The following is a 162,838-nucleotide window of genomic DNA, read 5'->3' as shown; positions in this document are numbered from 1 at the left end:
GTCGAAGAGTGCTCACTTTTCGAGCGCCGTACCTGCTCAGTTTTCAAGCGCCGCCGACAGGGCCCGACGGTGTTCACCGGGACGCTGGTGCTCCCGTGCGAAGATGTGTGGGCGCCGGTCGACGACCGGTCTGCAGGAGGGTTCGCATAGTGGCCGAGTGCAGGCGCCTTGAAAGCGCCCGAGGGAGACCTCCGTGGGTTCGAATCCCACACCCTCCGCCGTCTGCCGTGGGTCCCGGGCCCGCTCCGGGGTGTCGTCTCGAGGTGCAGGACCACGGGGCGACTGGGTAGGGTCGAGGACGAAACCGACCCTCGGAAGGAGTCACGCATGAACAAGCTGCTGCTGCTCGTCGGCGCCGGTGTGGGGTACGTCCTCGGGGCGCGCGCCGGGCGCGAGCGCTACGACCAGATCGCCGACCAGGCCAACAAGCTCTGGACCGACCCGCGCGTCCAGACCAAGGTCGAGGAGGCCAAGGCCAAGGCCCCCGAGGTCGCCGCCAAGGTGGGCGACCAGGCCAAGGCCAAGGCCAACGAGGTCAAGGCCAAGGTGACCGGTCACGAGACCCTCGCCTCCGACGGCTCGTACGAGAACGCCACCGGTCGCATCGACCCGGAGACGGGCCCGGAGGTCGACACCTCCAAGCTCGGCCCCACGGACGCGTTCCGTCCGGGCACGTCTGCCTGAGGCCCTCTGGCTGAGGTACCTCTGCGCGAGGCACCCGGCACCGCGAAGCGGCCCGTCCCCGGTGGGGCGGGCCGCTTCGTGCATCCCCGACCGGACAGGCTTTCCTGCCGCCCCCTGACCGACCGGACAGGCGTTGATGCCGCCCGGAGGGTGGCAGGAACGCCTGTCCGGTCAGATCCAGAGGGCAGGCTCGTCGTAGAGGGCGTGCTGCGGGTCGACCCCGGCCTCGGGGGTGCGCACCTTGGCGGGGATGCCCGTGGCGACGCACATCGACGGCACGTCCTTGGTCACGACGGCGTTAGCGCCGACCTGCGCGCCGTGGCCGAGGGTGATGTTGCCGAGCACCTTGGCACCCGCACCCACGGTGACGCCGTCGCCCAGGGTCGGGTGACGTTTCACCGGCTCCAGGGAGCGGCCGCCTAGCGTGACCCCGTGGTAGAGCATCACGTCGTCCCCCACCTCGGCGGTCTCGCCGATGACCACACCCATGCCGTGGTCGATGAAGAAGCGCCGGCCGATCGTGGCGCCCGGGTGGATCTCGACGCCGGTCACCGCGCGGGCCGCCTGGGAGATGAGCCTCGCCGACAGCTGGTGACCGTTCACCCACAGGGCGTGCGTGAGGCGGTGGGTCCAGATCGCGTGCAGACCCGGGGAGGCCAGGGCCATCTCCAGGCGGCTGTCGGTGGCCGGGTCGCGGGCGATCGCGGCGTCGAGGTCCTCACGGATGCCCTCGGCAGCGCGACCGACGACCCGGGCCGCCCGCCGCGGTGCGCTCAGGAGGGACACGGCACTCAGTCCCTCAGGTCCTCGAAGAGGACCGTGGACAGGTAGCGCTCGCCGAAGGACGGGATGACCACGACGATGGTCTTGCCCGCGCTCTCCGGCCGCTTGGCGATCTCCAGGGCAGCCCAGACGTTGGCGCCGGAGGAGATGCCGGCCAGGATGCCCTCCTCGGTCGCGAGCGCACGCGAGACGCGCACGGCGTCCTCAAGGGTCGCGTCGAGCACCTCGTCGTAGAGCTCGGTGTCGAGGATCTCGGGGACGAAGTTCGCGCCGAGGCCCTGGATCTTGTGCGGGCCGGGCTGGCCGCCGTTGAGGATCGGGCTGTCCTTGGGCTCGACCACCACGAGGCGGACGTCGGGCTTCTGCTCACGCAGGTAGCGTCCCGCACCGGTGATGGTGCCGCCGGTGCCGACGCCGGCGACGAAGACGTCGACCTGGCCGTCGGTGTCGGCCCAGATCTCCGGGCCGGTCGTCTCGTAGTGCACCTTGACGTTGGCCGGGTTCGCGAACTGCCGAGCCCGCACGGCGCCACGCTCGGCCGCGATCTCCTCAGCCTTGGCGACGGCGCCCTTCATGCCCTCGGATCCCGGGGTGAGGACCAGCTCGGCACCGTAGGCACGCAGCAGCGCGCGGCGCTCCAGGCTCATGGTCTCCGGCATGGCCAGCACGACGTGGTAGCCGCGGGCGGCACCGACCATGGCCAGCGCGATGCCGGTGTTGCCGGACGTGCCCTCGACGATCGTGCCGCCGGGCTGCAGCTCGCCCGACTCGACGGCCGCGTCGATGATCGAGGCGCCGATGCGGTCCTTGACGGACGCGGCCGGGTTCTGGGACTCCAGCTTGACCAGCACCTGCGCCCCCTCCTGCACGCCGTCGGTCAGGCGGTTGAGCCGGACCAGCGGGGTCCGGCCGATGATCTGGGTGATGTCGTCGTACACGGGCACGGGAGGGCGCCTTTCCTGAGAGGGACACGAGAAGTGGTACGTTGGTTATACCTTAACCAACGTTCGGTTATTCCAGCGACCGATGACCATTTCGTCGGACCGACGCACTACCCTCCGACCATGGATGTCGGAGTGCTCCAGGTCATCGCCATCGTCGTCGCCGCGTTCGTCACCCTGACGGCCGTCGCCCTGTTCGTGCGCACGATCGCCTCGTTCGTCACGATCTTCCGCCTCGGGCAGCCCGCCACGCGCTCCGACGCACCGGGCACGCGCACGGTGACGCTGGTCCGGGAATTTCTCGGGCACACCCGGATGGCCCGCAAGCCGGTGGTCGCCGTCGCGCACTGGGGCGTGATGCTCGGCTTCATCCTGCTGACCACCACCCTGGCGACGGCCTACGGCCAGCTCTTCGACCCGCACTTCGCGCTCCCGCTCATCGGCCACTGGCCGCCCTACATCTGGCTGGCCGAGCTCTTCGGCTGGTTCACGGTGCTGGGGATCATCGTCCTGATCGCGGTCCGGCAGCGGACGCACCCACGCACGCTGGGCCGGCGCAGCCGCTTCTGGGGCTCCACCTTCTGGCAGGCGTATGTCGTGGAGTTCGTCATCCTCGGCGTGGGCATCTGCATCGTGCTGCTCCGCGGCCTGGAGAGCGCGCTCGGCCGCGCCACCGGTGCCGACTGGGCCGACCTGGTCCACTTCCCGACGACGAGCTGGGTGGGCCGCTTCTTCGACGGGCTCTCCGTGGGCGCGCTGGAGAACGCGATCGTCGTGGTCGCCCTCGTCAAGATCCTCATCTCGATGGGCTGGATGATCACGGTGGCGGTCACCCCGACCATGGGCGTGGCCTGGCACCGCTTCCTGGCCTTCTTCAACATCTGGTTCAAGCGGCACGCCGACGGACGCACCTCGCTCGCGGAGCTGCAGCCGATCACGGTCAAGGGCGAGCCGCTGGACTTCGAGCAGATCGAGGAGCTCGACGAGGACGCCGCCCTGGGCGTCGGCAAGGTCGAGGACTTCACCTGGAAGGGCCTGCTCGACTTCTCCACCTGCACCGAGTGCGGCCGCTGCCAGGAGCAGTGCCCGGCCTGGAACACCGAGAAGCCCCTCTCCCCCAAGATGGTCGTGCTCAACCTGCGCAACCACCACCACGCCAAGGCGCCGTGGCTGCTCGCCGACGAGGAGCACCGCGAGGCCGCGGCCGGGGCCCTCACCGGGCACGCCGGTGGAGCGCTGCCGGCGAAGCTGCACGGCATACCTGCCGGCGCGGTGCGCGAGGCGCAGCGCGAGCTCGTCGGCGCGACCGAGGGGGACCCGACGGTGCCCGACGGCGGCGCCGTCATCGACCCCGACGTGCTGTGGTCGTGCACGACGTGCGGCGCGTGCGTCGAGCAGTGCCCGGTCGACATCGAGCACGTGGACGCGATCGTCGACATGCGGCGCTACCAGACGCTGATCGAGTCGGCCTTCCCGAGCGAGCTGGGCGGCCTGTTCAAGAACCTCGAGAACAAGGGCAACCCATGGGGCATGAACGCCCGCCTGCGGATGGACTGGGCCAAGGACCTGCCCTTCGAGGTCCCCATGGCCGGCGGCGACGTCGAGGACCTTGCGGAGGTCGACTACCTGTTCTGGGTCGGCTGCGCCGGTGCCTTCGAGGACCGCGCCAAGAAGACCACCCGGGCCGTGGCCGAGCTGCTGCACACGGCCGGCGTCTCCTTCGCCGTGCTCGGCGACGGCGAGACCTGCACCGGCGACCCGGCGCGGCGCGCCGGCAACGAGTTCCTCTTCCAGATGCTCGCGATGCAGAACGTCGAGGTGCTCAAGGAGGTCAACGCGACCAAGATCGTCGTGACCTGCGCGCACTGCTTCAACACGATCAAGAACGAGTATCCGCAGGTCGGCGGGCAGTTCGAGGTCGTGCACCACACGCAGCTGCTCAACAAGCTCGTCCGTGAGAAGCGACTCACCCCCGTGGCCCGCCCGGACCAGGCCGACACCTCCGGCGTGGCGTCGACGGCGGCGACGGTGACCTACCACGACCCGTGCTACCTGGGTCGGCACAACCAGGTCTACGCCCCGCCGCGCGAGCTGCTCGGTGCCCTGCCGGGCGTGGAGCTCACGGAGATGCCGCGCCACGGCGAGAAGTCCTTCTGCTGCGGCGCCGGCGGCGCCCGCATGTGGATGGAGGAGAAGCTCGGGACCCGCATCAACCTCAACCGGACCGAGGAGGCCATCGCCACCGGCGCCGACCGGATCGCGATCGGCTGCCCGTTCTGCCGCGTGATGCTCTCCGACGGCCTGACCCAGAAGCAGTCCGAGGGCACCCGCGAGGACATCGAGGTCGTGGACGTCGCCCAGATGCTGCTGGCCGCCGTGCGCCGCGGCGAGGACGCTCGCCAGGCCTGACCCCCTGCCTGGCCCGCCCCTGGCGGTCAGGGCTCGAAGAGCAGCCCCGGCACCGTCGTGGCGAGCCAGTCGATGGCCCGCTCGTGCGACCACCCCCGGTGCTCGGTGAGCTCGACGTAGAACGCCGTGGAGTAGAGCGAGACCAGCACGTCCGTGGCGGCGTCCTCGTCGACCCCCTCCCGGTAGGAGCCCTTCGCGGCGGCGGCCCGCACGATCCCGCCGTAGCCCTCGTCCCGCAGCCGGTCCTGCTCCAGGCCGGCGGCGGCGACGTCCGCCTCCAGGCCGGCCGCCACCCGGGCGACGACGGTCAGCGGCGCCGCCCGGCGGAAGATCTCCGCCAGCCCGCGCACGAAGCTCTCGATGACGAGCCGCGCCGTCGGCTCCTCCTGCGCGCGCGCCCACTCGGGCATCTCGGGGGGCGTCAGGCCGTCCTCGCCCTGCACCGCCGCCTCCATCACCGCGAGGAAGAGCTGCGACTTGGTGCCGAAGGCGAAGTAGACCATCTGCACCGAGACCCCGGCTTTCTCGGCGATGTCGGCCATCAGCGCCGCCCATGCCATCCCCGGTCACTCCCTCCTGCTCACCGGCCCGGCACGCCGGCTGCACGAGCGGGGCCACGACGTCCGGTGGTACACCGGCGAGTCCCTCCGCCCCGTCGTCGAGCGTCTCGGGATCCAGCTCCTCCCCTACCGCCGGGCCGTCGAGCACACCGCCACCAACCTCAACGACCTCTACCCCCAGCGCGCCAGGCTCAAGGGCCCGATGCAGACCCGCCACGACGGCAAGGTCCTCTTCGCCGACACCGTCCCGGACCTGTTCGCCGACCTGCGGGAGATCCACGAGGAGTGGCCCTACGACGTCGTCCTCCTCGACGCCAGCATGATGGTCGCGCGCCTGCTCAAGGAGAAGGTCGGCGTGCCGGTCGTCGCCCTCTACGCCATCGCCAACATGGAGCCGGACCCGCTCGTGCCCCGGCTGTGGTTCGGGCTGCGCCCGGACCCCTCGCTCCGGGGCCGCGTCCGTGACGCCGTCATCCGCCGGATGAGCGAGGTCATGGTCATGGCCCCGGGCCGGAAGACCTACGAGCGGATCATGGCCGACCACGGCATCACCGAGCACCGCGACATGGTCGAGGACTCTTACGCCGTCGTCGACGCCGCCGTCCAGCAGGGTCTGGAGTCCTTCGACTTCCCGCGGGCCCGCAAGAACCCCCGCGTCCACTACGTCGGCCCCCTCCTGCCCTGGAGCGACCCCGACGCCACCGACCACACGACCGAGGACGAGATCGTCCGGCGAGCTGCGGCATACCCCTGCACCGCCCTCGTCACGCAGGGGACCGTCGACCTCGACCTGGACAAGCTGATCATCCCGACGATCGAGGCGGCCCGGGGTCGCGCGGAGAAGGCCCTCGTCGTGGCCACGACCTGCGGCGATCCTGGCGCTCACGCACGGCGTCCCGCTCGTCTGCGCCGGCCTCAGCGAGGGCAAGAACGACACCATCGCCCACGTCGTCCACCACGGCGTCGGCCTCGACCTGCGCACCGAGAGGCCCGGCGTCGACGCGGTGCGCGCCGGCATCGACCGCGTGCGCCAGGACCCCTCCTACCGCGAGCGGGCCCGCGCCTTCCGGGCAGAGGCGGAGACCCTGGACCCCGACGGAGAGGTCGCCCGGCTCGTCGAGGAGGCCGCTCAGAAGCCCAGCGAGTCCTTGACGGCCTGAGCCCGGTAGCCGGGCGGGGAGAGCAGCACCGGTCCCGCCGACCCGCCGGGCGGCGGGGCTGCGGCCTGGCCTCCCCGAAGAGACGGATCGTGCTAGCGCTCGAGGGTGCTGCGGTGGAAGTTGGCCCAGGAACGGCTCGCGGTCGGGCCGCGCTGCCCCTGGTAGTGGCTGCCGCGCACGTCGGTGCCGTAGGGGTGCTCGGCGGGGCTGCTGAGCTGGAAGAAGCACAGCTGGCCGATCTTCATCCCCGGGTGGAGCACGATCGGCAGCGTCGCGACGTTGGACAGCTCGAGGGTCACGTGACCGGTGAACCCGGGGTCGACGAACCCGGCCGTCGCGTGCGTCAGCAGACCCAGGCGACCCAGCGAGCTCTTGCCCTCGACCCGCGCGGCGATGTCGTCCGGCAGCGAGACCTCCTCGAAGGTCGAGCCGAGGACGAACTCGCCGGGGTGCAGGATGAAGCTCTCCCCAGGCTCGACCTCGACCAGCCGCGTCAGCTCGGGCTGCTCCTCGGCGGGGTCGATCACGGGGTACTTGTGGTTGTCGAAGAGGCGGAAGTAGCGGTCGAGCCGGACGTCCACGCTGGAGGGCTGCACCATCGAGGCGTCCCAGGGGTCGAGACGCACGCGTCCGCCATCGATCTGGGCCCGGATGTCGCGGTCGGAGAGCAGCACGCTGACACCTTAACGGGGGGTCGGCTTGGAGGCGGCGCGGAGGGGCAGCTAGTATGAACGCCCGGCCCCGATCGTGGGCCTCGCGGGAGTAGTTCTCGCGGGTGTAGTTCAATGGTAGAACATCAGCTTCCCAAGCTGAATACGCGAGTTCGATTCTCGTCACCCGCTCCGACACGAAGCCCCGGGCACCTGCCCGGGGCTTCGTCCGTGTCTGGGGGCGTCCTCGCCGCGGCCCAGGTGCTCGAGCATGAGGCGGCGCCGATCTGCTCTGACCCGACCGAGCAGGCGATCGTGACGGTTGTCCACAGGCGCGCCTGTGGACAACTGTCACGATCGCCTGCTCGGTCTGTCAGGGCTCCGCGAGCTCGGCGTCGCTGAGGCCGTCGGAGTGGGTCCGGACCCACCGGCCGTACTCCGCCAGCGCATGCGTCATCGGGACCGCGACGATCTCGGGGACGTCGTAGCGGTGCTGACGCCGCACCGCCTCGGCCACCTGCGGGAAGGCCTCGGCGGTGGTCTTGACGAGCAGCAGCCACTCGGGCGCGCGGTGCACCTCACCCTTCCACGCGTAGACCGACGTCATCGGCCCCAGGATCTGCACGCACGCCGCCAGCTGCCGGGCGACGAGGTCGTCGGCGATCCGCTGGGCCGACTCGGTGTCCGGGACGCTGACGTGGGCCTCCACGAGCGCAGAGCCGGGGTCCTCGACGCCGGGCGTCGTCACGCGCTCACCTCCGCCAGGGCCTCGTCGAGCATGGCGACGCCTTCCTTGGCCTCCTCGTGGGTGATGACGCACGGCGGCACCATGTGCACGCGGTTGCCCATGACGAGCGGCCACAGACCCCGGCTCACGCAGGCCTGCTGGACCGCCTTGACCTTGTCGGCGGCCAGGGGCTCGCGGGTCTGCCGGTCGGCCACCAGCTCGACCGCCCAGAAGGTGGCCAGGCCGCGCACGTCGCCCACGATCTCGTGGCGCCCCAGCAGGTCGCGCAGGCCCGGGCCCAGGGTGCGCTCGCCCACCTCGGCGGAGTTCTCCACGATCCGCTCCTCGCGCATGATGCGGATGGCGGCCGCGGCCGAGGCCGTCGCCAGGGCGTGGCCGGAGTAGGTCAGGCCGCCCGGGTAGGGCCGCTCGTCGAAGGTGGCGGCGATCTCGTCGGAGAGGACGACGCCGCCGAGCGGGACGTAGCCGGAGTTGACGCCCTTGGCGAAGACGATGAGGTCGGGACGCACGCCCCAGTGGTCGAGGGCGAACCAGGTGCCGGCCCGGCCGAAGCCGCACATCACCTCGTCGAGGATCAGCATGATGCCGTGCTCGTCGCACAGCGCCCGGACGCCCTCGAGGTAGCCGGCGGGCGGCGGGATGACCCCGTTGGAGCCGACGACGGTCTCCAGGATGATCGCGGCGACCAGGTGCGGACCCTCGGCCTCGACGGTATGCCGCAGGTGCGCCAGCGCGCGCTCGCTCTCCTCCTGCTCGGTCGTGGCGTGGAACTCGGAGCGGTAGAGGTGCGGGCCCCAGAAGTGCACCACGCCGGGGATCGAGGGCTCGCTCCCCCACCGGCGGGCCTCGCCGGTGAGCGCGATCGCGCCCGCCGTCGCGCCGTGGTAGCTGCGGTAGGCCGCGAGGACCTTGTGGCGGCCGGTGTGCACGCGGGCCATCCGGATGGCGTTCTCGTTGCCCTCGGCCCCGCCGTTGGTGAAGAAGACCTTGCTCATCCCCGCCGGGGCCAGCTCGGCGATGGCCGCCGCGGCCTCGGCGCGCGACTCCTCGTAGAAGCTGGGCGCGACCGTCGTGATGCGCGCGGCCGCCTCCTGGATCGCCTCGGTGAGCCGGGGGTGCTGGTAGCCGATGTTGACGTTGACCAGCTGGCTGGTGAAGTCGAGGAAGCGCCGGCCCTGGTAGTCCCAGAACCACGAGCCCTCGCCGCCCGCGAGCGGCAGCGGGTCGACGGCCTTCTGGGCCACCCAGGAGGTCAGCACGTGCGCGCGTGAGAGCTCGCGGATCCGTGCCTCGCGCACGGGGTCGGCGGGCAGCGGACGGGGCGTCGTCGTCTCCATGCGACCCGAGTATGCCTGTCCGTCACCTGCGTCGGGGCCAGGGGGGCAAGATGGGCCCATGGCCGCGACCGACACGCACCTGCCCGAGCCGTCCTACGCGAGCGGACCGGTCGACATACCCCTCATCGAGGAGACCATCGGGGACCTGCTCGACCGGACCGTGCGGACCCACCACGACCGCGAGGCCCTGGTGGACGTCCCCAGCGGCCGCCGCTGGTCCTACGCCGAGCTGCTCGTCGACGTCGAACGCGTCGCGCGCGGGCTGGTGGCGACCGGCGTGCGCACCGGCGACCGCGTCGGGATCTGGGCACCCAACTGCGCCGAGTGGACGCTGCTGCAGCTCGCCACCGCCAAGCTGGGCGTGATCCTCGTGAACATCAACCCGGCCTACCGCACGCACGAGCTGGAGTTCGTCCTCAACCAGTCCGGCGTGCGGATGCTCGTGTGCGCCGAGTCCTTCAAGGGCAGCGACTACCCGGCGATGGCGGAGTCCGTGCGCCCGGCGTGCCCGTCGCTCGCGCAGGTCGTCGTCATCGGCCGGGCCAGCTGGACCGAGCTGCTCAACAACGCCTCGCTCGTCACCCGCACCCGGCTCCTGGAGATCCAGGCGGGCCTGCGGCCGGACGACCCGATCAACATCCAGTACACCTCGGGCACGACCGGCTTCCCCAAGGGCGCGACGCTGTCGCACCGCAACATCCTCAACAACGGCTTCTTCGTTGGCGAGGGCTGCAGCTACACCGAGCAGGACCGGATCTGCATCCCGGTGCCCTTCTACCACTGCTTCGGGATGGTCATGGGCAACCTCGCGGCGGTGACCCACGGCGCGTGCATGGTCATCCCGGGTCCCGGGTTCGACCCCGCCGCCACCCTGCGGGCGGTGCGCGACGAGGGCTGCACGTCGCTCTACGGCGTGCCGACGATGTTCATCGCCGAGCTCGAGCTGATCGGGCGGGGCGGGGAGTTCTCCACCGCCGACCTGGCGACGGTGCGCACCGGGATCATGGCCGGGTCGCTGTGCCCGGCCTCGGTGATGCGGGCCCTGATCGACGCAGGCGTGACCGACCTGACGATCTGCTACGGGATGACCGAGACCTCACCGGTGTCGACGCAGACCTCGCCGACCGACCCGTTCGAGAAGAAGGTCGGCACCGTCGGCCGGGTCGGACCGCACCTGGAGATCCGCATCGTCGACCCGGTGACCCGGGAGGTGGTGCCCCGCGGCACGCCCGGCGAGTTCTGCACCAGGGGCTACTCGGTGATGATCGGCTACTGGGAACAGCCGGACAAGACCGCCGAGGTCATCAACGACGGGTGGATGGCCACGGGCGACATCGGCGTCATGGACGAGGACGGCTACGTCGAGATCACCGGCCGGATCAAGGACCTCGTCATCCGCGGCGGCGAGAACATCTACCCCCGCGAGGTCGAGGAGTTCCTCATGGGCCACCCGGACGTCGTCGATGCCCAGGTGGTCGGGGTGCCCGACGCCAAGTACGGCGAGGAGCTCATGGCCTGGCTGCGCCTCAAGGAGGGCGCCGCCCCGCTGACCGCCGAGGCGGTCCGCGCCTACGCCCAGGGCCGCCTGGCCCACTACAAGGTCCCGCGCTACGTGCAGGTCATCGACGAGTTCCCGATGACCGTCACGGGCAAGATCCGCAAGGTCGAGCTCCGTGAGAAGGGTGAGCAGATCCTGCACGAGCAGGAGTGAGGGGTCGGCCGGGGCGACCCCGGCCGGCAAGGGCCCCTCAGCCGAACGGCGGCGTGAAGCGTCCGTCGATGGCGGTCCAACCACCGTCGACCATCACCTGGCTGCCGGTGACGAAGCTGGCGGCGTCCGAGGCGAGCCAGCAGACCGCGCCGACCATCTCCTCCGGGCGGGCCCAGCGGCCCAGCGCGGACTTCTCGGCATAAGCACGCCCCCACGCCTCGTCGGCGCGGATCTGCTCGGTCAGCGGGGTCTCCACCACGCCCGGGGCGACCGCGTTGATCCGCACGCCCGAGGGGCCGAGCTCCGCGGACAGCGTCTTGACCAGCTGCGTCACGCCCGCCTTGGTGGCGGCGTAGACACCCTGCCCGGGCTCGACGACCACGGCACGGATCGAGGTGAGCGCCACGATCGAGCCGCTCCCCCGCTCCACCATCCGGGGCGCGAACGCGCGCACCACGTCGAAGGTGGCCCGCAGGTTGAGCCCCACCACCCGGTCGAACTCCTCGGCGGAGTAGTCCAGCACACGCTTGCGCACGTTGGTGGCCGCGGTGAGCACCAGCACGTCCACGTCGCCCAGGTCCTCGGCCACGCGCCCCACCGAGGCGGGGTCGAGCACGTCGACGGGGTATGCCGCGTGCGCGCGGGTCTGATGGTCGGCCAGCCCGTCCCGCACGGCCTCCGCGGTCGCCGGGTCCTTGTCGAGGCAGCTCACCCGGGCGCCCTGGGCCGCGAGCCCGGCCGCGATCTCGCCGCCGATCCCGCCGCACCCCACGACGACGGCGTGCCTGCCGTCGAGCCGGAACATGGTCGCGTAGTCGAGTGACGTCATACCCGGCAGTGTGGCGCACCCGGTCGGGCGACCGGCCGGCGGCCCCGAGGCCGCACGGGCCGGCGACTCACCGGGAGGGGTCGTGCACCGCGCTCGGGAAGGCCTCGCGGTAGGAGCGCCACGTGCCGGCCGGCGTCGTGACCGGCTCCGCGGCCAGGGTGGCGCGCACGATCGCCCGGGTGACCACCTCGGCCGCGGCCTGCAGCGCGTGGTGGACGGTCAGGGGGTCGGCGGGCTCGCGCCGGCAGGTCGCGAGCCCGAAGAGGGTGTCGCCGTCGTACATCGTGTGCGCCGGCTGGATCGCCCGGGCCATGCCGTCGTGACCGCTCATCGCCAGCCGGCGCGCCTGGGCCTCGGTGAGCGTCAGGTCGGTCGCCACGACGCCGATCGTGGTCGCCAGGCTCCGCGGCGTCCCGTGGGCGTCCGGGGACGCCGCCGCGCGCCGGGTCGCCTCGTCGAGCTCTGCCGGGTCGGGCGCGCGCAGGGCGGCGCCGTGCGGGATACCGGGGAGGTCGAGGTCGCCCTCGACGAGGGAACGGGCGCCGTAGAGCTCGCCCGTGCGCGGGTCGACGGTGGAGCCGACCGCGTTGAGCACGACGAGCGCGGCGACGGTCGCGCCACCGGGCAGGACGGCGCTGGCGGTGCCGAGGCCGCCGCGCAGGCCCCCGGCGACCTGGCCCCCCGTGCCGGCACCCACCGGACCGAGCAGGGGTATGTCGTGGCCGTCGCCGGCCGCCTCGCACGCCGCCCGGCCGAAGGAGGCGTCCGGGGTCGCGCCCCACTCGCCACCGCGGCCGAGGTCGAAGATCACCGCGCCCGGCACGATGGGCACGACCTGCCCCGGCGCCCACATCCCGAGCCCGCGTCCCTGCTCGAGGAGCCAGCGCATGACGCCGTCGGCGGCCGCGAGCCCGAACGCCGAGCCCCCGGAGAGGGAGACCGCGTGGACGCGGTCGACGAGGTTGCAGGGGTCGAGCAGGTCGGTCTCGCGGGTCCCGGGGCCCCCGCCGCGCACGTCGGTGCCGGCGACCGCGCCCTCGCCGTCGGCGAGGACCACGGTGCTGCCGGTGAGCCAGCCCTCGCCGGTCCGCTGGTGGTGGCCCACGGTGAGGCCGGCGACGTCGAGCAGGGAGTTGCGGGGGCCGGCGGGCAGGGCAGGGACGCTCATCGGTGGCTGGACTCCTCGGGTGTGGTGGGTGAGGTGGTGGTGGTAGTGGGTGAGGTGGTGGCGCCGGCGAGCGCGACGAGGATGTCCTCGACGCGGTCGGTGGCGTCACCGAAGAGCATCCGGGTGTTGTCGCGCCCGAACAGCGGGTTGTCGACGCCGGAGTAGCCGGTGGCCATCGACCGCTTGAAGACGATCACCTGCCGCGCGTGCCAGACCTCGAGGACGGGCATCCCGGCGATCGGGCTGACCGGCTCCTCCACCGCGGCCGGGTTGACGGTGTCGTTGGCGCCGATGACCAGCACCACGTCCGTGTCGGCCAGGTCGGGGTTGATCTCCTCCAGGCCCAGCACGATGTCGTAGGGCACGCGCGCCTCGGCCAGCAGGACGTTCATGTGCCCGGGGAGCCGACCCGCCACGGGGTGGATGCCGAACCGGACCCGGACGCCCAGCTCGCCGAGGCGCTCGGCGAGCCTCGCCACGGCATACTGCGCCCGGGCGACCGCCATCCCGTAGCCGGGCGTCACCACGACCGTGCGCGCCGTGCGGAGCAGGTCGGCGGCGGCCTCGGGCGTGATCTCGCGGACCGGCTGCGTCGCGGCGACCGGGCCGCTGCCACCCGCGCCCGCGAGGCCTGCGGCCGGGGTGCCCTGGCCGAAGCCGCCCGCGATGACCGACAGGAACGAGCGGTTCATGGCCTTGCACATCAGGTAGGACAGGATCGCGCCCGAGCTGCCCACGAGCGCGCCGGTGATGATCAGCAGGTCGTTGCCCAGCATGAAGCCGGCCGCGGCGGCCGCCCAGCCGCTGTAGGAGTTGAGCATCGACACCACGACCGGCATGTCGCCGCCGCCGATCGAGGCGACCAGGTGCGCGCCGAGCAGGAGCGCCATACCGGTGAGGACGAGCAGCGACCACAGGGAGGGGGCGACGACGAACCACCCGGCGAGCGCCACGCTCGCGAGCACCACGACGAGGTTGAGCAGGTGGCGGCGCGGCAGCATCAGCGGGGCCCCGCTCATCCGCCCGCTCAGCTTGCCCCAGGCGACGACCGACCCGGTGAGCGTCACCGCACCGATGAAGACGCCGACGGCGATCTCGACGCGCTGGCTCACCGCCGCACCGCCGCTGCCGTGGCCGTGCGTGAGGTAGGTGTTGACGCCGACCAGGACCGCCGCCAGCCCGACGAAGCTGTGCAGCATCGCGATGAGCTCGGGCATCCCGGTCATCTCCACGGCGCGCGCCCGCCAGACGCCGATCACCGCTCCCACGCCCACCGCGACCGCGATGAGCAGCAGGGTCACCACCGTGCCGCGCTCGGCGTCGCGGACGGCGAGCGCGACGGTCGCGGTGAGGGCGAGCGCCATACCGACGATGCCGAGCAGGTTGCCGCGGCGGGCCGACTCGTGCCGGGACAGGCCCGCGAGCGCGCCCAGGAAGAGGAGCGCGGCCAGGAGGTATGCCGTCTCCGCGGCGGCGTCGAGGGTGAGGCTCACGGCTCGGCCCTCCGGAACATGCCGAGCATCCGGTGGGTGACCGTGAAGCCGCCGACGATGTTGACCGAGGCGACCGTGATGCCGACCATCGAGAGCGCAGTGACCCAGGGGTCGGCGCTGCCCACCTGCAGCAGGGCGCCGACGCAGATGATGCCGCTGATCGCGTTGGTGACGGACATGAGCGGGGTGTGCAGGGCGTGGGTGACGTGGGAGATGACGTAGTAGCCCGCGACGACGGCGAGGGCGAAGACGGTGAGGTGGGCGCGGACCTCGTGCGGCGCGAGGGCGGCCGCGAGCGCGACCAGGGCGCCGGTCGCGAGGAGCACCGCCCGGCGGGTGGCGCGGTCCGGGGCCGGGGCGGGTGCCGGGGCGGGAGGTGCCGGAGGTGCGGCAGGTGCGGCGCTCGGCGCGGGCCCCCTCGCCTGGACCGACGACGGAGGGGGCGGCCACAGCAGCTCCCCGGCGCGCGCGACGGTCATGCCGCGCACCACCTCGTCCTCGAGGTCGGGGGCCAGCTCGCCGCCCGGACCGGCGACGAGGCGGACCAGGCTGACCATGTTGGTGCCGTAGAGCTGGGAGGCCTGACCGGGCAGCCGGCCGGCGAGGTCGGTCCAGCCGAGCAGGTGCACGCCGCCCTCGGTGACGACGCGCTGGTCGCGGACCGTCCCGGCGACGTTGCCGCCGGTGGCGGCCGCGAGGTCGACCACCACCGAGCCTGGCCGCATGGCGGCGACGGTCTCCGAACCGATGAGACGCGGGGCCGGGCGGCCCGGCAGGAGCGCCGTGGTGATGACCACGTCGGCGGCGCGGGCCTCCCGGTCGTAGACGGCGGCGGCGAGGGCCTCCTGGTCCTCGGTGAGCGCGCGGGCATAGCCGTCAGCGCTGGTCGTCGTGGCCCCGAGCGGCACGAACGTCGCCCCCAGCGACTCGACCTGCTCGGCCACCTCCGGGCGGACGTCGGTGGCGCGCACCTCGGCGCCGAGCGCCCGGGCGGCACCGATGGCGGCCAGACCCGCGACGCCCGCGCCGGCGACGAAGACCCGCGCCGGCGGGGTGGTGCCCGCCGCGGTGACCTGTCCGCCGAACATGCCGCCGAGCTCGTGCGCCGCCTCGACGACCGCGCGGTAGCCGCTCAGGTTGGCCATCGAGCTGAGCACGTCGAGGGACTGCGAGCGCGACATCCGCGGGACGGCGTCCATCGCGAACGCCGTGACACCCCGGTCGGTCAGGAGCTGGAGGAGCTCGGGCGAGCGAGCGGGCGCGAGCAGACCGGCCAGCGCACCGTCGGGGCGGAGCAGGGCGACCTCCTCCTGGGTGGGCGGGTCGACCTTGAGCACCAGGTCGGCGGCCCAGACGGCCGCCCGGTCGACGATCTGCGCGCCCGCCCCGGCGTAGGCGCTGTCGGGGTAGGCCGCCCGCGCCCCGGCGCCGCTCTCGACGAGGAGCTCGTGACCCAGCCCGACCAGCACGGAGGTCGTCGAGGGCGTCGCGGCCACGATGGCCTGCCCGTCACGGGACTCGCGCGGGACACCGATCCGCATCGCCCTCGCCTTTCGTCATCGAGAAGGAGCGCGTGGCCACACTAACTCTCCGCACCGACACGCGGGGGGTTTGCCGTCAGGCCCTCCCGAACGGCGCCGTCAGCGCTCGCGCCGCGCCACGCCGGCGGCAAGGTCCTCGGCCGTCCGGCCGGCCAGCGCCTGCTGCAGGTCGGGCACGGCGGCCAGCAGCGACCGGGTGTAGGGGTGCTCCGGGGCGGCGAACAGCTGCTCCGTCGGTGCCACCTCGACGAGCTGCCCGCGCCGCATCACGGCCACCCGGTCGCACACGTGGCGCACCACCGACAGGTCGTGGCTGACGAACACCAGCGTCAGGTCGAACCCCTCGACCACCTCGTCGATGAGGTTGAGCACCTGGGCGCGCACCGACACGTCGAGCGCGGAGACCGGCTCGTCGGCGACCAGGATGTCCGGGTCCGGCGCGAGGGCGCGGGCCACGGAGATGCGCTGCCGCTGACCGCCGGAGAACTGGTGGGGGTAGCGGTCGGCCGCCTCGGCCGAGAGCCCGACCCGCTCGAGCAGCTCCACGACCCGCTCGCGGTTGCCGGACCGCCGGCCCTGCGCGACCAGCGGCTCGGCGACGATGTCGCGCACGCGCATCCGCGGGTCGAGGCTGCTCATCGGGTCCTGGAAGACCAGCTGCAGCGTCGCGCGCAGCCAGCCCAGCCGCCAGGGGGGCTGGTCGTGGACGGGGCGACCCTCGACATACACCTCCCCGGACGTGGGCCGGTCCAGCCCGCAGATCAGGCGCAGCAGCGTCGACTTGCCGGAGCCGGACTCCCCCACGATCCCGATCCGCTCGCCGCGCGCCACCGTGAGGCTCACGTCGTCGACCGCGCGCACCACCGGCGCCGGGCTCGTCAGCGAGGTGCGCCGGCGGCGGAAGTCACGGGTCACGTTGCGCAGCTCGACCGACGGCGTCTCACTCATCGCCGTAACCTCCCGCCGGGTGGACGCAGGCGTGCCCGTATGCCGTCTCGCCCGCCGGGTGCTCCCCGCGCGGCACCCAGGGTGGCTGGGTGCGGCATACCTCGTCGGCGTGGGTGCAGCGGGTGCGGAAGACGCAGCCGTCAGGGAACCGGCCCGCCGGCGGGACCGAGCCCGGGATCGTCGGCAGCGCGGCCCGCTCGCGGCGCCCCTCGGCGCCGGTGAGGTCGCTGGCGGCGACGAGGCCCTGGGTGTAGCGGTGCCGCGGGTCGCCGAACACGTCCTGGACCGGGCCGGCCTCGACGATGCGGCCGCCGTACATGACGAGGACGCGCTCACACACGGTCGCGACGACGCCGAGGTCGTGGGTGATGAAGAGCATCGCCGCGTCACGCTCCTCGACGCCGCGGACCACGAGGTCGAGCACGGTGGCCTGGACCGTGACGTCGAGCGCCGTGGTCGGCTCGTCGCAGATCAGCAGCGCGGGGTCGTTGGCCAGCGCGATGGCGAGGACGACGCGCTGACGCTGGCCGCCGGACAGCTCGTGGGGATAGGACCGGGCCAGGTGGGCCGGGTCGGGCAGGTCGACCTGCTCGAGCAGCTCGACGACGCGCCGGCGGACGGCGCCCCGGGACGGCTGCGTGCGGTGGATCAGCATGACCTCGGCGACCTGGTCGCCCACGCGCATCGTCGGGTTGAGCGCGGTCATCGGCTCCTGGAAGACCATCGAGAGGCCGTCGCCGCGCAGGCGGGCCAGGTCGCGCTCGGGCAGGTCGAGGAGGTTGCGGGTCGCCGGGGTGCGGGCCGAGAGGCGGACGTCGCCGGTCGCGGCCAGCCCCTCGGGCAGCAGGCCCATGACCGCGAGGGCGGTGAGCGACTTGCCCGACCCCGACTCCCCGATGAGCCCGACCCGCTCGCCCCGGCAGATCTGGAAGCTGACGTCGTGCAGCAGGCCGGTATGACGCGTGCCGACGCTCAGGCCGTCGACGCGCAGCACGGTGCGGTCGACGGCCGGGGCGGCGGCGGGCGCGGCTGCCACCGTCAGCCGTCCGCCAGGTGGGCGTTGACGCGGTCGACCTTCGCGGTCAGCTGGTCGGTGAAGCCGGGGCGCAGGTCCGCCTTGAGGACGAGCGAGACGCGCGGGCCGTGGGCCGCGACGGCGTCGCAGGCGGCCTTGATGACCGGCATGACCTCGTCCCAGTCCCCCTCGATCGTGGTGAACATCGAGGTCAGCTCGTAGGGCAGGCCGGACTCGCGGACGACGCGGACGGCGTCGGCGACGGCGGCGCTGACCGAGCCCGACCCGTCGGCGGAGGTCGGGGCGACGGAGAAGGCGAACAGCATGACTAGCGTCCTTCCAGCTTGGGGTCGAGCCAGTCGCGCAGGCCGTCACCGAAGAGGTTGAAGCCGAGCACGGACAGGGCGATGGCGCCGCCGGGGATCAGCGCCAGGTGCGGCGCCGCCCGGAGGGTGGTCTGGGCCTCGAACAGCATCCGGCCCCAGGAGGCCTGGCCGGTCGGGGTGCCCAGGCCGAGGTAGGCCAGGGCCGCCTCGGCCAGGATCGCGATCGCGAACGACACCGAGGCCTGGACGATGACGAGCCCGGCGACGTTGGGCAGCACGTGCCGCCACGCGATCCCCAGGGGCGAGCGCCCCGCGGCGCGAGCGGCCACGACATACTCCGAGGCCATCACGCTCAGGGCGCCCGAGCGGGTGATCCGGGCGAAGGCCGGGATCGTCGCGATCCCGATCGCGATCATGGCGACCCGGGTCGAGCCGCCGTAGAGCGCGGCGAACATGATCGCCAGCAGCAGGGCGGGGAAGGCGAGCAGGACGTCGTTGGTGCGCATCACGAGCTGACCGAGCCAGCCCGGGGTCATCGCGGCCAGGATGCCGAGGGGGACCCCGACGACCGCGGCCACGCCGACGGCGACGAGGCCGACGAAGAGGGTCGTGCGCGCGCCCACGAGGATCTGGGTGAAGACGTCGCGGCGCAGCTTGTCGGTGCCGAGCCAGTGCTCGGCGTTGGGGGTCTGGTAGGGCTCCGTGGGCAGCACCCGCATCGGTGGCCAGGGCGTCCAGACGTAGGACACGAGCGCGAGCAGGACGATGGCCGCAACGATCGTGCCGCCGATGAGCAGGGAGGGGTTGAGCGGACGACGCCGCCCGGGGGCCTCCGCGGGGCGGGTCGCCGCGACGGCGGGCAGGCCCTGGATGTCGCTCATCGTGCGCCTGCCCGCAGGCGTGGGTCGATCAGCAGATAGAGCAGGTCGACCACGAAGTTGATGACGAGCACGGCGACCACGAGCACCATGACGACGGCCTGGACGGTGAGCAGCTCGCGCTTGGCCACCGAGTCCAGGAGCAGGGAGCCCAGCCCCGGGATGACGAAGACCCGCTCGATGACGACCGCCCCGATGAGCAGGGTGGCCAGCTGGAGGCCGAGGACCGTGACGACCGGGACGGCGGCGTTGCGCAGCCCGTGCCGGACGAGGGCCTGCACCGGGCGCAGGCCCTTGGCCCGCGCCGTGCGCAGGAAGTCCTCGCGGAGCACGTCGAGCACGGCGGAGCGGATGTAGCGCGCCAGCACGGCCGCCTGGACGAGCGCCAGCGACAGCGCGGGCAGCGCCAGGCGTTGCACGAAGCCGACGGGGTCCTGGGCGGGCACGACCCAGCCGCCCGCCGGCACCCAGCGCAGCCGCACCGCGAAGACCGAGATGAGCACGATGCCGGCGAGGAAGGCCGGGATCGCGACGCCGACCTGCGACAGCGCGGACAGCGCCACCCCGTCCCAGTGCCGGTGCCGCACCGCCATCCACAGCCCGACGGGCAGGGCGATCGCCAGGGCGAGCACCATGGAGACCACCACCAGCCAGACCGTCACCTGCAGGCGGTCGGCGATCTGCGGCCCGATCGCGGCCTTGGACACGAACTCGATGCCGGGGTCGAGGCGGAGCAGCCCGCCCACCCAGTCGAGGTACTGCACGAGCACGGGGCGGTCCAGGCCGAACTGGGTCCGCAGCTGCTCCACGGCCGCCGCCGAGGCGTTGACACCGAGCGCGACCCGGGCCGGGTCCCCGGGCAGCACCCGCATGAACCCGAAGACCACGACGGAGGCGACGGCCAGGCTCAGGACGAGCACGAGCAGCCGCTGGAGGAGCCGCAGGATCATCGGCTCAGCCGCGCCCCAGCTCCGCGAGGTCGAACGACTCCTTGATGGCGTTCTCGGGCAGCCCGGTGATGTCGGGGTCGGCGACCATGAGGTTGGGCAGCAGGAAGAGGAAGTCGGCGGCGGCGTCCTCGCTGATCAGCGCCCCGGCCTCCTTCATCTTCGCGACCTGCTCCTCCTCGGTGCCGGTGTCCGCGGCCTCGAAGAGCTCCTGGATCTCCGGGGTGCCGTAGGTCGTGTAGTACTCCGGGTTGCCGAAGACGTTGGCCATGTCGCGCGGCTCGACGTGGGCCACGATCGACATGTCGAAGTCCTTGTTGGTGAAGACCGTCTCCAGCCAGGCCGAGGGGAACTCCAGCTCGTCGACCGTGACGTCGAAGCCGGCCTCCTCGAGCATCGACTCGACGACCGTGCCGCAGGACACGGCATACGGGAGGGTCGGGATCCGCAGCCGCAGCGCGGTGCCCTCGCCGCCGGCCTCGGCCACCAGCGCCTTGGCCTTGTCGAGGTCGAAGGGGTAGTCGCCGGTGCGGTCCTCGTACCAGGGGTCGGTGGGCGGCGCCATCGTGCCGATGAGCGTGCCGCGGCCGGCCCAGCAGGTGTCCATGAGGGTCTGGTGGTCGATCGCGTGACGGACGGCCTGGCGCAGCTTCAGGTCGGACAGCGGCGCGCCCTCGGACTGGTTCATCGACAGGACGACCTCGCCGTTGGTCGTGCCCTCGACGATCTGGTAGTCGCCGCCCTCGAACTCCACGAGCGACTCCGGCGCCTGGACGGTGGAGACCACGTCGATCGCGTCGGTGAGCATCGCGTTGTTGAGCGCGTTGGCGTCCTTGAAGTAGTGCATCTCCACGCCGGCGAAGTGGGGGGCCTCGCCGTGGTAGTCCGGGTTGCGCTCGAGGGTGATCATCGAGCCGCGCTGCCAGTCCTTGAAGAGATAGGGACCGGTGCCGATGGCGTCCTCGGCGAGATTGTCCGTGCCCTCGGTGTCGAACATCGCCCCGACGCGGGTGGTGAGCGCGTAGAGGAAGCGGTTGCTGGGCTGGGCGAGCGTGACCACCACCGTCGAGGCGTCGGGCGCCTCGACCGTGTCGATGACGTCGAGCTGGGCCTTGAGGCTGGTCGTCCACGCGTCGGACTTCACGCGCTCGAGGCTGAACTTCGCGTCCTCGGCGGTGAACTCGGCACCGTCGGAGAACGTCACCCCGTCCTTGAGGTGGAAGGTGTAGGTGAGGCGGTCGTCGCTGACCTCCCACTCCTCCGCGAGCGCGCCCACGATGTCGCCGGACGCCATGTCGACGGTCACGAGGGTCTCGTAGACGTTGTCGAGCAGCAGCTGCGGGATGGCCGCGCCGTCGGTGGTGGTGAAGTCGAGGCTCGCCGGCTCGGCGACCAGGCCGATGCGCACGGTCTCGTCGGAGGCACCGGTGGCGCCCCCGCTGGTGGCGGACCCCGCGTCAGGGTCGGTCCCTCCCTCGGTGTTCGTGCCGGTCCCGGCCCCGGCGTTGCAGCCCGCCAGCATCGCGGTGGCCGCCAGCATCGCTGCAGCCCGGACTCGCACTCGGCTCTTCGTCGACGAGGTCATGGCGTGAATCATGGTCCATCCCACCGACGCACCGCTACCCCACCCCCCTACCGCCCACCGAACGCGCCCGGTGGGCGAGCGGGCAGACTGGCGGCATGGATCTCCGTGTCTTCGTCGAGCCCCAGCAGGGGGCCACGTATGCCGACCAGCTGCGCCTCGCGCAGACGGCGGAGGCGTGCGGTTACTCCGCGTTCTTCCGCTCCGACCACTTCCTGGCCATGGGCCGCGAGGGCCTGCCCGGGCCGACCGACGCCTGGCTCACCCTCGCCGCGCTCGCCCGCGAGACCTCCCGGATCCGGCTCGGCACCCTCGTCACCTCGGTCACCTTCCGCCACCCGGCCCTCCTCGCCGTGCAGGTCGCCCAGGTCGACGAGATGAGCGGCGGCCGCGTCGACCTCGGGCTGGGCGCGGGCTGGTTCGAGGCCGAGCACAGCGCGCACGGCATACCCTTCCCCTCCGCGCCCGAGCGCTTCGACCTCCTCGAGGACGCGCTCACGGTGATCTCCGGTATGTGGAGCGCGGCGCCCGGGGAGCGCTTCAGCTTCGAGGGCAGGACTCTGAGGATCACCGACTCGCCGGCGCTGCCGAAGCCCGTGCAGCGGCCTCGGCCGCCGATCGTCATGGGTGGCGGCGGGAAGAGGCGGACGCCGGCGCTGGCCGCGCGCTTCGCGGACGAGTTCAACATGGCGTTCCCGACGGTGGCTGACACGGTCGCGCAGTTCGCCCGCGTCGACGAGGCCTGCCGCGCCATCGGACGCGACCCCGCGACGGTGCTGCGCTCGGTCGCGCTCGTCGCCTGCGTGGGTCGGGACGAGGCCGAGCTGCGCCGCCGGGCCGACGCCATCGGGCGCGAGGTCGAGGAGCTGCGGACCAACGGCCTGGCGGGCTCGCCGGCCGAGGTCGTCGACCGCCTCGGCACGTGGCGCGAGCAGACGGGCGCCGAGCGCTACTACCTGCAGCTGCTCGACATCTCCGACGTCGAGCACGCCGAGCTGATCGCGGCCGAGGTGATGCCGCAGCTCTGAGCCACCACGCCACGCGCTCGGTGGGGGGCAGGAACGGCCCTTGCCCCCGCGCACCCGCTGGTGCACACTTGTTACCAGGAAGTAGATACTTCGAGTACCGGATACCTGGGAGGTTGGTCGACGATGTCGTCGGGGCACTACAAGAGCAACGTTCGAGACACCGAGTTCATGCTGTTCGACGTGCTGGAGCGGGGCAAGGTGCTGGGCACGGCCCCCTTCGAGGACGTCGACGAGGAGACCGCGCGCGACGTGCTGCGCCAGGTGGCCGAGCTCTGCGAGGGCCCCATCGCGGCCTCCTTCGCCGACGCGGACCGCCACCCGCCCGTGCTCGACCCGACCACCGGCCAGGTGACGATGCCCGAGAGCTTCGTCGCGTCATACCAGGCCTGGATCGAGGGCGAGTGGTGGCGCCTGGAGATGGACCCGGCCCTGGGCGGCACCGCGGCCCCGCCCAGCCTGACCTGGGGCATGACCGAGTACGTCCTCGGCGCCAACCCGGCCCTGCGGATGTACGCCTCCACGTTCACCTTCGCCAACGTGCTCCAGCGCCTCGGCACCCCCGACCAGCAGCGGCTCGCCCAGCACATGGTCGACCACCGTTGGGGCGCCACCATGGTCCTCACCGAGCCCGACGCCGGCAGCGACGTCGGGGCCGGCCGCACCAAGGCGGTCAAGGCCGGCGACGGCACCTGGCACATCACCGGCGTCAAGCGCTTCATCACCAGCGGCACGGCCCCGTTCTACGACAACGTCGTCCACTTCGTGCTCGCCCGCCCCGAGGGCGCCGGGGTCGGCACCAAGGGCCTGTCGTTGTTCGTCCTCACCGACTACGACGTCGACCTCGAGACGGGCGAGCTCGGCGAGCGCAACGGCGTCCAGGTCGCCAACATCGAGCACAAGATGGGGCTCAAGGTCTCCACCACCTGCGAGCTGCGCTTCGGCGAGGACGAGTCGCGCCCGGCCCGCGGCTACCTCCTGGGCGAGGTCCACGACGGCATCGCCCAGATGTTCCGGATCATCGAGTACGCCCGCATGCTCGTCGGCACGAAGGCGATCGCGACGCTCTCGACCGGCTACCTCAACGCGCTCGACTACGCCAAGGAGCGCGTGCAGGGCGCCGACCTGACGCAGATGAGCGACAAGTCGGCCCCGCGCGTGACGATCACCCACCACCCCGACGTGCGCCGCTCCCTCATGCTCCAGAAGTCCTACGCCGAGGGGCTGCGGGCGCTCATGCTCTACACGGCCTCCTTCCAGGACGAGGTGCACGCCGCGCAGGACCTGTCCGGACGGGAGGCGGTCGACGCCGACTCCCCCGCCGCTCTCGCCGCCCGGGTCAACGACCTGCTGCTGCCGCTCGTCAAGGGCTGCGGCTCGGAGCGCGCGTTCACGCTGCTGGGCACCGAGTCGCTGCAGACGTTCGGCGGGTCCGGCTTCCTGCAGGACTACCCGGTCGAGCAGTACGTCCGCGACTCCAAGATCGACTCGCTCTACGAGGGCACCACGGCGATCCAGGGCATGGACTTCTTCTTCCGGAAGATCTTGCGGGACAAGGGCACTGCCCTCGGGTATGTCGCGGGCCAGGTCCTGCGGACCGTGTCGGCCCAGGCGGAGGACGGGCTGGGCGAGGTCCGCGCGGCCGTCGCCCGCGCGCTCGGCGAGGTGCAGCAGATGGTGGAGTTCATGACCGGCAAGGCGATCGCCTCGCAGGCCGAGCCGACCGAGGTGTATGCCGTGGGGCTGGGCACCACCCGCCTGCTGCTGGCCAGCGGTGACCTGCTCATCGGCTGGCTGCTCCTGCGCCAGGCGGAGGTGGCCCAGCGGCTGCTGGACGCCGGCGAGCGACCGGACGACACGGCATACCTGCAGGGCAAGGTCGCGGCGGCCCGGTTCTTCGCCGCGGAGGTGCTGCCGCGACTGGGGTCCGACCGCCGGATCATCACCGCCCCCGACACCTCGCTGATGGACCTTCCCGTCGAGGCGTTCTGAGGCTCACGGGCGGCAGGCATCGGCGCGGCACCCGGGCGCGACCCACTCCGGTGAGTGGGTTAGGCCCGGCCCTGCCCCCAGGTGCGTGCACGGACCACTCCGGTGAGTGGGTTGCGCCCGGGTCTGCTCCCAAATGCGTGCACGGACCACTCCGGTGAGTGGGTTGCGCCCGGGACCAGGTGGCCCGGGCGCTAGCCGACGTCGTGACGGCCGGGCCGGAAGACGAAGCTGCGCATCATGAGGTACATGTAGACGGCCTCGCAGGCGCCGGCGATGAGCCGGGCGGCGAGGCCGGGGACGCCCTGCGACTCCAGGAGCCAAGCGAGCCCCAGGATGAAGATGAGGTAGTTGCTGAGCACGGTGAGCACGTAGCGCCCGGTCTGGCGACCGGCGTGGCCGTGGACCCGGAAGTTGAGCCAGCGGTTGAGCACGAACGCCAGGCCGAACGCCACCACGTAGCCGGTCGTCACCGCCACCGGGTAGAAGACGCCGAGCACGCTGTCCAGGACGAAGAGGATGGTGAGGTCCACGGCATACGTGAACGAGCTCAGGACCGCGAAGCCGATCGCGGTGGACGGCACCAGCGACCGCAGCCGGCCGGGGAGCGCCGCGTGCACCCGGTCGCGCAGCTGGGCGAACCGGTCAGCGGCGGAGCGGCGCGGAGCCGTCCCGGCGACGAGCTCGGCTTCGGTCATGGCAGGCCTCTGGGCTGGGGCGCCTCGGCAACGGCGCGGGCAGGTGGACGCGGGGACAGGGACGGGACGACCCAGGTCACAGGTAGGGGACGCAGCAGAGGATAGGCGACGGGCCTGGACGCACGCTCGACGAGCGCGACGTCCAGGCCCGTCCCGGGCGCGAGGCGGTCAGAGGCTGTCGTCGCGACGACGGACGTCGGCGTCCGTGTGGCGGTCGACGACCTCGCGGTGGGTGGTGTTGGTGCGCTGGGCGTTCATCACCAGGCCGAGGAGCAGGGTGAGCACACCCGCGGCCATGAGGATGTAGCCGATCGTCGAGACCTCGATGGCGCCGAAGCTGTAGTTGACGGCGAACGCCATGATCGCGCCGAGCACGAGGAGCAGAATGCCGAGACCGAGTCCCATGTGTGTACGTCCTTTCGATGAAGGGGCGGCTGCCCTCACACTAACGCCGCAGGTCGGACGCCGCCCTCTGACGCGCTGGGACCGCTGGGACCGCTGAGGCCGGTCGCGCCCTCCGTCGCTAGAGCCGTCGGTCGTCCAGCACGGGGAAGCCGGCACGCACCGTCCGGACGAGCGCGGGGTCGATGTCGACCGACAGCACCTCCTCGCCCGTCCCGGCCTCGGCCAGCACCTCCCCGGTCGGCGAGATGACCGCCGAGCGGCCGCCCATCCGCTGGCCCGCGTGCTCGCCCGCGGTGTTGCAGGCGACGACGAAGCACTGGTCCTCGATCGCCCGGGCGCGCAGCAGCAGGCGCCACGCCTCGATCCGCGGCTCGGGCCACGCCGCCGGCACGAGGAAGAGCTCGGCGCCGAGGTCGACGAGACGCCGGTAGAGCTCGGGGAAGCGCAGGTCGTAGCAGGTGCTCAGCCCGGTCACGAGCCCGTCCGCGGGGGCCGGCAGGTCGGTGACCACGAGCTCCTCCCCCGCCTCCATCAGCCGCGGCTCACCGGCGCCGAAGCCGAACCGGTGCACCTTGCGGTAGGTCTCCAGGACCTCGCCGTCGGGGCCGAGGAGGACGGAGGTGTTCCACAGGTGGCGCCCCTGCGGGCCGGGCTCGTCGGTGCGCTCCACCACCGATCCTGCGTGCAGGACGGCCCCGGTATGGCGTGCCGCCTCCGCGAGCGGCGCGAGGGCCGGCGGGAGCGCGGCCCCCGAGAGGGACTGGCTGCGCGCCTCCCACTCCCGCGCGGCGAACCCGCCCGCGCTCCACAGCTCGGGCAGGACGACGAGGTCGTGGCCGGCGCCGTGCGTGCGCACCAGCCCGGCGACCCGGGCGGCCCGCTCCTCGACGGACTCGTCGGCGCCCTCGCCGTAGGCGACCTGGATCACGGCGATCTTCATGGGCGTGTCCCCTCCTGGGCGTCGTGGTGCACCTGTCGATCGTGGTGCACCTGTCGGTCGTGGTCGGCAGCGCGGCCGCGCTGTCCGATGGCCGCGAGCCGGGCGTTGTAGGCCGCCAGCTCGGCGTCGTTGTCGCGCTCGGCCTGCCGGTCGGAGCGTCTGGCCTCACGGTCGTCGCGGCGCATCCAGTCGACCGCGACCATGAGCATGAGGATGACGGTGGGCGCCTCGCCGATCCCCCAGGCGATCATCCCGCCGAGCTGCTGGTCGGCGAGCAGGTCGGGCACCCACGGCACCTGCAGCGCTTTGAAGAAGCCGGGCGCGAGCAGCCAGCTGCCCTGCATGATCGACAGGCCGAAGAACGCGTGCGCCGCGAGCGTCGCGAGGAGCACCATCACGCGGAAGGGCGCCGCCCACTTCGGCGGGCCGGGGTCCTGGCCGACCAGCGACCACACGAACGCGTATCCGGTGAGGCTGAAGTGGACCACCATGAACACGTGCCCGGCGTGCGTGGTGAGCGCCCACTCCAGGAGCCCGCTCCAGTAGAAGACGACGAGGCTGCCGAAGAACATCAGGCCCGCCACGGCCGGGTTGACGACGACCCGGGCCCACGCGGAGTGGACCACCGCCAGCAGCACCTCGCGCGGCCCCAGCGTGCGGTCGCGGCGTGCCGGCAACGCCCGCACGGCCAGCGTGATGGCCTGCGCCGGCACCAGCAGGATCGGGACGAACATCATCAGCGCCATGTGCTCGACCATGTGGACCGAGAACATCACCCGGCCGTAGACGCCCGGCCCCCCGTTGGTCACGTAGACGAACAGCCCCCAGCCGAGGGCCCACAGCAGCAGCCGCCACAGCGGCCAGCGGTCACCCCGGGCCCGCAGGCGCAGCGTCCCCCAGAGGTACAGACCCACCGCGACCAGCGCCGCCAGGGAGAACAGCCAGTCGACCCGCCACTCGGTGACCATCGCGCCCCACGACCACGGCTCCGGCAGCGGGTAGCCCGTCAGGTCGACGACGACGTCGCGGACGGCCGGCTCCGAGACCGGCGGCGGGGTCCGCCCGAGGACCACCCCGAGCCCCACGGCCGCGCCCATCAGCACCAGCTCACCGACGGCCAGCCGGGCGAACCGCGCGGCGCTGTCGACCCCGCGGGAGACCACGGTGCGCCGCTGCAGCCAACCACCCACGCCGAGCAGGACGAGCAGCCCGGTCTTGATCATCAGGATGGTCCCGTATGCCGTGGCGAGCCCGGCCGGTCCCCCCACCGACCCTGTCGCGAAGAGGATCCCCGACAGGGCCACCGTCGGGAAGGCCCACGCCGCCAGGGTCGAGAAACGCCGGACGGTGTCCGGCAGCGCCGGGCCGAGCACCGGCAGCAGCAGCGCCAGCGCCATCAGCCCGCCCACCCAGACGCTGAGCCCGAGCACGTGCAGCCCCAGCCCGGTGACGGCGGTCTCGTGACCGGTGGCGGACGTGGAGTGACCGGCGAAGGCGGCCGGCACGAGCGAGGCGACGGCGAGCGCGGCCGACCACGCCAGCGCGCCCCGGGTCCGCGCCCACAGCAGCAGCACGACCAGCGCCGAGACCAGCCCCAGCTCGGTCGTGAGCAGCCGCATCGGCTCCAGCGGCCAGGCGTTCGCGACGACCTGGCCCAGGTAGCCCGGGGTGCCGGGCGCGAGCCCGGCGAGCTCGCCGTAGGTGAGGTAGAGCGTCACCGCCGTCGCGACGAGCCAGACCAGGGCGGAGGCCTCCGCGGCCCGTGCCGCGGTGCCCCGCCGGTCGGTGGTGCGGCCCTCCCGCACGAGGAAGGCACCGACGACCAGGAGCCCGACCGTGAGCGCGGCGGCGAGCGAGTGCACGACGCCGACGAGCGGCATACCCCACCGGACCAGCGGTCCGGCGTCGCCGAGGATCACGGGCGCCGCGGCACCGGAGAGGCCGGCGGCCGGCACGGCCACGAGGAGAGCGACCAGCAGGGCCACGACCGGCACGCCGCGGCCGCCGAGCACCCGGCCGGGGGCTGCGGTGGCGGGCGGGCGGGCGCTGGCGGTGGGCATGCCCTCCATGCTAGGTCCGGCCGGTGGACGGGCAGCCGGCCGCCCGTGGCACAATCGAAGGTCGCAGCAGACAGGGTGGCCGGCGTGCCGGGGTCAGCTGGATCCACATCGGCGGTCGGGCCTGCGCTGCGACCCGTGACGACACCGATGTGAGTGAAGAAGAGGACTGATCTGCATGCGTAGCACCGTTCTGACCGCCGCCACCCTGGGCCTGACCCTGTTCCTGGCCGGCTGCGGCGCCGACAGCACGACCGCCGGCTCGGCGGGCGTCGACGAGGCGAGCACCACCACCGCGGCGGACGACGCCGCCGCCACCAGCGGGGCCACGGACGCGGCGATGACCGACGAGGTCTGCGCCGCGTTCTTCCAGAACGTCCCAGTGAGCCTGGCCGAGCGCGCCGAGAAGGACCGGGCCCTCCTGGAGTCCGGCGAGACCCTCGACCCCGCCTCCTTCGGCGAGGTCAACCTGCTCAAGCAGCGCATCGAGGATCTGGGCGCCGAGGGCGACCAGGGGGCGCTCGTCGAGCGCATCAACGCCCCGTTCGTCGAGGCCTCCGACGCCGTCCTGGACGACCCGGAGAAGTCCCCGACCGACGCCGAGATCACGCTGCCGGAGATCGACGTGACCGACTCCGCCGCGGCCCAGGAGGAGTTCCTCGCCTCCTGCTCCGGCTGAGCCTGCGGGCCACCGGCCCGCACCGCGGCGCGACCACGGTCCGCGCCGAGCGACCGACGCCGTTCACCCTCCGGGGTGGGCGGCGTCGCCGCTAGCCTGAGGGTATGCCGGTCCATCCATCGCCCCCGTCCGACGTGCCCGGCCTGATCGAGGCCTACCGACAGACCCTGACCTCCTTCGCCGCCGTCTGCGACGGGCTGAGCGAGACCGACTGGGACAGCCCGACCGCGTGCCCGGGCTGGACCGCCCGGGACCACCTCGCCCACGTGGTCCACCACGAGGACTACCTCTCCGGCTCCGACCACCCCGCAGGCGCCTCGGCGCAGCCCGGGGACACTCCCGAGCACGTCGTCAACGACTTCGGCGCCTGGAACGAGGAGGGCATCCGCGCGCTGCGCGACCGTGACCCGGCCGACCTCGTCGCCGAGCTGCGCGGGCTCGTGGAGCTCCGGTCGGCCCAGATGTACGACCCCGACCTCACCCTCGAGACCCCGGTGCGTAGCGTCATGGGCGAGGAGCTGCAGTTCGGCCCGCTGGTGGCCCTCCGACTGGCGGACGTGTGGAACCACGAGCAGGACCTGCGCGAGGTGGTCAACCGGCCCGGCTCCCTGGACTCCCCCGGCGCGAGCCAGTTCGTCACCTTCGTCCTCGACTCGCTGCCCCGCGTGGTGGTCCGGCGGGTGCGCCCCGAGCCGGGCACGGTCGTCATCCTCGAGAGCACCGGGCCGGTCCTGGGCCGGGCCGGCGTCCGCGTGGGCACCGACGCGGACGGCGAGCTCGTCGGCCACGTGCTCTTCACCGGCCACACCGAGTCCGAGGACGCCCACCCGATCGTCCACGAGCGGGACGAGCAGGAGAGCGCCACCACCATCTCCCTGTCCACCCACGAGCTCACCCGCCGCGCCGCGGGTCGCCGCTCGACGGAGGACACGGCATACCAGGTGGTCGGGGACGAGGACCTGGCGCGGCGCGTGCTCGACGCGCTCACGGTCACCCCCTGAGGTCCGTATGCCGCACGTCAGGCAGGGTGCGCCCGAGCCTCATCTCGGGCTGGCGCTCGGGGGCGGCGGGGCCCGGGGGCTGTGCCACATCGGGGTCCTCGGGGTGCTCGAGGAGCTCGGCATCCACCCCGACGTCGTGTCGGGCACGAGCATGGGCGGCCTGGTCGGGGCGTTCGTGGCGGCCGGCTACACAGCGGCCGAGATGGACGCCCTCGCGCGCGACATGCGCTGGGCCCGGCTCATCGACTGGCGCATCACCGGCCGGCTGATGAGCACCCGCGCGTTCGAGACCTGGCTGGAGGAGCGGCTGCCCGCGAGGTTCGAGGACCTGGAGCTGCCCCTGGTCCTCACCGCGAGCGACCTGCGCCGGGGGCAGATCCACTACCTCAGCGAGGGCGACCTCATCCCCGCGATCCGCGCGACCACGGCCTACCCCGGCTTCGTCGAGCCGGTCGAGCTGCCCGAGGCCCAGCTCGTCGACGGCGGCATCCTCAACCAGATCCCGGTCGACGGGGCGCTCTTCCTCGGCGCCCGGCGGGTGCTGGCGGTCAACGCGACGCCGCTCGTCGCCGTCGAGGCCACGGGCGAGGCCCCGCGGCGCCACCGGGCCGCCTTCCGCGAGATCATGCGGTCGATCGACGTGATGCAGGCGCAGCTGACGTCCGCCCGGCTGTCGTTCTACCAGCCCGACGTGCTGCTCGACCCGGCGATCGACGGCGTGGAGATCGGCGACTTCCACAAGGCCGGTCTGGCGATCGACGCCGGCGCCGCGGCGGCGCGCGAGCGGGCGGAGGACCTGCTCAGGCTGGTGCCACCGGTCGGCTGAACACCCGCAGCGCCACCCCGAACGCCGCCACCACGGCCACGCACGCCCCCGCGACCCAGACCCCCGGCTCCCAGCCGACCGCGAGGTCGAGCAGCAGCGCCAGCGCGGCGATCCCGAGCGCCACCTGCCCGGCGGTCCGCGTCGCCCGGAACTGCGCCATCCGCTCCCGCTGGTCCGCCTCGTCCCCGGTGAGCAGCCGCGCCGCGGGGGTGAGCCGGCGCGTGACCGAGTGGAGCGCGGCATACCCGAGGAAGAACGCGGCTCCCGCGGCCCCCACCCGCACGTTGCCGCGGGAGGCGCCCAGGAGGAGCACCGCCGCGGCGGCGGCGGTGCAGAGGACGGTGAAGAGGCGGTCCTTGAGGCGGGGGCGGGAGGCCATGAGGGTCACGGTATGCCGTCGCCGGCCGGGACGACCGTCGCGCTCTCGCCCGCATCGTCCAGGAGGAGCGAGGCCGCCATCCGCTCGGTGGCGCGCTCCATCAGGGCGGCCATCCGTTGCTGCGGGGTGGTGCCCGTGACGACGGCCATCCAGCTCGTCCCGGGCGTGGGCACGAAGGCCTGCGTCGTGCGGGCCGTGGAGCCCGCCCCGGGCACCACCTCGGTCCCGGTGTCCGCGACACCGGACTGCAGCACCCCGACGGAGTGGGCGCCGGCGAACTGCCGCGTCTGACCCGAGCTCTGCGCCATCAGCTCGGCGAGCTCGGTGTCGGCCTCGAGCGGCCACGTGCGCACCCAGGCCAGGGTGAGAGCGCCCATGAGCATCTCGCCGGTGTCCTTGTCGTACCCCGCATCGGCCGCGACGAGCACGGCACCGCCGACGCGAGCCTGGGTCCCCACGTCGGTGAGGGCCTGGCGCAGCGCGACCTGCTGCGCCGGCGGCAGGTTGGACCAGCCGGGCGTGGCCACGCACATCGCCTCGACGTCCTGCGCGAGCTGGTCGGCCCGGAGCACCTTCCAGCCCGGAGGCACCTCGATGCGATAGCGGAAAGGTGGTCTCCCCACCCCCGTGCTCGCCCCGGGAGCCCCCAGCTCCGTCCATGCGGTCCGACCCTCCTGCGCGTCCATGGGCGACAGTCTGACCCATGGCAGGGGCCTTCCTGAACCGCGTTTGCCCCACTCTGCCCCGCGTGCGAGAGTGTCCCGCGGGACGACGGACGTTGCGGGACGTGGGAGGGCAGGGCCGATGGTGGAGGACGCGAGCGTGGCCAACCCGCTGCGCGCCGAGCTGGAGGACCTGCTGCGCCAGGCTCGCCGGGCGAGGGGGTCGGTGCCGTCGATGCGGGGGCCGCTGGAGGCCGTCGGCGACGGGCAGGCGTGGCGCAGCCCGGCGGCGCGCAGGTTCCGTGACAACCACCTCCAGCCGGTGTCCTCCACCCTCTACTCCCAGCTCGACAGGGCCCTCGAGGACATCGAGGCGGCGCGGGACGCCCAGCCGAGCATGGTCAGCCCGGAGCGGGCCGACGCCCTGCGCGCGAGGTACGGACTGCGATGAGCACGGTGCACATCGACCACAGGGCGCTGCACGGCGTGAACGCCGACCTGCGGCGGGTGGTGTCCAGCGTCGACGAGCACGTCCGCGCCCTGCGCTCCGACCTGGTGCGGCTGGGCGTGCCGACCCACCACCTGGACGCCGCCCTGGGTGCCAAGGCCGACCTGGCCGCCGACGTCCTGCCCGCGCTGCGCGGCCGCGAGCGCGAGGCCGAGCGGATCGCGAGCCTGCCCTCGTCGGGGGCCCTCCGCGACTCTCTCGCCCGTCGTGAGCTCCGCGTCGACGAGCAGCCGGCCCGGCCGGAGGAGACGTCGATCAGCGCGCTCACCGGGGGCTCCGTGCCTCCGGCGGCACCCACGCAGTTCGTCCCGGAGCAACCGGCGGAGCCTGAGCCCGACGAGCCCCCGCTGCTGTCGGTCGGCGGGCTGCGCCGGCTCGGTGGCGACATCCTCGGCGGCATCCGCGACGGCGCGGAGTGGCTGGCCGGGCAGATCAGCGACGCCTGGGACACCCTCGCCGAGGAGGTCTCCAAGGCCTGGGAGGCGATGGCCTCGTGGTGGGACGAGACGTCCGGCCAGCTGGGCGCCTGGATCGACGAGAATCTCGCCGAGGTGCGCGAGTGGATCAAGAACAACGTCATCATCCTGCGCATCGTGGCGATCGTGCTCAAGGTGGTGGGCTGGATCCTGGTCGTCGTCGGGGCCGTCCTGCTCATCCTGGCGGTGATCGCCAGCCTCACCGGGGTCGGGGCGCTGGCCGGGGTCCCCGGGGCCGGGGTCGCGCTGGCCATCATGAGCGGCGGCGCCGCGCTGGTGGGTGCCGGCGAGATGGTCGACACGATCGCCGACTGGGGCGAGGGGAAGATCGACGGTCAGCAGCTCGTCCAGCAGCTGGCGGGCGAGGCGCTGCTCACGGCGGTGACCTCGGTGATCCCTGGCGGCGCCATCCTGCGCGTCGCCAAGAAGGCGCTCCAGGGCCTGCTGCCACGTCTGCGCCGTCAGCTCGACGACTTCTTCCGGGGACTCGGCCCCGGGTCCGGGCCGGGCAGCTCCCGACCCCCGCGCGGCCCGCACGTCGACATCGACGAGCTCCCCGCGTGGATGCAGCCCAAGCCGGTCGACCGCACCGGTCCCGACGGGCACCTCTACCCCGACGGCTTCAACCCCTACGGCTCGCTGTCGGAGCAGGAGTTCTACGACACCTACGTCAACGCCCAGGGCGGCGGCTGGCGCTACCCGCCCGACGACGGCTTCGCCGGGCCGCGCATGCCCAGCACCCTGGAGCCGGGCGACGTCATCGACCGCTTCGGCAGCCCTCAGGGCGGCTACTTCGCCGCGCCCGAGGGCGTCCCCTTCGACCAGCGTGCTCTGCCGCCCTCGAGCATCAACTACAGCTACGGGCGCTACCGCGTGGTGAGGCCGCTCGACGGGGTCACCGAGGGCGAGATCGCCCCCTGGTTCGAGCAGCCGGGCGGCGGCCTGCAGTACCACTTCCCCGAACCACGGGACATCCAGTGGTACATCGATAACGGCTACCTGGTGGAGATCGAGAGCCCGTGAGCAACGAACCCGACCCCCTGTCCGTGACCACCATGGCCGAGCTGCGCGCGTTCCTCGTCGCGCTCGGGCGCAGCCCGGAGGACGTCGGCTACGCCGACGACCGCAACCAACGGCGCGGGACCGGCGAGAGGCTGCTGTCGCGGGCGTCGGACGGCGGCTGGACGGTCGCGAGCTACGACCGGGACACGGTCTACAACCCTCGCTGGTTCGCCACCGAGCGCGAGGCTGTCCAGCAGCTGGCCGCCGAGTCGCTCTCGCTCGCGCGCCGGCGGGTCCGCCTGACCGAGGCCGAGGCCGCCGAGCTCGACGCCACCCGAGAGGCCAGGCTGCAGGCCGTCCTGGAGCGGTCCCGTCGCGCCCGCGAAGCGCGGGGCGAGGTATGACGCCCGCTGAGCTGCAGGGCCTGCTGTCCGACGCCCTCCGTCAGGCCGGGCACCCGGCCTCCGCGGCCGTCGTCTGCCCGCCTCCCGACCGCACCGCTCCCCTGCCGCCGGAGGGCCCCTGGGTGGTGCTCCCGCTGGAGGGCTGGTCGGTGGGCGGGGTGTCCCGTGGTGCCTACCGCCCCTACCGCCACCTCACGGAGGGGCACGAGGTCATCGCGCTCGTCCTCGGGCTGCTGTCGCCCACGACGTCCCCGCGCGGGGTGGACCGGACAGATCTCGCGGAGCGGGGGCGACGCACCGCGCGCGCGATCGCCGCGCGCTGCCTCGAGCGGCAGGGTGCGGCCGGTCCCGCCGCGCTGGCCGCCGGAGACGTCATCGAGGTGGTCGGCACGCCCAGTGCTCACCACGCCTACGCCTACGGGACCCCGTTCGAGCACCGCTCCCTGCCTCCCACGGCGCTCGGGGCGCCCCGTCACGTCTACGAGGTGCGGTCAGCGCTCTCGCTGTCGACGGAGGGTCTGACGGCCGCCTGGTTCGAGCAGCCCGGAGGCGGCCCGATGGTCGCGCTGGGCTACCCCGTGCAGTGGCACGTCGAGCAGGGCGAGCTGCTCGAGGTCACCCCCGTCTGACGCACTGCGCCGTCCCGGCGACGTCCCGGCGACCACGGCGCGGACGTTCAGACCGGCACTTTCCGTGTCGCTCCCCACACGGCCCCACAACCACGCGGCGCAGACGGGGCCGGCTCCCACAGTGCCGGTTTGAACGCTCGGGCGAGAGCGCAGCACCCCTCCAGCGGCCCGGGCACAAGGCCCGGGCCACCCGCGCCGCGTCTCAGCCCCAGACCAGCGCCCGGGCCGGGTCCTCGATGAGGCCGGCGAGGTCGGCGAGGAACATCGAGCCCAGCTCGCCGTCGATGAGGCGGTGGTCGAAGGACACGGCCAGCTGCGTGACCCAGCGCGGCTCGATGCGCTCGTCCGCACCGGAGCCGACGACCCACGGCATCCGCCGGACCGCGCCGAAGGCGACGATCGCCGACTCGCCGGGGTTGATGATCGGGGTGCCGGTGTCGACGCCGAAGACGCCCACGTTGGTGATCGTGATGGTGCCGCCGGACATGTCCGCGGGCTGAGTGCGGCCGGCCTTGGCGGTGGCGACGAGGTCCTGCATCGCCTCGGCGAGCTGGCGCAGGTCCATGAGGTCGGCGTCCTTGATGTTCGGGACGACGAGCCCGCGCGGGGTGGCGGCGGCGATGCCGAGGTTGACGTAGTTGCGCTGCACGATCTGCTGCGCCGCCTCGTCCCAGACCGCGTTCATGCCCGGGTTGCGGCGGACGGCGATCGTGAGGGCCTTGGCCAGGATGAGCAGCGGGCTGACCTTGAGGTCGGTCATGCCGTAGGAGCGGTCCCGCTTGAGGCGCTCCACGAGCTCCATCGTCGCGGTCGCGTCGACGGTGATGAACTCCGTGACGTGCGGCGCCGTGAACGCCGAGCTCACCATCGCCTGCGCCGTCATCTTGCGCACGCCCTTGACGTCGGTGCGCTCCTCCCGCTCGCCCGTGCGGTCCAGGACCGGCCTCTGGTATGCCGTCGCTCCAGCAGGTGCGCCGGCGCCGGTCGGCGCGGCCTGGCCGGTCGCGGCGCCCTGGCCGGCCGGGGCAGCGAGCTCGGCGGCCGCGTGCTGCGCCGACGCGCTGGCGGCGCCGCCGGCGAGGTAGGCGTCGACGTCGGAACGGGTCACGACGCCGTCCTCACGAGCGGGTGCGACCTGGGTGAGGTCGACGCCGCGGTCCTTGGCGTACTTGCGGACCGGCGGGCTGGCCTTGGCGCGGCGGGGCCGGGCGGCGGCGGCGTCGTCCGCGGCCTGCGCGGTCTCGGCCGCCCCGCCACGACGGCGACGCCGGGTGGTGGCGGTCTCGATCGCGCCGTAGCCGACCAGCACGGCCTCCCGCTTGGGGGCCTCGCCCGCGGGCCCGGCCGGGGCGCTGGGCACGAGGTCGGCCGCGGCCGCCTCGGCCTCGGCCTGCGCCGCAGCGGCGCCGCCGCCGTCACCGTTGTCGATGACGATGATCGGCGTCCCGACCTCGACCTCCTGACCCTCCTCGGCCAGGATCGCGGTCACCGTGCCGTCCCAGGGGATGGGCAGCTCGACGAGCGACTTGGCGGTCTCGACCTCGACGACGATGTCGTTGGTCCGCACCGTGTCGCCGACGGCGACCTTCCACTGGATGATCGTGGCCTCGACGAGACCCTCGCCGGGGTCGGGCAGCTTGAACTCGGGCACGGGACGCCTCTTTCGGGTCGGGCTCGGAAGCGGTCAGTAGGCCAGGACGGTCTCGACGGCGTGCAGGACGCGGTCGAGGTCGGGGAGGAAGACCTCCTCGTGCCGGCTGGGCGGGTAGGGGATGTTGTAGCCGCCCACCCGCAGGACGGGGGCCTCGAGCTGGTAGAAGCAGTGCTGCTGCACGTGGGCGGCCAGCTCGGCGTGGATCGAGGTGTTGGTCTGCGCCTCCGAGAGCGTGATGCAGCGGCCGGTCTTGGTGACCGACGCCTCGATCACCTCGGTGTCCAGCGGCGACAGCGAGCGCAGGTCGACGACCTCGATCGAGGGGCCGTCCTCCAGCTCGGCGGCCTGCGCGGCCGCGAGCGCCACCTTGACCATCGGGCCGTAGGTGAGCACGGTGACGTCGGTGCCCTCGGCGCGCACGACGGCCTGGTCGAGGTCGTAGGGAGCGTCCGCCAGGTCCGGCAGGCCGCCGCCCAGGTCGAGCACGCCACGCTCGTGGTAGCGGCGCTTGGGCTCGTAGAAGACCACCGGGTCGTCGGAGGCGATGGCCTGCTGCATCATCCAGTAGGCGTCCTCGGTCGTCGAGCAGGTGACGACGCGCAGGCCGGCGGTGTGGATGAAGTAGGACTCGTTGGACTCGCTGTGGTGCTCGACCGCGCCGATGCCGCCGCCGTAGGGGATGCGGATGACCATCGGCAGCTTGAGCTTGCCGAGCGAGCGGTAGTGCATCTTGGCGACCTGGCTGACGATCTGGTCGAAGGCCGGGTAGACGAAGCCGTCGAACTGGATCTCGACCACGGGCCGGTAGCCGCGCAGGGCCAGGCCGATCGCGCTGCCCATGATCCCGGACTCGGCCAGCGGGGTGTCGACGACGCGGTCCTCGCCGAAGTCCTTCTGGAGGCCCTCGGTGATGCGGAAGACGCCGCCGAGCTTGCCGATGTCCTCGCCCATGAGCAGGACCTTGGGGTCGCGCTCCATCGCGGCCCGCATGCCGGCGTTGAGCGCCTTGGCGATCGTGGTCCGCTGCGCCGTCGAGGTGGGGGTGGTGGTGCTCATCTCAGTCTCGCCTCAGTCCTCGAAGCCGGCGTGGTAGTCGGCGAACTCGGCCGCCTCGCGCTCCACGACCGGGTGCGCGTCGGCATACACGTGGTGGAACATCTCCTCGTGGGGAGGGTTGGGCATGGTCTGGCACGCGTGCCGGATCCGCCGGGCCAGCTCGTCCGCCTCGGCGTCGAGCTCGGTCAGCCACGCCTCGTCGACCATCCCCTCGGCCAGCAGGTAGGCCTTCATCCGGTCGATCGGGTCCTTGGCCTTCCAGAGGTCGACCTCGGCGGAGATGCGGTACTTCGTCGGGTCGTCGGAGGTGGTGTGCGCGCCCATCCGGTAGGTGAACGCCTCGATGAGCGTCGGCCCCTGCCCGGAGCGCGCGCGCTCCAGGGCGGCACGGCTCACGGCATACGTCGCGAGGACGTCGTTGCCGTCCACGCGCACGCCCGGGAAGCCGAAGCCGTCGGCGCGGCGGTAGGGCGGCACGCGGAACTGCCGGTCGTTGGGCTCGGAGATCGCCCAGTGGTTGTTCTGGACGTAGAAGACGACGGGCGCGTTGGCGACCGCGGCGAAGACGAGCGCCTCGTTGAAGTCACCCTGCGCGGTGCCGCCGTCGCCGGTGAACGCCATGACCGCGGTGTCGCGGGCCGGGTCGCCGGTCGCGACGTCGCCGTCCTTCTGGACGCCGAGCGCGTAGCCGACCGCGTGCAGCATCTGGTTGCCGATGACGATCGTGTAGAGGTGGAAGTTGTTCTCGTTGGAGTCCCACCCGCCGTGGTTGACACCTCGGAACATGCCGAGGAGGTTCTCCGGCGGCACGCCCTTGCACCAGGCGACGCCGTGCTCGCGGTAGCCCGGGAAGGCGTAGTCCTGGTGGCGCATCGCGCGCCCGGGACCCACCTGGGCCGCCTCCTGCCCGAGCAGGCTCGGCCACAGGCCCAGCTCGCCCTGGCGCTGGAGGGCGAAGCCCTCCGCGTCGACGCGGCGCACGAGGATGAGGTCGCGCAGCATCCCGCGCAGCGCGTCGGCGTCGAGGTCCTCGAGGTATGCCGCGTAGGGGCTGTTCACGTCCGTCACCGGGACCCGCGTCCCGTCGGCGGCGAGGAACTGGACCATGTCCGGACCGCCGTCGGTGATGTCGCGCTGCGGCGGCTCGTGGGAGCCGGCCGCCAGGGTGTCGGCGGCCCGCTCGACCGTCACGACGTCGTCGTCGCTCACGTCAGTACTCCTTCATCGTCGCGAGCCCGCAGCACACCGGGGGGCTGCGGTCGGCCCCGACGTTACCCCACGCTCCGTCCTGACCTCGGGGCAACCTCGGGCGGTGGTCCGAGCCGTCACCGGACGGGCAGGACCTCGGTCAGGAACTGCTCCGCCTGGGCGCGTGCCGCGGCGCTGGCGGGGGCGTGGTGGAACATCGGGTCGGGGTTGTCGAAGGCGTGCCCGGCGCCCTCGTGCAGCTCGAACCGGACGTGCGGGCGGGCGCCGCCGGCCGTGACCGCCTCGCGGATCTCCTCGACCGTGTCCATCGGGATGTAGGCGTCGGCGTCGCCGAAGACGTGCAGGCTCGGGACGTCCACGTGCTCGGCCAGGCCGAGGAGGTTCGGCAGCGCCGAGCCGTAGAAGCTGACCAGCGCAGCGACGGGCCTGCCGGCCTGCGCCGCGGCGGCCGCGACGTGGAAGGCCAGGCCGCCGCCGAAGCAGAAGCCGAGGAGGCCGACGCGCGCGGGGTCGACGCCCGGCACGGCCGCGAGGGCGTCGCGGGCCGCGAGCCCGTCGCGCACCGCGAGGTCCCAGTCGACCTGCTGCACGAGGGCCAGCCCCTCCTCGAGGCCCCCCTCGGCCGCGGGCCGGGTCACCACGGGCACCTGCGCACCGTCGTCGACCTGCCGCGCGTAGACGTGCGGGGCGAGCACGGCATACCCGAGGGAGGCGAGCCGGGCGCACCAGTCCTGCAGGTAGGGGCCGACGCCGAAGATCTCCTGGAAGACGACCAGCCCGGGGGCCGGCGCCCCCTCGCCAGCGCCCTCGGGCAGCCACAGCAGCGCGGGCAGCGGACCGTCTGGGGCGGCGATCTCGTGCGGGAGCGGGGTGCTCATGCGCGGTCCCGACCGTCAGGCAGCACGAGGTCGGTGACGACGCCGACGGCGGAGATGATCAGCGCGCCGAGGACGGCGTCCCAGAAGAAGTCCTCGACCGTGAAGTCGAGCCCGACCACGCCCGCCAGCCAGGAGGTCAGCGACAGCATGATCGCGTTGACGACCACCAGGAACAGGCCCAGCGTGAGGATCACCAGCGGGAAGGACAGCAGCTTCAGGACCGGCTTGACGATCGCGTTGAGGACGCCGAACACGATCGCGACGCCCAGCACGGTGAGGACCAGGTCGGTCCCGTCGCCGCCGAAGGAGATGCCGTCGAGCAGGGCCGCGGCGACCCACAGGGCGAGGGCGTTGGCGAGGATGGTCAGGATCATCTTCATGCGCCCATCGTGGCACGGGCGTCCGAGGCACCACGGGGCGCTCACTAGGCTGACGCCCATGAGCCAGCAGCCCACGTCGCCCGTCCGCCTGCGGTCCACCCTCGGTGGCGTGCCCGCGTACGTCCCCGGGAAGCCCGCGGCGCCCCTGGAGGGCGTGACGGCCTACAAGATCTCCTCCAACGAGAACCCCTACCCGCCGCTGCCCTCCGTGCTGGACGCCGTCACCGAGGCCGCCGCGTCGATGAACCGCTACCCGGACATGGGGGTGACCGAGCTCACCGCGGCGCTGTCCGAGCGGCTCGGCGTGCCGGCCACGCACCTCGCCACCGGCACCGGCTCGGTCGCCGTGCTGGCCCAGCTCATCGCCATCACCTGCGACCCGGGGGACGAGGTCGTCTACGCCTGGCGCTCGTTCGAGGCCTACCCGATCGTCGTCGCGCTGGCCGGGGCCACGTCGGTGCAGGTGCCGCTGGACGCGGACGCGCGGCACGACCTCGACGCGATGGCCGCGGCGATCACCGACCGCACGCGCCTCGTGCTCGTCTGCACGCCCAACAACCCGACCGGCCCCGCCGTGCGCGAGGACGAGCTGCGCGCCTTCCTCGCCAAGGTCCCGCAGGACGTGCTGGTCGTCGTCGACGAGGCGTACCTGGAGTTCACCACCGAGGAGACCGTGCCGGACGCGCTGGCGATCTACCGCCAGCACCCCAACGTGGCGGTCCTGCGCACCTTCTCCAAGGCCTACGGCCTGGCCGGGCTGCGGGTCGGGTATGCCGTGGCCCACGAGGAGGTCGCCACCGCCCTGCGCAAGGCGGCCACGCCGTTCGGCGTCACCGACCTGGCCCAGCGCGCCGCGATCGCCAGCCTCGACGCCTACGACGAGCTGGAGGTGCGCGTCAAGGAGCTGGTCGCCGAGCGGGAGCGGCTGGTCGCGGGCCTGCGCGAGCAGGGCTGGGAGGTGCCGGACGCCCAGGGCAACTTCGTGTGGCTGCCGCTCGGCGACGAGGCCGTGCCCTTCGGCCAGGCCTGCCAGGCGCGCGGGCTGACGGTGCGTCCCTTCGCCGGCGACGGCGTCCGGGTGACCGTGGCCGAGCCCGAGGCCACCGACCGTCTCCTCGAGGTCACGCAGGAGTGGCGCTCGTCCCGCTGAGCCGGCGGGGTCAGCCCTCGGCCCAGCGCGCCGTCGCGGCGCGGGTGAGGCGGGCGACGACATACGTCACCGTGTAGGACGCGAGCAGCACGAGCAGGGTGTCGGGGAAGAGGTCCTGTCCCCGGCGCTCGACCGCGAGCGTGAAGAACCACGGGACGGAGAGCCCCATCATCCCGGCCAGGGCCAGCGCCCAGGCACGGGCGGTCCGGCCGCCGATGAGCTGCGCGGGGACGGCCATGATGACGAGGGTCGAGAACGCCATCATCAGCTGGAACGCCACGCCCGAGCCGGTGTTGACCGACCACGACTGCCCCGACACCCACGCCAGCACGCCCCCGACGAGCATGATGAGCCACCCCTTGACGGGGTGCCCGACGCCGATGACGCTGGCGCCGCGGGGACTCAGAGACATGGTGGCAGCCTAGGCGACCGCCGGGCTCAGGCGCCCTGCCAGACGACGTCGAAGGGGGCGGCGCTGCTCAGGCGCGCCTCGATGCCGCGGGTGACGAACTCCTTGGCCGCCCTCGCGGCCTCGAAGGGCTCGTCGCCGAGCGCGAGGCGGGCGGCGACCGCCGCGGCGAGCGTGCAGCCTGCGCCGGCGACCTGCACCCCGCCGCCGAGCTTGGGCGAGGAGAGGATCTCGGTGCGGTAAGCGTCGACATACACGTCGACCGCGTCGTCGCCGGGCAGGTGCACGCCGCCCTTGGCCAGGACCGCGGCACCGGAGCGCTCGTGGATCCGTCGCGCCGCCTCGGTGAGGTCCTCGACGGTCTCGATCGACTCCATCCCGGCCAGCGACATCGACTCGAAGTGGTTGGGCGTGACGAACGTCGCCAGCGGGAGCACGTGCTCCTTGAGGGCGTTGTCGGTGTCCAGCGCGGCGCCGGGCTCCTGGCCCTTGCAGATGAGCACCGGGTCGAGCACGACCTGCCCGAAGGCCCGCTCGCGCAGCGCGCCGGCCACCGTCTCGATGGTCACCGGAGTGCCGAGCATGCCGATCTTGACGACCTCGAGCTGCTCGGGACCGTAGGCGGTCGTGATCACCTCGAGCTGGTCGGCGATGACGCCGGCGTCGACCGGGACGAAGCGGTGGCCCCAGTCGGCCTGGGGGTCGAAGCTGACGATGCAGGTCAGCGCCACGCAGCCGAAGACCCCGTGCTCCTGGAAGGTCTTGAGGTCCACCTGGGCACCGGCTCCTCCGGTGGCCTCGGAGCCGGCGATGGTCAGGGCGACAGGGGGCGTCTGCATCCCTCGATCATGGCACGTGGGCCAGGTCAGCCCTGGACGGGCGTGATCTCCTGGCCGGCGTAGCCCACGACCTGGCCCGGGCGGATCTGGGTGCCCCGGCGCATGACGGTCTGGCCGTCGACCGTGACCTCGCCGTTCTCCACGACCATGCGCGCCATCGCGCCGTCCTGGACGAGGTTGGCGAGCTTGAGCAGCTGCCCGAGACGGATCGACTCGTCGCGGATCGGGACCTGCTGGACCTCGCTCACCGGTGGGAGTCCGCGGTCTCCTCCTCGACGTCCTCGGCGACGAGGGACGGCTCGAGGAGGTTGGCGTACTCCGGGTGGTCCTGGATGTACTGGGCGACGAAGGGGCAGCTGGGGCGCACGCGCATCTTGTCGGCGCGGAAGGTGCGCAGGGCCTCCTCGGCCAGACGGGCGCCCAGGCCGTGGTGACGCCGGTCCGGGTCGACCTCCGTGTGCTGCAGGTCAGCCGTGCTGCCGTGCGTCTCGTAGGTCAGCTCGCCGATCACCGTGTCGCTGTCACCCTCGGTGATGACGAACCGGGACTCGGCCGGGCGGTGCGTGACTGTGGTGGTCATGGGACCACAGTAGCCAGGTGACGCCGGGGCGCACGGCAGCCCACCGGGTCGCCGGCAGCTGCCGACGACCCGGTAGGGGACGGTCAGGCGTCGGAGCTGTCGTCCGAGCCGTCGTCCGAGCCGTCGTCCGAGCTGTCGTCCGAGCTGTCGTCGGAGGGGTCGTGCATCATCGGCATCTGCTCGTCCAGCATCTGCGTGATCCGCTCCTCGTGGTCGGCCATCAGCGCGTCGACCAGCGTCTGCCGGTCGACGCCCTGCGCGTCGGCGATCTCGCCGAGCGTCGAGCCGTCCTGGAGCTGGGTGAGCAGCTCGTCCTCGCTGAGGCCGAGCGTCTCCGCGGCGGTCTCCATCATCTGGCCCGGGCCGCCCATGTGGCCTGGCATGTGCCCGCCCCTGTCACCCATGCGCTCGTGCATGGCGCCCATGCGGCCGTGCATGCCGGGGCCCCAGCTGCCGTCCGTCGTGCTGTCCTCGCCGGAGGTGCTCGAGTCGTCGGTGCTGCTCGAGTCGTCGGTGGTGCTCGCGCCGACGAGCCCGAGGTTGGTCGCCAGGCTGGGCGCCGTGGCGCCGAAGCCGACGACCGCCGCGGTGAGCGCCGAGACGCCCATGATGGTTGCGGTGGAGGTCTTCACAGTGGCCTTCCCTTCGGTCCGTGCCGCCGCTGGTGCGGCGACCTGAGACCCACTCTGCGCCGGTCAGGTATGCCGCTCCCCAGCCCCGCCTGTGCGTCACCTATGAGTCAGAGCCAGTCGACGCGGCCGGCGAGCGCGGCATACCCGAGGAAGGCGACCACGTCGAGCAGCGCGTGGGCGACGACGAGCGGCATCACCCGGCGCGTGCGGGCATACACGAACCCGAGCAGCAGGCCCATCGCGAGGTTGCCGACGAACGCGCCGAAGCCCTGGTAGACGTGGTAGGTCCCGCGGATCAGCGCCGACGTCACGACGATCGACGCGGTCGACCAGCCCGCCTGGGTCCACCGGGTGACGAGGTAGCCGACCATCACGACCTCCTCCAGCACCGCGTTCTGCACCGCCGCCAGGACGAGCACCGGCCCTGCCCACCAGACGGCCTCGAGGTTCGCGGGCGCGACGGTGGTGTTGAGGTCGAGGGCGCGGGCGCCGAGATAGAGGAGCAGGCCCGGTATGCCGATCGCAGCGGCCAGGGCGGTCCCGTGCAGCAGGTCCTGGGTCGGGTGGCGCAGGTCCAGGCCGAGCAGGCGACGGGCGGAGGGAGCGCCGGTCAGGTCGCGGGCCAGCAGGTGGAGCGCGAGGAGCACCGGCACGAGGGCGAGCCCGATGTGCGCGAGCTGGTAGGCGAGGTCGAGCCAGGGCCGGTCGGGGGTCACGCTGGTGTTCATCTGCGTCGTCTGGGCGGCCAGCGACTCCTCGGCGGTGAGCTTGCGCACGATCGACAGCACCGCCCAGACCGCCGACGCGCCCAGGCTGACCCCGAGGACGAGGGCGCTCTCGGTGAACAGGTCACGGCGCGCCAGCGACGACGGCGGGACGACGTGGTGCGGGCGCACGGGTGACCTCCTCGTGGTGCTGGGGTGGTCAGGTTAGCCGTGCTGGGTGTGCTCGTCCGTCTCGTAGACGTCCGGCACCCCGTCCTGGTCCGCGTCGACGGCGTCGGCGGCCGCGAGCCGGCGGTAGGTGGCGTTGCGGGAGGCGAGGACCGCCGAGCCCAGGGCCGCGGCGAGGAGCGAGGCGACGAAGATGCCCACCTTCGCGTGGTCGCCGGGCTCGGTGCCGACCCCGAAGCTCAGCTCGGCGACCAGCAGCGACACGGTGAAGCCGATGCCGGCGAGCGCCGAGACGCCGACGAGGTCGACCCAGCGCAGCGACGGGTCGAGGCTGGAGCGGGTGAGGGAGGTGACCAACCAGGTGGTGCCGGTGATGCCGACGATCTTGCCGACCACGAGCCCCAGGACGATCCCGATGGTCACCGTCGACCCGAGGGCCGTGAGGAGGCCGTCGAGACCCCCGACGTCGACCCCGGCGGAGAAGAAGGCGAAGACGGGGACCGCGACGGCGGCGGACAGCGGCCGGATGCGGTGCTCGAGCAGCTCGGCCAGGCCGTGGGCGTCGGGGCCGTCGGGCTCGCCCCGGTCGGCACGCACCCGGGCGGGGACGACCAGGCCCAGCACGACGCCGGCGATGGTGGCGTGGATGCCGGAGGCGTGGACGAGTGCCCAGAAGACGGCGCCGACCGGCAGGAGCAGCAGCCAGGCCGGCAGCGCGCGGTAGCGGAACAGCAGCCGCTGCCGTCGGGCCAGCAGGGCGAACACCGCGAGCGGCAGCAGCCCCCAGAGCAGCATCACCGGCTCCAGGTGCGAGGAGTAGACGAGCGCGATGATGAGGATCGCGATGAGGTCGTCGACGACGGCCAGGGTCAGCAGGAAGATGCGCAGCGCCGGCGGCAGGGCGGACCCGATGATCGCCAGCACCGCGACCGCGAAGGCGATGTCGGTCGCCGTCGGGATCGCCCAGCCGACGAGCAGCTCCGGGCTGCGGGCGTTGACGGCGGCGTAGATCAGGGCGGGCACGAGCACGCCACCCGCGGCGGCGGCGACCGGCACCACGGCCCGGTCGAGACGGCGCAGCGAGCCGATCATCACCTCGCGCTTGAGCTCCAGGCCGACCATGAAGAAGAAGACCGCCAGCAGCCCGTCGGCGGCCCACGCGCCCAGGCTCAGCCGCAGGTGCCACGGCTCGTAGCCCACCTCGGTCTCCCGCAGCGCCACGTAGGACCCTGCCCACGGCGAGTTGGCCCAGGCGATCGCCAGGACGGCGGCGAGGACGAGGAGGATGCCGCCGACGGTCTCCTTGCGGAGCAGGTCGCCGACGCGGACGACCTCTGACCACGCGGGCCGACCCAGGGCGGTCCTCGACGGGGTGGGCGGGGTGGGCGGGGTGGACTGCGGGGAGGTGGGCGGTGGTGTGGACGAGGTGCTCATGGTCGGCTCCTGAGGGGTTGCTGGACAAGGAGCCGACCAGACTTCCCGGCACACCGAGGTCCACCCTAGGTGCTGCGCGGTCGGTCGCGCAGGCCCGAAGATGAACCATGACGTCGCACCGGCCCGGTCCGGAGCGCGCGGAGGCCCGCTGGGAGCGGTTGCTGCCGGGCGTGGCGACCCTGCGGGGCTACCAGGCCGGCTGGCTGCGCGGCGACCTCCTCGCCGGGGTGACGGTCGCGGCATACCTCGTCCCGCAGGTGATGGCCTATGCGCGCGTCGCCGGCCTGCCCGCCGTCACCGGCCTGTGGACGGTGGTCCCGGCGCTCGTCGTCTACGCCGTGCTCGGCTCCTCGCGGCAGCTGTCGGTGGGGCCCGAGTCGACGACCGCGCTGATGACGGCGGCCGGTGTCGCGGCCCTGGTCGCGGCCGGCGCGGGGGCCGTGGACCACGGCGAGGTCGCGGCGCTGCTGGCGGTCGCGGTCGGCGTCATCTGCGGGGTCGGCTACCTGCTGCGCCTGGGTCTGCTGGCCGAGCTGCTCTCCAAGCCGGTGCTCACCGGCTACATGGCGGGGATCGCCGTGCTCATGGTCGTCAGCCAGCTGGACACGATCACCGGGCTCGACGTGCCCTCCGGCTCGGTGATCTCCGAGGTCGGGTATGCCGTCACGCACCTTCCCGAGGTCCACCTGCCGACGCTCGGGCTGGCGGCCACGACGCTCCTCGCGCTCGTCGCCCTGCACCGTGCGGGCCCACGGTGGCCGGGGCCGCTCATCGTCATGCTGGGGGCCGCCCTCGCCGTGCACCTGCTCGGCCGGGCGGGCGCGGGGCTGGCGCTCGTCGGGGAGGTGCCGCGCGGCCTGCCGACACCGCAGCTGCCGTCGCTGGACTCCGTCCAGCTGTGGCGGCTGCTGCCGGCTGCGCTGGGGGTGGCGGTGGTCGCCTACTCCGACAACGTGCTCACCGCGCGCGCCTTCGCCGACCGGCGCGGGGACGGGATCGAGGCCAACCAGGAGCTGCTGGCGCTGGGCGCCGCCAACGTCGCCGCCGGGCTGTTCCAGGGCTTCCCGGCCAGCTCGAGCGGCAGCCGGACCGCGATCGCGGACGCGAGCGGGGGCCGGACGCAGGTGCACTCGCTGGTGTCGGCGCTGCTCGTGGTCGCGACCCTGCTCTGGCTGGGGCCGCTCATCGGCTCCTTCCCCACCGCGGCGCTGGGCGGCGTGGTGGTCTTCGCCGCGGCACGGCTCGTCGACGTCGCCGAGCTGCGCCGCCTGGCCGGCTTCCGCGACAGCGAGCTGGTGCTGGCGGTGGCGACCACGGTGGCGGTGCTGGTGCTGGGGGTGCTGCCGGGGATCGGTGCGGCGGTCGCGCTGTCGGTGCTGGACCTGCTGCGGCGGATCGTGCACGCGCACGACGCGGTGCTGGGCTACGTGCCCGGCTACGCCGGGATGCACGACGTCGACGACCACCCGCAGGCGGTGCAGGTGCCGGGCCTGGTCGTCTACCGCTACGACGCCCCGCTGTTCTTCGCCAACGCGGCGGACTTCCGGACCCGGGCCCTTGCGGCGCTCGCCGACGCCCAGTCGCAGGGTCCCGTCCACTGGTTCCTGCTCAACGCCGAGGCCAACACCGAGGTCGACCTCACCGCGGTGGACGCCCTGGAGTCGTTGCGCACGGCGCTGGCCGACCAGGGCGTGCAGCTCGCGCTGGCCCGGGTGAAGGAGGACCTGCGCCAGCCGTTGGAGCGCGCCGGGCTGATCGAGCGGATCGGGCCGGACCTCGTCTTCCCGACGCTGCCCACGGCGGTGCTGGCGTACGCCCGCTGGTACGAGCAGCAGCACGGCCACGCCCCGCCCGGTCTGCGTATCCCGGAGCCACCTCCCGACCCGACCGTCTGAGGACGGCAAGAGGTCTTCCCCCCACGGCCGAGCGAGCGCATCATAAGAAGACCTCTGCTCCTCGGGAAGGGGAGGTCATGGTCAACCTCAGGACACCCGCCGACGTCGCCGACCGCGAGGTCATGCTGCGCCGGCTCGGCTACGACGTCTACGACGGTCCCTCGACGGTCCGGGCGGGGCTCTGCCACCCGCCGCCGAACGGCCACGCGCACCGCAGCGACTCCACGCACTACGTCGACGCCGGGGGCGGGTTCGGCACCCCGCGGGCGGGCGGGGCGGTCGACGTCGGCAAGGATCCCGCGGTCGGGGTCGCCGTGTCGGAGTTCGAGAAGGCCCACCTCGACGATCTCGCCGTGGTGCTGAAGAAGGCCGGCTTCCGGGTGATCTGGGGCGTGGAGAACCACTTCGACCATCTGCACTTCGACTACAACGTCGACGGCGGGCACATGCTGGGACCGCTCCAGGGCCCCAACGGCGGCTTCACCGTCGCGCAGATCACCGACGTGCAGAAGAGGCTGCGGCAGCTGCGGCGCAAGAACGGGCGCCGCTACTACAGCGGGACGCTCGACGGTCTGCGCCAGACGCACACGCGCAAGGCGATCAGGGACTTCAAGCGCGACCACGGCCTGCCGGTCGACGACGCCCCGGACCGCGTCATGCGTCAGACGCTGGCCGCGGCCCTGCGCCGTCAGGCGGCCGCGAAGGACACGGCGGCCAAGAACAAGGCGTCCAAGGACAAAGGGGCCAAGGACAAGGCACCGTCCGTGGACACGGCACCCAAGGACAAGGAGGGCGGTGAGGGGACGGCTGCCGACCTGCGCGCCCGGCTGGCGCGGTTCAGGATCGCCGGACCGACCAGCTTCTCCACCTCCGTCGCGGCAGCCTCCTTCGTCCCGCCACAGGGCTCGGGTGTGCTCCTCGCGGCCCGCGGGACCTCGGACGAGACCGTCGGCTCGCTGGCCGCCATGCGCACAGGGGCCACCTTCCTGCTGCTGCGGGACGACGGCGGCCTTCCCGCACCGGTCCGGCGGCACCTGGCCAGCACCGGCCCCGACTGGGTGCGCGTCGTCGGCGGCTTCCTCGCCGTCCCGGACGCGACGGTGGCCCTGGCCCTCCGCGCGGCCGGGATCCGGTTCTAGCCCCGGCGCAGCTCGCCCCGGGCGAGCAGCGCGAACGACACCAGCCAGTGCGTCGCCATGAAGTCGCCGTCGGTGATCTGCTCGACGACCGCGGCCTCCTGCGCGTCGGCGCCCGCCCGCAGGGTGTCGGCCACGTCGTCCAGGCCGGGGTATGCCGCCAGCTCGCGCAGCGCCCACGCTCGGCTGAGCGCGAGGCCGAGGAGGTGGGCGTACTGGCCGTCGGTCGGGTCGACGACGTCGGGGACGGCGAGCAGGTGGGCGTGCCCGCCCCGCCCGAGGCCGGGAAGGAAGCCGGCCAGCCACGCGGCATACCGGTCAGGGTCGAGCACCCGCCCCATCAGGAGGGCCTCAGTGAGCGCCGGCGAGAGGAAGTCGGTGCCGCCGGGCTCCCACGCGGTCGGGGCCTCGGAGTCGGCGCCGAACCAGTCCACGGCGCGCCGTCGACAGGCGTCGACGACGTCCGGGCGACCGAGACGGTCGTAGGCGTCGATCAGCAGGGTGAGCGCGAAGGCGTCGTTCTGGTGCTTGCCGTGCCGGACCGGGTAGGTCTGCCGCGGCAGCCAGGCGAGGACGTGGTCCGCGAGCACGTCGGCGAGGGGCCGGATCGAGACCGCCCACGAGGCCGCGTCCGGGTGGGCGGCCTCGCGCGCGGCGGCGGCGAGCTGGGCGGCCCAGGCCCAGCCGTAGGGGCGCTCGAAGGAGAGCCGGGCGCGCAGGTAGTCGACCTCGACCGCGACGTGCTCCTCGGTCAGCCGCTCCCCCAGCAGTGCGACCGCGGCAGCACGTTCGGGGTCCCCCAGCGCCTCGGCATACCCGTCGACGAGGCGGAGCAGGGACCACAGCATGTGCACGCACGAGTGCCAGTCGAGGGAGCCGTGGAAGGCCGGGTGCAGCCGCTCGGGGACCAGGACCCCGTCGTCGGGCCCCGTGACCGTGTGCCCCGGCATCCAGGGGTATGCCGTGCCCACCGCCTGCCGGGCCACGCGGCTCCAGCCGGCGAGGTCGGGTGCGGTGGGGTGGTCTACGGCGGCGGTTGGAGCCATGGGCCCCATTAGACACGGCCTGCTCAGGGGCGGAGCGGTCGTCCCATCGCGACGTGCAGCTGCACCCACACCGGCTGCTGCTCGTGCGGGATCTGGCAGACGTGGGCGAGGTCGACCCCGCGGGGATCGGTGAGCCAGCCGTCGGGCAGGCGGCCGGGCTCGAGCCCCGCCGCCAGGTCGGCCGGGGGCACGGGCAGTCCGTCGGCGCCGAGGAGGGCGCACCTGGTCAGCGAGCCGGAGGGGTGCCCCAGGGCGGCCTCGATCCACCGCAGGGCCTCCCGGTCCCCGTCCATGGCCCGCCAGTAGTTCTCCACCACGGCGCGCAGCCGCTCGAGGTGACCGGGCGGCCGCACGTGGGTGGACAGCCGGGACAGCTGCTGCTCGAGCGCGAGCGGCGGCGGGCCGCCCGCTGCGAGGAAACGCGTGCGCTCGTCGTCGTCGAGACTGCGGTCGTGCCACAGCGAGAGGCCGACCTCCCAGGCGAGGACGTCCCCCACCATGCCATCCTCGAAGAGCTCCTCGACCCGGGCCACGTCGACGTTCTCGCTTTCGGCGTGGGCGGCCCGGGGCAGGGTGTCGTCGGTCATGGGTCACCTTCCAGCGAGGGCGGGGCTCTCCCACCGATCCAGTGAGCATGCGCCGCCGCCCGGGGTCCCCGGCACACCCGCAAGGGTGAGACGTCCGCCGTCACTACACTGCGCGCCATGAGCAGCGAGGACCACTACTACGTCGCCCTGGGCGACGGTCGCTACCGGCCCACGATGCACACGCAGGGCGCCTGGCAGGAGAACGAGCAGCACATGGCGCCGATGGGCGGGCTGCTCGTCCACGCGCTGGAGCGGCACGACCCCCGGCCGGACCTGCAGTGGTCGCGGATCAGCTTCGACATCCTGGGGATGATCCACCTCGAGGAGACGACCGTCCGGACGCGGACGCTGCGCCCCGGCCGCACGATCGAGCTCGTCGAGGCCACCGCGAGCGCCGGAGGCCGCGACGTCGTGCGGGCCACCGCGTGGCGGCTGGCGGTGTCTGACACCAGCGCGGTGGCCACCATCGAGCGCGAGCCGATGTCTGGTCCCGACGAGGCCGGTCCGTGGACCGGCATGGAGCAGTGGGGCGGGGGGTTCATCCGCTCGCTGGAGTTCCGCGAGCTGACCGGTGGTCGCCCGGGCCGGCGGGCGGCGTGGATCGGCACCCGCCACCCGCTGGTCGCCGGCGAGGAGTCCACGCCGCTGGCCCGCTGGGCGGGCCGCCTCGACACGGCGAACGGCATCGCCATACGCGAGTCCCCGCAGGAGTGGCTGTTCCCCAACGTCGACCTCACCCTCCACCTGCACCGGACCCCCGTCGACGGGTGGCTGGGCCTGGAGACCGAGGTCCACTGGGGCCCGACCGGCATGGGGCAGACCTCCTCCGTGGCGCACGACGAGCTCGGGCCCGTCGGCACCGTCGAGCAGTCGCTGACGATCCGCCGCCGCTGAGCTGAGGGCGGGCGATGTGACCCGTTGGTAACGATCTGGCAAAGACCGTTTACTTCCGGGCGCCGACGGGTGAGGATCACCGAGGCTCGGGACCGCCACACAGTCGTGTGCAGCCCCGTGACCGGTCTCGTCCCCCGTTCGAAAGAGGATCCCGTGGTCCGACCCACCCCAAGTCGGGGTGCGCGCATCGCTGCGCTCGCCGCCGTCGCCACCGTCGTCTCACCGCTCGCCGTCACGGCGACCGCGGCGCCCCAGCTGCAGGTCGACCAGACCCGCAAGACCTACATCGTCCAGCTCGAGGCGGACCCGATCGCCTCCTACGAGGGCGGCACCGCCGGCATCGCGGCGACCAAGCCGGCCCCGGGCCAGAAGGTCAAGGCCGACTCCGCGAACGCCAAGAAGTACGACGCGCACCTGCGCAAGCAGCACGCCAAGGCGCTGCGCGACGCGGGCCTGTCCGCCGACCGCAAGGGCCACGACTACACCGTCGCGCTCAACGGCTTCACCGCCGCGCTGACCGCCTCCGAGGCCGCGCAGCTGGCCAAGACCTCCGGCGTCGTCAACGTGTGGGAGGACGAGGTCCGGTATGCCGACACCGTCACCACCCCGGACTACCTGGGCATGAGCGGCGACGCCGGCGTCTGGGCCACGCAGTTCCAGGGCGAGGCCAACGCGGGCAAGGGCATCGTCGTCGGCGTCCTCGACACCGGCATCGACCCCGACAACCCCAGCTTCGCCTCGATCGGCGCGGCGGCGCCCGACGGCGACTTCGTGTGCGAGAACGAGAACGACCCGGAGTTCCAGTGCTCCGACAAGATCGTCGGCGCCCGCTACTACGGCGCGGACTACGGCAACACGGTCGCCTACGACTTCGAGAGCCCGCGCGACGCGAACGGCCACGGCTCGCACACCGCCGGCACCTCGGCGGGCAACCACGGCGTGCCGATGACGATCGAGGGCTACGACCTCGGCGAGGGCTCGGGTATGGCGCCCGCCGCCCAGATCGCGGTCTACAAGGGTCTGTGGAAGCAGGCCGACGGCAACGGCTCCGGCACGACCTCCGGTCTGGTCGCCGCGATCAACGACGCGGTCGCCGACGGCGTCGACGTCATCAACTACTCCATCTCCGGCTCGCGCACCTCGGTGATGGGTCCGGACGAGGTCGCCTTCCTCTTCGCGGCCGACGCCGGCGTCTTCATCTCGACCTCCGCGGGCAACAGCGGCGACACCGTCGGTGTCTCCTCGGTGGCGCACAACTCCCCGTGGACCATGACGGTCGCGGCGAGCTCGCACAGCCGTGGGGCCGAGAAGACGGTCACCCTGGGTGACGGCAGCAGCTACGAGGGTGTGGGCATCGGCGACGCCGTCGGCCCGGCCCCGCTGGTCCTCGCGAGCGCCGTGGCGCTCCCGGGCGTCTCGGCGACCGCTGCCACCCAGTGCTGGCTGGACGCGGACAACAACGCGAGCAACGGCTCGACCCCGACGCTGGACCCGGCCAAGGTCGCCGGCAAGATCGTCGTGTGCGACCGCGGCACCGTCGCCCGCGTCGACAAGAGCGCGGCCGTCAAGCTGGCCGGCGGTGTCGGCATGATCCAGACCAACACCTCGGACGCGCAGTCGCTCAACGCCGACTTCCACACGCTGCCGAGCATCCACCTCAACGCCACCAACGGCGCCCCGGTCAAGGCCTACGCCGCGACCGCGGCCGAGCCCACGGCCACCATCTCGGCGGCCTCCACCGAGCCCGTCGTCGCTCCGGTCATGGCCGGCTTCTCCTCCTACGGCCCGGCGCTGGCCGGCGGCGGTGACCTGCTCAAGCCGGACATCACCGCCCCCGGAGTGGACGTGGCCGCGGCATACCACGAGGACCTCGAGACGGGTGAGCCGACGTTCAACTCGATCTCCGGCACCTCGATGTCGGCCCCGCACATCGCGGGCCTGGGCGCGCTGCTCAAGCAGAAGTACCCGACCTGGAGCCCGGCCGCGATCAAGTCGGCCATGATGACGACCGCGCGTCAGACGGACACCTCCGGCGCGCCGATCCAGTGGTCGAAGGGCAACGCCACGCCGCTGAACTTCGGCGCCGGCGAGGTCGTCCCGGGCAAGTCCTACAACCCCGGCCTGGTCTACGACGCCGGCTGGAACGAGTGGCTGGCCTACGCGTGCGGGATCGGCCAGCTGGCCTCCCCGTGCCCGGAGACCCCGGTCGACCCGAGCGACCTCAACTACCCGAGCATCGCGGTCGGTGACCTGGCCGGCTACCAGGAGGTCACCCGCACGGTGACCAACGTGACCGGCAAGAAGCTGCAGTACACCGCCAAGGTCGAGGCTCCCGCCGGCTTCTCGGTCAATGTCGTGCCCAAGCGCCTGACGATCCCGGCCGGCAAGAGCGCGAAGTTCAAGCTCGAGATCACCCGGACGACGGCGCCGATGAACGCCTACGCCTTCGGCGCGCTGACCTGGACAGCCAAGGGCTACACCGACGTCCGCAGCCCCATCGCCCTCCGCCCGGTCGCGCTCGCCGTGGCCAAGGAGGTCGACGGCTCCGGCGCCACCGGCTCCGCTGCCATCACCCTCACCCCGGGCTTCACCGGCACGCTGAACACGGACGTCGACGGGCTTGTGGCGTCTACGCCCGTGAGCGTCACGGCGACTCCTGACACGGACGCCGAGACGTACTTCGACGTCGCAGCGGGCACGAAGGTGCTGCGCGTCGCGTCGTACGACTCCGAGGTGGACGCCGCGGACATCGACCTGACGCTCTACTACAAGGGCGCCCAGGGGTGGGCCGCGGTCGCGCAGAGCGCGGGAGGCTCCTCCGAGGAGGTCATCACGCTGACCAACCCGGCCGCGGGTACCTACGCCGTGGTGACCGACCTCTTCACCAACGAGCCCTCGGTGACCTTCCCGCTGCACACGTGGCAGGTGGCTGACGGCGCTGCGGGCAACCTCACCGTGACGCCGTCGCCGGTCGCGGTCACCCAGGGCACCGCCACGACGCTGACCGCTGCGTGGTCCGGCCTGGACGCGAGCAAGCGCTACCTGGGACGGGTCAGCTACCTCGACGGCACCACCGTCGCGGGCAGCACGCTCGTCTCGATCGCCCCCTGAGGTGACACAACGGCAACGCCTCGCTGAGCGTTGCTGAACCTCTCTCAGAGAGCCCCTCCCGGACGTCCGGGAGGGGCTCTCTTCATAATGTGTCCCAGATCACATTTTCTCCGGGCAACGATCGGCTCGCTCGCGACGTCTATAGGTATGTCGGGACGGGACACCCGACACCGCCGGAGGGGCCGCGCAAGCGGGGCCGGGGGTTGCATGGGGCGGGGCGCTGGTTCAGGGGACCGGCGCCCCGCCTCCTGCATATAGTCGTGGTTCCGATGGAAGGATCTCGATGACGAACCCGTTCCGGAGGCCGGCCCCTCTGCCCGCCGTCGCCCTCGCCCTCGTGCTCGGCACCGCAGGGCTCGCCGGCTGCGGCGAGGCCGAGTCACCCGGCGCACCGACCGTGATGCCCCCCAGCCCGTCGGACGCCAGCACGGCGTCCGGATCGACCGAATCGACCGAGCCGACCACCCCGACCTCGGAGGACACCGTGAAGCCCAGCGACGGCCAGATCAGCCCGCAGCCCACCGGCGCCGAGGGCCTGCCCACGGGGCCGGTCCCTGACGACGTCCTCGAGCGCCCCGAGGTCAAGGAGGCGATCGCCGCCGAGGCCGAGCGTCTGGGCGTCGACGCCTCCGAGGTGTCGGTCGCCGGCTACGCCGAGGTGACCTGGCGCGACGGCAGCATCGGCTGCCCGCAGCCCGGCATGATGTACACCCAGGCGCTCGTGCCTGGCCAGCAGCTGGTCCTCGAGGTCGACGGCTCCCTCGCGAGCTATCACTCGGGCAAGGCCGGCTCGTTCTCCTACTGCGCCAACCCGCAGGCACCACTTCCCGGTGGTAGCGGCAGCGACACCCGCTGAGCGGACCTCGCTGATCAAACGTCGCTGGTCGGCCCTCGCTGAGCGAACGTCGCTGGTCGGACCTCGCTGAGCGAACGTCGCCGGGTGGTCAGCGCCACCTGGCGAGGCGGTGTCGTCCGACCACTCAGACGTCCCGGACATGCCTGTGCACCCGGCCTCCCCAGGCCGGGTGCGGGGCGGGGTCGTCATAGGTGCCAGGTCACCCCGGACCCGTCGATCGTGCACGTGAGGTCGTCACGGTGGACCCGGCTGTGGTGCCCCTCGCAGAGCAGAGCCAGCGAGTCCAGGTCGGTCCGGCCGCCCCGTGACCACCACGGGGCATGGTGCGCGATCGTCCACTGCGCGGGCACGGTGCACCCCGGGAACGTGCAGCCCTTGTCCCGCAGGTAGAGCGCCTTGATCTGCGCCCCTGTCGCCAGCCGTACGGCCTTGCCCATGTCCAGCAGCTCGCCCTGGCTGCCGAGGACGGCCGGGATGATCTCGGCCTCGCAGGCCGCCTGACGCACCTGCCCGGCCGACAGCCGCCCGCCGGCCAGCGTCTGTCCCTTGCCCGGTCGCTCACCGCGCAGCTGGTCCAGCCCCATCGTGATGAATAACGTCGCCCGCGCCATCTGCGGTGTCCCCTCGGGGCAGGCCAGCCCGCGCCCGATCACCGCCATCAGCGCGTCGAAGCGCCGCGCCTCCGGGAGCCGCTCGTCCGGCTCGCCGTCCGGCCCCGGCTGCGGCGCCGCGAGCCGGGAGGCCATCAGTCCCTCGAGGACCTGGGCCTGCCGCTCCGGCGCGTCGATCGTGAACCTGGTCAGCCCCTTCCCGAGCGGTCGCGAGGTCACCGACCGCATCTCGTGGGCGGCACGCTCCCCCGCCTTGCCCTTCTCGTCGTCCAGCACGACCTCGAGCAGGTGGTCGCACGCGGCCTGCAGCAGGGCATCGGTGAGCTCCGTCTTGCCGGCCGCCCTGAGCAGGATCCGGAGGTAGCCGGCGTAGTCCTCCGCATCCTGCGACTTCCGGATCTTCTCCAGCGCCCGCACGATGATCGCCCCGCGCCGCACCGGGAACCGCCCCTCGACGATCGCCGTCCGGATCTCCCGGTTGGCCTCGTGCCGGCAGGCCCGCGCGACGACGGCGACCTTGCCCAGGAACACCCTGTCCGCCCACGTCATCTGCAGCGCCAGCCAGTCGACCAGCCCGTGACCGCTCCCGCGGTGCAGCTGCCGCTCGCACGCCTCGTCGGCGAGCCCGAACACCAGCGCCTCCATCTGCAGCGAGACGCGCTCGCACTCCCCCACCGCGGACTGCAGCGCGGCCGACGACACCTCCGCGAGCGCGGCGTCGCCCACGGACGCCCCTGCCGCCCCCTGGTTGGCAGTGCGCAGCCCCTCCTCGACCCGCACGCCCGCGCTCCGCGCGGCCCACTCCGCCTGCGCGTCCTCGCGCAACGCGTGGAAGAAGTCCTGCCAGAGCTCCTCGGACGTCGGGTCCTCCTCCGACCACCAACCCTCCGGGGCGTCCGGGTCCGGCATGTCCGCCTCGATCGAGGCCAGGAAGGCAGGGTCCGACCACGGGCCCTCATCGAGCCCCGCCCCGGTCGGCATCTCCTCCATGCCGACACCCTCCCACCCAGCACCGACAGACCCGCCCCCCACGCCATACCCCCTCCACGACAGCCCCCTCCACCGACCCCCTCACCCGCACGGGCCCCGCCAGCCCGTCAGACGCCTCCCCCCGGCACGACCGGCCACCCCGGCGCGCCGAGGTCGTGGACCACCGCCGACCGCGGCGGCCGGTCGAGGAAGCGCGCCAGGACGTAGAGCAGCCCGCCCGGCACCAGCAAGAACGCGGTAAACGCCGCCGAGATCCCCAGCTGCGCGAGGACACTGATCCCCGACCCGTCCATCGAGATCGTCCCCATCATCAGCCCCAGGCTCAGCGCCAGGAGCACCACACCGAGGTAGAGCACCCGGACCACCTTCGCCCACGGCCGTCGTACCCCGAGCAGGAGCAGCGACGAGGCCAGCGTGGCCCAGGTCGTGCGGGCCGGCCGGTGCGCCTCGACCTCCGCCACCTGCGCGTTGACCGAGGCGTAGACCGCGTCGAGGTCGCTGCGCGCCCGCTCCAGGTGCGCACCGTGCTCCGGGCCGCGCTGCTCCTCACCGAGGTTGCCGTAGGCCGTCAGCCACCCCGCGATGAACGCCACCTGCCTCGTCCCCTGGTCCAGGACCGCGGCGCGCCGGTGCTCCCAGCGGCGGTTGTCGCGCCACTCCTTGAGCAGCAGCCCCAGCCCGGCGACCGCGGCCGTGATGAGCGGGCTGAGCAGCGCGATGACGATCTCTTGCGACATGGCGTGGACCCCTTCCTGCCGGTTGACGCTCCTCCGATGGTCCCACCGCGGCCCCCCGCTGCGGAAGGGTTGCGGCGCTCCCCCTCGGTCCGGGTATGCCGCGCCCCTCCCCTTCTTCTCAGATCAGGTATGCCGTGCCGCGCGGCTCGATCTGCAGCCGCACCTCGCGTCCCTCGAGCTGGGCGCTGGGGTCGTCGCCGAGCGCCGCGACCTCGCCGACGCCCTCCACGTCGACGGTGAGGTGCACCGCGTCGGAGACCGCCACCGCGCGCCGTACGACGCCGCGCAGCGGGCCGTGCGGGTCGAGCCGGAAGCCGGAGCGCCGCACGGCCAGAACGCCTGTCCGGTCCGGCACTAGCGGCTGTCCGGTCGGGGGTGGGGCGCTCGGGGGTGGCACTAACGCCTGTCCGGTCGGGGGTGTGTCGGTCGCGGGTGGCACTAGCGCCTGTCCGGTCGGGGGTGGGGTGGTGGCGGGTGGGGTGGTGGTGGTGGCGGCGCGCACGAGGTCGGCCGCGTCACCGGTCAGGAAGGTCTCGTAGCCGATGAACTCGGCGACCTCGCGGGTGGTGGGGGCGCGCCATACCTCGGCGGTGCTGCCCTCCTGGACCACGCGCCCGGCGAGCATGACCGCCATCCGGTCCGCGATCGTGAAGGCCTCGTCGTGGTCGTGCGTGACGAGCACCGCGGTGGTCCGCGTGGCGACGAGGATCTCGCGGAGGTCGCCGGCGAGGCGTTCGCGCAGGGACCGGTCCAGCGCGGAGAGCGGCTCGTCGAGCAGCAGCAGCGCCGGCTCCGCCGCGAGCGCCCGGGCCAGCGCGACCCGCTGCTGCTCGCCGCCGGAGAGGGTGGCGGGACGGCGCGCGGCATACCCGGGCAGGCCGACGAGCTCGAGCAGCTCGTCCACGCGTCGGCGCCGCTGCGCCGCGGGCACCCTGCGCAGGCGCAGGGAGTAGCCGATGTTGTCCGCGACCGACGCGTGCGCGAAGAGCTGTCCGTCCTGGAACATCAGCGCGAAGCCGCGCTCGTGCGTCGGTACCCCGGCCAGGTCGCGCCCGTCCCAGGCGATCCGCCCGCCGGCCAGCGGCTCGAGCCCGGCGACGGCGCGCAGGAGCGTCGACTTCCCGCACCCCGACGGCCCGAGGACGGCGAGCACCGACCCCTCGTCCACGGTCAGCGACACGTCGTCGACGGCCACCGTCGCCCCGAAGCGCACCGTCACGTCATCGCACTGCAGCACGCGCACACTCTCCCATCCGGAGCATGGTTCGACCGGACAGGCGGTAGTGCCGCTCCGGTCGGGTTGAGGCGGCCCGGCGGCACCAACGCCTGTCCGGTCGGGTTGCGGGGGCGCGGCGGCACCAACGCCTGTCCGGTCGGGGCATCAGAACGTCCCCAGCGACCCGACCCGCAGCCGCTCCACGACGCCCATGACGACCGTCGTCAGCACCGCGAGAACCACGCTGGCCGCGAGCGCCATACCGAGGTGCTCGACGCCGGGCCGCGAGATCAGCTGGTAGATCACCACCGGCACCGTGGGCCGGTCCGGCCGCGCCAGGAACGAGGTCGCCCCGAACTCCCCCAGCGACACCGCGAACGCGAACCCCGTCGCTGCCAGCAGCGGCCGCGCCAGGACCGGCCCCTCCGCCGTCCACGCCGCCCGCCACGGCGCCGCCCCGAGCGCCGCCGCGGCCTCGCGCTGGCGCGGGTCGACCGACCGCAGGACCGGCGTCAGGGTGCGCACGACCAGCGGCAGCGCCACCATCGCCTGCGCGACCGGCACCAGCGCGGGCGAGGTCCGCAGGTCCAGCGGCGGCCGGTCGAGGGTGATGAGGAAGCCGAAGCCCACCGTCACCGCCGAGATCCCCAGCGGCAGCATGAATGCCCCGTCCAGCGCCGCCACCACCCGCCGCCACCCCGCCGCCCGCGGCCGGCGCGACACGACGACCGCGACGACCAGCCCGAGGACGACGGCCAGCACGGTCGCGTCGACGGCGGTGCGCAGCGAGTTGGCGACGGCCTCGGTCACGCTCACCCGCAGGGCCGGCGTCGACGCGGGGTCGCCCAGCGCGCGGTAGTTCTCCAGGGTCCACCGCCCGCTCCTGCGGAAGGACCGCACCATCAGCGTCCCGACCGGGAGCAGCACGAACGCCACCGCGAGCGCGGTGACCCCCAGGGCCGGTATGTCGTGGCGCCGGGGCGTCCGTGCCGCCGCCTTCGCCCCGACGCGCCTGCGCGTCGTCTCCGTCGCCGCCCGGGTCCGCGCGGCGACCGCCAGCATCAGCACGACCGCGACCAGCTGCAGCACCGACAGCACGGCCGCCCCGCGCAGGTCGAGGAACTGCGTCGTCAGCAGGTAGATCTCGGTCTCGACGGTGCCGTAGCGCAGCCCGCCCAGCGTCAGCACCACCCCGAACGCCGTGGAGCAGAAGAGGAACACCAGCGTCGCCGCCGACACGACCGCCGGCGCGAGCGCGGGGAGGGTGACGGTGCGCCATACCTGGAAGGGGGTGGCGCCGAGCGCGGCGGCGGACTCCTCGGCGCGGCGGTCCAGGCCCTCCCACATCCCGCCGACGGTCCGGACGACCACGGCGAGGTTGAAGAAGACGAAGGCCAGCAGGATCGGCACCCACGTCCCGTCCCAGCCGAGCCCGCCGAGCGGCCCCCGGCTGGCGAGCAGCGAGCGGAACATCACCCCGACGACGACCGTCGGCAGCACGAACGGCATCACGACGACGGCGCGCACGAGCGCCCGCCCGGGGAAGCGCAGCCGGTAGAGCGCGAACGCCACCGGCAGCCCCAGCCCGACGGTCAGCACGGTCCCGGCCAGCGAGCTCCACAGGGTGAACCACAGCACCCGCAGCGTCCGCGCCCGCCCGAGCACCTCCGGCACGCCGGACAGGTCCAGGCGCCCCTCGGGCAGGAAGCCGCGCGCCAGCATGCCGCCCACCGGCAGCAGGAAGAACACCGCCAGGAACGCGACGGGCAGCAGCGCCGCGAGCCCCAGCGCGAGGGCGGGCCCGTTGAGGTATGCCGCTCGCGCGCCGGGCGCGCGCGTGCGCCGGGTGACGGTCACCCGGTCGCGACGTCCGCCCACTCGCGCAGCCAGTTCTCGCGCTCGGCCTCGATCTGGCCGGGGTGGACCACGATCGGCTCCTCGGCCAGCGGCGCCCACTGCGCCCACAGCTCGGGCAGGGCCACCTCGGAGTCGACGGGGTACATGTACATGTTGTCCGGGATGGCGGCCTGCACCTCGGGGCTCACCAGCCAGTCGACGACGGCCTGCGCACCCTCGGGGTTCGCGGCGCCCTCGAGCACGCCGGCGTACTCGACCTGGCGGAAGCAGGTGTCGAGCAGCGCGCGGGTGGTGGGCTGCACGCCGCCCTCCGGGATCGTGAAGGGCGGGCTGGAGGCGTAGGACAGCACGATCGGCCGGTCGCCGTCGCCGCCGCCGGCGGTGAAGTCGACGGTGTAGGCGTCCGTCCAGCCGCTGGTGACCTTGGCGCCGTTGGCCATCAGGTCCTCCCAGTACCCCTGCCACTCGGTCGGGCCGAACTCGCCGACGGTCGCCAGCAGGAAGGCCAGGCCCGGGCTCGAGGTGGTCGCGCCGGGGGTGACGAAGAGGTCCTTGTACTCCGGCTTGGTCAGGTCCTGCAGGGTCTGCGGCGCGGCGATCCCGTTGTTGGCGAACCAGACGTCGTCGACGTTGACGCACACGTCGCCGAAGTCGACCGGCGTGAGCATGGTCTCCCCGCCCTCGAGGAGGTGCTCCTCGGCGGAGGCCGGCAGGTCGGCGGGGGTGTATGCCGCGAGCACGCCCTCGCTGACCGCCCGCGAGCCGAAGGTGTTGTCGATGCCGAAGACGACGTCGGCGACCGGGCTGCCCTGTGTGAGCACCAGCTGGTTGGTCAGCTCGCCGGCGTCGCCGGCGGTCTGCACCTCCAGCTCAAGGCCGCTCTCCTCCTCGAACGCGCTGACCAGCTCCTCGGGCAGCGTGAAGGAGTCGTGGGTGATGAGGGTGACGGCGCCGAGGTCGGCCGGCGGCGCGACGGTCGCGCCGGCGCTGGTCGTGGCCGCGTCGTCGGCGGTGGCGCCGGTGTCGGCGGACGTTGACGTCTCGTCAGCGTCGTCCCCGCCGAGGAGCGAGCACGAGCTGAGGGTGAGCGTGAGGGTGGCCGTGAGGGCCAGGACGCGGGTATGCCGCATGACAGCTTCTCCTGTCGACTTCCTTCGCCGGTGCTAGCCGGGGCAGGTTCAAGGGTCTGCGGCCGGGCCGCACTCTCAGCGCTCGCGCGCTCCCCTGTCGGATGGTGGACGACTCTCGACATTAGCACCGTGGTGACGCCACACTCAGACATGGGGTCCATCACGATTCACGACAACGGCTCGGTCGTCCAGGCCACGGCAGTGCCGCCAGCGGCGCAGGGCGAGACCTGGTCCTGGTCCTTCAGGGCGACTGACACCGCAGTTTCCCGCACCGCCATCAACGAGACCGATGAGGCCCTGTCGGACAGGGGTCAGTACGCAGGACAGCAGGTCCAGGCACGCCTCAAGCGAACGGACGGGTCTGTCGACGAGTCGACGTTCTTCCTCGTCCCGCCTGATCTCGAAGAGTCGGACGGCAGCGCCAAGCTTGATTTTCATGGCGACTTCGGGCTGGGTCTCGCAGTCGTCATCGCCGTCGTCTCCTTCGCGCTCGGATGGTCGGGGCACATCGTGCAGCGGTTACGCGAGAGCACGGCAGTAGGCACCACGCTCGAGACGCTGCCGGGTCAGCTGGCCTGGCCCCTCCTCGCCGCTGGATGGATGGTCCTGAGCCTCGGCCTGTGGATGCTCGCCATGGAGTGGAGGGCCGGGTTCAAGGCCTCCAAGGCGGCGCCGGTCAGCAAAGGTGATCTACCCGCGGTGATCGAGGCGCTGGGCAAGCTCAAGGGCGCCACGCTCGTGGCCATCATCGGCCTGGTTCTCCTGCTCGCCCCGGCCTGGATCGCCGGATCCACCGCGGCGAGCGACGGCTCCGGTGGATCCGGCGACGATTCCGCAGTGACGACTGCCCCCTGATGACGAGCGCATGCAGCCGAGCCGTCGTCGTCGGGGTGCCGACGACCCGCGAGCCCCACTTTCCTGACCTCCCGTCGACGACGCAAGATGCTGTGGCCGTTCGGAACCACCTGGTCCAGCACGGCTTCAGCGTGAACGTGCGCGCGACCGGTTGCTCCGTGCAGCAGTTCCAGGACGCCGTGACGGAACTCAGACAGCAGACACGCGCGGGGGACTTGGCTCTGATCTACTTCAGCGGGCACGGGGACCGGGTGGAGGATCTGTCCCCCACGCCTGACGAGCCGTGGGACACCCACCTGATCCTCTCGGATCGTCGGCTGCCGGACGACTGGTTCGGCGAAGCCTTCTGGCCGCTCGTGCACGCCGAGTCGCCCGGCACCAGATGGGTGACTTTCGCGGACGCCTGCTTCAGCGCCAGTGCACTCTCCTGGATCGACCGCCCGCGCACGCCCGCACCCGTGCTCCCCAGGGTCCGAGACACAGCGGGCACGACCGAGGTACGACGCCTGCACCTGGGTGCCGCTCCGGACTCGCAGAGGGCGCCGGCGAGCGATCCGGTGGGACGTCGGTACTCGTACGTCACGGGCGCCTTCCTACGCGCCATCGCCCTTGGAGGGGTCAGTTACCGGGAGGCCATCGCAGCCGTAGCCGCCGAGGCGACCGCGCTGCAGGTGCTCTACCCAGGGCTACCCCGACCCACGTGCTACGAGAACCACACCGACGGTCGTTTGGGCACTTCGCCAGCGTTTGTGCCGCTGAGCTGGTAGGCGAGGGCGGCAGGACCGTCCTGTCCGGGCGCGCTGTGGGAAGATCGGGCGCATGGCCAACATCGTCGCGAAGCTCGTGACCACCGGCGCAGCCGTGGTCGCCTCGATCATCGCCAAGAAGACCACCGACGGCACGTGGAAGATCGTGACCGGCCGGAACGTCCCCAACAACCCGGACGACCCGGAGGTGGACCTCAAGGAGGCCATCGCCTTCGCCGTCCTCTCGGGCGCCCTCATCGCGCTCTCCCGCATGCTCGTCAACCGGCAGGCGACGCGGGTGCTGGGCAAGGCGCAGGGCAAGAGCTCCGCCCAGGTCGCCAACGAGACCTGAGCCTGCAGGAGTGACCGTCACCGCACGGGTCCAGAACCTCCTGATCGCGATCCTCGCCCTGATCGCGGTCGGGCTCTCCGTGCTGGCCTACCGCACCGTCAACCTGCCCGGCGGGGAAGCCCTGGGCCCCCCGCCCGCTGCGGCGACGTCCCCGACGAGCGACGACGACCTCGCCACCGCCACAGGTGACGGTGCCGACAGCACCGCCACCAGCGACGCCGACGGCACGGGTACGGACTCCGATGTGCGCACCGGCTCGGCCGACGGTGACCTCGCCGACTGGGTCGACGCGTGGTCGGGTCCCGACAGCGACCTGCTCGTCGTCAGCGACGGGTTCAGCCACCTGCCCGAGCAGTGGGTCCAGCAGTGGGCGCTGCTCACCGGCACCGAGGGCGGCCGCCCGGTCGCGATCCACCACTGGGGCGAGGAGCAGGACGTCTCGTTCAACGAGCCGCTCGAGCTCACCTCCGGCGACGGCCCCGGCCTGACCGTGTGGAGCGGGGGCCGCTACGGCACCACGATCGCCGACGCGGCCGACCACGTCGCCGCGTTCGCCGAGGCTTCCACAGGGGCCGACGCGGTGCTGGTGAGCCTGGGCCAGGGCAGCCCCGGCGAGGACGTGGCCGCCGGCCTGGACGCGCTGCTGGCGCAGATCGACGCCACCTACCCCGACACCCCCGTCCTCGTCGTCGTCGGCCCGGCCGGCCTCTACGACGCCGCCGTCCTCGACGAGATGGCCGCCTGGACCGAGGACAACGCCGACCGCGTCGCCGCGGTCGACATGCGTGACCTCACCGACGCGGGGCCGACGGCCGAGCAGTGGGCCGCCGCGTTCGCCGCGGCCCTCCCGCAGCCGTGAGCGAGCCCACGGTCGCCACCCTCATCCGGGAGACCATGGGCGACCTTCCCGCCGCCGAGCGCAAGGCCGCGCGGGCCCTCCTCTCCGCCTACCCCGTCGCCGGCCTTGAGACGGTCGCGGCGCTCGCGCAGCGCGCCGGCGTCAGCGCTCCGACGGTCGTGCGCTTCGTCTCGCGCCTCGGCTTCTCCGGCTACCCCGCCTTCCAGCGCTCCCTGATGCGGGAGGTGCACGCGCAGCTGGGCTCGCCCCTGCAGCAGTACCCCTCCAAGGGCCACGTCGCCGCGGGGGAGGACCTCCTCCCGTATGTCGTCCGCGCCTTCGCCTCCTCGCTTCAGACCTCCTTCGACGAGGTGCCGCAGAGCGAGTTCGAGCGGGCGGTCGACCTGCTGTGCGACCCGCAGCACCGGGTCCACGTCGTCGGCGGCCGCTTCAGCCACGTCCTCGCGGACTACCTCGTCAGCCACCTGCAGCTGCTCCGGCCGGGGGTGCACTCGGTGCCCGGCGACGAGTTCTCCCGGGTCGCCCTCGTGGGTGGCGCCGGCCGGGACGACCTGCTCGTCGTCTTCGACTACCGCCGCTACGACCCCGCGACCGTGCGGCTCGCTACCCAGGCCGCCCGCGCCGGTGCCCAGGTCCTCCTGCTCACCGACCCGTGGCTCTCCCCCGTGTCCGAGGTGGCGACCGCGGTCCTGCCGACCCACGTGGAGTCGCCCTCCCCCTTCGACTCCCTCGTCCCGGCGTTCGCGCTGGTCGAGGCGCTCGTGGCCGGGATCACCGAGCAGCTGGGCGAGACCGGCCGCGCCCGCGTCGAGCGCCTCGAGCAGGTCCGGGAGGAGCTCGACCCGCACACGCCGTCCGCCCTGGCACCCCCAGACTGAGACGACGCGGCATACCCGCCTGAAACAAAAAGTTCTTCCCAACCTCTTGACGCGCCTGGCGTAATGCCTGTTTCATTGCCGTCCATGAGCCAGACCTCCACCGGCGCCCCCTCGAGCGCCGACGCCGCCCACGGATCGGGCCTGCACCGCAACCTCCGCGTCTGGGAGGTCACCGCCCTGTCGGTCGGCTTCATGGGCCCCGTCATGGCGATGTCGCTCAACGGCATCGGCGTCGCCGGGCTGGTAGGCAAGGCGGTGCCGTTCACCTTCGTCGTCTCCTTCGTGGGCACGCTGCTGGTGGCCTACGCCTTCATCCGCCTGACCCGCTACTTCACCCACGCGGGCAGCGTCTACGCCCTCGCCGGCGCCACCCTCGGCCCCCGCGCCGGCTTCTTCGGCGGCTTCGCGCTGCTGGGGACCTACCTCTTCTTCTCTGCCTGCATCGTCGGCGCCTGCGCGGTCTTCTTCGACGCGATGCTGGGCGAGCTCGGCCTGGCCCTCCCGGGCGGGGGCTGGATCTTCGTCGGCCTGGTGTCGGCCGCCGCCGCCCTGGCCCTCAACCTGCGCGAGTCCACGACGACCACCCGGACGCTGCTGGCCATCGGCATGGTCGGCATCGTCGCGATGCTCCTCCTGTCGGTCATCGTCATCGCCCGCGTCGCCACCGGCAGCGCCCCGGTCAGCACCGGCCTCGACCTGTCCACCCTCCTGCCGGGCGACGCCAACCTGACCGCGATCATGACGGCCTCCGTCTTCGGCTTCCTCTCCTGGGCGGGCTTCGAGTCCGGCACCTCCCTCGGCGAGGAGACGCACGACCCCAAGCGCACCATCCCCCGCGCCCTGACCTATGCCGTCGTCCTCGCCGGCGTCATCTACACCCTCGTGATGTTCGCGCAGACGATCGGCTACGGCACCGACGCCGACGGCGTCGCGGCGTTCGCCGGCGCGAGCTCGACGCTCACCGAGATCAGCTCGACCTACATCGGCCCGTGGTTCGCGGTGCTCATCTCGGTCATCGCCTTCTGCGTCGCCTTCGCCTCGCTCATGAGCTGCTCGGCCGCCGCGGCGCGCCTGGTCTTCGCCCTGGCCCGCGACGGCTTCGGCCCGGCCGCGCTCGCCCGCACCAACCCGCGCACCGGCGCCCCCTCGGTCGCGACGGTGACGGTCATCGCCCTCACGGTCCTGCTCGTGCTGCTCCTCGCGGCGATCGGCGGCGGCCCCATCGAGGTCTACTACTGGTACGCCACCATCGCCACCCTCTGCATGGTCGTCGCCTACGGCATGGCCTCGGTCGGCGTCATCCGGCACACCTTCCGCCCGGGCTCGCCGATCCGCCGCTGGGAGACGGTCGTCCCGACGCTCGGCCTCGCCTTCCTCGTCTACGTGTATGTCGTGCAGGTCGCCGGCCAGGAGCCGCCCTACAGCTACTTCCCCTGGATCGCGGGCGCGTGGTGCCTGCTCGGCCTGGTGGTGATCCTCGCCGCGCCGTCGCTGGCCCAGCGCATCGGCGCCCGCCTCACGGTCGAGGACCTGGGATGAGCGGCGCGGACACGGCATACCTGACCCCGCTCACCTTCGTCGCGACCACCGACCTCACCGGGATCACCAAGGGTCGCTCCCTCGCCACCGAGGACCTCCGGCCCGACGGCACGGTGGGCTGGGTCCCTGCCAACCTCGGCATCGGGGCCAGCGGGCACATCGTCGACGAGATCCCGTTCGGGTCGACCGGTGACCTCCGCCTGCGGCCCGACCCGGCCGCCAGCACCCTGCTCACCGGCGTCCCCGGCCGGCCCGACACCACGGTGGTGATGGCGGACATCGTCCACACCGACGGCCGGCCGTGGGCGTGCTGCCCGCGGACCTTCCTCAAGGACGCGGTGCGCGACCTCGAGGCGGAGTTCGGCATCACGGTCCGGGCCGGGTTCGAGCACGAGTTCACCGACCTCGACGCCGAGGACACGCACCACCCCTTCTCCTGGCGCAACTTCCGCGCGGCAGAGCCGATGGGCTCCCAGCTCATCACCGCGATGAAGGCGAGTGGCCTGGAGCCGGAGAACTGGCTGCCGGAGTACGGCGACCACCAGTTCGAGATCACCGTCCGCCCCGCCGACCCGGTGGCCGCGGCCGACCGCGCCGTCCTGACCCGCGACCTCGTGCGCGACGTCTTCCGCGCCGCCGGCCACCGGACGACCTTCTCCCCGATGGTCCGCCCCGACGCGACCGGCAACGGCGTCCACGTGCACTTCGGGCTCGACGCGGCCGACGGCGGCAACGTCTTCTGGGACCCCGAGCGCCCGGGCCGGCTCTCCGAGACCGGCAACCGGTTCGCCAGCGGCATCGTCCACCACGCCCGCGCGCTGGCGGCGTTCTTCGCCCCGCTCACCGTCTCCTACCAGCGCCTGCGCCCGCACCACTGGTCCTCCGCGGGCGTCTTCCTCGGCCTGGAGAACCGCGAGGCCCTCGTGCGCCTGTGCCCCACGGTCGAGATCGACGGCCGCGACCCCGAGCCGCAGCTGCACCTGGAGTTCCGCGGCGGCGACATCGGCGCCAACCCCTACCTGCTGCTCGGCCTGCTCCTGCGCGCCGGGCTCCAGGGTCTGCGGGGCGAGACGCCGCAGGCCGAGCTCAAGGTCGGCGAGATCGACCCCGAGCAGCACCCGGACGTGCCGAGCCTGCCGACCTCGCTGGACGAGGCGCTGGAGGCCCTCGAGACGGACGAGGTCGTGCGCGGCTGGTTCGCCCCCGAGCTGGTCACGACCTACCTGCGCCTCAAGCGGGTCGAGATCGCCGAGGTCGGAGCGCTCGACGACGCCGCCCAGTGCGCGTGGTACCGCGAGGTGTACTGAGGTGCCCGACCTGACCACGACCGTCCCCGACTGGCTCCGGGCGGTCCCGCTCGTCGACCACCACTGCCACGGCGTCGCGGACGTCACCCTGGACCGGCCGACGTTCGAGGACCTCATCACCGAGTCCGACGCGCCCGCCCCGACGGGCACGACCTTCTTCGACACCCAGCTCGGCTTCGCGATCCGTCGGCACTGCGCGCCGGTGCTGGATCTGCCCGCCTTCGCGACCCCCGAGGACTACCTCGCGCGCCGCGCCGAGCTCGGCCCCGCCGAGGTCAACCAGCGCCTGCTGCGCGCCACCGGCATCGGCGACTACGTCGTCGAGACCGGGCACCGCTCCGACGAGATCCTCGACCCCGCCGGCATGGGCGCCTCCGGCGCTGCAGGGTATGCCGAGGTCGTGCGCCTCGAGCGCACCGCCGAGATCGTCGCGGAGGAGCTCGCGGTCGCCGGGGCGCCGTGCGACTTCCCCACCGCCTTCCGGGCCCGCCTGGACGACCTCCTCGACCCCCGCCTGACCGGCGCGGTCGGGGTGAAGTCGATCGCGGCATACCGGGGCGGCTTCGACATCGACCCGAGCCGACCCACGGACGACGAGGTGACCCGCGCCGTCGCGGCCTGGCTCGCGGCGGCGCCCGAGGGGCAGCCGCTGCGGCTGACCGACCCTGTGCTCATCCGCTTCGGCTGGTGGGAGGCGGTCGACCGGGCCGTGCCGATCCAGCTGCACGTCGGCTACGGCGACCCCGACGTCGACCTGCACCGCTGCAACCCCCTGCTGCTCACCGACCTGCTGCGCCTCGCGCGCGGCAGCGGCGCGAGCTTCATGCTGCTGCACTGCTACCCCTTCCACCGGGAGGCCGGCTACCTCGCGCACGTCTTCGAGCACGTCTACTGCGACGTCGGCCTCGCCGTGACCTACACCGGCGCCCAGTCCGCGCAGGTCATCGCTGAGTCGCTGGAGCTGACGCCCTTCCACAAGGCGCTCTTCTCCTCCGACGCGTTCGGCGCCGCCGAGCTCTTCCACCTCGGCGCCGGACTGTTCCGCACCGGCCTGGCCCGCGCGCTCGCGACGTGGGGCGAGGGCTGGCCGGAGGACGAGCAGCTGCGGGTCGCGCAGCTGGTCGGATCGGAGAACGCCCGCCGCGTCTACCGCCTCGACGAGGTCGCCACGACGACCTTCGGGCGGGCCGGGGCATGACGGCACCGGCGGTCACGACCGGCCTGGCCGACCTCCGCGAGCGCTGGTTCGCCGCCCTCCGCGAGGAGCTGCCCGGCGCGCTGGAGCTCCGACGCTCGATCCACGCCGACCCGTGCCTCTCGGGGCAGGAGGAGCCGACCGCCCGCCTGGTCGAGGAGGCGATGGGCGTGGCGCTCGAGCGGGTCGCCGGCACCGGTCGCGTCGGCCGGCTCGGGCCGGTGCAGGGCCCGTCGGTGCTGCTGCGCGGGGAGCTGGACGCGCTGCCCCTGCACGAGGCGACGGGTGCGGCATACGCCTCCCGCACCGGGCACATGCACGCCTGCGGGCACGACGTGCACCTGGCCGCGCTGGTCGCGGTGGTCCGCGCCGCCGCCCGGCTCGACCTGCCGGTGGGGCTGGTGCCGCTGCTGCAGCCGCGCGAGGAGACCTATCCCTCCGGTGCCCAGGACGCGGTCGCCTCCGGCGCCCTCCAGAGGTATGCCGTCGCCGCCGCCGTCGGTGCGCACGTGCACCCGGGCGTCGCGCCGGGCCACGTGGCGACCGGGGCCGGCGTGGTCAACGCGGCGGCCGACGAGATCGAGGTGGTGCTGCGCGGGCGGGGCGGGCACGGTGCCTACCCGCACCACGCCGCCGACCCGGTCGCCGCCATCTCGCACGTCGTGCTCGGGCTGCCCGAGCTGATGCGCCGCACCGTGTCGCCGATGCGGCCCAGCGTGCTCTCGGTGGGCCACCTGCAGGCGGGGCAGCCGAGCGCCAACGTGCTGCCGGCCGAGGCGCGGCTGCTCGCGACGCTGCGCACGACGGACCCGGACGACCGGGTGCAGATCCAGGAGGCCGTGCGGGTGTTCGCCGCGCGCCAGGCCGAGGCGTTCGGGCTGGAGGCGCAGGTGACGGTGACCTCCGGGGAGCCGGTGCTGGTGAACGACCCCGCCGTGGTGGAGCGGATGGACGCCTGGCTCGGGCGCTCGGGCCTGGTCGCCGCCGAGCCGATGCGCTCGCTCGGCGCCGACGACTTCTCCTTCTTCGGCGAGGTGGTGCCGTCGGTGATGGCGTTCGTCGGGGTGACGGTCGACGGGCACGACGCGCCCCCGCCCCTGCACCACCCGGAGTTCCTGCCGACGGACGAGGCGGTGGGCCACGTCGCCGGGGCGCTGGTGTGCGGCTACCTGGCCGCGGCCGAGCTCGTCGCGGAGGGCCTGCTGCCCGTCCCGTCCGAGCTGGCGCACGAGGCGCACCCGAGCATCGGGGCCGTGGAGGAGTGGTCCGGATGAGCGAGCCCGCGACCGTCCCGACCACCGACGCCGACTGGTATGCCGCCGACGCCCGGTCGATCGCCGGCGTGGAGCGGCTCCGGTTCTTCCCGCAGGTCGTCGCCACGGGCCACGGCTGCACCCTCGTCACGCCCGAGGGCCGGGAGGTGCTCGACCTCAGCGCCAGCTGGACCGCCACGGGGCTCGGCCACGGCCACTCGGCGGTCGTCGAGGCGGTGACCCGGTCGGTGTCGTCGCAGGCGGGCGGCTCGGTGCTCTCCGGGACCCACCCGGAGGCCGTGCTCCTGGCCCGCGAGCTCCTCGAGCTCGTCGGGACGACGGGCACGGACCGCCGCGTCTACCTCGGCCATGCCGGCACCGACGCCAACGACGTCGCGCTGCGCGGGGTGCGCCAGATGACCGGCCGCTCGACGGTCGTCGCCTTCGAGAACGGCTACCACGGCGGCCTCGGCGGCTCGATGGCCGTCTCCGGGCTGCACGTCGCGGCCGGCGCGACGGCGGACCCGCACCTGCGCCTCGTCCCCTACCCCGACCCGTTCCGCCCCTGGACGGGCGACGCCGAGACCCTGCTCGCCGCGACGCTGACCCGGGTCGAGCAGGAGCTCGCCGGCGGCGACGTGGCCGCCGTCCTCGTCGAGCCGATCCAGTCCGACGGCGGCGTGATCGTGCCGCCGGACGGCTTCCTGCGCGGCCTGCGCGAGCTGACCCAGGCGCACGGCTCGCTCCTCGTGGTCGACGAGGTGAAGGTCGGCCTGTGCCGCACCGGCGAGTTCCTCGCGCACCAGGCCGAGGGGGTCGTCCCGGACCTGGTCACCCTGGGCAAGTCGCTCGGCTCCGGCCTGCCGCTCTCGGCCGTCGTCGGGCCAGCGGCAGCCCTCGACTCACCCGCCGCGTCCGCGCTGATGACGACGATCGGCAACCCCGTCTCGTGCGCCGCGGGGCGGGCGGTCCTCGGACAGCTGCGTGACGGCATACTCGCCGCCAACGCGGTCGCGCGAGGCGCGCAGCTGGTCGCGGGACTGCAGAGGTATGCCGCGTCCGCCCGCCCCGGCGCCGCCACCGTCGGTGACGTCCGCGGCCGCGGCCTGAGCGTCGGCGTCGAGCTGGTCGTGCCCGCGACCGGCGCGCCGGATGAGACCCTCACCTCCAAGGCGGTCTTCGCCGGGTGGGGTCTGGGCATCGTCGCCTACCCGGTGCGCGGCAACGTCATCGAGCTCACCCCGCCCCTGACCATCACCTCCGAGGAGATCGACCGTGCGGTCGACCTGCTCGCCGACGCGATCGATGCGGCCGCCACCGGGCGGGTGGCGGACGAGGACGTGGCGGCGTTCTCCGGCTGGTGAGCCCTGCCCGCTGAGGGTGTGACGCGCACGGCCCGCATGCGGGAGTCCCTGCCCCGGGCCGGTACGGTGCGGGCATGACGAGCAAGCCACGGGTGATGACGGTCTACGGCACCCGGCCGGAGGCCATCAAGGTCGCCCCGGTCATCAAGGCGATCGAGAGCAGCGGGACGCTGGTGTCCGTCACCGTCGTGACCGGCCAGCACCGCTCGATGCTCGACCAGGTCAACGAGATCTTCGGGATCGTCCCGGACCAGGACCTCGACGTCTTCGAGCACGGTCAGGGGCTGAACCAGCTCGCCGCCAAGGTGCTGCACCGGATCGACCCGGTCCTGCAGGAGGTGGCGCCGGACGCGGTCCTCGTGCAGGGCGACACGACGACGGTGGCGGCGGCGTCCCTCGCGGCCTTCTACCGCCAGATCCCGGTCGTGCACCTGGAGGCGGGGCTGCGCAGCGGCGACATCCACTCCCCCTTCCCGGAGGAGGCCAACCGACGGATCACCACGCAGGTCACCGCGCTGCACCTGGCGCCGACGCCGACGTCGCGGGCCAACCTGCTGCGTGAGGGCGTCGACCCCAGCACGGTGGCCGTCACCGGCAACACGGTCATCGACGCCCTCTTCCACACGGTCGAGCAGCAGGTGCCCTTCACCGACGAGCGCCTGGCGCGTCTCGTCGAGGGCGACCGGCGGCTGCTGCTCGTCACCACGCACCGCCGCGAGAACTGGGGCGAGGCGATGGAGGGCGTCGGGCGGGCGCTGCGCCGGCTGGCCGAGCGCTACCCCGACGCGGACATCCTGCTGCCGGCGCACGCCAACCCGCTGGTGCGCCAGAGCGTCCTGCCGCACCTCGAGGGTCTGACCAACGTGCTCGTGACCGAGCCCCTCGCGTATGGCGAGTTCACGCGCGTCATGGACCGCGCCCACGTGGTCCTCACCGACTCCGGCGGCGTGCAGGAGGAGGCGCCCTCGCTGGGCAAGCCGGTGCTGGTCATGCGCGAGAACACCGAGCGCCCGGAGGCCGTCGAGGCCGGGACAGTCCGGCTCATCGGCACCGACGAGGAGCGCATCGTCACCGAGGTCTCGACGCTCTTCGACGACACCGCCGCGCACGCCGCGATGGCGAACGCCGTCAACCCCTACGGCGACGGTCAGGCCGCCGCCCGCAGCGTCGCCGCGATCGAGCAGATGCTCGGCCGCGGGTCGCGCCTGCCCGACTTCGGGGGCTGACGGGCCCCGTCGGCGTCAGCGCCAGGTGCCGCGGGTGTCGACCACGGCCTTGCCGTCGAGCAGGGAGCGGTCGAGCGCCTTGAACTCGCGGTGGTCGACGAGCAGCGCGACGACGTCGGCGCGCTCGATCGCCTCCTCGAGCGGGGTCAGCGCGATGTTGCGTCGGTTGGCGAGCTTGCCCGGGAGCGCCTCGACGTTCGGCTCCACCGCGAGGATCGAGGCGTCCGGGAGCTCGTCGGCGAGCTGGGCGGTGATGTTCAGCGCCGGGGACTCGCGCATGTCGTCGATGTCCGGCTTGAAGGCCAGGCCCAGGGCCGCGACGACCGGGGCCTCGGCGTCACCGAGCGCCTCCTTGACCTTGGAGATGACGTAGCCGGGCTTGTCGTCGTTGACGTTGCGGGCCGTGCGGATGAGGCGCGCCTCCTCCGGGGCGGCGCTGACGATGAACCACGGGTCGACGGCGATGCAGTGGCCGCCGACGCCGGGGCCGGGCTGCAGGATGTTGACGCGGGGGTGCTTGTTGGCGAGCTCGATGAGCTCGAAGACGTCGATGCCCAGGCGCTCGGCGATGACGGACAGCTCGTTGGCGAAGGCGATGTTGACGTCCCGGAAGGAGTTCTCCGTGAGCTTGGCCATCTCCGCGGTCGTCGCGTCGGTGAGGAAGATGTCGGCGGTGCAGAAGGTCTGGTAGAGCGCCTTGGCGCGCTCGGCGGCCCGGCGGGTGAGGCCGCCGACGATGCGGTCGTTGGTCACCAGCTCGACCATGACCTGGCCGGGCAGCACGCGCTCGGGGCAGTGCGCGACGTCGACGTTGGTCTCGCTCTCCTGGTCGACCGTCAGCTCCGGCCGGGCCGCGATGATACGAGCCGCCAGGTGCTCGGTGGCCCCGGGCGGGGAGGTCGACTCGAGGATGACCAGCTCGCCGCCCTCGAGGTGCGGGATGATCGCGTCGGTCGCCGCGTCGATGTAGCTGAGGTCGGCCTGGTGGCCCTCGGTGAAGGGCGTGGGCACCGCGATGATGTAGGTCCCGACCTTGGGGGTCTCGGCCTGCGCGGACAGCATCCCCAGGCTCACCGCGCCGGCGACGTGCGTCTCCAGCTCCGGCTCGACGAACGGGACCTGGCCGGCGTTCACAGCGTCCACGTGCACCGGGTTGACGTCCACCCCGATGACCTTCTGCCCGTGGCTGGCGAGGATCGCCGCAGTCGGGAGTCCGATGTACCCAAGGCCGATGACGGCGACGGTGTTGCGCATGCGCATTTACCCCTTTGGAGGATTGCCGGCCCAGCCCGTCGGCGGGTCGGTAGAGGACTGCAGGAGTATTCCACACGGGACGGAGGGGGCTGCCTCGACGTCCGGTCACCCCGATGGTCAGGCGCTGGTTCTGATCTGGCAAAGGTTTGGCAAAAACGCTTGGCGTCCGGCGCCCGAGGGCCGAGGGTGGTGAGGACGGACCACCACTCGGAGGAGAAGCCATGTCGCACCGATCTTTCGCATCATCCGTCACCGCCGCCGCGCTCGTCGCGTCGGCCGCAGCGCTCGTGCCCGGCGCCGCGCAGGCCATCCCGGAGAACTCCCACTGCGGCGTCCAGCCGGGCAACAATAACGACGCGTTCGTCGACCACGACCAGCTGACCGCGGCCGTGCAGCAGCTGGAGCGCACCTCGGGCGGGCTCGTCGACGTCGAGGTCGCCGGCCACAGCAACGAGGGCCGCGAGATCTACTCGGCCCGCGTGGGCGAGGGCGACACGGTCATCTACGTGCAGTCCCAGATCCACGGCAACGAGAACCACGGCACCGAGGCCCTGCTCAACCTGCTGCACATGCTCGGCGGCCCGTCCGCCGAGGCGCAGCAGCTGCGCGAGGAGGTGACGGTGGTCGGCATACCTCGCCTGAACGTGGACGGCGGCGAGCACGACACCCGGCAGAACGCGATGAGCTGGGACGACGTCGTCGCGGCGTTCCCGCAGCTCGCGGGCGTGCAGCCGGCGTGGAACTACCGCGCGTCGGTGCCGGGCTTCGACGTCAACCGCGACTTCCACCCGGACCTGGACTACGTCCCCGCGCCGGAGGACTTCCCGGGCAGCAGTGCCGACACCGGGTGGTACATCACGCCGGAGGCGCAGACCTCGCGGGACGTCTACCGCGGGCTCGAGCAGGAGTTCGGGACCGTCGACTACTTCGTCGACCTGCACAACCAGTGGTCCTGCTACAAGCAGGTGGGCACCGACAACCTGTCGACGCTGTCCATCTCCGGGCGGTTCATCGCCGACCCGACCGAGCTCGGCGACTGGCCCAAGTTCGACTACGACGCCTCGCGCCGCGCCAACGTCGCCGTGTATGACGCGCTCCAGGACCAGGGTGACTCCGCCTTCGGGCACCTCACCCTCTACCCGCAGGACACCAACCTGCCCGGCACCGCGCTGGGGTCGTTCGCCCTGCGCGGCAGCGCGACGGTGCTCTTCGAGACGTCGAGCCAGACGCAGTACGACGGATCCAAGCGCAACGGGATGCTGACCAAGCAGGTCGAGACCGGGCTCAAGGGCCTGATCGACGCCGTGGCCGACGGCAGCATCGACGCGATCGACCCTGAGGACTACGAGCAGATCCCGCAGCGGGAGTTCCTGCCGGCCGACTGAGGCTCTCGTCTTGCGACCGCTTTTCCTTCTGTGCGTCGGATGCATCTGACTCACAGCAGGAAAAGCGGTCGCGAGTGCCGACGGCACGCGCACCCGCCCGAGGCCGGCCCCTGTCCACCAGCGCCGAGACCCACTAGCGTCTGGTTATGCCGCGCCAGTTCCAGTTCCGCACCGTCGACGGGGTCGAGACCGTCCAGATCGCCGTCCGGGGCCGCCAGGTCCTCGCCCGCCCGATGCTCAACTTCGGCCCCGGCTACACGCTCGACGAACGCGCCGCCCTCGGTCTGCGCGGGCTGCTCCCGCCCGCGGTCAACACGCTCACCGAGCAGGTGCGCCGCGTCTACCAGCAGTTCCGCGGCCAGCCCGACGACCTGAGCCGGTACGTCTTCCTCAACCAGCTCCAGGACCTCAACGAGATCCTCTACTACCGCCTCGTGGCCGACCACCTCGAGGAGATGCTGCCGATCATCTACACGCCCACCGTCGGCGAGGCGATCCAGAAGTTCAGCTCCACCTTCGACCGCCCCCGCGGCATCTACCTGTCCATCGACGACGCCGCCGGCATGGACGAGGCCCTCGCGGCGCACGGGCAGGGGCCCGAGGACGTCGATCTCGTGGTCGTCACCGACTCCGAGGGGATCCTCGGCATCGGCGACCAGGGCGTCGGCGGCATCCGCATCGCGGTCGGCAAGCTCGCGGTCTACACGACGGCCGCGGGGATCCACCCGTTGCGCGGCATACCCGTCGTGCTCGACGTGGGCACCGACAACCTCGACCTGCTCAACGACCCCGGCTACCTCGGCGCGCGGCACGCCCGCGTGCGCGGTGAGAGGTATGACGCGTTCGTCGCCCAGTTCGCCGACGCCGTCCGCCGGCACTTCCCGCACGCCCTGCTGCACTGGGAGGACTTCGGCGCGGACAACGCGCACCGCATCCTGGCGGCATACCGGGACGAGCAGTGCTCCTTCAACGACGACATCCAGGGCACGGCCGCGGTGGTCGCGGCGGCGGCGCTCGCGGCCGTCCGCGCCAAGGGCGAGCGACTCGCCGACCAGCGGATCGTCGTGCACGGCGCCGGCACCGCGGGCGTCGGCGTCGCCGACCTCATGCGCGACATCATGGTGCAGGAGGGGCTGTCCGAGAAGGAGGCCGAGAGCAGGTTCTGGGGGCTCGGGAGCCGCGGGCTGCTGCATACGGGAGCACCCATGCGCGCCTTCCAGGAGAGGTATGCCCGGCCCGTCGAGGAGGTCTCCGGCTGGGACGGGGCGGGGCGCTACGACCTCGCGGAGGTGGTGCGGCAGGTCAGGCCGACCGTGCTCGTCGGGACGTCGGCGCAGCCCGGGTCGTTCACCGAGGCGATCGTGCGCGACATGGCCGCCGGCTGCGACCGGCCGGTGATCATGCCGCTGTCGAACCCGACCAGCCGCTCCGAGGCCGTGCCCGCCGACCTGCTGCGCTGGACGGACGGTCGGGCGCTGATCGCCACGGGCTCGCCGTTCGCGCCGGTCGAGCAGGGCGGGACGACGTTCGAGATCGCGCAGGCCAACAACGCGCTGGTCTTCCCCGGCATCGGCCTGGGCGCCGTGGCGGTGCGGGCCACGCGGGTCACCGACCGGATGATCGCCGCGGCGGCCCAGGCGGTGGCCGAGCGGACGTCCGCCGGCCGGCTGGGCGCTCCGGTCCTGCCGTCCATGCGCCAGCTGCGCGCGGTGTCCGCCGCGGTGGCGATCCGGGTGGCCGAGGCGGCGGTCGAGGAGGGCGTGGCCACCCGTGAGCTCGAGCACCCGCTCCAGGACATCCACGAGCTGATGTGGCAGCCGGTCTACCCCACGGTCGAGGTCGTCGACCACATCGACGAGCCGTCAGCCCGGACGACGGAGCCGGGGCGCGAGGCCTGAGGAGCGGGTCGGCCCGCACCGACGGACAGGCCGACGGTCAGCGGCACGCGCGGATCTGCTCGACCAGGATGTCGCCGTGGCCGGCGTGCCGGGCCAGCTCGGCGGTCATGTGCCCGTAGAGGTAGCGCAGGCTGATCGACTTCTCGCGCCACTGCAGCTCGTGGTCGAGGTCGTGCCCGGCGGCGATGGCCCGCGACTCCTCGCACGCGGCGCGGTAGGCCCCGAGGGCGGAGGCGATCGTCTCGCCCTCACGCGGCACGAAGCTCTCGTCGACGGTCTCCGGGATGCCGACTTCCGCACGCGTCCGGCCGGCCAGCCGGTGGTGGAACCAGACCTTCTCGACGAAGATCGCGTGGGTCACGAGCGCGAGCGGCGTCGTGAGCGAGGGCACCAGCCGGAGCCGCGCCTCCTCCTCGGTGAGGTCGTCCAGGAGCGCCGCGATCTGCTCACGCTGCACGTCGACGAATCCCTCGAGGACGGCGCGCTCGCCCGCGGTGTAGAAGGTGGCCACAGCCCGAGGCTACGCCGGGGCGGAAGGGAGGAAGGGACCCACACCCGACCGGCCCCGCCTCAGGCCGGCCTCTCGACCTCCACGAACAGGAAGCAGATGAACGACCGGCCGTCCGGGTTGGGCAGCAGCTCGGTCGGCGTGTCGGCGGCCGGCGGCGGCTCGGTCACGCGCCGGATCGTCAGTCCCGCCTCGACGAAGGCGTTGATCACGTCCTGCAGGGGCCGGTGCCAGTAGGTCATCCACACCGTCTCTCCGTCGTAGTCGTAGTCCTCGGAGTACTGCGTGAGCGCGAAGTAGTCGGCCCCCTGGTGCGAGACGACGTAGACGGTCGGGTGGATGACCGAGACGACCAGCCGCCCGCCGGGTCGCAGCACCCGCCGCAGCTCAGCGAGCGTGGCGGCCCAGTCCTCCACGTAGTGCAGCGCCAGCGAGACGACGACCAGATCGAACTGCGCATCGGCATACGGCAGCGGCGCGGCCAGGTCCGCGACCCGCAGGTCCACGGCCTCCCCCAGCCGCTCCCGCGCGATGTCGACCATCGCCGGGCTCAGGTCGAAGGCGGACACGGACGCGCCCCGGTCACGCAGCGCCTCCGCGAGCGCGCCCGACCCGCACCCCGCGTCGAGCACCCCCAGCCCCGTGACGTCGCCGGCGAGGCGCAGCATCTCCGGGCGCTCGTACCAGGCGTTGAAGAGGCTGCTCTCGTTCGAGGCCGCGTATGCCGCGGCGAAGCTGTCGTACTGCGCGGCGGTGGGCGGGACCTGGGACTCGGGAGGGGGCATGGGCTCCATGTCTACCAGGGCGGATGCGACTTGACCTGCGTCAAGGAAGTCTCGCGGGGAAGTCCGTAGCTTCGAGGTATCAGGCCCCCGAGGGCACCGAGCCAGCGTGAGAGGACATGCCATGAGCACCACCACCAGCACCACCACGACGATCCTGCGGGCCGAGGGCTTCTCCTGCCCCTCCTGCGTGGCCAAGATCGAGAAGCAGGTCGGCCGCGTCAAGGGCGTCGAGTCGGTCAAGGTCCACTTCGCCTCCTCCCGCGTCGAGGTCGTCCACGACCCCGCCGTGGCGAGCACCGACGACCTGGTCGCCGCGGTGGCCAAGGCCGGCTACACCGCCAGGCCCGCCGCGTTCTGACCTGCCAGCCCTGATGCCCGACGCACGACATACGGAAGGACAAAAATGAACCTCGTCCGGACATGGCTCTCGGGTCGCTGGACCGTGCCGGGCGCCTCGGGTCTGCTGATCCTGGCCTCGTTCGCCTCCGAGCACGCCCTGGGCTACCCGCTGTGGGGCGACGTGCTGATGATCGCCGCCGCGGTCGTCGCCGGCGCGCCCGTCGTCAGCAAGGCCTGGCGCGCGCTGACCGCCAGGGTGGTCGGCATCGACCTGCTGGTCTCGGTCGCCGTCATCGGCGCCGTGCTGATCCAGAACTACTGGGAGGCCGCCGCGGTGACCTTCCTGTTCGCCGTCGGGCACGCGCTGGAGACGGCGACCCTCAACAGGACCCGCTCCGCGCTCGCCGAGCTGATCGCCGTCGCACCCGACACCGCGGTCGTGCTCCGCGCCGGCGGGCAGGTCGAGGTCCCGGCCCAGGAGGTCGTCACCGGCGAGACAGTCCTGGTCAAGAACGGCGCGAAGGTGCCCGTCGACGGCGTCGTCATCGGCGGCACCGGCGCGCTGGACGAGGCCTCCATCACCGGCGAGTCGATCCCGGTCGAGAAGGTGGCCGGCGACGACGTCTTCGCCGGCACCGTCAGCACCGGCGGCTTCCTGCAGGTCAGGGCCACCGGCGTGGGCGCCGACACCACCCTGGCGCGCATCATCCATCGCGTGGAGGAGGCGCAGGACGCCAGGGCGAAGACGCAGGCCTTCATGGACCGCTTCTCCGCCTGGTACACCCCCGCGATCATCGTGCTCGCGGTCGTCCTGGGCCTGGTCACCCGCGACCTCGTGCTGGCCCTGACCCTGCTGGTCATCGCCTGCCCCGGTGCGCTCGTCATCTCCATCCCCGTCTCGATCGTGGCCGGCATCGGCCGCGGCGCGAAGGACGGCATCCTCATCAAGGGTGGCGAGTTCCTCGAGACCTCCGCCAGGATCGACGCCGTCGCGCTCGACAAGACCGGGACCCTCACCCAGGGCCGTCCGCGTCTGACCGACGTGGTCCCGCTGGTCCCGGAGCTGTCCGAGGACGACGTCCTGCGGCTGGCCGCGCGCGCCGAGGCCGGCTCCGAGCACCCGCTCGCGCGTCCGGTCCTCGACGCTGCCGCCGAGCGGGGTATGCCGTCGCCCGGCCTCCCCGAGGAGACTCACCCGGTCCCGGGCCAGGGGGTCGTGGCCGTCGTCGACGGCCGTCGCGTCGCCGTCGGCAACCTGGCGCTGCTGACCGCCGAGGGTGGTCTGGCCGAGGGTGGCCTGGCGGAGGTCGAGCGGACCGGGGCACGCGTGGCCGCGCTCGCCGCCGACGGTCGCACGCCGATGATCGTCGCGGTCGACGGTCGCCCCGTGGGGATCGTGGCGGTGGCCGACACCGTCCGCGCCGACGCTTCCGAGATGGTGCGCCGTCTGCACGCCGCCGGCGTCAGGAAGGTCGTCATGCTCACCGGTGACGTCGAGCCGGTCGCCCGGTCCGTCGGCGCCCAGGTCGGCATCGACGAGGTCCGCGCCGGGCTCCTGCCGGAGGACAAGCTCGAGGCCGTGGCCGACCTGCAGAAGCAGGGCTACACGGTCGCGATGGTCGGCGACGGCGTCAACGACGCCCCCGCGCTGGCGACCGCCGACATCGGCGTGGCCATGGGCGCCGCCGGCACCGGCGTGGCGATCGAGACCGCGGACATCGCCCTGATGAAGGACGATCTGCTCAAGCTGCCCCAGGCCTTCTCGCTGGCCAGGCGGACCGTCAGCACCATGCGGCAGAACATCGCCATCGCGCTGGTCACGGTGGCCACGCTGATGCTCGGCGTGGTCCTCGGTGGCGTCACCATGGCGATCGGGATGCTGGTGCACGAGGCCTCGGTGCTGCTCGTCATCGTCAACGCGATGCGCCTGCTGCGGCGTCGCGAGGACCCGCCCGCGCGGACGCGCCGCCATGAGTCCGAGCAGGACCGCACCGCGCCCGAGCGGGAGAAGGTCGCGGCCTGACCCACTGCATACCTGACCCACGGCATACCTGACCCGCTGCATACCTGACCCACGGCATACCCGACCAGGGCGCCTCCTCGGACGCTACGGATCTGCATCACCACGTGATGCAGATCCGTAGCACCTCAGCTCAGGCACCCGCACGAGCAGCCTCTGCGGTCGCCCGTGGCCGAGGAGGTCCAAGCCTCCCGACGGCATACGTCATACCGAGGTGTTGGTGGCCCAGGCGGGCGTCCCGTTGGTGCGGTAGATGACCACGTTTCCGTCGTCCTGCACGACCAGCCGCGCGCCGGGGTTGCGGTCGGTGGCGGTGGCCCAGACCGGCCGGTCCTTGGGTGCGTAGATGACGAGGTTGCCGTCGCCCTGCATGACAGTGGACCCGACCGGGCGCCCGTTGGTGTTGCTGGCCCACCGCGCGCCCGTCGGCCCGTAGAGGACGAGGTTGCCGTCGGCCTGGTAGACGAACCGGTAACGCCCGTTCGGCGAGCTGATCGAGCCACCGGGGACGAGGGTCTCCCCCGCCAGCATGTCCGGGCTGCTCGCGTCCGGCCCGGTGATCACCCAGGTGTCGGTCGACCAGGCGGCGGTCCCGTTGGCGCGGTAGATCACGACGTTGCCGTCGTCCTGCACGACCAGCCGCGCGCCCGGGCTGCCGCTCGTGCCGCTGGCCCAGACCGGCCGGTCCTTCGGCGCGTAGATGACGAGGTTGCCGTCGCCCTGCATGATCGTCGTCCCCACTGGTCGGCCGTTGGTCCGCGACGACCAGGTCGCGCCGGCGGGGCCGTAGAGGACGAGGTTGCCGTCGGTCTGGTAGACGAACCGGTAGCGACCGTTCGGCGAGGTGATCTGCCGGCCGGCGGCGAGGGTCTCGCCGGCGACCATGTCGGGGCTGCTCGCGTCGGGCCCGGTCACCACCCACGTGTCGGTCGACCAGACCGGCCGGCCGTCGGGGCGGTAGATGACGACGTTGCCGTCGTCCTGGACGACGAGGTGAGCGCCGAGGTGACCGTCGGTGCCGCTGGCCCAGACCACGAGACCGCCCGGGCCGTAGATCACGAGGTTGCCGTCGCCCTGCATGATCGTCGAGCCGACCGCCTGCCCGTCGGTCCGCGAGGCCCACATGGCCCCCGCCGGCCCGTAGAGGACGAGGTTGCCGTCACCCTGGTAGACGAAGGTGTAGCGACCGTTCGGGGAGCTGATCGACTGCCCCGCCATGAGCACCTCGCCGGCCCGCAGGTCCGGGCTGCTCGCGGCGGCGCCGGTGACGAGCGGCTCGGTGTCGTAGGCGTACCCGAGCCGGTGGTGGTTCAGCACGTGCGCCGGGGTGCGGCTCGGCCACTCCATGAGCGGGTCGTTGAGACCGGCACCGGTCATGCTCGAGACGAACGGGGCGGCCGGATTGGCCGCCTGCCACCGCGCCCAGAGCAGGTCGATCCACGCGTGGTGCAGGTAGAAGACCGGGTCGCGCGGCGAGGCCGCGGTCCGCATCTGGCCCCCCACCCACCGGTGCGGCGGGTTGTGGATGAGATCCTCCAGCTCGAACCAGAAGCCGCCGTATGTCGTGCGCGTCTGGTTGCGCTGGACCGTGGTCGGCGAGGGCAGGACGTCCGAGCCGAGGGCACGCTGCAGGTTCCACAGGCTGTTGAACTGCCCGAGGAAGGCGTTGCTCCACAGCGAGGAGCTGGTGCTCTGCTCGACCGAGGAGTCCCAGTAGGGCAGCGACACCCGGGCGTCGACCGAGCGGAGCTCGCGCTCGAAGCGCAGGAGCATCTCGCGGTGCCACGGCAGGAAGTGCGAGCTGTGGTGGATGTTCATGTTGAAGTGGTGCTCGTGGAGGTGGGCGAAGCTCTCGACGACGCCCCGGCTCTTGAGCACCTTGAGGGCGTTGACGAGGCGGTCGCGCTCCTGCGTCGACAGGGCGGTGAAGTTCTTGCGGACCCAGACCATGTCACTCACCGTCCTGCGGGGCCGTCGACGTGGCGGACGGGGTGGTGCGGTCGGCGGGGCCCGGCGTCGGGACCCGTCGTGCGGCACGGTCCACCACGAGCTGGCGACCGAGGCCGCGCAGGTCGTCGGACCAGACGTAGGCGTTGTCGTAGAGGAAGTACTTCCCGCCCGGCAGGCGGCCATGCCTCACCGGCTCCCCGTCGACGAGGAGCTCGGTGCGCGCCGCGCGGCCCCTCCCGATCTCCCGGACCTCGACGCGTGCGTCGATCTCGTGCTTGTCCATCCTGTCCCTCCGAGTGTGTGCTGGCGTGATGCCTGACGAGAGGGAGGAGGCGGACAGGTCTGGTTGGATACACGGGGCGTGCGTGCACGAGGGACAAGGTGCGGCAGTGACGCTTCTCCTCAGCGCATCGGCATACCTGTGAGTCCGGAGATGAGCCCGAGGGTGGCGCACAGGGCGAGCGTGCGCAGGACGGACCACCGGAGGCGCAGCAGGAGGAACCCAGCCAGCAGCGTGATGGTCAGGGGTATCCAACGCACCGACTCCCACACCGGGATCTCGAGGGAGACGGGGCCGGACCGGACGTCCACGGTGGCGGCGAAGATGGTGTGCAGGGCGAGGAACAGGGCGAGGTGGGCGATGACGCCCACGACAGCGGCAGTGATGCCGGTTAGTGCTGCCGTCAGGGCCCGGTTGCTCCGCAGGCCCTCCACATGGGGCGCGCCGAGGAAGATGAAGACGAAGCAGGGCACGAACGTCACCCAGGTCGTCAGGAGCGATGCGAGCACCGCCGCGACCCACGGGTCCAGCGTCCCGGGGTCCCGGTAGGCACCGACGAAGGCGACAAACTGCACGACCATGATGAGCGGACCCGGGGTGGACTCGGCCAGAGCGAGCCCACGGACCATCTCCCCGGGCGTGAGCCAGGCGTGCACCTCGACCGCCTGTTGCGCCACGTAGGCCAGGACGGCGTAGGCACCGCCGAAGGTCACCAGGGCCGCGCCGGAGAAGAACAGGGCCTGCTCGGTGAAGACGCTCCGGCCACCGGTGAGCAGGATGACAGCACCGACCGGCACCCCCCAGGCCACCGCACCGAGCACCAGCACCCAGAATGCGTGGGTCCACGACGGCGTCGCCTGGTGCATCGCGTCGTCGGACACCAGCGGCGCCGGGCCGCGGACCGGGTCGCTCGCGCGGGGTGGGGCGTGGACCGCACGGGGTGACCACCGACCCAGAACCCAGCCGATCAGCGCTGCGGCGGCGACCACGGCAGGAAACGGCACGCGCAGGACCGTCAGGGCGAGGAAGGCGGCGACGGCGAGCGCGACGAGCGCCGGACTGTGAAGGGCCTTGGCCCCGACCCGGTGCACGGCCTGCGCCACCACGGCCAGGACCGCGGCACCCAGACCGGTGAAGACGGCCGAGACCACGGTGGTCTCGCCGAGCCCGACGTAGAGGAAGCTCAGGCCAAGAAGGGCGATGACGCCGGGCAGCACGAAGAGCGTGCCAGCCGCGAGTCCGCCCCGCACCCCGTTGAGAAGCCACCCTACGTAGATGGCGAGCTGCTGGGCCTCCGGACCAGGGAGCAGCGTGCAGTAGGACAGGGCGTGCAGGAAGCGCTGCTGCCCGATCCACCGGCGCTGCTCCACCAGCTCGCGCTGCATCACCGCGATCTGCCCCGCCGGCCCGCCGAAGGTCTGCAGCGAGATCAGGAACCAGGCGCGCACGGCCTCCCTGAACGGCACCACGTCGGCGCCTCGTGGTGCAGCTTCGCCAGCAGCGCCTACACCCAGGGGTGGGCGGTGCCCATCAGGTTCGTTGTGATGCACGACACGCCCAATCCTCAGTTATACGTTTCCATAGGTTGACTAATCCCTATGCGATAGGCAGGATATACCCAGCCCGGGTGGAAAACCACCCCCACGAACCAAGAAGGCACCCATGACCCAACTGATCCTCCTCGCCCTCGTCGGCCTCGCCGCCCAGCTCGTCGACGGCGGCCTCGGCATGGCCTACGGGGTCACGACAACCACCCTGCTGCTCGCGCTGGGCACCAACCCGGCCGCCGCGTCCGCCACGGTGCATCTGGCCGAGATCGGCACGACCCTCGCCTCTGGCCTCTCCCACTGGCGTTTCGGCAACGTGGACTGGAAGGTCGTCCTGCGCATCGGCGTGCCGGGCGCAGTCGGCGCCTTCGCCGGCGCCACCGTCCTCAGCAGCCTCGACACCGAGGTCGCCCGACCTCTGACCAGCGGCATCCTGCTCGCTCTCGGCGTCTACATCCTGGTCCGGTTCGCGACCTCCGCCCCGCGCGCCGACCGGCTCGGGCAACCGCTGCGGCGCCGTTTCCTCTCTCCCCTGGGCCTGTTCGCCGGGTTCCTCGACGCCACCGGCGGCGGCGGGTGGGGACCTGTCGGCACCCCGGCGCTGCTGGCCAGCGGCCGTATGGAGCCGCGCAAGGTCGTTGGCTCCATCGACGCCTCCGAGTTCCTCGTCGCGCTCTCGGCCAGCCTTGGGTTCCTCCTGGCGCTGAGCAGCCAGGGCGTCAACCTCACGTGGGTCCTGGCCCTGCTCGCCGGCGGGGTCGTGGCCGCGCCATTGGCCGCATACCTCGTCCGCGTCGTGCCCACCCGAATCCTCGGGGTCAGCGTCGGCGGCATCATTCTGCTCACCAACTCCCGCACCCTGCTGCGCAGCGACCTCATCGACGCCCCTGACACCACGCGCATCCTCGTCTACATCACCGTCCTCGCCGTGTGGGTCCTCGCCCTGGCCTACGTCGTGAACGACCATGTCCGCAACAGCAGCCCTGCCGTCGCACCGATCGATGCGCCGGAAGAGGACGACGCCAAGACCCCAGCGTGACCGGGCCCCGAACATCGCCCTGCGTCCCGGCCAGTCGCAGGCACAGACGGCCACCCATGGCCAGACGGGTGTGAGGGTGGGGCATGAGGACCTCCGAGCTCTGGGCCGTGACTCTTGAACAGTCACAGCCCGCTCGGAGGCCCTCCCCACGTCCCTAGCGCGTGCCACCAACCGCCTGGCAGGTACCCCGAGCGCGCTGCTGCCGCACGGTCGGCGACCGTCTTCACGGGACCTTGCGAGCTCGCCAGGCCAGCGCCGTCAGCACCGCAGAAGTGGGTGTCCAGATGGCCCGCTCCGGCCAGGACGGCGAGATGCCGTTCATGACGACGCCGACGCCCATCAGCGTGGTGACGCCGGTCAGCACGTGGCGGCGCATGGGGACCGGAAGGCGACGGCTCAAGACCGCCGCACTGAGCCCGGCGTAGATAACCGCGGCCCCTGCGCTCGCGAGCCTGAGCCGGGCGGGCAGCACGCCGGGGTGAGCGCCCCCGTAACTGGCGCGACCCCAAGGCGTCCCGGCGGCCAGCGCAACCTGAAACGCGGCGAGCCCTCCCAGACCGATGGCCAGAGCACGATGTTCCAGGGAGCGCCGCTGACCCTCAGCACCGGACGGCATCGGCCTCGCCTCAGTCACGCGGTCATCCTGCCGCATGCGGTGATGGTCATGTACAACGCGTAGCGGCAACACACCGCCATGGGCCACAGCGCGCAGCCGCCACGTCCACGATGATGGTGGCTCGCCACCAACACCCGGAGGAGCCCTGGTGCCCCAGTACGCCGTCCTGATCTACAGTGCCGAGTCCGCACACACGCCCGGAGAGACCGCGGACACCTCGGAGGCGATCGCTGAGTGCGACGAGCACGCGGAAGCCCTGATCACGGACGCCGTGATGACAGCGGCCTGGGCGTTCACTCCTCGCAGCATGGCCAGGTCGGTCCGCGCCGACGGCGTCTCCGAGGGACCCTTCTACGACACCCCGGACGCTCTCGTCGGGTTCTACGTCCTCGAGGCGCCGGACCTGGACACCGCCCTCGCCACGGCGGCCACCAACTCCGTGGTCCGGCAGGGCGGCGGCCTCGAGGTGCGTCCGATCCACAGCGGGGGCTTCGTCGGCTCCTAGAGAGCCCCCCCTCCGCTGCCGACGGGTGACGCCATACCTTGGGGGTATGCCTGTGGCCATCCGCCTCGCTCGCGCTGACGACCTCGCGGCCATCGAGCGCTTCGCCGTCGACGTCGTCCCCGCTCACTACGCTCCGATCCTGGGCGAGGACGCTGCGCTGGCGCAGCTGCAGTGGTGGACTCCGGCACGGATGCAGCCGGCCGTCGAGGCCCACCGCGTCCATGTCGCGGTCGAGGGCCAAGCGATCGTGGGAGTGGCGGAGACCGGTGTCCTGGGCGAGGACCACGTCGTCTGGAAGCTGTACCTCGCGCCGGAGCTCCGCGGCCGGGCGATAGGAGCGGACCTGCTGCAGCACGCCGTAGCGCCCCTTCGCAAGGTGACCGACCACGTCCTGGTCGAGCACTTCGCCGGGAACACCAAGGCCGCCAGGTTCTACGAGCGGGAGGGGTGGGCCGTCGTGCGCACCGAGGCGTCCCGGAGCGGCGACCCCGCCGCGGCGATCGTCTGGCGCCGCTTCACCTTCGCCAGATGAGGTCTGACGTCGCTCATCGATCGGGCGCCCCCGATCGTGCTTCGATGCGGGTATGCCCGCCTCCTCACCTCGCCCTCCGGCCGGCGTGACGGCGCTCGCGTCCGCCTTCGTCGTCGCAGGGGTTTTGCACCTGGTGCGCCCGGACCTCTTCGAGCCGATCGTGCCGCGCCGCCTGCCCGCCAAGCGGGAGCTCGTCCTGGGCTCCGGTGTGGCCGAGATCGCCTGCGGCGCAGGCCTCCTCGTCCCTCGAACGCGCGCCCTCGCGGGCCGGCCGAGCGCGCTGCTCCTGGTCGGCGTGTTCCCGGCCAACGTGCAGATGTGCGTCTCCTACGGTCAGCGGGCCCTACGCACCCGGCGGCCTGCACATGTCGCAAGCTTCGCCGCCACGGTGGTCCGGCTGCCGCTGCAGTGGCCGATGATCAGGACCGCGCTGGGCGTGGCCGGGGTGCGGCGAGCGTCCGAGGGATAAACTCGGCGCAGGAGGCAGACATGGGTGTGCACCCCGACCATGAGCTCGAGGTCCTCGAGGAGGACCAGACCGTCCCGCCACGCCCGGAGGAGGTCATCGCCGACGCCGACCGTCCTCGGGACGACGCGGCAGCTACGACCGAGCAGGACCTCGGTGACCGTGCTTCACGTGGCGGTGCAGATACGTAGGGCGCCGCAACCCTCGGTATCGACCTGCTGGAGTGGCACGCTCGACGCTCAGCTCCAGTCGCGCCGGTCCAGCAGCACGCCGTCGGCCTCGCCCAGGGCCTCCACCACCTGCACGTCCGTCCGGAACCGCAGCCCGGCACGCACCTTCTCGGCCACAGCTCCCGCCAGGGTCTCCCCGGGCACCGTCCCGTCCGGCACCACCAGGCACGACAGCTCGTCCTTGTGGTCCACGCGGTCGATGAGGAACCGGTAGTCCGCGACCCCGGGCACGCCGTCCATCACCGCGCTGACCTGGCGCGGGTGCAGGAACATCCCCTTGACCTTCACCGCCGCACCCACGCGCCCGAGCACGCCGCGCAGCCGCAGCGAGCCGTCCGGCCCGAGCATCCAGCCCGACAGGTCACCCGTCCCGAAGCGCACGAGCGGGTAGTCCGAACGCAGCAGCGTCACCACGATCTCGCCCTCGGTGCCGTCGGTCACCGGCACCCCGGTCCCGATCTCGCACACCTGCACGTCCACGCCGTCCGCCAGCACCAGGCCGTTGCCGGGGTCCTCCCCCGCCGGCTCCCACGCCAGCAGACCGGTCTCGCCCGTCCCGTACGCCATCCGCACGTGCGGCACCCGCTGGGTGAGCAGCGCGCGCAGCGAGTCCGGCAGCGGCTCGGCCGTCACCAGCGCCCGCTCCAGCCGCCAGCGCTCCGGTTCCAGACCCGCCGCGTCGTAGGCCTCGACCAGCGCCTTGAGATAGCTCGGCAGGCCCGTGTATGCCGTGACGCCCAGGTCCGCCATCGCGCGCGCCTGGAGGTCCTGGTTGCCGATGCCCCCGGCGACGACCGCGGCACCCACGGACCGGGCGCCCTGCTCGAGCATCGCGCCAGCCGGCGACAGGTGGTAGCCGAAGCAGTTGAGCACCACGTCGGACGCGCCCACGCCCAGGTCGGCGAGCGCCTGGCCCCACCGCCAGTCGGCGCCCTCGAGCTGGGGCTCGTAGAGCGGCCCCGGCGACTGGAACCACCGTGCGACCAGCGCGTCCGGCGCGAGCAGGCCGCCGTGCGGCGGGTCCTGCCGCTGCCGCTCGACGAGGTCGTCCTTCGCGAGGACCGGCAGCGCGGCAAGCCCGCCGGCACGGCATACCTCCGACGCGGTGAGGCCGGCCTCGGCGAGGCGGGAGGCGAAGCCGGGCACGCGCCCGGCGGCCCGCTCCAGCACCTCCGCGAGCCGGGGCGCGAGCGCGTCCTCACGCCGCTTCAGGGCAGCATCGATCGACATGGTGGGTCCCTTCACAGCCAGCGCTTGCGGCGCTTGTAGTGCTTGACGTCCCGGTAGCTCTTGCGGCCGCCCTCCTCGCCGAGGCCGAGGTAGAACTCCTTCACGTCGGGGTTCTCGCGCAGCTCGGCGGCGGGGCCCTCGAGCACGATGCGCCCCTGCTCCATGATGTAGCCGTGGTCGGCGACCTCGAGGGCGCGGCGGGCGTTCTGCTCGATGACCAGCACGGTCAGGCCGGTCTCGGTGTTGAGCCGCTTGATGTAGCCGAAGATCTCCTGCACCAGCAGCGGCGCCAGCCCCAGCGACGGCTCGTCGAGCATGAGCAGGGTGGGGCGGGCCATCAGCGCCCGGCCGATCGCGAGCATCTGCTGCTCGCCGCCGGAGAGGTAGCCCGCGATCCGCGCCCGCATGTCGGCGAGCTTGGGGAAGAACTCGTAGACCTTGTCCAGGTCCTCGGCCGACTCCTTGCCGCTGCGCGTGTAGGCGCCGGCGACGAGGTTCTCGGCCACGCTGAGGTGCTCGAAGACGTGCCGGCCCTCCATGCACAGGCTCATCCCCCGGGTCACCCGCTGGGCGGCGTCGACCCTCGTGATGTCCTCGCCGCGGAAGGAGATCGTCCCGTCGGTGACCTCGCCGTGCTCGCTCGGCAGCAGCCCCGAGACGGCCTTGAGGGTGGTCGACTTGCCCGCGCCGTTGGAGCCCAGGAGCGCGACGATCTGCCCCTCGGCGACCGTGAGCGAGAGCCCGCGGAGGACGAGGATCACGTCGTCGTAGATGACCTCGACGTTGTTGAGGGACAGCAGCGCCGCCCCGGGGCCGCCCCCCGGCACGAGCGCGCCGCTCGTGCCGGGGGACGGGGTGCCGGTGGCCGTGCTCATGGCGTGGCGCCCGCCTCGACCTCGACCATCTTGCCGCCCTCCATCGTGTAGACGCCGGCGCTGGTGGAGCCGCGGTGGGACTCGGCGGAGAACTCGACGGTGCCGTCACCGATGACGCCGCCGGTGTCGATGCCGCCCATGGTCTCCAGCGCCTCCTTGATCGACGGCCCGTCGACCTCGCCGTCCTCGGCGGCCTTGGCCATGCCCTCGGCCATCACGTGCATGACCATCCAGCCCTGGACCCACGAGGTGCCCTTGGTGGCCGGGTCCTGGCCCTTGTCCTCGAGGTAGCTCACCATCTCCTCGTGACCCGGCTTCTCCGCCGCGATCGGGGCGAACGGCTGGACGCCCATGTGACCCTCGGCCACGTCAGCGCCTGCGGTGGTGATGAACAGCTCGTTGGCGCACCAGTTGAGGCAGACGATCTTCATGTCCAGGCCCTGCGCCTTGATGTCCTTGGCGACCTGCGCGGCCGGGGAGGCGACGTTCTGGATGACGATGTACTTCGCGCCCTGGCTCTGCGCCTGGGAGAGCAGGCCGACGTAGTTCTGCTGGCCGGCCGGCATGGCGTAGGCCTGGTAACCCAGCCCGTAGCCCTTCTCCGACACCCACGCCTCGCCGTCGGCGACCGGGGCCAGGCCGAACGGGCTGTCGTGGTGGAAGACCGCGACCTCGGCGTCGCCGCCGGAGTCCTCGTTGATCCAGTTGAGCGCGATGCGCATCTGGTCGGAGTAGGTCGGGGCGCTGACGAAGTTGTAGGGCGCCTCGGCCGGGTCGGTCAGGCTCTCGGCGAACGAGCCGGACATGAACGGCAGCTCGTCCTGCGCCACCTTGGTGTGCAGCGCCTCGGTGTCGCCGGTGCCCCAGCCCTGGACGGCGACGACGCCGTCGTTGACGTACTGCTTGTAGAGCTGCTCGGCCTTGGGCACCTCGTAGGCGTAGTCGTTGGACGTCGCCTGGATCTGCCGGCCGTCGACCCCGCCGTTGGCGTTGCGGTAGTCGATGTAGGCGAGCATGCCCTCGTTGTAGGGCTTGCCGACGTCGCCGGTCGCGCCGGTCAGGTCGGCGATGATGCCGACCTTGATCGGCTCGCCGCCGTCGCCGCTGCCGGCGCTGCCGTTGTCGCCACCGTCGCCGCCGCCGCAGGCGGACAGGCCGAGCGCCAGCGCGGCGAGAGAGGCGATGAGTGCACCGCGTCGTGCGTTCATGATTTCTCCTTCAGAGGGTGGGTATGGCGTGTGCGTGAGTGGTCTGTCAGGGTCGGGTCGGGGTGCGCCGGGTCAGTAGCGGAACGGCCAGTAGCGGACGTACTCCTTCATCCGCTCCCACAGCCTGTTGAGGCCGCGGGGCTCGATGATGAGGAAGAGGATGATCACCAGGCCGAAGACGGCGTTCTGGATCGCCGGCAGCTGGTTGGACAGCCACGGCGCGGCCGGGCCGACGACGTCGGCGACGGTGCGGATGAGCACCGGCAGCAGCGACATGAAGATCGCCCCGTAGACCGCCCCGGCGATGCTGCCGAGGCCGCCGACGATGATCATCGCCAGGTAGGTGATCGAGACGTTGAGCGTGAACGCCTCCCAGGTGACCGTCTCGGTGTAGTGCGCGGTGAGCGCCCCGGCGAGGCCGACGAAGCCGCTGGAGACGGCGAAGGCGGTGAGCTTGGCGGTGGTGAGGTTGACGCCGATCGCCTCGGCCGCGATGTCCTGGTCGCGCACGGCCATGAAGCTGCGCCCCAGTCCGGTGCGGAAGAGGTTGCGGGCGGCCAGCACGGCGAGCAGCGCGAGGAGCATGAGGATCCAGTACCAGCTCTGCTCAAAGGACTCGCGCGGCAGCGTCCAGCCGAAGATCGAGAGCCGGTCCAGGGTGATGTAGCCCCGGTCCTCGGTGAGCCAGCCCCAGCGGCGGATGACGAACTCGATGATCTGCTGGGAGGCCAGCGTCGCGATCGCCAGGTAGAGGCCCTTGAGCCGCAGGCCCGGCAGCCCGAAGAAGGTGCCGATCGCGGCGGTGAGGAGCACGGCGAGGACGATGGCGACCGGAACGGGCATGCCCATCCGTTCGGCGAGGATCGCCGAGCTGTAGGCACCGACGGCCATGAAGCCGCCCTGGCCCAGGGAGATCTGGCCGGTGTAGCCCACGAGGATGTTCAGGCCGACGGCGCCGATCACCGCGATGAGGATCGTGTTGACGATCGAGAGCCAGTAGTTGTCGAGCACGAACGGCAGGACGAGCAGCAGCACGACCATCAGGCCGAGGCGGACGTACTCCGCGCGGGTGCTGCGCAGGCGCAGCTCGGAGGCGTAGGTCCGGTGGTAGATGCCGGTGGCGGTCACGTTGGACATCGGTCAGACCCTCTCGATCCGCGTCTCGCCGAAGAGCCCGTAGGGGCGCACCAGGAGGATGAGCACCAGCACGACGTACGGGACCACGGTGGCCAGCCCCGGGTCCTGGTAGCCGGAGACGAACTGGGTGAGCAGGCCGATGATCAGGCCGCCGACGATCGTGCCGGGGACCGAGTCGAGGCCGCCGAGGATGACGACCGGGAAGACCATGAGGCCGAAGCCGGCGAGGTTCTGGTCGACCGCGCTGATGTCGGCGAGGAGCACGCCGGCGATCAGCGCGCTCACCGCGGCCAGCACCCACGCCAGGGCAAAGATGCGGCGCACCGAGATGCCCATCGTCATCGCCGCCTGCTGGTCGTCGGCGACGGCGCGCATCGCGATGCCGTGCCGGGAGCGGCGGAAGAAGATCGTGAAGGCGGTCAGCACCACCGCGGCGATGAGGATGACGAGCAGCCGGTTGAGCGGCACGGTCGCGCCGAGGAACTCCACCGAGCTGCGCGGCAGGATGGCCGGCTGGCTCTTGGGGCTGGTGCCGTAGAACATCTGCACCAGGGCCTTGAGCAGCATCGACAGGCCGATCGTCACCATGATGATGCTGATCGGGTCCTCGCCGATCATCGGCCGCAGGATGAAACGCTCGACGAGCACACCGATGAGCGTGGCGACGACGACGCCGACGAGCACCGCCGCGACGAGCGGCAGGCCGAGCACGACGAACGCCGTGTAGAACATGTAGGCGCCGACGAGCAGGAACTCGCCCTGGGCGAAGTTGATGACCGAGGTCGCCTTGTAGATGAGGACGAAGCCGAGGGCGGCGAGCGCGAGGATGGCGCCGTCGGCCAGGCCGTAGACCAGCAGGTTGAGGAAGGTTGACATCGTGGGCTCCTTGCCGGCGCGTCAGCGCCGGCCGCTCCAGACGGGACGGCGGCCGCGGCCGGGGGGGATCGTGTAGGTCGACAGGTCGAAGATGCGCAGCGCCAGCTCGCGGACGACCGACGTGCCGTCCTGGTAGGTGATCCGGCTGGTGATCCCGACCTGGTCGTCACCCCGGCGGAGGGCGGCGATGAGGTCGGCATACCGCTCGTCGATGACGTTGCGGCGCACCTTGCGGGTGCGGGTGATCTCGTCGTCGTCGGGGTCGAGCTGCTTGTGGAGCAGCAGGAAGCGCCCGACCCGGATCGACTCCGGGAGGTCCTCGTTGGCCCGGGTGACCTCCTCGGCCAGGAGGTCGTAGACCTCCTCCTTCGCGGCGAGGTCGGTGTATGTCGTGTAGCTGAGCCGCTCGTGCTCGGCCCACGACCCGACCGTGCCGGGGTCGATGGTGATCATCGCGGTCATCGGCTCGCCGGCCTGCTGCGGGCCGAAGACGACGGCCTCCTCGACGTAGGGGCTGAACTTGAGCTTGTTCTCGATGAACTGGCTGGAGTAGCGGCTGCCGTCGGGGGCGGTGAGCACGTCCTTCTGGCGGTCGATGACCACGAGCTGGCCGCGCTCGTCGAGGTAGCCGGCGTCGCCGGTGTGCAGCCAGCCCTCGGCGTCGACGACCTTGGCCGTCTCCTCCGGCTGCTTGTGGTAGCCGCGGAAGACCGAGGCCGAGCGCAGCAGGATCTCGCCGTCGTCGCTGATCCTCAGGTCGGTGCCCGGGATCGGGGTGCCGACGGTGTTGAAGGAGATCGCGTCGTCGCGGTGGACCACGGCGATGCCGCAGATCTCGGTCTGCCCGTAGAGCTGCTTGAGGTTGACGCCGATGGCGTGGAAGAAGCGGAAGACGTCCGGGCCGAGCGGGGCGCCGCCGGTGTAGGCCCGGCGGATTCGGGCCAGGCCGAGCTGGTCGCGGACCGGGCGGGTGCTCACCTGGTCGGCGAGCCACGTGAGCACGGCGTTGCCGCCCTTGCGGCCCTGGGTGCGGGCCTGCGCGGCACGGTCACCGATGTCGTAGCCCCAGCCGAAGACCGTGCGCTTGAGCCAGCCGGCCTCGTCGATGCGGACCTGGACCTCCGAGAGCATCGACTCCCAGATCCGGGGCGGGGAGAACATCACGTCCGGACCGATCTCGCGCAGGTCCGAGCGCTGGGTCGAGGCGTCCTCGGGGAAGGACAGCGTCAGGCCGCGGGACAGGCCGATCGCCACCGCCAGCATCTGCTCGCCGATCCACGCGAAGGGCAGGAAGGAGACGTAGCGGTAGGTGTGGTCGGCCGGGTCGAACTCGGTGAGGTGGTCGGCCATCGCGAGCAGGTTGGCGTGCGACAGCTCGCCCAGCTTGGGCCGGGAGGTGGTGCCGGACGTCGTGCAGATGACGGCGACGTCGTCGGGCGCACCCAGGGCGACCTGCGCGGCATACCAACCGGGGTCGGCGTCGGCCCGCTGCCGCCCGGCGCGCTCGACCTCGGTGAAGTCGACCAGCCACGGGTCGTCGTAGGACTCCAGGCCGTGCGGGTCGTAGAAGACGACGCGCTCGACGGGCAGGTCGGGCGTGGTGTCGCGCAGGCGCAGCAGCTTGTCGACCTGCTCCTGGTCCTCGGCGACGACGACGCGCGCGGCCGACATCCGCAGGATGTGCTCCAGCTCCTCGCCGATCGAGGTCGGGTAGATGCCGACGACGGCGGCGCCGATGGCCTGCGCGGCCAGCTCGGCGATGAGCCACTCGGGGCGGTTGTCGCCGAGGACGGCGACGATCTCGCCGCGCTGCACGCCATAACCGGCCAGGCCGTGGGCGAAGTCCTCGACGCGGCGGCGGTAGTCGGAGAAGGTGAGGGGCTGCCAGATGCCGTAGAGCTTCTCCTGCATCGCGACCCCGTCGGGGCGCTCGGCGGCGAGAGTGTCGAGGAGGCGCGGGAAGGTGGTCGCACGGGGGGCTCCGCCCCCCGTGTCCCCCCCGATCGCGGCAGAGGTCCGGTTGCTCATGCGTCCTCCTGGAGGGTGGCGAGGGCCTCCTTGACGGCAGCATCCTCGGTGTCGCTGCCCAGGTAGGCCTCGACGACGGCCGGGTCGGCCTTGACCTCGTCGGGGGTGCCGTCCGCGATGAGGCGGCCGAAGTCGAGCACGCTGACGCGGTCGGAGATGTCCATGACGACGTTCATGTCGTGCTCGATGAGGACCACGGTGACGCCGGCGAGCTCGTGGACGTCGAGGATGTAGCGGGCCATGTCCTCCTTCTCCTCGGCGTTCATGCCGGCCATCGGCTCGTCGAGCAGGAGGAGGGCGGGCTGGATGCACAGCGCGCGCCCGAGCTCGACGCGCTTCTGGATGCCGTAGGCGAGGGAGCCGACCGGCTTGTTGCGGAAGGCCTGCAGCTGGAGCAGGTCGATGACCTCCTCCACGAGGTGACGGTGGGCGATCTCCTGGCGGCGCGCCGGGCCGAACCACAGCATCGAGGCCGCGACGTTGTGCTTCATGTGGATGTGGCGGCCGAGCATGAGGTTCTCCAGCACGGTGAGGTGGGAGAAGAGCTCGATGTTCTGGAAGCTGCGCGCCACCCGGAGGCGGGCGATGCGGTGGGGCGGCAGCTTGGTGAGGGTGGAGACCGTGCGGGTGCCGTCGGCGGCCGCGGTCTGCAGGCGGATCGAGCCCTCCTGCGGGTGGTAGATCCCGCTGATGCAGTTGAGCATCGAGGACTTGCCGGCGCCGTTGGGGCCGATGATCGCGTGCACGTGCCCCTGGGTGACCGTGAAGCTGATGTCGGTCAGCGCCTTGACGCCGCCGAAGCGCAGCGAGACGTGGTCGACCTCGAGCAGGGGCTCGCCGTCGGGCAGGTGGCTGCCGTTGAGGGAGTGCTGGTAGGCGCGGGTGAGCACAAGGGTCCTTCCGGGTCTGCGGTGATCCGGGCTGTCAGGTTGACACTAGGGTTTCACTATCTGAAAGACAAGACCTCTGACAGAGAACTTTTCGCGAATGGTGCACACTGGGTCCACGCGGGAAGAACGCTGGACAGCGAGAGAGAGGTGGTCGTGGCGACCAACGACCCCGGCCGTGGTGGCCTGGGGACCGTCCGCAACGCGGTGCAGCTTCTCGAGCTGCTCGCGGAGGGCCCGGCCTACCACCAGCTGACCGACCTCGCCGAGCGTTCCTCGATGTCGATCCCCACCGTCCACCGCCTGCTGCGCTCCCTCGTGCTGGCCGACCTCGCGGTCCAGGACCCGGCCACCTCGCGCTACGGCCTCGGCCCCGAGCTGAGCCGCCTGTCGCACCACTACCTCGCGCGGCTGCCCCTCCTCGGCGCCCTCTCCCCCTACCTCTCCCAGGTGCGCGACCAGGTCGGCGCGACCGTGCACGTCGAGGTCCTCGTCCGCGGCGAGGTCGTGTATGTCGATCGCGTGGACTCGGTCGCCTCCAGCCCCTTCCGCGAGAGCCACCGGGTCCTGCCGGCCCTGACGACCGCCGGCGGCCGGCTCCTGGCCGCCCGCGGCGACGAGGAGGCCTGGGGCCTGGCGTGCGCACGTGGCGGTGACGCCGACGACGCCTCACGCCGCGCCTGGGCCACCGCCGACTGGCTCGCCCACCGGCCCGCCGACCTCACCCTTCCGGCCGAGGTCGCCGTCCCCGTCCTCGACGCGGCCGGGGCTGCCGTCGGTGCGCTGGCGGCCGAGCTGCCCGGCACCGACCCGGCCACCCCCGAGGGCGAGGCGCGCGCGGCGGAGGTCGCGGCATACCTCGAACGGGCGGCGCGAGCCGCCGGAAGGACTCTCGGCCATGGCTGACGCACGTCCCCCGCGGATCGTCGGCGAGCCGGTCACGCCGCTGCCGCCGAGCGAGGCGTGGGCGGACGTCGCCGCGCGGATGCACCTGCTCGAGCCGCCGACCGCGCTGTGGGGCGACGACGGACGGTGGCTGACCGGCGCACGGCTCAACCTGTCCGTCACCTGCCTGGACCGGCACCTCGAGGAGCGCGGCGACGCGGTGGCCGTGCACTGGGAGGGCGAGCCGGGCGACCGGCGCGACCTGACCTACCGCGAGCTGCACGAGCAGGTCGTCGGTCTCGCGCGGGCGCTGCGCGGGATGGGCGTGGGTCCGGGCGACCGTGTCGGGCTGCACCTCGGCTGGCTGCCGGAGACCGTCGTCGCGATGCTCGCCTGCGCCCGGATCGGCGCGGTCCACAGCGTGCTCCCGTCGTCGCTGCCGGCCGGCCCGCTCGCCGACCGGCTCGCCCTGCTCGACCTCAAGGTCCTCTTCACCCAGGACGGCGCATGGCGCCACGGGACCGTGCTGCCGCTCAAGGCGCGCGTCGACGACGCCCTGGCGGCTGTCGGCAGCGTCCAGCACACCATCGTCGTGCGCCGGACCGGGATGGACGTCGCCTGGTACGAGGGCGACCGCTGGTACCACGACGTCGTCGCGACGGTGCCGCGCCCCCGCCGCGGGGAGAGCGGACGGGCACGGCATACCTCCGAGGACGAGCCGGTCGCCCTGGACGCCGAGCACCCGGTCGCGTCGGTGCCGATCGCGGCGCGCGCCGGGCAGCAGGTCTCGGTCGTCCACGGGACGGCGGCGGTGCTGGCCAGCGCGATCGCGGTGCACGGGCACCTGCGCACGGGCGGGCCGTTCTGGTGCGCCGGCGACATCGCGTGGGCGGTGACGCAGTTCCACGGGGTCTACGGGCCGCTGGCCTGGGGCGACGCGTCGGTGATGTACGAGGGGACCCTCGACGTGCCCCACCACGGGCGCGCGTGGGAGATCGTCCGCCGGTATGGCGTGGAGACGCTCGTCACGAGCCCGTCCGTCATGCGGACCATCCGTGGGTGGGCGCGGGACATGCGCGCGCTGGGGTCGGCGCCGACGCTGCGGCGGATCGCCACGGCGGGCGAGCCGGTCGAGGCCGAGCTGGCGACGTGGCTGGTCGAGGCGTTCGGCGGGGGCGACCTGGAGGTGCTCGACGCGTGGGGCCAGCTGGAGCTGGGCGGCATCGTGCGCGTCACCGGCCCGGGCGAGCGGCCGCCGATGCCGGGCTGCGGGATCGACCTGGTCGACCCCGCCGGGCGCCTCGTGCCCGATGGCGAACCCGGCGAGGTGGTGCTGCGCAGGCCCTGGGCCGGGGTGCTCGTGGGCGTGGAGGGCTCCACGGACCGTGACCACTGGGGCCACTGGGAGCGGCACCCGGGCGTCTACAGCACGGGCGACCTGGCGGTGCGCGATGCGGACGGGTCGATCAGCTTCCTCGGCCGGGCCGACGACGTCGTGTCGGTGTCGGGGCAGCTGGTGTCGCTGGGCGAGGTGCGCGAGGTGCTGACCGACCACCCGTTCGTGGCCGCCGCGCGGGTGACCGTGCGCAAGGACGTGGCGCTGGGCCGGGCGATCGTGGCGGCCGTGGTGCTCTCCGACGGCGCAGGCAGCGACCCCGACCTCGACGCCGTCGCGGTGGAGCTGATGGCCGCGGTCCGCGAGGACCTGGGCGGGCTCGCGCGGCCGCGGGCGGTGCTGGTGGTGGACCGGTTCGGCGAGGAGCTCGGCCGCGAGGCCCTCAGCCGCGCCATCGCTGCATTAGCCACGCCCGACCGCGCCGGCACCCCCCGCAGCGTGACGTGGGAGCAGCTGGTCGCCGCGGCGGGCGAGGCGTGACGTCGGAGCAGCTCGTCGCGTCAGCCGGCGAGGCGTGACGCGGCTCGTAGGCACCGCGCACGACGCCATCCTCGTTCCCGGTGCCCAAGTCCGGCCCGCTTGACGCGCACGTCAGTGGTGCGTGAGTGTGGCTATGGCGACACCTGGCTACCACGGTGCCACTCGGGCAGCGCGCTGCTGACCGGGCCGCGACGGCACGGGTCCCGCTGGGCTGTGGATAAGTTCTGCTCAGCTCCACCGGCCTGGGTCACGGTATCTCCGTGAGGGACGTCATCACCAGGCAGCACGCACTCGCCGACCACTCCCCAGCCGCCGTGCGACACCTCCTGCGGACCGGGCGGTGGCAACGGTTGCACCCAGGTGTCTACCTGACTCACACCAGCACGCCGACGTGGCGCCAACGGCTGATGGCCGCCACGCTCGCCCGCGGTGACGGGGCTGTCGCCAGCCTGGAGTGTGCCCTCAGCCTCTGGAACCTGGCCGACCGTGAACCACAGATCCTCACCCTGGCCGAGCCGGCGAACACTCACCGGCGCACCACCCTGCCCGGAGTCCGTGTGCGTCGTCGCCGACGACTGACACGGGTCCGGCGTTACGGCATACCGGTGACGTCGGCGGCGCAGACGGTGCTCGATGTGCTGGCCATGCCCGGGAGGACTCCCGACGACGATGTCGCTCTGATCACCAGGGCAGTGAGCCGCAGGAAGGTCACGGTCGCCGAGCTCCGTGCCGAGCTCGCCCACCACCCCCGGCATCCTCGCGCCGGGGCGCTCAGCGAGATCTTGATCGCAGCTGCCGAGGGCCTGGGCAGCGTGGCCGAGGTCCGGTATGTCGAGCGCGTCGAGCGTCCCCACGGCTTGCCGACGATGGAACGGCAGGCCCCCATGGACGGGCTCCAGGCGCAGGCCGACGGGCGGTCGCGGACGCTGGACTTCCGGGATCGCGAGCGGGGGATCGGCCTGGAGATCGACGGTGACCTGTGGCACCGCGAGCGTCAGGTGCGCGACCGCGGCCGGGACCGGGAGTTTGCTGGCCGTGGGGAGGTGAGCCTGCGCGCCGGGTGGATCGAGGTCGTCGAGCGGCCGTGCGAGCTGGCCGTCGACGTGGCCCTCGTGCAGATCGCCAGGGGGTGGACCGGCCGGCCGTCGGCGTGCGGCCCCGACTGCGCTGTAGGTCGGGATACGCGGCTGCGTCAGCTCAGCGCCTGAGTGCGGGTGGGTGACACCGTGGTGGGCAGGTGTCGCCAGAGCAGCAGTCAGCCACCACTGACGCGGACGTCAAGCCAGCGCCCGGCGGCGCCGTGGTGGGCAGGTGTCGCCATAGCAGCAGTCAGCCACCACTGACGTGGACGTCAACCGCGCAGAGGCCACCGCGGGCCGCGGCCCGAGAAGCCCTGGGCCCCTCACCCGTTGCCGGCGAGGTTCTTCTGGTCCTTGACCCACAGCCCCGTCAGCCCACGGAAGTGGGCGAGGAAGCGCTCGTGCTCGTGCTCGGGGTAGGTGGAGCGCACGGTGTCGACCAGCAGCTGGTCGAACGCCTTGGAGTCGACCCACTCGAGCACGCGCTCGGGCAGGTGCGACAGGTGCTCGGAGCACCACTGCCAGTAGTTGTCGCTGTCGAACTCCGCGTCGGCCAGGGCACGGTAGGCCTTCATCTTCTCGCCGTAGTCGAGCGCCTCGTCGTCGGCGATGTCGAAGTAGGCACGCGGCGAGCGGACGCCGATGAAGCTCTGCCGCCCGGTCGCCAGGCAGTACGCCGACCAGCGGACGAGCGCCGTCATCGCCCACGGGAAGTAGTAGTGCAGCGAGGTCACGGCCACGTCCGGGCAGGCGTTGGCGTAGTCGATCGGGTGCACGTCGTCACCCTTGACCAGCATCTCGCAGCTGTTGAACTCCCAGCCGAAGAAGGCGTTGACCACCTTGCTGACCGTCTCGGCCTCCCACCCGGCCTGCGAGGACAGGAAGTGGTGCGTCACGGCATACCGGGAGTGCATCGGCTCCTCGGGGCGGAAGTCCATGACCATCGTCTCGGGCCCGATCGACAGCGCCCGCGCGAAGTGGTCGTAGTCGACCGTCGCCTGCAGGTGCATGAGCATGTTGCCGGAGTCGTCGTAGGACCGGTGCAGTCCCTCGACGTCGTCGACCCGCGACACCCCGCGCCAGCCACCGCCGTCGAACGGCTTCATGTAGAGCGGGTAGCCGACCTCCTCGGCCAGCGCCTCCAGGTCGAAGGGGTCGTTGTACTTCGCCGAGGTGTAGGCCCACCGGACGTTGTCGACCGGGTTCTTGTAGGGCACCAGGACGGTCTTGGGGATCTTCATGCCCAGGCGCAGCATCGCGCAGTAGGCGCTGTGCTTCTCCATCGCCTGGAAGGTGAACGGGCTGTTGAGCAGGTAGGTGTCGTTCATCAGCGCGGCCTTCTTCAGCCACTCGCGCGGGTGGTAGTACCAGTACGCGAGCCGGTCGATGACGAGGCCGTGCCGCACGTCGTCGGTGAGGTCGAACGGATGGATGCGGACGCGCTCGCTCTCCAGGGTGTGCGTGGTGCCGCCCACCTTCAGCGGCCCCACCTGCTTGAGGATCGCCTCGAAGGCCCGGGGCCAGTCCTCCTCGGCGCCCAGAAGCAGTCCGATGAGGTGGTTGCGCACGTCGCCGCTCATGCTCCCGAACGTTAGCGGGTCCGCCCCCGCGCGGCAGGGCGAGCCCGAAAAAGAATTCTCGACCGGACGTATCTGGCGGCGCCCCCGCGTCTCTGGATCATCGGGACGCAGGACCGGTCCGGGTGGGTGCAGGGGCTCATCCGGACCGGAGGGGGACACGCCGGTCCGGGTGCGTGCAGGGGCCCACCCGGACCGGCGGGGGGGACCGAGTCGTTCCGGGTATGCCGTGCGCGTGCCCCGCCGTAAGCGCTTGCTCGCACAGGTGCGGCTTTATAAGTCTTGACTTATGCGATCCGCCTGGCCACACTGGGCGCATGGACGTGTTCGAGTGCGTGGCCGAGCCGGTGCGCCGGCGGCTCCTCGAGCACCTGGCGGCCTCCGGCGACCTGACGGCGGGCACGCTCGTGTCGCTGGCCCGCGAGGAGTTCGCGATCAGCCAGCCGGCCGTCTCCCAGCACCTGCGGGTGCTCCGCGAGGCCGGGCTGGTCGACGTCCGTCCGGAGGGGGCCCGCCGGGTCTACACCCTCCGCACCGCTCCGCTCACGGATGCCGAGCAGTGGCTCGCGAGCCTCCGCGACATCTGGTCCCAGCGCCTCGACGCGCTGGGCACCGAGCTGGCCCGCGGCCGCCGCGACCGGAGGCGGGCGACCGCGCGCGGGGAGCGCGCACGGCATACCCACGAAGAACCCAGGAGGATGGCATGAAGGACCTGCTCGAGGAGCTGCGGCGCACGGACCGGACCGTGGCGGACGGCGAGGTGGCGGCCGGGCCGGCGAAGGTGGTCGTGCTGGCGCGGACCTACGACGCCGACGTGGAGGACGTGTGGGACGCGCTCACCGATCCCGAGCGGCTGCCGCGGTGGTTCCTGCCGGTGAGCGGCGAGCTGCGGCCGGGCGGGCGGTTCCAGGTCGAGGGCAACGCGGGCGGGGTCGTGCGGGCGTGCGAGCCCCCGCGTCGCCTCCTGGTCACCTGGGAGATGGGCCCGCCGAGCGAGCAGGACGCCTCGCTGGTCGAGGTCCGGCTTGCCGAGGCCGACGGCGGGACCCGGCTGGAGCTCGAGCACCGGGCGCAGGTGCCGCCGGAGATGTGGGACCAGTTCGGCCCGGGTGCCGTCGGCGTCGGCTGGGACGGCGCGCTGCTCGGTCTCGGCCTCCACCTCGCGGGGCACGACCTGGGACTGACGCCCGAGCAGCTGGGGACCGACCCGGCGATCCGGGCGTTCAACACCGAGTCGGCGCAGGCCTGGGGTCGCGCGCACCGGGCGGCCGGCGGCGACACGGAGGCCGTCGCGGCGATGGTCGCGGCGACGACCGGGTTCTACGTGCCGCCGCTCGAGAGCTGAGGGCGCGACCTCAGCAGAAGCGCGGCAGGTGGTAGGCGATCTGCTTGCGCCACCACGGCCAGTCGTGGGCGCTGTCGTGCCCCCACACGTCGAGCTCGTGCGGGATCTGCTTGTCCGCGAGCAGGCCCGCGAGCTGGTAGGCCCCGGAGAGCGACCGGGTCGGGTGCTCCTCGAACGGGCCCTGGCCGGCGACCAGCACGATGTTCGCGCTGTCGCGCACCCACTGGAGGTGCTCACCCTCCATGTTGGGCAGGTATGCCGTGGGGTTGGCGAAGTAGGTGGCCTCGCCCAGCTCCCCCCAGCCGTGCCAGGACGAGGGGTCGTAGTTGCCGGAGAGGCCGATGGCGACCCGGACCACGTCCGGACGCTTCAGGCCCAGGTGGACGGCGTGGTAGGCGCCCATCGAGCAGCCGGTCGCCACGATGCCTCGGTGCCCCGGCGAGTCGCCGTCGATGAGCCCCACCACCTGCTCGAGGATCCACGACTCGTAGGAGCCGTGGCGGCGGGCGCGGTCCTCGGTGGGCAGCGTGTTGTCGGACCAGGTCAGGTGGTCGAAGGAGTCGACGCAGTAGAGCTTGGCCCGGCCACCCTCGATGAGGTGGGCGAGCGCGTCGACCATCCCGTTGTTCTCGTAGTCCCAGGCCCGGCCGGCCTCGGAGGGGAACACCAGCACCGGCCGTCCCCAGTGCCCGTAGCGGATCACGGTCCCGCGTCCCACCCCGTAGGTGTCCAGCTCGACCTGCACCCGCTCCATGTCGGTCCTCTCCTCGCGGCGCTCCCCCGACCGACCGGACCGAGGGTCCGCCCAGCGTCCCACACCGGCGCGAGCGACGGCATACCCCCGGAAAATCACTCCGCAGGATGACGGCTCGCCACCATGCCCACGGAAGAATGTGAGGGCAGCAGGCGCTCCGGTGGGCGCCGAGGCGCGCGGTCAACAGGGAGTCCGTCCACGTCTCGTGCTGCTCGCGCTCGTCCCTGTCGCGGCAGGGGGCGGCAGGGACGAGCGCAACACTCCCTGGCTGCCTGGTGCAGCATGGTGCTCGACGTGCAGGAGAGGAGAGCCGGATGCCCGGGCAGGACCGACCGTCCAGGACGCACCTGCGCCGCCCACGTGCGGCGGACGTGCTCTTCGTGGCGCCTGCGGTGGTGGCGACCGTCCTTGACCTGTGGTGGGCCATCCCCTCGCTGGAGGACCGCCACGACGGCCATCACTTCACCCTCTGGGGCTGGCTGGACACCACGACGAGCACGGTCGTCCTCGTCATGGGCGTCGCGTGGCTGCTCATCCTCCTCCAGCGCCGCCGCTGGCCGCTCGCGAGTCACGTGGCGATGGTGACCGCCTCAGTGGTGATGACGTTCTCCAGCCCGTCGGCCCAGCCCATCGCGGGCACCCTCCTGACCCTGTTTGCCGTCGCGCGCGTGGCCCGGCTGCGCTCGTCGCTGGTCGCGCTGGCCCTGGGCATCGGCGTGCTGTCGATGGGGCCGTTCTGGTACGACCTGCCGACCACGCTGGCCCTCGTCGTCGTCGAGGCCTCGATGTGGGCGACCTGCGTGGCGACCTGGCTCTTCGGACGACGCGAGCACCGCGCGGTCGACCGCGAGGCGCAGCTGCGTGACGAGCTGGCCGCCCTCGGCGAGCAGGCCGCGACCATGGAGCGCCAGCGCATCGCCCGCGAGCTGCACGACATCCTCGCCCACTCGGTGAGTGCGATGATGATGCAGGCCGCGGGAGCCCGGGCCGTCACGCGCGTCATCGCCCAGGGCCAGCCCGACGAGCCGCGCCTCGGCACGGTCGAGGGCGCGCTGGGCCGTATCGAGGACGTCGGTGCCCAGTCCATGCGCGAGCTGCAGCGGCTCCTCGGTGCCCTGCGCGAGGACGACTCCCCGCTCGCGGCCATGGCGGGTGCCACCGATCCTCTGCCGGGACTCGGCGACGTCGAGGAGCTGGCCGAGGTGACCCGGCAGAGCGGCCTCATCGTGCAGGTGCACACCTCCGGGGAGCCCGTCGAGCTCGACCCCTCGGTGCGCCTGGCCGGCTACCGCGTCGTGCAGGAGTCGCTGGCCAACGCGATGAAGCACGCGGGTCGCGGTGCGGTCGTCGACGTCTACATCGGCTGGACCCCGGCGGCGCTGCAGCTGAACGTCCGCAGCCGCGCCGGCCACGACGGCCTGCGCCCCGGCGCTGCCGGTGGCGGGGCCGGGCTGGTCGGTCTGCACGAGCGCGTGGAGCTGGTCGGCGGGGTCTTCCGGTCGGGATGGGTGGGCGAGGAGTTCGTCACCACGGCGGTGCTGCCGCTGACGGGCGATCCGGACGCGGGCCCGGCCGTCGACGAGAGCCCGGCCGAGGAGGCCCCGGGCGAGAGCACGACCACGGGTGAGGGCTCCGCCGCGAGACCCGCCCACCTGCACGCCGTCGACTCCCCGCAGGACGGCGTGGCGTGACCATCCGCGTCGTCATCGCCGACGACCAGAAGGAGATCCGCGAGGGGCTCGCCATGCTGCTGAGCGCGGAGCCGGACCTCGAGATCGTGGGCCTGGCGGAGGACGGCGTGCAGGCCATCGCGATGACGGCCCGGGAACAGCCCGACGTGGTCGTCATGGACTACCGGATGCCCGGGGCCGACGGCGCCGAGGCGACCCGCCGGATCACGGCCGACCGCGACGACGCCGACGCGATGACCGCCGTGCTGGTGCTGACGACGTTCGACCACGACGCGGCGCTCTACGGCGCGTTGCGGGCGGGAGCCTCCGGGTTCATGCTCAAGCAGTCGGCCCCCGCCCACCTCGCAGAGGTCGTCCGGCTGGTGGCCGGCGGCGGCTCCTGGATCGACCCGAGCGTCGCGGGCAAGGTCATCACCACCCTGCGCGAGACCGCTCCCCTCGACCCCACCGGCCGACCCAGCCTCGAGATGCTCTCGCGCCGCGAGATCGAGGTGCTGCGCCTGCTCGCCGACGCCCCGTCCAACGCCGAGCTCGCCGCCCGGCTCTTCGTCTCCGAGTCGACCGTCAAGACCCACATCTCCCGGATGCTCATGAAGACCGGGTCCCGCGAGCGCGCCCAGCTCGTCGCGCTGGCCTACCGGTCGGGGCTCGTGCGCCCCTGAGCGGTCGCGCTCCTGAGCGCCTCCGCCCTGCCCCCGGCCTGCTTGCTCGGTGGCCCGCGCTCGCCCACCTGCCCGTTCCGACTTTCCGGCCGCCACACCGCGATCGTCCCGCGCCGGCGGCCACCCGCCGGACGATCTCCGCAGGGCCCCCGAACCCACCGAAAATGTGCTCTGACCTGCGCAAACGCGACTTTTTGCCGGGCTCGAGAGGCGTCATACTCGTCAGGTGCCCACCACCATCGGACTCCTCGGCACCGGACGCCTCGGCTCGGCGATCCGGGACGCCGCCGCCTCCCAGGACGCCGTCAGCGTCGCCTGGGCGGTCGGCCGCGGCGCCGTGCCGGAGTCCGCCGAGGCCGCCGTCGACGTCGCGATCGACGTGAGCACCGCGGCGGCCGTGACCGACCACCTCGGCTGGGCCGAGCGCACCCGCACCCCGCTCGTCATCGGCACGACCGGCTGGGACGCCGACCTCCTGCGCGGCGACGTGTCCGTGCCGGTGCTGGTGGCCCCCAACTTCTCCCTCGGCGTCGCCCTGGTCCGCCGGCTGGCCCGCGTCCTCGGAGGGTATGCCGCGTCCGCTCCCCTCGACGTCGACCTCGCCGTCACCGACACCCACCACCGCCACAAGGTGGACGCCCCGAGCGGCACCGCGATCACGCTGCGCGAGGCGCTGGCAGAGGGCGCCGGCGTGGGCACGGACGCCGTCCAGACCACCAGCCTGCGGGTGGGCGGCGTGGTCGGCGAGCACGAGGTCGTCGTGGCCTCGCCGCTGGAGACGATCACGCTGCGGCACGCGGCGCACGACCGCTCGCTCTTCGCGACCGGGGCCCTGGCCGCGGCCCAGTGGCTGGTCGGCCGCCCGGCCGGCGTCCACACCCTCGACGACCTGGCCGAGGAGCAGCTGCGCTCGCTGCTCGGCCCCACCACCCCTCAGACCACCCCCGCCGCGCCCGCGGCGGGGAGCGCCGCCTGACCCGCGACGCGGCATACCCATCCGAGAAAGGACTGGCCACCATGACCAGCAGCCTCACCGCCACCCCGTTCACCGGGCTCGGCGTCGCCCTCGCGACGCCGTTCACCTCCGGCACCGACGCCGTGGGTGGCGGGCGAAAGCCGCTGGTCGACCACGCCGCCTTCGGCCGGCTCGTCGAGCACGTCCTCGCCGACGGTCGGGGCGTCGACTGGCTGGTCGTCCTCGGGTCGACCGGCGAGGCCGCCACGGTCTCCGACGTGGAGCGCCTCGCCCTCGTGCGGCAGGCCGTCGAGCTGGCCCGCGAGGCCGGCGAGCGGCTCGGGCGCGACGTCCCGGTCGTCGTCGGCGTGGGGCACAACGACACCGAGCGCACCTGCGAGCTGGCCTCCCAGGCCGCCGCGACGGGCGCGGACGGGCTGCTCGTCGTGACCCCGTTCTACAACAAGCCGCAGGTCAGCGGGCTGGTCGCGCACTACCGAGCGGTCGCGGAGGCCGCCCCCGGGATGCCGATCATCGCCTACAACGTGCCCGGCCGCACCGGCCTCAACCTCACCCCCGAGGCGATGCGGGCGATCTGGGGCGTCGAGCAGGTCGTCGCCCTCAAGGAGAGCTCGGGCGACATCCGCCAGATCACCCGTCTGTGCCAGGAGGCGCCGGAGGGTCGCGTGGTCCTCGCCGGCGACGACGACATCCTCGTCCCCGCCGTCGCGGTCGGCTGCCGCGGCCTCGTCTCGGTCGTCGCCAACGTCGCGCCGGTCGAGACCGCTGAGCTCGTGCACAGCGCGATGGACGGCGACCTAGGCACCGCCCGCACCACGGCCGCGCTGCTCGCGCCGCTCGTGGAGGCGATGTTCGTCGAGACCAACCCGGTGCCGGTCAAGGCCGCCATGGCCTGCCTCGGGCTGTCCACCGGCATTGTCCGCCTGCCCCTCTCCCCCGCCGAGCCGGGCACCTGGACCGCCGTCCAGCGCGCCCTCGCCGGGCTGCAGGCGCACCGTCGCACCGTTCGCCTCACCGAGCGCCTCGTCGGGGTGGCATCGTGAGCGTCATGGCTACCACCGGCGCTCGCCGCACGCTCGAGGAGTTCTTCACCCACGACCTCGACGGGGCCGACGCCGCCGAGACGCTCGAGCGCGTCGCGGCGCTGCTCGACGCCCTGGAGCGGGGGACCGTGCGCGCCGCGTCGCGGACGGGCGAGGGCGAGTGGCGCTCGCACGCCTGGGTCAAGCGGGGCATCCTCGCGGCCTTCCGGCACAGCGAGACCGTCGAGATGGACTGGCCCGGCGGCGCGGTCGACAAGTCGCTCGTGCCCGCTCGCCGGCTCGGGCTGGGCGACGGTGTGCGCATGGTGCCGGGCGGGTCGTCCGTCCGGCGCGGCGCGCACCTCGCGCAGGGCGTCGTCGTCATGCCGCCGAGCTACGTCAACATCGGCGCCCACGTGGGCGCCGGCACGATGGTCGACAGCCACGTGCTCGTCGGCTCCTGCGCGCAGGTCGGCAACGACGTCCACCTGTCCACCGCCGTCCAGCTCGGCGGCGTGCTGGAGCCCGTCGGCGCCCGACCGGTCGTCGTCGAGGACGGCGCCTTCATCGGCGCGCAGTGCGGGCTCTACGAGGGCGTCGTCGTCCGCGAGCGCGCCGTGCTCGCGCCGGGTGTCATCCTCACGGCGGGCACGACGGTCTACGACCTGGTCCGCCAGACCGAGTGGCGCGGCGAGATCCCTGGGGGCGCGGTCGTCGTTCCCGGCTCGCGGCCCGCGCGCGGTGACTACGCCGACGTCCTCGGCCTCAGCCTCTACGCCCCCGTCATCGTCAAGTACCGCGACTCCTCCACCGACGCCGCGACCGTGCTCGAGGGCGCCCTGCGGTGAGCCCGGTAGACCCCCGGGACACCGACCTGCCGGTGTCCCCCATCCGCCGGATGGCCCTCGGCGCCCCGCCCGGCACGATCAGCCTGGGGCTGGGCGAGCCCGGCTGGCCGCTGCCGGCGGCGGCCCGCGACGCGCTCGTCGCGCTCGGCGAGGTCGACGCGCGCCTGCCCTACGGCCCCAACGCCGGCCGCCCCGAGCTGGTCGACGCGGTCGCCGCGTTCCACTCCGCCACCAGCGGGGTCGAGACGGCTGCCCCCCAGGTGATGCTCACCTCGGGGAGCCAGGCGGCGCTCTTCGCGCTCTTCCAGGTGTATGCCGCGCCCGGCACCTCGGTCCTCGTACCTGACCCCGGCTTCGTCTCCTACGCCGCCCTGGCCCACCAGCGCGCCGCCGAGCCGGTGCCCTACCCGCTCGGGCCGGGCGGCGACCTCGACCCGGACGCCCTCGTGCACGCGCTCGCGCGGGCACGGCATACCTCCGTCGTGGTGGTCAACCACCCCGCGAACCCGACCGGAGGGATAGCGAGCGCCGCCGCCCTCGCCCAGGTCGCCGAGGCCTGCGCCCGGGCGGGCGCGCTGCTGGTGAGCGACGAGGTCTACCGCGAGCTGTGGCTGGACGAGCGACCGGCCGGGCTGCACCAGGCCGCCGGCCTCGCCGCGGGCGTGGTGCTCGGCTCGATGAGCAAGGCGTTCGGCGCGCCCGGGCTCCGCGTGGGGTGGGCCGTCGGTCAGCCCGACGTGCTGCTCCGCGCGCGGATCGTGCACAACGCCATGACGACCGCGCCGGCCCAGCCGTCGCAGGCGGCAGCCGTCGCCCTGCTGGCAGCCGGCGAGAAGGTGCTGGCGCAGGCGCGCGGGCACGTGCGGCGCCGCTGGGAGTCGCTGGAGCGCGTGGCCCCGTCGCTCGTGGGGGCCGGCGTCGCGAAGGACCGGGCCGGCTTCTACCTGTGGCAGCCGCTGCCGGGGGACGTCGCACCCGAGGACACCGAGGCCTTCGCGCTGCGCGTGCGCGACGAGAGCCTCGTCACGACGGTGCCGGGGACCGCGTTCGGGACGCGCGGCGCCGGATACCTGCGGGTGAGCCTGGGAGGGCCGCTCGACGAGCTCGAGGAAGGACTGCGGCGCCTGGCGCCCTGGTGGAAGGCATGATCTTGACCGCTGCCACGACCGATCTCTTCGCCTTCGGCGAGGAGCGGCTGGAGGAGCTGACGAGCGCGCGGCGCTCGCCCTTCTTCGCCTACGACCTGTCGACCGCGCGCGAGCGCTACCGCCGGCTGCGCGCCGCGCTGCCGGGGCGCGTCCGTCTCGCCTACGCGGTGAAGTCCAACCCTGGGCTGCCGCTGCTGGAGACCTTCGCGGCGGAGGGGGCCTGGTTCGACTGCGCCAGCGCCGGTGAGGTGTCGGCCGTGCTCGCGGCTGGCGGCACCGGCTCCGGGATGGTCTTCGCCGGCCCCGCGAAGTCCGAGCGCGACCTGCAGGCCGCGCTGTTCGCCGGCGCCCGCGTGCAGGTGGACGGCATCGAGGACGTTGCGCGCCTGCACGTGCTGCACACCGGCACCGAGCCGCTGCGGGTGAGCGTCCGCGTCAACCCGGCCTCGGGGGTGTCGGAGGCCGCGTCCATCATCGGTGGCGGCGGGCCGAGCGCCTTCGGCGTGGACGAGGAGGAGCTGGAGGACTTCCTGGCCCAGGCGGCGGCCTACGAGCGGGTGCGGATCAGCGGCGTCCAGGTCTTCGCCGCGAGCAACGAGCTCGACGCGGGCCGCCTGCTGGCCAACCACCGCACCTCGATGGCCATCGCCCGGAAGGTCCAGGAGCTCCTCGGCCGCGACCTCGACCTCGTCGACCTCGGCGGTGGGCTCGGGGTCCGGTATGCGATGTCCCAGCCCTCCCTCGACGTCCGGTCCCTCGGCGCCGGGCTGGGCCGGGTGCTGGACGAGAACCCGTGGTTCGCCGGCGAGCTGCTGCTCGAGCCGGGACGGTGGCTGTCGGCGCCGACCGGGGTCTACTGCGCGCGGGTGGTGCGCACCAAGGTCTCGCGCGGGGAGCGGTTCGTCATGCTCGAGGGCGGCATCAACCACCTGCTCCGGCCGCTGATGACGGGTCAGTCCTTCCCGACGCTGGCGCTGCGGCCCGGGGTCGGCGTGCTCGGCGGCTCCGGCGTGAGTGCCGGTGGCCGGCCGCCCCTCGAAGGTGGCGACGACGTGCCGCGCGCCGAGGGCGGCGAGCTCGTGCCGACCACGCTGGCCGGACCGCTCTGCACCTCGCTCGACCGCGTCGGCACCAGCGACCTGCCGACCGACCTGCGGCCCGGCGACGTCGTGGTCTTCGGCCAGGCCGGTGCCTACGCCTACACCCAGGCGATGACCCACTTCCTGTCCCACCCCGCCCCCGACCAGGTCTGGGTGGACTGACCCCGGCGCCGTGACGCTGCCCCACCGAACGCGTGGAGTGGTGGCGCCTGGACACCACCGAACGCGTGGAGTGGTTGCGTCCGCACCCCACCGAACGCGTGGAGTGGTTGCGTCTGGACACCACCGAACGCGCGCAGTGGTTGCGTCCGGACCGCACCGAACGCGGGAGTGGTTGCGTCCGTTTGCCGGAACGCACATCCGCGGTGACCCCGTGCCGCTATAGCGACCACAGGTCCCCTCAGACGTTGACGTGGTGCAGCCGCTGGCAACCACTCCGCGCGCCCGCTGGTGTCCACAGCAACCAGACGGCGCGTTCGGTCGGAGGGAGTTGGCAGGCCGCGGAGGCGGGCCGCGGACGCCGGGCACCAGCCCTCGGTCCCTGGCATCCACGGGACACGACGGAGGGGCGACCCCGCTGGTGCGGGGCCGCCCCTCGGCGTGGTGCGCTCGTCGTCAGTTGCCCGTCGAGTAGTAGAACGGCAGCAGCTGCGTGGTGGTGCCGTCGGTGACCGTGATGTCGCCTCCGCCGCTCGCGACACCCCGGGCATTGAGGGTCACCGAGAAGGTGCCGCTCTCGCCCGGTGGGAGGTGGAGCTCGTCCGTCGACAGGGTCAGCGCCGGGTCACCCTCGGAGAGGGTGAGCATCTTGTGTGCGTCCGCGTGGTTGGTCACGGTGACCGTGATGGTGCGGCTCACCGGCTTGTTGCCCTTGTGGACGCCGAAGCTCAGCGACATCGGGTCGAACGTCGTGGTGGCCGCAGCCGCACGCTCGAGGTCGATGCGACCGCCTCCGCGCTCCAGCACGCCAGCCGGCTTGCTCATCCTGGCGTCCGCCCACACGGTGCGCTCGGCGTTGTTGCCGAGCTTGGACTTGACGTCGGCGGGCGACAGGGTCGGGTCGAGGGCCAGCAGCAGCGCGGCGGAGCCCGCCACGTGCGGCGCGGCCATCGAGGTGCCCTGGAACATCGCCCAGCCGAGGTCACCCGTCGTCTCGTCGAAGACGGAAGAGTAGATGTTCACGCCGGGAGCGACCACGTCGGGCTTGATGTTGGTCAGGAACGGACCGGGCCCGCGGCTGCTGAAGTCGGCCAGGATGTCCGGCTCGGTGAACAGCTCGACGGGAGCGTTGCCGTTGATCGTCACGGTGCTGGGAAGGTTGGCGGCGATCGTCTCGCCGTCAGCCTTGCTCACCATGACGGCAGGGATGTTGCCCGTGCCACCCATCGAGATCGGGTCACCGTCGGCGTTGTTGTAGACGACGACGCCCTCCGCGCCCGCCGCAGCGGCGGTGGCCACCTTCTCGGCGAAGGTGCAGCCACCACGCTTGATGAGCACGACGGAGTCGTCCACGCTTGCGGCCGGCGCGCTGCCGGTGCAGGCGGTGGGGTCCGCGGCGTTCCACTGCACGAACGGCGCGTCGGTCACCGGGTGCTCCGCGAACGGGTCGAACTCGCCGACGGCGGCCTCGAAGTCGCCGAACGGGGTCTGCACCAGCGTCACGATCTTGTGCGAGTTCGTCGTCGCACCGACCGTCAGCGCGCCGACGGCGTTGCCGGGAGAGCCGATCGTGTACGCGCCCGGTCCCTCGTTGCCCGCCGACACGGCCGCGACCACGCCTGCCGCGACGGCGCCGTTGATGGCCTCCGCGAGGTAGTCGTGCTGGCCCTGGACGGAGCCGCCGAGGCTGAGGTTGATGACGTCCATGCCGTCGTCCACCGCGTCCTCGACCGCCGCCGCGATGTCGTGGCTGAAGGCGCTGCCGCCGAACGCGACATACCCGCCGCCGTAGCCGGGGAAGACGTTGTAGTCGTACAGCGCCGCGCCCGGAGCGACGCCGCTGATGGTGCCCTCGATCGGGCTCTCCATACCCTCACCTGGCAGCTCGGTGACGCAGCCGGCGACGGTGCCGGCGACGTGGGTGCCATGGCTGTTGACGATGTCCTCACCAGAGCCGGCGACGCCCGAGGCGTAGGTCTTGTGCTGGATGTCGCCCTTGCAGTCGAAGAAGGGGTGCTCGTCCTGGATGCCCGAGTCGATGATCCCGACGTCGATGCCGGCACCGGCACCCTCCTGCCCACCCAGCTGCTGCCACAGCGCGGGCGACCCGATGATCTCGTTGCTCGCGTTCATCGTGGGCTGGTACGTCCAGCTCGCCTCGGCGGAGGCCACCTTCGGGTGCTTGGCGAGCGCCGTGAGACTGGCCCCGTTGAGCTTAACCGCGACGCCGTTGAGCACGGTGTCGTAGTCGTCGAGCACCTCTACTGCGGGGAACTTCTGCGCAAGGTGGCTCTTGTAGCTCGCGTGCTCGTTGGCCAGGAACCGCTCGTAGGCCCGGTACGCCGGGCTGCTGGCGTCGAGGCGGCCGTTCTGGGGCTTGGTCGCCGGTATGCCGTTCGTGCCGCCCTGGTAGGTCGCCAGCGGCGCGTCCTTGAACGTGACGATCGCGTAGTCAGCCGTCGACCCGGTCGGGGCGGGGGCAGCTGTCGCGACCATCGGGGCCGCGACCAGGGCGAGCAACGAGGCGCCCGCCAGTATCCGTCGATACATCGGTGTATCCCTCCCGTTGGTGCGCGCACCGGATGGGGACAGCTGTCGCTGATGGGCGCGCCGACACCGACCTTACGTGTGACCGGCGTCTCACGCTATCCCCCTTTAGGGTGAGGCGTCGTCAACTAGTTGCCGACTTTTACTAGTCTGTGAAACGATCTAGTCATGACCACGACCGGATGGCCCAGCGAGTGGCTGCGCGGCGTGCTCGGCGTCTGCGTGCTGCGCGTGCTCCTCGACGGGCCGACCTACGGCTACGCGCTGGCCGGCCGGCTCGCCGAGGCGGGACTCGGGCCGATCAAGGGCAGCACGCTCTACCCGCTGCTCGGGCGGCTCGAGGAGGCCGGGCAGGTCGAGGTCGAGTGGCGACCCGGCGAGGGCGGGCCGGGCCGCAAGTTCTACCGGCTGACGGAGGCCGGACTGGCCGAGTCGCAGCGTCAGGCGGCCAGCTGGGCTGCCTTCACCACCATCACCCGCGCCCTGACCGACGGCGCACTCACACCCGAGGGGACCCCATGAGCACCAGGCAGCACCCGCAGCACCCGTCCAACCCGTCCCACCTCGCGCCGCACGTCGACCGCGCGTGGGCCGACACCTTCGTCGTCGAGCAGCGGCTCGCCGACCGGACCGGAGAGCAGATCGGGGACGCTCTGGCGGTCGTCGACGCCCACTGCGCCGAGTCCGGTGAGAGCGCCGAGGAGGCCTTCGGAGACCCGGCGGACTACTCCCGCGCGCTGATCGGCCGGCCCATCGACTCACGCCTCTCCGCCCGCACGGCCGTCGGCATCGCCTCTGGTGTGCTCGCCCTCATGACGCTGCCACGCGCTGTGGCCGGGTGGAGGCAGGGAGAGGGCTTCCTCGTCACGACCGGCGACATCGTCGCGGGCCTGGTCGTCGCCGCTCTCGCCGTCCTGATCCTGGCCCGGCCCACGCCGGTGCTGCGCTGGCTGGTGGCGCAGCCCGCGCGCTCGTTCCTCGCGGTCTTCGGCGTCCTCATCGCCCTGGTCGTGCCTCAGGCGCTCCTGCGCCACCCGGTCGCCGACCCCGGGTGGGCCATGCCTCTGGTGGTCGGGCTGGTCCTGCTGGCCCTCTCCGTCGCTCTCCCCTGGCGCGACCTCGCCGTCGCCGACCCCGTGCGCGACCCGCGCCGCCACGGCGCCGGCAGGCCGGACGCCGCGGCCTGGCTGACCGCCCTGACCTTCCCGGTGCTGGCGGCCATCATGATCGGCATGGACGAGGTGGTCAGGACCCTGCTGTGACGGCGGGCCCGACCGACGAGCGTCCAGCCCCACCACGTGGCACGGTGAGGGGATGGCGCGCGGGCGGCATACCTCCGAGAAGAGCGAGCGCGAGGCTCCGCTGGAGCGCTACCGGCGGATGCGCGACTTCTCGCGCACCCCGGAGCCGAGCGGCAGCGAGCTGCTCGAGGCGGCGCGCCAGGACGGCGAGCGCGTCTTCGTCGTGCAGCGCCACCGGGCGACCGCGCGGCACTACGACTTCCGGCTCGAGGTCGACGGCGTGCTCGCCAGCTGGGCGGTGCCCAAGGGACCGACGCTCGACCCCGACATCAAGCGGCTCGCGATCCATGTCGAGGACCACCCGATGGAGTACCTCCACTTCGAGGGCGTGATCCCCTCCGGCGAGTACGGCGGCGGCGACGTCATCGTCTGGGACACCGGCACGTGGGACTCGCACGACGAGGACGTCGCGGCGGCGATCAGGGCGGGGACGGTGCACCTCCGCCTGCACGGGGAGAAGGTGCGGGGCGAGTTCATGCTGGTGCGCACCGCCCGCCAGCAGGGCGAGAAGGAGCAGTGGCTGCTCTTCCACAAGCACGACGAGCACGTGGTGCCGGGCTGGGACGCCGAGGACTACCCGCGCTCGGTGCTCAGCGGACGCACCAACGAGGAGGTCAAGGCCGACCCGGACCTGCTGTGGCACTCGGACCGCCCGGCGGCCCAGGCGGCCGAGCTGCTGCGGGTGGCGGTGCCGGAGCCGCTCGCCGAGGAGGAGCTCGCGGCGCTGGACGCCCTGGGCGAGGAGGGCACCTGGGAGGTGTTCGGACGGAAGGTCAAGCTCACCAACCTCGACAAGGTGCTCTTCCCGGCGCGCGAGGGCGAGGACGTCGTCACCAAGCGCGACCTGCTGAGGTATGTCGCGCAGGTCGCTCCGGTCTCGCTCCCGTACCTCGCGGGACGGGCGCTCAACCTGCACCGTTATCCCAACGGCGCGGACAGCAAGGGCTTCTGGCACAAGGAGCTGCCCGACCACGCGCCGGAGTGGGTGCCGCGGTGGGACAACCCGGAGGCGGACCCGGGCGAGACGCAGACCTACCTCGTGGTCGACGAGCCGGCCGCGCTGGTCTGGGCAGCCAACTTCGGCGCGCTGGAGTGGCACCCGTGGACGTCGCGGACGGATGCTCCGGACCGCCCGACCTACGTCATGTTCGACATCGACCCTGGCGAGGCCACCACCTGGGAGCAGACGCTCGAGCTCGCCCGGCTGCACCGGACCGCCTTCGAGGCGTTGGAGCTGCGGTCCTACCCGAAGGTGACCGGCCGGCGCGGGATCCAGGTGTGGGTGCCGATCCGCCGCGGCCCGACCTTCGACGACACCAGGGCCTGGGCCGAGAAGGTGTCCAGGTCCATCGGCGCGGTCGCGCCCGACCTCGTCAGCTGGAAGTGGGAGGTGAAGGCGCGCGGCGGCAGGGCCCGTCTCGACTACACGCAGAACGCGGTGAACAAGACGCTCGTGGCGCCCTGGTCGACGCGGCCGTCCGCCGGGGCGCCGGTGTCGGTGCCGATCACCTGGGACGAGCTCGACGACCCGGAGCTGCGGCCGGACCGCTGGACGATCCGGACGGCGCTGGACAGGCTCCAGGACCGGGGCGATCTCTTCCGGGGCGCGCTGCGCCAGGACCAGGTGCTGCCCCGGGTGCGGTGAGGGTCAGCCGACGCGGTCGTCCACCGGCACGTCGCCGCCCTCGGCGTGCTTCGCGCAGTGGGCGCAGCAGTAGAACCGGCCGTCGACCTCGACGCCGTGGCCGATGACCTTGCACCCGCAGTGCTCGCAGATCGGCGCCATCCGGTGGACGGCGCACTCGAAGCTGTCGAAGGTGTGGGTCTCGCCGGCGGCGATCACCTCGAAGCTCTTGTCGTAGTCGTTCCCGCAGACCTCGCAGACCGCCATGGCCCAGTCCTCTCCCGGCCGGCCGGGCGCCGGCCCGATCCCTCGACCGTAGGGGCGGCAGGGCGTGCCTGCCACCGGAACCGGTGGGCCCGCACCGCTCATCGGGTCGGGTGCTGCGTCAGGCCCCCCGCCCCACCGCCACCTCGTCGAAGATGAGCCACGTCCGGGTGCCGCGGACGCCGGGGACGGACTGGATCTGACCGAGCACCACGTCGCGCAGCTCGTGGTTGTCGTGGGCGCGGACCTGCACGAGGATGTCGAACTCCGCCCCGACCAGCGCGATCCGCTCGACGCCGGGCAGCTCCGAGAGCGCACGCGTCACCCTCCTCCAGGAGTCCTGCTCGATGCTGACCGAGACGAACGCCGCCGTCCCCAGACCCATCCGGTCCGGGTCCACGGTGACGGTGAAACCGGTGATCACGCCGTCCTTCTGCAGCCGCTCGAGCCGTGCGTAGGCGTTGGCACGGGAGATGTGGACCTGGTCGGCGAGCGCCCGCACCGAGAGGCGGCCGTCCGCCCGCAGCGCGTCGATCACGGCCCGGTCGGTGTCGTCGAGCTGAGCCACCTGTCTCGGCACCGCCGGTGTGCGACGGGTCACACTGGACGAACTGGGCTCTGACATGCCCTCATCGTGCCAGATGTCTTGACCTTGCGCGGGCACAGCGCTCTGACGTCCAGCCTGCGCGACGATAGGCGGAACGAACGTCTGTGCACGCCCGTGAAGGACTCGATGATGAGCGACACCAGCACGCTGCTCCCCTGCGAGCAGCCGGTCCGGTTCCTGGACCCCGACGGCACCGCGACGCCGCACGACCCGCAGACCGGGGCGCAGCTCGAGGCGCGCGGCTACGCCATACCGTCTGACGACGACCTGCTCGCGGTCTGGCGCGGCATGGTGATCGGGCGGCGCTTCGACGCGCAGGCGACCGCGCTGACCAAGCAGGGACGGCTGGCCGTCTACCCCAGCAGCCGTGGGCAGGACGCCTGCCAGGTCGCGTCCATGCTCGCGCTGGAGGAGGGCGACTGGGTGTTCCCGACCTACCGCGACTCGATGGCGCTCGTCACGCGCGGCATCGACCCCGTCGAGGTGCTGACGCTGCTGCGCGGCGACTGGCACTGCGGCTACGACCCCTCGGTGACGCTCACGGCCGCACAGTGCACCCCGCTCGCCACCCAGGCCGTCCACGCGGCGGGAGCCGCCGACGGGCTGCGGCGCCGGGGCAGGGGCGGCATCGCGCTCTGCCTCGTCGGCGACGGTGCGACATCGGAGGGCGACTTCCACGAGGGCCTCAACTTCGCCGCGGTCTTCGGCGCGCCGGTCGTCTACCTCGTGCAGAACAACAAGTACGCGATCTCTGTCCCCCTCGCGAAGCAGACGCACGCCCCGAGCCTGGCCTACAAGGGCATCGGGTACGGCGTGCCCAGCGAGCAGGTCGACGGCAACGACCCCGCTGCGGTGCTCGCGGTGCTGCGCGCGGCATACCGCCACGCGCGGGAGGGCAGGGGTCCGATGCTCGTCGAGGCCCACACCTACCGCATGGAGGCGCACACCAACGCCGACGACGCCACCCGCTACCGCACCCCGGACGAGGTCGAGGAGTGGGCGGGCCAGGACCCGATCGTGCGCCTGCAGGCCTACCTCGTCGGCCGCGGGGCCCTCGACGAGGCCCGCATCGAGGAGGTCAAGGCCGAGGCCGAGGCCCTGGCCGCGGACCTGCGCACCCGGATGAACGCCGAACCCGTCGTCGACCCCCTGTCCCTCTTCGAGCACGTGTATGCCGAACCCACCCCCCAGCTGCTGGAGCAGGCCGCGATGGTGCGTGCCGAGGAGGCCCTGCGATGACCACCCAGACCCAGGACAGGGCCACGCCCACGACATACGCGCAGGCCCTCAACGCGGCACTCCGCGACGCGTTGCGCGAGGACGAGAACGTCCTCGTGTTCGGGGAGGACGTCGGCCAGCTCGGTGGCGTCTTCCGGATCACCGACGGACTGACCAGGGAGTTCGGCGAGCAGCGCTGCTTCGACACGCCGCTGGCCGAGGCGGGGATCGCCGGCTTCGCGGTCGGGCTGTGCACGCAGGGCTTCCGCCCGGTGATCGAGATGCAGTTCGACGCCTTCGGGTACCCGGCGTTCGAGCAGGTCGTCAGCCACGTCGCGAAGATGCGCAACCGCACCCGCGGCGCGGTCACGATGCCGATGGTCATCCGCTATCCCTACGCGGGCGGTATCGGCGGGGTCGAGCACCACTGCGACAGCTCGGAGGGCTACTACGTCCACACGCCCGGGCTGCACGTGGTGACGCCCTCGACGCCGGCCGACGCCTACAGCCTGCTGCGCGAGGCCATCGCCTCCGACGACCCGGTGATCTTCATGGAGCCCAAGTCGCTCTACTGGTCCAAGGCGGAGCTGGAGCTGCCGGTGCGCACGGAGCCGATCGGTCGGGCCGCGGTGCGACGCGAGGGCAGCGACGTCACGCTCATCACGTACGGGCCCCAGGTGCCCAACGCGCTGAAGGCCGCGGAGGTCGCTGCCGCCGAGGAGGACTGGCGCGTCGAGGTCGTCGACCTGCGCTCGCTGGTGCCCTTCGACGACGAGACGGTCGCGGCGTCGGTGCACAAGACCGGGCGGGCGGTGGTGCTCGCCGAGGCGCAGGGCTTCGCCGGGATGGGCGCCGAGATCGCCGCGCGCGTGTCGGAGCGGTGCTTCCACTCGCTCGCGGCCCCGGTGCTGCGGGTCAGCGGGCTGGACATCCCCTATCCCCCGCCGATCCTCGAGCACTCCTATCTCCCGGGTGTCGACCGGATCCTGGACACCATCGCCAGGCTGCAGTGGGACGACGAGCCGGACCTCACCTTCCTCGACGGGCCGCTCGGCCAGGAGGCGCACCGGTGAGCGCGACCGCGCACGTCTTCCGCCTGCCCGATCTCGGCGAGGGGCTGACCGAGGCCGAGATCGTCGCGTGGCACGTCGCCGTGGGTGACGAGGTCGGTGTCGACCAGGAGGTGGTGACGGTCGAGACCGCCAAGGCCGCGGTCGACGTCCCGTGCCCCTTCGCCGGTGCGGTCGCCGAGCTCCACGCCCAGCCTGGCACCGTGCTGACGGTCGGCTCCCCGCTCATCACGATCTCGGCGGGCGACGGTGCCGGCGAGCCCGGGCGCGACGCCGCCGGCGAGCAGTACCGCACCGAGGAGCGCGCCGGCTCCGCCGAGCGCCCCCTGATCGGGTATGGCGCGGGCGAGGCCCCCGCGCGGCGCCGCGCCGGCCGCCGGCGCGCCTCCCCCACCCCACCACCCTCCCCACCGGACGCGCCGAGTGGTTCCTCCCAGACCCCACCGAACGCGTCAAGTGGTTCCTCCCAGACCCCACCGAACGCGTCAAGTGGTTCCTCCGGACGGGCCATCCGCGTCATCTCGCCGCTCGTGCGCGCGCTCGCGCGTGAGTGGGACATCGACCTGGAGTCTGTCTCCCCCGGACCCACGGGCGTGATCCGCAAGGCGGACCTCGTCGCGGCAAGGGCCACGCAACCACTCGGCGCGTCCGGTGGTGACCAGACGCAAACACTCGGCGCGTCCGGTGAGGTGACGGAGACGCGGGTGCCGATCCAGGGCGTCACGCGGATCATGGTCGACCGGCTGACCACCTCCCGGCGCGAGATCCCGGACGCGACGACCTGGGTCGACGTCGACGCCACGGGGCTGATGGAGGTCAAGGAGGCGCTGAGGGCCGCGCGGCCCGAGCTCGGGATCGGTGTGCTGCCGCTCATGGCGCGGATCGTGGTGGCGGGCCTGCATGCGTACCCCGCGCTGAACGCGTCGGTCGACCTCGCCGCGGGCGAGATCGTGCGCCACGGCGCCGTGCACCTGGGTTTCGCTGCGCAGAGCCCGCGCGGTCTTGTGGTGCCGGTCGTGCACGAGGCTTCGGAGATGACTACGGCCGAGCTGGCCGCCGCGCTGCGTGAGCTCACCGGGAAGGCGCGCGAGGGCTCGTTGACCCCGGCGCAGCTGACGGGCGGGACGTTCACGCTGAACAACTACGGCGTTTATGGCGTGGACGGCTCGACCCCGATCATCAACCACCCGGAGGCCGGGATGCTCGGGGTGGGGCGCATCGTCGACAAGCCGTGGGTGCACGAGGGGCAGCTCGCGGTGCGGAAGGTGACTCAGCTCGGGTTCACCTTCGACCACCGTGTGTGCGACGGCGGCACGGCGGGCGGGTTCCTTCGGTTCGTGGCCGACTGCGTCGAGCAGCCCTCGGTGCTCCTGGCCGAGCTCTGAGTAACCACTTCACGCGCTCGGTCGGGTCAGGGCCAACCACTTCACGCGCTCGGTCGGTTGTGGGTGCGCTCAGGGGACGAGGCGGATGAGGGCTCGCTTGACGTCCTCGGCGACCGCGACGGCACCACCGGCGAGCACCAGCTGCTGCGGAGACAGGTCGAGGACCGCGTCGGCGGTGGCCGAGGGCACGCGGTCCGGCGGGACCAGCAGCACCGCACCGCCACGGGCCGCGGCGACCGGAGCGGCCGCGAGCGCGTCGGCGAACTCCACCCCGGAGGTCACGTGCAGCGTCGAGCCCGGCGCGGTGCCGCGCGCGAGGAGGGCGGCCGTCTCGTAGCGGTTGGTGCCGCCGACGCGGTCGGCCCCCTTGGTCGCGTAGGGCTGCAGCGCCCTGAGCACCTTCTCCGAGATCGCGGTGCTGCCGCCGACGGCGATGATCCGCTGCGGCGCGAGCTCGCGCAGCGCGGACGCCGTGTCGGACGGGATGCCGTCGGGCTGCACCAGCAGGATCGGGCTCGAGCTGGCCCCCGCCTGAGCTGCCGCAGCCAGCGCGTCGGGAAACGCCGTGCCCGTCGTGACGTAGACCGTCCCGCCCGGCCGCACCGGCGGCAGCTCTGACAGCAGCGCCGCGGTCGCGTAGCGGTTCGGCCCTGCGACCCGCCGCACGCTCGGAGCGTAGCTCCGCAGATCCTCCACGACGTGGTCGGAGACCGCCAGGTCCCCGCCGGCGACCACGATCTCCGCCGGTGCCATCCGCTGCAGGGCCGAGCGGGTCGCCGAAGGCAGGGTGGCCGCGGTGGTGAGCAGCACGGCCCCGCCGTCACCCGCCAGCGCCGCAGCGGCCAGCGCGTCCGGGAAGTTCTGCCCGCTGGCGACGAACACCCGTCCCCCCGCGGGCACGTCGCGGGTGATCAGCGCCGCGGTCTCGTAGCGGTTGGCCCCGCCGATCCGGTCGACCGAGGGCCGGTATGCCGCCACGCCCCGCTCGTGCAGGCGCTGGTGGATCGGGTCGGTCAGGGTGGAGGTGAAGGCCGGCTGCAGATGGGAGCCCAGACCGTAGAGCTCCACACCCCCCAGCACCGTCGCGCAGCGGGGGCTGAGCATCGAGTCGGGGCAGATCCAGTCACGCAGGCTGACGTAGTCGGCGACGGACACCTGTTCAGCAGCCGCGCGCAACGAGGGGTTGCCACCCGATGTCTCGGGCAGCTCAGCCGCGCAGGTGGTGAGGTCCAGGCCGCTGGCGAGCGCATCGTCGATGCAGGGCTCCGGCGCAACCTCCGCCTGCGGCAACGGCGAGTCCCAGAGAGCGACCACGTGGTCGACCCCGACAGCACCGAGCCACTCCCAGGTGCGGACGTATCCGTCGGCCACGGACTCACGCATGCCGCTGGTGAGCACGACGTCCGGCGGGCTCGCGGCAAGCTCGCTGCGCACGGCCTCGTTGAAGGTGTCGCAGGCTGGGTACGTGGGGTCCGGCTCGTCGACGAAGGCGCAGGCGCTCTTGGTCATCGTACGAAGAGCCCATCCCTCACGTCGCGCGATCTCCTCGAGTGCCGGGAAGTAACGACCCACCTTCGAGTCCCCCACCATGACCACGCGTCGGGGGCTGTCGGGATCCCCGTAGACGCAGCCCGGGGGTACCGTCGTCCCCTGCCGCCCGGTGTGGCACCCGTCGGCGTAGTAGACGAGGGTCTGGTCGGCGGGAACCAGCGGCCCGAAGCGCGTCTGGTCGTCGGGGCCGAGCACGGGGGTGCTCCAGCTGCCCTCGTAGAGCGACCGCGCCCCGGCGTCACCCTCCGTCCCGATGCTCGCCACGGCAGCGGGCCCGCTGCTGAGCATGCCGAGCAGGACGGCCATAGCCACCACCGCAGCCCGGGCCGCCCGGTGTCCCTCACGCTGCGGGCGACGCCACCAGGTCCTGTCTGATCCCCTCATGGCCTGGAGCATAGACACGACCTCTGTCACTGGTACGTCAGCCACCGCAGCTCGGAGCGCACCGCGGAGCTGACCGAGGCGGTCCCGCCCGCGATCCGGATCACGGGCGCCCGGACGTCCCGCTCGAGCGCCGTGACGGTCGCCGACGGCAGCGTGCTGGACTTGGTGAGGAGGACGGGACCGCCGTGCAGGGCCGCCGCGGGCGCCGCGGAGAGGGCGTCGGGGTAGTCGGTCCCCCGCGCCACCCAGGCCTCCGGTGCTGGTGAGGTGAACCGGTCCGCGAGGGCCGCCGAGACGGCATACCGGTCCGCGCCCCCGACCCGGGTGACCTGCGGCGCGTAGGCCGCGAGGGAGGACTCCACCGCCGTGCTGACCGCCGCCGGACCGCCCACGATGACGATCTCGGCCGGGTCGAGCCGGTCGATCTCGGCCGCGACGACGTCCGACAGCCGAGCCGTCTTGGTGATGAGGAGCGGCACCCCACGGCGCCCCGCCACCGCGGCGGCGCCCAGCGCGTCGGGGAAGGCCTCGCCGCTCACGACGAAGACCTTCGACTGACCCGCGGGGTAGGTCGAGGCGATGGCGGCGGAGACGGCATACCGGTTCGCGCCCCCGACCCGCTCCACGGTGGGCGCGATCCCGCGCAGCTCGCCGGCGACCGACTCCGAGACGGCCAGCGTGCCGCCCAGGACGACCACCCGGCGGGGGGCAAGCCGCGTCAGCGCGTCGCGGGTCGCGGCCGGCAGCGTGACCGGGTCGGTCAGCAGGATCGGTGACCCGTCGGTCCCTGCCCGACCGCCGCCGGACAGCGCGTCGGCGAAGCCGCGGCCGGAGGCGAGGTAGACGGTGTCGACCCCGGCGGGAAAGCGGGCCAGCGCGATCGCCGCCGCAGTGCCGTAGCGGTTCTCTCCCGCGTGCCGCACCACGGAGGGGACCTCCCCCGCCGGCTCGTCGGCGACGGTGAGGGTCGTGCCACGCGAGTCGCCCTGGCGCGCCCGCAGCTTCACCGTGTGCGACCTGCTGTCCGAGCCGGGATACACGAAGCTGAACGACCCGTCCCCGGACACGCCCGGCGACGCGACACGAGTGCCGTCGACCCAGACGTCGACCACGGTCCCCGGCGAGATGCTGTCGCCCGAGGGCTGGCTGAGCCTGCCGGAGACGGTCTCGTCGTCCGCCCACCGGGCGCGACCGCTGGTGTCACCGGTCATCTCCACGGAGGAGATCCGCGGCCGCCCGAGCCACACCTTCACCTGTGCGCCCGGTCGGTAGTCGTCCAGGGAGGTGAGCAGCGCCGCCGTGGAGTAGGGGCGGCCGTCGTCGTACCAGTCGTAGGAGGAGGTCACGCCCACGGCCTTGTGACCGGCGATCCACGGCCCACCCGAGTCCCCGGGGATCACCTGGAGGTCTGCGAAGAGCGACCACACCCAGCGCTTGGGCCTGGTGATGTCGCCCGAGCCGTCGCCGATCCACTGCCAGCCGACCTTGTTGACGACCGAGCACGTCCAACCCGTCCGGCGCCCCATCTTGCACACGGGCAGGCCGAGCACGGCCGGGGTGCGACCGGTGATCGTGACCGTGCTCGAGCCGGTGGTCACGGAGGCCGGATGGCTGTGGCCCGCCGTCAGGCTGTAGGTCGTCAGGTCCGTCCCGTAGGACTCCCACGCACTGCCCGGCGCACCGAACTGCCACCAGGTGACCGTGCCCAGCCGGTAGCCGCCGTAGGAGACGGCGGTGCCGCCCGCGTAGGGGCAGTGGCCCGCGGCGAGCCCGACCTGGTCGCCCTTGTACCAGCCGTTGAAGCCGTGCGTGCAGCTCGCCCCGCCGAAGGAGATCGACGCGCCACCCCGCACCGTCCCGGCCGCGGCCGGCTCGGTCGTCCCGACCACCGAGACGCCCGGGTATGCCGTCGCCCAGGCGCTCGGCGACACCACCTCTCCCGTGGTGGACGCGCGCCCGCGCTCGCGCACCGCGTCGGGGTCGTCCACGAGGACCTCGTAGCCCTCCAGAGTGTAGGCCAGCCCGGTCAGCCCGTCCGGGCCCATCTCGGCGAGGTAGCGCTCGCGCAGCTCGTCCAGGTCCTCGAACGCGGAGTATGGCGTGCCCGCCTCCCCGGTCTCCAGGGCCACCACGCCCTGCCGGGTGAGGCGGCCGACCCCCGGCGCACCATCCAGGTCGCCGCCGCGCCCAGACTCCAGCCCGAGGCGGCCGGCGGCCTGCTCCGCGGTCGCGCCGGCCCTGACGAACTCGTCCATCGTCAGGCCGAGGTCCTCGGCAACGGCTTCCTCCACCGTGCGGGCGGGCGGCGCATCCTCACCCTGCACCGGCTGCCCGAGGGCGGGCACCGGACCCACCGCCAGCAGCGCGGCGGCGAGCATCCCGACCACCCTGACACGCGGCATACCCGCTCGTGAACCCATCCCCGGCTCCCTCGTCGCACCCTCGGCGGCCGCCACGTGGCGACCACTCCCCTGCAGGACGCGACAGAGACAGCCTGACGTTGCGCCCTCTGTCAGGTTAGCTGCAGGGTGGCCACGCAGGTAGGGCCTTCGGCTCCGGTGTCCAGGGGGACCTCTCCGGTCATCCCGTCCTTGGTGATCGCGATCGTGCCGGTGGTGTCCTTGGGCAGCCAGTAGCCCACGAACCCGTTGGCGTAGGTCGTGGCGTCCTCGTCGACGAGCACCGTGCCGTCCTCGGCGGTGATCGTGACGTGCACGTCCTCACCGGTCATCTCACCCTGGCAGCCGCCCAGCGCGTGGTAGAAGCACTCGTGGGTCTTCTCGACGTAGGGCGCGATCGACACGTACACCTCGTCGCCGGGCACCGGCACCGCGACCTCCTGGCCGTCGGCGGTGAAGATCACCTGGTCGGGACGGACGGAGGCCTGCACGTCGAGCGGCCGGGCCTGGTCGAGGCGGTCGAGCTCGGTGATCGCGGTGCGCACGTCCGTGGCCGTGACGCCCTGGGCGGACAGGGCGGCGGTGACCGTCCCCGGCAGCTCGCCGGACGCCTGCGCCGACCCCGCCGATGCCGGCGCGGACGTCGAGGGGGACGGCTGGTCGGCCGGGGCCTCGGTCGAGCAGGCGGTCAGCCCGGCCGCGAGGGCTGCGGTCACGAGCAGGAGGGTCGGGCGGTTGCGCATGGCGGTCTCCTCGGACGGCACGGGCGCGGGCACCGTGCCCGCGCGAGCACTACGCAACGTAGTGACCATTCCTGGGATTTTGCCGAGAGCGTCCTCGGGGTGCGGCAGACTGCTCGCATGCATCCCACCAACCGGCGCGTCCAGGACGCCGTCGAGGCGGCGGGGATTACGCCGCGCATGGTCTGGCTCGACGAGCACGCCCGCACGGCCGCCCTCGCGGCGGAGCAGATCGGCTGCGAGGTCGCGGCGATCGCCAACAGCCTCGTCTTCGACTGCGACGGCGAGCCGCTCCTCGTCATGGCCAGCGGCGCGGCCCGGGTCGACACCGACCTTCTCGCGCGCACGCTGGGCGCCACGAGGGTGGAGCGGGCCGGGCCCGACTTCGTCCGGTCCGCGACGGGTATGGCGATCGGCGGGGTCGCCCCCGCCGGTCACCCGAGCCGGCTGCGCGCTCTCGTCGACACCGACCTCGCGGCCTTCGAGGAGGTGTGGGCCGCCGGCGGCACGCCCGACACCGTGATGGCGCTGACCTTCGAGGAGCTGGTCCGGCTGACGGGCGGGACACCGACCGCCGTGCGCTGACCGGGCCGCGGAGACCTGCGCTCAGTGCGGACCGCCGAGCTCCACCGGCGGGGTCAGGTCGGGGCCGCCGTGCCCTGCGGCGGCTGGGAGCGCGGCGACGCGTCCGGGACCGACGACCCGGACCGGCCCGGTGAACACCCAGCCGGTGAGATCACCCTCGGGAAGGAGGTCGCGGTCGACGGCCACCTCGAGCCGCTGGCCCACGGTGTCGGAGAGGAGGTTCGGCAGCCCCTCCTCCCGGTCGGCGGGCGGCATACCCTCGGCGCCCTCGACCTCGACCTCCAGGAGCTCCCAGCGCTCGACCTCGGTCGAGGGGCGCCGGGCCCGCACCACCCCGCTGAGCACACTGCGGTTCTCGATCGGCGCGACCATCAGCTCACTCCTCCCGTCGACCGGACGAGGTGGTCGACCAGCGCCTCGCTGATCGGCTGCCCGGTGTTGGCCTCGTAGTAACTGTAGCCAGGCATGGGGTTGGCCTCGAAGCACACGAACTCCCCCTCCGGGGTGCGCCGCAGGTCGATCCCGACGAACGCCAGCCCCAGCCGGGCGGCCAGCCGCACGCAGCGCTCGGCGACCTCGTCCGGCAGCGAGCACGCGGTCAGCTCGGCGTCGAGGCCGTCGCGGCCGGCATAGCGGTAGTCGGTCGCCTCGGACCTGATCTCGGTGGCCAGCACCGCCTGGCCGACCACGTGCACACGCACGTCCGTGCCGGGCACGAGCGCCTGGAACTGCGTGGGCAGCGCCCGCACCCGCTCCAGCGCGGCCAGCCGCGCCTCATCCACCCGGCGCACGATCGAGCGCACCCCGCTCGTGGACTTGAAGACCGCCTCGCCCACCTCGGCCACGAAGTCCCGGACCTCCTGCGGGTCGTTGGTCACCAGCGACGTCGGCACGGCCAGCCCCGCCTCGCCGATGAGCTGCGCCTGGTAGGGCTTGCTGGAGTTGGAGTGCATGTCGCGCGGCCGGTTGACGACGACGGCGTCGGTGGCGTCGAGCCACGCGGTGACGTGCTCGGACACCTCCTGGCCCCGCCGCGCGAGGTCGGGGTCGTCGACGGCCACCGGCGCCAGCGGCCGCGCGTAGCAGGCCCGCAGGTCGCTCGCGGCGACCCGTGCCCAGGGCGTGCGCACCTGCCCCAGCCGCCCGTCACCGCCGACCTCGACCGACCACCCGCGCAGGTCCTTCTGGTCCAGGAGCAGGTATGCCGCCCCTCGCCTCTGCGCGGCACCCACCGCCAGGGTGAGGGCGCTGTCGTCGCCGTAGCCGTAGAAGAGGATCACGCCGCCACCTCCGCGAGAAGGCGGGCCGCTGCCCGCAGCTCCTCGCGCCCTGCGAGACGCGGGGCCGTCGAGCTGCCCACGACCCGTCCGCGCCCGTCGAGCGTCAGCCCGAGTGAACGGCAGCCAGCCTCGGCCGCGACCCCGAGCGCCGCCTCGCGCTCCTCGCCGTCGACCGCCCCGATCACGCTCTCGCCGAGCACGACGAGCCGCCGCCGCTCCCCCGGCAGCGTCCGCCCCACCCCGTGCCGACGCGCCACCGCGGCCCACTGGTGGAGCGGCCAGGCGGGCCCCGACGGGTCCGCGCCGGAGGGCCGGTTCACCACCCTGGGGCCCAACGAGAGCAGCCAGCTCGTGACGAGCGCGGTGAGCTCGCTCACGGCATACAGGTGGTCGCGGGGGTCGGCGGCGGCCGAGCCGGCCGGCTCGAGCGGGGTCAGAGCGCGCCACCAGACCGCGGCGAGGTCCCCGTCCCGCAACGGCTCCCGCCCGTCCAGACCGAGGCAGGTGGTCGCCCGCCCTCGCGCATCCACCCGGTGCACCCAGCGGGCCCGGGCCAGGTCGAGCGGCGTCACGACGAGCGGGCGCGCGCCGGCCAGCCGGGCGGCCGGGCCGTCGAGGGCGACGGCCCGGCCACCGAGGTCCGTGCGGTCGGCGACGACCAGCACGAGCGGGCCGGTCATCTCAGGCCTGCGGACCGTCGTAGTCGCGCTTGGCCTGCGCGTCACCGGCCGACATCCGCTGCTCCAGGCTCGGGTCGGCGGCCGAGGGCCAGCCGGAGCCGATGAGGTCGGGGCGCAACGACTGGTCGATGTAGGGCTCGAACGGCGCCTCGGTGCCGGGGTCGGCATACCCCTGGCCGTCGATCATCCCGGCGAGGGCAGCGACGACCTCCTCGAGGACGGCCACGCGGGCCTCGAGCGGGTCGAGGCCCTCGGCCTGGGCCAGCTCGCCGGGGCGCTTGGGCCAGCGCGGCCAGTCCTCGCGGATCTCCTTGAACTCCTTGATGTCCTTGCGGCCCTCCTTCAGGGTCTCCTTGCGCAGCTCCTTGACCAGCTCCTTGCGGATCTCCTTGAGCTCCTTGCGGGAGTCCTTGACGTCCTTGATCTCCTTGCGCCCCTCCTTCACCTCCTTGATCTCCTTGGGCAGCTCCTTGAGCAGACCCTTGGAGGTCACGGTGACGTCGACGGTCATCGAGCCCGAGGACGCCGGGATCGACTTGACCGAGACCAGCGTGTCGGCGCCGGCGTAGGACCGGGTGCCGGGCGAGGTTTCCTTGGTGACCGAGGTCTTGCCCGCGCTGCCCGGGAAGGGGTCGCCCGCGTCCCCACGGTTGACGGCCGTCTCCAGGTGGCGCGCGCCGTCGGCCTGGAGGAGCCCGACCTTGTAGTGGTTCTCGTCGCGGTTGGTGGACTTCGCCTCGTCGACGTGCCAGAGCAGGAGGCCCGCGCCCGGGAGCTGCTGGTCGTAGCCGGCGAGCTGGCGGTTCTCGAGCAGGAAGTACTCCTGGCCGGCCGCGCCGTCCTTCCACAGCCGGAAGACCTGGTGGCTGGTGCCGACGGCGTTGACGGTGACCGGCCCGTTCGTCGTGACGTTCGTGACGGTGGCCCAGCCCTGGTTGGCCTTGCACCAGGCGCTCGGGTGGGCGGGGATGTCGCCGCCGCCGTTCCAGCTGCCCCCGCCCATCAGGCACCAGTTGCCCACGCCCTCGGAGCTGCCGTCGGTGTCGTAGAGGTCCGGGAAGCCGAAGAGCAGGTGGCCGAGCTCGTGCGCCGAGACCCCGATGCGGGCGTCCTCGGGGATGGTCAGGTAGCCGTAGATCTGGGTGCCGTCGGTGGCGTAGGCGCTGGCCAGCACCGACTTGTGCGACCAGATGTCGCCCATGCTGCCGGTGACCTCCGCGCCGGAGCCGGCATGGACGACGATGAAGGCGTCGACGAAGCCGTTGCCGTCGTTGTCGTAGGGGGCGAAGTTGACGTCGGCGGTCGCGGCCTCGGCCGCGTCCAGCGCCATCTGCGGGGAGCGGAACTCCGTGCCGTTGCGGCCCACGCCCGCGCCGTTGTTGGCGTACCAGGCCAGGGTCTCGGGCAGACGGTAGGGGCCGACGACCTCCCCGTCGAGCTCGATGAGGCCGTTGGTGACCTCGGTGAAGTACTCCCGCACGCTGCCGTGCGGCATCGTGCCCGTGGAGAAGAAGAGCTCCTCGAAGTGCGCGACGTCGGCGCTCATCGGCCGGTCGCTGAAGTCGACGAGGACCACGGCCACGCGGACGGTGCCGCGCAGCGGGGCACGGTCGGCGGCGGCGGAGCGGATGGTGGTCTCCGGTGTGCCCGCCGGGAACTGCTCCGGGGGGATGATCACGCCGTCGTTGAAGCCGAGCCGGTTGGGCTCGCCCTCGAGCTGCAGCGGCGGGGCATCAGCGCCCCGACGCCTGGTGGAGCTGGCGACCGCCTTGGCCCAGCGCTCGCGCAGCTCCGGGCTGGGGGCGATCGCGCAGGTGCCGCTCACCTGGTCGGCGGTCCAGCCAGGGGTGGGGGTGCTCGTGTGCTTGCTCATGGTGTCCTCCGAGTGGGCGGCCCCCGGCCGGGGCCGATGGGTGATAGAGGCGGGCACGGGGCTCGGAGATACCGGAGGGCGGCCGTTCACGGAGGTCTGTCGGAGCGCGCGGATAGGGTCGCAGCGTGACCGTGATCGTGCACCGCGCGCAGAGCACCGACGTGCTGGCCCGCGGGCTGGCCGAGCTCCTCGCGACGCCGCTGGAGGACCCCTTCGCCGAGGAGGTCGTCGCGGTGCCCGCCAAGGGGGTGGAGCGCTGGCTCGCGCAGCGGCTCTCGCACCGGCTGGGCGCAGGCGCGGGTCACGACGGCGTCTGCGCGGGCGTCAGGTTCCTCAACCCCCACTCGCTCGTCGCCCTGCTGCTCGGCGTCGACCGCGACGACCCCTGGCACCCAGACCAGCTCACCTGGCCGGTGCTGCGCGCCGTCGACGCCAGCCTCGGTGAGCCCTGGGCGGCCACGCTCGCCACCCACCTCGGGCACGGGGCGCCGGGCACCGAGGGCGAGCTGCGCCGCGGTCGCAGGTATGCCGTGGCCGCTCGCCTGGCCAGGTTGTTCGCGGAGTATGCCGCCCAGCGTCCGGCGATGCTGGCGGACTGGCGCGCCGGCGGGTCGGGCGACGGGCTGGGCGGGGCGGTCGACCCTGACCTCGCCTGGCAGCCCGAGCTCTGGCGGCGCGTGCTCGCCGAGCTCGACGGGGCGGAGCCCCCGGACGTCCGGCACGCGCGGGTCGTGGCGGCGCTGCGGGAGCGGTCGGCCGCCGGCAGGCTCGTCGGCGAGGACCTGGTGCTGCCGGGCCGGCTCTCCCTCTTCGGCCACACCCGCATCGCCCGCAGCGAGGTGGAGGTCATCGACGCCCTCGGCGAGCACCTCGAGGTGCACCTGTGGCTGCCGCAGGCGTCGCCGGGTGCGTGGGAGGCGCTCGCCGGCGCCGCCGCCGTCGGGCCCGTGCCGCGCTCGGAGGACAGCTCGGCAGCGCTGGTCCACCACCCGCTCCTGGCCAGCCTCGGCCGCGACGCCCGCGAGCTGCAGCGCACGCTCGCGCTGGCCCACGCCGAGGACGACCTGGTGCCCGGGGGCAGGCCCGCTGCGGCGACGACGCCCACCCTCCTCGGCCTCCTCCAGTCCGACCTGGTGAACGACCACGTCCCCTCGTCCGACGAGCGGGCAAACCGCCTGGTCGGCGCGGACGACCGCAGCGTCCAGGTGCACGCCTGCCACGGCCAGGCCCGCCAGATCGAGGTCCTGCGCGACGTCGTCGCACAGCTGCTCGAGCACGATCCGACGCTCGAGCCGCGCGACATCCTCGTGATGTGCCCCGACATCGACGCCTACTCCCCGCTGGTGCACGCCGGCTTCGGGCTCGGTGAGGTGCTGCGGCAGCACGACGGCGCCGCTGGCCACCCCGCGCACGGCCTGCGGGTCCGGCTCGCGGACCGGGCCCCGCTGCACACCAACCCGCTCCTCGGCCTCGCCGCCCGCCTGGTCGAGCTCGCCGGCGGCCGGCTCACCGCGAGCGAGGTGCTCGACCTCGCGCGGCGGGCTCCCGTGCGGCAGCGCTTCGGGCTCGACGACGACGCGCTGGAGCGCCTCGGCGACTGGGTCCGCGCGGTGGCGGTGCGCTGGGGGCTCGACGAGGAGCACCGCGCCGGCTACCAGCTGCCCCACCTCACGCAGAACACCTGGCGCGCCGGGCTCGACCGCATCCTCGTCGGGGCGGCCGTCGACGGCCAGGACACCGACCACCTCGGCACCACCCTCGCTCTGGACGACCTGGACAGCGGCGACCTCGACCTGGCCGGGCGGGCCGCCGAGCTCGTCGACCGGCTGGGCGCGACGCTGCGCCGGCTGCGCTCGGCCACCGAGGTGGACGAGTGGGTCGAGGCGCTGGGCGAGGGGATCGGCGGGCTGGCGGACGTGCCCTACCGCGACGCCTGGCAGGTCACCCAGCTCGAGTCCGAGCTCGAGCGCGTCCGCCTCGCGGCCCGGCGCCGGGGCGGTGACGGCACCGCGCTGACGCTGTCGGACGTCCGGGCGCTGCTCGCCGAGCACGAGGCGGGGCGCGCGACACGGTCCAACTTCCGCACCGGCACCCTCACCGTCTGCACGATGGTCCCGATGCGGTCCGTGCCGCACCGCGTCGTCTGCCTCGTCGGTCTCGACGACGGCGTCTTCCCGCGCTCCACGTCGCCCGACGGCGACGACGTCCTCGCCCGCCGCCCGGTCACCGGGGAGCGCGACCTGCGCAGCGAGGACCGTCAGCTGCTGCTCGACGCGCTGATGTCGGCCGGCGAGACGCTGGTCGTGACCTACACCGGCTTCGACGAGCACTCAGGTCAGGAGCGGCCGCCGGCCGTCCCGCTCGGGGAGCTCGTCGACGCCCTGCGGGCCACCGCGAGCGGCGACGGCGTCGACCGGCTGCTCACCCACCACCCGCTGCAGGCCTTCGACGCCCGCAATCTCGGCGCCGCGCCGGAGGGAGCCCTCCCGCTGCTGCCCGGCGACGAGCCCTTCAGCCACGACCCGACCGCGCTGGCCGGCGGTCTCGAGGCCCTCGACGAGCGCGAGGACGTCCCGGTCGTGGCCGGCCAGCTGCTCCCCCCGCTCACACCGGGGGACGTCGACCTGGCCGACCTGCTGCACTTCTTCGACAACCCCGCGCGGGCCTTCCTGCGCACCCGGCTCGGTCTGCTGCTGCCCACCGTGCCCGAGGTGCGGGGCGAGGGCATCCCCATCGAGCTGGACGGGCTGCAGTCGTGGGGGGTCGGCGACCGCGTGCTCACCGCGGTGCTGGCGGGCCGCGACCCGGTGGCCACCTTCGACGCCGAGCGCTGGCGGGGCGAGCTGCCCCCCGGCGAGCTGGGCCGACGCACCCTCGACCAGGTGGCGCGTGACTGCCAGGCCCTGTGCCGGGCCGCCTGGGAGGTGGCCGGCCACGGCGGCCTGGGCACCGCCCTGCGCACCGACGTGGTCGACGTCGACGTGGCGCTGCCCTCCGGCCGGCGGCTGACCGGCACCGTCGCGGGCGTGGTCGGCGACCGGGCGCTCACCGTCACCTACTCCACCGTCAAGGCCAAGCCCCGGCTGCGGTCGTGGATCACCTCGCTGGCCCTGGCCGCGACCCTCGGCCCCGAGGCGACCTCCCACGTCGTGGGGCGCTACCGCTGGGGCCGCAGCAAGGGCTACGTCCACCTCAGCCACGGGCCGCACGACCCCCAGCGTGCGCTGGAGCTGCTGGACCAGCTCGTCGACCTGCGCGACCGGGGCCTCTGCGAGCCGCTGCCCCTGCCGCTGCAGACCTCGCTGCGGTGGGCGCAGAGCTACCTCGGCGGCCCGGGCGACGTCTCGGCGGCCACGATGGACGCCAACCGCGAGTGGCAGACCAGCGACACCTTCGAGAACGCCTTCCCCAAGGAGCAGGACGACCCCAGCACTCGCTACGTCCACGGTCGGTCCGCGCCGCTGGCCGAGGTCGTGGGCGCGCCCCGCGACGACGAGCGGTGGAAGGCGGGCGTCGAGAGCCGGCTCGGCCAGCTCGCCCTGCGGGTCTGGGAGCCGGTGCTGCGGTCCGGTGCGGAGAGGATGACCCGGGTATGACGATCATCGAGTTCCCCCTCGACCGCACCGGGGCCGGCGCCACCTCGGCCACGCACTTCTCGATCGCCGACCCGCTGCCGCGCGGCACCGTGCTGCTGGAGGCCAGCGCCGGCACCGGCAAGACCTGGACGATCGCCGCGCTCGTGACCCGCTACGTCGCCGAGGGCGTGGTCACCCTGCCGGAGATGCTCGTCGTGACGTTCGGCCGCGCCGCCAGCCAGGAGCTGCGCGCCAGGGTGCGCGAGCAGCTCGTCCTGGCCGAGCACGCGCTCGTCTCGCCTCCGCCCTCCGAGGATCGCGACGAGCTCCTGGCGCTGCTGCTGGACGCCGACGACGAGGAGCTCGACCGTCGCCGCGCCCGCATCCGTGCCGCGCTCACCTCCTTCGACGCCGCCACGATCGCGACGACCCACCAGTTCTGCCAGCAGGTGCTGCGCAGCCTGGGGGTGGCCGGCACCGCCGACCCCGGCGCCCAGCTGGTGGAGGACCTGGACGACCTGCTGGTGGAGGTCGTCGACGACATCTACCTGCGCGGGTTCCTCACCGACGAGCAGGTCCCCGTCTTCACGCGGTCGGAGGCGCTGCGCATCGCGCGCACCGCCGTCGACGACGTCCACGCCGAGCTGCGCCCGACCTCCGCGGAGCGCGGGAGCCCTGCCGACCGCCGGGTGCGCTTCGCGCGCGCGGTCCGCCACGAGCTCGGGGTGCGCAAGCGCCGGCTGCAGGTCATGCACTACAACGACCTGCTCACCCAGCTCGCCGACGCGCTGGAGCCCGAGGACTCCCCCGCCCGCCAGCGGATGCGGCAGCGGTGGAAGGTCGTCCTCGTCGACGAGTTCCAGGACACCGACCCCGTCCAGTGGAAGGTGCTCGACCGCGCCTTCACCGGCCATGCGCTGGCGATGGTCCTCATCGGCGACCCCAAGCAGGCCATCTACGCCTTCCGCGGCGGCGACGTCGTCACCTACCTCACCGCCGCCCGCACCGCGGCCACCACCTGCACCCTGCCCCGCAACTTCCGCTCCGACGAGGGCGTCGTCGACGCGCTCGGCGTCATGCTCGGCGGTGCCCAGCTCGGCGACGAGCAGATCTCGGTCCACCGGGTCCGCGCGCACCGGGAGGGCGCCCGCCTGCAGGACCCACGGCATACCCCCCGCCCCGACGGGCGCAGGCCCATCCCGGTGCGGCTGCGGCAGGTGCTGCTCAAGGAGCACCTCGGCAACGACCGGCGGATGCCCGTGGTGCGCCCGTTCATCGCCCGCGACCTCGCCCTGGACGTGGCGGGGCTGCTGACCTCGGGGGCCACGTTCGACGGGCGGCCGGTGCAGGCGCGCGACGTCGCCGTCGTGGCGCACAAGGGCAAGGACCTCGCCGAGGCCCAGCGCGCGCTCCACGAGCTCGGGATCCCCGCGGTGAGCACCGGCGGCGCCTCGGTCCTGCAGAGCGCCGCCGCGCAGGACTGGCTGGCCCTGCTGGAGGCGATGGTGGCCCCGCACCGCTCCCTGCTCACCCGCGCCGCGGCGCTCACCGACCTGCTCGGGTATGACGTGCGCGCCCTCGACGCCGGCGGTGCCGAGCTGGACGACGAGCTCGCCGGGCGCTGCCGCGACCTGGCTGCGGTCTACGGGCGCCAGGGTGTCGCCGCCGTGCTCGAGGTGCTCTCCGTCGCCGGCCTGCCCGCCCGCGTGCTGGGTCGGGTCAGCGGCGAGCGGGTGCTGACCGACCTGCGGCACGTCGCGCAGCTGCTGCACGACGTGTCGCGCCGCGAGCAGCTCGGGCTGGTCGCGCTGCTGGAGTGGCTGCGGGCGGCGATGGCCGAGGACGCACCCCAGTCCGCCGGCGCCCGCACGAGGCGGCTGGACAGCGACGCCGCCGCCGTCCAGCTGCTGACCGTCCACGCCAGCAAGGGGCTGCAGTTCCCCGTCGTCTACCTGCCCACGCTCGCCGACCGCTGGATCAGCGACAGCCCGGAGATCCCGCTCTTCCACGAGCCGGCGCCCGAGCGCACCCGCTGCCTGGACGTCGGCGGCCAGCGCGGCAACCCGGGCTGGGACGACTCGGTGCGCGCGCACAAGGACGAGGACGCCGGGGAGTCGCTGCGGCTGCTCTACGTCGCGCTGACCCGTGCCCAGTCGCAGGTCGTGACCTGGTGGGCCCCGGTCAACAACGCCACCAGCTCGGCGCTGCACCGTGTCCTCTTCGGCCGCGCCCCCGGCCAGGGCCCCGTGCCGGACAGCGTCAAGGTCCCGACCCGCGACGACCAGGCCACGGAGGTGCTGCAGCGCTGGGCCGACGCGGGCGCGTTCACCCTCGAGCCGGCGCACCACGCCGCCGAGGTGCCGCCCGTGCCGGTGGCCGAGCGGCCGGTGCTGCGGCTGGCCCCGTGGACGAGGCGCGTCGACCACGAGTGGCGGCGCACGTCATACACCAGCCTGTCGACGCCCCGCGACGCCCAGGGTCACGAGCTCGTCGGCGCCGTCGGGAGCGAGCCGGAGGTGACGACCCGCGAGGACGAGCCCGACCGCCCCGACCCGGTGGTCGATCCCACCCCCGCCCTGCCCGGTCTCGAGGCGCCCCTGCCCGGCGCGGACGTGCCCTCGCCGATGGCCGACCTGCCGGTCGGGGCGACCTTCGGCTCGCTCGTGCACGAGGTGCTGGAGCACGCCGACCCGCAGGCGCCCGACCTGCGCGCCGAGCTGCTCGAGCGGATCGCGGACGCCCGGCAGCAGTGGGTCGTCGACGTCGACCCCGACGTGCTGGCCGACGCTCTCGTGGCGGTCAACGACACGCCGCTCGGGCCCCTGGCCGGCGGCGTGACACTGCGCCAGATCGGTCGGGCCGACCGGCTGTGCGAGCTCGACTTCGAGCTGCCGCTGGGCGGCGGCGACCTGCGCCGCACCGCCCCGGAGGCCGCCGCACGGCTCGGCGACCTCGTCCCGCTCCTGCGTGCGCACCTGCGTCCGGGCGACCCCGTGCGCGGCTGGGCGGAGGTGCTCGAGCACAGCCCCGAGCTGGCCGGGCAGCAGCTGCGCGGCTACCTCACCGGGTCGGTCGACGTCGTGCTCCGCACCGGCGGCCGCTACCTCGTCGTGGACTACAAGACCAACTGGCTGGGCCGCGCCGAGGAGCCGCTCACCGCCGCCGACTACCGGCCGGAGATGCTCGACGAGGCGATGGGCCACTCCTCATACCCCCTCCAGGCGCTGCTGTATGCCGTGGTCGCGCACCGCTTCCTGCGCTGGCGGCTGCCCGGCTACGACCCGGAGGCGCACCTCGGCGGGGTGCTCTACCTCTACGTGCGCGGCATGTGCGGGCCGGACACGCCGGTCGTCGACGGGCACCCGTGCGGGGTGTTCTCGTGGCGGCCCCCCGTCGCGCTGGTGGTCGCCGTGTCCGACCTCCTCGACCAGGGCCAGGAGGAGGCATGACGCTCATCGAGACCTTCGAGCCTGTCGGCCAGCACGACCGTCGGCTCGCGCTCGGCGCCGAGGGGATGCTCGGCGCCTTCAACCGTGCCGGCGTGCTCACCGCGGCCGACGCGCACATCGCCCGCACCCTGCAGCGGGTCACCCGCGAGAAGGACGAGGACGCCGTGCTCGCCGCGGCGCTGGCCGCACGTGCGGTGCGGTCCGGCTCGGTCGCCGTCGACCTCGCCGCCCTGCTGCCGGACGAGGGCAGCGCACCGGCGTCGCTCCCGTGGCCCGAGCGCGAGGGCTGGACCGAGCGGGTCGCGGCGAGCGCCCTCGTGAGCCAGGGTGCGCTGGTGGTCGAGCACGGTCTCGTCTACCTCCAGCGCTACCACCACCAGGAGGTCCAGGTGGTGGACGACCTGCGGGCCCGGGCCGAGCTCGGCGCGCCCGAGGTGGACGAGGCGGTGCTCGACGGCGGGCTCGGGCGGATCTTCCCCGGGGAGGGGTATGCCGAGCAGCGCGCCGCCGCGCGCTCCCTCGCCCTCGCCAGGACCGGCGTGCTCACCGGTGGCCCGGGCACCGGCAAGACGACCACGGTCGCGGGGGTGCTGGCCCTGCTCGCCGAGCAGGCGGCCGCCGCGGGCGAGCGGCCGCTGCGGGTCGGCCTCGCGGCCCCGACGGGCAAGGCTGCGGCGCGGGTCAAGGCGGCCGTCGCCGCAGCCCTCACCGGCATCCTGGAGCGCACGCCGGACCCGGCCACCCGGGCCGTGCTCGAGCCGCTGGGCGCGGTCGAGGCGATGACGCTGCACCGGCTGCTGGGCTGGCGGCCGGACAGCCGCAGTCGCTTCCGGCACCACCGGACCAACCGGCTGTCCCACGACGTCGTGCTCGTCGACGAGGCCTCGATGGTCTCCCTCACCCACATGGCGCGGCTGCTCGAGGCGCTGCGTCCGTCGGCCCGGCTCATCCTCGTCGGGGACGCCGACCAGCTCGTCTCGGTCGACGCGGGCGCCGTGCTCGCCGACCTGGTGGCCGGAGCGGGAGGCGACGACGGCAGCGCCACGGGGCTGGTGACCCTGGCCCGGCTGCGCACCGTGCACCGCTACGGCGAGACCATCGGCGCGCTGGCCGAGGCGCTGCGCGACGGCGACGCCGACGCGGTCGTCGCCGCGCTCTCCGCCGGCAGCCGCGAGGTGGAGTGGGTCACCGAGCCGGACCCGACGGCCACGCTGCGGCCGCTCGTGACCCGGCACGCCCAGGCCGTGCTCAGGGCGGCGCGCGACCGCGATGCCGAGGCAGCGATGGCCGCCCTCGGCCGGCACCGGCTGCTCTGCGCCCACCGTGAGGGACCGTTCGGCGTGCGCACCTGGAACCACCTCACCGAGACGTGGCTGGGCGAGGAGACCGGGCTGACCTTCTACGACCCGATGTACGTCGGCCGACCGCTGCTCGTCACGGCCAACGACTACGCCAACGGCGTGCTCAACGGCGACACCGGCGTGGTCGTCGCCAGCAGGACGCCCGAGGGCACCCCGGTGCGCATGGCCGTCGTCGAGGGCCCCTCCGGAGTGCAGCGGTTCGCGCCGAGCCGGCTCGGCGACGTGGAGACGATGCACGCGATGACGATCCACAAGGCGCAGGGCAGCCAGGCCGAGGAGGTGACGGTGCTCCTGCCCCCGGCGGACAGCCCGCTGCTCACGCGGGAGCTGTTCTACACCGCGGTGACCCGGGCCCAGGAGCGGGTCCGGGTCGTGGGGCCGGAGGAGGTCGTCCGCGCCGCCGTGGCCCGCCGCGTGGTGCGTGCGAGCGGGCTGCGGCAGCGGCTGGCTGCGACCACCTGACCGGTGGACCGTCTGAGCGGCGAGGGCCGCAGGTGTCAGGCTCCCGCGTGCCGCACCGGCCAGGACAGCGGCCGTCGGTCGTAGGCCGTGCTGAGCCGCTGCAGCGCGACGGCCGCGAGCAGCAGGCCGACGTCGCGCAGCGCCACGTCGTAGAAGCCCGGGATCAGCAGCAGGTTGAGGATGATGCCCGCCAGCCACAGGGCGACGACGGCGCCGCCGAGGCGCGGGTGCAGGGCCACGAGCACGCCGGCGACGATCTCGATCACGCCGACGACATACATCGTGCCCTGTGGCGAGAACGGGCTGAGCCCCGCGATCGGCGGGGCCAGGTAGGTGGTCCAGTCGACGAGGAGGTTGGTGAACTTGTCCAGGCCGAAGACGATCGGCGCCACGGTGAACGCGGTGCGGAGCACCAGGAACGCCTGGTGAGCCGCGTGCGACGAGCCGGCGGCGTCGCTGAGGGAGGCGTGGACGCGGGGGTGGGTGGTCGTGTGACTCATGGCTTCTCCTGGGTGGGGAGGTGGGTGGACACTGACACCGTGTTGGTGGTCCCGACGGCCCCGGATCTGACCCGCGGTAAGGCGGCGGCCTCGCACGCGCACCAAGAGGGCATGACGACGACCCAGCACTCCCGCCTCGGGCCTCCCTGCCAGGCGCCCGGGCCCCCGGTCGACGTGGTCGCCTGGCGTCGCTGCCGGCTGCTGGAGCACAGTTTCGGCCCGGCCCTCGCGGACACCCTCGCCCACGACCGCACCGACCTGCACCGCCTCCTCGCCCTCGTCGACGCCGGCTGCCCGCCCGAGCTGGCCGCCCAGATCCTCACGCCCGTCGACCTCCCCGGGACAGGGACGTCCGGGGGTATGCCGTGACCCACCCCTCCGCGCACGCGCCGGCCACCGACCGCGGGGCCGAGCCCACCGACTGGGTCCTCGCGCTCGGCACCCCCGGCCACGAGCAGACCGTGGCGATGCGGCAGCTCCACGGGCTGCTCGTCCGCGCGGCGGCCCACCAGGTGTGGCGGATGCGCTCGCTCGTCGACGGCTGCTCCCCCGAGCGGGTCGACGAGATCGCCAACGGCGCGGCGGACGTCGCGATGACCACGCTGCTGGGCAAGCTGCACACCTTCGAGGGGCACAGCCGGTTCACCACGTGGGCCTACAAGTTCGCGCTCCTCCAAGCGGCGTCGGACGTGCGGCAGCAGGCCTGGAGACGGCAGGAGGTGCGCCTGAGGGACCTCGACCCCAGCGACCTGCAGCTGCCGGACCGCCGCCCCGGCGGGCCCGAGCAGGAGGCCGAGGCGCTCGACCTGGCGTCCGCCATGGCGCGGGCGATGCACGAGTGCCTCACGGCATACCAACGGCAGATCGCGGTGGCGCTCCTCGTCGACGAGGTGCCCATCGACGTCCTCGCCGCCCGCCTGGGCACCACGCGCGGCGCGCTGTACAAGACCGTCCACGTCGCCCGGACCCGGCTGCGCGCCGAGCTGACCGCCATGGGCTACCTCGACGAGCCGAGGGCGACCGGCGCCGCCGCCGGACAGCACACCACCGACCCCGCACCGGAGCAGCCATGACCACGCCAGAGTTCTCGACCGCCCTGGAGCGTCTGCTGCTCGAGGACGGCCCCTACCTCTCCTGCGAGGAGTGCTTCGAGCGGCTCGATGTCTACGTGGAGAGCCGGCTGGCCGGCGGCCCGGCGCAGCCGGACCTCGAGGCCCACCTCCGAGCCTGCCCGGCGTGCGCCGAGGACGTCGCCTCGCTCACCGCCCTGCTGCGAGACCCTCCGCAGGGCTGACGCGGGTGGCGCGGCGGGCGGGCAGCACGCTGGCCAGGACGCCGGCGAGCAGCGCGACCCCGACGATCACCCCGACGCGGGCCCAGGGCACGGCGAGCCGGGCCTCGGTGTCCACCGGCAGGAGGGTCTGGATGCCGAGGAAGGCGTAGCCCATCCCGAGCGTCAGCCCGAGCCCCGCGCTGACCACGGCCAGGAGCACACCCTCGGTGAGGAGCATCCCCCGCATCTGTCCCCTCGTGAGGCCCAGCCCGCGGAGGAGCGCGTGCTCGCGGTGCCGCTCGACCACCGACAACGACAGGGTGTTGGCGATGCCGACGACCGCGATGAGGACCGCCACACCGAGCAGCGCCGTGGCCACGATGACCAGCACGTCGAGCACCCTGACCACGGTGGCCCGGGAGATCGCGCCGCCCTCGACGAGCAGCGCGTCCGCCGCCGCGATCCGGTCCACCTCGCCCATCACGTGCGCCAGGTCCGCGTCGGCCGCCAGCCGCGCCAGCACGCCGCCGGGGCTTACGTCGTCGCCCGCCAGCTCGTTGAGGGTGTCCGGGTGCAGCGCCACCGCCTGACCGAGGCCGAGCTCCACGACCGTGAGGTCGAGGTCGGCCCGGGTGCCGTGGACGGTCAGGGTGTCGCCCGGCTCCAGACCGTTGACGGCCAGGTCCAGGTCGGACAGCCCGACCGTCCCCGGCTCGAGCGAGGCCACCAGCTCTGCGCTGCGCACCACGGCCGACAGGTCCTGCGGGTCGACGGCCAGCGCGGTCGTGACGGCCCACGACTCGCCCAGCACGACGGGAGCCACCTCACCGGTGACCACCTCCGCGACCCCACGGACATCCGCGAGCTGATCCGCCACGAGCGGGCTCAGGGGCACCGGCACCATGCTGTCCGGCGACGCCGGCCCGCCCACAGGCACCCCGTCGCCCTCGCCCTCGCTCTCGCCCGACCCGGCCCGACCGGTCTCGTCGGGGACCACGCTGCCGGAGGTGAGGAGGAGGTCGACGGCATACTCCTTGTCGATCTCGCCCAGCGCCGTCCGCTCGCCCGTGGCGGCGCCGACCGAGGTCATCGTGATCAGGGTCACGCCGACGAGGAGCGCGGCGCTCGTCGCGGCGGCCCGGCCCGGGTGGCGCACCGCGTTGTCGACCGCGAGCCGGCCCGGCACACCGGCCGCGCGGGCCCCGACGCCGAGCGCCCGCACCGCGGCGGGCACCAGCAGGGTGCCGCCGACCAGCACCCCCACGAACGAGACCACACCCCCGGCCACGCCGGCGAGCACGTCCCGGGCGGACGCGGCATACAGCATCGCGGCGACGCCGCTGCCGACGAGCGCGAGCGAGAGGGCGAGGCGCACCCAGCCCATCCGGAACCGGTCGGCGGCCGGGCCGACGGGACGGAGCGCGGCGAGGGGCGAGACGCGGGTGGCGCGGACCGCCGGCCACAGGCTGGCCAGCACCGTGACGACGGTGCCCACGAGGACCGGCAGCAGCAGGCTGACGGGGTCGAGCTGCAGCCCTAGGTCGAGCGGGACGCCGAGGTCCAGGCGTCGCCCGAGCGCCACCAGCCCGGCCCCCGCCGCGACCCCGAGGCCCACGCCGGCCGCCGAGGCGACGGCCCCGAGCACCACGGCCTCCAGCACGACCCACCGCCGCACCTGGGCGCGGGTCGCACCGATGCAGCGCAGCAGCGCCAGCTCACCGGTGCGCTGCGCCAGCGTGATCGTGAAGGTGTTGGCGATGACGATGGCCGCGGTGAGCAGCGCGACCGCGCCGAAGCCGAGCAGCACCGCGGCGAAGACCTCGGTCTCGCCGGTCATCGTCGCGACGCGCGCCTCGGCGGCCTCCGGGCCGGTCTGCACCTCGGCCCCGGGTATGGCGTCGGCCAGGGCCGCGCGCACCTGCGCCTCCGTGGCGCCTGGCTGGAGATGGAGGACGACGGCGTCGTAGGTCAGCATCGGGTCGAGGGAGCGGAGCGTGGCGTCCGTGGTGGCGAGGCCGGGGCCGAAGTCGAGCACCGGGTTGGTCGGGCCCAGGTCGGCGACGCCGCTGACCGTGAGCGTCACGGGCGGGCGTTCGCCCTCCGGTCCGGGGAAGGGCGTGACCTCCAGGGCGTCACCCGGGCCGAAGCCGTCGTCGGCGAGCTGCTGGTTGATGAGTACCTCGCCCGTGGCGGCCGGCAGGTCCCCGGCCAGGAGGCTGACGCCGGCCACGGGCACCGGTGCGGCGGGCAGGAAGTCCTGCTGACCGCGGTGCACGCCGACCGTCGTCTCGCCCCGCACCCGGCCGACGCCGTCGAGGGCCGCGACCTTGTCGTAGCCGGCCGCGTCGAGCGTGGCGGCCTCGGTGCGCGAGACGACGAGGTCGGCGTCCCGGAAACCTGCTGCCACAGCCTCCTCGGTACCCGCCTTGGCGGTCCCCAGGACCACCAGGCTCGCGGTGAGGAAGGCGGTGCCGATGACGATCGCCACCGCTGCGGACAGCAGACGGCGGCCCCGCGAGGCCAGGCCCGTCGTCATCCAGCCGGTCCTGCTGCGCCCGGCCATCAGGCGCGCCCCAGCCCGCGCACGGCGCCGACGACGCGGTCGAGGTCGGGGTCGACGAGGTCGCCGGCGACCTGACCGTCCGCCAGCAGCAGGACCCGGTCGGCCACCGCGGCCGCGCCCGCGTCGTGGGTCACCATCACGACCGTCTGCCCCCACTCGTCGACGGAGCGGCGCAGCAGGGCGAGCACCTCGGCGCCGGTCACCGAGTCGAGCGCACCGGTGGGCTCGTCGGCGAAGATCACGGCCGGCCGCGTCACCAGCGCCCGCGCGAGGGCGACCCGCTGCTGCTGGCCGCCGGAGAGCTCACCGGGCCGGTGGCCGAGGCGGTCGGCGAGCCCGAGCCCCTCGACGACCGTGCGCTCCCACGCCTCGTCGACGCGGCTGCCCGCGAGGTCGAGGGGGAGGCGGACGTTCTGTCGCGCGGTCAGCGTGGGGAGCAGGTTGAAAGCCTGGAAGACGAAGCCCACCTGCTGTCGGCGCAGCGTCGTCAGCTGCCGGTCGGACAGCGAGGTCAGCTCGGTGTCGCCGAGGAACACGCGCCCTGACGTCGGGGTGTCGAGGCCGGCGAGCAGGTGCATGAGGGTGGACTTGCCCGAGCCGCTGGGACCCATGATCGCTGTGAACCGCCGCTCCTCGATCCCTACGGACACCCCGTCGAGCGCGCGCACCGCGGTCTCGCCGCGGCCGTAGGTCTTGGTCAGCCCGAGGGTGCTCGCCGCCAGCGCCGCCGGGCGGCGGGCGCGGGTCGTGGCTGGGGCTGGGGTCGTGTTGGTGGCTGGGGTCGTGGTTGTGGCTGGAGTCGTGGCTGGGGTGGTGGCGGTTGGTGTGGTGGTGGTGCTTGATGGCGTCCCTGTCGTCGTCATGCCGCAGACGCTAGGAGCGGCCGACCGCGGGCCGGGTCCACCCGGGGGCCCGAGCTGAGGGGTGCCGGGTCAGACCCGGGTATGACGCACCCGCCGCCCCGCCTGGCCGCCGCATCTGGCCACCGCATCTGGCCGCCGCATCCGGCTGCCGCATCTGTCCATCGCATCTGGCCGCCGCATCCGGCTGCCGCATCTGGCCGCCGCGCCCGGCCGCCAACGTCCCGCGGACGTCGTCACGTGAAAGTCGGGGACGTACCCGACTCCTACGTGACGATCCTCACGGGACGGGGTCCACCGCCTCCGCCGCCTCCGCCCCCGCGGGCGTGGTGAGCTTCAGGCCGGCGGCGCACCCGACGATGCCGACGAGGAAGAGCACCTTGAGCGGCGTGAGCGGCTCCGCGCCCGTCACGGCCGCCCAGGCCACGGTGAGGACGGCGCCGAGACCGGTCCACACGGCATACGCGGTCCCGGTGGGGATGGTGCGCATCGCCTGGCCGAGGCCGACCAGGCTGAGGACCGAGAAGACGACGAAGACGACCGTCGGCACCGGTCGGCTCAGCCCGTCCGAGGCGCCGAGGGCCGTCGCCCACACCGCCTCGAGAACGGCGCTGACCAGCAGGATCGTCCACGCCATGTCAGGACACCACCTTGAGTCCGACGACGCTGGCGACGATGCCGAGCAGCAGCAGCACGCGGGTCAGGGTCGTCGGCTCGGTCCCGCGCGCCATCGCCCACAGCACGGTGAGCGAGGCTCCGGTGGCGGTCCAGACGGCATACGCGGTGCCGGTCGGGATGGTCTGCATGGCGACGGCGAGCCCCCACACGGAGAGCACGGTCGCGACGAGGAAGACGAGCGTCGGCAGCGGGCGGCGCAGGCCGCGCGACGCGCCGAGCGCGCTCGCCCACACCGCCTCGAGCACGCCGGAGGCGATGAGGATGGTCCAGTCCACGGGCGCACTCGCCCACACCGCCTCGAGCACGCCGGAGGCGATGAGGATGGTCCAGTCCACGCTCGCCCACTGAGCCTCGAGCACGCCGGAGGCGATGAGGATGGTCCAGTCCACAGGGGGCTCCTCGACGGGGTGGCTGACGGAATGGATGTGCGTGGCTGTTGCGACACAAGCAATGCCCTGGCATTCGATGCGTCACAACAGCCGTGCACAAGCATGGCGCGTCACTCGGGCCGGCCGACCAGCCCCGTCTCGTACGCGGTGATCACCATGTGCACCCGGTCGCGCAGGCCGAGCTTGCTGAGCACCCTGCCGATGTGGGTCTTCACGGTCGCCTCGGCGAGGAAGAGCTCCGCGGCGATCTCATGGTTGGTCAGCCCGCGCCCGACCGCCTCGAGGACCTCGCGCTCGCGCTGGGTCAGCGGGGCCAGGCGAGCCAGTGCGGCGCGGCGCTGGGCGGCCGCGGCCGTCTCGGCCGCCGCGTCCGGCAGGTCCGGCACGAAACGCTCGAGCATCCGCCTTGTCGTGGAGGGCGCCATCGCGGCGTCGCCCGCGTGGACCGCGCGGATGGCCGCCAGCAGCTCGGCCGGCCCGGCGTCCTTGAGCAGGAAGCCGCTGGCCCCGGCCTTGAGCGCGGCGAAGGCGTACTCGTCCAGGTCGAAGGTCGTCAGCACCAGCACCCGCGCCGCGTCGCCGCGCTCCTGCAGCCGCCGCGTCGTCTCGACACCGTCGAGCCGCGGCATCCGGATGTCCATGAGCACGACGTCCGGCCGGGTCGCCTCGATCGCGTCGAGCGCGGCCAGCCCGTCGCCGGCCTCGCCGACCACCGTCATGTCGGTCTGCGCGTCGAGCACCATCCGGAAGCCGGCGCGCACGAGCTCCTGGTCGTCGACGAGGAACAGCCGCACCGGGCGGTCGTCGGGAGTGGTGGTCACGCTGCTCCTCCTGCGCTCGGGGCCGGCTCGACCGGCAGGCTCGCGACGACCTCCCAGCCGCCGCGGGTGCGCGGCCCGGCGTGGACGGTCCCGCCGAGCACCTCGACCCGTTCGGACATGCCGAGTATGCCGTTGCCCTCGCCGTCCCCGTCGCTCGCCTGGCCAGCGCCGTCGTCGGTGACCCGGACCAGGAGCACGGCGGGGGTCCGCAGCACGTCGACGTCGACGGTGGCGTGCGGGCCGGCGTGCTTGAGCACGTTGGTCAGCGACTCCTGCACGACCCGGTAGGCCGCCAGGTCGACCTCGCGCGGCAGGTCGTCGACCTGGCCCCGGACGACGACGTCGACCGCGACGCCGGAGTCGCGCACCCCCTGAGCCAGCTCGTCCAGGTAGGCCAGCTCCTGCAGCGGCGAGAACTCCGCCCCGGAGCCCTCCTCGCGCAGCACCCCCACCAGCCGGCGGGTGTCGGCCAGCGAGCTGCGGGCCGTCTCGGCCAGGGTCTCCAGCGTCTGGGCGGCGCGCTCCAGGGCCGCCCGGTCGGCCGCGATCCCGGGCGGGGCGTCGAGGGCGCGGCGCGCGGCATACAGGGCACCGTCGGCCTGGACCACCACGACCGCGAGACTGTGCGCCACGACGTCGTGCATCTCGCGGGCGATCGCGGCCCGCTCCTCCTGCGAGGCCAGCCTGGTGCGCTGCGCGTGGTCGCGCGCGAGCGCGGCGTTCTGCTCGGCGAGGCGCGCGAGGACGGCCTTGCGGCGCCGGACGACGTCGCCGAGCACCCACGCGACCCCCAGGAACATCGCCATGAAGAAGGCCTGGAAGGCGATCTGCGGGAGCTGATCGAGCGGGTGGACGTAGACGTTGCGCCAGTCCAGGGCGGCGATCCCCGCACCGAGCAGGCCCAGGAGCAGCACCAGTCGCGACTCGGTGCGCGTCCCGAACGCGGCGGCGCTGTAGACCGCGATCGGCACCGCCACGTCGGCCGGGTGCGGCTGGTCCATGACCGCCACCTGCACCAGGCAGACGAGCGCCACGCCGAGCGCCGCGACCAGCGGGGCCCGGCGGCGCCACAGCAGCGGCAGGACCATGACCATCCCCAGGGAGACGCTGAGGAACCCGCCCACCACCCCGCTGACCAGGGCCCACAGGAGCAGCGCGCCGACCACCGCGAGGTCCGGCGCCCAGGGGTGGCGCCAGAGGTCAGGGACGTCGTCGGTCGGTCGGGGCATGATCAGGAAGCGTAGGTGCCACGGCCAGCCCGCACCTCCTCCCGCAGGCTCGACCTCGCCCCATCGCAGTGCGACCGCGGTATGACGTGCCCGAACGGACAGGCGCTCGTGCCACCCCACCCCCGACCGGACAGGCGCTCGTGCCACCCCACACCCCTACCGGACAGGCGCTCGTGCCACCCCACACCCCTACCGGACAGGCGCTCGTGCCAGCGGCCAGTCGGCTCAGTCCTTCGGCTCCTCGCCCGGGCCAGGCTGCGCCGGCACGGGGAGGTCGAGGTCGGCCGGGTCGGGCGCACCGGGCACCAGGGACACGACCTCGCCATACCTCGGGACCACCGCGGGGCAGCCGAGCGTGTCCTCGACGCGTGCGGCGAAGTGCTCGGCGACGTCCTGCTCGCCGTGCGTGACGAAGACCGTGTCGGGCACCGGGTCGAGCGCGGTGAGCCAGTCCACCAGGTCGCTCGCGTCGCCGTGCACCGAGAACTCGTGGTCGCGGACGATCTCGGCCCGGACCTTGACGTAGTGCCCGTTGATCTTGACCGAGCCGGCCCCCTCCTCCAGCGCCCGCCCCCGGGTGCCGGCGGCCTGGTAGCCGGTGAGGATGACGGTGTTGCGCTCGTCGGGGAGGAGGCGGGCGAGGTGGTGCAGGACGCGCCCGCCCTCGGCCATCCCGGAGGACGCGACGATGATCATCGGGTCGTTACGCCGGTTCAGCGCCCGGGACTGCTGCGAGGTGGCGGCCTCGATCAGCCGCGGCAGCGCGGTGAAGTCGTCGACGTCGACGTCGTCCCGCAGTTCGCCGAGCGAGCTGTTTCGGTAGGCGTCGAGCACCTTGAGCGCCATCGGCGAGTCGACCGCGACGTCGACCTCGGGGATGCGCCCCTCCCGCATGAGCGTGACCAGCACCTTGAGCACCGCCTGGGTCCGGTCGACGGCGAAGGCCGGGATGACGACCAGGCCGCCGCGGTCCACGGTGCGGCGGACGGCGTCGGCCATCGCCTGGTGCTCAACCACCGGCTCGGGGTGCTCGCGGTCGCCGTAGGTCGACTCGCACACGACGTAGCGCGCGCCCGCCGGTGTGCCGCGCGGCTTGAGCAGCGGGTGGTCGTGGCGGCCGAGGTCGCCGGAGAACAGCACGTCGTGGCCGTCGACCTCCAGGCGCACGCTCGCCGAGCCGAGGATGTGACCGGCCCGCGTCCACCGCGCGACGAGCCCGTCCCCGAGGTCGACGTCCTCGTCGAAGGCCACCGTCCGGAACAGCGGCAGGGTCCGCTCGACGTCCTGCAGGTCGAAGAGCGGCTGCGGCTCCTCGTGCTTGGACCAGCCGTGCCGCCGGGCCTCCTCGGCCGCCTCCTCCTGCAGCTTGCCCGCGTCGCGCAGCACGATCTCGCCGATCACCGCGCTGCCCTCGGTCAGCCAGACCTGCCCGGCGAAGCCCTGGTCGACGAGCGCCGGCAGGTAGCCGATGTGGTCGGTGTGGGCGTGGGTGAGGACGACGTCGCTCAGCGTCGCCGGGTCGACCGGGAACTCCTCCCAGTTCTTCAGTCGCCAGTGCTTCTCCCCCTGGAAGACGCCGGCGTCCACGAGGACGCGCCGCTCACCCACGGTGAGGAGGTACTTGGACCCGGTGACGGTCCCGGAGGCACCGAGGAAGGTGAGGGTGAGCGGACGGTTGCGGACGGGGCGAGGACTCGACTGCTGCGTCATACCTCGACCCTGCCAGAGTGCGCCGACAGGCGCCTCAGCCCGGCGGCATCAGCCCGATGACCAGCGCCATCGCCAGCACGGTGAGCAGCCCGTTGAGCAGCGTGTATGGCGTGACCCGGAAGCCGCGCGGGTCGAAACCGTCGTGCACGACCACCCGCGCGGCGGTGAAGCCGACCCAGAGGATCAGCCCTGTGACCAGGCCGTTGACCAGGAAAGACCCGCCGTAGAACTCGTGGGAGAGCCACGTCGCGCCCGCGAGCACCCACGCGGTGACGAAGCTGGAGACGAGGACGACGCCGTAGACCCAGCTGCCGCCGCCCTCGGAGACCGACCGCTCGTCGTGGCCGATCGCCCGCATCCACCGGGTGCCGAGCACCTTCGGGTGGTAGAAGACGAAGCCGACCAGCATCGAGGCGACGACGGCCAGCACGACGGCGAGGTAGTTGATCTCCGGGATGTCCACGCCCGAAGCCTAGACCTCCAGGGCGCGCACCAGCGGGACGCCGACGCGGTAGGGGATGTGCAGCCAGCTCGGCGCGTCGACCACGGCGAGGTCCGCCCGCCGACCCACCGCGATGGTGCCGATGTCGTTGCGGCGCAACGCCTTCGCCGCGACGACGGTCGCCCCTCGCAGGGCCTCGGCGGGCGTCATACCCATCTCGCGGACGGCCAGCGCGACCATGAGCGGCATCGAGGAGGAGTAGCAGGTGCCCGGGTTGCAGTCGGTCGCGATCGCCACGTCGACGCCGGCCCCCAGGAGGCGGCGCGCGTCCGGGTAGGGCTGGCGGGTGGAGAACTCCACGCCCGGGAGCAGGGTCGCGACGGTGTCGCTGCCGGCGAGCGCGTCGACGTCGGCGTCGGTGAGGAAGGTGCAGTGGTCGACGCTCGCGGCGCCCAGCTCCACGGCCAGCTGCACGCCGGGGCCCTCGCTGAGCTGGTTGCCGTGGACGCGCAGCTCGAGCCCCGCGGCGCGACCCGCCTCGAGGATCCGCCGCGACTCCTCCCCGGTGAACGCGTAGGGGCTCGCCGGCTCGCAGAAGACGTCGATCCAGCGCGCGTGGGGCGCGCACGCCTCGAGCATCTCGCCGCAGACCAGGTCCAGGTATGCCGCGCGCCCCGCCTCCCCGCCGTCCCGGTGGTCCGGCGGCACCACGTGCGCGCCGAGGTAGGTCGTCTCCTCGGTGACCTCCCTGGCCAGCCGCAGCGCCCGGACCTCGTCGGCGACGGAGAGCCCGTAGCCGCTCTTGATCTCCACCGTCGTGGTGCCCTGGGCGCGCATCTCCTGGACACGGTGCTGGATCAACGTGCGCAGTTCGGCGTCGTCGGCGCCGCGGGTGGCGGCCACGGTCGTGGCGATGCCGCCGCCGTCGTAGGGCGTGCCCGACATCCGGGCGGCGAACTCCGCCGAGCGGTCGCCGGCGAAGACGAGGTGGCTGTGGCTGTCGACGAAGCCCGGGATCACCGCCCGGCCCTCGAGGTCGATGGCCCAGTCGGCGGCCGGCGCCTGCGACGCGGGACCGACCCACTCGACGACAGGTGCGCTGTCCTCGCCGCCGCCGGCGATGACGACGGCCGCGTCCCGCAGGAGGCCGAGGCGGGCGTGCAGCTCCTCCTCGACGGCCCCGTCGAGGGTCTCGTCGCAGGTGACGAGCTCGTGGATCCCGGTGATGAGCATGCTCACGGTGTTCAGGCGTCCTTCCAGAGCGGGGTGATGGCGTCGTGCAGGAGGCGGCCGACGTCGCCGAGGCGGTGCTGACCGCCCTCGACGACGACGGCCCCGTCGACGACGACCGTGTCGACGTCGGACGCGGTGGCGGAGAGCAGGACCTGCGCTGGGTCTGACCCGGCGGTCCGGACGCTGTCCAGGCGGACCGCGACCAGGTCGGCGCGGGCACCGAGCTCGAGACGTCCGGCGTCCGGCCAGCCGATGCTCTCGTGGGCGGTGGCCGCCGCCAGGAGGTCCTCCGGCGCGAACCGGCCGCGCTGCAGGGTGTCGAGGCGCTCGTGCATCTCCAGCGCCCGCGCCTCCTCGATCAGGTCGACGACCGCGTGCTGGTCGGACCCGAGCGAGAGGCGGGCGCCCGCGTCCCGCAGGGAGACGGCGGGGCCGATGCCGTCGGCGAGGTCGCGCTCGGTGGTCGGGCAGAAGCACGCCCAGCAGCTGTGCTGGCCGAGCAGGGCGACGTCCTCGTCGGTGAGGTGCGTGGCGTGCACGGCCGACAGGTCCGGGCCGAGCACGCCCTCGGCCGCGAGCAGGCCGGTCGGGGTCAGGCCGTGGGCGGCGAGGCAGGCCTCGTTCTCGGCCGGCTGCTCGGAGAGGTGGATGTGCAGCGGTCGGCCGCCCTGCCGGGCCCACGACGCGACCACGCCCAGCGCCTCCCGCGGCACCGCCCGCACCGAGTGGATCGCGGCGCCCACGCGGACGTGCGCCGGGCCGCCGTCGGTGTGGTCGCGCAGGTCGTCGACCCGCAGCGCCCACGTCTGGGCGTCACCGTCGCCGAAGCGCAGCTGGGGCCCTTCGAGCGGCACGTGGCCGTCCGGCCCGAGCCCGCCCGCGAGGTAGCAGGTGTCCAGCAGGGTCAGCCGGATCCCCGCGTCCGCGGCGGCCTCGACGAGCGCGTGGCCCATCTCGTTGGGGTCCAGGTAGCGCGCGCCCCCCGGGCCGTGGTGCAGGTAGTGGAACTCCCCCACCGCGGTGATCGCGGCCAGGGCCATCTCGGCGTAGGCCGCCCGCGCCAGCGCGAGGTAGCTCGTCGGATCCAGCTGAGCGGCGACGGCATACATGCCCTCGCGCCACGTCCAGAAGGTGCCGCCGCCGACGTGGGTGCGTCCCCGCAGCGCCCGGTGGAAGACGTGGCTGTGCGCGTTGGCGAGCCCGGGCAGGACGACGCCGGGCAGCTCGCGGTCGCCCGGCTGCGCGGCGGCACCCGTCTCGACCGCGGTGAAGCGGCCGCGGTCCACGGTCAGCCGGACGTCGCGCTCGACCCCGGTGGGCAGGTGGGCGTATGCCGCGTGGAAGGTGGTGCTGCTCATCGTGCGTCCTCCTGGGTGGCCAGCGCGTCGATCTGCTCGGCGAGGTCCTCGAGCGCGACCTGCGAGGTGTCGACCACCAGGTCGGCGCCCCGCCGCAGGAGGGGCTCGTAGGTCTCGACGTCGGCGCGGACGCGCTCGCGCTCGCCCGGCTCCTTGCCGAAGGCGTTGCCGCTGCGGGTCGCCAGCCGCTCCTCGAGCACCGGCCAGGGGGCGGTGAGCAGGACGACGTGGTCGACGAAGGGGTAGAGCTGCCCCTGGCCCTCGCCGGTCGCCGCGACGATCAGGGGGCGGTCGTGGCGGGGCTGGCGCAGGATCGCCTCGAGCTCGGCGAGGTGGAGGTCGGTGCGGTCGGGGTACTCGGTGACCAGGCCGTCCTCGTCGGCGTCCACGGTCCGCCAGCCGCGCTCGCGCAGGGCGGCGAGTAGCGCGGACTTGCCGACGCCGGACATCCCCGTGAGGAGCACGCGCGTGGTGGTGACGCTGCCGCTGCTCGCGGGCCTGGTCGCGGCGCCGACGCTCATGCCGGGGCCGCCGTCAGGTCGCGCACGCACGCGGCCAGCGCCTCGACCCCCGCATGGCAGTCGTCGGCCTCGGCGTGCTCCTCGGGGCTGTGGGACACGCCGGTGGGGTTGCGCACGAAGAGCATCGCGCTCGGGACGCCCGCGGTGGCCAGGATGCCCGCGTCGTGCCCGGCGCCGGTGCCGAGGACGGGCGCGGAGACCCCCGCGGCGCTGTCGAGCACGCGCCGCAGCCGCTCGCTCAGCCCGGCGTCGAAGCGGGTGGTCGGCGTCCAGCTCTCGCGGGTCACGGTCGCCCCCATCTCCTGCCCGCGCGCGGTGAGCTCGTCGACCATCGCGATCACCTGGTCCTCGTCGGCACCACGCGCGTCGAGCCAGCCGGTGACGTGGGAGGGTATGGCGTTCACGCCGCCGGGGGTGACGCGCACCTTGCCGACGGTGGCCACGCAGCCCCGCTGGGTGGCGACGTGGCGCGCCCCCAGCACGAGATCGGCATACCCGAGCATCGCGTCGCGGCGGTCGACCAGGCGGGTGGTGCCGGCGTGGTTGGCCTCGCCCGGGAAGTCGAAGCGCCAGCGCCCGTGCGGCCAGATGTCGCTGGCGACGGCGACCGGGGCGCCGAGGTCGACGAGCGCCCGGCCCTGCTCGACGTGGAGCTCGACGAAGGAGCCGACGCGCGCCAGGGCCTCCGCGTCCGGGCCGTAGGCGTCGGGGTCGCGGCCGGCGGCGCGCAGGGCCTCGGCCATGCTCACACCGTCGGCGTCGGTGAGCCCGAGCGCCCTGTCGCGGTCGAGCTGGCCGGTGAGGACGCGGGAGCCGGCGCAGGCGATGCCGAAGCGGGCCCCCTCCTCGTCCACGAAGTTGGTGACCGCGACGGGCGCCGCGGGGCGCACCCCGGCCGCGCGCAGCCGGTCGACGGCGGCGAGCGAGCTGACCACGCCGAGCGGGCCGTCGAAGGCACCGCCGTCGGGGACGGAGTCGAGGTGCGAGCCGATGACGACGGCCTTGCGGCCGGCGGCGACCGCCTCGTCGACGGTGCCCGGGCCGTCCCACCACCAGCCCCACTGGTTGCCGACCCGGTCCTCGGTGAGGTCCAGCCCGCGTCGGGCGCACTCCCCGGCGAACCACTCGCGCAGCGTGTGGTCCTCGGCCGTCCACGCGAAGCGTCGGTAACCCCCGCTGCCGGCCCGTCCCACCGGGTCGAGGTCGGCCCACATGCTGTCGAAGGAGGCGGCGCTCATGCCCCCTGACTCTAGGCGTGGACGGGGTGCCCGCGGGAGGGAGCCGCGAGCGCCGCGTCCGAGATCCGAGACATCTCGCGCCGGCAGGGGGCCTCAGCAGGACACCTCAGCGCGGCGACGTCAGCAGCAATCGTCAGGAGGAGGCGGTGCGCAGGCGGGAGGTGATGTCGGCGCACTCGACGCAGACGGACTCGGGCACGACGCCGAGGCGCATCAGCCAGGAGAAGATCACGCACCCGACGCAGAGGCCGAGCAGCGACTCGAGGGCCGGGAAGAGCACCATCACCCCGGCGATGACGTAGACGGCCGCGATCGCGGCGCCGCTGCCGGTCGCCGCGTGGAACACCCACAGCAGGGTCGCCGCACCGGTCATCGTGGCGCCGATCGCCGCGGCGAACCGCTTGGGCGCCCCCGGCGTCGGGTGCGGCAGGGCCCTGACGCGCGGACGGATCACGCGCCGCACGAGCTGGGCGACCGGACTGGCGGCCGGGCCCACCGTCGCGCGCAGGGCGAAGTCGAGGGCGAGCACGGCGAACAGCCACCACTGCTGGGTCACGGCAGTGACGAGGACGACGGCCAGGACCACGCCGGCGATCAGCCGGACGGTGACGTCGTCGACCACGGCGGGGAATCGAGAAGAGGACACCCCTACATTATGCATCCTCAAAGGTGAGGTTATGTAATGGCCGGACGGGACCGGTCCGTCCGATCTACGCTCGGTGTCATGAGCGAGGAGCGAGCACTGGCGGCCGTCGCGAGCGCGGGCCTGGAGCACACGGTGACCCGGCACGGTCGGGTCGGCAGCCTGGCGGAGGCGGCGGCGGCGCGCGGCGTCGAGCCCCGCGACATCGTCAAGACGCTCGTCGTCCGCCGGGGCGAGGGCGACTACCTCTTCGTCCTCGTGCCCGGCGACCGCGAGATCGCCTGGCCCAAGCTGCGCGCGCTGCTCGGCGTGAGCCGGCTGTCGATGCCGGACGCGGCGGTGGCGAAGGACGCGACGGGCTACGAGCGCGGGACGATCACGCCCTTCGGGTCCACCACCGCCTGGCCCGTGGTCGCCGACGCGTCACTCACCGGCGACCCCGACCGGGTCGTCTCGATGGGCGCCGGCGCCCACGGCGTCGCCGTCACGGTCAACGCCGAGGCCGCGCTGGCGCACTGGGGCGCGCAGGTCGCCGACGTGACCGAGCCGACCGGCTAGCCTCGCGCGAGCCAGTCAGGCCGTGCCCTTGCTCACCTCGGGCAGCGACCTCGAGACGAGCACGCCGGCCAGCCCGAGCACGGCCAGGAACACCAGCGCCGCCACCGGGCCGAGGACCGCCAGCCCGGCCGAGACCGCGCCGACGACGAGCAGCAGGACACCCATCGCGGTGTTGGACACGGCGACGTAGCGGGTGCGCTGGTCGTCCTCGGCCATGTCCACGACGTAGGTCTTGCGCCCGACCCGCACCGCGGTGTGCGCCAGGGACAGCAGCAGGAAGGTCACCGGGTAGAGCCACCAGGCGCCCTGGGTCGTGGGCAGCAGGTGCAGCCCGAGGAAGAGCAGCACGACAGCGCTCGCGGCGGCGCCCGCCCGCGTCAGCAGCCGCTGGGAGGACGCGTCGGCCCTCCGCCCGAACCACCGGCCCCCGATCAGCGCGGCCAGCCCCTGCGCGATCACGAAGGGCCCCAGGCCGCGCAGGCTGCTCTCGCCCTCCTGCGCGGCCAGCGCGACGACGAAGGGCGGCGACAGCGCCGACACCAGGAGCAGCCCGCGCGCCATGACGAACCGCCGGAAGGGCGCGTCATACCGGAGCAGCTCCCACGACTCCCGGACCCACCCCGGCCCCTCCTCAGGGGGCACGACCTCGGCCTCCGGCTCGCGGATCCCGGCGAAGACCGCGACCGCCGCGACCCAGGCCAGCGCCGCGGCGCCCAGCAGCCAGGCGATGACGGCGACGGACACGTCGCCGCCGAGCACGCGCAGCGCCAGACCCAGCGTGACCGCGACGAGCCCCGACAGCATCGTGGAGATCCCGCTGATCTGGCCGCGCTCGCCCTTGGGGGTGATGCGGCCGAGCACGTCCTTGCCGGCGAGCGAGTTCAGCGACCGCGCCAGGGCGAAGACCGCCAGGAGCAGCACCGTGGCCACGCCCGCCACCCAGCCCGAGAGGGTGGCGACGGCGAACGCCATACCTGCCGTCGCCACCGCCTGCCCGACCGACCCCCACAACCAGTAGCGGCTCCGGAACCGCGAGCCCTGCAGCACCGGTGAGAACGCCGCCTGCGGCAGCATCGACCCGGACTCGCGCACCGGCACCAGCAGCGCGAGCGTCGCCGCCGGGGCCCCGATCGCGGACAGCGCCCAGGGCAGCACCGTCTTGGTGTTCACCACCTGGTCGCCGGTCGCCTGCAGGACGTGGGCGAGGAGGTAGCGCAGCCCGTTGCGACCGACCAGCCGCTGCTCGTCGGGCTCCTGGTCGGACCGGTCGGCCCGCACCAGGCGCTGGTAGAGGCGGAGGGAGGCCGGCACGCCTCTCACGCTGCCACACCCCGAGGGGTATGCCGTGCACGTCCGCCGCCGCGTGGGGTGGCGAGCAGCACGCCCCCGACGACGAGCACGGCACCGAGGACCTGCACCGGTGTCGGGGGACGACCCAGGAACGCGGCGAGGAGCATGACGAACACGGTGATGAGGTTCATCGAGGTGCCGGCCGCGCCGGGGGACACCCGGGGGACGGCATGGTTCCAGCACAGGTAGGCCCCGATCGACGGGAAGACCACGATGTAGGCCACGGCCCCCCACGTCGGCCCGTCCTGCGGCAGCAGCACGCCGGCCGCGAGGGCGAACGGCGTGAGCACGAGGGCCGCGAGCAGGACCTGCAGGGCGGTGGCGCTGAGGGCGGGCAGGCCCAGGCGCTGGCTGGCGAGGGTGTAGGCCGACCAGACCACGACCGCGACGAGCATGATCAGGTCGCCGCTGTTGAGGCGCAGCGCGAGCAGCACCCCCAGGTCGCCGCGGGAGAGCACGAGCAGCACGCCCAGCAGACCGACGCCGACCCCGGCCCACGTCCGCCACCCGGCCCGCGCCATACCGACCAGCACAGCCAGGACCACCATGACGGCAGGGTTGATGGCGTTGATGACCGAGGCGCTGACCGCCGAGGTGCGCTCCAGCGAGGCGTAGAGCAGCATCGGGTAGCCGCTCATCCCCAGCACCCCCAGGGCGAGCAGCGCGGGCCAGCGCCGCGCCACCGCGCGCCAATCGGGGCGCTCCACGACGTGCGCGACGAGCAGGAGCGGCACCGCCGCCAGGGTCCACCGCAGCCAGGTCAGCGACAGCGGGTCGACCGAGCGCACCGCCACCTCGCCGACCGTGAAGTTGCCCGCCCAGAACAGGGTCGCGAGCACGAGCAGGAGGACGGGCGGCACACGAGGGAGGGTATGCCGTCACCGCCACGTTCGCCGCTCGTCCCCCGACGCACCTCCCCCCGACCCACCTCCCCGGCACCTCCCCCCGACGCGCCTCCCCCGACGCACCTCCCCGCGACCCGTTGCCTCCCACCCCCGGGCCGGCGTACGATTTGAGCAACTGCTCAGATTCTCCGTTCAGGAGGTGACCATCGATGGCCACGGCAGAAGCGAAGGTGGGGAACCGTGCGGGCGCGGCGACGCGGGACGCACTCGTCACGGCCGCGCGCGAGACGCTGGTCGAGGACGGATTCGCCCGGACGAGCGCCCGCTCCGTCGCCTCGCGGGCCGGCTGCTCGCAGGCCAGCCTCTTCTACCACTTCGACGGGGTGGCCGAGCTGCTCCTCGCGGTGCTCGACGAGGTCAGCGACCGGAGGATGGCGGCCTACCGCGAGCCTCTCCTGGCGGCCCGCACGCCCGGGCAGCTCGCCCGCCTCGGGCGCAGGATCGCCGCCGAGGACGTGCGCTCCGGCGACCTGCGGGTGCTCGTCGAGCTGGTGGCCGGGGCGTCCGCCCGCCCCGACCTCACGGCGGGCGTCGCCGAGCGCATCGGGCGGTGGGAGGAGCTCGTCGCGCAGGTGGCCGAGCGCTTCATACCCCGTCCGCTGCGCAGCACGGTCCGCCCCGCGGTGGTCGCCCACGCGGTCGTGGCGGGCTTCCTGGGCCTGGAGCTGCTGCGCGACCTGCGCGGCGACGGGGCAGGCACGGAGGACGTCCTGACCGACCTGGAGAAGGTCGGCCGGCTGGCAGGAGCCGGGTCATGAGCATCCCGCGCACCGGCGCCGCCGGCTTCTGGCTGTGGCTCGTCGGCGGGGCAGCCCTCGGATTCGGGGTCGCGTCCCTGCCGAGCATCGGCATGTTCGTCCTGCTCGGCGCCGTCGTCATCCTCGCGGCGGCCGGCATCGTGACCCGCGGGGCCGGCTGGCCGCTGGTGCTCGCAGGCGCCGCGCTCCCGCTGCTCTGGGTCGCCTGGCTCCACCGGCGCGGTCCGGGATGGGTGACCTACGAGACCGACACGGGCGGAGGCGGCTCCGAGCTGCTCGACCCCGTCCCCTGGCTGGTCGCGGGCCTCGGCCTGCTGGCCCTGTCCGGAGTGCTCCTCGCCGTCGGCAGGTGGGTCGGCAGGTGGCGCGGCAGGTCGTCGACGCGCTGACCGGCCGGAAACGTGCATGACCGGCCGGTTATAGCTGGCCGGTCGCGGACGTTTCCGGCGGGTCAGCGCGCCAGGTCGGCCGGGCGGAAGCTGACCGGGAAGGGCACCTCGGTCTCGAAGAGCTCCTTGCCCGACACGACCAGCCCTGACACGTACGTGCCGTCCACGAGGCGGAAGACCCGGATCGCGGGGTTGACGGGGTCGACCACCCAGTAGTGCTCGACGCCGAAGCGAGCCAGCACCTCCGGCTTGCGGACCAGGTCGGTGCGACGGCTCGACGGCGACAGGATCTCGACCGCGAGCACCGGCGGCTCGTCCACCGCCGGGCCCTCGACGAGAGAGCGGGGCACGATCACCAGGTCGGGCTGCACGACGGTGCGTTCCCCCGCCAGCAGGTCGAGGGGGGCGGCGAGGACACGCAGGTGGCGAGGGACGGCGCGAGCCAGGAGGACGTGGAGCTCGCTGCTCACGACCTGGTGCGCCACGCCCGGGCTCGGCGACACGATCAGCTCACCCTCGATGAGCTGGATCGTCATGTCGTCCCGCTCCTCGCGGTAGGCGTATAGGTCCTCGACCGTGTAGACCCCGACCTCGGTCATGCTGCTCACGACTCCCATGCTGCCCCTCCCCGTGCAAGGCCGTCCAGCCTGCACGAGGAGGGGTAGCGCCCTCAGGAGCCGTCCACAGGCGCTAGAAGAGCCAGAGCGCCAGCGGGATGGTCAGGATCAGGCTGATCGCCACCCGGACGAACCAGATGACCAGCAGTCGCGGGATCGAGATCGGGATCTGGGTGCCCAGCAGGCTCGGCACCATCGCGGAGAAGAAGATCACCTGCGAGACGCAGACCACCGCGACGACGAACTTCACCGACATCGCCGACTCCGTCACCAGCGCGGCCGGCAGGAACATCTCCGAGATGCCGAGCGCGGCGGCCTTGGCCACGAGCAGCGGCTCAGGGATCTGCATCGCCCAGGTGATCGGGTAGAAGAGGTAGCCCAGCCAGTCAAAGACGGGCGTGTACTTGGCCAGGACCAAACCGATCAGACCCACCGACAGGATCGACGGCAGGATCGCCATCGCCATCAGCAGACCGTCCCTGAAGTTGGCCAGGATGGTGCGCCCCACGCCGGGGTCGGCCGCGACCGTGCCCTTGGCCGCCTGCCAGGCCGCCGCCCACCGGCTGCCCTCGTGGTCGACCTCGGGCTGAGGGGTGGCGCCCTCGGCATACTCCTCGGGCTCGCGGCTCAGCGGCCAGACGCGCACGCTCACCGCCGTCACCAGGAAGGTGATGACGAGCGTGGACCAGAAGTAGAGCGTCCAGTGCTCCATCAGGTCCAGCGCCTTGGCCACGACGATCATGAACGTCGCCGAGACCGTCGAGAAGCCGGTCGCGATGATCAGCGCCTCACGCCGGTTGTACTTGCCCTCGAGGTAGACGCGGTTGGTGATGAGCAGCGCCAGCGAGTAGGAGCCGACGAAGCTGGCCACCGCGTCCACGGCGGAGCGGCCGGGCGTCTTGAAGACCGGCACCATGAACGGCCGCACGATCACGCCCACCCACTCCATCAGGCCGTAGCCGACCAGCAGCGCCAGGAAGACCGCACCGATCGGGACGAGCAGGCCGACGGGGACCACGAGGGCGTTGAACAGGAACGGCCCCATGTCGTCCTCGAACAGCCAGGCGGGGCCCAGCTTGAAGACCAGCATGATCCCGACGACCAGGCCCACGACCCGCAGGACCGAGAAGACCGTCGTGGTCACGTTGCGCTTCCACGTCCCGGACACCCAGGGGTATGCCGCGCCCGCCGCGATGAGCGCGAGGGCGTAGTAGGGCAGCACGGCCGGGATCTCGGCCCGCAGCCAGCTCACCATGTGGTCGAGCGGGATGGTGTTCTTCTCGCCGATCGTGATCGGCACGAAGAACATGAAGATCCCGATGGCGGACAGGACGAAGAACTTCCACATGCCCGGGTTCCCGACGGTGCTGGGCTCGTCGCCGATCACCTCGGCGAGGTGCTCCTGCCCGGCGTCCTCGTGCTCGGCGTGCTTGCGGCTCACGACGCCTGCCCCTCTCGCATCGGCACCCGCACACCGCGCTCCTGGGCGACGTGCTCGGCCTCTGGGTAGCCGGCGTCGACGTGGCGGATGACGCCCATCCCCGGGTCGTTGGTCAGCACGCGCTCGAGCTTCATCCGGGCCAGGTC

153 protein-coding genes, 2 tRNA genes and 1 riboswitch (1 of these 156 running past the window's edge) are annotated in these 162,838 nt (G+C 73.0%); of the genes, 69 read left to right on the top strand and 86 right to left on the bottom strand.

What is annotated here, in order from left to right; translation table 11 throughout:
• The first annotated feature begins 135 nt into the window (after positions 1-135).
• Together IEV65_RS14395 and IEV65_RS14390 are read left to right on the top strand one after the other, a co-directional pair.
• Positions 136-218, top strand: a tRNA-Ser gene (locus IEV65_RS14395).
• Between the two features lie 109 nt (positions 219-327).
• The gene (locus IEV65_RS14390) at positions 328-684 is read left to right on the top strand and encodes a YtxH domain-containing protein (RefSeq protein ID WP_188431958.1); all 357 of its coding nucleotides are present in this window, start codon (positions 328-330) and stop codon (positions 682-684) included.
• Positions 685-855: 171 nt separating this feature from the next.
• Here the strand turns inward: IEV65_RS14390 and epsC are convergent, their stop codons facing one another.
• Complete coding sequence (gene epsC, locus IEV65_RS14385; protein WP_229735304.1) at positions 856-1,470, bottom strand: serine O-acetyltransferase EpsC; 615 nt, start codon at positions 1,468-1,470, stop codon at positions 856-858.
• 5 nt (positions 1,471-1,475) lie between these two features.
• Complete coding sequence (cysK, locus tag IEV65_RS14380) at positions 1,476-2,411, bottom strand: cysteine synthase A (RefSeq protein WP_188431956.1); 936 nt, start codon at positions 2,409-2,411, stop codon at positions 1,476-1,478.
• Positions 2,412-2,531: 120 nt separating this feature from the next.
• Between cysK and IEV65_RS14375 the strand changes: the two genes are divergently transcribed.
• Positions 2,532-4,817: a (Fe-S)-binding protein gene (locus IEV65_RS14375; RefSeq protein WP_188431955.1), complete on the top strand. Its 2,286-nt coding sequence runs from the start codon at positions 2,532-2,534 to the stop codon at positions 4,815-4,817.
• A 26-nt stretch (positions 4,818-4,843) separates the two neighbouring features.
• On the opposite strand, the gene IEV65_RS14370 is transcribed toward IEV65_RS14375, so the two are convergent.
• Positions 4,844-5,377 carry a TetR family transcriptional regulator gene (locus IEV65_RS14370; RefSeq protein ID WP_188431953.1) on the bottom strand — a complete coding sequence of 178 codons (534 nt, stop codon included), beginning with the start codon at positions 5,375-5,377 and terminating at the stop codon, positions 4,844-4,846.
• 1,004 nt (positions 5,378-6,381) lie between these two features.
• On the opposite strand from IEV65_RS14370, the gene IEV65_RS14365 reads away from it, so the two are divergent.
• Positions 6,382-6,537: a hypothetical protein gene (locus tag IEV65_RS14365; RefSeq protein WP_188431952.1), complete on the top strand. Its 156-nt coding sequence runs from the start codon at positions 6,382-6,384 to the stop codon at positions 6,535-6,537.
• 92 nt (positions 6,538-6,629) lie between these two features.
• On the opposite strand, the gene dcd is transcribed toward IEV65_RS14365, so the two are convergent.
• A complete protein-coding gene (dcd, locus tag IEV65_RS14360) occupies positions 6,630-7,211 on the bottom strand; it encodes a dCTP deaminase (protein ID WP_188431951.1) in 582 nt (193 codons plus the stop codon).
• Positions 7,212-7,308: 97 nt separating this feature from the next.
• On the opposite strand from dcd, the gene IEV65_RS14355 reads away from it, so the two are divergent.
• Positions 7,309-7,379 (top strand) — tRNA-Gly (locus IEV65_RS14355).
• Between the two features lie 181 nt (positions 7,380-7,560).
• Here IEV65_RS14355 and cutA read toward each other — a convergent pair.
• Together cutA and IEV65_RS14345 are read right to left on the bottom strand one after the other, a co-directional pair.
• Positions 7,561-7,935 carry a divalent-cation tolerance protein CutA gene (gene cutA / locus IEV65_RS14350; protein ID WP_188431950.1) on the bottom strand — a complete coding sequence of 125 codons (375 nt, stop codon included), beginning with the start codon at positions 7,933-7,935 and terminating at the stop codon, positions 7,561-7,563.
• A complete protein-coding gene (locus IEV65_RS14345; RefSeq protein ID WP_188431949.1) occupies positions 7,932-9,272 on the bottom strand; it encodes an aminotransferase class III-fold pyridoxal phosphate-dependent enzyme in 1,341 nt (446 codons plus the stop codon). Before IEV65_RS14345 ends, cutA begins: the two co-directional genes overlap by 4 nt.
• 58 nt (positions 9,273-9,330) lie before the next feature.
• Between IEV65_RS14345 and IEV65_RS14340 the strand changes: the two genes are divergently transcribed.
• Entirely contained in the window at positions 9,331-10,983 is a 1,653-nt protein-coding gene (locus IEV65_RS14340; RefSeq protein WP_188431948.1) for an AMP-binding protein, read from the top strand.
• Positions 10,984-11,020: 37 nt separating this feature from the next.
• On the opposite strand, the gene IEV65_RS14335 is transcribed toward IEV65_RS14340, so the two are convergent.
• The 10 genes from IEV65_RS14335 to IEV65_RS14290 all read right to left on the bottom strand — a co-directional run bounded on the left by IEV65_RS14335 (position 11,021) and on the right by IEV65_RS14290 (position 21,668).
• Positions 11,021-11,812, bottom strand: coding sequence for an SDR family NAD(P)-dependent oxidoreductase (locus IEV65_RS14335; RefSeq protein ID WP_188431947.1), 792 nt, complete (start codon positions 11,810-11,812; stop codon positions 11,021-11,023).
• A 67-nt stretch (positions 11,813-11,879) separates the two neighbouring features.
• A complete protein-coding gene (locus tag IEV65_RS14330) occupies positions 11,880-12,980 on the bottom strand; it encodes a P1 family peptidase (protein ID WP_188431946.1) in 1,101 nt (366 codons plus the stop codon).
• Positions 12,977-14,473 carry an NAD(P)(+) transhydrogenase (Re/Si-specific) subunit beta gene (locus tag IEV65_RS14325; protein ID WP_188431944.1) on the bottom strand — a complete coding sequence of 499 codons (1,497 nt, stop codon included), beginning with the start codon at positions 14,471-14,473 and terminating at the stop codon, positions 12,977-12,979. The genes IEV65_RS14330 and IEV65_RS14325 overlap by 4 nt, the downstream gene beginning before the upstream one ends.
• Entirely contained in the window at positions 14,470-16,014 is a 1,545-nt protein-coding gene (locus IEV65_RS14320) for a Re/Si-specific NAD(P)(+) transhydrogenase subunit alpha (protein WP_188431943.1), read from the bottom strand. Before IEV65_RS14320 ends, IEV65_RS14325 begins: the two co-directional genes overlap by 4 nt.
• Positions 16,015-16,113: 99 nt before the next feature.
• A complete protein-coding gene (locus IEV65_RS15950) occupies positions 16,114-16,962 on the bottom strand; it encodes an ATP-binding cassette domain-containing protein (protein ID WP_188431942.1) in 849 nt (282 codons plus the stop codon).
• Entirely contained in the window at positions 16,955-17,998 is a 1,044-nt protein-coding gene (locus tag IEV65_RS15945; protein WP_308642584.1) for an ABC transporter ATP-binding protein, read from the bottom strand. Before IEV65_RS15945 ends, IEV65_RS15950 begins: the two co-directional genes overlap by 8 nt.
• A 2-nt stretch (positions 17,999-18,000) precedes the next feature.
• On the bottom strand, positions 18,001-18,303 hold the full coding sequence (locus IEV65_RS14305; protein ID WP_188431941.1) for an MTH1187 family thiamine-binding protein: 303 nt from the start codon (positions 18,301-18,303) through the stop codon (positions 18,001-18,003).
• Positions 18,304-18,305: 2 nt separating this feature from the next.
• Positions 18,306-19,184, bottom strand: a complete 879-nt coding sequence (locus IEV65_RS14300) for an ABC transporter permease (RefSeq protein ID WP_188431940.1) — start codon at positions 19,182-19,184, stop codon at positions 18,306-18,308.
• Positions 19,181-20,131 (bottom strand): ABC transporter permease, encoded by a 951-nt coding sequence (locus IEV65_RS14295; protein WP_188431939.1) that lies wholly within the window; start codon positions 20,129-20,131, stop codon positions 19,181-19,183. The genes IEV65_RS14300 and IEV65_RS14295 overlap by 4 nt, the downstream gene beginning before the upstream one ends.
• Before the next feature lie 4 nt (positions 20,132-20,135).
• A complete protein-coding gene (locus IEV65_RS14290) occupies positions 20,136-21,668 on the bottom strand; it encodes an ABC transporter substrate-binding protein (RefSeq protein WP_229735303.1) in 1,533 nt (510 codons plus the stop codon).
• Between the two features lie 140 nt (positions 21,669-21,808).
• On the opposite strand from IEV65_RS14290, the gene IEV65_RS14285 reads away from it, so the two are divergent.
• Both IEV65_RS14285 and IEV65_RS14280 read left to right on the top strand, forming a co-directional pair.
• Complete coding sequence (locus tag IEV65_RS14285; protein WP_188431936.1) at positions 21,809-22,738, top strand: LLM class F420-dependent oxidoreductase; 930 nt, start codon at positions 21,809-21,811, stop codon at positions 22,736-22,738.
• A 123-nt stretch (positions 22,739-22,861) separates the two neighbouring features.
• Positions 22,862-24,727 carry an acyl-CoA dehydrogenase gene (locus IEV65_RS14280; RefSeq protein ID WP_188431935.1) on the top strand — a complete coding sequence of 622 codons (1,866 nt, stop codon included), beginning with the start codon at positions 22,862-22,864 and terminating at the stop codon, positions 24,725-24,727.
• Between the two features lie 191 nt (positions 24,728-24,918).
• On the opposite strand, the gene IEV65_RS14275 is transcribed toward IEV65_RS14280, so the two are convergent.
• From IEV65_RS14275 to IEV65_RS14260, 4 genes are all read right to left on the bottom strand, one after another.
• Positions 24,919-25,422 carry a GtrA family protein gene (locus tag IEV65_RS14275; RefSeq protein WP_229735302.1) on the bottom strand — a complete coding sequence of 168 codons (504 nt, stop codon included), beginning with the start codon at positions 25,420-25,422 and terminating at the stop codon, positions 24,919-24,921.
• Between the two features lie 168 nt (positions 25,423-25,590).
• Positions 25,591-25,827: a DUF6458 family protein gene (locus IEV65_RS14270; RefSeq protein ID WP_188431934.1), complete on the bottom strand. Its 237-nt coding sequence runs from the start codon at positions 25,825-25,827 to the stop codon at positions 25,591-25,593.
• 118 nt (positions 25,828-25,945) lie between these two features.
• Positions 25,946-26,767, bottom strand: a complete 822-nt coding sequence (locus IEV65_RS14265; RefSeq protein ID WP_188431933.1) for a carbon-nitrogen family hydrolase — start codon at positions 26,765-26,767, stop codon at positions 25,946-25,948.
• The gene (locus IEV65_RS14260) at positions 26,764-28,827 is read right to left on the bottom strand and encodes a bifunctional copper resistance protein CopD/cytochrome c oxidase assembly protein (RefSeq protein ID WP_188431932.1); all 2,064 of its coding nucleotides are present in this window, start codon (positions 28,825-28,827) and stop codon (positions 26,764-26,766) included. Before IEV65_RS14260 ends, IEV65_RS14265 begins: the two co-directional genes overlap by 4 nt.
• Positions 28,828-29,002: 175 nt before the next feature.
• Here IEV65_RS14260 and IEV65_RS14255 point away from each other — a divergent pair, with 175 nt between their 5' ends.
• The 3 genes from IEV65_RS14255 to IEV65_RS14245 all read left to right on the top strand — a co-directional run bounded on the left by IEV65_RS14255 (position 29,003) and on the right by IEV65_RS14245 (position 31,330).
• Entirely contained in the window at positions 29,003-29,503 is a 501-nt protein-coding gene (locus IEV65_RS14255) for a hypothetical protein (RefSeq protein WP_188431931.1), read from the top strand.
• Positions 29,504-29,607: 104 nt separating this feature from the next.
• On the top strand, positions 29,608-30,504 hold the full coding sequence (locus IEV65_RS14250) for a maleylpyruvate isomerase family mycothiol-dependent enzyme (RefSeq protein WP_188431930.1): 897 nt from the start codon (positions 29,608-29,610) through the stop codon (positions 30,502-30,504).
• Between the two features lie 7 nt (positions 30,505-30,511).
• Positions 30,512-31,330, top strand: coding sequence for a patatin-like phospholipase family protein (locus IEV65_RS14245; protein ID WP_188431929.1), 819 nt, complete (start codon positions 30,512-30,514; stop codon positions 31,328-31,330).
• Here IEV65_RS14245 and IEV65_RS14240 read toward each other — a convergent pair.
• Positions 31,305-31,709 (bottom strand): hypothetical protein, encoded by a 405-nt coding sequence (locus tag IEV65_RS14240; RefSeq protein ID WP_188431928.1) that lies wholly within the window; start codon positions 31,707-31,709, stop codon positions 31,305-31,307. The two genes, IEV65_RS14245 and IEV65_RS14240, sit on opposite strands and share 26 nt — an antisense overlap.
• Before the next feature lie 5 nt (positions 31,710-31,714).
• Positions 31,715-32,395: a hypothetical protein gene (locus tag IEV65_RS14235; RefSeq protein ID WP_188431927.1), complete on the bottom strand. Its 681-nt coding sequence runs from the start codon at positions 32,393-32,395 to the stop codon at positions 31,715-31,717.
• A gap of 118 nt (positions 32,396-32,513) precedes the next feature.
• Between IEV65_RS14235 and IEV65_RS14230 the strand changes: the two genes are divergently transcribed.
• Genes IEV65_RS14230 through IEV65_RS14215 form a run of 4 tightly spaced genes read left to right on the top strand, consistent with a single transcriptional unit; the run spans position 32,514 to position 35,390 of the window.
• On the top strand, positions 32,514-32,822 hold the full coding sequence (locus tag IEV65_RS14230; protein WP_188431926.1) for a hypothetical protein: 309 nt from the start codon (positions 32,514-32,516) through the stop codon (positions 32,820-32,822).
• Complete coding sequence (locus tag IEV65_RS14225; protein ID WP_188431925.1) at positions 32,819-34,378, top strand: glycohydrolase toxin TNT-related protein; 1,560 nt, start codon at positions 32,819-32,821, stop codon at positions 34,376-34,378. Before IEV65_RS14230 ends, IEV65_RS14225 begins: the two co-directional genes overlap by 4 nt.
• Positions 34,375-34,761, top strand: a complete 387-nt coding sequence (locus tag IEV65_RS14220) for a hypothetical protein (protein ID WP_188431924.1) — start codon at positions 34,375-34,377, stop codon at positions 34,759-34,761. Before IEV65_RS14225 ends, IEV65_RS14220 begins: the two co-directional genes overlap by 4 nt.
• Complete coding sequence (locus IEV65_RS14215) at positions 34,758-35,390, top strand: TNT domain-containing protein (RefSeq protein WP_188431923.1); 633 nt, start codon at positions 34,758-34,760, stop codon at positions 35,388-35,390. The genes IEV65_RS14220 and IEV65_RS14215 overlap by 4 nt, the downstream gene beginning before the upstream one ends.
• A gap of 202 nt (positions 35,391-35,592) precedes the next feature.
• Here the strand turns inward: IEV65_RS14215 and IEV65_RS14210 are convergent, their stop codons facing one another.
• The 5 genes from IEV65_RS14210 to IEV65_RS14190 all read right to left on the bottom strand — a co-directional run bounded on the left by IEV65_RS14210 (position 35,593) and on the right by IEV65_RS14190 (position 40,567).
• Complete coding sequence (locus tag IEV65_RS14210; RefSeq protein ID WP_188431922.1) at positions 35,593-37,041, bottom strand: dihydrolipoamide acetyltransferase family protein; 1,449 nt, start codon at positions 37,039-37,041, stop codon at positions 35,593-35,595.
• 33 nt (positions 37,042-37,074) lie between these two features.
• Positions 37,075-38,100 carry an alpha-ketoacid dehydrogenase subunit beta gene (locus IEV65_RS14205; RefSeq protein WP_188431920.1) on the bottom strand — a complete coding sequence of 342 codons (1,026 nt, stop codon included), beginning with the start codon at positions 38,098-38,100 and terminating at the stop codon, positions 37,075-37,077.
• A gap of 12 nt (positions 38,101-38,112) precedes the next feature.
• On the bottom strand, positions 38,113-39,309 hold the full coding sequence (pdhA, locus tag IEV65_RS14200; RefSeq protein ID WP_371870171.1) for a pyruvate dehydrogenase (acetyl-transferring) E1 component subunit alpha: 1,197 nt from the start codon (positions 39,307-39,309) through the stop codon (positions 38,113-38,115).
• Between the two features lie 116 nt (positions 39,310-39,425).
• Positions 39,426-40,187: a dienelactone hydrolase family protein gene (locus IEV65_RS14195; protein WP_188431918.1), complete on the bottom strand. Its 762-nt coding sequence runs from the start codon at positions 40,185-40,187 to the stop codon at positions 39,426-39,428.
• Positions 40,184-40,567, bottom strand: coding sequence for a phage holin family protein (locus tag IEV65_RS14190; RefSeq protein WP_188431917.1), 384 nt, complete (start codon positions 40,565-40,567; stop codon positions 40,184-40,186). The genes IEV65_RS14195 and IEV65_RS14190 overlap by 4 nt, the downstream gene beginning before the upstream one ends.
• Before the next feature lie 58 nt (positions 40,568-40,625).
• Between IEV65_RS14190 and hisC the strand changes: the two genes are divergently transcribed.
• Positions 40,626-41,717, top strand: a complete 1,092-nt coding sequence (hisC, locus tag IEV65_RS14185) for a histidinol-phosphate transaminase (RefSeq protein ID WP_188431916.1) — start codon at positions 40,626-40,628, stop codon at positions 41,715-41,717.
• A 10-nt stretch (positions 41,718-41,727) separates the two neighbouring features.
• Here hisC and IEV65_RS14180 read toward each other — a convergent pair whose 3' ends face one another.
• From IEV65_RS14180 to nhaA, 7 genes are all read right to left on the bottom strand, one after another.
• On the bottom strand, positions 41,728-42,129 hold the full coding sequence (locus tag IEV65_RS14180; protein ID WP_188431914.1) for a hypothetical protein: 402 nt from the start codon (positions 42,127-42,129) through the stop codon (positions 41,728-41,730).
• A 26-nt stretch (positions 42,130-42,155) separates the two neighbouring features.
• The gene (locus tag IEV65_RS14175; RefSeq protein WP_188431912.1) at positions 42,156-42,965 is read right to left on the bottom strand and encodes a bifunctional hydroxymethylpyrimidine kinase/phosphomethylpyrimidine kinase; all 810 of its coding nucleotides are present in this window, start codon (positions 42,963-42,965) and stop codon (positions 42,156-42,158) included.
• 26 nt (positions 42,966-42,991) lie between these two features.
• Positions 42,992-43,213: an RNA-binding S4 domain-containing protein gene (locus IEV65_RS14170; protein WP_188431910.1), complete on the bottom strand. Its 222-nt coding sequence runs from the start codon at positions 43,211-43,213 to the stop codon at positions 42,992-42,994.
• Positions 43,210-43,545: a GNAT family N-acetyltransferase gene (locus tag IEV65_RS14165; RefSeq protein WP_188431908.1), complete on the bottom strand. Its 336-nt coding sequence runs from the start codon at positions 43,543-43,545 to the stop codon at positions 43,210-43,212. Before IEV65_RS14165 ends, IEV65_RS14170 begins: the two co-directional genes overlap by 4 nt.
• Before the next feature lie 83 nt (positions 43,546-43,628).
• Positions 43,629-44,177 (bottom strand): hypothetical protein, encoded by a 549-nt coding sequence (locus tag IEV65_RS14160; RefSeq protein WP_188431907.1) that lies wholly within the window; start codon positions 44,175-44,177, stop codon positions 43,629-43,631.
• A gap of 107 nt (positions 44,178-44,284) precedes the next feature.
• A complete protein-coding gene (locus IEV65_RS14155; protein WP_188431904.1) occupies positions 44,285-45,073 on the bottom strand; it encodes a CPBP family intramembrane glutamic endopeptidase in 789 nt (262 codons plus the stop codon).
• 33 nt (positions 45,074-45,106) lie between these two features.
• The gene (gene nhaA / locus IEV65_RS14150; protein ID WP_188431902.1) at positions 45,107-46,504 is read right to left on the bottom strand and encodes a Na+/H+ antiporter NhaA; all 1,398 of its coding nucleotides are present in this window, start codon (positions 46,502-46,504) and stop codon (positions 45,107-45,109) included.
• A 107-nt stretch (positions 46,505-46,611) separates the two neighbouring features.
• Between nhaA and IEV65_RS14145 the strand changes: the two genes are divergently transcribed.
• Both IEV65_RS14145 and IEV65_RS14140 read left to right on the top strand, forming a co-directional pair.
• On the top strand, positions 46,612-48,399 hold the full coding sequence (locus IEV65_RS14145) for a SulP family inorganic anion transporter (protein ID WP_188431900.1): 1,788 nt from the start codon (positions 46,612-46,614) through the stop codon (positions 48,397-48,399).
• A 77-nt stretch (positions 48,400-48,476) separates the two neighbouring features.
• Entirely contained in the window at positions 48,477-49,538 is a 1,062-nt protein-coding gene (locus tag IEV65_RS14140) for a peptidoglycan-binding domain-containing protein (protein WP_188431898.1), read from the top strand.
• Here the strand turns inward: IEV65_RS14140 and IEV65_RS14135 are convergent.
• The gene (locus tag IEV65_RS14135; protein ID WP_188431896.1) at positions 49,535-50,581 is read right to left on the bottom strand and encodes a DUF2891 family protein; all 1,047 of its coding nucleotides are present in this window, start codon (positions 50,579-50,581) and stop codon (positions 49,535-49,537) included. The two genes, IEV65_RS14140 and IEV65_RS14135, sit on opposite strands and share 4 nt — an antisense overlap.
• A 23-nt stretch (positions 50,582-50,604) precedes the next feature.
• Entirely contained in the window at positions 50,605-51,168 is a 564-nt protein-coding gene (locus IEV65_RS14130; protein WP_188431894.1) for a hypothetical protein, read from the bottom strand.
• A gap of 117 nt (positions 51,169-51,285) precedes the next feature.
• Between IEV65_RS14130 and IEV65_RS14125 the strand changes: the two genes are divergently transcribed.
• From IEV65_RS14125 to IEV65_RS14115, 3 genes are all read left to right on the top strand, one after another.
• A complete protein-coding gene (locus tag IEV65_RS14125) occupies positions 51,286-52,062 on the top strand; it encodes a thioesterase family protein (protein WP_188431892.1) in 777 nt (258 codons plus the stop codon).
• Between the two features lie 153 nt (positions 52,063-52,215).
• Positions 52,216-55,173, top strand: a complete 2,958-nt coding sequence (locus IEV65_RS14120) for a S8 family serine peptidase (RefSeq protein ID WP_188431890.1) — start codon at positions 52,216-52,218, stop codon at positions 55,171-55,173.
• A gap of 283 nt (positions 55,174-55,456) precedes the next feature.
• A complete protein-coding gene (locus tag IEV65_RS14115; RefSeq protein ID WP_188431888.1) occupies positions 55,457-56,029 on the top strand; it encodes a DUF8738 domain-containing protein in 573 nt (190 codons plus the stop codon).
• Between the two features lie 185 nt (positions 56,030-56,214).
• Here the strand turns inward: IEV65_RS14115 and IEV65_RS14110 are convergent, their stop codons facing one another.
• The 5 genes from IEV65_RS14110 to IEV65_RS14090 all read right to left on the bottom strand — a co-directional run bounded on the left by IEV65_RS14110 (position 56,215) and on the right by IEV65_RS14090 (position 62,570).
• Positions 56,215-57,630: an HNH endonuclease signature motif containing protein gene (locus tag IEV65_RS14110; protein ID WP_188431885.1), complete on the bottom strand. Its 1,416-nt coding sequence runs from the start codon at positions 57,628-57,630 to the stop codon at positions 56,215-56,217.
• A 107-nt stretch (positions 57,631-57,737) separates the two neighbouring features.
• A complete protein-coding gene (locus IEV65_RS14105) occupies positions 57,738-58,367 on the bottom strand; it encodes a hypothetical protein (RefSeq protein ID WP_188431883.1) in 630 nt (209 codons plus the stop codon).
• A 118-nt stretch (positions 58,368-58,485) separates the two neighbouring features.
• Positions 58,486-59,604 (bottom strand): ABC transporter ATP-binding protein, encoded by a 1,119-nt coding sequence (locus tag IEV65_RS14100; RefSeq protein WP_188431881.1) that lies wholly within the window; start codon positions 59,602-59,604, stop codon positions 58,486-58,488.
• A gap of 144 nt (positions 59,605-59,748) precedes the next feature.
• A complete protein-coding gene (locus tag IEV65_RS14095) occupies positions 59,749-61,440 on the bottom strand; it encodes an ABC transporter permease (protein ID WP_188431879.1) in 1,692 nt (563 codons plus the stop codon).
• On the bottom strand, positions 61,437-62,570 hold the full coding sequence (locus tag IEV65_RS14090) for a thiamine ABC transporter substrate-binding protein (RefSeq protein ID WP_188431877.1): 1,134 nt from the start codon (positions 62,568-62,570) through the stop codon (positions 61,437-61,439). The genes IEV65_RS14095 and IEV65_RS14090 overlap by 4 nt, the downstream gene beginning before the upstream one ends.
• Before the next feature lie 2 nt (positions 62,571-62,572).
• Positions 62,573-62,676, bottom strand: a riboswitch (TPP riboswitch).
• A 44-nt stretch (positions 62,677-62,720) separates the two neighbouring features.
• On the opposite strand from IEV65_RS14090, the gene IEV65_RS14085 reads away from it, so the two are divergent.
• The 11 genes from IEV65_RS14085 to wecB all read left to right on the top strand — a co-directional run bounded on the left by IEV65_RS14085 (position 62,721) and on the right by wecB (position 74,144).
• Positions 62,721-63,425, top strand: coding sequence for a hypothetical protein (locus IEV65_RS14085; protein WP_188431875.1), 705 nt, complete (start codon positions 62,721-62,723; stop codon positions 63,423-63,425).
• Positions 63,425-64,192, top strand: coding sequence for a caspase family protein (locus IEV65_RS14080; RefSeq protein ID WP_229735301.1), 768 nt, complete (start codon positions 63,425-63,427; stop codon positions 64,190-64,192). Before IEV65_RS14085 ends, IEV65_RS14080 begins: the two co-directional genes overlap by 1 nt.
• Positions 64,193-64,244: 52 nt before the next feature.
• Positions 64,245-64,523 carry a DUF4235 domain-containing protein gene (locus IEV65_RS14075; RefSeq protein ID WP_188431871.1) on the top strand — a complete coding sequence of 93 codons (279 nt, stop codon included), beginning with the start codon at positions 64,245-64,247 and terminating at the stop codon, positions 64,521-64,523.
• Between the two features lie 10 nt (positions 64,524-64,533).
• Complete coding sequence (locus IEV65_RS14070) at positions 64,534-65,382, top strand: hypothetical protein (RefSeq protein ID WP_188431869.1); 849 nt, start codon at positions 64,534-64,536, stop codon at positions 65,380-65,382.
• Complete coding sequence (locus tag IEV65_RS14065) at positions 65,379-66,260, top strand: MurR/RpiR family transcriptional regulator (protein WP_188431867.1); 882 nt, start codon at positions 65,379-65,381, stop codon at positions 66,258-66,260. The genes IEV65_RS14070 and IEV65_RS14065 overlap by 4 nt, the downstream gene beginning before the upstream one ends.
• An 84-nt stretch (positions 66,261-66,344) precedes the next feature.
• Complete coding sequence (locus IEV65_RS14060; RefSeq protein ID WP_188431865.1) at positions 66,345-67,799, top strand: APC family permease; 1,455 nt, start codon at positions 66,345-66,347, stop codon at positions 67,797-67,799.
• On the top strand, positions 67,796-69,106 hold the full coding sequence (locus IEV65_RS14055; protein ID WP_188431863.1) for a type I glutamate--ammonia ligase: 1,311 nt from the start codon (positions 67,796-67,798) through the stop codon (positions 69,104-69,106). Before IEV65_RS14060 ends, IEV65_RS14055 begins: the two co-directional genes overlap by 4 nt.
• Position 69,107: 1 nt before the next feature.
• Positions 69,108-70,304, top strand: a complete 1,197-nt coding sequence (locus IEV65_RS14050) for an amidohydrolase family protein (RefSeq protein ID WP_229735300.1) — start codon at positions 69,108-69,110, stop codon at positions 70,302-70,304.
• The gene (locus tag IEV65_RS14045) at positions 70,301-71,575 is read left to right on the top strand and encodes a M20 metallopeptidase family protein (RefSeq protein WP_188431860.1); all 1,275 of its coding nucleotides are present in this window, start codon (positions 70,301-70,303) and stop codon (positions 71,573-71,575) included. The genes IEV65_RS14050 and IEV65_RS14045 overlap by 4 nt, the downstream gene beginning before the upstream one ends.
• The gene (locus IEV65_RS14040; RefSeq protein WP_188431858.1) at positions 71,572-72,918 is read left to right on the top strand and encodes an aspartate aminotransferase family protein; all 1,347 of its coding nucleotides are present in this window, start codon (positions 71,572-71,574) and stop codon (positions 72,916-72,918) included. The genes IEV65_RS14045 and IEV65_RS14040 overlap by 4 nt, the downstream gene beginning before the upstream one ends.
• A gap of 74 nt (positions 72,919-72,992) precedes the next feature.
• Positions 72,993-74,144, top strand: a complete 1,152-nt coding sequence (gene wecB, locus IEV65_RS14035) for a non-hydrolyzing UDP-N-acetylglucosamine 2-epimerase (RefSeq protein WP_188431856.1) — start codon at positions 72,993-72,995, stop codon at positions 74,142-74,144.
• Between the two features lie 15 nt (positions 74,145-74,159).
• Here wecB and wecC read toward each other — a convergent pair whose 3' ends face one another.
• Positions 74,160-75,404 (bottom strand): UDP-N-acetyl-D-mannosamine dehydrogenase, encoded by a 1,245-nt coding sequence (wecC, locus tag IEV65_RS14030; protein ID WP_188431854.1) that lies wholly within the window; start codon positions 75,402-75,404, stop codon positions 74,160-74,162.
• A gap of 215 nt (positions 75,405-75,619) precedes the next feature.
• Here wecC and IEV65_RS14025 point away from each other — a divergent pair, with 215 nt between their 5' ends.
• Both IEV65_RS14025 and IEV65_RS14020 read left to right on the top strand, forming a co-directional pair.
• The gene (locus IEV65_RS14025) at positions 75,620-76,783 is read left to right on the top strand and encodes a M14 family zinc carboxypeptidase (RefSeq protein ID WP_188431852.1); all 1,164 of its coding nucleotides are present in this window, start codon (positions 75,620-75,622) and stop codon (positions 76,781-76,783) included.
• A gap of 146 nt (positions 76,784-76,929) precedes the next feature.
• Positions 76,930-78,681 (top strand): NAD-dependent malic enzyme, encoded by a 1,752-nt coding sequence (locus tag IEV65_RS14020; protein WP_188431850.1) that lies wholly within the window; start codon positions 76,930-76,932, stop codon positions 78,679-78,681.
• A 37-nt stretch (positions 78,682-78,718) separates the two neighbouring features.
• Here IEV65_RS14020 and IEV65_RS14015 read toward each other — a convergent pair whose 3' ends face one another.
• Both IEV65_RS14015 and IEV65_RS14010 read right to left on the bottom strand, forming a co-directional pair.
• Entirely contained in the window at positions 78,719-79,192 is a 474-nt protein-coding gene (locus IEV65_RS14015) for a DinB family protein (RefSeq protein ID WP_188431848.1), read from the bottom strand.
• Positions 79,193-79,251: 59 nt separating this feature from the next.
• Entirely contained in the window at positions 79,252-79,974 is a 723-nt protein-coding gene (locus IEV65_RS14010) for a class I SAM-dependent methyltransferase (RefSeq protein WP_188431846.1), read from the bottom strand.
• A gap of 121 nt (positions 79,975-80,095) precedes the next feature.
• Between IEV65_RS14010 and IEV65_RS14005 the strand changes: the two genes are divergently transcribed.
• Both IEV65_RS14005 and IEV65_RS14000 read left to right on the top strand, forming a co-directional pair.
• Complete coding sequence (locus tag IEV65_RS14005) at positions 80,096-80,332, top strand: heavy-metal-associated domain-containing protein (protein ID WP_188431844.1); 237 nt, start codon at positions 80,096-80,098, stop codon at positions 80,330-80,332.
• A 45-nt stretch (positions 80,333-80,377) separates the two neighbouring features.
• Positions 80,378-82,336 (top strand): heavy metal translocating P-type ATPase, encoded by a 1,959-nt coding sequence (locus IEV65_RS14000; RefSeq protein WP_188431842.1) that lies wholly within the window; start codon positions 80,378-80,380, stop codon positions 82,334-82,336.
• A 201-nt stretch (positions 82,337-82,537) separates the two neighbouring features.
• On the opposite strand, the gene IEV65_RS13995 is transcribed toward IEV65_RS14000, so the two are convergent.
• From IEV65_RS13995 to chrA, 3 genes are all read right to left on the bottom strand, one after another.
• On the bottom strand, positions 82,538-84,283 hold the full coding sequence (locus IEV65_RS13995; protein ID WP_188431840.1) for a tyrosinase family protein: 1,746 nt from the start codon (positions 84,281-84,283) through the stop codon (positions 82,538-82,540).
• 1 nt (position 84,284) lies between these two features.
• Positions 84,285-84,566: a hypothetical protein gene (locus IEV65_RS13990; RefSeq protein WP_188431838.1), complete on the bottom strand. Its 282-nt coding sequence runs from the start codon at positions 84,564-84,566 to the stop codon at positions 84,285-84,287.
• A 119-nt stretch (positions 84,567-84,685) separates the two neighbouring features.
• Positions 84,686-86,032: a chromate efflux transporter gene (gene chrA, locus IEV65_RS13985; protein ID WP_229735297.1), complete on the bottom strand. Its 1,347-nt coding sequence runs from the start codon at positions 86,030-86,032 to the stop codon at positions 84,686-84,688.
• Between the two features lie 193 nt (positions 86,033-86,225).
• Between chrA and IEV65_RS13980 the strand changes: the two genes are divergently transcribed.
• A complete protein-coding gene (locus IEV65_RS13980; protein WP_188431836.1) occupies positions 86,226-87,149 on the top strand; it encodes a sulfite exporter TauE/SafE family protein in 924 nt (307 codons plus the stop codon).
• A gap of 223 nt (positions 87,150-87,372) precedes the next feature.
• Here IEV65_RS13980 and IEV65_RS13975 read toward each other — a convergent pair whose 3' ends face one another.
• Positions 87,373-87,801, bottom strand: a complete 429-nt coding sequence (locus IEV65_RS13975) for a hypothetical protein (RefSeq protein WP_188431834.1) — start codon at positions 87,799-87,801, stop codon at positions 87,373-87,375.
• A gap of 112 nt (positions 87,802-87,913) precedes the next feature.
• Between IEV65_RS13975 and IEV65_RS13970 the strand changes: the two genes are divergently transcribed.
• From IEV65_RS13970 to IEV65_RS13955, 4 genes are read left to right on the top strand one after another with little or no spacing between them, the layout of a single operon-like run.
• On the top strand, positions 87,914-88,270 hold the full coding sequence (locus tag IEV65_RS13970) for a YciI family protein (protein ID WP_188431832.1): 357 nt from the start codon (positions 87,914-87,916) through the stop codon (positions 88,268-88,270).
• 46 nt (positions 88,271-88,316) lie between these two features.
• Complete coding sequence (locus IEV65_RS13965; RefSeq protein WP_188431830.1) at positions 88,317-88,802, top strand: GNAT family N-acetyltransferase; 486 nt, start codon at positions 88,317-88,319, stop codon at positions 88,800-88,802.
• Between the two features lie 52 nt (positions 88,803-88,854).
• Complete coding sequence (locus IEV65_RS13960) at positions 88,855-89,271, top strand: DoxX family protein (RefSeq protein WP_188431828.1); 417 nt, start codon at positions 88,855-88,857, stop codon at positions 89,269-89,271.
• A 20-nt stretch (positions 89,272-89,291) separates the two neighbouring features.
• Positions 89,292-89,459: a hypothetical protein gene (locus tag IEV65_RS13955; protein WP_188431826.1), complete on the top strand. Its 168-nt coding sequence runs from the start codon at positions 89,292-89,294 to the stop codon at positions 89,457-89,459.
• 48 nt (positions 89,460-89,507) lie between these two features.
• On the opposite strand, the gene IEV65_RS13950 is transcribed toward IEV65_RS13955, so the two are convergent.
• The 7 genes from IEV65_RS13950 to IEV65_RS13920 all read right to left on the bottom strand — a co-directional run bounded on the left by IEV65_RS13950 (position 89,508) and on the right by IEV65_RS13920 (position 97,742).
• On the bottom strand, positions 89,508-90,728 hold the full coding sequence (locus IEV65_RS13950) for a phenylacetate--CoA ligase family protein (RefSeq protein ID WP_188431824.1): 1,221 nt from the start codon (positions 90,726-90,728) through the stop codon (positions 89,508-89,510).
• 11 nt (positions 90,729-90,739) lie between these two features.
• Positions 90,740-91,603, bottom strand: coding sequence for an ABC transporter ATP-binding protein (locus IEV65_RS13945; RefSeq protein ID WP_188431822.1), 864 nt, complete (start codon positions 91,601-91,603; stop codon positions 90,740-90,742).
• Positions 91,600-92,811, bottom strand: coding sequence for an ABC transporter substrate-binding protein (locus IEV65_RS13940; protein ID WP_188431820.1), 1,212 nt, complete (start codon positions 92,809-92,811; stop codon positions 91,600-91,602). Before IEV65_RS13940 ends, IEV65_RS13945 begins: the two co-directional genes overlap by 4 nt.
• A gap of 72 nt (positions 92,812-92,883) precedes the next feature.
• On the bottom strand, positions 92,884-93,948 hold the full coding sequence (locus tag IEV65_RS13935; protein WP_188431818.1) for a branched-chain amino acid ABC transporter permease: 1,065 nt from the start codon (positions 93,946-93,948) through the stop codon (positions 92,884-92,886).
• Positions 93,949-93,951: 3 nt separating this feature from the next.
• Complete coding sequence (locus IEV65_RS13930; RefSeq protein ID WP_188431816.1) at positions 93,952-94,824, bottom strand: branched-chain amino acid ABC transporter permease; 873 nt, start codon at positions 94,822-94,824, stop codon at positions 93,952-93,954.
• Positions 94,825-94,845: 21 nt separating this feature from the next.
• Entirely contained in the window at positions 94,846-96,852 is a 2,007-nt protein-coding gene (locus IEV65_RS13925) for an AMP-binding protein (RefSeq protein WP_188431814.1), read from the bottom strand.
• The gene (locus tag IEV65_RS13920) at positions 96,849-97,742 is read right to left on the bottom strand and encodes an ABC transporter ATP-binding protein (protein WP_229735296.1); all 894 of its coding nucleotides are present in this window, start codon (positions 97,740-97,742) and stop codon (positions 96,849-96,851) included. Before IEV65_RS13920 ends, IEV65_RS13925 begins: the two co-directional genes overlap by 4 nt.
• Before the next feature lie 153 nt (positions 97,743-97,895).
• Between IEV65_RS13920 and IEV65_RS13915 the strand changes: the two genes are divergently transcribed.
• The 3 genes from IEV65_RS13915 (at position 97,896) to IEV65_RS13905 (ending at position 101,708) form a co-directional block, all read left to right on the top strand.
• Positions 97,896-98,645: an IclR family transcriptional regulator gene (locus IEV65_RS13915; RefSeq protein WP_188431812.1), complete on the top strand. Its 750-nt coding sequence runs from the start codon at positions 97,896-97,898 to the stop codon at positions 98,643-98,645.
• A complete protein-coding gene (locus tag IEV65_RS13910) occupies positions 98,638-100,500 on the top strand; it encodes an acetate--CoA ligase (RefSeq protein WP_188431810.1) in 1,863 nt (620 codons plus the stop codon). Before IEV65_RS13915 ends, IEV65_RS13910 begins: the two co-directional genes overlap by 8 nt.
• Positions 100,501-100,907: 407 nt before the next feature.
• Positions 100,908-101,708 carry a hypothetical protein gene (locus tag IEV65_RS13905; protein WP_188431808.1) on the top strand — a complete coding sequence of 267 codons (801 nt, stop codon included), beginning with the start codon at positions 100,908-100,910 and terminating at the stop codon, positions 101,706-101,708.
• Between the two features lie 194 nt (positions 101,709-101,902).
• Here IEV65_RS13905 and IEV65_RS13900 read toward each other — a convergent pair whose 3' ends face one another.
• Positions 101,903-103,159 carry an ATP-grasp domain-containing protein gene (locus IEV65_RS13900; protein WP_188431806.1) on the bottom strand — a complete coding sequence of 419 codons (1,257 nt, stop codon included), beginning with the start codon at positions 103,157-103,159 and terminating at the stop codon, positions 101,903-101,905.
• Positions 103,160-103,473: 314 nt separating this feature from the next.
• On the opposite strand from IEV65_RS13900, the gene IEV65_RS13895 reads away from it, so the two are divergent.
• Together IEV65_RS13895 and IEV65_RS13890 are read left to right on the top strand one after the other, a co-directional pair.
• Entirely contained in the window at positions 103,474-103,863 is a 390-nt protein-coding gene (locus IEV65_RS13895; RefSeq protein WP_188431804.1) for an ArsR/SmtB family transcription factor, read from the top strand.
• Positions 103,860-104,501 (top strand): SRPBCC family protein, encoded by a 642-nt coding sequence (locus tag IEV65_RS13890; RefSeq protein ID WP_188431802.1) that lies wholly within the window; start codon positions 103,860-103,862, stop codon positions 104,499-104,501. Before IEV65_RS13895 ends, IEV65_RS13890 begins: the two co-directional genes overlap by 4 nt.
• Positions 104,502-104,511: 10 nt before the next feature.
• Here IEV65_RS13890 and IEV65_RS13885 read toward each other — a convergent pair whose 3' ends face one another.
• Positions 104,512-105,255 carry an esterase family protein gene (locus IEV65_RS13885; RefSeq protein ID WP_188431800.1) on the bottom strand — a complete coding sequence of 248 codons (744 nt, stop codon included), beginning with the start codon at positions 105,253-105,255 and terminating at the stop codon, positions 104,512-104,514.
• Positions 105,256-105,569: 314 nt separating this feature from the next.
• Between IEV65_RS13885 and IEV65_RS13880 the strand changes: the two genes are divergently transcribed.
• From IEV65_RS13880 to IEV65_RS13850, 7 genes are all read left to right on the top strand, one after another.
• Positions 105,570-106,946, top strand: a complete 1,377-nt coding sequence (locus IEV65_RS13880) for a sensor histidine kinase (protein WP_188431798.1) — start codon at positions 105,570-105,572, stop codon at positions 106,944-106,946.
• Complete coding sequence (locus tag IEV65_RS13875) at positions 106,943-107,608, top strand: response regulator transcription factor (RefSeq protein WP_188431796.1); 666 nt, start codon at positions 106,943-106,945, stop codon at positions 107,606-107,608. Before IEV65_RS13880 ends, IEV65_RS13875 begins: the two co-directional genes overlap by 4 nt.
• A 226-nt stretch (positions 107,609-107,834) precedes the next feature.
• The gene (locus tag IEV65_RS13870; RefSeq protein WP_188431794.1) at positions 107,835-108,584 is read left to right on the top strand and encodes a 4-hydroxy-tetrahydrodipicolinate reductase; all 750 of its coding nucleotides are present in this window, start codon (positions 107,835-107,837) and stop codon (positions 108,582-108,584) included.
• Positions 108,585-108,625: 41 nt separating this feature from the next.
• A complete protein-coding gene (gene dapA / locus IEV65_RS13865; RefSeq protein ID WP_188431792.1) occupies positions 108,626-109,627 on the top strand; it encodes a 4-hydroxy-tetrahydrodipicolinate synthase in 1,002 nt (333 codons plus the stop codon).
• Between the two features lie 5 nt (positions 109,628-109,632).
• On the top strand, positions 109,633-110,454 hold the full coding sequence (locus IEV65_RS13860) for a 2,3,4,5-tetrahydropyridine-2,6-dicarboxylate N-succinyltransferase (protein ID WP_188431790.1): 822 nt from the start codon (positions 109,633-109,635) through the stop codon (positions 110,452-110,454).
• On the top strand, positions 110,451-111,602 hold the full coding sequence (locus tag IEV65_RS13855; RefSeq protein WP_188431788.1) for a pyridoxal phosphate-dependent aminotransferase: 1,152 nt from the start codon (positions 110,451-110,453) through the stop codon (positions 111,600-111,602). Before IEV65_RS13860 ends, IEV65_RS13855 begins: the two co-directional genes overlap by 4 nt.
• On the top strand, positions 111,599-112,864 hold the full coding sequence (locus IEV65_RS13850) for an alanine racemase (protein ID WP_188431786.1): 1,266 nt from the start codon (positions 111,599-111,601) through the stop codon (positions 112,862-112,864). Before IEV65_RS13855 ends, IEV65_RS13850 begins: the two co-directional genes overlap by 4 nt.
• Before the next feature lie 453 nt (positions 112,865-113,317).
• On the opposite strand, the gene IEV65_RS13845 is transcribed toward IEV65_RS13850, so the two are convergent.
• Positions 113,318-115,411 (bottom strand): S8 family serine peptidase, encoded by a 2,094-nt coding sequence (locus IEV65_RS13845; protein WP_188431784.1) that lies wholly within the window; start codon positions 115,409-115,411, stop codon positions 113,318-113,320.
• A 165-nt stretch (positions 115,412-115,576) separates the two neighbouring features.
• Between IEV65_RS13845 and IEV65_RS13840 the strand changes: the two genes are divergently transcribed.
• From IEV65_RS13840 to ligD, 3 genes are read left to right on the top strand one after another with little or no spacing between them, the layout of a single operon-like run.
• On the top strand, positions 115,577-115,930 hold the full coding sequence (locus tag IEV65_RS13840; RefSeq protein WP_188431782.1) for a PadR family transcriptional regulator: 354 nt from the start codon (positions 115,577-115,579) through the stop codon (positions 115,928-115,930).
• Entirely contained in the window at positions 115,927-116,670 is a 744-nt protein-coding gene (locus tag IEV65_RS13835) for a hypothetical protein (protein ID WP_188431780.1), read from the top strand. Before IEV65_RS13840 ends, IEV65_RS13835 begins: the two co-directional genes overlap by 4 nt.
• A gap of 52 nt (positions 116,671-116,722) precedes the next feature.
• A complete protein-coding gene (gene ligD / locus IEV65_RS13830; protein ID WP_188431778.1) occupies positions 116,723-118,354 on the top strand; it encodes a non-homologous end-joining DNA ligase in 1,632 nt (543 codons plus the stop codon).
• Between the two features lie 3 nt (positions 118,355-118,357).
• Here the strand turns inward: ligD and IEV65_RS13825 are convergent, their stop codons facing one another.
• Together IEV65_RS13825 and IEV65_RS13820 are read right to left on the bottom strand one after the other, a co-directional pair.
• Positions 118,358-118,600: a metallothionein gene (locus IEV65_RS13825; protein ID WP_188431776.1), complete on the bottom strand. Its 243-nt coding sequence runs from the start codon at positions 118,598-118,600 to the stop codon at positions 118,358-118,360.
• Positions 118,601-118,718: 118 nt separating this feature from the next.
• Positions 118,719-119,165 carry an Lrp/AsnC family transcriptional regulator gene (locus IEV65_RS13820; RefSeq protein ID WP_229735295.1) on the bottom strand — a complete coding sequence of 149 codons (447 nt, stop codon included), beginning with the start codon at positions 119,163-119,165 and terminating at the stop codon, positions 118,719-118,721.
• Positions 119,166-119,333: 168 nt separating this feature from the next.
• Between IEV65_RS13820 and IEV65_RS13815 the strand changes: the two genes are divergently transcribed.
• Genes IEV65_RS13815 through IEV65_RS13805 form a run of 3 tightly spaced genes read left to right on the top strand, consistent with a single transcriptional unit; the run spans position 119,334 to position 122,877 of the window.
• The gene (locus IEV65_RS13815; protein WP_188431772.1) at positions 119,334-120,443 is read left to right on the top strand and encodes a thiamine pyrophosphate-dependent enzyme; all 1,110 of its coding nucleotides are present in this window, start codon (positions 119,334-119,336) and stop codon (positions 120,441-120,443) included.
• Positions 120,440-121,495 carry an alpha-ketoacid dehydrogenase subunit beta gene (locus IEV65_RS13810; protein WP_188431770.1) on the top strand — a complete coding sequence of 352 codons (1,056 nt, stop codon included), beginning with the start codon at positions 120,440-120,442 and terminating at the stop codon, positions 121,493-121,495. Before IEV65_RS13815 ends, IEV65_RS13810 begins: the two co-directional genes overlap by 4 nt.
• Positions 121,492-122,877 carry a dihydrolipoamide acetyltransferase family protein gene (locus IEV65_RS13805; RefSeq protein ID WP_188431768.1) on the top strand — a complete coding sequence of 462 codons (1,386 nt, stop codon included), beginning with the start codon at positions 121,492-121,494 and terminating at the stop codon, positions 122,875-122,877. Before IEV65_RS13810 ends, IEV65_RS13805 begins: the two co-directional genes overlap by 4 nt.
• A 69-nt stretch (positions 122,878-122,946) precedes the next feature.
• Here IEV65_RS13805 and IEV65_RS13800 read toward each other — a convergent pair whose 3' ends face one another.
• The 3 genes from IEV65_RS13800 to IEV65_RS13790 all read right to left on the bottom strand — a co-directional run bounded on the left by IEV65_RS13800 (position 122,947) and on the right by IEV65_RS13790 (position 127,954).
• The gene (locus tag IEV65_RS13800; protein ID WP_188431766.1) at positions 122,947-124,812 is read right to left on the bottom strand and encodes a cell wall-binding repeat-containing protein; all 1,866 of its coding nucleotides are present in this window, start codon (positions 124,810-124,812) and stop codon (positions 122,947-122,949) included.
• Between the two features lie 26 nt (positions 124,813-124,838).
• The gene (locus IEV65_RS13795; RefSeq protein ID WP_188431764.1) at positions 124,839-127,232 is read right to left on the bottom strand and encodes a cell wall-binding repeat-containing protein; all 2,394 of its coding nucleotides are present in this window, start codon (positions 127,230-127,232) and stop codon (positions 124,839-124,841) included.
• 92 nt (positions 127,233-127,324) lie between these two features.
• Positions 127,325-127,954: a CueP family metal-binding protein gene (locus IEV65_RS13790; RefSeq protein WP_188431762.1), complete on the bottom strand. Its 630-nt coding sequence runs from the start codon at positions 127,952-127,954 to the stop codon at positions 127,325-127,327.
• Positions 127,955-128,071: 117 nt separating this feature from the next.
• Here IEV65_RS13790 and IEV65_RS13785 point away from each other — a divergent pair, with 117 nt between their 5' ends.
• Positions 128,072-128,536, top strand: coding sequence for a YbaK/EbsC family protein (locus tag IEV65_RS13785; RefSeq protein ID WP_188431761.1), 465 nt, complete (start codon positions 128,072-128,074; stop codon positions 128,534-128,536).
• A 21-nt stretch (positions 128,537-128,557) separates the two neighbouring features.
• On the opposite strand, the gene IEV65_RS13780 is transcribed toward IEV65_RS13785, so the two are convergent.
• Genes IEV65_RS13780 through IEV65_RS13765 form a run of 4 tightly spaced genes read right to left on the bottom strand, consistent with a single transcriptional unit; the run spans position 128,558 to position 132,369 of the window.
• A complete protein-coding gene (locus IEV65_RS13780; RefSeq protein ID WP_188431759.1) occupies positions 128,558-128,908 on the bottom strand; it encodes a hypothetical protein in 351 nt (116 codons plus the stop codon).
• Positions 128,908-129,816 (bottom strand): MvdC/MvdD family ATP grasp protein, encoded by a 909-nt coding sequence (locus IEV65_RS13775; RefSeq protein ID WP_188431757.1) that lies wholly within the window; start codon positions 129,814-129,816, stop codon positions 128,908-128,910. Before IEV65_RS13775 ends, IEV65_RS13780 begins: the two co-directional genes overlap by 1 nt.
• The gene (locus IEV65_RS13770; protein ID WP_188431755.1) at positions 129,813-130,496 is read right to left on the bottom strand and encodes a hypothetical protein; all 684 of its coding nucleotides are present in this window, start codon (positions 130,494-130,496) and stop codon (positions 129,813-129,815) included. The genes IEV65_RS13775 and IEV65_RS13770 overlap by 4 nt, the downstream gene beginning before the upstream one ends.
• 1 nt (position 130,497) lies before the next feature.
• Complete coding sequence (locus IEV65_RS13765; protein WP_188431753.1) at positions 130,498-132,369, bottom strand: M6 family metalloprotease domain-containing protein; 1,872 nt, start codon at positions 132,367-132,369, stop codon at positions 130,498-130,500.
• Between the two features lie 125 nt (positions 132,370-132,494).
• Between IEV65_RS13765 and recC the strand changes: the two genes are divergently transcribed.
• From recC to recD, 3 genes are read left to right on the top strand one after another with little or no spacing between them, the layout of a single operon-like run.
• Entirely contained in the window at positions 132,495-135,965 is a 3,471-nt protein-coding gene (gene recC / locus IEV65_RS13760) for an exodeoxyribonuclease V subunit gamma (protein WP_188431751.1), read from the top strand.
• Positions 135,962-139,393: a UvrD-helicase domain-containing protein gene (locus IEV65_RS13755; RefSeq protein ID WP_188431749.1), complete on the top strand. Its 3,432-nt coding sequence runs from the start codon at positions 135,962-135,964 to the stop codon at positions 139,391-139,393. Before recC ends, IEV65_RS13755 begins: the two co-directional genes overlap by 4 nt.
• Positions 139,390-141,216: an exodeoxyribonuclease V subunit alpha gene (gene recD, locus IEV65_RS13750; protein ID WP_188431747.1), complete on the top strand. Its 1,827-nt coding sequence runs from the start codon at positions 139,390-139,392 to the stop codon at positions 141,214-141,216. The genes IEV65_RS13755 and recD overlap by 4 nt, the downstream gene beginning before the upstream one ends.
• A gap of 35 nt (positions 141,217-141,251) precedes the next feature.
• Here the strand turns inward: recD and IEV65_RS13745 are convergent, their stop codons facing one another.
• Positions 141,252-141,716 (bottom strand): hypothetical protein, encoded by a 465-nt coding sequence (locus tag IEV65_RS13745; RefSeq protein WP_229735294.1) that lies wholly within the window; start codon positions 141,714-141,716, stop codon positions 141,252-141,254.
• Between the two features lie 111 nt (positions 141,717-141,827).
• Here IEV65_RS13745 and IEV65_RS13740 point away from each other — a divergent pair, with 111 nt between their 5' ends.
• Genes IEV65_RS13740 through IEV65_RS13730 form a run of 3 tightly spaced genes read left to right on the top strand, consistent with a single transcriptional unit; the run spans position 141,828 to position 143,010 of the window.
• Positions 141,828-142,085, top strand: a complete 258-nt coding sequence (locus IEV65_RS13740; protein ID WP_188431745.1) for a hypothetical protein — start codon at positions 141,828-141,830, stop codon at positions 142,083-142,085.
• The gene (locus IEV65_RS13735; protein WP_188431743.1) at positions 142,082-142,789 is read left to right on the top strand and encodes an RNA polymerase sigma factor; all 708 of its coding nucleotides are present in this window, start codon (positions 142,082-142,084) and stop codon (positions 142,787-142,789) included. The genes IEV65_RS13740 and IEV65_RS13735 overlap by 4 nt, the downstream gene beginning before the upstream one ends.
• On the top strand, positions 142,786-143,010 hold the full coding sequence (locus tag IEV65_RS13730; RefSeq protein ID WP_188431741.1) for an anti-sigma factor: 225 nt from the start codon (positions 142,786-142,788) through the stop codon (positions 143,008-143,010). The genes IEV65_RS13735 and IEV65_RS13730 overlap by 4 nt, the downstream gene beginning before the upstream one ends.
• On the opposite strand, the gene IEV65_RS13725 is transcribed toward IEV65_RS13730, so the two are convergent.
• From IEV65_RS13725 to IEV65_RS13665, 13 genes are all read right to left on the bottom strand, one after another.
• Positions 142,976-145,525, bottom strand: coding sequence for an ABC transporter permease (locus IEV65_RS13725; RefSeq protein WP_188431739.1), 2,550 nt, complete (start codon positions 145,523-145,525; stop codon positions 142,976-142,978). The two genes, IEV65_RS13730 and IEV65_RS13725, sit on opposite strands and share 35 nt — an antisense overlap.
• Positions 145,526-145,551: 26 nt before the next feature.
• Positions 145,552-146,415 (bottom strand): ABC transporter ATP-binding protein, encoded by an 864-nt coding sequence (locus IEV65_RS13720; protein WP_188431737.1) that lies wholly within the window; start codon positions 146,413-146,415, stop codon positions 145,552-145,554.
• Between the two features lie 277 nt (positions 146,416-146,692).
• On the bottom strand, positions 146,693-147,049 hold the full coding sequence (locus IEV65_RS13715; RefSeq protein ID WP_188431735.1) for a DMT family transporter: 357 nt from the start codon (positions 147,047-147,049) through the stop codon (positions 146,693-146,695).
• 1 nt (position 147,050) lies between these two features.
• The gene (locus tag IEV65_RS13710) at positions 147,051-147,365 is read right to left on the bottom strand and encodes a DMT family transporter (protein WP_188431967.1); all 315 of its coding nucleotides are present in this window, start codon (positions 147,363-147,365) and stop codon (positions 147,051-147,053) included.
• Between the two features lie 224 nt (positions 147,366-147,589).
• A complete protein-coding gene (locus tag IEV65_RS13705; RefSeq protein WP_229735308.1) occupies positions 147,590-148,222 on the bottom strand; it encodes a response regulator in 633 nt (210 codons plus the stop codon).
• A 74-nt stretch (positions 148,223-148,296) separates the two neighbouring features.
• Positions 148,297-149,529 (bottom strand): sensor histidine kinase, encoded by a 1,233-nt coding sequence (locus IEV65_RS13700; RefSeq protein ID WP_188431731.1) that lies wholly within the window; start codon positions 149,527-149,529, stop codon positions 148,297-148,299.
• 225 nt (positions 149,530-149,754) lie between these two features.
• The gene (locus IEV65_RS13695; RefSeq protein WP_188431729.1) at positions 149,755-151,239 is read right to left on the bottom strand and encodes an MBL fold metallo-hydrolase RNA specificity domain-containing protein; all 1,485 of its coding nucleotides are present in this window, start codon (positions 151,237-151,239) and stop codon (positions 149,755-149,757) included.
• Between the two features lie 34 nt (positions 151,240-151,273).
• The gene (locus IEV65_RS13690; protein ID WP_229735293.1) at positions 151,274-151,702 is read right to left on the bottom strand and encodes a DUF1761 domain-containing protein; all 429 of its coding nucleotides are present in this window, start codon (positions 151,700-151,702) and stop codon (positions 151,274-151,276) included.
• 9 nt (positions 151,703-151,711) lie between these two features.
• Positions 151,712-152,920, bottom strand: coding sequence for an imidazolonepropionase (gene hutI / locus IEV65_RS13685; RefSeq protein WP_229735292.1), 1,209 nt, complete (start codon positions 152,918-152,920; stop codon positions 151,712-151,714).
• A gap of 5 nt (positions 152,921-152,925) precedes the next feature.
• Complete coding sequence (locus tag IEV65_RS13680) at positions 152,926-154,272, bottom strand: formimidoylglutamate deiminase (RefSeq protein ID WP_188431727.1); 1,347 nt, start codon at positions 154,270-154,272, stop codon at positions 152,926-152,928.
• On the bottom strand, positions 154,269-154,793 hold the full coding sequence (locus IEV65_RS13675; RefSeq protein WP_188431725.1) for an adenylate kinase family protein: 525 nt from the start codon (positions 154,791-154,793) through the stop codon (positions 154,269-154,271). Before IEV65_RS13675 ends, IEV65_RS13680 begins: the two co-directional genes overlap by 4 nt.
• Positions 154,790-156,031 carry an allantoate amidohydrolase gene (locus IEV65_RS13670; protein ID WP_188431723.1) on the bottom strand — a complete coding sequence of 414 codons (1,242 nt, stop codon included), beginning with the start codon at positions 156,029-156,031 and terminating at the stop codon, positions 154,790-154,792. Before IEV65_RS13670 ends, IEV65_RS13675 begins: the two co-directional genes overlap by 4 nt.
• Before the next feature lie 133 nt (positions 156,032-156,164).
• On the bottom strand, positions 156,165-156,677 hold the full coding sequence (locus IEV65_RS13665) for a DUF4395 domain-containing protein (RefSeq protein ID WP_188431721.1): 513 nt from the start codon (positions 156,675-156,677) through the stop codon (positions 156,165-156,167).
• 78 nt (positions 156,678-156,755) lie between these two features.
• On the opposite strand from IEV65_RS13665, the gene IEV65_RS13660 reads away from it, so the two are divergent.
• Positions 156,756-157,232: an aminoacyl-tRNA deacylase gene (locus IEV65_RS13660; protein ID WP_188431719.1), complete on the top strand. Its 477-nt coding sequence runs from the start codon at positions 156,756-156,758 to the stop codon at positions 157,230-157,232.
• 15 nt (positions 157,233-157,247) lie between these two features.
• Here the strand turns inward: IEV65_RS13660 and IEV65_RS13655 are convergent, their stop codons facing one another.
• Positions 157,248-158,543, bottom strand: coding sequence for an MFS transporter (locus IEV65_RS13655; RefSeq protein WP_188431717.1), 1,296 nt, complete (start codon positions 158,541-158,543; stop codon positions 157,248-157,250).
• Positions 158,544-158,548: 5 nt separating this feature from the next.
• Positions 158,549-159,442 carry a DMT family transporter gene (locus tag IEV65_RS13650; RefSeq protein ID WP_188431715.1) on the bottom strand — a complete coding sequence of 298 codons (894 nt, stop codon included), beginning with the start codon at positions 159,440-159,442 and terminating at the stop codon, positions 158,549-158,551.
• Between the two features lie 215 nt (positions 159,443-159,657).
• Between IEV65_RS13650 and IEV65_RS13645 the strand changes: the two genes are divergently transcribed.
• Together IEV65_RS13645 and IEV65_RS13640 are read left to right on the top strand one after the other, a co-directional pair.
• The gene (locus IEV65_RS13645) at positions 159,658-160,245 is read left to right on the top strand and encodes a TetR/AcrR family transcriptional regulator (protein ID WP_188431713.1); all 588 of its coding nucleotides are present in this window, start codon (positions 159,658-159,660) and stop codon (positions 160,243-160,245) included.
• Positions 160,242-160,634, top strand: coding sequence for a hypothetical protein (locus IEV65_RS13640; RefSeq protein ID WP_188431711.1), 393 nt, complete (start codon positions 160,242-160,244; stop codon positions 160,632-160,634). Before IEV65_RS13645 ends, IEV65_RS13640 begins: the two co-directional genes overlap by 4 nt.
• A gap of 62 nt (positions 160,635-160,696) precedes the next feature.
• On the opposite strand, the gene IEV65_RS13635 is transcribed toward IEV65_RS13640, so the two are convergent.
• From IEV65_RS13635 to hutU, 3 genes are all read right to left on the bottom strand, one after another.
• Complete coding sequence (locus IEV65_RS13635) at positions 160,697-161,233, bottom strand: Uma2 family endonuclease (RefSeq protein ID WP_229735307.1); 537 nt, start codon at positions 161,231-161,233, stop codon at positions 160,697-160,699.
• A 91-nt stretch (positions 161,234-161,324) separates the two neighbouring features.
• Complete coding sequence (locus IEV65_RS13630) at positions 161,325-162,599, bottom strand: YjiH family protein (protein WP_188431964.1); 1,275 nt, start codon at positions 162,597-162,599, stop codon at positions 161,325-161,327.
• An 89-nt stretch (positions 162,600-162,688) separates the two neighbouring features.
• On the bottom strand, positions 162,689-162,838 hold the end of the coding sequence (hutU, locus tag IEV65_RS13625) for a urocanate hydratase (RefSeq protein ID WP_188431707.1). The gene runs 1,515 nt beyond the window's last position; only the last 150 of its 1,665 coding nucleotides appear in the window; its start codon lies beyond the right edge, outside the window; its stop codon occupies positions 162,689-162,691.

The sequence above is a fragment of the Ornithinimicrobium tianjinense genome, assembly GCF_014636495.1.
Taxonomy (GTDB): Bacteria; Actinomycetota; Actinomycetes; order Actinomycetales; family Dermatophilaceae; genus Ornithinicoccus; species Ornithinicoccus tianjinensis.
The sequence above is the reverse complement of the archived record's forward strand: the minus strand, read 5'-3'. Positions and strand labels throughout refer to the sequence as shown.

Bases quoted from the DNA above. Each gene is read 5' to 3' on its own strand.
- IEV65_RS14390 (WP_188431958.1), top strand. From the start codon at position 328: ATGAACAAGCTGCTGCTGCTCGTCGGCGCCGGTGTGGGGTACGTCCTC.
- IEV65_RS14375 (WP_188431955.1), top strand. From the start codon at position 2,532: ATGGATGTCGGAGTGCTCCAGGTCATCGCCATCGTCGTCGCCGCGTTC.
- IEV65_RS14370 (WP_188431953.1), bottom strand. From the start codon at position 5,377: ATGGCATGGGCGGCGCTGATGGCCGACATCGCCGAGAAAGCCGGGGTC.
- IEV65_RS14345 (WP_188431949.1), bottom strand. From the start codon at position 9,272: ATGGAGACGACGACGCCCCGTCCGCTGCCCGCCGACCCCGTGCGCGAG.
- IEV65_RS14340 (WP_188431948.1), top strand. From the start codon at position 9,331: ATGGCCGCGACCGACACGCACCTGCCCGAGCCGTCCTACGCGAGCGGA.
- IEV65_RS14335 (WP_188431947.1), bottom strand. From the start codon at position 11,812: ATGACGTCACTCGACTACGCGACCATGTTCCGGCTCGACGGCAGGCAC.
- IEV65_RS14330 (WP_188431946.1), bottom strand. From the start codon at position 12,980: ATGAGCGTCCCTGCCCTGCCCGCCGGCCCCCGCAACTCCCTGCTCGAC.
- IEV65_RS14320 (WP_188431943.1), bottom strand. From the start codon at position 16,014: ATGCGGATCGGTGTCCCGCGCGAGTCCCGTGACGGGCAGGCCATCGTG.
- IEV65_RS15950 (WP_188431942.1), bottom strand. From the start codon at position 16,962: ATGAGTGAGACGCCGTCGGTCGAGCTGCGCAACGTGACCCGTGACTTC.
- IEV65_RS14305 (WP_188431941.1), bottom strand. From the start codon at position 18,303: ATGCTGTTCGCCTTCTCCGTCGCCCCGACCTCCGCCGACGGGTCGGGC.
- IEV65_RS14300 (WP_188431940.1), bottom strand. From the start codon at position 19,184: ATGAGCGACATCCAGGGCCTGCCCGCCGTCGCGGCGACCCGCCCCGCG.
- IEV65_RS14295 (WP_188431939.1), bottom strand. From the start codon at position 20,131: ATGATCCTGCGGCTCCTCCAGCGGCTGCTCGTGCTCGTCCTGAGCCTG.
- IEV65_RS14290 (WP_229735303.1), bottom strand. From the start codon at position 21,668: ATGCTGGCGGCCACCGCGATGCTGGCGGGCTGCAACGCCGGGGCCGGG.
- IEV65_RS14285 (WP_188431936.1), top strand. From the start codon at position 21,809: ATGGATCTCCGTGTCTTCGTCGAGCCCCAGCAGGGGGCCACGTATGCC.
- IEV65_RS14280 (WP_188431935.1), top strand. From the start codon at position 22,862: ATGTCGTCGGGGCACTACAAGAGCAACGTTCGAGACACCGAGTTCATG.
- IEV65_RS14275 (WP_229735302.1), bottom strand. From the start codon at position 25,422: ATGACCGAAGCCGAGCTCGTCGCCGGGACGGCTCCGCGCCGCTCCGCC.
- IEV65_RS14270 (WP_188431934.1), bottom strand. From the start codon at position 25,827: ATGGGACTCGGTCTCGGCATTCTGCTCCTCGTGCTCGGCGCGATCATG.
- IEV65_RS14265 (WP_188431933.1), bottom strand. From the start codon at position 26,767: ATGAAGATCGCCGTGATCCAGGTCGCCTACGGCGAGGGCGCCGACGAG.
- IEV65_RS14260 (WP_188431932.1), bottom strand. From the start codon at position 28,827: ATGCCCACCGCCAGCGCCCGCCCGCCCGCCACCGCAGCCCCCGGCCGG.
- IEV65_RS14255 (WP_188431931.1), top strand. From the start codon at position 29,003: ATGCGTAGCACCGTTCTGACCGCCGCCACCCTGGGCCTGACCCTGTTC.
- IEV65_RS14250 (WP_188431930.1), top strand. From the start codon at position 29,608: ATGCCGGTCCATCCATCGCCCCCGTCCGACGTGCCCGGCCTGATCGAG.
- IEV65_RS14245 (WP_188431929.1), top strand. From the start codon at position 30,512: ATGCCGCACGTCAGGCAGGGTGCGCCCGAGCCTCATCTCGGGCTGGCG.
- IEV65_RS14240 (WP_188431928.1), bottom strand. From the start codon at position 31,709: ATGGCCTCCCGCCCCCGCCTCAAGGACCGCCTCTTCACCGTCCTCTGC.
- IEV65_RS14235 (WP_188431927.1), bottom strand. From the start codon at position 32,395: ATGGACGCGCAGGAGGGTCGGACCGCATGGACGGAGCTGGGGGCTCCC.
- IEV65_RS14230 (WP_188431926.1), top strand. From the start codon at position 32,514: ATGGTGGAGGACGCGAGCGTGGCCAACCCGCTGCGCGCCGAGCTGGAG.
- IEV65_RS14225 (WP_188431925.1), top strand. From the start codon at position 32,819: ATGAGCACGGTGCACATCGACCACAGGGCGCTGCACGGCGTGAACGCC.
- IEV65_RS14215 (WP_188431923.1), top strand. From the start codon at position 34,758: ATGACGCCCGCTGAGCTGCAGGGCCTGCTGTCCGACGCCCTCCGTCAG.
- IEV65_RS14205 (WP_188431920.1), bottom strand. From the start codon at position 38,100: ATGAGCACCACCACCCCCACCTCGACGGCGCAGCGGACCACGATCGCC.
- IEV65_RS14195 (WP_188431918.1), bottom strand. From the start codon at position 40,187: ATGAGCACCCCGCTCCCGCACGAGATCGCCGCCCCAGACGGTCCGCTG.
- IEV65_RS14190 (WP_188431917.1), bottom strand. From the start codon at position 40,567: ATGAAGATGATCCTGACCATCCTCGCCAACGCCCTCGCCCTGTGGGTC.
- hisC (WP_188431916.1), top strand. From the start codon at position 40,626: ATGAGCCAGCAGCCCACGTCGCCCGTCCGCCTGCGGTCCACCCTCGGT.
- IEV65_RS14180 (WP_188431914.1), bottom strand. From the start codon at position 42,129: ATGTCTCTGAGTCCCCGCGGCGCCAGCGTCATCGGCGTCGGGCACCCC.
- IEV65_RS14175 (WP_188431912.1), bottom strand. From the start codon at position 42,965: ATGCAGACGCCCCCTGTCGCCCTGACCATCGCCGGCTCCGAGGCCACC.
- IEV65_RS14165 (WP_188431908.1), bottom strand. From the start codon at position 43,545: ATGACCACCACAGTCACGCACCGCCCGGCCGAGTCCCGGTTCGTCATC.
- nhaA (WP_188431902.1), bottom strand. From the start codon at position 46,504: ATGAGCACCTCGTCCACACCACCGCCCACCTCCCCGCAGTCCACCCCG.
- IEV65_RS14145 (WP_188431900.1), top strand. From the start codon at position 46,612: ATGACGTCGCACCGGCCCGGTCCGGAGCGCGCGGAGGCCCGCTGGGAG.
- IEV65_RS14140 (WP_188431898.1), top strand. From the start codon at position 48,477: ATGGTCAACCTCAGGACACCCGCCGACGTCGCCGACCGCGAGGTCATG.
- IEV65_RS14135 (WP_188431896.1), bottom strand. From the start codon at position 50,581: ATGGCTCCAACCGCCGCCGTAGACCACCCCACCGCACCCGACCTCGCC.
- IEV65_RS14130 (WP_188431894.1), bottom strand. From the start codon at position 51,168: ATGACCGACGACACCCTGCCCCGGGCCGCCCACGCCGAAAGCGAGAAC.
- IEV65_RS14125 (WP_188431892.1), top strand. From the start codon at position 51,286: ATGAGCAGCGAGGACCACTACTACGTCGCCCTGGGCGACGGTCGCTAC.
- IEV65_RS14115 (WP_188431888.1), top strand. From the start codon at position 55,457: ATGACGAACCCGTTCCGGAGGCCGGCCCCTCTGCCCGCCGTCGCCCTC.
- IEV65_RS14110 (WP_188431885.1), bottom strand. From the start codon at position 57,630: ATGGAGGAGATGCCGACCGGGGCGGGGCTCGATGAGGGCCCGTGGTCG.
- IEV65_RS14105 (WP_188431883.1), bottom strand. From the start codon at position 58,367: ATGTCGCAAGAGATCGTCATCGCGCTGCTCAGCCCGCTCATCACGGCC.
- IEV65_RS14090 (WP_188431877.1), bottom strand. From the start codon at position 62,570: ATGCGGCATACCCGCGTCCTGGCCCTCACGGCCACCCTCACGCTCACC.
- IEV65_RS14085 (WP_188431875.1), top strand. From the start codon at position 62,721: ATGGGGTCCATCACGATTCACGACAACGGCTCGGTCGTCCAGGCCACG.
- IEV65_RS14080 (WP_229735301.1), top strand. From the start codon at position 63,425: ATGACGAGCGCATGCAGCCGAGCCGTCGTCGTCGGGGTGCCGACGACC.
- IEV65_RS14075 (WP_188431871.1), top strand. From the start codon at position 64,245: ATGGCCAACATCGTCGCGAAGCTCGTGACCACCGGCGCAGCCGTGGTC.
- IEV65_RS14060 (WP_188431865.1), top strand. From the start codon at position 66,345: ATGAGCCAGACCTCCACCGGCGCCCCCTCGAGCGCCGACGCCGCCCAC.
- IEV65_RS14055 (WP_188431863.1), top strand. From the start codon at position 67,796: ATGAGCGGCGCGGACACGGCATACCTGACCCCGCTCACCTTCGTCGCG.
- IEV65_RS14045 (WP_188431860.1), top strand. From the start codon at position 70,301: ATGACGGCACCGGCGGTCACGACCGGCCTGGCCGACCTCCGCGAGCGC.
- IEV65_RS14040 (WP_188431858.1), top strand. From the start codon at position 71,572: ATGAGCGAGCCCGCGACCGTCCCGACCACCGACGCCGACTGGTATGCC.
- wecB (WP_188431856.1), top strand. From the start codon at position 72,993: ATGACGAGCAAGCCACGGGTGATGACGGTCTACGGCACCCGGCCGGAG.
- wecC (WP_188431854.1), bottom strand. From the start codon at position 75,404: ATGCGCATGCGCAACACCGTCGCCGTCATCGGCCTTGGGTACATCGGA.
- IEV65_RS14025 (WP_188431852.1), top strand. From the start codon at position 75,620: ATGTCGCACCGATCTTTCGCATCATCCGTCACCGCCGCCGCGCTCGTC.
- IEV65_RS14020 (WP_188431850.1), top strand. From the start codon at position 76,930: ATGCCGCGCCAGTTCCAGTTCCGCACCGTCGACGGGGTCGAGACCGTC.
- IEV65_RS14010 (WP_188431846.1), bottom strand. From the start codon at position 79,974: ATGCCCCCTCCCGAGTCCCAGGTCCCGCCCACCGCCGCGCAGTACGAC.
- IEV65_RS14005 (WP_188431844.1), top strand. From the start codon at position 80,096: ATGAGCACCACCACCAGCACCACCACGACGATCCTGCGGGCCGAGGGC.
- IEV65_RS14000 (WP_188431842.1), top strand. From the start codon at position 80,378: ATGAACCTCGTCCGGACATGGCTCTCGGGTCGCTGGACCGTGCCGGGC.
- IEV65_RS13995 (WP_188431840.1), bottom strand. From the start codon at position 84,283: ATGGTCTGGGTCCGCAAGAACTTCACCGCCCTGTCGACGCAGGAGCGC.
- IEV65_RS13990 (WP_188431838.1), bottom strand. From the start codon at position 84,566: ATGGACAAGCACGAGATCGACGCACGCGTCGAGGTCCGGGAGATCGGG.
- IEV65_RS13980 (WP_188431836.1), top strand. From the start codon at position 86,226: ATGACCCAACTGATCCTCCTCGCCCTCGTCGGCCTCGCCGCCCAGCTC.
- IEV65_RS13975 (WP_188431834.1), bottom strand. From the start codon at position 87,801: ATGCGGCAGGATGACCGCGTGACTGAGGCGAGGCCGATGCCGTCCGGT.
- IEV65_RS13965 (WP_188431830.1), top strand. From the start codon at position 88,317: ATGCCTGTGGCCATCCGCCTCGCTCGCGCTGACGACCTCGCGGCCATC.
- IEV65_RS13960 (WP_188431828.1), top strand. From the start codon at position 88,855: ATGCCCGCCTCCTCACCTCGCCCTCCGGCCGGCGTGACGGCGCTCGCG.
- IEV65_RS13955 (WP_188431826.1), top strand. From the start codon at position 89,292: ATGGGTGTGCACCCCGACCATGAGCTCGAGGTCCTCGAGGAGGACCAG.
- IEV65_RS13950 (WP_188431824.1), bottom strand. From the start codon at position 90,728: ATGTCGATCGATGCTGCCCTGAAGCGGCGTGAGGACGCGCTCGCGCCC.
- IEV65_RS13945 (WP_188431822.1), bottom strand. From the start codon at position 91,603: ATGAGCACGGCCACCGGCACCCCGTCCCCCGGCACGAGCGGCGCGCTC.
- IEV65_RS13940 (WP_188431820.1), bottom strand. From the start codon at position 92,811: ATGAACGCACGACGCGGTGCACTCATCGCCTCTCTCGCCGCGCTGGCG.
- IEV65_RS13935 (WP_188431818.1), bottom strand. From the start codon at position 93,948: ATGTCCAACGTGACCGCCACCGGCATCTACCACCGGACCTACGCCTCC.
- IEV65_RS13930 (WP_188431816.1), bottom strand. From the start codon at position 94,824: ATGTCAACCTTCCTCAACCTGCTGGTCTACGGCCTGGCCGACGGCGCC.
- IEV65_RS13925 (WP_188431814.1), bottom strand. From the start codon at position 96,852: ATGAGCAACCGGACCTCTGCCGCGATCGGGGGGGACACGGGGGGCGGA.
- IEV65_RS13910 (WP_188431810.1), top strand. From the start codon at position 98,638: ATGGCTGACGCACGTCCCCCGCGGATCGTCGGCGAGCCGGTCACGCCG.
- IEV65_RS13905 (WP_188431808.1), top strand. From the start codon at position 100,908: ATGGCCGCCACGCTCGCCCGCGGTGACGGGGCTGTCGCCAGCCTGGAG.
- IEV65_RS13900 (WP_188431806.1), bottom strand. From the start codon at position 103,159: ATGAGCGGCGACGTGCGCAACCACCTCATCGGACTGCTTCTGGGCGCC.
- IEV65_RS13895 (WP_188431804.1), top strand. From the start codon at position 103,474: ATGGACGTGTTCGAGTGCGTGGCCGAGCCGGTGCGCCGGCGGCTCCTC.
- IEV65_RS13890 (WP_188431802.1), top strand. From the start codon at position 103,860: ATGAAGGACCTGCTCGAGGAGCTGCGGCGCACGGACCGGACCGTGGCG.
- IEV65_RS13885 (WP_188431800.1), bottom strand. From the start codon at position 105,255: ATGGAGCGGGTGCAGGTCGAGCTGGACACCTACGGGGTGGGACGCGGG.
- IEV65_RS13880 (WP_188431798.1), top strand. From the start codon at position 105,570: ATGCCCGGGCAGGACCGACCGTCCAGGACGCACCTGCGCCGCCCACGT.
- dapA (WP_188431792.1), top strand. From the start codon at position 108,626: ATGACCAGCAGCCTCACCGCCACCCCGTTCACCGGGCTCGGCGTCGCC.
- IEV65_RS13860 (WP_188431790.1), top strand. From the start codon at position 109,633: ATGGCTACCACCGGCGCTCGCCGCACGCTCGAGGAGTTCTTCACCCAC.
- IEV65_RS13850 (WP_188431786.1), top strand. From the start codon at position 111,599: ATGATCTTGACCGCTGCCACGACCGATCTCTTCGCCTTCGGCGAGGAG.
- IEV65_RS13845 (WP_188431784.1), bottom strand. From the start codon at position 115,411: ATGTATCGACGGATACTGGCGGGCGCCTCGTTGCTCGCCCTGGTCGCG.
- IEV65_RS13840 (WP_188431782.1), top strand. From the start codon at position 115,577: ATGACCACGACCGGATGGCCCAGCGAGTGGCTGCGCGGCGTGCTCGGC.
- IEV65_RS13835 (WP_188431780.1), top strand. From the start codon at position 115,927: ATGAGCACCAGGCAGCACCCGCAGCACCCGTCCAACCCGTCCCACCTC.
- ligD (WP_188431778.1), top strand. From the start codon at position 116,723: ATGGCGCGCGGGCGGCATACCTCCGAGAAGAGCGAGCGCGAGGCTCCG.
- IEV65_RS13825 (WP_188431776.1), bottom strand. From the start codon at position 118,600: ATGGCGGTCTGCGAGGTCTGCGGGAACGACTACGACAAGAGCTTCGAG.
- IEV65_RS13815 (WP_188431772.1), top strand. From the start codon at position 119,334: ATGAGCGACACCAGCACGCTGCTCCCCTGCGAGCAGCCGGTCCGGTTC.
- IEV65_RS13810 (WP_188431770.1), top strand. From the start codon at position 120,440: ATGACCACCCAGACCCAGGACAGGGCCACGCCCACGACATACGCGCAG.
- IEV65_RS13800 (WP_188431766.1), bottom strand. From the start codon at position 124,812: ATGAGGGGATCAGACAGGACCTGGTGGCGTCGCCCGCAGCGTGAGGGA.
- IEV65_RS13795 (WP_188431764.1), bottom strand. From the start codon at position 127,232: ATGGGTTCACGAGCGGGTATGCCGCGTGTCAGGGTGGTCGGGATGCTC.
- IEV65_RS13790 (WP_188431762.1), bottom strand. From the start codon at position 127,954: ATGCGCAACCGCCCGACCCTCCTGCTCGTGACCGCAGCCCTCGCGGCC.
- IEV65_RS13785 (WP_188431761.1), top strand. From the start codon at position 128,072: ATGCATCCCACCAACCGGCGCGTCCAGGACGCCGTCGAGGCGGCGGGG.
- IEV65_RS13780 (WP_188431759.1), bottom strand. From the start codon at position 128,908: ATGGTCGCGCCGATCGAGAACCGCAGTGTGCTCAGCGGGGTGGTGCGG.
- IEV65_RS13770 (WP_188431755.1), bottom strand. From the start codon at position 130,496: ATGACCGGCCCGCTCGTGCTGGTCGTCGCCGACCGCACGGACCTCGGT.
- IEV65_RS13765 (WP_188431753.1), bottom strand. From the start codon at position 132,369: ATGAGCAAGCACACGAGCACCCCCACCCCTGGCTGGACCGCCGACCAG.
- IEV65_RS13755 (WP_188431749.1), top strand. From the start codon at position 135,962: ATGACGATCATCGAGTTCCCCCTCGACCGCACCGGGGCCGGCGCCACC.
- recD (WP_188431747.1), top strand. From the start codon at position 139,390: ATGACGCTCATCGAGACCTTCGAGCCTGTCGGCCAGCACGACCGTCGG.
- IEV65_RS13745 (WP_229735294.1), bottom strand. From the start codon at position 141,716: ATGAGTCACACGACCACCCACCCCCGCGTCCACGCCTCCCTCAGCGAC.
- IEV65_RS13740 (WP_188431745.1), top strand. From the start codon at position 141,828: ATGACGACGACCCAGCACTCCCGCCTCGGGCCTCCCTGCCAGGCGCCC.
- IEV65_RS13730 (WP_188431741.1), top strand. From the start codon at position 142,786: ATGACCACGCCAGAGTTCTCGACCGCCCTGGAGCGTCTGCTGCTCGAG.
- IEV65_RS13725 (WP_188431739.1), bottom strand. From the start codon at position 145,525: ATGACGACGGGCCTGGCCTCGCGGGGCCGCCGTCTGCTGTCCGCAGCG.
- IEV65_RS13720 (WP_188431737.1), bottom strand. From the start codon at position 146,415: ATGACGACGACAGGGACGCCATCAAGCACCACCACCACACCAACCGCC.
- IEV65_RS13715 (WP_188431735.1), bottom strand. From the start codon at position 147,049: ATGGCGTGGACGATCCTGCTGGTCAGCGCCGTTCTCGAGGCGGTGTGG.
- IEV65_RS13705 (WP_229735308.1), bottom strand. From the start codon at position 148,222: ATGGTGCTCGACGCGCAGACCGACATGACGGTGGTCGGCGAGGCCGGC.
- IEV65_RS13700 (WP_188431731.1), bottom strand. From the start codon at position 149,529: ATGCCCCGACCGACCGACGACGTCCCTGACCTCTGGCGCCACCCCTGG.
- IEV65_RS13695 (WP_188431729.1), bottom strand. From the start codon at position 151,239: ATGACGCAGCAGTCGAGTCCTCGCCCCGTCCGCAACCGTCCGCTCACC.
- IEV65_RS13680 (WP_188431727.1), bottom strand. From the start codon at position 154,272: ATGAGCAGCACCACCTTCCACGCGGCATACGCCCACCTGCCCACCGGG.
- IEV65_RS13675 (WP_188431725.1), bottom strand. From the start codon at position 154,793: ATGAGCGTCGGCGCCGCGACCAGGCCCGCGAGCAGCGGCAGCGTCACC.
- IEV65_RS13670 (WP_188431723.1), bottom strand. From the start codon at position 156,031: ATGAGCGCCGCCTCCTTCGACAGCATGTGGGCCGACCTCGACCCGGTG.
- IEV65_RS13660 (WP_188431719.1), top strand. From the start codon at position 156,756: ATGAGCGAGGAGCGAGCACTGGCGGCCGTCGCGAGCGCGGGCCTGGAG.
- IEV65_RS13640 (WP_188431711.1), top strand. From the start codon at position 160,242: ATGAGCATCCCGCGCACCGGCGCCGCCGGCTTCTGGCTGTGGCTCGTC.
- IEV65_RS13635 (WP_229735307.1), bottom strand. From the start codon at position 161,233: ATGACCGAGGTCGGGGTCTACACGGTCGAGGACCTATACGCCTACCGC.
- IEV65_RS13630 (WP_188431964.1), bottom strand. From the start codon at position 162,599: ATGTGGAAGTTCTTCGTCCTGTCCGCCATCGGGATCTTCATGTTCTTC.